A 229,301-nucleotide genomic window follows, 5' to 3' on the forward strand; every position below is an offset into this window, starting at 1 on the left:
CACGACCGGCTCAGCCTCGGCGGCCGGGGCGGGCTCGGGCTCGGGCTCCACGACCGGCTCAGCCTCAGCGGCCGGGGCGGGCTCGGGCTCGGGCTCCACGACCGGCTCAGCCTCAGCGGCCGGGGCGGGCTCGGGCTCGGGCTCGGGCTCCACGACCGGCTCAGCCTCAGCGGCCGGGGCGGGCTCGGGCTCGGGCTCGGGCTCCACGACCGGCTCAGCTTCAGCGGCCGGGGCCTCGGGAACGGTCTCACCGGACGCCGCCGGCGGCTTCGGAGAGTCGCCCGACGACTGGGACGGGACCGCAGCCGACGGCTTCGCGGCGGCGGGGGTGGACTGGGCCGGGACGCTCGGTCCGGGCGAGGGGGCCTTCGTACGGGACGAGGACGACGAGCCCGCCGGGGACGGGTTGTCGAAGGCCGCCGCCACCAGGTCCGACGCGATGCCCGGCGCCGGCTTCCCGGCCGGCTTGTCCGCCGCCGGGGCCTCGTCCTCGGTGGCCGGGACCTGGGCGGGGGCCGGTACCGACGCCACCGTCTCCCGGGCCTCGGCGGTCGCGGATTCCGTTTCCGGCGCGGTGGCCGGCTCCGGCTTACGTTCGGCCTGGGACGGAACGGAAGCTGCCGCAGAGGACTCCCGTGCCGGCGACTGCTCGTTGCTCTCCGCTCGATCGCGTCCGAACACCTTGCGCAGCAAGCTCCGAATGCCCATGGGCGAGGCCTTTCGCATGAGTTGGGTGCGATGCACGCCCGCACCCGGCGGATGATCCCTGGCCAGGGCGGACACGTAAGGTTAGCGGCCCCGCCCGCCGATCTTCGGGAGGGTCAGGCGTGCCGTTCCCCTTGCGGGCGCGCGCGGCTCGCGGCGGCGGACGCGGATGCCGAACGCGCCCCCTCCGGGCGCCCCGGCGCGTACCACCAACCTCCCACGCCCGTCGCCCACTTCCGTGACGCCACGCGCACCGGGCGGGTCCCCACGGCGGCCTCCGCCGGGCCGTCGAACCAACTTCCGCCCGGCCGTTCCGCATTCACCTCACGTTCACCCCAAGGCCGCCGAAGCGGGGTCGTACGCCCCTAACGTCACGGCCGGAGACATTCCGACACGTTGTCGGCGCAGGCGCGCCGAACCACATCCCGTACAGCCATTCCGGAGGGGTCCGTGCGCAATCTGCTGCCGCTGCTCAACTCGCCGCACTCGGGTGGGCGCTCCGCGCTGACCTGTCGTTACCGCTGCGGAGACGCCTGTTTCCAGGACGTTCCGAACACCAGCGACAACGAGTACGCCGGTGACGTCATAGCCGGTGCGCTGTCGAGACGGTCGATGATGCGCGCCGCCGCCGTGGTGACCGTCGCCGCCGCCGCCGGAACCTCGGCCCTCGCGGGCCCCGGCGCCCCGAGCGCCGTGGCCGCCGAGAGCGCCGCCGAGCCCCAGGCGGGCCCGTTCGGCACGAAGGACGGCGCACGCGGGCTGCGCTTCGCGCCCGTCGCGCCCAACACCGCCGACGCCGTCACCGTCCCGGCCGGGTACGCCCAGAACGTCGTCATCCGCTGGGGCGAGCCGATCCTGCGCGGCGCCCCCGCCTTCGACCCGGACAAGCAGTCCGCCAAGGCGCAGGCCGGGCAGTTCGGCTACAACAACGACTTCCTCTCGCTGCTCCCGCTGCCGGGCGAGCACGGCCGCCAGGTACTCGTCGCGAACCACGAGTACACGGACGAGATCCTGATGTTCACGGGGTACGACCCGGCCAACCCCACCCGCGAGCAGGTCGAGACCGCCTGGGCCGCGCACGGCCTGTCCGTCGTCGTCGTCCAGGAGGAGCGCAAGTCCGGCAGGCTGACGCCGGTCCCCCGCCACCACCTGAACCGCCGCCTCCACACGACCTCCGTCTTCCGGCTGACCGGCCCCGCCGCCGGCAGCGACCTGCTGAAGACGTCCGCCGACCCGACCGGCACGAAGGTCCTCGGCACGCTCAACAACTGCGCCGGCGGCACCACGCCCTGGGGCACGACGCTGCACGGCGAGGAGAACTTCAACCAGTACTTCGCCAACGGCTCCAGCGCCACCGACAAGCGCTACGGCATCTCCACCGGCGCCACCGAACGCAAGTGGGAGCTGTTCGACCAGCGCTTCGACGTCAGGCAGGAGCCGAACGAGCCCCACCGCCAGGGCTGGGTCGTCGAGCTCGACCCGTACGACCCCGGCTCCACGCCCCGCAAGCGCACCGCGCTCGGCCGCTTCAAGCACGAGGCCGCCCAGCCCCGCCTGACCGCCGACGGCCGCCCGGTCGTCTACATGGGCGACGACGAGCGCTTCGACTACTTCTACAAGTTCGTCTCCTCCAAGCGGATGAAGAAGGGCGACTCGCGGGCCGCCCGCGAGCACAACCTCACGCTCCTCGACGAGGGCACGCTGTACGTCGCCAAGATCACCGGCGACTCCCCCGGCGAGATCGACGGCACGGGCAAGCTGCCGAACGACGGCGAGTTCGACGGCAGCGGCGTGTGGATCCCGCTCGCCACCGGCACGACCTCGCACGTGCCCGGCATGACCGCCGACGAGGTGTACGTCTTCACCCGCCTCGCGGGCGACAAGGTCGGCGCGACCAAGATGGACCGCCCCGAGGACGTCGAGCCGAGCCCCCGCACCGGCCGCGTGTACGTCGCCCTCACGAACAACACCGACCGGGGCAAGCCCGGCAAGGCGGGCGCCGACGAGGCCAATCCGCGCAACCTCAACAAGCACGGCCAGGTGCTGGAGCTCGCCGAGCACTGGGACGACCCGGCGTCGGACGGATTCGCCTGGCGGCTCTTCCTGGTCGCGGGCGACCCGGAAGACTCGGCCACGTACTTCGCGGGGTTCCCGAAGGACCGGGTCAGCCCCATCTCGTGCCCGGACAACCTGGCCTTCGACCCGCACGGCAACCTGTGGATCTCCACCGACGGCAACCAGCTCGGCTCCCACGACGGCCTCTTCGGCGTCGCGACGCGCGGCGAGCGGCGCGGTGAGCTGAAGCAGTTCCTGACCGTCCCGAAGGGCGCGGAGACCTGCGGCCCGGTCATCCAGGACCGCCGCGTGCTCGTCGCGGTCCAGCACCCGGGCGAGATCGACGGCGCGAGCGTCGAGAAGCCGGCGAGCGTTTGGCCCGACGGCCCCGGCAAGATCGTCCGCCCGTCGGTGGTGGCGGTCTACCGCAAGGACGGCCGCGCCATCGGCGTGTAGCGGCGGCGGGCGGGGGCACGGGACGGACTCCACGGAGCCGGTCCGGCGCCCGCGTCCCGTTCGCCCCTCCCCCTGCCGGGCCCGCCTACCTCACCACCTGGCCCTGCCACCGTACGTACTGCTCCGCCGCGTCCCCCGTGTACGACCACGGCACCCGCGCCGCGCGTCCGCGCAGCAGGGCGAACACCTCCCGGGCCACCTCCGGGAGCTGCGCGTGGCAGGCCGCGTGGGCGAGGTAGTTGAGCTCGCCCACCTCCTGGGGGAGCACCGGGCCCGGGGCCCGGCCGCCCAGCCACCGCTCCCGGGTCCTGCGCACCTCGGTCACCGCGAGCTCGTGGTGCCAGTGCTGGTCGAAGCCGCGCACCGGCCGCCCCTGCGCGGCGGCGGCGACGTACCGGTACTCCTCCACCCGCGCGATCTGCACCAGCACCGGCAGCGGCGACCCCTCGGGGGCCGCGCCCGCCGCGTCGCGGGCGAAGTCGTACATCCGGCCGTGGGTACCGTGCCAGCGCGCCGAGTGGTAGCGCAGGAGCTGCACGTGGCCCTCGATGTTGTACGGGTCGCGGCGCCGCAGCTCCTCCCACCACTCGCGCAGCTCCGCCCGGCCGACCCCGTCGCCGTACAGCCGCGCCACCGTCAGCAGCGACACCCAGGGCATCGGGTCGGCGGGCCGTGCGTCGGCGGCGCTCAGGCAGGCCATGACGGCCACGTCGATGCGGGTGCGGTCCACCTCGCTGCCCCGGCCGGCCTCGATGGCCTGGTTGAAGACCCGTACGACCTCGGTCGCGGCCCGCAGCACGGCGGCGTCGGCGCTGTCCGGTTCGGCCGCCCGCCACGCCTCCACCACGGAGCTGGCGGCTGCTGCGTGCGACAGCAGGCGCAGCCGGTGAGTGCGCAGGGGCCAGTCGTCGCCGGTCTCGCGGAGCAGGTCGCGCACGCCCTGCCAGCGCCCGATGACGATGTCCTGGCGCGCGGCGGTCAGCGGCCGGTCCCCGAAGTCCGGGTCGAAGTCGGGTGCCGGACCCGAACCGGTACCCGAGCCGGAGCCGGAAGAGAAGCGGCGGCGGAGTGCGGCCATCGGAACACCTCCTGCTCAGAAGACGAACGGTCGGAAGAAGGTACGGCTCGCGGGCCTGCCACGCTCAGAAATCGGTGGGGAGCCCGGCGTCGGCGAAGTCTCCGCGCTCGGAGCCGGAGTTGACGTGCACCGCCTCGATCTCGATGGCACGAGTGGCGTCGAGCCGCGCCGGGCTGTAGTACGCGCTGCCCCGCCGCCAGTACCAGAGCATCGGGATCACGCCGACGGCCAGGCCGCCGAGGCCGATCGCGACGGCCGCCGCGCCGATCTCGGTGAGCGAGGCGGCGAAGACGCAGAACATGAACACCGAGCCGAGCAGCGGCCAGGCCCCGCCCAGGACGAAGTCCTTCGGTGAGGACAGCAGCGTCCTGCGGTACGCGACGACGGCGGCGAGCCCCGCGAGGCCGTAGTAGAGCGTCGTCTGGAGGCCGATCGCGGCGAGCGCGTCGGCCATGATCTCGTCGGTCGAGCCCAGCGCGTTCGAGGCGACGAAGAGGATCAGCGCGACCGTGCCGACGACCGCGACGGCGACCCACGGGGTGTTCCAGCGGCGGTGCACGAGGCCGAGCGCGGAGGGCATCGTTCGGTCGCGGCCCATCGCGAAGAGCGAGCGCGTGACCTGGATCAGGGTGGTTTCGAGGGTGGCGATGGTGGAGAGCACCACGGCCAGGACCATGAGCTTGCCGCCGATCCCGGGCCAGATCGCGTCACCGAGGACGGCGAGCACGTTGGTGTCGTGCGCCGAGATCTGCTCGGTGGTCAGGATGACGTTGACGGCGATCGTGAAGACCACGAAGAGCAGGAAGACGATGCCCACGCCGACGAGCGAGGCGAGCCCGGCCGTGCGCCGGCTGTTGCGGGTCTCCTCGCTTAGATTGCTGGTGACGTCCCAGCCCCAGTAGTAGAAGGCGGCGATCAGGGTGCCGGCGGCGAATCCGGTGAAACCGTCGAAGTGGCCGAAGCCGAGCCACGACCATTCGAAGGCGGCCGCCGCTCCCCGGTGGAAGAGGGCGCCGACGGCGAAGAGCACGAGGATCACGAGCTCGACGCCCGAGACCAGGAGCTGGGCGCGGGCCGAGAGGCGCGCTCCTCCCAGTACGACGCCGAGCATCAGCAGGAACCAGCCGGCGCCGGCGGCGGTGGCCAGCGCGGTGTTCGACGCCAGGTCCGGGTCGAAGAGCGCAAGGGTCATCTGACCTGCGGGGAGCGACCCGGCGACCATGAAGATGGTGGCGGCGACGACCAGCGCCCAGCCGCTGATGAAGCCGAGGAACGGATGCAGGGTGCGGCCGACCCACGAGTAGGTGGCGCCCGCGTTCACGTCGATCCGGCCGAGCCGGCCGAAGGCCAGGACGATGCCGAGCATGGGTATCGCGCAGTAGAGGAGCGCGGCCGGACTGGCGAGACCGACGGCGCCGACGAGGACGGCGGTGGTGGCGGCGAGGGAATACGCGGGGGCGCTGCCCGCGACGGCCATCACGATCGTCTCGAAGGTGCCGAGGGCGTTGGGCTGGAGCCCTCTGCCGGTGTTGTGGCTCATGCGGTCCCAACTGCTTGCTGAGGTGCGCCGGACACAAGAGGAATCCTCTATTCCCCTTGTCCGGCACGACATGTGGCGACAAGTCAGAAATGTGGTCCAGGTCCGGAGGTGTCCCCTCCGGACGGGAGATCGTGCGCATAGTAGTGCGGCCGGCGGGCGAGGCGCGCACGGCCCGATCGGCGGTCGTACCCTCGGAGCATGGCTGCGGACGACATGACGCACGGCGCGGGCGCCGGGACCGTACGGATCGACGTCTGGATCTGGTCGGTACGGCTCACCAAGACGCGCGCCCAGGCGGCGGCCGCCTGCAAGGCGGGGCACGTGCGGGTGGGCGGCGAGCGGGTCAAGCCGGCGCACGCGCTGAAGGCGGGGGACGAGGTGCGGCTGTTCCACGCGGGGCGCGAGCGGGTCGTCGTCGTCTCACGGATCATCCGCAAGCGAGTGGGGGCTCCGGCGGCGGCCGAGTGCTACGTCGACAACAGTCCGCCGCCTCCGCCGCGCGAGTTCGTCGCGCCGGTCGCGGTGCGGGAGCGGGGGGCGGGGCGGCCGACGAAGCGTGACCGGCGCGAGATGGAGCGGCTGCAGGGGCCGAGGCCGACGGGCGGCTGACGGTGGTGGCCGGGGGTGCCGGTCCGGCAGTGCGTGCGACCGGGCCGCTGGCCGCGCCCGCTGACCGGGCCCCCGGCCGTGGGGGCTGCCCCTGGCAGCCGGCCGCGCCCGCCGACCCCCCGCTGGTCGTGGCCTCCGACCCTGCCCGATGACAGTGGGGGCTGGCAGAGTGGGGCGCATGTCGTCGACTTCTCCACGCCGTCCGTGCCCCGTCTGCGGCCGTGAGGTCGCCGTGGTCGCGGGCCGGTTCGTACGCCACGATCCGCGGACGCGGGCTGCCACGGCGGAACTCACGCTGTGCGGGGGCTCGAAGCGGGCCGCACCGCCGGCTGCGGCCCAGCGCACTCTGGACGGATACGAACTTCCCCCGTTCCCGGGGCAGCTTCCCCTGTTCTGACCCCTGCCTCGGGCGTCTGCCTTGGGGGCGAGCGGTGCCGGGGCGGTTGCGTTCGACACCCTGCGGGGAGCGCCCCGCCACGTCCCCTCCCGGTACCGCCGGCACGACACCGGGCCGCGAGTGAGCCTCCAGGCCCCGTCCAGCCCGGGCCTGGTGAAGACGGCTTCCTTTGTCCACAGGCTGTGGACAAAGGTCAGCTCTTGTAGTTCTCCACCTCGGACGCCGGGCGCACCCGCGCCTCCCCCGGGTCCTCGCCGAACTCCGACTTAGCCCGGCGTTGCCGCAGCAGGTCCCAGCACTGGTCCAGCCGCACCTCCACCGCCCTGAGCCGCGCCAGCTCCGCCTCGTCGAGCCCCAGCTTGCCCGTGGAGCGGTCGCGCAGCTCGCGTTCCTCCCCGACGAGGCTGTTGATGTCGTCGAGAATCTGCTGGTCGGCGTTTTCCCTGTCGCTCGCCATGGCGGACTCGCCTCCGTCGGATCGGTCCCGCTACCAGCCCAGCACATCTCCGGCCGCCGTGCAGCTCCAGCCCGGCCGGGGCAGGACGGGCCGGGTTGCGAGGTACTCCCCGAGCGCCGCGTTGAAGGCTTCGGGGCGCTCCAGGTTGGGGAGGTGGGCCGCCTTCTCGACGATCACCAGGGCCGACCCGGGGATCGCGGCGTGCATCGCCTCGGCCTCCGCGACGGGCGTGTACGAGTCGTCCCGGCCCACCACGACCAGCGTCGGCACGCCCACCCGCGTCAGCAGCTCGCGGTAGTCGGGCCGCCGCGCCCGTCCGCGCAGGGCCGCCGCCGCGCCCGCCGGAGGGGCGGCGGTCATCATGCGGTGGACGTGGGCTGCCGCCTCGGTGTTGTACGGGGCGACCATCCTGTCCAGCACCTCGTCGGCGTACCCCGCCATGCCCTCGGCGAGGAGCCGGTCGGCGGCGGCCTCGCGCACCCGCTTCCCTTCGTCCGTCTCGGCTGCCGGGAAGGTGTCGGCGAGGACCAGGCCGGCGACCCGGCCGGGGAAGAGGCGGTAGCACTCCATCACGATCTGGCCGCCCATGGAGAGGCCGCCGAACACGGCCTTCTCGATGCCGAGGTGGTCGAGCAGGGCCGCGATGTCCTCGGCGAAGCCGGACAGCGGGGTCACCCCGGGGACGACCTCGCTCTCGCCGTAACCGCGCAGGTCGGGGGCGATCACCCGGTGGGTGGGGGCGAAGGCCGCGACCTGCGGGGCCCACATCGTGCGGTCGAACGGGTGGCCGTGGACGAGGACGAGCGGCGGGCCGACGCCCTCGTCGGTGTAGCGGACGGTGATGCCGTTGACGTCTGCCGCGGTTGCCATGACCAGAGGCTAGGCGCCCTCAACTCCTCGGTGCAATAGGGTCTTTGCTCTCGGTGCAATGCCACACCGCAGTCAGGCAGAGGCAAGGAGTGGATTACGTGACACAGGACTTCCGGCGCGTGGCCGACCGCGTCGCGGCCGAGATCACCGCCGGCCGCCTGCGCCCCGGCGACCGGCTGCCCACCCAGCGCGCCTTCGCCCGCCGCCACGGCATCGCGAACTCCACCGCGATCCGGGTCTACGGCGAACTGGTGCGGCGCGGCCTGGCCGTCGGCGAGGTCGGGCGCGGCACATTCGTACGGGCCGCACCTCCGTCGCCCGGCCACGCGCTCGCCGAGGAACCGGCCGCGACCGGCGGTGCGCCCACGATCAACCTGGAGCTCAACTACCCCGTGGCGGAGGGCCAGTCGGCGCTCATGGCGCGGTCCCTCACCGGCCTCCTGCGCCCGGACGTACTGGCAGCGGCCACCCGCCCGGCCGCCGCCGACGGCACCCCCGCCGCCCGCGAGGCGGCGACCGCGCTGCTGACCAGGGGCGGCTGGCGGCCGGACCCCGACCAGGTGCTCTTCGCCGGCAACGGCCGCCAGGCGATCGCCGCGGCCATCGCCTCGTTCGTCCGACCGGGGGGCCGGCTCGGCGTCGAGGCGCTGACGTACCCGCTGGTCAAGGCGATCGCGGAACGGCTCGGGGTCACGCTGGTCGCGATCGCCACCGACGGGGACGGGATGTGCCCCGACGCGCTGCGCGCCGCGCACCGCGGCGCTCCGCTCGGCGCGGTGTACGTACAGCCGACGCTGCACAACCCGACGGCGGTGACGATGAGCGAGGAGCGCAGGTCGCGCCTGGCCGACGCGTGCGCGCACGCGGGCACGGGGGTGGTCGAGGACACCACCTGGGCGTTCCTCGCCCCCGACGCCCCCGCTCCCCTGGCCGACCTCGCTCCCGAGCGCACGGTCCTCGTCGACAGCCTCTCCAAGCGCCTGGCTCCCGGCCTGACCACCGGCTTCCTGGCCGCCCCCGCCGCCCACCGGGGCCCGCTCGCCGACGCGCTGCGCTCCGGGGCCTGGACCGCCGCCGGGTTCGGCCTGGAGGCCGCCACCCGCTGGATCACGGACGGCACGGTGGACGCCGTCGTCGCCGCCAAACGCGCCGACGCGGCGGCCCGGCACCGGATCGTGCGGGACCGGCTCGCCGGATTCCGGGTCCGCACCGACCCGCGCGCGTACTACTGCTGGTGGGAGCTGCCCGCGCCCTGGCGTACGGACACCTTCGTCGCGGCCGCGGCGGCGCGCGGCATCGCCCTCACCCCGGGCCGGGCCTTCGCCGTACCGCCGCACACCGCCCCGGACGCCGTGCGGATCGGCCTGGCGTCACCGCCGCGCGAGGTTCTGTCGTACGCGCTGGAGACGCTCGCCGAGCTGGCGGCGCAGGGCCCGCCCGGCGGCCCGTAGATCCACTTGCCGACCACCGCCCGCGGGTGTGCCCTGGTAGCGAGGGCGGGGTGTGCGCGTATGCGCTGCGGAAGGAGTCTGCGATGGCTGGACACACGGCGATTCCGGGCCGGTCACGCGGGCCGGCCAAGCCGTCGGGATCGATGGGACGGTTCCGGCCGCGACACCAGGGGACCAGGGCCGAGCGCCGCCGGCGCGTCGTCGTGCCCGTCGTACTGGGCCTCCTGTACGGCTACTACGCGGCCTTCCTGGCCCGTGACGCCGGAGCCGTGACTGGCCTGAACTTCGGCTTCGGCATGCTCTGCGCGGCCGTCGTGGCCGGCCTGTGCTTCCTCCTCGGGCAGACCCGGGGCCGCATGATCCCCCTGGTCCGCGCCGCCGCGTACGGCGCGCTTACCGGCGTGGCGATCGGCTTCCTGCACAGCCTGGCCGACAACACCCTCCTGGACGCCGTCGTCATCGGCCTGGCGGTCGGAGCCGGTCTGGGGGCCATGGCCTTCTACGTCTTCTACACGCGGGAATGAGACCGGGGGCGAGCCGTAGGTCCAGCGAGCGATTACTTCCGGGCTCCGGGGCGGTCTGCACTGGGTAAGACGATCCGACGACCCCTCGGAGGGGCGGAAGACATGAGTGGACACCCCGGCCCGGAGCTCGCCATCGAGACGGCGGGCCTGGTCAAAGTGTTCGGCGAGAACCGGGCCGTCGACGGCATCGACCTCGCCGTCCCCGCGGGCACCGTGTACGGCGTCCTCGGGCCCAACGGCGCGGGAAAGACCACCGCGGTGAAGATGCTCGCGACGCTGCTGCGCCCCGACGGCGGCGTGGCGCACGTGTTCGGCAAGGACGTGGTGCGGGAGGCCGACGCGGTGCGCGGGCGGGTCAGCCTCACCGGGCAGTACGCGTCGGTCGACGAGGACCTGACCGGTACGGAGAACCTCGTGCTCCTGGGCCGGCTCCTCGGCCACTCCAAGACCGCAGCGCGCACCAGGTCGGCCCAGCTCCTGGAGGCGTTCGGGCTCGCGGAGGCGGCCGACCGGCAGATCAAGAACTACTCGGGCGGCATGCGGCGGCGCATCGACATCGCCGCGAGCATCCTCAACACGCCCGACCTGCTGTTCCTCGACGAGCCGACGACCGGCCTCGATCCCCGCAGCCGCAACCAGGTGTGGGACATCGTGCGGGCGGTGGTGGCGCAGGGCACGACGGTGCTGCTGACCACCCAGTACCTCGACGAGGCCGACCACCTGGCGTCCCGCATCGCCGTGATCGACCACGGCAAGGTCATCGCCGAGGGCACGAAGGGCGAGCTCAAGGCGTCGGTCGGCTCCGGATCCGTGCACCTGCGGCTGCGCGATCCGGCGCAGCGACCGCAGGCCGAACAGGTCCTGCGGCGGGCGCTCGGCGTCACCGTGCAGCTCGACGCGGACCCCGTCGCCCTGACGGCGACGGTCGACGGGCAGGCGAGCGACCTCGGCGCGGCGGAACAGGCCGCGCGGGCGCTCTCGGAGCTCGCCTCGTCGGGCATCACGGTCGACAACTTCGCGCTGGGGCAGCCCAGCCTCGACGAGGTCTTCCTGGCCCTGACCGATCGGAACAAGCAGGGTGAACCGGACAGTGACCCGATGAACGACTCGACCACAGGAGTGTCGGCATGAGCACCGTCGCGACCAAGGACAAGGGCCAGGGTGCCGACGAACTCACTTTCGAAGCCCCGAAGGCCGAGGAGCTCGCCGCGCTCCTGGTGAGCAAGGACCGGCCGCCGCGCCCCAGCGCGCTCTCCGCGTCCCTGACGTTCGGCTGGCGCGCCATGCTCAAGATCAAGCACGTGCCGGAGCAGCTCTTCGACGTGACGGCCTTCCCGATCATGATGGTGCTGATGTACGCGTACCTCTTCGGCGGGGCGCTCGCCGGGTCGGTCCAGGAGTACGTCCAGTTCCTGCTGCCGGGCATCCTCACCATGAGCATCGTGATGATCACGATGTACACCGGCGTCGCCGTCAACACCGACATCACCAAGGGCGTCTTCGACCGCTTCCGCACGCTGCCGATCTGGCGTCCGGCGCCCATGGTCGGCTACCTGCTCGGTGACGTGATCCGCTACCTGATCGCGTCCGTGGTCATGCTGACCGTCGGCATGATCATCGGCTACCGGCCGGACGGCGGCCCGGTCGGCGTGGCCGCCGGTGTGGCGCTGCTGATGGTCTTCTCGTTCGCCTTCTCGTGGATCTGGACGATGTTCGGCCTGCTGCTGCGCACCGAGAAGTCGGTGATGGGCGTCAGCATGATGGTGATCTTCCCGCTGACGTTCCTGAGCAACGTCTTCGTCGACCCGAAGACGATGCCGGGCTGGCTCCAGGCGTTCGTGAACAACAGTCCGGTGACCCATGTGGCCACGGCGGTACGGGAACTGATGGCGGGCAACTGGCCGGCCGCCGACATCGCCTGGACGCTGGGCTGGTCGGCGGTGCTGCTGGCGGTGTTCGGCACGGTGACGATGCGTCTCTACAACCGCAAGTGACGCTCTGCTTTACTCCGTCTTTGCCATCCGGGAACCCGGCTGCCGCCGGGGACGTTCACCTGTCAGATCGCGAAGGCAGTCGACAGCCGTACTAGCCGAGGTGGCACCAGTGGTGATGTGGGACCGGATCAAGGACCAGGCCAAGAGCTTCCAGCAGTCCCAGGGCACGCGGGGCACGAGCGGGGGCCACGGGCAGAGCGGGTCCCGATCGGGCTCGGGCTCCGCCTCCGGCGGGTCCAAGGCCCAGCTGATGGGGCTGTTCAAGACCCAGCTCGCGTCGGTCAAGACCGAGCTCAAGAGCGGCGCGTACCGGGACGCCAGCATGGCGATGTGCGCGCTGGTCGCGGCGGCCGACGGTCAGGTGGAGCCGGCGGAGCGCCAGCGGGTGGAGGAGCTGATCGTCTCCAACGAGGTTCTGCAGAACTTCCCGGCCGACCAGCTCCGCCAGCGCTTCAACCAGCATGTGGACCGGCTGCTGGCCAACTTCGAGCTGGGCAAGGCCGAGGCGCTCCAGGTGATCGCCAAGGCCGCCAAGAAGCCCGCGGAGGCCCGCGCGGTCATCCAGACCGGCATGGTCGTCGCCGGTGCGGACGGCCACTTCGAGCCGTCCGAGCAGTACGCCATCCGCGAGGCGTGCGCCGCTCTCGGGGTCCCGCCGACGGAGTTCGGCATCTGAGCGGCGCGTGGAGGCGGCTGACCGGCCGCGCCGTGCGTCAGCGGCCGGTCCGCTCCCCGCGCCCGTACGGGACGACGACGATCTGGTGCGCGTCCTCGTAGACGACGCGTCCCGGATCGTCCGACCGCACGAGCTGCCACTCCACGCCGTGGGCCGTCAGGATCTCCAGGTAGCCGTCCACGCGCGCGATCAGCTCCACGGCGGCCGGCTTGAACCAGGCCGCCGCACCCGGGTTGACACGCGCGTCGTAGACGGTCGGGTCGACGGTGCTCGGATCGGTGTACGCCGCGTCGTACCAGTCGTTGTGCGTACGCCGGAACCGCTCCTGCGCGGCGGTCAGCCGCCCCTCCCGCGCCAGGCTGTTGACGAGCCCGAAGACCCCGGGGAAGTTGCCCCCCGCCCGGGGAACGGCACCCTGGAACCGCACGTAGCCGACCGGATCGTGATCCACCATCACGGCATCGTAGGCACGGGCTCGGCCATGCGGCACCGCATCATGGCCAGGTAAGGTCAATACGCTCGCACCGCACGGCATAGGCGGCCGGGCCTCCTCGGCCAACCGCCTTGTGGATGGCATCCCGATGAGCGTGGAGGCGTCCGACCATCTCCATGGTCCGGAGTTGCTGATTGTCCAGGTAGAAGAGCACCGCCGCTCGATCCCGCACCGGCTGGATCTCCCGGTCCCGTGTCTTGATGCGGCCGTCCTTCGACAAGGGAACCCAGCCTTGTGCGAGTCCGTGGACGATCCACTCCTCATCAGGGACGTCCTGGGCGTCCGCTGGGAACACCTGCCCGATTCGGTGGACGCGCCACCCCAGCGCCCCCAGTTCTTCGGCGACACGTCGACCCAGGTTGCGGTCGAGGAAGAACTCAGGCGGCAAGGCGCACCACGGCCCGGCACAGCGCGTCCACCTGCTCCGGCTCCATCTCGTACTCGTACGCGATGTCCTCGACCGATTCCCCGGCCTCCCAGAGGTCGGTCACCGCCTTCACCGGCACCCGGTTGGCCTCGACCACGGGGAGCCCGTGTCCGAACCGCGGGTCGATGACGACAGGGACCGTAGCCGGGTACTGCCTCAGCCGAAGGCTGGAAGGGAACTCGTCTCCCGCCTCCCACGACAGATAACGCAGGTACCCCGCGACGACCTCGTGGATGGGAGCCTGACCGTCCCGGGCTCTTCGCAAGTCACCGAGCCCGTGCTCGACGAAGATGTCGACGCCGTCAGTCGCGATGCGCTTCGAGACCAGGCCGTAGGGCGTGTCGAAGGCTGCTCGTACGGCTTCGGCCGCTTCGCGGATCTCACTCATCCGCAGTCCGAGGTCTCTCAGTGACCGCAGCACATACGCCTCGGCCACCGCGACGAAGGGCACCGAAGGCTGTCGAGGGCCCACTGGGTCGACCCGGTGGACCAACGGTGCGCCGGCCGCCCTGCCCCGCAGCCAGCTGTCCAGCGTGGACTGCGGAATCTGGAGATACGACGACGTCTCCGTAGGCGTGAGGAGCCCGTCCGTGAACCTGTCGATCACGACCGTCTCCCTTCTGCCGATCCCGTTGCTCGAATCCTTCCACATCGGCCTGCACGGCGGTCTCAGCTCGTACGCGGGAGTGGGAGCGGGAGCGGGAGCGGGGGCGGGGCGAAGTGCGGGTACTTCGCGTGGTGGGCCTTCCAGGCCGCTTCCTGGCGGCAGTGGCCGCACTGCGTCTCGTCGCCCACGGGCCGGAAGACGTGTTCGGAGCCGGGACCCTCGCAGGTGATGAGCGCCTTCAGCCGGTGTTCCGTGCGCGGCGGTCCCTCGGGCGTCCGGCGTACGAGGGACCGCTCCTGCGGCATCTTCACCGTCAGCCGGTGGCGCAGGAACCCGACGGCGGACCGGACGCCGTTCGGCGGCAGCTCGCTGGTCAGCGCGTACCGCAGGTCCGCCGGGCTGATGCCCCTGCGCAGCCAGTCGGCCGCGACCGCCGACAGCGTACGCGCCTCGCTCACCCCCAGGTGCAGCTCACGGCGCGACTGCCGCAGCGAGAGCAACACGTCCTCGGCAGCGGCCCGTTGCGGGTCGTCGTCCGGGGCGTCGGCAAGGACTGCGTCCGAAGCGCCTTCCGTGTCGCCACCCCGTGCGTCGGCCGTTTCGCTGTGTGGGACGGGGGGTGGGTGGGGAGTGTTCTTTTCCTCGTTCTTATCCCCCGGAGGGTAGTCACCGACCACCTGAGGCACCGGTTCACCGACCGTCCGCATGTGCGTACTCGGTACGTCGCCGTCCCGGACCGCCGCCGCCTCCTCGGTCGTGAGGTGGACGTTGGCGAGGAGCTGGTCCGTCACCCACCGGCCGCGCTCGTTCTGGTGCCGCCACTCGTGCAGGAACCCGCAGACAGTGAGGAGTTGCTTGACCTTCTGGTACGCCCGGCCCTTGATCCCGAGCCGCTCCGCGTGCGCGCTCAGCGGCCTCTCGGTCGAGCCCTCGGGGAGTCCCTGCACGTACAGAAGCAGGATCTTCGCGTCGCTGTTCAGACGCGGGTGCTGCACGATGTCGTGCGAAGCCTTGGTGTAGCGCCGAAGGGGCGCGATAGCATGCCGAAGCATCCTCGGGACTCCTTGGTTCGTCCTCGAAGGTGAAGGTCCTCGGATTGGTGTTGGTAGCACCGCCGGGGACCGCCCCGTGTCCGGACGGACACGAAGCGTGATGATGCGGTCACCGTACCGCACCGCGCCCAACTCCCGCATATGCCCAGCGAAATGCCCCCACCGGAGGGTGAGGGCACTGTGCGGTGCGCTGCGTGCGTCAGGCGCGGGCGTACGAGAGGAACGCCGCCCAGGCATCGGGGGCCACCGCCAACTGCGGGCCGTCGGTGACTTTGGAATCGCGGACGTGGATGGCGGCGGGGTGCGCGGCTACCTCTACGCACTGGCCACCCTCACCGTCGCTGTAGCTCGACTTGCGCCAGTTGTAGGCGACTTCGAGGCAGTCGCCGCCTTCGCCGCTGCTGTAGCTGGACTTGAACCAAGTGAGCTTGTCGGTGTTCATCGGTCTCCCAGCATCTTCTCGATCAGGGCCAACGACTCCCGGGACGTCAGAGCCTCCGCCCGGATCATTGCATAGCGATCCGCGAGTTCACGGACCTCCCGGGGGTCGGTGAACAGGTGAGGGTGGCCCTGGGCTTCGGTGTATCCGACCTGCTGCTCCCCCTTAGTGGTCAACAAGTTGAACGCCGTGTCCATATTGGGGTGTTCCTCGCGGTCCGTAGGCATCACCTGCAATTCCACGGCCCGCAGGCGGCCGAGACGCAGCAGTTGCCGCAGCTGCCCGGCATGGACCGCCCGCCCGCCGATCGGGCGACAGAGCACCGCCTCCTCGAAGACGAAGCTGAAGGTGGGCGAAGGCCATTGCTCGAACACCTGCTGCCTGGACAGCCGGTCCGCCACCCGCTTCTCGACGATCTCTTCGCTCAGCAGCGGGCGCCGCTGGGTGAAGATCGCCCTCGCGTACTCCTCGGTCTGCAACAGCCCGTGCACGACCTGGTTGCCGTAGTGGAGGAGCTGGACCGCCTCCGCCTCCAGTTTCGCGTAGTTCCGGTACCAATCGGGGTGTCGAGTACGCGCCTTTTTCTGCGCCTCCCGCACGTCAGGGATCGCCGCCCGCAGGACCCCGCCCGCCTTCAGCGCGTCGTCCGCGCGGTCCAGGAACTCGGGCTGCGGGGTTCGTACGCCCCGTTCCATCGCGGAGACGAGGTCGAGGCCGCAGTGGGTGGCCGTCGCCAGTTCCTTCTGGCTCATGGCGAGGTTCTCGCGCAGGACCCGCACCTGTTTGCCGAGCGCGCGGAACAAGTGGGCGGTGCCGTCCGCCTCCGAGGGCAGTTCGGGGCGTGCGTCCTGGTTCACGGATTCCGTCATGCCGTACCGCTCTCCCGGTCACGGCCGACGTGCCGTACACCGTGCCGTGCGTACCCGTACAGTTACCCAGCGTCCAACGGTCACTCCTGGTCAGGGTACGGCCGGGCCGCCACGCTCTGTCACATGAACACCGAAATCACCTCGATCACGGCGGAGTTCGCCCAGCGCTTCCGCTCCACCCGTCGCGGGGCCCGGCTCGCGCGCGTCCTCGCCGTACAGCAGCTCGACGCCTGGGGCGTGCCGTTCGGCAGCGGGCCCTCCGACGCCGTCGCCCTCGTCGTCGCCGAGCTGGCCGCGAACGCCGTGACGCACGGTCACGTCGCTGGTCGCGACTTCGAGGTGCGCCTGCTGCTGCTCGGGGGAGGCCGGGTCCGTATCGAGGTGGCCGACACGCGCGGTGAGCGACGGCCGCGCGCCCGCCCCGCCGGGGACGGCGAGGGCGGGCGCGGACTGCTCGTGGTGGCGGCGCTGGCGGACGCGTGGGGGGTGACGGAACGCAGCGTCGGCAAGGTGGTCTGGGCGGAGCTGGCCGTCACGTGAACGGGTCGGCCAGCAACCCCCGCGCCGCCGTCAGCCGACCCGCAGCGCCGCGAGCTGCTCCGCGAACGGCACCACCGTTTCGTCGGCGGGCCGACGGGACCGCGCACGCGACTCCATCAGCTCCGCCAGCTCGCCGCCCGCCCGCTCGATGCGGCGCGGGAGGTCGTCCGTACGGGCGGTGCCCTCCGCGCCCCAGTCCTCCGATGCGGCGTACACCGCCGTCGGCACGACCAGCGCCCGCAGGTAGGCGAAGAGCGGGCGCATGGCGTGCTCCAGCGCCAGGGAGTGGCGGGCCGTGCCGCCGGTCGCGGCGATCAGGACCGGCTTGCCGACGAGGGCGGTGTTGTCGATCAGGTCGAAGAACGACTTGAACAGACCGCTGTACGACGCGGAGAACACCGGGGTGACGGCGATCAGACCGTCCGCCTCCGTGACCGCGTCGAGCGCCTCGGAAAGCGCGGGGCTCGGAAAGCCCGTGACCAGGTGGTTCGCGATGGCGGTCGCCAGCTCCCGTACCTCGATGACGCTGACGTCCGCGTCGCCGAGGGACGTGCGCGTGGCCTCCGCGAGCCGGTCCGCGAGGAGCCGGGTCGACGAGGGCACGCTCAGGCCGGCCGATACGACGACGAGCTTCATGCCGTCACCCCTTCCTGCTTCTGGTCTTCCTGGTCCTGCTGCGCGAGCCTGGCGGCGACGCGCGCCGCGTGGGTGGGGCCGTCCGGCACCCGGGCCGGGCGGTTCTTGGCGAATTCCTTGCGGAGGACCGGGACGACCTCCTCGCCGAGCAGGTCGAGCTGCTCCAGCACGGTCTTGAGCGGAAGCCCGGCGTGGTCCATCAGGAAGAGCTGGCGCTGGTAGTCGCCGAAGCTCTCACGGAAAGTGAGGGTCTTCTCGATGACCTCCTGCGGCGAGCCGACGGTCAGCGGGGTCTGATCGGTGAACTCCTCCAGGGAAGGGCCGTGCCCGTACACCGGCGCGTTGTCGAAGTACGGACGGAACTCGCGCACCGCGTCCTGCGAGTTCTTGCGCATGAACACCTGGCCGCCGAGCCCGACGACCGCCTGGTCGGGGGTGCCGTGGCCGTAGTGGGCGTAACGCTCGCGGTAGAGGTTGATGAGGCGCCTGAAGTGGTCCTTGGGCCAGAAGATGTTGTTGGCGAAGAAACCGTCGCCGTAGTACGCCGCCTGCTCGGCGATCTCCGGGCTGCGGATGGAGCCGTGCCAGACGAATGGCGGTACGTCGTCCAGCGGCCGGGGCGTCGAGGTGAAGCCCTGGAGGGCGGTGCGGAACTTCCCCTCCCAGTTCACGACGTCCTCGCGCCACAGGCGGTGCAGCAGCGCGTAGTTCTCCACGGCGAGCGGGATGCCCTGGCGGATGTCCTGACCGAACCAGGGGTAGACCGGTCCGGTGTTGCCGCGTCCCATCATGAGGTCCACCCGGCCGTCGGCGAGGTGCTGGAGCATCGCGTAGTCCTCGGCGATCTTCACCGGGTCGTTGGTGGTGATCAGCGTGGTGGACGTCGACAGGATGATGTTCTCGGTGCGGGCGGCGATCCAGCCGAGCATGGTGGTGGGCGAGGAGGGGACGAAGGGCGGGTTGTGGTGCTCGCCGGTCGCGAACACGTCGAGCCCGACCTCTTCGGCCTTGAGCGCGATGGCCGTCATGGCCTTGATGCGCTCGTTCTCCGTCGGCGTCCTGCCGGTGGTCGGATCGGTCGTGACATCTCCGACGCTGAAGATCCCGAACTGCAACGCGCTCACCTCCGAGGCGGTCCCGCGATTGTCGTTGAAACTTTAACAATCACGCCAACGACGGGGTGCTGCGGGATATTCCACGCCCGCGGTGGGCGTGCGCGGTGGGCGTGCACGGTGGGCGGAAGTCGACAGAAGACGCGAGGCGGGCCTGCCGCGATGCGGCGAAATCGGGTGAATAAGGTGGCCGGATGCGTCTTCTGCCGAGTTCGTCCCACGGGGGCGGCGGTCCGCCGGGCGCCGCTACAGCGGCGCGCTGTGCCACTTCCACTGGGTGACCCGGTCGCGGCCCGGAAGCTCGGCGCGGCCGGTGGCCCACAGCAGGACGGCCCACCGGTCCTCGTCGGCGGGGGCGTCGGGGAAGAGCCGGGCCAGGGCCCGGTCGCACAGGTCCGCCGGTGGCGTCCACGGCCGGGACAGCCCCTGGGCGACGTCATGGGTGTGTACGAGCGTCTCCACGACGCCCATCGCGGCGAAGCCCTCCGGGTCGGAGATCCCGTACGCGTGGTGGCAGCGCAGATCGGGGGAGGCCGTGCGGACCATCGCCGCCAGCAGAGCGCCGCTCGCCTCCAGCGTCCGGAGCAGTCCGGACAGGCCGGCCTCGGGGGCCGCGAAGATCGCGGTCACCGGGCCGCCCGCACGGGCGGGGGCCGCCCGGTAGGGCACCCGGGCGTCGAGCGACGGCTCGCGCGGGCCCATCCGGACCGCGTACGAGAAGAGGTCGTCGCTCATGTGCTCGACCGTCTCCCAGCAGGTCCAGTCGAGGGAGCCGGCCCGGGCCGTCCAGTCGCCGGCCGAGGAATCGGCAAGTGCGTCGGCCGGGGGGTTCATGAGTGGCTCGGCCGGGGGGCTCGTGAGTGCCTCCGCCGGGGGGTGCTGGAGTGCGTCGACCGCCAGGCGTACGGCGGTGGTCACGTCGTCGGCGGTGACGGGCAGCCGTGTGCCGGTCAGCGCCGCGCGCTCGGCGGCTCCGCACTCGACGCAGAACTCGTTGCCCTCGGGATCGGCCAGCGTGGCCCAACCCCGCCCGTTGGGCTTGCGGTGGTCGGCGACGAGCGTGGCGCCGAGGGCGAGCAGGCGCTCGACCTCCTCGTCGCGGGTGCGGTCGTCCGGCATCACGTCGAGGTGGACGCGGTTCTTGGCGTTCTTGGGCTCGGGGACCGTCACGAAGAGCAGGGCCGCGCCGCCGGGGGTCTCGACGAGCGCCTCGGGGTCACCTGGCTCGTCCTCGTCGGAGACGGAGACGCCGAACACCTTGGCCCAGAAGCCGGCGAGTTCGTAGGCGTCGGCGCAGTCGATGGTCACGTGATGCAAGAGAGACGTCATGGGGGTCACTGTCCCCGGTGGGCCGCCGCCGGGGCCAGTGAGTTCTTGGACGCACCGCGGGGGCCGGGCGTCGCCGTCGGCGACGCCCGGCCCCCGGGGGGACAGTGCCTAGGCCCAGGTGATCAGGCGCTTCGGCTGTTCCAGGATCGCGGCCACGTCGGCCAGGACCCGGGAGCCGAGCTCGCCGTCGACCAGGCGGTGGTCGAAGGAGAGCGCGAGCGTGGTGACCTGGCGCGGCTTGACCTTGCCCTTGTGCACCCACGGCTGGAGCTTGATCGCGCCGACCGCGAGGATCGCGGACTCGCCGGGGTTGAGGATCGGCGTACCGGTGTCGACGCCGAAGACGCCGACGTTGGTGATGGTCACCGTGCCGCCCTGCATCGCCGCCGGGGACGTCTTGCCCTCGCGGGCCGTCGTGACCAGTTCGCCGAGCGCCGCCGCCAGCTCCGGAAGGGTCTTGGCTCCCGCGTCCTTGATGTTCGGGACGATCAGGCCGCGCGGCGTGGCCGCCGCGATGCCCAGGTTCACGTACTGCTTGTGCACGATCTCCTGGTTGTCCTCGTCCCAGGCCGCGTTGACGTCCGGGTTGCGCTTGATCGCGACCAGGAGCGCCTTGGCGATCAGGAGGAGCGGGTTGACGCGCAGGCCCGCCATGTCCTTGTCGGACTTCAGCTCTTCGACGAGCTTCATGGTGCGCGTGATGTCGAAGGTGATGAACTCCGTGACGTGCGGCGCGGTGAACGCGCTGTTCACCATGGCCGACGCGATCGCCTTCCGTACGCCCTTGATGGGGGTACGGGTCTCGCGGTCCGCAGCGGCTGCCTCGGACGGCGCGGAGGCCGCCGCGGCCTGCGGGGTCTCGGCGGCGGCCGGTTCGGGCCGTGCGGCGGCCGGCTGGGCCTGCACGGCGGACGCCGCCGCCGCGTGGACGTCCTCGCGGGTGATGATCCCGTCGGGGCCCGTCGGCGTGATCGCCGCCAGGTCGAGGCCCAAGTCCTTGGCGAGCTTGCGGACCGGCGGCTTCGCCAGCGGGCGCGACGCCGGGGCGGCGGTGTGCCCGTGGCCGTTGAGCTCGGCCTGGACCGCCGCGGCGACCGCGGCCTCCGGGGCCGCCGTGCCCTTGCGGGCGCGGCGCTTGGTGGACGCCTCGGAGACGCCGTAGCCGACGAGCACCGGCTGGCGGGCCGCGGGCCTGGCCTCCTCGGGCTCGGAAGCGGGCTCCGGAGCGGGCTCCGGGACCGGCACCTGCGCGGGGGCCTCGGGCGCGGCGGCCGCCGTGCCCGGAGCCACGTCGACGGTGATGATCACCTGGCCGACGTCGACCGTCACGCCCTCGCCGAAGCGCAGCTCGTGCACCACGCCGTCGTACGGGATGGGCAGCTCGACGGCGGCCTTGGCCGTCTCGACCTCGCACACCACCTGGCCGTCGGTGACGGTGTCGCCCGGCTGGACGTACCACTTGAGGATCTCGGCCTCGGTCAGACCCTCGCCCACGTCGGGCATCTTGAACTCGCGGAAGCGCGCCGTGTCGGCGGCGGGAGCGGATGTCTCAGTCATCGTCACGGCTCTCCTCAGTACGCAAGCGAGCGGTCGACGGCGTCGAGTACCCGGTCCAGACCCGGCAGGTACTCCTCCTCCAGGCGCGCCGGCGGGTACGGCGCGTGGAAGCCGCCCACCCTCAGCACCGGCGCCTCCAGGTGGTAGAAGCACCGCTCGGTGATGCGAGCGGCGATCTCGGCGCCCGAGCCGTAGAAGACCGGGGCCTCGTGGACCACGACCAGGTGGCGGGTCTTCTCGACCGACGTTTGGACGGTGTCGAAGTCGATCGGGGACATCGACCGCAGGTCGACGACCTCGATGGACTTGCCCTCCTCGGCCGCCGCGGCCGCCGCCTCGACGCAGACCTTCACCATCGGGCCGTACGCGGCGAGGGTCAGGTCCGCGCCCTCGCGCACGACGCGTGCCTTGTGGAGCGGTCCGGGGATGGCCTCGGTGTCGACCTCGCTCTTGTCCCAGTAGCGCCGCTTCGGCTCGAAGAAGATCACCGGGTCGTCGCTCTGGATGGCCTGCTGCATCATCCAGTAGGCGTCCGAGGAGTTGGACGGCGAGACGATCTTCAGGCCGGCGACGTGTGCGAACAGCGCCTCCGGCGACTCGCTGTGGTGCTCGACCGCGCCGATGCCGCCGCCGTACGGGATGCGGATGACGACCGGCATCTTGATCTTGCCGAGCGAGCGGGCGTGCATCTTCGCGAGCTGCGTGACGATCTGGTCGTACGCCGGGAAGACGAAGCCGTCGAACTGGATCTCCACGACCGGGCGGTAGCCGCGCAGGGCCAGGCCGATCGCGGTGCCCACGATGCCGGACTCGGCGAGCGGGGTGTCGATGACCCGCTCCTCGCCGAAGTCCTTCTGCAGGCCGTCGGTGACGCGGAAGACGCCGCCGAGCTTGCCGACGTCCTCACCCATGATCAGGACCTTGGGGTCGGTGTCGAGGGCGGTGCGCAGCGACTCGTTGATCGCCTTGGCGAGGGGAAGCTTCTGTACGGGCATGGCTACTTTCCCTCCTCGGCGAAGGACGCCTGGTACGCGGCGAACTGCGCCCGCTCCTCGTCGACCAGAGCGTGGCCGTCCGCGTAGACGTTCTCGAAGATCGCCATCTGGTCGGGGTCGGGCATGGCCCGCACCGCCTCGCGGACCCGCTTGCCCAGCGACTCCGACTCCGTCTCGAGACCGTCGAAGAAGGCCGCGTCGGCGATGCCCTGCTTCTCCAGGTACGTGCGCAGGCGCAGGATCGGGTCCTTCGCCTCCCACGCCTCGCGCTCCTCGTCGGCCCGGTACTTCGTCGGGTCGTCGGAGGTGGTGTGCGCGCCCATGCGGTACGTGAACGCCTCGACCAGCGTCGGCCCCTCGCCCCGGCGGGCACGCTCCAGCGCGTCGCGGGTCACGGCCAGGCAGGCCAGTACGTCGTTGCCGTCGACCCGGACGCCCGGGAAGCCGAAGCCCTGGGCGCGCTGGTAGAGCGGGACGCGGGTCTGGCGCTCGGTGGGCTCGGAGATCGCCCACTGGTTGTTCTGGCAGAAGAACACGACCGGGGCGTTGTAGACCGCGGAGAAGGTGAACGATTCGGCGACATCGCCCTGGCTGGAGGCACCGTCGCCGAAGTACGCGACGACCGCGGAGTCCGCGCCGTCCTTGGCGACACCCATCGCGTACCCGGTCGCGTGCAACGTCTGCGAGCCGATCACGATCGTGTACAGATGGAAATTGTTGGTGTTGGGGTCCCAGCCACCGTGGTTCACGCCACGGAACATTCCCAGCAGATTGGTCGGGTCGACGCCCCGGCACCAGGCGACACCGTGCTCGCGGTACGTCGGGAAGACGTAGTCGTCGTCGCGCAGCGCGCGTCCGGAGCCGATCTGGGCCGCCTCCTGGCCGAGCAGCGAGGCCCACAGGCCCAGCTCGCCCTGGCGCTGGAGGGCCGTGGCCTCGGCGTCGAAGCGACGGGTCAGGACCATGTCCCGGTACAGGCCGAGCAGTTCGTCCGGGGTGAGATCGACCGAGTAGTCCGGGTGCTCGATCCGCTCGCCCTCGGGGGTGAGCAGCTGTACGAGCTCCGGCTCGGATCGCTGGGGTTTCTTGGCGCTGACGCGCTTGGTGCTGCTGCGTCGCGGCTTACGCGCGGCAGTGCTCTCCACGGTCACGTGCGTGCTCCTCCGTCTGTCCGGCCCCCGGGGTCTGCCGGTGACCAGTGCGGCTCACCTGCTTGCGTCCTCGTGCACGGGGTGGGTGCGACTCGGCCGGGAACAGGTGTGACAGGTGCCCCGGCGAAACGCCCTGCCAAAGGAACGTTACCCAGTGCTTCGCATAACTGCGAAACCCCATTTGACCTGCGATTTTGCTTGGAAATCCAAGTAAATCGAAGAATTCGGGAACAACCACTGGTCACAGCCTCGCGGGCCGCCGGAACAGGGGCACGTTATCCCGGCGACCCACGGCACGGGAAGAGTCGATGTGTGAGGATGACGCCGTGCCCGAAAGAGGAAAAATCACTGTATTTCTTGTCGACGACCACGAGGTCGTGCGGCGCGGCGTCCACGAGCTGCTCTCCGTGGAGGACGACATCGAGGTGGTCGGGGAGGCCGGAACGGCGGCAGATGCCCTGGTCAGGATCCCTGCGACCCTCCCGGACGTGGCCGTTCTCGACGTACGGCTGCCGGACGGAAGCGGCGTAGAGGTGTGCCGGGAAGTCCGTTCGGGAAATGAGGGCGTCAAATGCCTGATGCTCACCTCGTTCGCCGACGACGAGGCACTTTTCGACGCCATCATGGCCGGTGCGTCCGGATACGTCCTCAAGGCCATTCGGGGCAGTGAACTGCTGACGGCCGTCCGCGACGTCGCCGCGGGCAAGTCGCTGCTCGACCCGGTGGCGACCGCCCGCGTCCTGGAGCGGCTGCGGTCGGGCGACGGCGGCGCCGGGGCCGGCGGCGACAGCCGGCTCGCGAACCTCACCGAGCAGGAGCGCAGGATCCTCGACCTGATCGGCGAGGGCCTGACCAACCGCGTCATCGGCGAGCGGCTGCACCTGGCGGAGAAGACGATCAAGAACTACGTCTCCAGCCTGCTCTCCAAGCTCGGCATGGAACGCCGCTCGCAGGCCGCCGCGTACGTGGCGCGCAAGCAGGCGGAGGAACGCCGCTGAGACGCCCGCCACGCGCTTTTCGGGACTTACGTCCCTTTCACGGCCCGCACCGGTGACCGACAGTGAACCGCATGCCCACCGAGGACCTACGCGCCATCGAACTCCTCCGCCGCGTCCCCTACGGCCGAGTCGCCACGAGCATGCGGGCCCTGCCCTTCCTCGCCGTCGCCCGGCACGTCGTCGTACAGGGGCGCGTCCTGCTGCGCATGCACGCGGGCTTCAACCACCACCAGTCCTGCCACGGCAGCGTGGTCGCGTACGGTGCGGACAACTTCCACCCGCGCACGTCCGGCGACGGCACCCTGTGGGCCGTCCAGTGCACCGGCACCGCGGAGATCTTCGATCCGGCCGACGACGAGCTGGAGCTCTTCGGCCGCGGGCCCCGGTACGTCGACGGTGAGCCCTTCGAGCCCGTCTACCTGCGCATCGAGCCGCAGTTCGCCGCCGCCCACACCCTCAACAGCGCCCCGGAGCGAGCGTACGAGCACGCTCTGTGACTCCGTGATCTAACATCTGGCGGGTGCCCGGCTCATCTGTACTCGCCCCTCCGCCGCCCGTCGGCGACCTGCTGCGCCGCTACCGCGGCGCGGGCGATCCCCTCTCCTGCGAACCCGTGGCCCAGGGCCTGCTCAACCACGGCTACCGCCTCGTCACCACCCGCGGCGACTACTTCCTCAAGCACCACCTCGACGGCGACCGCGACACCATCAGGCGCCAGCACCGCGCCACCCGCCACCTCCAGGCGTTCGGCGTCCCCGTCGCCCCTCCGGTCGAGGACACCCACGGCGGCACCGTCACCGTCATCGGCGGCCGCTGCTACGCCCTGCACCCGTGGGTGGAGGGCCGGCACCGGGACGGGGCCCAGCTCACGACCGTGGAGTCACGGCGCCTGGGGGCGCTGCTGGGACTCGTGCACACCTGCCTCGACCGGGTGATGGAGGAGGCGGACCGGCGTACGCACGGCTGCGCCGACCCCGCCGACACCTTCGCGCTCATCGACGACCTGCTGACGCTGGCGCGCGGGCGGCGGCCCCGGGACGCCTTCGACGTACTGGCCGAGCACCGCCTGGTGGAGCGGCGCACGCTCCTGGAGCGGCACGCGCACCGCCGGCCGCCGCCGGTCTCCGAGCCCGCCACCGGCTGGGTGCACGGCGACTTCCACCCGCTGAACCTGCTCTACCGGGGCGCCGAGCCCGCCGCGATCGTCGACTGGGACCGGCTCGCGGTGCAGCCGCGCGCGGAGGAGGCGGTACGGGCCGCCGCGATCTTCTTCGTACGGCCGGACGGCGAACTGGAGCTGGAAAAGGTACGGGCGTACGCGGCGGCGTACCGGAGGGCGGCCGGGGCGGGGGCGGACGAGCTGGCGGCGGCCGTGCACCGGGTGTGGTGGGAGCGCCTCAACGACTTCTGGATACTGCGCTGGCGCTACCAGCGGCACGACCGAAGGGCCGACCCGCAGTTCCCTGCGGCGTCGGCCCTGGCGGTGTGGTGGACGAAGGAGTACGAGGCGGTGGGCGACGCCTTCGCCGGGTGAGGGGCGGGGCTCAGGGGGTGGTGCCGCCCACGTCGGTCCCGCCCGCGTCCGTACCGCCCGCGTCCGTACCGCCCACGTCAGTGCCACCGGCGTCCGTACCGCCGGCGTCCGTACCGCCGGCGTCCGTGCCGCCGTCGGTGGTACCGCCGTCGTCCGTGCCTCCGTCGTCCGTGCCGCCGTCCGTCGTCCCTCCGTCGTCCGTGCCGCCGTCGGTCGTCGTGCCCGGGTCGGTCTCCGGGGGGGTCGACGGCGTGGCGCTGGGGGTGTGCGACGGGGTGCTGCTCGGACGCGTCGACGGGACGTTCGACGGCGGCCAACTCTGCTGCTGGCCACCGGTCGAGGAGGTGCCCGGGTCGGTGTCGGCCGAGGTCTCCTCGTCGTCCGAGGGCTTCTTGGACGACGTCTTCTCCGGCTTCGGCGAGGACTCGGAGACCGACGGCGGGGTCTTCTTCTCCTCGGCGCCGTTGCCGCCCGCCTTGTTCACCGCGAAGGCGACACCCGCCGTGATCGCGATGATCGCGAGCACCGCGAAGATCCACATCTTGCCGCGGCCGCCCCGGCCGCCGCCGTTCCCGCCGTCGTAGGCCCCGTCGTCCGGGTTCATCGGCGGCAGCATCGCGCCGCCGGCCCGCATCTGCGAGGTGTCGCCGTGGTTCGGGTGCCCCATCACCGTCGTGGGGTACGAGCCGCCGGCCGGGGTGTGGCCGCCCTCGTGCATCTCCACGGGGCCGGTGTTCCACATGCCGGTGTGGCTGCCCTGCTCCTGGAGCATGGACAGGCCGTACTGGACGAGACCGCGCATCTCCTCGGCGCTCTGGAACCGGTCGTCCGGGTCCTTGGCGAGGGAGCGCATGACGAGCCCGTCGAGCTCGGGCGGCGCCACGTCCGACATCTCGGACGGCGGCACGGGGATGTCCTGCACGTGCTGGTAGACCACCGAGAGGGGGGTCTCACCGGTGAAGGGGGGCCGCAGCGCGAGCAGCTCGTACAGGAGGCAGCCCGTCGCGTAGAGGTCGCTGCGGTGGTCGACGGCCTTGCCCAGTGCCTGCTCCGGGGAGAGGTACTGGGGCGTGCCCATGACCATGCCGGTCTGCGTCATGGTCGACTGCGCGCCGTGCAGGGCGCGCGCGATGCCGAAGTCCATGACCTTGACCGCGCCGCTGTGAGTGATGATCACGTTCGCGGGCTTGATGTCGCGGTGCACGATGCCGTGCTGGTGGCTGTAGGCGAGCGCTTCGAGGACGCCGGAGACGATGATCAGCGCCTGCTCGGGGCCCGGGGCCTCGGCGTTCTGCAGCAGCTCGCGGATCGTACGGCCCTCGACGAGCTCCATGACGATGTAGGGGACGACGCTGCCGCCGACCTGGTCCTCGCCGGAGTCGTACACGGCGACCACCGCATGGTGGTTCAGGCCCGCGACCGACTGCGCCTCGCGTGTGAAGCGGGCCTTGGAGGTCGGGTCCTCGGCGAGGTCGGAGCGCAGCAGCTTCACCGCGACGGTACGGCCGAGCCGTACGTCCTCGGCGGCGAACACCTCCGCCATGCCGCCACGGCCCAGGCGGTGCGTCAGGCGGTAGCGACCATCGCCGACCAATCCGCCCATACCCCACGATTCCGGGGCGTCCGACACTCCGCCGCCGCTTCCCTCGGGTTCGGGTGCCATCAGTCCTCGCCGTCGTTTCTGTCCGCGCCGCGTCCGCGGTCGTCCTCATGGGCCTCAAGGTCTCAAGGCGTGCGCCTCGAGGTGCTCCGCCACGTCACGCTACAGCCTCCGCGCGACGCTCCGGTTCGGGATGGACCGGCCATCAAACCCGTTGCCGGTGTACCCGTGCAAATTCCGGACGCAATTCTGGACGGGGGCGGTTCCGGTGCCGCACCCGCGCTGTAACGCTTCCGCGACGCTTCTTGCGCGTACGGTCACGGAACGGGCACCGCGCTTGACGTGTCAGTGCCCTCGGGCAGACTTGGCCCGTAAATCTTGCGCTGAGGGGGAAGCACAGTCATGAGCCAGGACGGCGGACAGGGCCGCTACGCGGGCGGCTCGGTCGCGGGCGGGCGGTACCAGCTGCGCGACCTGCTCGGAGAAGGCGGCATGGCGTCGGTGTACCTCGCGTACGACACCGCCCTCGACCGCCAGGTCGCCATCAAGACGCTGCACACCGAGCTGGGCCGCGAACAGTCGTTCCGCGAGCGCTTCCGGCGTGAGGCGCAGGCGGTCGCCAAGCTCTCCCACACCAACATCGTCTCGGTCTTCGACACCGGCGAGGACGAGCTGGACGGCGCGCTGATGCCGTACATCGTCATGGAGTACGTCGAGGGGCAGCCGCTCGGCTCCGTGCTCCAGGCGGACATCGCGCAGTACGGCGCCATGCCGACCGACAAGGCGCTCAAGATCACGTCGGACGTGCTCGCCGCGCTGGAGACCAGCCACGAGATGGGCCTGGTCCACCGCGACATCAAGCCCGGCAACGTGATGATGAGCAAGCGCAATGTCGTCAAGGTCATGGACTTCGGCATCGCGCGCGCCATGCAGTCCGGCGTCACGTCCATGACGCAGACCGGCATGGTCGTCGGCACTCCGCAGTACCTGTCGCCCGAGCAGGCGCTGGGGCGCGGGGTCGACGCGCGCTCCGACCTGTACTCGGTCGGCATCATGCTGTTCCAGCTGGTGACGGGGCGGCTGCCGTTCGACGCGGACTCCCCGCTCGCCATCGCGTACGCGCACGTCCAGGAGGAGCCGGTCGCTCCCTCCTCGATCAACCGGTCCGTGCCGCAGGCGGTCGACGCCCTGGTGGCGCGGGCGCTGAAGAAGAACCCGAACGAGCGCTTCCCGAGCGCCGAGGCGATGCGCGACGAGATCGCGCGGGTCTCGGGGTCGGGCCAGACGGGGGCCGCACCGGTGATCATCACCGGCGCTCCCTCGCAGAGCGGCTCCGGTGTGGGGTCGGCGGTCTTCCCGCCGGTCGACCAGGCGGGATACCCGCAGAGCGGCAGCGTCCAGACGCCGTACCAGCCCGCCACGCCGCCGCCGGGCCCGTACGCGCCGCACACGCCGGCCCCCGGCCCCGGCGCCAACCAGCCCGCGTACGGCTACCCGACGCCGGCGCCGACGCCCGCTCCGTACGCGACCCACGGCATGCAGCAGCAGGGCGGGCACACGCCGCCGCCGTACACGATGTCGCCGCAGGGCGCGTCCCCGGCGGGCGGCGGGGGCGGCGGCCGGAACATGCCGGTGCTGGTGGGCGCGATCGCGGTCGTGCTGCTCGCGCTCGGCGGTGTGATCACCGCGCTGTCCCTCAAGGAGGACCCGCCGGCGCAGAACACCGGCACCGACGACCCGCCGCAGAGCCAGGAGGCGGCGAAGCCCGGCTACCGCGGCCCGGACCGCACCCGCACGATGAAGACGACGGACTGCTCGCCCGGCAGGGAGTCGCTGACGGACCCGGAGAAGGTCGTCGTCCCGAACTTCCTCTACAAGGACATCCTGTCGGTCAAGGCGTGCGTCCAGGCGGCCGGCTGGAAGATCAAGGAAACCGAGGTCGACAACGCCACCTGGGGCGAGGACCTCGTGGTCAACCAGTTCCCCAAGTCCGGCTCGGACGTGGACGAGGACGACGCCACGATCGAGGTCGAGGTGTCCAGCGGCAACCCGCCCTCGGACTAGGCCGAACAGCCGACGCGTCCGGAGCGGACGTGAGAAGGGGCCCGGCGCGCCCGTCGCGTGCCGGGCCCCTTTCGTGTGACCTGGCGCGCCGGGAATGTCGCGGCATGTGACGCTGATGCTGTTGTTCCCGTGGCCTGGATCACATCGGGGTCCGGATCACATCGCGGTCCGGCGCGGGCCGGTTCACTTCAGGAGGCGGAGTCCCATGGCTGTCCGGTTCGCGGCGGTTGGGGTGGCCGCACTGCTGGCACTGCCGGTTCCGGGGGCGTACGCCGAGGAGCGCGGCCCGGGGCCCACGCCGGTGTTCGCGCCCACGTGGTCGCCCTCCCCGGGCGACGGAACCGAGCGTGAGCTGCTGCCGGGCGTGCCGGCGCCGGAGCGGCCCGGGCGGCCCGCCGCCTCCGCCACGCCCGCCGAGAGTCTCGCCGGCCGGCCCGCGGGTGAGGGGCGCACGCGGCCGGGGCGGCCGCCGTGGAGCAGCGCGGACCCCAGCGGGGCCGGGGACGCCGACGAGAAGGCGTCACCGAGCGCCGACGCCAGTGCGTCGGGCAGCCCGCGGGTCACGCGGAGTCCGTCGGCGTCCGCCTCCGCATCCGCCTCCGCATCGGCGAGCACCTCGGCCATCCCCCGTGAGTCGTACGCGCCCGAAGCCTGGGACGTACACGAGGAGGCGCTCGACGAGCCGGGCGACGAGTCCGCCGCCCCGCCCGCGGACCGCCCGCCGGGGGCCGCGCCGGAGGGCTCCGGGCAGGTGGTGGCGCAGTCGGACCCCCTGGGCGTCCACGTGCTGCCGCTGGGGGCGGGGCTGACGCTGATGGGGCTGGGGCTCGGGTTCCTGGGACTGCGACTACGGCGCGGCTGACCGCGTTCGGACGGCGACTGCGGGACGGACCGCGGCTGCGGGGTGGAACGCCCCGTTCGGACGGCGGCGCCGGACGGCGACTGCGGCGCGGGCACCGATGGCGACGGCGGTGCGACCCCGCCCGTTCGAGCGGCGCCGTCCTCCTCCGTCCGCCCGGCGTCCCCCTCAAGACGTACGTGCGATGTCCCCCTCAGGACGGTTGGCCACGCGGCGACATACTCGGTATACATACTCAGTATGTCGATCCGTCACGGGCTGCTTGCCCTTCTTGAGCACGGGCCCCGGTACGGCTCCCAGCTGCGCACCGAGTTCGAGTCGCGCACCGGCGCCACCTGGCCCCTGAACGTCGGCCAGGTCTACACGACCCTGGGCCGCCTCGAACGCGACGGCATGGTCGTCCAGGACGGGGAGGACAGAGCGGGCCACGCGCTTTACGCGATCACCGACGCGGGGCGCGGCGAGCTCAGGAGCTGGTTCGGGAGGCCCGTCGACCGGGCCAGCCCGCCCCGCGACGAGCTGGCCATCAAGCTCGCCATGGCCGTCGGCGCGCCCGGCGTCGACATCCGGGCCGTCATCCAGGCGCAGCGCCACGCCACCCTGCGGGCGATGCAGGACTACACGCGCCTCAAGGCCCAGGCGCTCGTCGCCGTCGAGGGAGCGGACGGCGAGAAAGGGCGCGACGACGTCGCCTGGCTGCTCGTGCTTGAGCAGCTGATCTTCCAGACCGAGGCCGAGGCCCGGTGGCTCGACCACTCCGAGTCCCGGCTCGCCCGGCTCTCCGCGGCGGCCGCGCGCAGGGCCGAGAACACGTCCACGGCCACGGCGGCCGGGGCGGGGGGCCCGGTTCCGGGGGACCCGACGGTCCCGGCCGGCGCCGACGCCCCGGCCGGCGGGGCCACCACCGGCACCGGAACCGCTCGTACTGCTTCCGCACCCGGAACCGCTCGTACTTCTTCCGCATCTCGCAGCGCTCGGCGATAAGCCCGCGTCGCACGACCATCCCGTCCCAGGGGGGACTTCTTCATGCCTGAAGCCATGCCCGGATCCATGCCTCACGAGTCCCACGAGGCACAACAGCCCCACCCGTCACAGGAGCAGCCGGTACTGCAGCTCGAACGGCTGACCCGTGTCCACGGCAGCGGCGCCACCGAGGTGCACGCCCTGCGCGGCGTCGACCTCTCCGTCTTCCCCGGCGAACTCGTCGCCGTCATGGGCCCGTCCGGCTCGGGCAAGTCCACCCTGCTCACCATCGCGGGCGGCCTCGACAGCCCCACCTCGGGCCGCGTCGTCGTCGAGGGAACGGACATCACGACGGTCAGCCGCAAGGAACTCGCCGCCCTGCGCCGCCGCAACATCGGCTACGTCTTCCAGGACTACAACCTCATACCGGCCCTGACCGCCGCCGAGAACGTGGCCCTGCCCCGCGAACTGGACGGCGTGTCCGCCCGCAAGGCCCGCGTCTCGGCCGTCGCCGCGCTGGAGGAGATGGGGCTCGGCCCGCTCGCCGACCGCTTCCCCGACGAGATGTCCGGCGGCCAGCAGCAGCGCGTGGCCATCGCCCGTGCCCTGGTGGGCGACCGCCGCCTCGTCCTCGCCGACGAGCCGACCGGCGCCCTGGACTCCGAGACGGGCGAGTCCGTGCTCGCGCTGCTGCGCGCCCGCTGCGACGCCGGCGCCGCCGGCATCCTCGTGACCCACGAGCCGCGCTTCGCGGCCTGGGCCGACCGGGTCGTCTTCCTGCGCGACGGTTCCGTCGTCGACGAGACCCTGCGCAGCCAGGCCGACTCGCTGCTCTCCGGGCAGGCGGCCGCCCAGTGAACCGCTGGTACCACTCATGGGTGGCCGCGGTGCGCATCGCCCGCCGCGACGCCTGGCGCTTCAAGGGCCGCAGCTCTCTCGTACTCGCCATGATCGCCCTGCCGATCCTCGGCGTGAGCGCCGTCGACCTGACCCTGCGCAGCGCCGAACTCTCCCCCGAACAGCGGATGGACCGCACCCTGGGCGCCGCAGACGCCCGGATGAGCGACCCGGGCATGGGCGGTGTGCCGATCCTCCAGGATCCGGAGGGGCAGAGCTCCGTACCGGTGAAGGAGTACGACGAGACGGATCCGTGGCCCGAGGGCGCCGGTGACATTCCGGCAGCCTTCCCGGCGGGCGCCAAGACGCTCAAGGACTCGAACGGCAGCGGCAAGCTCCGCACCGAGCACGGGCTGCTCAACACCGTGATCCACGAGCTGGACGCCACCGACCCGATGACCAGGGGCATGATGACCCTGGAGCAGGGCCGGTTCCCGGACAAGGCCGGCGAGGTCGCCGCCACCACGCACTTCCTGGCGTCGTCCGGCCTCAAGGTCGGCTCGGCGGTCGCCGCCCGGGGGCTCGCCACCGAGTACCGGATCGTCGGCTCGTACGAACTCCCCGACTCGCTCAAGGCCGACGAGGTCCTCGCCCCGCCCGGCACCTTCCTCGCGCCCCTCGACAAGGCTCTGAAGGCCGACGACCTGTCCGGCACGGAAACCTCCACCACCTACCTGGTCTCGGTCGGCGGCGGTTTCACGTGGAACATGGTCGAGGAGGCCAACCGCCACGGCGTCACGGTCGTCTCGCGTGCCGTCGCCGTCGACCCGCCCGCCCGCTCCGACGTGGCGCTCTATCAGAAGGAGGGCTGGGGAGGCGCCTTCGAGCAGAGCGCGGCGTCCGACGCCGCGGCGCTCGCCGTCGTCGCCACCGTCGTCGGCCTCGCCATGCTGGAGATCTGCCTGCTGGCCGGCCCCGCCTTCGCGGTCGGCGCCCGGCGCTCCGCGCGCCAGCTCGGCCTCGTCGGCGCCAACGGCGGCGACCGCCGCCACATCCGCGCCATCGTGCTCTCCGGCGGCCTGGTGATCGGCGTCGCCGCGGCCCTCGTCGGCACCGCGCTCGGCCTGCTCCTCACCTTCGCGCTGCAGCCCACGCTCGAGGACTACATGGGCAAGCGGTTCGGCAGTTTCGACATCCGTCCGCTGGAACTTCTCGGCATCGGCCTGATCGCCGTCATCACCGGCCTGCTCGCCGCGATCGTCCCGGCCGTCACCGCGTCGCGTCAGTCCGTACTGGCCTCGCTGACCGGCCGCCGCGGAGTACGCCGCTCCAGCCGCGTCCTGCCCGTCATCGGTCTGATCGCGGCCGGCCTGGGCATCACCATCACTGTCTACGGCGCCGGTGCCACCGACAACGTCACCGTCGTCGCGGGCGGCAGCGCCCTCGCCGAGCTGGGCGTCGTCGCGCTCACCCCCGCCCTGGTCGGCCTCTTCGGCCGGCTCGGCAGGTGGCTGCCGCTGTCGCCGCGCCTCGCCCTGCGCGACGCCGTACGCAACCGCGGCCGTACGGCTCCGGCCGTCGCCGCCGTGCTTGCGGCCGTCGCGGGCACCGTCGCCGTGGCGACCTACACCGCCAGCGACGACGTCCAGCAGCGCGCTGAGTACTCGGCGCGGCTCCCGTACGGCGTGGTGACGGTGATGAACGGCGAGGGCGGCGGCCGGGACGTGCCCGGCATCCGCGCGGCCGTCCAGAAGCACTACCCCGTCGACGTGCGCGCCGACGTCGACCGCATCGCCGTGGGCAACGCCAACTGCCTGCCGTACAGCGACGCCAAGGGATGCGGGCGGTATGAGATCTTCACGCCCAAGGAGAACCGCTGCGCCCTGTGGTCCCAGGACGGCGAGGACCTCCCCGCGGCCGAGCGCCGCAAGCTCTCCAAGGACTGGCGCTGCCAGGAGGGCAAGCACTACGCCGAGTACGACGTACTCGTCGCCGACGAGAAGCTGCTCTCGGTCCTCGCAGTCGACGACCCCGCCGCCGTCACCGCCCTCAAAAGCGGCAAGGCGGTCTCCTTCGACCGGCGCAACGTCGAGAAGGGGAAGATCGGCATCAGGCTGATCACCGACACCGACAAGGCCGACCTGATGGCGCAGAAGGGCAAGGACGCCCCCGGTGAGATCAAGTCCTTCCCCGTCCACCAGGCCCCGGAGTCGGCCGAGGCGTACGGCGTCAAGGTGATCCTGCCCGCCGAGGCGGCGAAGGACGCCGGGTTCATCACCGCGCCCGCCGGCGCGTACTTCTCGACCGAGAAACTGCCCAGCGGCACCCAGGAGCAGGAGCTCCAGGCGGCACTCGACACCCTGGGCACCGACGGCGGCCTGTACGTCGAGAAGGGCTACACCAGCGACAACAGCATCGAACTGCTGGCTCTGGCCGTCTTCGCCGGACTCGTCACCATCGGCGCCGCCGGCATCGCGACGGGCCTGGCCCAGACCGACGCCGAGCCCGATCTGAAGACCCTCGCCGCGGTCGGCGCGCCCCCGCGGGTGCGCAGGACGCTGAGCGGTTTCCAGTGCGGGGTGGTCGCCGCGATGGGTGTGGTGCTCGGCTCCGCGGCGGGTGTGCTGCCCGCCGTCGGCCTGCGGCTCACGGAGGAACGCCAGGCGCTCAAGTGGTACGAGGAGGCCGTGGACCAGGGCATGGGCGGCGTCCAGGAGGTGCCGTACGTCCCGATCGTGGTCCCGTGGGAGACCCTCGCGGCCCTGCTCGTCGCCGTACCCGTGGGCGCGGCACTGCTGGCCGCACTGGTCACCCGGTCCCGCACCGCGGTGGCGCGGCGCGCGGCGGGCTGACCGACGGCGACCGGTTCCGTGCCCCCGCACAGGGTGGATCACCCCTGTGCGGGGGCACACCGTGTGGTGACGCACGTGTACGAGAGAATGGCCGCATGGAGATGCCGAAGGGTGAACGGTCGCAGGAGAGCCCCCACGTCCTGATCGTAGGGCAGGACGGAATGGCTCTCGGCGGCGCGGACGACGAGTCGCGCGAGGTGCCAGTGACGGAGATGGTCGAACAGCCCGCGAAGGTCATGCGCATCGGCAGCATGATCAAGCAACTCCTGGAGGAAGTACGGGCAGCTCCTCTCGACGAGGCGAGCCGGGTACGGCTGAAGGACATCCACGCCAGCTCGGTCAAGGAGCTCGAAGACGGCCTGGCGCCGGAGTTGGTGGAGGAACTGGAGCGGCTCTCCCTGCCGTTCACGGACGAGGCGATCCCCTCCGAGGCGGAACTGCGCATCGCGCAGGCCCAGCTCGTGGGATGGCTCGAAGGTCTCTTCCACGGCATCCAGACGGCGCTCTTCGCCCAGCAGATGGCGGCGCGGGCGCAGTTGGAGCAGATGCGGCGCGCGCTTCCGCCGGGCGTGGGGCACGAGGACGACGACCAGGAGGACGGGCACGGGCCGGTGCGCTCGGGACCGTACCTCTAGGTCCGCGACTTCGGGCCGCTGAGGTCGTGCCTTTAAGGGGCCGTGACTTCGAGCCCGCCGAGGTCGCGCTTTTGGGGCCGTGCGTCGGTGGCCGGCGCGTCCGGTGAGCGACGAGAGGCCCGCACCGCCAGGACGGCGGTGCGGGCCTCTCGTGCGTGTGGGACCGGTGCTCAGGCGGTCGGCGCTCGTACGGAACGGACGCTCAGGCGGCCGGAGCGCGCACGAAACGAACGCTCAGGCGGCCGTCAGCAGGATCTTCCCGACATGGGCGCCCGCCTCCAGCGCCCGGTGGGCCTCGGCGGCCTCCGGCATCGGCACGACCCGGTCGACGACCGGGCGTACGCGGCCCGTGCTGATCAGCGGCCACACGTGCTCCCGCACGGCCGCGACGATCGCGGCCTTCTCGCCGAGCGGGCGCGCCCGAAGCGTCGTGGCGGTGATCGCGGCACGCTTCTTCATCAGGGCGCTCAGGTTGACCTCGCCCTTCACGCCGCCCTGCATCCCGATGATCGCGAGGCGGCCGTTGACGGCCAGCGCCTTCACGTTACGGTCCAGGTACTTGGCCCCGATGATGTCCAGGACGACGTCCGCCCCCGCCCCGTCCGTGGCCTTGCGCAGCTCCTGGACGAAGTCCTGCTCGCGGTAGTCGATGAGGATGTCCGCGCCCAGTTCCGCGCACCGCGCCAGCTTCTCCGGACCGCCGGCGGTGACCGCGACCCGCGCGCCGACCGCCTTGGCGAGCTGGATCGCCATCGTGCCGATGCCGCTCGCGCCGCCGTGCACCAGCAACGTCTCGCCGGGCCGGAGGTGGGCGATCATGAAGACGTTCGACCAGACCGTCGAGGTCGTCTCGGGCAGGGACGCCGCCGTGAGCAGGTCCATGCCGGGGGGCACGGGCAGCAGCTGCCCCGCCGGTACGGCGACCTTCTGCGCGTACCCGCCGCCGGTCAGCAGCGCGCACACCTCGTCGCCCACGGACCAGCCGGAGACGCCCGGCCCGAGCGCGGCCACGCGGCCCGAGCACTCCAGGCCGGGGTACGGGGAGGCGCCGGGCGGCGGGTCGTAGAAGCCCTGGCGCTGCAGCAGGTCGGCGCGGTTGACGGCGCTCGCGGCGACCTCGACGAGGACCTCGCCCTCGCCGGGTACGGGATCGGGGACCTCCGCCCATACGAGCGCCTCGGGGCCACCGGGTTCAGGGATCGTGATCGCATGCATGGCCGCGAGGCTACTCCGCACCGGAGCGAACCACTCCGCCTCCCCGGCCACTTCGTCCCGGAGGGCCGGGGGTATGGGTCGCTCCGGGGTGCGCTCCGGGCGGGCCGTCCGCTCGGGTCCCCGGGCGGCCCGCGGTCGGCCCCGCCCGGGTCACTCCGACAGCGTCACTCGCATGTCGCCCGCGCTCGTGAAGCCCGGTGAGGCGCGCACGATGGTGATCACCCGGTCCGTCAGCTGGAGCGGGCTGGCTTCGGGATCGTCGTAACCGAGCAGCCGGTGTCCGCGCAGGACGCTGACCACCAGGTCCTCGGTCTCCCGGACGTTCCGGCCCACCTCGGCCTTTATCACCGGCCGCTCGATGAGGTCCAGACCGCTGCCCTGCTGGATCAGGTCCTCCATCACCGTGCCGGCGCTGGGGCTGAGCACGGACAGGCCCAGGAGACGGCCGGCGGCGCTGGCGCTGGTGATGACGGCGTCGGCGCCCGACTGGCGCAGCAGCGGCGCGTTCTCCTCCTCCCGGACCGCTGCGACGATCTTGGCTCCCCGGTTGAGCTGGCGCGCGGTCAGGGTGACCAGGACCGCCGTGTCGTCGCGCTGCGTCGCGATCACGATCTGACGGGCCCGCTGCAGTTCGGCGCGCAGCAGTACGTCGCTGCGGGTCGCGTCGCCCAGGACGCCCGTGTACCCGTCGGCGTTGGCCGCTTCGATGACCTTCGCGCTCGGGTCGACGACCACGATCTGCTCTTTGCGGAGCCCCGTGGCGGCCAGTGTCTGGATCGCGGAACGGCCCTTGGTGCCGAATCCGACGATGACGGTGTGGTCGCGCAAGTGAGCCCTCCAGCGGTTCAGCCGCCACTCCTCCCGGGTCCGTTCCGTGAGGACCTCGAGAGTGGTGCCGACCAGGATGATCAGAAACAGCACGCGCAGCGGCGTCACCACCAGCACATTGATGAGCCTGGCGCTGTCGCTGTGCGGCACGATGTCGCCGTAACCCGTCGTGGACAGGGTCACGGTGGAGTAGTACACGGCGTCGAGCAGGGAGAGCGTCTCGTCGGCGTTGTCGTGGTAACCGGCGCGGTCGAGATAGACGATGAGGACCGTCACCACCAGGACCGCCAGCGCCATCAACAGCCGCTTGCCGACCTGCCGCAGCGGGCGGTCGACGATTTGGCGCGGCAGCTTGATCCGAGCGGTGACGAGATGCTCGTCGGCGTGCCTGGCCATTGCGTCTTGGCCGGGAAGTTTCACGTGAAACGTCCTTCTGTCCAGGGCAGATCGAGGATTTCGAGCTCCTGACCGGCCCGCGCGCCGCCCGGCGGCACGACGGCCAGACCGTCGGCGGCTGCGATGCCACGGAGCATGGCGGGACCGTTGTAGTGCAGGGGCAGGGCCTGCTCCGGCCCGTTGCCGTCCGTACCGCCCGCGCGGTGGACGACGGGCACGAGCCGGGTGTCGTGCGGATGGCCGTTCACGTCGTCCCGCACGGGCGAGGTGTACGGCGCGAGGGGCGTCCGCTGGGCGCGGGCGCGCAGCAGTGGCTCCGCGAGGGTCAGCAGGCCGGACACGGCGGCGAGGGGGTTGCCGGGCAGCCCCACCAGGTACCGGCCCTCGGCGGCCCCGCCGAGGCGCGCCAGGAGCATCGGGTGGCCCGGCCGCACCGCGACCCCGTCGACGAGCAACTCGGCGCCCGCCTTGCGCAGGATCGGGTGCACGTGGTCGACCGGACCGGCAGCCGTGCCGCCCGTGGTCACCACGAGGTCGGCCTCCGAGGCGGTGACGGCCCGGTGGAGCGCGTCCGCGTCGTCGCCGAGGTGGCGGGTGGCGAGCACCTCGGCGCCCAGCGCACGGAGCCAGGGGGCGAGGAGCGGGCCGAGGGCGTCACGGACCATCCCGTCGTGCGGCAGCCCTTCGTTCAGCAACTCGTCACCCAGTACGAGCACTTCGACGCGAGGCCGCGGAACGACGGCCAGCTCGTCGTAACCGGCGGCGGCGGCGAGCCCGAGCACGGCGGGCGACACCAGGGCCCCGGCGGGCAGCAGCCGGTCGCCGGTGCGGCACTCCTGGCCGCGTGGGCGGATGTCCTGCCCCTGGACGACCTCGCGGCGCGCGTGCAGCCGCCCCTTGGACTCGTCGAGCCGGGCGTGTTCGCTGCGGATCACGGCGGTGGCGTCCGGCGGGATCCGCGCGCCGGTGGCGATGCGTACGGCCGAACCGTCGGCCAGCGCGCCCGGCGCGGCGTGCCCTGCCAGCACCTGGCCGCCCTCGTCGACGGTCCACCACGGACCGGGCCCGGCGACCGCCCAGCCGTCCATGGCGGAGGTGTCGAAGGACGGCAGGTCGGTGAGGGCCCGGAGAGGCTCCGCGAGGACCTGCCCGAGGGCCTGGGAGAGCGCCGCGCGGCGCGTGCGGGGAGAGACCGCGCCACCGGCCCGTTCGGCGACGGCGCGGGCCTCGTGCCAGGGCCTGGCCCTGGTCCGGGCGGGGGGCGAGGACGGGGACACCTGCGGGGACGCCTGCGCGGACTCCTTGGAGGTGACGGCCGGGGACGCCTGCGGGTGCGCGTCAGGGGCGGCGGTCGGCGTGGTGGTCCGGTCGTCGTCGTGGCCCGACCGGTCCGGCGCTGCGCCGGGGTCGGGTGCTTGGGCCCGCACCGACTGTGCCGCCTGCGCTGCCCGGCTGACGAGCGCGAGCGCCTCGTCGACCTCGTGGTCCTCCTGGTTCACCCGGCGCCGTCTTCCGCGCCGCGCCCCGGGGCCTCTCCCGTGCTCTCTCCCTCGGCCTCTTCCTCCGCCTCGGCGGCCCAACGGGCGGCCAGCGCGGCGGCCTTGCGCGCCGCTTCGGCGACGGCGTCCGGCCCGTCACCGCCCGCCCGCGCCGCCGCGTAGCCGACCAGGAAGGTCGTGAGCGGCGCGGCCGGCCTGGCGACGCCGTGCGCGGCGTCGCGGGCGAGGTCGAGCAGGACGTTGATGTCGACATCGAGCTCGATGCCGAGTTCGTCTTTGACTGCGGTCATCCATTCATCCAGCACGTGCCCATGCTCCCTGATCCTCGACCGGGCGGCGGCGATGTCTTTCCAGGTGTCGCAGTCGAAGGAGTCCAGCGGCCCGGCGGAAACGCGCGTCAGGGCCAGTTCGTGCGTCAGGAGCCGCAGCGGCAGCCCGGACAGGGCGCCGTGCTCGGTGGCGAGGAGGGCCAGTTCGCGGCGCAGCGGTTCGGCGCGGTAGGCGGCGACGAGCGGTTGGTCCCGGCCGCCCGCGTCCACGAGCAGCGCCGCTTCCGCGTCGTCGCCCGCCAGCGCGTCGAGCAGCCGCTGGACCGTCGCGCCCCCGATGAAGGGCAGGTCGGCGGAGAGTACGAGCACGTGCTCGGCGGTGGTGCGCCGCAGCCCGGCGTCGAGCGCGGCCAGCGGCCCGCCCCCGGCCGGCTCCTCCCGGGCCCACGCGACGGCGCGCACGGTCGCCCGCCGGCCGCCGACGACGACGGTCGTACCGGCTCCGCGGCACACGCCCAGCACCCGGTCGAGCAGGGTCCGCCCGCCCACGCGCACGCCGGGCTTGTCCACCCCGCCGAGCCGCCTGGCGGCCCCTCCGGCGAGCACGATGGCGTCGTACGCGGTCGCGGTCATGCCCCGAGTATGCGGGGCGGGGGTGCCGCCGCCCACCCCCGCCCCCGCCCGTGCGGGGCCGCGCGCCCCGGTTCGGGACGGGGCACGGCGGGGCGGCGGCTCCGGGCGGCCGGCTAGAGCGAGCGCAGCAGCAGCGCCGGGTGCTCCACGCAGTCCGCCACGTACCGCAGGAATCCGCCCGCGGTCCCCCCGTCGCACACCCGGTGGTCGAACGTCAGCGACAGCTGCACCACCTTGCGCACCGCCAACTCGCCCTCGTGCACCCACGGCTTGGGGACGATCCGCCCGACCCCGAGCATCGCCGCCTCCGGGTGGTTGATGATCGGCGTGGACCCGTCGACCCCGAACACCCCGTAGTTGTTCAGCGTGAACGTGCCGCCTGTCAGCTCCGCCGGGGTCAGCGACCCCTTCCTCGCCGATTCCGTCAGCCGGGCGAACTCCGCGCTCAGCCCGTCCACGGTCCGGGTGTGCGCGTCGCGCACGACGGGCACCATTAGGCCCCGCTCGGTCTGCGCCGCGAACCCGAGGTGCACGCCCGGCAGGCGCACGATCTCGCGGGTGGCCATGTCCACCGTGGAGTTCAGCTCCGGGAAGCGGGCCAGGGCAGCCGTACAGATCCGGGCCAGGAGCGCCAGCACCGACACCGGCGGTCCGCCCGCCTGGTTCATCGCCGCACGGGCCGCCATGAGCTCCGTCGCGTCCGCGTCCACCCAGCAGGTGGCGTCCGGGATCTCGCTCCGGCTGCGCGACAGCTTGTCGGCGACAGCCCCGCGCATGCCCCGCAGCGGGACGCGCTCGCCGACGGCGGCGGAAGCCGCGGCCACCGGCGCGGGCGGCGCGGGCTCGGGCGCCTGCTTTCCGCGAATCGCGCCCTCCACGTCGGACCGCAGGATCAGCCCGTCCGGCCCGGAGCCCTTCAGCGCCCGCAGATCGAGGCTGTTCTCGCGCGCCAGCCGCCGCACCAGCGGCGAAATGACCGGGACGGGACCGTCGTGCTCCACCACCGCGGCAGACGCAGCCGGCACCGCGGGTACTGCGGGCGCCTCGGCGACGGCCACGGCTCCGCGAGCCGCGTCCGGCCGGATACGCCGCCGCCGCGCCACCGCCGCGCCCGTGCCGTAACCCACCAGCACGTTCCCCGACGACTCCGCCTCGTCCGAGGCCGAGGTCGCGGCCGAGGTCGCGGCCGAGGTCGCGGCGGGAGCCGGGACGGCGGCCGAAGCCGCGGCGGGGGTGGCGGCGGAGGCCGACGCCCCCACCGCGACCGTCAGCAGCGGCGACCCGACGGGCAGTTCGGTCCCCTCCTCGCCGAAGCGGGCGGTCACCACGCCCCCGTACGGGCACGGCACCTCCACCATCGCCTTGGCCGTCTCGACCTCCACCACGGGCTGGTCCACGGCGACCACGTCGCCCACCTCCACCAGCCAGCGCACGATCTCCGCCTCGGTCAGCCCCTCACCGAGGTCGGGCAGTTTGAACTCCAGGCTCGCCATCTCAAAAGCGTCCGGCATCAGACGTCCGCCTCCCACTGGAGCCGCGCGACCGCGTCGAGCACCCGGTCCACACCCGGCAGATGATGCCGTTCCAGCATCGGCGGCGGATACGGGATGTCGAACCCGGCGACCCGCAGCACCGGCGCCTCCAGGTGGTGGAAGCAGCGCTCCGTCACCCGGGCCGCGATCTCCCCGCCGGGCCCGCCGAAGCCGGTCGACTCGTGCACGACGACCGCCCGGCCCGTACGCCGTACGGAAGCGGCCACCGTCTCGTCGTCGAACGGCACGAGCGAGCGCAGGTCGACGACCTCGAGGTCCCAGCCCTCCGCCTCGGCCGCCTCCGCCGCCTCCATGCACACCGGCAGGGACGGTCCGTACGTGATGAGCGTCGCGCTGCGCCCGGAGCGCCGCACGACCGCCCGGCCGATCGGCTCGACGGCCGTCGGCGCCTCCGGCGACCAGGCCGCCTTCGACCAGTAGAGCCGCTTCGGCTCCAGGAACACCACCGGGTCGTCGGACGCGATCGCCGCCCGCATCAGCCCGTACGCGTCCTCGACCGTCGCCGGCGTCACGACATGGAGCCCCGGAGTCGCCATGTAGTACGCCTCGGACGAGTCGCTGTGGTGCTCGACGCCGCCGATCCCGCCGCCGTACGGCACGCGGATCACCATCGGCATCGGCATCGCGCCGCGCGTGCGGTTGCGCATCCGCGCGACATGGCTGATGAGCTGCTCGAACGCCGGATACGCGAAGGCGTCGAACTGCATCTCGACGACGGGCCGGAGCCCGTACATCGCCATGCCGACGGCCGTACCCAGGATCCCCGCCTCGGCGAGCGGCGTGTCCGTGACCCGGTCCTCGCCGAACTCCTTCACGAGCCCGTCCGTGACCCGGAAGACACCGCCGAGCGCGCCGACGTCCTCCCCCATCACATGGACGGACGGGTCCTCCGCCATCGCGTCGCGCATCGCCCGTCCGAGGGCCTGCGCCATCGTCGCCGGCTTGGCGCGCTTCGCGTCGACCGCGGTCGTCGCTGCCGTCGTCATCGTTCGTCCTCCGCATCGAGCTCGGCCCGCAGCAGGGCTTCCTGCTCCCTGAGTTGCGCGGTCTTCTCGGCGTAGACGTGCGCGAAAAGGTCCATGGGATCGAGCACCGGGTCCGCGTTCATCCGCTCGCGCAGGTCGGCGGCCATCGTCTCGGCGGCCTCGCGGGCCTCCCGTACGCCGTCCTCGTCCAGCATTCCGCGCTCCGTGAGTTCCCGCTCCAGGAGGTCCACCGGGTCGTGGGCGCGCCATGCCTCGACCTCGGCGTCGCCCCGGTACCGGGTCGCGTCGTCGGCGTTCGTGTGGGCTTCCATGCGGTACGTGACCGCCTCGACCAGTGTCGGACCGCCACCCCGGCGGGCCCGCTCCACCGCCTCGGCCAGCACCTCGTGCATCGCGGCGGCGTCGTTGCCGTCGACCAGCCGGCCCGGCATGCCGTACCCGACGGCCTTGTGCGCCAGGGACGGGGCGGCGGTCTGCTTGGCCAGCGGCACGGAGATCGCGAAGCCGTTGTTCTGCACGAGGAAGACGACCGGCGCCCGCCAGACGGCGGCGAAGTTCAGCGCCTCGTGGAAGTCGCCCTCGCTGGTGCCGCCGTCGCCGACCATGGCGAGGGCGACGACGTCGTCGCCCTTGAGGCGGGCGGCGTGCGCCAGGCCCACCGCGTGCGGCAGCTGGGTCGCCAGCGGCGTGCACAGCGGCGCGACGCGGTGCACGCGCGGGTCGTAACCCGTGTGCCAGTCACCCCGCAGCAGCGTCAGCGCCTCCACGGGGTCCAGTCCGCGCACCACGGCGGCGAGGGTGTCCCGGTAGCTCGGAAAGAGCCAGTCCCGCTCCTCCAGGACGAGCCCGGCCGCGACCTCGCAGGCCTCCTGGCCCGTGCTGGAGGGGTAGACGGCGAGGCGGCCCTGCTTGGTGAGGGCGGTCGCCTGCGTGTTGTACCGGCGGCCGCGCACCAGCTCCGCGTACAGCCTGCGCATCAGGCCGGCGTCGAGCCCGGCGGCGGCGTCGGTGCCGAGCACGCGGTGCGGCTCGCTGTCCGGGAGCAGCGGGGCGGGATCCGTACGGGGCTTCCAGGCCGGGGGAGCGGCGGGCAGCGGGGCGGCGGCGCCGGACCGTGCCTGCGCCGGCTCGGCCGACCTGACGGGCCGCGCCGTCATGGTGCTCTTCTTCATCGCGTGCACCTCCTCGTGGGAGCGGTGAGAAGGCACAGCAATGTGGTGTGCCTCACCTACCGATTGTTCGGTCGTGGACGCAATTTGGCTACAGGCGCCTCCAGCCTGTGGACAAACGGTTCTCCACAGCCTGGGATAGGGGCAGGTCGTCCATCAGAGGGGAGTGGGGGGACATGGCAGCTGAACAAATGGCCGACGCGGGAGCGGGCCCGCCCGCGCGTCCGCTGGACTCCATCGACCGCGACATCCTGCGGATGCTCCAAAAGGACGGCCGCGCGTCGATACGGTCCGTCGCCGAACGCGTCCACGTCTCGCGCGCCAACGCGTACGCCCGCATCAACCGCCTCATCGAGGACGGCGTGATCCGCGGCTTCAGCGCGCGCGTGGACCACGAACGCGCGGGGCAGGGGGCATCGGCGTACATCACGCTCAAGATCGTGCAGAACTCCTGGCGCACCGTCCGCGAACGCCTCCAGGAACTGCCGGGCGCCGCTCACATCGCGCTGGTCAGCGGGGATTTCGACGTCCTGCTGCTCGTCCACACGGCCGACAACCGCGCCCTGCGCGAGCTGGTCCTGACGAAGATCCAGTCCATACCGGAGGTGCTCAGCACCCGCACGCTGCTGGTGTTCGAGGAGACGGACCTCGATTCGGCCGCCTCGGCCGCCTTCCCCCAACCACCCCAGGCCCCCCTGCCGCCCCCGCCGCCCCAGGAGCCGTGAGCACGCTCAGCGGCTGGTCCGCAGGCCGTCGAAGGCCAGCCGCACCACGGTCTCGGCGAGCTGCTCCCCGTCCGTCCCGCCGCTGCCCCCGGCCACCTGCGGCCGGTACCACTCCACCAGCGAGTTGATCATTCCGAAGAGCAGGCGCGTGGCCATGCGTATGTCGACGTCCGCGCGCAGATCACCGTCGGCCGCCGCCGCCTTCATCAGGTCGGCGACCCGCTGGTCGAACTCCCGCCGCCGCTCCAGCGCCCAACGCTCCGCCTTCGTGTTGCCGCGTACGCGCAGGAGCAGCGTGACGTACGGCAGCTCCGCCATCAGCACCTCCACCGTGCGACGGGTCACGTACTCGACCCGCTCGATCGCCCGCCCGCGCGAGGCCCCCGGCTCGTCGAGGATCCCGAAGAGCCCGTCGAGGGCGCGGCTGACGGCGCGGCGCAGCAGCTCCTCCTTGCCCGCCACGTGGTGGTAGATCGACGACTTCGAGATCCCGGCCGCCCTGGACAGGTGCTCCATGGAGGTGCCGTCGTAACCGCGTTCGTTGAAGACCCGGACGGCCACCGTCAGGAGCGTCTCCGGGGTGTACGTGTCACGCTTGGCGGTCGTCATCAGGAGTCCTCCTCCTTGCCGGCGAACGCCTGCCGGTAGAGCGCCAGGGACGGGGCGTAACGCCCGGTCGGACAGCACTCGTGCAGGTTCTTCAGCAGGTCGTACGCCCAGTCCCGGCCGAGCGCCCGGCCCCACTCGACCGGCCCCAGCGGGTAGTTCACGCCGAGCCGCATCGCCGTGTCGACGTCCTCCGGCGAGGCGACGCCCCTCGCGACGGCGTCCGCCGCCAGGTCGACGAGCATCGCGACCGTACGGGCGACGATCATGCCGGGGACGTCGCCGATGACGCTGACGTCCTTGCCGAGCCTCTGGAACAGGCCGGTGGCCTCGGCGACCGCGCGCGCGGACGTGTCCTCGGACGCGGACAGTGCGATCCGGGTGGCGCCGCGGTAATCGAGGGCGAGGTCGAAGTAGACGACGTCCGCGTACTCGACGGAGGTCCGGCCGTCGACCGGTACGAGCTGCCCCTCGCCCGGCAGCTCGATGTACGGCCCGCCCGCCTCGACCCGCTCCACCGCGATCCCCGCATCCTCCATCATCGCGACGAGGACGCCGGCGTGGCCGAGGTCCCCCACGACGGTGACGGCTTCCGGGGCCTCCTCGGGGGCGGCGGTCCGGGGCGCGGGCACAGCCGCCTCTTCGGCTCCGTACGGGAACCAGCCGTGCCCCGACTTGCGGCCGAGCCGGCCGGACTCGACGAGACGGCGCTGAGCAAGCGAGGGGACGAACTTGGGGCTCTGGAAGAACGACTCCCAGACCGACCGGCTGACGGCTTCGTTGACGTCCTGTCCGATCAGGTCGGTCAGCTCGAAGGCGCCCATCCTGAACCCCCCCGACTCGCGCAGAACGGCGTCGATCGTCGCCGGGTCCGCGCCCCGCTCCTCGTACACCGCGAAAGCCTCGGCGTAGAAGGGGCGGGCGATGCGGTTGACGATGAAACCGGGGGTGTCCGAGCAGCGCACCGGCGTCTTGCCCCAGGCCGCCGCCGTCGCCCACGCACGCGTGGCGCTCGCCTCGTCGGTCGCGAAGCCGCTGACGACCTCGACGAGGGGCAGCAGCGGCGCGGGGTTGAAGAAGTGCAGGCCCACGAAACGGCCCGGGTTCTTCAGCGGACCCGCGATGGCCGTGACGGAGAGCGATGAGGTGTTCGTGGCGAGGAGGCAGTCGTCGGCGACGACCGCTTCGAGCGCCGAGAAGAGCTGCTGCTTGACCGGCAGGTGCTCGACGATCGCCTCGACGACCAGGGCGGCGTCCGCCAGCTCGCCGAGGTCGTCGGCGGTGTGCAGCCGGGCGAGCGCGCCGTCCGCGTCCCCCCGGTCGAGCCTGCCCTTCTCGACGAGCCGCTCCAGGCGGGCGCCGACGGCCTCGGCGGCCTCCCGGGCCCTGCCGGGGCCCGCGTCGTACAGACGCACCGGGTGACCTGCGAGGAGAGCGACCTGGGCGATGCCCTGACCCATGGTGCCGGTGCCGACGACGGCGACGGTGCGGGCCCGATCGATAGCTGTCATGACCCGATCCTCCCGTACGAGTTGTCCACAGGTTCACCGGGCCCTCTTGTCCCGACCGATCGTTCGGTTACTGTATCTCGTGTCCGCCTGTCCCTGCCCAGCTCGACGAGGAGTTGGTCCGCCGTGGCCGCCGAACTCACCACTTCACAGCTGTCCGAGAAGCACCGGACCACGCTCGACAAGGCGCTCGACGTGATCCGCACGCGGGAGTACTGGTCCCCGCACCCCGAGCACCCGAAGGCGTACGGCGAGAACGGCAGCCTGACCGCCGCCGAAGGGCTCGCGGCCTTCCAGGCCCTCCAGGGCAGCCGCTTCGAGCTCGACCAGCCCGGCACCGACGGCTGGACGGGCGGCGAGGTCTCCCCGTACGGCCCGGAGCTGGGCATCGAGTACCCGCACGCCGACATCGACGTACTGCTTCCGGCGATGCGCGCCGGCATGGCCGCCTGGCGGGAGGCGGGCCCCGAGAACCGCGCCCTGGTCTGCCTCGAGATCCTCTCGCGCATCAGCGCCCGGACGCACGAGTTCGCGCACGCGGTCATGCACACCAGCGGCCAGGCGTTCATGATGGCGCTCCAGGCCGGCGGCCCGCACGCCCAGGACCGCGGCCTGGAGGCCGTGACGTACGCGTACGCCGAGCAGACCCGCACGCCCGGCACGGCCGAGTGGGCCAAGCCGCAGGGAAAGCGCGACCCGCTCAGCCTCAGCAAGTCCTTCACCGCCGTCCCGCGCGGCATCGCGCTGCTGATCGGCTGCAACACCTTCCCCACCTGGAACGGCTACCCGGGCCTCTTCGCCTCCCTGGCCACCGGCAACCCCGTCCTGGTCAAGCCGCACCCCCGCGCGGTGCTCCCGCTGGCCCTCACGGTCCGCATCGCCCGCGAGGTCCTCACCGAGACCGGCTTCGACCCGAACCTGGTGGCGCTGGCCGCCGAGCGGCCCGGCGAGGGGATCGCGAAGACCCTCGCGACCCGCCCCGAGATCCGGATCATCGACTACACGGGGTCCACGTCGTTCGGCGACTGGCTGGAGGCGAACGCCCGCCAGGCGCAGGTCTACACGGAGAAGGCCGGCGTCAACACCGTCGTCATCGACTCCACGGACGACTACAAGGGCATGCTGTCCAACCTGGCGTTCTCCCTGTCCCTCTACAGCGGCCAGATGTGCACCACTCCGCAGAACCTCCTGATCCCCAGGGACGGGATCATGACGGACGCCGGTGAGAAGTCCTACGACGAGGTGGTCTCCGACCTCGCGGCCTCGGTCGCCGGCCTGCTGGGCGACGACGCCCGGGCGAACGCGCTGCTCGGCGCCCTGGTCAACCCCGACGTCAGGGCCCGCCTCGAAGGGGCCGCCGAGCTGGGCGAGGTGGCCCTGCCCTCCCGGGAGGTCACGCACCCGGACTTCCCCGACGCGGTGGTCCGTACGCCGGTCATGGTCAAGCTCGACGGCGCCAAGCCGGACGCCGAGGCCGCGTACATGTCCGAGTGCTTCGGCCCGGTCTCCTTCGCGGTCGCCGTCAACTCCACGCAGGACGGTCTGGAACTGCTGCGCCGTACGGTGCGGGAGAAGGGCGCGATGACCGTGGGCGCCTACACGACCTCACAGGTCACGGAGGCCGCCGTCGAGGAGGTCTGCCTGGAGGAGTCCGCGCAGCTCTCGCTGAACCTGACGGGCGGGGTCTACGTCAACCAGACCGCGGCCTTCTCCGACTTCCACGGCTCGGGCGGCAACCCGGCGGCGAACGCCGCCCTGTGCGACGCGGCCTTCGTGGCCAACCGCTTCCGGGTCGTCGAGGTACGCCGCCAGGCGTAGCCCCGTCGGTCCACCGCCGGTCCCCGGCCCGTCGCCGCCCCGCTCACGCGGCGGTGGCGGCGGGCGGCCCGCCCCAGTGGAACAGTGTCATGGCCACACTGGTCGCCAGGTTGTAACTGGACACCTGCGGCCGCATGGGCAGGGACACCAGCCGGGTCGCGCGGCTCCGCAGCTCCGGTGAGATCCCGTGGCGCTCCGAGCCGAAGGCGACGAGGGCGTCGTCGGGCACGTCGACGGACCGGATGTCCTCGCCCTCCGGGTCCAGTACGTACAGCGGGCCCGGTGGCAGCGCGTCCAGGCCCCTGCGCTCGACGGCCGTGGCGTAGTGGAGCCCGGCGCCGGCGCGTACGACGTTGGGGTGCCAGGGGTCCATGTCGCCGGTCGTGACGACACCCGTGGCGCCGAATCCGGCGGCCAGCCGGACGACCGCTCCGACGTTGCCGAGGTTGCGGGGGTTGTCCAGCACGACGATCGGGGCCGGCCTGGGCAGCCGCTCAAGCGTCTTCGCGTTCGCTTCGGCGTCGCGCCGGACCGCCAGAGCCGCCACCGCCGTCGTGTGCACCCTGGGGACCAGCTCACGCAGGGCGTGCGCCGGAACCTCGACGACTGACTCCGCGAGCACGTCCGACAGGTCGTCGGCCAGCTCCCGCGCGAGCGCCAGTACCGCCTGCCGGTCGCTCGCGAGCGTCAGCCGCACCTCCGCGCCGAAGCGGATCGCGTGCTTCAGGGCATGGAAGCCGTCGAGCAGAACAGCGTCCGGAGCGGCCTCACGCCACTGCCGCACCACGGCCTCGGCCACGTCCTCAGTCATGGCATCAGCCTACGGCGAGCCCGTGGCCCGGCCTCTCACTCGACCGGCGCAGGGACCTGCTGCTCCTGCGGGCGCCGTTCCACCGGCCCCTCGGCCGCGTCCCCGCGCCGTAGCACCCGAGCCTTCCCGCGGGCCGCCCACCGGCCGACGCGCCGCAGGAATCCGGTCGGCAGGAAGACCGCGTCGGCGGCGATCATCGCGAGTGAGAAGAAGGGCAGCCCGAGCAGCACGGCGATCGCCGCATGCTCGGCGATCATGACGGCGAGCAGGATGTTCTTGACCCGCCGGTTGAACAGCGTGAACGGGAAGGCGACCTGTACGACCACCGTCCCGTACGTCAGGAGCATCACGATCACACCGCTGGAGGCGAGCAGCCCCGACAGCCCGGGCCAGGGCGAGAAGTAGTCCAGGTGCAGCGGGTAGTAGAGGGCGGTGCCGTCCTGCCAGCGCGAGCCCTGGACCTTGTACCAGCCCGCGGTGGCGTAGACGAGGCAGACCTCGGCCATGATCACGACGAGGCCGGCGTTGTGCACGACGTTGGTGACGACGTCCAGCAGTACGCGGGGATTCCCGGGGGCGTAACGGCCCGCCGCCCACCACAGGGCGTGCACGGTCACCAGGCCCCAGAAGATCAGCAGCCAGCCCCCGCTCAGCTCGCCCGCGAAGGTGAGCGCGACGAGACAGGCGGCCAGCGCGCCCCACAGGACGGGCCCGACCCGGTCGGGCCGGCCGGCGCCCCGGCGCGCGTCCAGCGACCACACCTGACCGCACCGGGTCAGCACGAGGTACATCGCCATGAGGTGGATGACGTTGTCGCCGCCGTCGCCCATGAAGATGCTGCGGTTCTGCAGCGACAGCACGCCGATCATGAAGAGGACCGACATCGTCCGGGTACGCCAGCCCACCATGAGCAGCGCCGCGGACACGACCGCCAGCCCGTAGACGATCTCGAACCAGACCGTGCTCTGCGACCACATCAACGCGGTGAAGGCGTGGTTGTTGCCTATCAGCTGCTCGGCCATGTCCCAGCCCCACGGCCCGTCCGGACCGTACAGCTCACGGCGGTGCGGGAACTCGCAGAGCAGGAACAGGAGCCACGTCAGCGAGAAACCGATGCGGACGACGGCGCTCTGGTACGGGCCGAGGGCGGTCGAGGTGACGCGCTGAACGGCGCCCGCGAGCGCCCGGGCGGGCCCGGACCTGACGGCGGCGAAGGTACGGGCCGACGGCGTGCGTACAGACGGAGTGCGGTCGGACGACGCGGGGTCGGGCGGCGTGCGGTGGGGCGACGCGGGGTCGGCCTGTGTGCGGGACGACGTGGGGTCGGCCTGCGCCGGGACGGGCTGCGTGCGGTCGGGGGTGCTCACCGGGCCGCCTCCGACGCGCGCCGTGCGCCCTCCGGAAGATCCGCCTCGGTCACGGGCCACCACGGAAGCACCCGATGGGCCGGCGTGCCGTTCGCCTTCTCCTCGCTCCACGACGGCGCCTTCACCCACGTGGTCTCGGACCTGACCTGAATCCGCACGACCTCGCCGCCCAGGTCCTGCCGGGCGAGGCGCAGCATGACCGTGCGCCGTACGTAGCGCTCGGAGAGGACGCCGCGCATGCCGTTCGGCTTGTTCGCGTTGTCGTGGGAGGCGGTGTAGAAGTCCCACGCGCGGCGCAGTGCGTTCTGCACGGTGTGGCTCGGCAGCAGATTGCCGCGGATCGCCTCACCGTCCTGGGCCGAGAGGTCGATCCAGTCGGTGGTCTTCCACTGCCCGTCGTCCGTCCGGACCTGCGCCCGCACCTGTACGGCGATGTTCTGCTGGAGCGGATTGGGAGCGAAAAGCTTCCAGTTCTGCTCGAATTCCGGGTAGACCCAGTCGTCGATGGCCTCACTGTTCTGCTTCGTCAGGGTGTTCGACGGCGCGACGTGCAGGAAGACCATCCCGAGATGCACGCAGGCGACCACCCCGGCAAAGGCGAGCGCCAGGGCCGCCACCGCCTGGTACGGCAGGGAGAGGGTTGCTATGCCGCCACCGGGTATCGCGGCGGCGCGCGGGGCCTGCGGGGCGCCTGTGGCGCTCGGTACGGAACCGTCGTCCCGCCCGGCGCTCACGCCCCTGTCGTCGTACGAATCCATCCCGCCCCGATCACCGTCGGTCCCCCACAGTTATCCACAGGGTTGACACCCTACGGGCCGCCGACTCACCATTGAAGTCATCAGACCGAACGATCGGTCGGTCGGGACGCCGGCGGAGACGAAGTCGGCAGGGACGGCAGGGGGCTCGGATGGCTACAGCAGCTGCGCACCGTACGACGGCTGAGGCGCAGGCCGGAGAGGCGGAGCGGACGGCCGCGCTCGAAACGGCGTTCGACGCCGCGGTGGCGGCCGACGAGCGCGTCGAGCCCCGGGACTGGATGCCGGACGCCTACCGGGCCTCGCTGGTCCGCCAGATGGCCCAGCACGCCCACTCGGAAATCATCGGCATGCAGCCCGAGGCCAACTGGATCACCCGCGCGCCCTCGCTGCGCCGCAAGGCGATCCTGATGGCCAAGGTGCAGGACGAGGCGGGACACGGGCTGTACCTCTACAGCGCCGCCGAGACCCTCGGCACCAGCCGCGAAGAACTACTCGACAAGCTCCACTCCGGCCGCCAGAAGTACTCGTCGATCTTCAACTACCCCACGCTGACCTGGGCCGACGTCGGCGCCATCGGCTGGCTGGTGGACGGCGCCGCGATCACCAACCAGGTGCCGCTGTGCCGCTGCTCCTACGGCCCGTACGCCCGCGCGATGGTCCGGATCTGCAAGGAGGAGTCCTTCCACCAGCGGCAGGGCTACGAGCTGCTGCTCCACCTCAGCAAGGGGACGCCCGAGCAGCACGCCATGGCGCAGGACGCCGTGGACCGCTGGTGGTGGCCGTCGCTGATGATGTTCGGCCCGCCGGACGACGAGTCCGCCCACTCCGCCCAGTCCATGGCCTGGAAGATCAAGCGCCACTCCAACGACGAGCTGCGCCAGCGCTTCGTCGACATCGCCGTCCCGCAGGCCGAGGCGCTCGGGCTCACCCTCCCCGACCCGGACCTGCGGTGGAACGGGGAGCGCGGGCACTACGACTTCGGCGCGATCGACTGGGACGAGTTCTGGGACGTACTGAAGGGCAACGGTCCCTGCAACGAGCAGCGGATCTCGCAGCGGCGCACGGCGCACGAAGAGGGCGCCTGGGTCCGGGAGGCGGCGAGCGCGTACGCCGCCAAGCACGGGAAGGCAGCAGCATGACCAACTCCGACTGGCCGCTCTGGGAGGTGTTCGTGCGCTCGCGCCGCGGACTGTCCCACACCCACGCCGGCAGCCTGCACGCGCCGGACGCGGAGATGGCCCTGCGCAACGCCCGCGACCTCTACACCCGCAGGTCAGAAGGTGTCTCGCTGTGGGTCGTGCCCTCGGCGGCGATCACGGCGTCCTCGCCGGACGAGAAGGACCCGTTCTTCGAGCCGGCCGCCGACAAGCCCTACCGGCACCCCACGTTCTACGAGATCCCCGAGGGAGTGCGGCACCTGTGAACCGCGTACCTGTGACCGCGGCGCCCGCTGCCCTCGCCCTGGGCGACGACGCGCTGGTGCTGTCGCACCGGCTGGGGGAGTGGGCGGGGCACGCCCCCGTGCTGGAAGAGGAGGTGGCGCTCGCGAACATCGCGCTGGACCTGCTGGGGCAGGCGCGCGTCCTGCTGTCCCTGGTCGGCGACGAGGACGAGCTGGCGTTCCTCCGCGAGGAGCGGGCCTTCCGCAACCTCCAGCTGGTCGAGCAGCCGAACGGCGACTTCGCGCAGACCATCGCCCGCCAGCTCTACTTCTCCACCTACCAGGCACTGCTGTACGGGCAGCTCGCGGCCGGGGACGGCGATTTCGCGCCGCTGGCGGCGAAGGCCGTCAAGGAGGTCGCCTACCACCGGGACCACGCCGAGCACTGGACGCTCCGGCTCGGCGACGGCACGCCGGAGAGCCACCAGCGGATGCAGCGGGGCTGCGACACGCTGTGGCGCTTCACCGGCGAGATGTTCCAGCCCGTCGAGGGCGTCGACGTCGACTGGCGAAAGCTGGAGGACGGCTGGCTCGAGTCGGTCGGCGCGATCCTGGAGCGGGCGACCCTCACCGTGCCCGAAGGGCCGCGGAGCGGCGCGTGGGCGGCGGGAGCCGGCCGCCAGGGACTGCACACAGAACCGTTCGGGCGGATGATCGCCGAGATGCAGCACCTGCACCGCAGCCACCCGGGGGCGACATGGTGACCGAGACGCACCTGGAGGCCGAGCTGCGCAGGGTCGCGGGCGCGGTCCCCGACCCGGAGCTGCCGGTGCTCACCCTGGAGGAGCTGGGCGTCCTGCGCGGCGTCCACGTCTTCGGGCCCGGCCGGGTCGAGGTCGAGCTGACTCCGACGTACACCGGCTGCCCGGCGATCGAGGCGATGTCCTCGGACATCGAGCGCGTGCTGCACGACGCCGGCATACCGGAGGTCACCGTGCGCACGGTCCTGTCCCCCGCGTGGTCGACGGACGACATCAGCGCCGAGGGCCGCCGCAAGCTGGCGGAGTTCGGCATCGCCCCGCCGCGGCCGCAGCCCGCCGGCGGCGGGCCCGTGCCCCTCACCCTGTCGGTGCGCTGCCCGCACTGCGGCTCCACGGACACCGAGCTGCTCAGCCGGTTCTCCTCCACCGCGTGCAAGGCACTGCGCCGCTGCGTCTCCTGCCGCGAACCGTTCGACCACTTCAAGGAGTTGTAGATGCTGTCCTCAGACGCCGGACGGACCGGGTTCCATCCGCTCCGGGTCCACGAGGTCGAGCGGCTCACCGACGACTCCGTGGCCGTCACCCTCGCGGTGCCGCCCGAGCTCCGCGAGACCTTCCGGCACACGCCCGGCCAGCACATCGCGCTGCGCCGCGTCGTGGGCGGCGGGGAGATCCGCCGTACGTACTCGATCTGCGCGCCGGCCACCGCGGCACCGCTGGATCCGGTCCTGCGGGTGGGCATCAGGCTGGTAGACGGCGGTGACTTCTCGACGTACGCCCTCAAGGAGCTGGCCGTCGGCGACACCGTCGAGGCGATGGCGCCGACAGGCCGCTTCGTACTGGAGCCGCGCCCGGGCCGCTTCGCGGCCGTCGTCGGCGGCAGCGGCATCACGCCGGTGCTGTCCATGGCCGCCACCCTGCTGGCGCGGGAGCCCGACGCCACGTTCTGTCTCGTCCGCAGCGACCGCACGGCGGCCTCCACGATGTTCCTGGAGGAGGTGGCCGACCTCAAGGACCGCTACCCCGACCGGTTCCAGCTGGTCACCGCACTCTCGCGGGAAGAGCAGCAGGCGGGGCTGCCGTCCGGCCGGCTCGACGAGGACCGGCTGACCCAGCTGCTGCCCGCGCTGCTTCCGGTGGCGGATGTGGACGGCTGGTTCCTGTGCGGACCGTTCGGGCTCGTCCAGGGAGCCGAGCGGGCACTGCGCGGCCTCGGCGTGGCGAGGAAGCGCATCCACGAGGAGATCTTCCACGTCGACGACGGCACCGGCACCACCACCAGCACTCCGGTCACGGCCCTCGCGAGCAGCACCCTCACCGCCACGCTCGACGGCCGGTCGGGCAACTGGCCGGTGCTGGACGGCGAATCGCTGCTGGACACGGTGCTGCGCAGCCGCGCGGACGCCCCGTACGCCTGCAAGGGCGGGGTGTGCGGCACGTGCCGGGCCTTCCTGGTCTCCGGTGAGGTGCGGATGGACCGCAACTACGCGCTGGAGCCGGAGGAGACCGAAGCGGGATACGTACTGGCCTGCCAGTCGCACGCCGCGACGGCGGAAGTGGAGCTGGACTTCGACCGCTGACGCGCCACCCCCGCCGCCTCCGCCGCCCCCGGCGTCCCCCGCTCTCCCCGGCCGCTGTCGCTCACGGGTGCCGGTGAGCCGCGTCCTCTCTCCCGCCTGTGTTCATTTTCAGGAACGTGTTCTATCTTGACGCTCCGTCAGTCGACGGACGTCGGACGAGTACGCGGTTTCCGGGGCCGGGAGGGCAAGGACGTGGACTTCACCTTCACCGAGGAGCAGCAGGCTGCCGTCGAGGCGGCGAAGGCGGTCTTCTCGGGCGTCGCTCCCGACCGGGTGCCGAGCCCCGCGCTCACCCCGGGCGCGGTGGCCGAGGACTTCGACCGGCCGCTGTGGGCCGGGCTCGCCCAGTCGGACCTGCTGAGCCTGGTCCTGGCCGCCGAACACGGCGGCGCGGGCCTGGACCCCATCGCGCTCTGCCTCGTCCTGCGCGAGTCCGCGAAGGTGCTCGCGCGCGTGCCGCTGCTGGAGACCAGCGCGGTTGCGATAACCGTGCAGGCCTACGGGAGTTCGGAGGCGGCCGCGCGGCTCCTCCCCCACGTCGGTCGCGGCGAGCTGGTGCTGACGGCCGCCGCCAACGGCCGCACCGGTCACGACCCGGCCGAACTGGCCGTCACCGCGCGCCGGGACGGCGATTCCTGGCTGCTCGACGGGGTGCAGACGGGGGTGCCCTGGGCGCACGGCGCGGACCGTATCGCCGTCCCCGCGACGCACTCGGACGCCCGCACGGGGACGGGCCGCGCCGTGGTCGCGCTGGTCCCCCGCGACCATCCGGGCGTCACCCTCGCCGACCAGGTCTCCACCAGCGGCGAACGTCTCGCCGAGGTCCGCCTCGGCACCGTGCGGATCAGCGACGACGAGGTGATCGACGCCGAGGGCGCCTGGGAGTGGCTGCGCGATCTCCTCACCACCGGCACCTGCGCACTGGCGCTGGGACTCGGCGAACGCGTGCTGGCCATGACGAGCGAATACACCGGAAAGCGCGAGCAGTTCGGCTTCCCCGTAGCCACCTTCCAGGCCGTCGCCGTCCAGGCGGCGGACCGCTACATCGATCTGCGCGCGATGGAGGTCACCCTCTGGCAGGCCGCCTGGCGGCTGGCCACGCGCTCGCCGGGAGCGCTGCCCGTGACGGGCGATGTGGCCGTGGCGAAGATCTGGGCGTCCGAGGGCGTACGCCGCGTCGTGCAGACCGCGCAGCACCTGCACGGCGGCTTCGGCGCGGACACCGACTACCCGCTGCACCGCTACCACGCGTGGGCCAAGCAGATCGAGCTCTCGCTCGGCCCGGCCGCCGCGCACGAAGAGGCCCTGGGCGACCTGCTGGCCGCCCACCCCCTCGGCTGAACCGGCAGGGGGCGGAAGATTCCGGGAAGAGTCAGAGGACGAAGGCCGGGCTGCCGTTGTCGGTGACCATGGGGCGTCCGGCGCCGTCCCAGGCGAGCATCCCGCCGTCGACGTTCACCGCGTCCACGCCCTGCTGCACCAGGTACTGCGTGACCTGCGCGGAACGGCCGCCGACACGGCACATCACATGGACCCGCCGCCCGTCCTCGGCCGCTTCGGTGAGCTCACCGAAGCGGCTCACGAAGTCGCTCATCGGGATGTGCAGGGCGCCCTCGACGTGACCGGCCGCCCACTCGTCGTCCTCCCGTACGTCCAGCACGAAGCCGTCGGCAGGCACAGCGGCGGCCTCGACTGAGGGGAGCGGGGCGAAATTCATGGGTCATGCCTTCTCTCGTACCTACGCGGTGTGCGTACTCAGTGTGCTCGTCGAAGTGGGCGGGCGCGCCGGTCGCCGTGCGGCTGCCGCGGTGCGCTCGCCACGGCGGGCTCGTCCGCAAGCCTCGCGCCCCGGCCCTATTTGGCAACCTACTGCACCAGTCGGGCCAGTTCCGCCTCGCGCTCGGAGACCTGCGCGAGCAGTTGCTCGGCGATCTCCTCCAGCAGCCGGTCCGGATCCTCGGGAGCCATGCGCAGCATCGATCCGATGGCGCTGTCCTCCAGTTCCTGGGCGATCAGCGAGAGCAGTTCCTTGCGCTGCGAGAGCCACTCCAGCCGCGCGTACAGCTCGTCGCGCCCGGGCAGCAGCTCCTTGGGCGCCGGACCCGCCGCCCACTCCTCCGAGAGCGCGCGCAACTGATCCACGTCACCACGGCCGTACGCCGCGTTCACCCGCGTGATGAACTCGTCCCTGCGCCCGCGCTCCGTCTCGTCCTGCGCGAGGTCCGGGTGCGCCTTACGGGCCAGTTCGCGGTACAGCTTGCGGGCCTGCTCGGTGGGCCTGACCCGCTTCGGCGGCTGCACGGCCCGCTCGGTGAGCATCGCCGACGCCTCGGGCGACAGACCGTCCGAGTCCATCCAGTCGTGGAACAGCTCGTCGACGCCCGGCATGGGCATGACGATCGCCCGCGCCTCCTCGGCCCGGCGGCGGTCCTCCGGATCGCCCGTGCGGGCGGCCGTGGCCTCCGCGATGCAGGCGTCCAGCTCGTCGAGGCGCGCGTACATCGGGCCGAGCTTCTGGTGGTGGAGCCGGGAGAAGTTCTCCACCTCGACCCGGAAGGTCTCCACCGCGATCTCGAACTCGATCAGCGCCTGCTCCGCGACGCGCACAGCCCGCTCCAACCGCGCCTCCGGCCGCTCCTGACCGGAGTCCGGGCCGGGGTCAGAGCCGAGGTCCGGGCTCTGCGCCCCTTCCTGGTCCTGATCACCACCGGCGGCCTGCGGGCCAGCGGCCTCAGGCCCGGCCGCGTGCGGATCCTGCGCGTCGTCGTTCCGGGTCGTCGGCTCCCCGGGAGCTTCCTGAGTCACCCGACCAGCGTACGGGCGAGCGAGCCCTCCGCGCTCACAACCCCACCCACCCCCACCCACCCCCTGCTCACGCCCGGGCGCCCTCGTCACGCCACCGCCCGCGCCACACCGCCCGAGCCACCACCCGGGTTCGCCGCCCGCACCGCACCGCCCACCTCCACGCCCCCGCCGCCACAAGGCCGCGGACGCCCCAGGACCCCACACCGCGAAGCCCGGCCCCTGACCCCGCCGGGGACCACCGCCCCGCCTACACCCCGTGCTCGGCGGCTATTCGCCCGTCCTTGATCGCAGCGAGCAGATCGCCGTGATCCGCTTCCGTACGGTCCGCGTACGCCACCGCGAAGCGCGCCACCGCCGCGTCGAACTCGTCGTTCTTCCCGCAGTAGCCGGCGACCAGCCGCGGATCCACGCTGTGCGCGTGCGCCCGTGCCAGGAGCGCCCCGGTCATCCGCCCGTAGTCGTCCAACTGCGCGGGTTCGAGCGCCGCCGCGTCCACGCTTCCCTTGCGGTTGCGGAACTGGCGCACCTGGTACGGCCGCCCGTCCACCTCGGCCCAGCCGAGCATGTTGTCGCTGACCACCTGCATCCGCTTCTGTCCGAGCACCACCCGGCGCCCCTCGTGCCCGGCCCTCGGCACCTGGAAGCCGGCAAGAGGCAGGTACGGCGTCAGAGCCGAGGCGCGTGCCTCCTTCACCTGGAGCACCAGCGGCTCACCGCGGTGGTCGATCAGCAACACCACGTACGACCGCGTACCGACGCTGCCGGTGCCGACGACCCGGAACGCCACGTCGTGGATCGCGTACCGCGCCAGCAGCGGCAGCCGGTCTTCGGGCAGCGTCTTGAGGTATCCGCCCAGCGCGGAGGCGACCGCGGCCGCCTCCGCGTCCGGCACCCGCCGCAGCACCGGCAGCGCGTCCACGAAGCGCCGCGTCCCGTCCGGCCCCTCGGCGGTCGCCTTCGCGGCGAAGCGCGCACTGGTGTTGTTACGGGCCTTCTCCGCCACCCGTTCCAGGGTCCCGAGCAGGTCCCGCGCGTCCGTGTGCGAGACGAGTTCCTCGTCGGCGATCGCGTTCCACGCGTCCAGCACCGGCATCCTGGCCAACAGTCGCATCGTCCGCCGGTACGCCCCGACCGTGTCGAAAGCCGCCTGCCGGCATATGTCCTCGTCGGCCCCCGTCTGGCGTCCCGCCAGTACCAGCGACGTCGCCAGTCGCTTGACGTCCCACTCCCACGGCCCGACGACGGTCTCGTCGAAGTCGTTGAGATCGATGACCAGGCGGCCGCGCGCGTCGCCGTACAGACCGAAGTTCGCCGCATGGGCGTCACCGCAGATCTGCGCGCCGACGCCGGTGACCGGCGTACCCACCAGGTCGTGCGCCATGAGCCCGGCCGAGCCGCGCAGGAAGGCGAACGGGGAGGCGGCCATGCGCCCGACCCGCAGCGGGGTCAGCCCGGGCACCCGGCCGCGACTCGACTCCTCGACCGCGCGCACCGCGTCGGGCCGCTCCACGGCGAGGACCAGCGAGTCGTGCGAGGCCCTGGGCACCCGCGCCCGCAGGGCCTTGCCCCTGTCCTTGGGCGACTCCTCCGACGCGCCCGTCGCGCACTGCGCGAACCCGGGCACCTCCGGAATCCGCCCGGACCGCACCGTCTCGTTCTCGGTCATGGTGCGCCGCCTCCCCGCCTCGCACAGCACCGCTGCCGGCATCAGCCGCCAACCAGCCGCCAACATCAACTGCTCACGACCGTACCGCCGCCCCCCGACAGCCGTCTCCCCCTGTGGACAACCTGGGCAACCTCCTGTGGACCACCTCCGCCGCCCGCCGCTACCGCAGCGTGACCACCGTCGCCGTCCCCACCGACCCGTCCGTCCGGACCGTGCGCACGTCGGTCTCTCGCCCCGCGGTCAGCCGCTCGAGCCCCGCCGCGTCCGGCTGGAGCCGCCCGCGCTCGAAGACGACCAGGCTCACCACGGTCCCGTCGGGCACCCGCGCCTTGCGGTACTGCGCGTACGTCACCGCGTCGCACCCGGAGTACCAGCCGAACTCCGGCTCGTACCCCGTGACCACCAGGCACGGCCGCCCCTGCGCCGCCGCCCCGATCTCCCGGGCGACCGGCACCGTGGACCAGGCGAGCCGCGTCGGCCCGGGCATCGCGCCGTGCGCCACGACCTGCGCGGTGCCCAGCACCGTCAGACCGGCCAGCGCGGCCACCGCGGCAAGCGCCGGCGCGCTCCACGCCCGGCCCGCCAGCTCCGCCACCGCCTGCACACCCAGCACCGTGAGCAGGACGACCGCGAGGTAGACGAACCGCGGCTCCCCGTCCGTCGCCAGGCCGAGGACCACCAGGACCAGCACCGCCGCCGTGCCCAGGAACACCCGCCGCCGGTCCTCGGGCCGCGCACGCGCCCCCCGGACGCGCAGCAGCGCCGCCCCGGCCGCCCACAGCCCGGCGGCCATCACCACCGCGCCCAGGTCGCCGGCCAGCCGGTACGGAAAGACCGCCAGGTAGTAGACGAGCCCGTCGCCCACGTACGCGCGATTGGCCTGCGAGGTAGCCGACAGCACCATCCCGAGCGGCGACCCCGTCTCCCGTACGGCGTGCACCAGATGCGGTACGAGCCCGATGACCAGCACCGCCGCCGCCCCCGCCAGCCGCCGCCCCTGAGCCGCCCAGGCGCGGGGGCCGTAAGCCAGGACCGCCGCGAGACCGACAGCGAGCAGGTTTCCGACCACCCCGTACCGCAGGTAGAAGGCGGCCAGCACCACGACCGGCACACCCCACAGCGCCCGCGACCCCTCCTTCTCCTGCACCCGCACCAGCAGGAGGACGACGAGCAGCAGCAGTCCGGTCGCCCCGATGTCGTTCAGGTACTCCGGCACCCGCCGCAGGAACCCCAGCCCGCTCAGCAGCACCAGTACGACCACCACCGCACGCCGCCGCGAGGTCCAGGCGGCCGCGACGCAGTACGTCACCGTCAGCGTCCCCAGCGCCAGAAACAGCGCGACGACCCGCAGCGCCACCACCCCGGCAGCCGCCCCGGCCCCCGTGACGGAGCCTCCGTGACCGCCCCACTCGCCGGACACCCACAGGGCGAGCGCCCCCAGCGCCGGAAGGCCGACCGGCCGGTATACGCCCCAGCCCGCGTCCGGCGTCCCCTCCGCCCAGGAGCGCGCCTTGTTCGCGTACACCGCTTCCTCATGACCGAGGTACGGCTCGCATCCCTGCAGCGCCGCCCACACCCCGGCGGCCACCGCCAGCACCCCCAGCAGGTACGCCCGGGAAGGCACCCGCCGCAGCAGATCCACCCCCCGCAGCACGCGAACGGGCACCCGCCCGCCCCGCCCGCCCGGGCCGCCCCGCGCGACCACCCAGGCCGGCGCGGCCACCAGCAGGTACGGCCACGGCTGCCACCCCGGCAGCCACCCCCCGAACCCCGCCACCAGCAACAGCTGCTGCGCGCAGGCCAGCGCCGTGAAGACCACGGCCACGGCCCACGCGGCCCTTATTCGGGCCATCACGAACTCCCCCGCCCCCGGAACAGACCGCGGGCCGGACGGCGAAGCGCCGCGCATCGGCCCGCGTAACAGAAAACAGGCCGCCGCGTCCCCTCGCGACGTACCTGGTACCGCAGGCTACAGGCGGCCCCCGCCCGCCCCGGCGGCGAAAGTGATCTTTTGGCAGCCGCTGCGAACGTACGGCGGCCCGGTCCTCCCGCCGGCGGTCACCAGTGCCGGCCCGCGACCGCGGGAAGGCCCCCGGGGACAACGAGAAACGGGCCCCCGCGGGCGACTTTCGTCACCTGCGGAGACCCGTTCCATCGGTTCTCTAAGTGCGCGAGGGGGGATTTGAACCCCCACGTCCCTAAGGACACTGGCACCTGAAGCCAGCGCGTCTGCCGTTCCGCCACTCGCGCATGAGTGGTGCCGTTCGAATCTCTCACTGGTTTGTGCGAGCGCCTGACGACATGCAGAAGATTAGCACGGTGGTCAGGGTGGATTCACACCCGTTGTTCGGGGGGACCCGAGGAGGGGAACGAGAGGGGAACAGGGACGCGGACCGGGAGGGGAACGAGGACGGGAACGCCGAAGGGAACGCCGCCGCCCCTCACCCACTCCTCCAGAGTGTCCCCGGGGTGCGGGACACTGTCAGGAGGCCACCTCTACGATCCCTGTGAGAGGTGACACTCATCCACTGTGCAGACAAGGGGAACCAGCCGATTTCCCGACGCGTGGATACGATCAGTAAGCAGTACCAGGACGGCAACGACGGAGGAGGTGCCCCATGGGAGTCATGAAGCGTTTCGAGCAGCGTCTCGAAGGTCTGGTCAACGGCACCTTCGCCAAGGTCTTCAAGTCCGAGGTCCAGCCCGTCGAGATCGCCGGCGCCCTCCAGCGCGAGTGCGACAACAACGCCACGATCTGGAACCGCGAGCGGACCGTCGTTCCCAACGACTTCATCGTCGAGCTGTCCACCCCGGACTACGAGCGCCTCAGCCCGTACTCCGGCCAACTCGGCGACGAGCTCTCCGGCCTGGTCCGCGACTACGCGAAGCAGCAGCGCTACACCTTCATGGGCCCCATCAAGGTCCACCTGGAGAAGGCGGACGACCTCGACACCGGTCTCTACCGCGTACGCAGCCGCACCCTCGCGTCCAGCACCTCGCAGGCCGGCCCGTCACAGGGTCCGGCCGCCGGCCGCCAGGCCCCCGCGCCCGCCGCCCCGCGCGGCGGCGGCTACGGCTACCCGCCGTCGGCCGCCCCCGGAGCACCCCCCATGCCCGCGGCCCCGCCGCCGTCGCCGTCCCACGGCGCGCGGCCCGGCGGACCGGCCGCCGTGTCCGGCAGACCGGCGGGTGCGGGCCCCGGCCCGATGCCCGGCGCGCAGACGCGGCGCTGGATCGAGATCAATGGCACACGCCATCAGATGTCCCGCCCGACGCTGGTGCTGGGCCGCAGCACCGAAGCAGACGTGCGGATCGACGACCCCGGCGTATCGCGCCGGCACTGTGAGATCCGGACCGGAACGCCCCCGACGATCCAGGATCTCGGGTCTACCAACGGCATCGTGGTAGACGGACAGCACACCACCCGCGCTACGCTCCGCGACGGCTCGCGGATCGTCGTGGGCAGCACGACCATCGTTTATCGGCAAGCCGAAGGGTGAAGCGGGGGCAATGTCAGAGCTGACCCTGACGGTCATGCGGCTAGGTTTCCTGGCTGTTCTGTGGCTGTTTGTGATTGTGGCCGTCCAGGTCATCCGCAGCGATCTGTTCGGTACGCGGGTCACGCAGCGCGGCTCACGCCGCACCGCGTCCGCCGACGCCAGACCGCAGCAGAGCGGACGCCAGCAACAGGCTGCGGCGCCGCCGCAGCAGCGCCAGCGCCGCGGCGCCCCCACAAAGCTGGTGGTGTCCGAAGGCACGCTCACCGGCACGACGGTGGCCCTCCAGGGGCAGACCGTCACGCTGGGGCGGGCGCACGATTCGACGATCGTGCTGGACGACGACTACGCGTCCAGCCGTCATGCCAGGATCTACCCGGACCGTGACGGCCAGTGGATCGTCGAGGATCTCGGGTCCACCAACGGCACGTATCTCGACCGGACCCGACTCACCACCCCGACCCCCATTCCGCTGGGCGCGCCGATCCGCATCGGCAAGACCGTCATCGAGCTGCGGAAGTAGTGCCACGTCATGATTGAGCGCGAGCGGAGCGAGCGAGCCGCGGCGGTCCCCACAACGGATCCCCGCAGGCTCCCGACCGGAGGGTGGGCACCGTGCGGATGTACCCGGAGCCGACGGGCGAGGTGCGCATGAGTCTGTCACTGCGCTTCGCCGCCGGATCGCACAAAGGCATGATCCGGGAAGGCAACGAGGACTCCGGTTACGCCGGCCCCCGCCTTCTCGCGATCGCCGACGGCATGGGGGGCCAGGCCGCCGGCGAGGTGGCCAGCTCCGAGGTCATCTCGACCCTGGTCACCCTGGACGACGACGTACCCGGCTCGGACATCCTCACCTCGCTCGGCACCGCCGTGCAGCGTGCCAACGACCAGCTGCGCATGATGGTCGAGGAGGACCCCCAGCTCGAGGGCATGGGCACCACGCTCACCGCCCTGCTGTGGACCGGTCAGCGCCTCGGGCTCGTGCACGTCGGCGACTCGCGGGCGTACCTCCTGCGCGACGGCGTGCTGACCCAGATCACGCAGGACCACACCTGGGTGCAGCGCCTCGTCGACGAGGGCCGCATCACCGAGGAGGAAGCCACCACCCACCCGCAGCGCTCCCTGCTGATGCGCGCGCTGGGCAGCGGCGACCACGTGGAGCCCGACCTGTCCATCCGTGAGGTCCGGGCCGGCGACCGCTACCTGATCTGCTCCGACGGCCTGTCCGGCGTCGTCTCCCACCAGACGATGGAGGAGACGCTCGCCAGCTACCACGGCCCGCAGGAGACCGTGCAGGAGCTGATCCAGCTCGCGCTGCGCGGCGGCGGACCCGACAACATCACCTGCATCGTCGCGGACGTCCTGGACGTCGACGGCAACGACACCCTGGCCGGGCAGCTCAACGACACCCCGGTCGTCGTCGGCGCGGTCGCCGAGAACCAGCTCCAGGCGAACGACGGCGGCGCCATGCAGACCCCCGCGGGCCGCGCGGCGGGCCTCGGCCGGCCCGTTCCGCCGCAGCAGCCCGCACCGGGCGGCGCCTTCGGCCCTCCCGGCAGCGGTGACAGCGGCGGCTACGGAGCGGCCCCCGACGGGGCCTTCGGTGCCTACAGCGACGAGGACTTCACCAAGCCGCGCTCCGGCCGGAAGTGGCTGAAGAGATCGTTCTACATCGTGCTCGCGCTCGCCGTGGTCGGCGGCGGTCTGTACGGCGGCTACCGCTGGACCCAGACCCAGTTCTACGTCGGCGCCAACAAGCAGCACGTCGCGCTCTACCGGGGCATCAGCCAGGACCTGGCCTGGGTCTCCCTCTCGAAGATCGAGAAGGACCACCCCGAGATCGAACTCAAGTACCTCCCGCCCTACCAGCAGAAGCAGGTCGAGGCGACCATCACCGAAGGCAGCCTCGCCGACGCGCGCGAGAAGGTCAGTGAGCTCGGCACCCAGGCGTCCGCGTGCAAGAAGGACGAGGAGCGCCGCAAGCTCGAGCGCGAGGCGCGCGAGCGGACGGAGCGCGAGAAGGCGGAGCGCGAGAAGGCGGAACGAGAGAACGACGCGCGTACGGGCGAGGGCGAGGCGGGCGGCACGACCGGTTCCGGCGCCACGACCCAGACCACCAAGACCCAGAAGATTCCGACGGCTACAGCTACGCCCACTCCTGGCCCCAGCCTCTCCGAGGAAGAGCAGAAGCTGGTCTCGCAGTGCGGTAAGCCGTAAAGCCGTAGGGGGCCTTACCACCATGAGCGTTGTCACCAACACGACCACCATCGGCGCGATCGAAGCGCCGAGCCGCCGCAACACCGAGCTGGCCATGCTCGCGTTCGCCGTCATCATCCCGGTCTTCGCGTACGCCAATGTCGGCCTCGCCAAGGACGGCAGCCTGCCCGCCGGCATGCTCGGCTACGGCATCGGGCTCAGCCTGCTCGCGGGCGTCGCGCACCTGATGGTGCGCAAGTTCGCGCCGTACGCCGACCCGTTGATGCTGCCGCTGGCGACCCTGCTCAACGGGCTGGGGCTGGTGCTGATCTGGCGGCTCGACCTGGAGCCGTCCATCACGACGGCCGCTGTGGGCGGTGCGATGGCACCCAAGCAGATGATGTGGTCAGCGGTCGGCGTGACCCTGTTCCTGTGCGTCCTGCTGTTTCTCAAGGACCACCGCGTCCTGCAGCGCTACACGTACATCTCGATGGTCGTCGCCCTCGTGCTGCTGATCCTGCCGATGTTCTTCCCGGGCGTGAACGGCGCGAAGATCTGGATCACCATTCCGGGCCTCGGATCGCTGCAGCCGGGCGAGTTCGCGAAGATCATCATCGCGATCTTCTTCGCCGGCTACCTGATGGTGAAGCGCGACGCGCTCGCCCTGGCCAGCCGCCGCTTCATGGGCATGTACCTGCCCCGCGGCCGCGACCTCGGCCCGATCCTCGCCATCTGGGCCCTCAGCCTCATGATCCTGATCTTCGAGACCGACCTGGGCACCTCGCTGCTCTTCTTCGGCCTCTTCGTGATCATGCTGTACGTCGCCACCGAGCGCACCAGCTGGGTCGTGTTCGGCCTCACCCTCAGCGCCGCCGGCGCCGTGGGCGTCGCCTCCTTCGCCAGCCACGTGCAGACCCGCGTGGACAACTGGCTCAACCCCCTCGCCCTCCAGAACGGCGGCGTCACCGAGACCGCCCAGGCCGTGTACGCCTTCGGCTCCGGCGGCCTCTTCGGCTCCGGCCTCGGCCAGGGCTACTCCCGCCTCATCGGCGGCATCGCCCCCAAGAGCGACTACATCCTCGCCACCGTCGGCGAGGAAATGGGCCTCACCGGCCTGATGGCGATCATCCTGCTGTACGGGCTCCTCATCGAGCGCGGCGTACGCACCGCCCTCGCCGCCCGCGACCCCTTCGGCAAGCTCCTCGCGATCGGCCTCTCCGGGGCCTTCGCCCTCCAGGTCTTCGTCGTCGCGGGCGGTGTCACCGGCGTCATCCCGCTGACCGGTATGACGATGCCGTTCCTCGCGCAGGGCGGCTCCTCCGTCATCGCCAACTGGGCACTCATCGCCATCCTGCTGCGCATCAGCGACACCGCGCGCAGGCCCGCGCCGGCCCCCGCCCCGTCCCCCGACGCCGAGATGACCCAGGTGGTCCGTCCGTGAACAAGCCCCTGCGCCGGGTCGCCGTCTTCTGCGGCCTGCTCGTCCTCGCCCTGCTCGTACGCGTCAACTGGATCCAGTACGTCAAGGCCGACGAACTCTCCAAGGACCCCAACAACCGCCGCGTCCTGATCGACCGCTACGCCCACAAGCGCGGCGACATCATCGTCGACGGCAAGGCCATCACCGGGTCCAAGGAGTCCACGAGCGGCGACTTCAAGTTCCAGCGGACGTACAAGGACGGCCCGATGTGGGCGCCGGTCACCGGCTTCACGTCGCAGCGGATGGGCTCCAACCAGATCGAGTCCATCGAGGACGACATCCTCACCGGCACCGACGACCGCCTGTTCTTCGACCGCACGCTCTCGCTGTTCACCGGCGACAAGAAGCAGGGCGGCCACGTCCTCACCACCCTGAACGGCGCCGCCCAGCGCGCCGCCTTCAAGGGCCTGGGCGCCCGCAAGGGCGCCGTCGCGGCGATCGACCCGCGGACCGGCGCGATCCTCGCCCTCGCCAGCACGCCCTCGTACGACCCCTCGAAGGTCGCCGGCAACACCGACGAGGACGTCAAGAACTGGCAGAAGTACGAGAAGGACCCGGACAAGCCGACGACGAACCGGGCCCTGCGCGAGACGTACCCGCCCGGCTCCACCTTCAAGGTCATCACCGCGGCCGCCGCCCTGGAACACGGCCTGTACGACGACATCGACGCGAAGACCGAATCCCCGCTGCCGTGGCGGCTGCCGCTGTCCACCAAGAACCTGGTGAACGACGGCGACCACCCCTGCAAGAACGCCAGCCTCCGGGTCGCCCTCCAGTGGTCGTGCAACACCGTCTTCGGCAAGATCGGCGCCGATCTCGACAACGAGAAGATGCTGGAGACGGCGGAGAAGTTCGGGTTCAACGAGCAGCAGTTCGTGCCCGTCCGCTCCAACGCGAGCGTCTTCTCCAAGGACATGGACAAGGCGCAGACGGCCCTCTCCTCCATCGGCCAGTTCAACACCGCCGCCACCCCGCTCCAGATGGCCATGGTGACCGCCGCCATCGCCAACGACGGCAAGCTGATGAAGCCGTACATGATCGACCGGCTCACCGACCCGAACCTCGACGTCCTGGAGAAGACGAGCCCCGAGGAGATGAGCACGCCGCTCTCCCCGGAGAACGCCCAGAAGCTCCAGGAAATGATGGAGACGGTCGTCTCGGACGGAACGGGCTCGAACGCCGAGATCCCCGACGTCACCGTCGGCGGCAAGACCGGCACCGCCCAGCACGGCGTCGACAACAGCGAGAAGCCCTACGCCTGGTTCATCTCGTACGCCAAGACCGACGAGGGCTCCCCGGTCGCGGTCGCCGTCGTCGTCGAGGACGACAACGCCAACCGTGAGGACATCTCCGGCGGCGGTCTCGCGGCCCCCATCGCGAAGGACGTGATGCAGGCGGTGCTCGACAGGCAGAAGTGACGCCGGTCACCCGAAGGCCGCGTACGCCCACGTCGCGGTGCCGGCCGGGTCTCGGCCGGCAGTCACGGGCGGACCTGTTACGGCCCGCCCGGTACCGTATGCGCGGACAGCACACCGCCGGACCACACACAGGTGCGGTCGGGACAGACGGAGAGGGCTGGATTAGCTATGGAAGAGCCGCGTCGCCTCGGCGGCCGGTACGAGCTGGGCTCGGTGCTCGGCCGTGGTGGCATGGCCGAGGTCTACATCGCGCACGACACCCGGCTCGGCCGCACCGTCGCCGTGAAGACGCTTCGGGTGGATCTCGCCCGCGACCCGTCCTTCCAGGCCCGGTTCCGCCGCGAGGCCCAGTCGGCGGCCTCGCTGAACCATCCGGCGATCGTCGCGGTCTACGACACCGGCGAGGACTACGTCGACAACGTGTCCATCCCGTACATCGTGATGGAGTACGTCGACGGGTCGACCCTGCGTGAGCTCCTGCACTCCGGCCGCAAGCTGCTGCCCGAGCGCACCCTGGAGATGACCGTGGGCATCCTCCAGGCGCTCGAGTACTCGCACCGCGCCCAGATCGTCCACCGCGACATCAAGCCGGCGAACGTCATGCTGACGCGCACCGGCCAGGTCAAGGTCATGGACTTCGGCATCGCCCGCGCCATGGGCGACTCCGGCATGACCATGACGCAGACCGCGGCGGTCATCGGCACCGCCCAGTACCTCTCCCCGGAGCAGGCCAAGGGCGAGCAGGTCGACGCGCGGTCCGACCTCTACTCCACCGGCTGCCTCCTCTACGAGCTGCTGACCGTACGGCCGCCCTTCATCGGCGACTCCCCGGTCGCGGTCGCCTACCAGCACGTACGGGAAGAACCGCAGCCGCCCAGCAATTTCGACCCCGAGATCACGCCCGAGATGGACGCCATCGTCCTGAAGGCACTGGTCAAGGACCCCGACTACCGCTACCAGTCCGCCGACGAGATGCGCGCCGACATCGAGGCCTGCCTCGACGGCCGGCCCGTCGCCGCCACCTCCGCCCTCGGCGCGGTCGGCTACGGCGGCTACGGCGACGACCAGCCCACCACGGCCCTGCGCTCGGCCGACGGCGGCGGCGCGCCGACGTCGATGCTGCCGCCGGTCAACCCGGACGACGGCGGCTTCGGCTACGACGACCGCGTGGACCGCCGCAGGCAGCAGAAGAAGAGCAACACCTCGACGATCCTGCTCGTCGTCGCGGGCGTCCTCGTCCTCGTCGGCGCGATCCTGATCGGCAGGGCGCTCTTCGACACCGAGTCGGACAAGGACCAGCGCACGGTGCCGCCCCTGGTCGGGCAGACGCTCGCCAAGGCGAAAGAACTCGGCACGAACTCCGACCTGACCGTCAAGGTCGGAGAACGCAAGGAGTGCGCCGACCAGCCCCAGGGGAAGATCTGCAGTCAGTCCCCGGACAGCGGCGAAGAGGTCGAGGAAGGCGCGGTCGTCACGGTCGTCGTCTCCACGGGCGCCCCGAAGGTCGAGGTCCCCGACGTGACCGAGCAGTCGAAGCAACGGGCCACGGAGAACCTGGAGGCCAAGGGCTTCGAGGTCGACATCAAGCAGGTCGAGTCCGAGAAGACGGTCGGCACGGTCGTCGACCAGGACCCCGAGGGCGGCACGAAGGCGGAGAAGGGCGAGACGATCACCCTCTCCATCGCCAAGTCCTCCAAGGCCGATGTCCCGCCCGTCGTGGGCCAGACCTTCGAGGCGGCCAGCAAGCAGCTCACCGACCTCGGCTTCCAGGTCGCCCGCGCCGAGGAGGAGTCGACCGAAGCCCCGGGCACGGTGATCAAGCAGGACCCCGTGGGCAACAGCCAGACCGACAAGGGCGGCACCGTCACCCTGACCGTCGCGAAGGCCGCGGCCCAGCCGGAGCAGGTCGCGGTACCGCCGGTGACCGGGCAGAAGCTGAAGGACGCCCGCAAGGCCATCGAGGACGCCGGACTCACCGTCGGCACGGTCAACGGCCCGCAGGACGACGACGCCATCGTCGTCCTCCCCCAGCCCGCGGTCGGCCAGCAGGTCCCCAAGGGCACGGCCGTCAACCTGACCACCGCCGGCGGCGGTGGTGGTGACGGCGGGGGAGACAACAACGGCGGCGGAGACAACGGCGGCAACGACGGCGGCGGCCTCTTCGGCGGCGCGTTCGGCCGCAACAGCGAAAGCGACTGACCCCGCCCCCGCTCTCACAAGGGCCGTGGACTTCCCCCGAAGTCCACGGCCCTTCGCCTTGCCCCGGAGCGCCACCGCACACAGCTGCGAATACCGTGCGCGTCTTCATATGTACGGACTCGTTGAACAGGGGCGCCATACAAAAGGGGCAGGGCCATGCTCAGCGAGAGCGTTCTTCTGGAGTCGAAGTCTTTGCACGCGACCGTCGTCGCTCGCACCGACGTACTGGACAGGGTCAAGGCCCTGTCACTGCTGCCGGACGGCATACACGTGACGACAGCGATGGTCGCCGCCTATTTCCAAGTCGGCGAGCGCGCCATCAATGCCCTCTACCAACGGCACCGCGCCGAACTGCAGGAGAACGGGGCTCGCACTCTCCGCAGCGCTGACCTGCTGGAATTCCTAAGCTGCAACCTGCAGCTTAGAAGGGTCCACGGCCGTGGACTGACGATCTACTCCCGCCGAGCCGTCCTCAACGTCGCCATGCTGCTCCGCGACAGCGAAGTCGCACGTCAGGTGCGTACGTACCTCCTCGACGCCGAATACATCGCACGCACACAGCCTGTGGACAACTTTGTCCCCACAGCCGCCGAGCCCCTCGACGACCGCATCGACCGACGCATCACCCACATCCTCGGCAAGTCCGTCGTCCCCATGTTCAACGCCCTCATCGAGTCCGCGGGCGAGCAGCGCCGGGAGCTCGTCTCGCTGCGCGACGACGTGCAGCGGATCGAGCGCAGGCTCGTCCAGCACGACGTACGGCTCGTGAGGCTGGAGCGTGTCCAGGGGCAGCGCGGGCTCGCCGGGGTGATGGCTTCCATCGACGGCATGAACTGGCGGGAGTTCGAGGAACACGTGGCCCGGCTGCTCCGCCGCGACGGCTGCACCGGCGTCGCGATCCACGGCGGCAGCGGCGACCGCGGGGCGGACATCACCGCGCGTACGGCCGACGGGCGCGCGGTCGTCGTGCAGTGCAAGCACTGGGCTCCGTACCGCTCCGTGTGGAGCGGTGAGATGCAGAAGTTCGTCGGCGCCAAGACCCTGCACCAGGCGGACGTGGCCGTGTACGCGGCGACCTGCCCGTTCTCACCGGAGTCGCTCGCCATCGCGGCAGAGGCCGGCGTCACCGCCGTACACCGCGGCCTGCTGGAGACCTGGAGCGCGGGCGCGCGACTGGAAGTCCTGCGCTAGCGGCACCTGCGCACGAAAGGGCCCGAAGTCGCAAGTCGAAGTTGCGGCTTCGGGCCCGGCTCGTGTGCGGGCAACGCTAGCCGAGTTCCGCCGGCGGCGTGCGGTGGCGGTCGACCTTCTCCGTGCGCTCCAGCTCGCCCCACACGATGTACCGGTGCTTCGACGTGTAGACCGGCGTGCAGGTCGTCAGCGTGATGTAGCGGCCCGGCTTCTTCTTGCCCGACTCCTTCGGGACCGGCTTCAGCACGTCCACGTTGAACTTCGAGGTCTCCGGGAGCTTCGCGTACACCTTGTAGACGTACCAGGTGTCCTTCGTCTCGAAGACGATCGCGTCGCCGTCCTTGAGCTTGTCGATGTTGTGGAACTTCGCGCCGTGACCGTCCCGGTGGGCCGCCAGCGAGAAGTTGCCCTGCTTGTCGGACGGCAGCGCCGACTTGACCGGGTCCGTGTAGTAACCGGCGACACCCCGGTTCAGGTCCTTGGCGTTGGTGCCCTTCCTGACCAGCACCTCGCCGTTCTTCATCGCCGGTACGTGCAGGAAGCCGATGCCGTTCCTGGTGTCGAGGGCCCCGGGGCCGCCCGCCCACCGGTCGCGCACCTGGTTGCTCTGCTTGTCCGCGTCGCGGTCGGCGAGCACGTTCGTCCACCACAGCGAGTAGACGACGAACAGGCCGAGGATCAGGCCCGCCGTGATCAGCAGCTCGCCGAAGAGGCTCACCGCTCCCGCGACACGTCCACGCTTCCTGCCCGTGCCCGCGGGCGCGGACACGGGCACGGGCGTGCCGGTCTGCTCGTCCTGCTCGGTCGTCCTGGCTGCCACCGCACCCGTCCCCGTCCTGAGTCTCTTCCGTCCGGCCGGCTCGTTCTCAGCCGACGAGCGCGTCGGGCTGCCCCTTGCTGCGCGGCCGTTCGTCGACCATCTTGCCCCACACGATCATTCGGTACGTACTCGTGAATTCCGGCGTGCACGTCGTCAGCGTGATGTACCTGCCGGGCCGCGTGAAGCCGGAACCCGGCGGCACCGGCCCGATCACGCTCACGTTGGAAGGTGAAGTCTGCGGCAGGATGCTGGCCATCTCGTACGTGTAGTACGTGTCCTGCGTCTCCACGACGATCGGATCGCCCGGTTCGAGCTGATTGATGTACCGGAACGGCTCGCCGTGCGTGTTCCGGTGCCCCGCCACCGCGAAGTTCCCCTGCTTGTCCGACGGCATCGCCGTCTTGAGCCTGCCCTCCGCGTAGTGGCCCACCATGCCGTTGTCGAGGACCCGCTTCTTGTCGATGCCCTCGGCGACCGGCACGACGACGTCCAGCTTGGGGATGTGCATGATCGCGAAACCCTGGCCCGGCTCGAACGCCCCGGGCTTGCGGCCGTTGGCCCAGCCCTCCTGGATCTTGTCCGCCTCCTTGCCGGCGAACAGGTCGGCACGGACGTTCGTCCACCACAGCTGGTACGTGACGAACAGCAGCATCAGCACGCCCAGCGAAATGAACATCTCCCCGAAGAACCGGCTGGCGACGACCGCCGGGCTGTCCTTCGCGGCGCGGGCGGCGCGCCTGGCCTCGACCCGGGAGAGCGGCGGCTTCGGACCGGCTTCCTGCGTCCCGGCCGCCTTCGCCCCGGTCTTCCCCACGGGGGTCCTGCCGCGGCTGCCCCTGCCCTTTGCGGCCCTGCGGCGCTCCGCACGGCCACCGGTGACCGGCGCCGGGGCGGACGGGGCGACCGGCTCGGGATCGGCCCCCGCTATTCGCCGGGTGTCGTCCGTCCGCAGGGCGACGGTCTCGTCGTCGTACGGAGAGAAGGGGGGAGCGGGCGTCGGTACGGGCGCGGCCCCGAGGGTGGCCCCGGAGACGGGGCCGGGGGCGGGCGCCGGCTCGGCGGCCGGTGCGGGGCGCTGCACGGCGTACCGGGCCTGCGGGCGGGCCGGGGGCCCGTAGGGCTCCTGAGGGTGCTGGAGGGGCCGCTGTGGCTGCTGTACGGCCCCCTGGGCGGTCTGCGCGGGGCCCGGCGGCATCGTCGTCGACCGGAACCAGGGCGAGGTCCCGTCGGGATCCGGGCCGGGGGCCGGTGTCGCGGCCGGGCGCTCCTGCCCCGGCAGCGGATCGTTCAGCGGATCCGCGAGCTGCTCCACCGCCGCCTCGAACGCGCCTGCCGCCCCGTACGCACCCTGCTCGTACGAGGCGGCCCCGCCGGCGTCGTGTCGTTCGGGGCGGAGCGCCGTCACGCGGCGGCCTTGCCCACCACCGGCGCGAGCCCGGCCGCCCGCTCGACCGCTCCCGGATACCCGCACCGCGCGAGCCAGTTGGCGAGCATCAGGTGCCCGTGTTCGGTCAGTACCGACTCGGGGTGGAACTGCACACCCTCGACCGGCAGGTCCCGGTGGCGCAGCCCCATGATGATCCCGTCGGCCGTCCGCGCGGTGACCTCCAGCTCGGCGGGCAGCGCCTGCGGCTCGGCCGCCAGCGAGTGGTAGCGCGTCGCCGTGAACGGCGAGGGCAGCCCGGTGAAGACCCCGGCGCCCGTGTGCGTCACGGGGGACGTCTTGCCGTGCAGCAGCTCCGGGGCCCGGCCGACGACACCGCCGTACGCCACCGCCATCGACTGCATGCCCAGGCAGACGCCGAAGACCGGCACGCCCGTCGTGGCGCAGTGGCGCACCATGTCGACGCAGACGCCCGCCTGTTCGGGGGTGCCCGGACCCGGCGACAGCAGTACGCCGTCGAAGCCGTCCTGGGCGTGGCTCAGCTCCACCTCGTCGTTGCGCAGCACCTCGCACTCGGCCCCGAGCTGGTAGAGGTACTGGACGAGGTTGAAGACGAAGCTGTCGTAATTGTCGACCACCAGGATCCGCGCGCTCACCTGCCCGAACCTCCGTCCCCGTCGACCGTCACATCGTTGAACGGAAGCAGCGGCTCCGCCCACGGGAAGACGTACTGGAACAATGCGTAGACGACCGCCAGGATCAGTACGAGCGAGATCAACGCCCGCACCCCTACGTTGCCCGGCAGATGCCGCCAGATCCAGCCGTACATGCTGTCCCTTCCGTTCGGTCGAAACCCAGAGTAAAGGGCAACGGCGGGGGCTCGTGGGTCAGCCGCTCAATGCGGGCGGCCGGCCCTCCTCCACGGGCCGGGTGGCGTCGAGATGGGCCCACACGACCAGCCGGTGGCTGCTGCCCCACTCGGGCTCGCACGTGGTCAGCGTCAGATAGCGTCCCGGGCCGTCGAAACCGGCCTTCTCGGGAACGTCGTCGATCACCCCGACGTCGCCCGGAACGGTCCGGTACGGCCTGTTCCCGACGCGGTACGTGAACCACGTCGTCCCGTCGGTCAGCACCACCGCGTCACCGGGCCGCAGCTTCGGGAAGTCCTTGAAGGGATCGCCGTGCGTACGGCGGTGGCCGGCGACGGAGAAGTTGCCCGTCCCGCCGAGCCGCGCCGTCCCCGCGTAATGGCCGAGCCCTTTCTTCAGGGTCCCGGCCCCGGTGCCCTCCAGGACGGGCCAGTCCCAGTCCCGGCCGAGGCGCGGCACGTACATCACCGCGAAGGGCCGGCCCGGCTCGTACGCCTCGGGTGCGGGCGGAGCCGGCGGGGCGGCACTCCGGACGGGGGCCCGCGCCCAGGTCTCCTGGAGGCTGTCGATCTGCCCCTCGCTCGCGTCGGCGGCCTCGACACCGGTCCAGAACATCACGTACGCGACGAACAGCACGACGAGGGCGCCGGCCGTGACGCACAGTTCGCTGAACGTCCTGACGATCAGCCGCACCGACAGCCGCCCCGACATCGGCTCCCCCGGTTACTCGACGGGCCTCGCGTAGTGGAGATCCACTGTGCCCGAGTAGCCGGGAAGAGTCATCGCCTCGTGCTCGTCGACTTTCCACCCGAGCCCGTACGCCTTCACGTACAGCTGATAGTTCTGCAGCGCCGTGGAGGCCGTGAGCGCCCGCTGGAGATCGTCGCGGTCGCCGATCGCGGTGACCTTGTACGGCGGCGAGTAGACGCGGCCCTGGAGAATCAGGGTGTTGCCGACGCAGCGCACCGCGCTGGTGGAGATCAGCCGCTGGTCCATGACCCTGATGCCCTTGGCGCCGCCCTGCCACAGCGCGTTGACGACCGCCTGGAGGTCCTGCTGGTGGATGACCAGGTCGTTGGGCTGCGGCTCGGGGTATCCGGGATTCGCCGTGGCGTCCGGCGGGGCGTCGTCGAGCGTGACGGTGAGCCCGGTTCCGGAGAGCTTCCTGGTGCCGGCGGACGCCTCCAGCGCCTTCAGCTTCGCGTCCTCGGCACTGGTGCTGCTGTCACCGCGCTGCGCGAGCGCGTCGACGTCGTCGCGCACGGCCGCCGTCCGGTCGCCCAGCTCCTTGTTCTTGTGACTGCGCTGGTCGATGAGGTCGGAGAGCTTCAGCAGCGAGGCGTCGGTACGGATGTTCGTGCCCTTGGCCGTGTTGAAGCTGGTCACGAAGATCAGCCCGGCGAGCGCGAAAACCCCGGCCGTCAGCAGCCTGACCGGCCGCAGGGCAGGGCGCCGGGCGGGTTCGGTGGCAGAGTCGGCAGAATTGCTCAACGTACCCTTATCTCCTTCGACGCCGCGGAAGCACTACGCTAACGGACGCCCGGGGGAGGCAGCGGCAGTGTTCCCGTACCGCTCCCGCACCGGGCGCCAGCCACAGTTCCCTGCGCGGTAACGCAGCGCATCGACAGGAGAGTCCCTCGTGCCGAAGTCACGTATCCGCAAGAAGTCAGACTTCACGCCGCCGCCGGCGCCTGCGAAGCAGGCGACGGCCATCAGGCTGACGAACCGCAACTGGGTGGCTCCGGTGATGCTGGCGCTCTTCCTCATCGGTCTCGCCTGGATCGTCGTCTTCTACGTGACCGAGGGCGACCTGCCGGTCCAGAGCCTGGACAACTGGAACATCGTCGTCGGATTCGGCTTCATCGCCGCCGGCTTCGGCGTCTCCACACAGTGGAAATGAGCGCGCCGCGCAACCTCTGACCAGAGGTTATCCACAGCGTTGTCCACACGGTGGGGAAAGGTCAGACGATCTGTGGATAACTCACAGGGTGTTGACGCCGGTGTGACTGCGTGAGCCTTCCGAGGCGCCAAGAAGTTACGGCCTGCCCCTTGTCCGGACTGGGAAAAACCCAGTTCAGCGACGAGGGGCACAGCTGTTCCCGCACGTTCCACCTGAATGCACAGCGTCCGGCGATCGCTGTGGACAACTTTCGCGCAATCGCCGCTACCGGCGCTCAGGTGAGCATCGCCGTACGCGCCACGACCAGCCCCGCGGTGACGAGCAGCACGATTCCACAGGTGCCGTACTGCACCAGCGCCCGGCGCTCGCGCGGGGCGTGGACCATGGCGACGGCGATCAGGGTGCCGGCGACCAGGCCGCCCACATGCGCCTGCCAGGCGATGCCGCTCAGGGCGAAGGTCAAGACCAGGTTCAGGCCCAGCAGGACCAGGATCGGCCGCATGTCCTGGTTCATGCGCCGCATGAGGACCACGGTCGCGCCGAAGAGTCCGTAGATCGCACCGGAGGCACCGAGCGACGGCTGGTTCGGGGCGGCCAGAAGATAGGTGAGCGCGCAGCCGGCCAGGCCGGACAGCAGGTAGAGCGCCAGGTAGCGGGCGCGGCCGAGCACGGCTTCGAGGGGGCCGCCGAGCCACCACAGGAGCAGCATGTTGAACCCGATGTGCCAGAACTCCTGATGCAGGAACATCGCCGTGACCAGGCGGTACCACTCGCCGTCGGCGACCCCGACGACCTGGAGGTCCCTGCTGATCGCGAGTCCGACGAGGTCGAGATCGTGGACGAGGCTCTCGCGCGCCAGCACCGCGACGAACAGCGCCGCGTTGATCGCCAGCAGGATCTTGGTGACCAGCCGCGGATCGGCGGCGACCGTGCCGCCCGTGATCGTGCGCGGCCGGCTCGCTGCCGGGGCGTGGCCCGTGCCCGAGCCTTCGCGGACGCAGTCGGGGCACTGGAAACCGACCGACGCGCTGATCATGCACTCCGGGCAGACCGGGCGTTCGCAGCGGGTGCAGCGGATGCCCGTCTCCCGGTCCGGATGCCGGTAGCAGTGATCCATCGGTCCGTCCCCAGATCCCTAGGTGTGGCTCTTGGCGGTGCGGTCCACCGCACCGCCCCGCCTCTCCAGTACGGACGGGCGGGGCGGTTTGGTTCCCGGCGGGCGGCTCGCGCGGAACACGGCGGTCTCAGCGGCTCTCCACGACGACCGACTCGATGACGACGTCGGTGACCGGACGAGCGGTGCGCGGGTTCGTCGGCGTGGCCACGATGGCGTCCACGGTCTTCTGGCTCGCCGGGTCCACGACCTCGCCGAAGATGGTGTGCTTGCCCGTCAGCCACATCGTCGGGGACACGGTGATGAAGAACTGCGAGCCGTTCGTGCCCGGCCCCGCGTTGGCCATGGCCAGCAGGTACGGCCGGTCGAAGGCGAGGTCGGGGTGGAACTCGTCCTTGAACTCGAAGCCGGGGCCGCCGGTGCCGTTGCCCAGCGGGTCCCCGCCCTGGATCATGAAGTCGCCGATGACGCGGTGGAAGACGGTGCCGTCGTACAGCCGGTCGGTGGTCTTCTGCCCCGTCTCGGGGTTCGTCCACTCCCGCTCACCCTGGGCGAGTTCCACGAAATTCCTGACCGTCTTCGGGGCGTGATTCGGCAGGAGCCGGATCTCGATGTCGCCCCGGCTGGTCTTCAGGGTGGCGTAAAGCTGCTCGGCCACGTTCTGCCTTCCATAAGTCTTCGCTGACGCTTCTTCCGATCCTCCCACGCCGCGTTTACGACGAGTAGCCGCCGAACCGCCACGCGGCAGCCCGAATCGTGGCATGGTCGTGCGCGAGGTCTTCTTGCACCGCCTTGCCCAGAGAGCCCCGAGATCGCCCCAGTCGCCGCCCATGACCCGGATGCCCGTCCGCACGTGCCGTGTTTGCCCGCGGCGGGCATGATTTCGAAATGGGTGGACAGGCGATATACCGAACCGCCACCAAGGAGGAGGATCCAGTGACCCGCATCGACAGCGTGCGCGCCGCATCCGAATCGGCGAAGGAGAGCGTGCTGCACGCCGCGGAAGTGGTGGCGCCCTACGCCGGTACGGCCAAGGAACAGGCCACGCAATATGCGCACGACGCCCGCGTACGGCTCGCGCCGAAGGTTTCCGCGGCCGCTCACCAGGCCCGTGTCCAGTACGGCGTTCATGTGGCGCCGCGCATAGAGCAGGCCCGTACCCACGTGCCCCCGAAGGTCGACGTGGCCGCCCACCGCGCCGCGGTACGCACCCGGCACGCCGCCCGGCAGGCCGCCGACTTCACCGTGCCCCGCGTCGAACACGCGATGGCGGTGGCTCAGCCCGTGGCCGAGCAGGCCGCCGCGCGCAGTGCGGCCGCCGTGGCCGCCCTGCGCGGACAGATCACCGCGAAGGAGATCCGCAAGCTCGTCAAGAAGCACGAGCGGCGGGCCAGGGCGGGCCGGGTGGCCAAGGGCGTCGCCGTGTTCGGCGTGCTGGCGGGCGGCGTCTTCGCGGCGTGGAAGTGGTGGGACAAGCAGGCGAACCCGGACTGGCTGGTCGAGCCCCCGGCCGCCACCGAGGTGCCCGACCGTGCGCCGCTGACCTCGGTCGACGGCAGCGGTCAGGTGCTTGACCCGGAGGTCGAGGCCAAGCAGGCCGAGGCGGAGGCCGAGGCCGCGGAGCGCGACCGGAAGACCGACTGACCTCAGCGCGCAGGCGTCAGCGGCACGGACGGCGGTACGGACGGGTGCCGGGAGACCTTAGGGTCGCCCGGCACCCGTCTTCGTGTCCGCGTTCTCTTTCGTAGGTGAGGACCGCGACGAAAGTGTGCGGCGGCGCCTTCGGCCCGCTGCCTAGAGTGCGGCCGTGGACGTGTCATCGAAGATCAGGGCCGGCCGGCAGTGGCTGGCCGGCCCGGAGCCCTGGCCGGCCCGCCGGATCGCCGGCGAGAGCGTGCTGGCGGCGGTACTGGCCCTGCTGGCGGCCGGCACCCAGGACCTGATGGGCAGTACGGGCCCGGTGCAGTGCGCCACCGCTCTCGCCGTCGCGGTGCTGTCGCTGCTGCGCCGCCGGCTGCCGGCGACGGTCCTGGTGGTCGCCGGCGGGGTGGCGGGGGAGCTGGCCGGATTCGGGCCGCTGCTCATCGTGGCGGGATGGTCCGCGGGCCGCCGGATCCCGGGGGCCGGCAGGGCGCTGGCGGCGTTCACCGCCTCGTGCGTACTGAACATCGTCATCGGCACGCTCTCCGAGCTGCCGCGTTTCTCCCCGCTGATGCTGATCATGTTCAGCACCCTCTACTTCCTCGCGACGACGGTCGTCCCCGGCCTGGCCAGCCGCTACTGGACCCAGCGCCGCACGCTGCTGCACGCCCTCCAGGAACACAACGCCCAACTGCTGCGCGAGCGCGCCATGGTGGCCGGGCAGGCGCGGCTGCGCGAACGGCAGCGGATCGCCCAGGACATGCACGACAGCCTGGGCCACCAGCTGGCGCTGATCTCCGTGCACACCGGCGCCCTGGAGGTCGACCCCGCTCTGACGGACCGCCAGCGCGAAGGCGTCGGCGTACTGCGCGACGCCTCGGTGGCCGCGATGCACGAGCTGCGCGAGGTCGTCGGCATCCTGCGCGACGGCGTCGAGCGGGACGACGCGACCGCCGTCCCGGGTCCGCCGCCCGTCGAGGACCCGCACCCGGCGGCGCGCGGGGCCGCCGGCGTGGACGGCCTGGTGGCGGCGGCGCGGGCGGCCGGGAACACCGTCGAGCTGCGGTGCACCGGCGGGCGGCGGCCCCTGGCGGCGGCCGCCGACCACGCGGCGTACAGGATCGTGCAGGAGGCGCTGACCAACGCGTACAAGCACGCGCCGGGTGCCCCGATCACCGTCGAGCTGCGGTACGAACCGGACTCGCTGGTCGTGGAGATCGCGAACGGCCCGGCTCCGGCGGACCCCGGCGACGTCGTCAGCGGCGGCCAGGGCCTGACAGGCCTGCGGGAACGGGCCCGGCTGGTCGGCGGCATGGTCCACGCGGGGCGCACCGACGAAGGGGGGTTCCGGGTCGCGGGCGTCCTGCCGTACGGCGCCGAGGGCCTGCCCCCGGGCACGGGCTCAGCGCCTTTGGTCGACGCGGAGGACGACTTCCGGCAGCAGTCCTGGGCGGTCCCGGTCGGCAACGGTGGTCCGGTCATGGACTGGACCGTTGTGCGGAGGGAGCTGGCGATGAGTGATGGGCGCGGAAGCAGGAGCAGCGGGGTCGTACTGGGCTGCGGCATCGCGGTGGCGGCCCTGGTGCTGCTGGTGGTCGCGGGCGGGTTCGCCCTGTTCTTCCTGGCGGGATCGGCGGAGCGGGGCATGATCGAGCCGAGCGACTACGAGGCGGTGAAGGTCGGCACGTCGGAGAAGAAGGTCCGCGACAGCCTCCCGGACGGCGACTCGTTCATGACCGAGGGCCTCGAGGAAGGCGGTCCGGAGCGGCCCGAGGGGTCCACATGCCTGGTCCTGGCGTCGTCGGAGACCGGGAGCCTGTCGGCGGAGCCGGTGTTCCGCTTCTGCTTCCGGGACGGCAAGCTGATCGAGAAGAAGTCGTACGACGTCGTGCTCTAGGTGAGCGGCAGCGGGGGAGCAAGCGTGACGGGTGCGCACATCAGGGTCGTGATCGCGGACGACGAGCCCCTCATCCGGGCGGGCATCCGCATGATCCTCACCTCGGACCGGACCGTCGAGGTCGTGGCCGAGGCGGCGAACGGCCGCGAGGCGGTGGAGCTGGCGCGCGTCCACGCGCCGGACGTCGTACTGCTCGACCTCCAGATGCCCGTGATGGACGGGCTCACCGCACTCGCGGAGCTGGGCCGGGCGGCGCCGGCGGCGCGCGTCATCGTCCTGACGACGTTCGGCGAGCGGGAGAACGTCCTGCGGGCCCTGGAGAGCGGCGGCGCGGGTTTCCTGCTCAAGGACACCGCGCCGGCCGAGCTGATCGGGGCGGTACGGGCAGCCGCGGCCGGTGACGCCTACCTGTCGCCGGGGGCGACCCGGCACGTGGTGGAGCAGCTCGCCTCGGGCCGGGCTCCCGCCCGCGCCGAGGAGGCGCGGCGGCTGGTCAGCGCCCTCAGCGAGCGGGAACGCGACGTCCTCGCGCTGCTCGGCGAGGGCCTGTCGAACGCGGACGCGGGCCGGCGGCTGCACATGAGCGAGGCCACCGTGAAGACGTACGTCAGCCGGATCCTGGCGAAGCTCGGCTGCGAGAACCGGGTGCAGGCGGCGCTGCTCGCCCGCGACGCCGCTCTGTGACCGGTCGGCAGGCGACCGGAGAAGCGAAAGAATGCCCCTCTGACCTGTGGAAACAGGCCGGACGGGCATCTGCTTGTGGAGCCTAGGAGATTCGAACCCGAAACGGACAACACTCCGACCTGCGACTTTACCAAATTTTTGCGAGAGAATCGGACTTTCCCACCCGTTTCCGTCCTGCTCCATCCTGCTCGATCCCGCTGCCCCGACCCGATGCGCCCACTGGTGGGCACAGCACCACAAATCGTTGCGCAAGCAACGCTTAACTACCGTTAGGCCCCTCAAATAGCATCTGCTGGCACCGGAGCTTTCCATTTGCGCAAACCGTGGGTCAGTGAGTCGGAGAGCGCAGTCGGGTAGCTCGCATGGGTCAAACCGAACGCACCAGGCGGGGGCATGGCGGTTGGCTGCTGCTCACTCAGAGCAGGATCATGCGTAGTCATGTGATGGCGGGCCTCCAGTCGCCACTCCCTCCTTCGACGCCCTGTTTTCAGTACTGCTGCACTGCTACCTCTCAAGGGTTCACGGTTTGGGGCCGTCCTGCGGTCGTCACCGCCGAAGGGGCCGGGACCAGGCAGGGTCCAGCTAAGAAAGCGCTGTCATGGCGCTCACCGACTCGGGACTATCGCGACCCGGGCGCCGCGTCCCGGCGCGGTGTCCAGCTGGGCAAGCACCGCGGGCACGGCGATCGACGGGAGCAGATGGTCGAGGAGCGAACCGATGTGATACTCCAGGTCTGCGCCGCTGGGCACCTCGTCCAGAACGAGGGACATGCCTGTCCATGCACTCATCACGACCCGGCCCGTCTGAACCGGATCCAGATGGGGAAGCGTCTCTCCACGGCGCTTCGCTTCTTCGAGAACGTCCGTGAGCACAACGATCCACTCGGGCCACGCGGTGCCGAGCAGCCGACGCGCGGCGTTATCCACCGCGAGCCGCAGCGCCGCCGCCTGCACTGGCTCCCGCGGCAGGCGGTAGGCGAGCGCCATGGCGATGTCGACCAGCTCCTGCAGCTTGAGCGTCTGCGGCACCACGCCGTCCGTGGTTACGGCCGCGTCGAGCACGCTTCGGGCCAGCGCCTCTTTGGAGCTGAAGTGAAAGTACGCGGCTCCCTTGGTGAGGCCCGCGCGCTTCGTGATCTCGCCCATGCTGGCACCTTCGTACCCGCACTCGAGGAACACGGAAGCAGCCGCGTCCAACAGCTGCTGCCTAGTTCGAGCACCCCGGGTTTGAGACGCCATGTCAACCTCTTAACCTGGGTGATCTTGAGCAATCGAACGCTGGATACGTATTTTACTGGTCGTGGGGTGGAGCGGACCTACTCCTCCGCACAGCCGACATAGGGGGACCATTGCTCAATTCGCCGGCCAGTACGCACGACGGCGCAGCGGAGCCGAAGCAGGCTGGACGAGACGTTCAGTGGACGACAGACATCTCCTGGGACCACCTTCACCTGACCAGAGCCGAGTCCGTACGACTCACCGCGTGGGCACAGCTCAGTCCGGTGGAGTTCCTGTTCAGAGCACGCTGGCCCGTGCCGCTCAGTGGGTCCGGTGGTGGCCGGGGACCGGACCCGATGCTGATCGCCCAGACCCACCGCCAGGCCGGTCTGTTGATCGCGCACGCTGCTCTGGGGGTTCCCCAAGCCAACGAGACTCTGCTAGAGAACTTGAACTTCACGGTCGCGCCGGGCGCCGCCCTCTTCTCCGACAGACCGGCCTTCCTGGTGGTCAGGGCGCGCTGCACGAAAGCGCGACGGCGCGGACGCTCACTCACCGATCTGCACATCGAGTTGGAAATCAGGCACAGAGAGAACCTCGTCGCCCGGGTCGACTGCGACTTCTCCTGCATCTCGCGCGCGGTCTACGAACGGCTGCGAGGAGAGAAACTCCATGTCGCCTGGGACGAGGCCGCCATACCGGAGCCACTGGCCCCCCAGTCGGTGGGGCGCGTCGACTCCAACGACGTGGTCCTCGGCCCGGCCGGAAAGCCGGGTACTTGGAGATTGCGGAATGTGACCGACAACCGCTCGCTGTTCGACCACCGTGTCGACCACGTGCCGGGGCTGGTACTCGCCGAAGCAGCGAACCAGGCCGCGATCGCACTCGTGGGCACCTCATTCCGGCCGGACACTGTCACCAACTCCTTCCTTCGCTATGTGGAGTTCGACTCGCCATGCTGGATCGAGGCCACCTTCCTGCCCTCCGACCGGATCAACACCACCGCGGTGGAGGTGGTAGGGAGGCAGAACGAGGCCGTGACCTTCCGGAGCACCCTCACTGGAGCAAAGCCGATCCGGTAGGCCGCGGAAAGGCGTGGGACCGGCTGTCGGTGCCCGGTCTCACGCCTGCTCACTCGTTGCTGAAGCCACCGTCGACCGGCACGACAGCGCCGGTGAGAAACGGAGAACGATCACTGCAGAGCCACGCGGCCGCTTGCGCGATCTCTTCGGGCTCCGCGATGCGCCGCTGGGGAGTCATCCCCACCACGGCATTCTCCAGGCCTGGATTCCGGGCGAACCAGTCTTCGGTAATCTCGCTGCGCGTCGCCCCCGGCGCCACCGCGTTGACCCTGATCCGCTGCCTCGCGTACTCTGCAGCCGCAGCTCTGGTCAGGCCGACGACAGCGTGCTTCGCGGCCACGTACGGTGCGGCCGCGGGAATCGCCAACAGGCCGCCGACACTCGTGGTGTTGACGATGGCTCCGCCGTCCCCTGCGAGCATCGCGGTGATCTCGTGACGCATGCAGTTCCAGACGCCCCGTACGTTCGTGTCCATCACAGAGTCGTAGACGTCGTCCCCCAAAAGGTGAAACGGGGTCTGATCGCCTCCGACTCCGGCATTGTTGAACGCTGCGTCCAGCCGTCCGTACCGATCGACCGCGTGGCGCACCGCGCGTCCGGCTTCCTCGCAGCGTGTCACGTCGGCCACGATGCAGGAGGCTTCTTGGCCCTTGTCGCGCAGCTCCTGAACGAGCGTCTCCAGCCTGTGTTTTCTCCTGGCTGTGAGGACGACGATCGCTCCTTCGTGCGCGAAGACCCGTGCCGCGGCGGCGCCTATGCCGCTGCTGGCTCCAGTGATGAGGGCAACTCTTCCGTTCAGAAGGCCCTTGAAATCGTTCATCCGTCCGAGTCTTCCATAAGGGCTGTGCGCAGTGATCACTCCCAAGCCCATCCACCTGGCCTGGTCGCCCGTCGGGCTGCTCGGGCGGACCTTGGGCGAGACGAATCCTCGGTCGTGGGGCCCTTGGCCGGCGGTTGCTGATCGCGTTTTTCAGGCTCCAGGCGCACGACCCGCTCCCTGTGCTCCTTGGAGTACTGATTCGGCATGACGGCTCGTTCCTTCCGTGGAAAGAAGGCTCGTCTCCTACGGGGTTCGGTCAGGCACTGCGGGGGCGGCCACGCTGAGGTAATTCCTGTCCCTGCCAACAGCTCGAAGAGAGAGTCACGATGCCGTGCGCGACGGAGCTCAGGGTCATGTGCCGGTGCCAGCCACCGAAGGTACGGCCCTCAAAGTCCATGGCGCCTACCCGGTTACTCACATCGGAGAAGTCACGGTCGACCCGTGCGGTGAGCCGCCCCAGTCGCAGGAGGAGGGCGGGTGGTACCTCAGTCAGGTTGGAGAGCCACAGTTCCCGAGGCTGCCGTGTGCTGCCCGACCACACTCCGGCCAGCTGCAGCAGCGGCTCGCCCCCGCGAGCCGCCACGGATTCCGATCGCGCTGAAGGAGCCGACATGTGAGGCAGGGCGACTTTGGTTCCAGTGACGAGGGCGGACTGGGTGACAGAACTGCTCGGGTCCACCCAGCCAACCTCGCGAGAGGCCCGCTTCACACCCTCGACCAACTTCCGCGCCGAGACGGGCCGCTCGCTTTGGCGCGAAAACAACACATCGCGCGGCATCAACGGGGTCGACCCGTCGATCTTGATGACGAATGGAAGATCTGCACGCACGAAGCCGCGTACGAAAGCGGCCGCGTCGTACTCACAGGCGTCCACCACGACCGGTCGGCACTGCAGTCCCCATCCGTCGGCGACTTCGAGTGCGGCCTCGAGCGCACACGGGCTTCGCCGACTCGTGCCCATCTCGTCCGGTATCTCGCCCCGCCTTCGCCACACCTCGTCCTCTACCCAGCTCTCGGGGAGTTCCAGGCGCCAGTTGATCGGCGCGCTCCGCTGCTCGTTGGCCAGCCAGACGCTGTACGACCGCTGATTATTGGCCACCTTGCCGAGCTGGGGGACAAACGACTCCTGCACGCCGACGGTGTGATTGCCGGTCTTGAGCACGACCATCGGCCGCACCACCCAGGCCTGCGGCACCAGAACCCTGTCGATGTGAGAGGCCAGAGCCCTGCGCACCGGCCCCCAGTCCCAGGAGGACTTGCTGATGAAGTGTTGGAGGCGCTGTTCGGCAGCACTTCCGCCCACCAGGGACGCGATGGAGCGCATGGACTTGCGCCCCGGTACGGACAGTAGCCCCGAGACGTACCACTCGCCTCGCTCCCGTTGATCGCGACGCGGTAGCGAGATCAGCATGCGTCTGGAGAACTCCGAAGCTGAGTCTCCGGCGACGTCTCGCCGGGCATCACTCCTCAACCCATTGAACCTGGACACGTCCTGCCCCCTGCTTCAACACAGCAGTCCGATCACTTTCTGTGATCGCAACAGCCCCCCGTTTAGCCTTAGTAGCAGTGAGTAGTTGAACATGTGGTCAGCATTTTGCGCCACCAAGATCGACGTTAGCATCGTCACACCTTGCGCGGGCGACGGTCAGCGGGGCGTCAGATGGATGGAATGTCCCCGCATAAGCCGTGGAAGTAGCCAGGTTGGGCCTAGCGGAGCGGACATTGGCGAGATGCGCCTCACCTCCCAGCCCGAGCGCGATCAATGACCGAGCAGAAAAACCTAACGAGCGTTTAATTAGCGCGGACACCTAGTCACGGCTTAGCGACACGTTGTAGCGACACCGGCAAGCGTTATTGACTCTGCACTACTGTGCGCGACCTATACCTTCCTGAGGTCGACACCCGATGATCGGGCGGCTGGTGGGCCGCAACCCGACGGAGCCAGGCTGACTGGCGGCAGTCGCGGCGCGGGAGGGAGAGGGCCCAAGACGTGGCAGCAGAACGTGAAGGACCAGGATGGTGGGGCGCGGCAGGGCGTGACCAGCTTCCCGATGCCCGAAGGCTGCGCCTCACGTGACAAATCCCCTGTCAGGAAGCCGCGTATCCACCGTCGACCGGGTAGTAGCTTCCATACGAGAACGACGCGCGGTCGGAGAGCAGGAAGGCGGTCAGTTCCGCTACTTCCTCCGTGGTGCCGAACCGGCCCGCAGGGTGCAGCGTCGCAAAGTAATCCTTGGTCTCGTCGTCGAAGTCCACTAGGAACTGCGTCTCGACAAAACCGGGGCCTACCGCGTTGACACGCACGCCCAGCGGGGCGTATTCGAGTGCGGACGTCTTGGTCAGTCCGATCAGTCCGTGTTTGGCGGCGGTGTACGCGGGTGAGCCGGCCAGAGGCTTCACGCTCAGGATCGAGCCCATGTTGACGACGGCGCCGCCGCCCGAGGCCACGATCGCCGGGAGCTCGTGGTGGAGGCTGTTGAAGACACCGATGAGGTTGGTCTCGATCACCCGCTGGAACGCCTCGGGTGGAAACTCACCAGTGATGCCCTTGGGGCCGGGGATTGCGGCGTTGTTGACCGCCAGATGCAGCCCGCCGAAAGTGTCGACAGCGGCGCGTACGGACGCGGCGACGGCGTCCGGATCGGTGACATCGGCGACGACGGCCAGGGCCCGGCCGCCGCGCTCCTCGATCTCGGAGGCGACCTTCTCGATCTTGGCGTTGTCCCGGCCGGTGACGACGATGTCAGCGCCAGCCCCGGCCAGGCGGTGGGCGACGGCCCGGCCGATGCCGGAGCCACCTCCGGTGATCAGGGCCGTCTTGCCGATGAATTCGTGAGCGCCTGTCGGCGCGGCCTGGTACTTGAACGTGTCAGACATGGAGAGTTTCCTTCTTTCGAGGATCGGTTGCGCAAAGGGCCGGAGAGCGCCGGGCAGCAAGCAGGGCGCGTACGGCCGTCGTGGGACGCAGCACTGCGGTCGGCGGCGCGAGGAGCTGCTGCACGTCCATCAGCACGCGATTGACCGGCGCGGAGACATGGCTGGCCAGCAGGACTCGGGCGGTGTACCAATTCCGGAATGTCGTGCCGCGTGGCCTGGGGCCGGTGGTCTCGGGGTGGGCGAAGTCGCCCCCGATTGCCATCTGCCAGGGCGCGTCGATGACTTTGGCGGCGGCGGCGTAGTAGGTGCGTGCCATGGCGGAGCCCGTGCCGCGTGCCGTGTCCAGGGCGCGGCCCAGCGCCACGGCCTCAAGGGCTCCGACCGTCATGCCCTGCCCGTACAGCGGGTTGAAGCTGCACAGCGCGTCTCCGACGGCCACGAAGCCGGACGGCAGGTGGCGCAGCCGTTCGAAGCGGCGGCGGCGGGCGGCGGGGAAGGTGAACTTCTTCGCCTCGCCGTCGTCGACCGGTTCGGCCCGGGAGACGATGTCGCGTACTGCCTGGCTGGGCAGGCCGGCGGCGAACTCGGAGAAGCCCGCCGGATCGGTGGGAGCGTGTGCGCGGTGCCAGCCGCCGAGCGTGACCATCCAGCGGTCACCCTCGACAGCGAACACGGCGGCGGCTCGCTTGTCGCCGTTCGCGCCCGCCATCAAGTGCAACAGGCCGCCGTCGGCGAGCCGTTCGCCGGGCTTCCGGTGGAAGAGCCGAGTGGTGTAGCCGACGTCGACCTTCACGGCGTCGGTCTCGGGGGCCGGGCAGCCGAGTGCGCGCAGCCAGTTGTCGACGCCTGCGCCGCCGCGTCCCGAGGCGTTGACGACGAGGTCGGCGGGGAGTGTCCCGCCGACCTCCAGTTCCACTCCCGTGACCCGGCCGGCGGTACCGGTGAGTCCGCACACCGCGGTACGGTCGCGGATCTCCACCGTGGGCAGGGCGGCGACCCGGGCGCGCACGGTGTACTCCAGCAGAGCCCGGGTGAGGCTGAGGCCCTGGTCTCCGCTGCGGAAGCGCTGCCGCAGCGCGCCCATCTGGTGCATCAGGAGATCGAGTCCGGGGTCGAAGGGCACCGCGCCTCCGGCGAGCAGTTCACCGTCGATCCTGGGGAAGAGCTCCCCCAGCTTCCGCTTGCCGCCGAGCAGCAGCGCGTGCCCGTGCTCCGCATGTGGCACGCCACGGCGCGAGCGCGGGGCGTCGGGGAGCCTGTCCCGGTCCAGCACCGTCACTGTGGAGAAGTGCTCGGTGAGGACGCGGGCCGCCATGAGCCCGCTCATCGATCCCCCGATGACCACGGCATGTCTGCCGACCACGGCCATGTTTCCTTCCTTTTCGTCGGTACCGGTCCTTGAGTCAGCTAGCTCTGGGTCAGTGGCTGAGGCGAACGATCATCTTTCCGGTGTTGTCGCCCCGGAAGAGCCCGAGGAAGGCATCGGTACCGTTCTCGATGCCTTCGACGATCGTTTCGCGCCAGGTGAGTTCGCCAGAGAGAACCCGGGCCGAGACCTCCTCAATGAAGCGCGGCTGAAGTGCCTCGAAATCGGTCACGAGCATGCCGCGCAGGCTGAGCCGCTTACCGATGGCCTGCGCGAGATTGCGCGGACCCGGCGGCGGCTCGATGTCGTTGTACTGGGCGATGGCGCCGCACATCGCGACGCGGCCGTGCTCATTGAGCGAGGCGATCGCCGCTTCGAGATGGTCGCCACCGACCGTGTCGAAGTAGACGTCGATACCGTCGGGGGCGGCCTTGACGAGCTGCTCGGCGACGGGCGCGGTGCGGTAGTTGAACGCGTCGTCGAAGCCGAACTGCTCAATGAGCGCCTTGACCTTCTCGTCGGTGCCCGCCGATCCGATGACCCGTGCGGCGCCGCTGAGCCTGGCGAGCTGGCCGGCCTGGCTGCCGACAGCCCCCGCGGCGCCGGAGACGAAGACGACATCGCCCCTTTTGAAGGAGGCGACTTCGTAGAGCCCGGCGTACGCGGACAGGCCGGTCATACCGAGGACGCTGAGATACGCCGTGAGCGGCACCCCTTCCACGCCCACCTTGGTGGCTTCGGCGGCGGCGACGTCCGCGTACTCCCGCCAGCCGGCGAAGTGCAGGACATAATCACCGGCTTCGAAGCCGGGGACGTTCGCCGCGACGACCTCGCCGACGGCGTGGCCGCCGAGCACCTCGTTCAGCTCGTACGGCGGGAAGTAGGCATAGCCGGGGGTGGTGCCCATCCGGCCGCGCATGTACGGGTCGACGGAGAAGTACAGGTTGCGGACCAGGATGCGGCCTTCGCCGGGTGCGCGGACGGCAGCCTCGCGCAGTGCGAAGTCCTCCGGTTTCGGCTCGCCCTCGGGGCGGGCCACCAGGTGCCATTCACGGCTGACGGCGGGCAGTGCGCTCATGTCGCTGCTTCCTCTCTCTGACTTCATCTGTCTCTGCTGCGTTCTTGTCCGGGGACCGGGCTCAGCGCTCGTCGGCCGGGTCGATCCCGTGGGGCAGGTTCAGCAGCCGGTCGAAGACTCGGTACTTCACCGGCAGGGCGTTCAGCGTCCGCATCCGGGCGCGGCGCAGCGCTGTCTGCCAGGGCGTGCTCATCGCCAGCGAGGACTCCTGGCGGCGCTGGAAGCCGGTCACGAAATCCTTGTGCTTGCGGCGCTCCGCGATGAATCCGGCGAAAACGTCGGCCCGTACGACACCGTCGCGCTCGCCGCCGGCCAGGGCGGCGGCGATCAGCGGGGTCAGACCGACCACGTCCTGGAAGGCGAGATTGACACCCTGTCCGAGGGTCGGTGTGCAGGTGTGGGACGCGTCTCCGACGAGGACCAGTCCGTCGCGCGCCCACTGGTCCACCTGGGCATTGAAAACCTCCAGGAAGCTGGTGTCGTCCCAGGAGCGCAAGTGCCCTTCGATCAGCGGGGCCAGCCGGGGGTCGATGGAGGCGACCCGCTCACGGAAGCTGTCGAAGCCCGCCTTGCGCAGAGTGCCCAGGCCCTTCTTGGGGAGGTTGTGGCTGACCCGCAGGGCGTCCGGATACGTCGGCAGTACGGCGAGGTGCCGGTCGCGGTCGACTACGAGCTCCGATTCGAGGGCCCAACCGTCGGGCCGGGGCAGCCTGAAGGACAGCAGATCCCGCTCGGCCTGGACGATCTCCGGGTCCAGTCCTGCCGCCTTGCGTACCTTGGAGAAGCGACCGTCGGCGCCCACGACAAGGCGAGCCCGTACCTCGACCGCGGTACCGTCGCCCTGCTTGAGCACCGCACCACGTACCGCCCCGTCCTTCTCCAGCAGCCCGGTGAATCGGGTTCCTGCGGCGAAGGTGTGGTTCGGCAGCCCGGCTGCTCCCTCGTGGAAGGCACGGATCAGCGGGGGCTGCGGGAACTCGATCGGCAGTGTGCCGATGGAGAAGCGGTTGTAGTCGACATGGAAGATCCGGCGACCTTCCAGCCACATGGTGACGCCGGAGCTTTCCAGATAGCCATGGCGTTCCAGCGCGTCACCGAATCCAAGCCTGCGCAGAGCGATCACCGAAGGCGCGGCGAGGCTTTCCCCTCGGAAGTCCCGTTCGAAGTCCGGCTGCTTCTCCACGACCAGGACATCGATTCCCCGGCGGGCGAGCAGGCAGCCCAACAGTGCGCCGGCCGGGCCGCTGCCCACGACCAGCACATCGGTTTCGTTCGGTATTCCCACGTCAACTCCGGTGTTTTCAGAATGAGATGTAAAGAGGGCTTCAGCCGTACACGGTCCGGACGAGACGCATCAGGATTTCCATCGTGCGGGGAGTGCGTTGGAAGGACAGCGGCTGGAGGAAGGGCCGTATCCGCTGCCGTGTCACGGACTGGGTGCGGGAGAACTCCAGCAGCCCCTCCGGTCCGTGCACCCGGCCGAATCCGGAGGCGCCGGTGCCGCCGAAAGGCAGCCCGGGCACGCCGGCGAAGGCCAGTACCGAGTTCACCGACACCATTCCGGTACGCAGCCGCCGGGCGATCTCGGGCCCTCGCCTACGCGAATAGACCGCGGCTCCGAGCCCGTAGGCGCAGGCGTTGGCCTTCTCGATCGCCTCGCCCATGGAGGCGACCCGGTTGATCACGATGACCGGGCCGAAGGTCTCCTGGGTGAGCGCGGCCGAGTTCTCGGGCACATCGGTGAGTACCACCGGATCGACATAGGGGGCGCGTACCGAATGGGGGCCGCCGAGCAGCGCGCTGCCGCCCTGGGCGAGCGCGTCACGAATGTGTTCGGCGACGGTGTCGGGCTGCTCCGGAGTGGTCATCGGCCCGATGTCCGCGTCACGCGACGCTCCGGCCCGTATGTCCTTCGCGTACTCGACGACGAGCTCGGTGAACCGCTCGGCGACGGCCCGGTGCACGTAGACCCGCTCCACGCCGACACAGGTCTGCCCGGCATTGGACAGGCCACCCCATACCGTGGCGTCCGCCGCCGCTTCCAGGTCCGCGTCCTGGTCGACGATCACGGCGTCCTTGCCGCCGCATTCGAGCAGCACCGGTGTGAGGCTTTCGGCGCACGCCGCCATGACGCGCTTCCCGGTGGCGGTCGAGCCGGTGAAGGCGACCTTGTCCACCCCGGAGCGGCACAGTGCGCCGCCGGTCTCCCCGAAGCCGAGGACGACGTCGAGGACCCGGTGCCCGGGTACGGCCTCGGCGAACGTGTGGGCGAGCCACCGTCCGGTCCCGGGGGCGTGCTCGCTGGGTTTGAACACCACGGCGTTGCCCGCTGCCAGGGCGTGGGCGATCGGCCCGATCGGAATGAACACTGGGTAGTTCCACGGCCCGATCACCCCGACCACCCCGAGCGGATGGTGGTCGACGGTGGCGCTGTGGTTGAACATCAGCAACCCGGGGCTGACCCGGCGGCGCCGCAGCACCTTCTCCGCGTGGGCCGCCGCCCAGCGCAGATGGTCCACCATCAAAATCACTTCGAGCTGCGCGTCGGCCCTGGTCTTGCCCGTCTCGGCCGAGATCAGCTCGATCAGTTCGTCCGCGCGCCGCAGCAGCAGCCGCCGCCAGGTGTCCAGGTGCTTTCGGCGGGCGGCGAAGCCGATCCCCGACCAGCGGTGCGCGGCCTCACGGGCGCCATCGACGGCGGCGGTCACCTCGGCGGCGGAGTGGACCGGATAGCGGCCCAGCTCGCGCCCGTCACGCGGGTCGCGAGAGACGATCTCCCGCGCGGCGTCCACTGTGGTCATGCCACCACTCCCGTGCCGGACGCCACAGAGGCGGAGGCGGCAGCGGTGGCCCCGGGCCGCGCGTCGCGCGGGTGCAGCTTCACCCAGACGTCGCTCATCGGGCGCAGGGAGATCGAGGTGTCTCCGTAGCGTATGAAGTTGCCGGGCAACACACTCAGCCGGAAGCGCTGGCTGATCATCGCGACGGCGATCCGCAGCTCCAGCAGCGCCATGTAGTTCCCGATACACATCCGGGCACCCGCGCCGAAGGGGAAGTAGGTCATCCTCGGTCGCTGCTTGACCAGGTGGGGATCGAACCGGTGCGGGTCGAATGCCTCCGGGTTGTCCCAGTAGCGCGGATTGCGGTGGGAGACGAGGGGCGAGAGCAGGACCGAGGACTTGGCCGGGATGTGGTAGCCGCCGAGTTCGTCGTCGCCCACGGCGTCGCGCGGATAGACCCAGATCGGCGGGTAGAGGCGCAGGGACTCGTCGATGACCTGCTTGGTGTACTGAAGACCCTCCACGTCCTCGGGGCCGGGTACCCGTCCGCCCAGGACGCGGGCGATCTCATTGTCCATCTCGTCCTGGACGGAAGGGTTGTTGGCGACGGAGAGCAGCGTCCACAGCAGCGCCACGGCGGTCGTCTCGTGCCCGGCGAGATAGATGGTCAGCATTTCGTCGCGGATCTCTTCGTCGCTCCACCGCTCACCGGTGACCGGGTCGGTGGCGGCTTCGATCAGCTCCATCAGGCGGCCTTCGCCGGTCTCCGCGTGCCGCTCCCTGATCTCTTCGACCAGCCGGCCGAAGATCCTGCGGTCGCGGGCTATGGAGCGGTTGCGTTTCGTCGGCAGCCAGGACGGCAGCATCTCGGTGACCGAACCGTGCTTGAACATCACCTCGACGACGTTGTCCACGACGTCCTTGAGCACGGGGGCCGCGGGCTTGATGTCGAAGCCGAACAGCGAGCGGCTCAGCGTGACCAGGGTCAACTTCAGCGTCTCGGTGATCAGGTCGACGGGCTCGCCCCGGTGCGCACGCTCCTCCCACTCGTCGAGCATCTCGTTGGTCGCGTCCACCACATAGGGGCCGACAGCGGTCACGGCCTTGCGTAGGAAGGCGGGCTGGACAGCCCGGCGGTGCGACTTCCAGAAGTCGCCGTCCGTGGTGAGCAACCCGTCGCCCATGACGGTCTTGAACTGCTCGTAGAGGCTGCCCCGGACGTAGTTGCCGCTGCTCTCCTTCAGTACGCGGCCGACCGCGTCCGGGTCCGAGACCAGATAGACGGTCTGCGGACCAAGCTTCATACGGCTGATCTCGCCGTAGTCACGCTGGACCTGGAGCAGGAATTCGGCGGTGGACGTCTTCCACTGGGGAAGGCTGCCCAGGACCGGCACACCTCGCGGCCCGGGAACCTGCCGCAGGGCCGCGGTACGCGACGTGGTCGTCATGCTGTCGTCACCTCAAGGATCGACTGGTTACGGCGTCGGGAACTGCCGGCGGATGAACGCGCTGTCGAAGACGGAGTCGGGCACCAGCCGGCGCAGCGCGATCGTGCTCGCGGCCAGGAACCCGACCGGGTAGCGCGCCCGCGGCCTGCGGGCACGTACCGCCTTCTCGATGGCCGCCGCCACCTGGTCCGCTTCGATGGCGAAGGTGCCGGCCAGCGTCTTGCGGGTGCGGTTGTAGAGGGCGTCGTAGTACTCCGCCGTCCGTTCGTGGAAGCGTCGGTACGGGGAGTCCTCGCGGGGCGACGGCAGTTGGTCGATGAAGGTCTGGCCCCACGCGGTGTGGACGGGCCCCGGCTCGACGACCACGACGCGTATGCCGAAGCCGGAGACCTCCAGTCGCAGCGCGTCACTGAGCGCTTCGACCGCGTGTTTACTCGCGTGGTAGTAGCCGCCACCCGGTGCCGCGTAGCGTCCGAAGATCGATGAGACGTTGACGACCGTGCCGCCACCGTGCTCCCGCATGCCCGGCAGGACCAGTTGGGTGAGCCGGACCAGGCCGAAGACATTCGTCTCGAACTGGTCGCGCACGCGGTCCAGCCCGGTCTCCTCAAAGGTGCCGGACAGACCGTAGCCCGCGTTGTTCACGAGGACGTCGATCCGGCCGTGCTCGGCGGTGACGCTCTCGACGGCCGCACGCACGGACTCCTCGTCGGTGACGTCCAGGGCGCGGGTGTCCGTCCCCAGGTCCCTCAGGTCGCCCAGCGTCCCTGGGTCGCGGGCCGTGGCGACGACCCGGAGCCCGGCCCGGTGCAACCGGACGGCGGTGGCGCGGCCGATCCCCGACGAGCAGCCGGTGACCAGCGCGACGGGCTGTGGCGTACTCACCCGAAGACCCCGAGTTGCTTGGCCAGCTCCATGCCGTCCATGGAGAACCAGCTCTCGACGATCTTGCCGTCCTTGAAGTGGTCGATGACGATGCCCCAGATCTCGAAGCTCCGCCCGGACGCCGGAATGCCGTGGTAGTCCTCGCCAGTGTGTGAGCCGCGCGCGGTGAACCGCTGCACGACCTTGTTGTCGCCCTCCTCTATCCATTCGTCGACGGTCACATGGAGATCGGGGAACGACGCGCGCTGGATCCTGACCCACTCGCGCAGGTGCTCAAGCCCGTCGAAGCCCTCGGCCACAGTGCCGTGGCTCACGTGCTCGGGGACGGCCTTCTCGTAGACGGCGTCGAGGTTGCCCTTGTTGAGGCACTCCTCGTAGTAGTGCTCCAGCAGACGGCGGTTGACACTGATCGCAGACATTGCAAACTCCTTGTTTCATTGGTCAGTTGGTGTGGCAGGGCCGGTGGAGTACGGCCACGGGTGCGCCGGTGGCGGCATCGGTGATCCGCCAGACACCGAGGGCGGGGTCGACGGTGATACGGGTGCGGTCCGGCACCGGACCGCACATCGAGATGCCGTGCACGGTCAACGGATCAGGGGTGCTGGGCAGCCCGGGGATGCGCTCGGAAACGGCCCGCACGATGTTCTCGATCGCGGCGATGGGGGTCGCGCACGCCGGGGGCTGCGGCACCGCCCACAGATCGCCGGGGTGGCAGCTGCCCACCTCCGTGACGATCTGGTTGGCGCCTTCCTGGCGCCAGACGGCGATAGGTACGGCCAGGCCGCGCCACTTCAGTACGGGCACCTCGGTGAACAGGGTGGCCTCGCCGGAGGGTCCGGCGACGGACGGCGGCGGTCCGGTGCCGGCCGCGCCGTCCGGGCTGCCGAAGACCAGCCGGACCCAGGCGCTCTGATCGGCACCGTCCGCGTGGAAGGTGACATCGACACTCCACCGGCCGTCCACGTCTGCGCCGCGCACGTCGCGTCGCAGACGTATCCGCCCGTCCGCGCCCGGGCGCAGCAGCGCCCAGGGCACCGACAGATCCTCCACCGCCAGCAGGACCTGCCGGGGCAGATGCTCCGGCACGATCCACTCGGCTCCCCGTACGGCGTTCTCCAGGAGCAGCCCCACCGGCACGGCGGGCTCGCCGTGCACGGTGAAGTCGCCTACGGCCGGAGTACTGACCGGGTCGAACTCGACAACGGACACCAGCCGTTCATGCGCCTTGAAGTACTCGGGCGCACCGAGGTGGAAGATCTTCGGGTACGTGTCGGAGAAGCCGGGCAGGCACTCCGCCATGGGGTAGCTTACCGCCTGCACCGGGTCCAGAGCCTGCCCCAGCGGGCCGACGAAACTGATCTCCCCGCGCGTACCGGCGAGCAGCTCGGCGTGCCAGTGGGCCAGGCCGTCGGCCACCCCCATCGCGGCCATATACCGCAGGCTGGCCTCGAAGTTGGCGATCAGCCCGAGCCGGGCCCACGTGGGCCAGGCCAGCGTCATCACCGGGAAAGAAGCCTGACGCCGGGCCCACAGGCCGAGCCGGGCCAGGCATTCGTTGGCCGCCGCGTAGTCGAACTGGCCGACCATTCCGCCGAGCCGCCCGGTGAGGGAGCCCACCGTGCAGAAGACCTTGAGTTCCCTTCCCCGTACGGCCCGGAAGAGGTGCAGGAACGAATCGACCTTGGTGGCCACGACCGCCGTGATGTCGGCGTCGGACTTGCCCGGGAGCCGGACGGGCCGATCGACCCCCGCATTGTGGATGACGGCGGTCAGCCCGGGAAGTGCGGCGACGAGCGCCTCGACCTGCTCGCGGTCGGTGACGTCGCACGAGCGGTATTCGATGCGCAGGCCGTCGGCCCGGGCACGCAGCAGGTTCTCGACCAGTTCCCACGTGCTCTCCGCGCGGGCGATGTCCCGGCGGATCTCGGTGACCGGACGCCCGTCGCGGTGCTGCGCCCACAGGGCGCGGCGACGCTCCTGCAGAGCCTCGGGAGTGAGGTCCGCCCAGGTCTCGGGTGCGGGGAGCGCGGAACGGCCCGTGACCACAACCCGCATCCCGTGCTCGGCGGCGAGGCGGCGGGCCAGGGCCATGCCGATTCCGCGCCCGCCGCCGCTCATGAGCAGCGTGTCGGAGGCGTCGAAGGTGAGCGTGGCGGGCCCGGGCCCGGCCGCCTCGGGGGTCAGGGTCCAGCGGTGGCCGTCCCGGTGCCCGATCTCACTGAGCCCGCCCAGGACCAGCTCGTCGGCGACCAGCTCGGGCAGCCGCCCGGCGTCCGTCAACGGGACGTCGATGATCCGGGCCGCGCAGTTGGGCAGTTCGCGGTGGAGCGTTTTGGCCAGCCCGGCCCACAGGCCGCCCAGCGGCTGGGCCAGGTCGTCCTCCGGGTGATAGCCCATGCCGCCGCCGAGATAGGTGACGGCGAGATAGGAGAGCCGGCCTGCGGCCGTCTCCGCGCTCCAGTCCGCGTAACAGTGACGCAGGACCGCGAACGTACGCAGCAGCGCGTCGAGCCACTGTCCCCGCTCACCCGGTGCGAAAGGTTCGGCCAGGGTGAGGTCGACGATGGTGTCGGGGACCGGCCCGCGCGGTTTTTCGGCTCCGGTCCAGGCCATGGCATCAGCCACCTCGGCGCCCCGCGCGCGCAGCACCGCGCGGACGCGGTCGGCCACGTCGCTCTCGTCGGCGACGACCACGACGGTCCGGCCCGCGAGAGTACGGGCCGGCATCGCGGCGCCGGCGGGTGCGAGGCGCCACAGCATGCGGTGTACCGGCTGGGTTCCGTCGGCCCCCGCGCCCTCGCTCCCGGCGGCCGGGGCGGCGTCGGTCAGCAGCGTCATCGCATTCACCCGCCCGCCCCGGCCGGGACGCTGTCGGCCCCGGCGTCGGCACGCGGATGCACCACGTTGGTCCGCGGGTCCAGATAGCCGATCACCACGGCGTCCAGGCCCTTCATCTGGGCCACGATCCGCCCGCCGGGCGCGACCGCGACGAAACGGTTCTCGGTCCGCCCCTCACTGCCGGGCCCGGAAAAACCGGGGTTGGTGACGTAGAGATCCAACTGTCCGTGCCGCGCGGTCAGGTCGATGTCGTTGGCCTGCTGATAGAGATCGATGCGCCGGATCGACAGCGGGGCCGCGACCGGGACCAGACCGTCAGCCGGATCGAGCACCCCTGTCCGGGCGAGCGCGTCGAGCAGCACAGTCGGCATCAGGAAGGACTCCCAAGGGCCCGGTTCCGCGTCCAGCCGCGCCCGGAAGGTGGAGCGGGCACCCTGCGGGTGTCTGCGGGTTTCCGTGGTCGCTTCGAAGGGGCCGGTGAGCAGCACAGGCGCCGATTCGACGTGGTACGGGTCAACGACCGGGCGTTCCGCCACCGCCTCCCAACTCGGCCACTGCGGGGCGTCGGGGAAGCGTGAGCTGACCAGGACACGGGCCGTGAAGTGGGGCTGGTCGGCGAGGAGCAGCAACCCCGAGGGGGAGATCACATCGTGCGCGATGTCCACGGCGACGGTGGTCAGATCGCCGATCCGCTCGACGACCCGGGCGGTGATCCGCTTCGGCGACTGCTTCACCTCGCGGCGCACCTGGAGGAAGTGCAGGAAGCGCAGGTCCTCGAAGGCGACGACGCAGCCGCCGGGCACCAGGGCGAGGGCGGCCTCGGCCGCCATCTCGGTGACGAAGGTGCCGGGCAGGGTGGCGATGCCGCGAACGCGGTGATGCTCCAGGTAGCCATCTATGTCGAGATCGAACTGGCACTCGAAGCGAACGGCGTCCTGGCCGTCCTGCGGCGCCATCTCGACGGCACGCCGCAGGTAGAACCGACCCCGGTCGGTTGGGGTGCTCCGGGGCAGGTAGCCCGGGTAGAACTTCTCGACGGTGGCCCGCTCGGCCTCGCCGAGGTGCACCGTCGACGCCACCCGCCGGGGAGCGCCCAGTTCGGCCAGGAAGTGGCCGATGCCTTCGGCGACCGGCATATGGCTGTACGAGCCCGCCCGCTTGAAATAGTCGCGGGTCAGCTCATTGGCACCCATGCCGACCTCGTCCCACAGCGTCCAGCCGATGACGAACTCGTCCGTACCGGTGGTCGCCACGGCATGCGAGGCAGCGGTGGCCAGATAGTCGTTGCCCGACGCGTAGTCGGCCTCGCCGCGCTGCCCGAAGTACCCCAGCAGCGAACCGAAGTCGCACCACATGCGCGGCGTACGGCCGGCCAGCGCGCGGTGCAGGTTGCGGTGTGCGGCGACCTTGAGATCACGGATCCTGCGGAATTCCGCGAAGTCCTTGTCGCGGATCAGCGCGGACCGGTTGACCCCCGGCGCGTTGATCACCAGATCGATCCGGCCGTGCTCCGCGACAACCGTGTCGACCGCAGCCCGTACGGACAGCTCGACGCGTGCGTCGCACGGCAGGTACGTCACCCGCCCCTCGCCGGTGTGGGCGGCCATCCGCGCCAGATTCCGGCGGGCCGCTCGTGCGTCCACCATCCGGTCGAAACGCCTGCTGATCTCGGCGACCGTTCCGCCGCATTCCCGCAGCTGACCGGAGATGTACGCGGCACGGGTCGCCGCGAACTCCTCTTCGCTTCCCTCGAAGACCTCGGCCGGATAGTCGTCGATCGGGTTGCTGCCCAGTACGTAGAGACGGCTCTGATATCGCTCGGCGACGGCTGTCAGCAGCTCGGCGGTGATACCGCGCGCCCCGCCGAGAGCGACGATCACCGAGTTCCGGTCCAGCGGCCGGGAGCCGCCTGTTTCGGCCCGCTGCCGGGTGAGAGCGGGGACGAGACGCCGCTTGCCGTCGTGGTGCACGACAGGGAAGACGCGCTCGGTGGCCCGCTCCCGGCCGACCAGCGCCGCGGCCTCGGCCGCGTCGCCGGTGGGGGTAAGCAGCGCGAAGCAGTCGGCGTCGGCCAGTTCCAGGTCCACGCACTTGACCAGGCCGGTGAAGAGCCCGGCGAACGGGTGCGGCACACCGTCCGTCGCCGCACCCAGCAGCGCTAAGACCACGGACGCCGCAGGGTCGTCGAGTTCCTCGAAGCGCTGCTGAAGCACGAGGAAGGTCAGGTCGTGCAGGGCGGTCACAGGGGCCGCGTCCGAGGTGAGGGCCGTGGCGGTCGGCGTGCTGAGAGACAAGTCGCTCACCACGACGACATGCCGCAGTCGACCGGGCAAGGACTCCAGGGCCGCCCGCACCTCCTGCGGGGTACTCGCCACGTCCTCGGTGCTCAGTACGGTCGCCCGGGCCGCCGGTCCGACGAAGCGCTCGGCCAGCTCCCGGCGGTCGGTGAGGACCAGTGCCCCGTCCGGCACGGCAGCGCGGTCCCGACCGGTGAGCACGCCGGTATCGGGTCGCAGTGAGGTGACATACCGATGCACCATCGTGTCGAGCTCATCGGCCACAGCCGGGGCGTCAGGCACGGACACCAGCAGACGGGTGGCCGCATCGGTCCCGTTTTCGTGGCACCGGATCTCTGTGATGCCGACGGGCCGCTGGAGTGCGCGCAGGATCTCCGCGCCGCCCGATGCGCCGAGGTAGCGCCCGAAATCACCGTCGGAACCACAGTCGAGCACGGTGTCGACATCGCCGACTGCGCGCTGCCGCCCTGCCGTCGGCTCATCGACGTACGCGAGCACCTTCAGCCCCGCCCGGCGGGCCCGGCTCTCGGTGGTCAGGCCGAACAGGAAGGCGCCTTCGGCCAGCTCGGCAGGCGGGCTGTCGAAGACCTCGGTCAGCAGATCCTGGTACTCGGGCAGGCTGTTGCCGTTGATGCCGCCGGTAAGCACGAAGTCCAGCTCTCCGCTGCGCAGATAGCGCGTCGCGGTGGCGAACGCCGACAGCGTGGAGGCGAGACCTGTGTCCACCGTGATGTTGGGGCCGTGCAGATCGAAGTAGTTGGCGACCCGTGCCGAGATGACGTTGGGCATCATGCCCGGGAAGGAGTCCTCGTTCGACGGCGGCACCAGCGAACGAACCCGCTCGCGCAGGCCCTCCAGAACGTCGGCCAGGTAGGGCGACGCGCCCAGATAGGGGTCATCGCGCAGACAGCGTTCGATGTCGTCGAGGTAGCAACGGACCGCGTACAGCATCGCGGCTCTGGTCGGCCCCATGTGGCCGATGACCACGCCCGTGCGCTCGGCGTGCTCCTGCCAGAAGTCGGGGAGTTGGTCGCGCAGTGAGTGGGCGCACTGGAGGATCATCAGCTGGCAGCGGTCGATCGTCCGTACGGTCGCCGGAGGCATCCGGACCTGCTGGAAAGGCGGGGGCGGATACTTCTCGCCGAACGTCGACGCCACCTCGTGGGCACCGGACAACCACGCCTGCACGTCCTGCGGGCTGTCCGCCCCGGGCAGTTTGGCGGACCAGCCGACGACGGCGATACGGTCCGTGTCCGGCAGCGGCCGGGGCCGTTGCCGCTCGGGGGCCGGGAGCTCGGGTGTGGGTTGCTGAGGTCCGGGGGATTTCGGGGATTCGTCGGTCAGGATGAGATGCGCGTTGGTGCCGCCGAAGCCGAAGCCGGATATCGCGGCAGTGCGGGACCTGTCCGGCGAGGCGGGCCAGGGGCGTGAGGTGCTGGATATCTCCAGCTCCGTCGTGCTCAGCTCAAAGCTGTCGGGCGCACTGCGGAAGCGGAATTGCCCGGGGATCGTCTCCTCCTGAAGAGCAAGGACCGACTCGATCAGCGAGACGACACCGGCCGCCCAACCGGTGTGACCGATCAGGGACTTGTTCGATGTGACGGCAGCGGAGCGCCCAACACCGTAGTACCGGCGGAGCGTGGTGAACTCGGCCAGATCACCGGCCGGGGTGCCGGTGGCGTGCGCGTTGACCCAGTCGATGTCGTCCCCGCCGATGCCGCCCGCCTCCAGCGCGCGACGCACCGCCAAGCTCTGTCCGGCCGAACTCGGCGCGTACACCGCTTTGCCCCTGCCGTCGGACGACGAACCGAACGCCTTGAGTACGCCCAGCACCCGGTCACCGTCCGCCCTGGCCCGGCTCATCCGCTTCAGGACGACGACGCCGGCACCGTCCGCGAAGATGACCCCGTCGGCCTCGCTGTCAAGCGCGTGTACGGCCCCCCGCTCGGACAGTCCCTTGAGCTTGGAGAACAGCACAGTGCCGCGCGGCGCGAGCGCGAACGCCCCGCCGCACACCGCGATGTCCTGCTTGCCCATGAGAAGGCCCTTGATGCCGATGTCGACGGCGTACAAGGAGGAGGAGCAGGCGGTGTCCACCATCTGCAACTGGGTGTCTTCGGGCAGCACTCCCGACATGGCCTCGCGGCCGACCTGGTGCGGTAGAAAGCGCGGAGTGGCGTCGGCGCCCCGGTGGTAACGGCCGGACAGGGCGCGGTCGACGCCGGCGAGCAGCCGCTCGCGGTCCGCGACCCCGATGTCCAGCCCGGCCGTGATCGTCGAGGTGAGGTGCCTGGTCGAGGCGAGCACCCCGGCCTCCTCCAGATGCTGGCTCCCGTCCGCGGTATAGCCGACGTGGAAGGAGTACCGGTCGTCCCGCTTCCGGTGTACGCCGTCCAGCGCCTGCACAAGCGAGTGACGCAGCCACATGGTGGTCAGCTCGGACTTGTCCGGCGCGCCGGACAGGCCTTGGAGCACGGCCGCTTCGGGGTGGAAGTCGGTGATGAAGACGCAGGTGTCCTGATACGACTTGTCCTCGTCGGTGGGGTCGGACGAGGAGAAGTTCGCCCGCTCCCAGCGGTCCTCGGGAACCTCGATGAACAGCTCGCGCCCGGTTGTACGCAACTGCCAGAACTCGTCTGGGCTGCTGGCACCGCTGACGGCCAGGCCCATGCCGACGACGGCGATCTCGTCGTCCCAGTCCTCTTCGGCCGGCTCATCAGCCACGGGCCCCACGGCGGCCAGGCTCTCGGCCACCGGCTCCACGACGGCCGGGCTCTCGGCGGCCACCGGCTCCTCGGCGAGGGCCGGTGCCACCTCCACCCGGTCCGCAACCGACAGCGCCGCGGGGGACAGCAAGCGTGCCCCCAGACTCAGCCCGCCGTCCGCGAGCAGCAACTGGCCGGTGATCCAGCTGGCCCGGTCCGACGCGAGGAAGGCCACGACCTCGGCGAACTCCTCCGGCCGGCCCAGCCTGCCCAGCGGTGTACCCGCTATGACGGCGGCCTGCATGGCGGCACCGTCCGGGAACGCGTCAGCCACCTCGCTGGTCAGCATCGCGGCGGACGCGGTGTTCACCCGGATGTTGTACTGGGCGAACTCGACCGCCAGATAGCGGGTCGCGGCCTCAGCCGCGGCCTTCGCGGGCGCGCAGGCAAGGTAGTTGGCCATGACCATCGAAGAGCCACCGAGCGCGGAGACGGTGACGATCGAGCCGCCGCCGCCGCGCGCCATCAGGGGAGCCGCCGCGCGCGCACACCTCAGGCCACCCTTGAAGTTAGTGTCGAGCGCCTTGTCAAGGTGGTCGTCGGTGACCTCGTCCACCGGTACAAGCGCGCCGTCGGCCGCGTTATTGACCAGGATGTCCAGCCTGCCGAAGCGGCGCTCGATCTCCGCGAACATCTTCGAGACCTGCTCGGGGCGGGCCACTGAGAACCGGAGCAGATCCACCTCGGCGCCACCGGCCCGCAGTTCCTCCTGGGTCCGCTTGGCCTGCTCGTGCGAGTGAAAGTAGTTGATCAGGACATGGGCGCCCTGGTCGGCCAGCGTCGTGGCAATCGCCTTTCCGACGTTCTTGGCGCCACCGGTGACCAGCGCAACCTTGCCCGCCAGATCCCTCGACCGGCTCATGCGGCTGCACTTTCGAGCCGGTGACGTCCGAGTTCGCTCTCGATCAGGCCGACGATCCGGTCCAGGGTGTCGTAGTCGGCCAGCCGGAAGTCCGAACCTCGCGCGGGCAGTCCGTAGTGCTGCGAGGCGCGTGCGAGCAGTTCGACCTGCTTGACCGAGTCCACGCCCAGCTCGGCCTCCAGCAGGGCGTCCGGCGTGAAGACCTCCTCCGGGTACTCCAGCGCCTCGGCGTACAACGTCCGCAGTGTGGCGAGGAGATCGTCCCGTCCCGGCTCCGGGGTTTCTGCCGGCGCCGCGGCCTTCGCGGCAACCACTTCGGTGGTGGTCGCGCCGTCGACAGGTGTGCGCCGCGCGCCCCGGAGCGACACCACCTTGCGGTTCACCAGGTCCACGACCTCATGCCGAGCGCTCGCCCAGACCTCCGCGAACTCCTCGTCCGACAGTTCCGGCGCCAGATGCGACCGGATGGCCTGTACGCCGTCCACGGAGGCGGCAAGCCCCGCACGCCGCAGAACCGCCAGCGTCGCGGGCAACGCCGGCTCGCCGTCACGCCCGGTGGCAAGCGTGGCCACCGCGGTGACCTCGGCCCCGGAAGGGAGGACCTTCAGTACCAGCGAAGTCAGCGCGGCGCGGCCGCCCGTCTCCACGAAGACCCGCTCGCCGCGCTCGTACAGCGCTTCGACGGCCGTGGCGAATCGCACCGGCCGGGTGAAATGGCCGGCGAGAAGTTCCTCCAGTCGCTCTTCCTCCTGGTAGAAGCGCTGGAGGATCGGCGAGTACACCGGCACGTTCAGTGGCTGCCTCGGGATGGTCCGCACGAACTCGGCGAACCGCGGAGCCACGTTGGCCAGTGCGGGGTTGTGAAAGGCGAACGGGGTGTCCAGCTCGACGACACCGATCTTCAGTTGCCCCGCGATAGCGCGCACTTGTGCGATGGCCTCGCGGGGACCGCTCAGCACCGTCTGCTGGTCGTGGTTCTCGGTGGCGACGGCGAGCAACGGATGCTCCACCAGACCCACCAGATGCGCGGCCCGCTTCGGCGACGTCGACAGGGCCGCCATAGAGCTGCCCGCGAAGTTCGCCTCACCGACGATGGCCGTACGGCGCACCACGATGCGTGCGCCGTCTTCCACGGAGTACGCGCCGGCGGCGACCAGTGCGGTGATTTCACCGAGGCTGTGGCCGACGAGCGCGGAAGGGCGTACTCCGCTGTCGGTCAGGATGCGGTGAGCAGCGAGGGAAGCGCCGTAGATGGCCAGCTGGGACACCCAGGTCGCATCTTTCAGGAGCTCCGCCAGCTCGACCGGCTCCCCGCCGAACAGGACATCCGACACACGCCGCGAGAACAGCTCGACCGTGACCGTGTCAATGCTCTCGAAGACGGCCCTGACCTGTGGATTCATCTGGTGGGCGCGGCTGAGCGCGGCACCGTCGAAACCGCCTTGCCCAGGGAAGAGCAGTACGGGTCCCATGGCCTTCTCCGTTTTGGTCATCGTTGGTTTTCCTCCGTGCGAGGTGTGCGTACCGTCGTGGCACTCCGCTGCGCTCCCGGTTTCGGGCTGCGCAGCAGTAACCGGCCCATCGGACCGAGGCTTGCCGCGATCAGCCGGTCCGCCAGTGCGGCACCGGCGGCGGGCTGTCCAGGAAGTCCTTGCAGCAGCAGACGCAGAAGCCGGATCTTCATCGGCAGTCCGCCGGACTCGTTCAGATAGTCGAAGAGGTCGCGGAAGTTGGTCCGGGAATAGAACTCGGCCGGCGGCACGACGGTGGCGAAGAGCCCGATCATGCCGCGTGCATGGCGCGGGCTGCGGCTCATCGCCTCGATCAACGCTTGCTCTTCGGGCGAGTGGTCGGCGATTCTGGCGTAGTCGCGGGTGTAGTCGTAGTGGTCAACGAGCAGCGCGTCACGGCTCTGCCGGTAGGAGGCCAGGGCCCGGGCCATCGGACGGCGCCCGGACAGCCCGCTGTCAACCGCTTCGGCCAGCAGCTCCGCGCCGAGCAGGGCGTGGGTGATGCCCGAAGCCGTGATGGGGTCGCGGGTCGCGGACGCGTCGCCCACAAGTGCCCATCCAGGACCTTGCGGAACGCGTAGGAAATTGGGTACGGAGCCGGTGAGCCACCGGTCCGCACGGTTCGTGTCGCGGAGCTTACGGGCAAATTCCGGGTCGACACCTGAAAAAGCGTCGATGACATGCCTGTCGATCTCGTCGTCGGAACTCGCGGCCGGAAATTCCTCCGTCGGCCAGGCCACACCCACAATGGTCAGTCCGTCATGCGTGGGCCAGGTGAACGGGTGGCTCCGATTCCCGCGATAGGTGCGTACCAGGGATTCCTGCGGGAGCCCCTGCCAATAAGTCCAGTAACTCTTACTAAGAACCGGCTGGTCGCGGAACTTGGCGGCTCCGACGAGCTCTGCGATTTTCGAGCTCTTCCCGTCGGCCCCGATTACTATCGCGGCCTTCTCTGAAAAGAGACCCGATTCCTTGGAGGTTCCGGTGACCCCGATGACAGCCCCGTCGTCGTCGCGCAGCACCCCCTGCACGGAGGCTCCCTCGCGCAGCTCGACGCCGGCCTCGACCGCGCACCGCACCAGAGCGTGGTCGAGCGCCGCCCGGGGCGGTGACAGGGCATGATCCACCCGCAGATCTTCGTCCGACACGGCCTGCAGTGGTGCCTCCAGGCGGATCGAGCCGGTCTGGAGGCTGTATCGCCTCACCTCCGGCACGGTGTGTTCAGTGAGCCTGTCCAGCACGCCCCACCGCCGCAGTCTGAGTACGCCCGGCGGATGGATCAGATTCGTGGAAGAGGCCGTCGGGCTGGGGAAGCGAGCCCTGTCGAGCAGGAGCACTCGGTACCCGCGCTGAGCAAGGAGCATCGCCACCGCCGACCCGGAAATACGTGCGCCCGTGACAATCGCGTCGTACATAAGCTCCCCCATCCCGGCCTCGGATGCACAGACTCTTTCTCATTCCGCGGCTCCCAGGAGAGCTACGCAGCGCATCCCGGCTTGCGTCAAGGAGTTCAAGAGATTACGTCAAGTCGCTTCACTGACCTGACGTAGTCTCGGCGCTGTTCTTGAGTATGTTTCACCTGTGGCTGAAGCTGACGCTCATGAGCGAGCACTTCGACGTCGTTGTTCTGGGCGCGGGTCCCGGCGGTTACACCGCAGCAGTACGATCCTCCCAGTTGGGCCTGAAGACCGCGGTAGTGGAAGAGAAGTACTGGGGAGGGGTCTGCCTGAATGTAGGCTGCATTCCGTCCAAGGCACTTCTACGTAATGCGGAATTGGCGCACATTGTCACGCAGCAGGCCGGCACCTATGGGATCGAGACCTCGGGGCCGGTCAGAGTCGATTTTGGAGCGGCCTTCAAGCGCAGCCGCAAGGTCGCGGACGGCCGCGTCGCAGGAGTGCACTATCTGATGCGCAAGAACGGCATCACCGAGTACGACGGCCGAGGCACCTTCACCGATGACCGAACCCTCCAGGTCACCCTTGCCTCCGGCACGGTCGAGACGGTCACCTTCGACCACTGCGTCATCGCGACAGGCGCCACCACCCGTCTGCTGCCCGGAACGTCACTGAGCCCGCGCGTCGTCACCTACGAGGAGCAGATCCTCACCGAGGAGCTCCCCGAGAGCATCGTTATCGCCGGTGCTGGTGCTATCGGTGTCGAGTTCGCCTATGTGCTGCACAACTACGGCGTGCGTGTCACTCTCGTCGAGTTCGCCGACCGTCTCGTGCCCACCGAGGACGCCGACGTCTCCAAGGAACTGTCCAGGCATTACCGCAAGTTGGGCATAGAGATCCTCACCTCCACCCGGGTCGAATCCATCGACGACTCCGACCCTGCGGCTCCGGTCCGGATCACCGTCACCCAGAACGGCACACAGAAGGTCCTCGAAGCCGCGAAGGTCCTCCAGGCCGTCGGATTCGCTCCCCGGGTAACCGGCTACGGCCTGGAGGCAACCGGCGTACGCCTCACCGATCGCGGCGCCATCGCCGTCGACGGACGCGGCCGCACCAACGTCCCTCACATCTTCGCCATCGGTGATGTCACCGGGCAGTTGATGCTGGCACACGCTGCCGAGAGCATGGGCGTTATCTCTGCCGAGACGATTGGCTCGACAGAGACCATGGAGATCGACTTCCGAATGGTCCCGCGCGCCACCTACTGCCAGCCGCAGATCGCGAGCTTCGGCTATACCGAGGCGCAGGCACGCGAGGCGGGCTTCGACGTCCAGGTCGCCAAGTTCCCGTTCGCCGCGAACGGCAAGGCGCACGGCCTCGGTGACTCTGCCGGCTTCGTCAAGGTGATCAGCGACGGCACGCGCGGCGAGCTCCTCGGCGCCCATCTAATCGGCCCTGAAGTCACCGAGCTGCTCCCCGAGTTGACGCTCGCCCAGCAATGGGATCTGACGGTCCACGAGATCGCGCGGAACATCCACGCCCACCCGACGCTCGGCGAGGCCGTCAAGGAAGCCGTGCACGGCCTCGCGGGACACATGATCAACATGTAACCACCCCCACAGGTGACTGGAGAGTGCCGAGTTGTCCCGCCCCTTCCCCGACACGCATGACGCGCACAGCCACCCGGCCCTGCACCCCTGGCTCCTCCCGGTTGAAGCGTTTCTGGGAGTCTGGCGCGGCAAGGGGCGGGGCGCGTACCCCACACTCACCGAAGGGTTCGCGTACGAGCAGGAGATCACTGTCTCCCACGACGGACGGCCGTTCCTCCACTACGAGGCACACGCCTGGCTGATCGACGAGGACGGTGCCCCCCTGCGTCCGTCCGGCCGGGAGACCGGATGGATCCGAGTGGCCCCCGACGGCTATCTGGAGGCCTTGCTCAGCCATCCGACCGGAATCTCCGAGATCTACACGGGACAGGTCTCGCGCACGGTCATCGAGATGGCCACCACCGAGGTGATCCGTACCCCGCTTGCGAAAGAGGTCACATCGGGCCGCCGCCGGTATGCCCTGGACGATGGATGCCTGTCGTACGAGCACGACATCGCGGCCGTGGGCCAGCCCCTGACCCCGCATCTCTCGGCACGGCTGGGCCCAGGAAAACCACGTGCGTGATACGGGTGCGCCTCCCTCCGCGCAGGTGCGGTGGTGGTGCAACAGGACGCCGGTCGACAAGGACGGCTGGGCACTACTCAGCGAAGCGGAGCGGTCGCGCGCCGACCGTTTCCGCTTCCCCCGCGACCGCACCAGGTTCATCGTGGCCCGGGCGACCGCGAAGCGGATCATCGGCGCAACGCTCGGCGTGGCGCCCAGGACCGTCGAACTGGGGCGCAACCCGTGCCCGGGCTGCGGTAGCCCCGAGCACGGCCCGCCTGCCGTCCGCAATCCGGACAGCCATCTCGAGATCAGTCTCTCGCATAGCGAGGGCTACTCGGCGATCGCCCTATCGACGCACGGAAGCGTCGGCCTGGACATCGAGTACCACCGCGACATGGATATCGATCTGCTGTCCTCCGCGACCCTGTCTTCCGCGGAGCGTGCGTACGTCGCAGAGCAGGGCGGAGTCGAGGCGTTCCTGCGGTGCTGGACCCGCAAGGAGGCCGTGCTGAAGGCAGCCGGCGTGGGCGTGCAGGGCGACCTGGCCGAGATCGACGTGCACCCCCACATCAAAAATGAAGCGGTGGCGGTGCGCCATACAGTGGGCGGGGTCGTCCGCGAATGGGCGGTCCAAGACATCTCCGTGCACGAGGGCCTCGTCGCGGCCATCGCCACCCCCGCCACCCGGCGCTAGAACCGTCACGCCCCGTACTGGCGTGGCCCGACCACCGAATCGCCGCGCGTCGTCATGCCAGGGGGCTCACACTGCGACGAGGCGGACCCGGTCACCACACAGCTTGGCCATGTCGTCGACATCCGACGTCAGCATGACAAGCGGACGCTGCTGCCGCAGCGCTGCCTCGGCCACGGCGGCGTCGATCGCGTACTTGTGACCGTGCAGCCCAGCCCCCATCAATAGCGCCGAGGCAGCCTTCGCCTCCTCATCCCCCACCGGCACAGCGCGCAGGCCAGAGAGCACCCAGCCCAGCCGCGCCTTGTTCGTACGGGCATGCACGGCTTCGATGATGGTGAGCGCACTGATCACCACCTCGATGCCACGGGACCGCGCCTCCGCGACCAAGGCCACCACGGTCTCGTCATCGCTGAGCAGCTTGGAGAACCCCTCGCTGTCCAGGACCAGCGTTCCCTCGTGGCTCAGCTTGCGGCGGGCCACTGGTCCTCCTCAGCGAACACCTCGTCGAACACCTGACGCGCACGCTGCCGCGCCTGCTCGGAGATCGATCCCTTACGGCTCTCATAGTCGGCCAAGTACTCGTCCAGCACCTGGCCACGCAACTCCCGCTCGACGGCAGCAGCGATGAACGCGGAAAACTCACGCTTGCCGACCCGGGCGCGGATCGCCTCAGCGGTCCCCTCGGGCAGAGAGAGGCTGACCCGGATCGCCGGCCCCTCACCAATGCTGTACGTCGTCTCGGACATATCCGCACTGTATCAAACGAGTAGGAAACCCGGCCCGCATCGCTCACCCCTCCCGCACTCCGGAAGGCCCAGGGGAGCCACGGGGGGAGACAGGCCACCCTCGCCCCTGTCGGCTCAAGAGATGCGAGTCGGCCGGTGGGCACATCGCGCCCACCGATGGGCACAAAAAATGCCCCCTGAAACCGCGTTTCCGCTGGTCAGAGGGCATTTACGGGTGGAGCCTAGGAGATTCGAACTCCTGACATCTGCCTTGCAAAGGCAGCGCTCTACCAACTGAGCTAAGGCCCCGAAACGGGTGGAGGCGGCCGGTCCGCACCGCACCGTGGCCACCGCCGCAGAACAGAGTACCGGGTGTCCCCCCCGATCCTGCAAAAGGATTGGGACTCCCGGTCCGCGACCACTCTCCGTAAGATGCTCGGCGAGGTTCGCAGCAGCGAAGGGGAGACGCAATGGACGCAGCGCAGCAGGAGTCGACGGCCAGAGCCAGAGAGCTTCAGCGCAGTTGGTACGGGGAGCCGCTGGGGGCGCTCTTCCGTCGGCTGATCGACGATCTGGGGCTGAATCAGGCCAGACTCGCCGCGGTGCTCGGCCTGTCCGCGCCCATGCTCTCCCAGCTGATGAGCGGCCAGCGCGCGAAGATCGGCAACCCGGCCGTGGTGCAGCGCGTCCAGGCGCTGCAGGACCTGGCCGGGCAGGTGGCCGACGGCAGCGTCAGCGCCGCCGAGGCCACCGACCGGATGGAAGAGATCAAGAAGTCCCAGGGCGGCTCCGTGCTCAACAACACCAGCCAGACCACGGCCAGTTCCGGAGCGCCGACCGTGCGGCGCGTGGTGCGCGAGATCCAGTCACTGCTGCGTTCCGTGGCGGCGGCCGGCGACATCATGGACGCGGCGGACACGCTCGCCCCGACGCACCCCGAACTGGCGGAGTTCCTGCGGGTGTACGGAGCCGGGCGCACCGCGGACGCGGTCGCCCACTACGAGGCGCACCAGAGCTGACGCACGCGGACCGGGGAGCGGACACAGCGCATGGGTGAGGTCTTCGCCGGGCGGTACGAGCTGGTCGACCCGATCGGCCGCGGCGGCGTCGGGGCGGTCTGGCGGGCCTGGGACCACCGGCGCCGCCGGTACGTCGCGGCCAAGGTGCTCCAGCAGAGCGACGCGCACACGCTGCTGCGGTTCGTACGCGAGCAGGCCGTGCGGATCGACCACCCCCACGTCCTCGCCCCGGCCAGCTGGGCCGCGGACGACGACAAGGTGCTGTTCACCATGGACCTGGTGAGCGGCGGCTCGCTGGCTCACCTGATCGGCGACTACGGCCCGCTGCCTCCCCGCTTCGTGTGCGTCCTCCTCGACCAGCTCCTCGCCGGTCTGACCGCCGTCCACGCGGAGGGCGTCGTGCACCGCGACATCAAGCCGGCCAACGTCCTGCTGGAGGCCACCGGCACCGGCAGGCCGCACCTGCGGCTGTCGGACTTCGGCATCTCGATGCGCAAGGGCGAGCCCCGGCTCACCGAGACCGACTACGTGGTCGGTACGCCCGGTTATGTCGCGCCCGAGCAGCTGATGGGCGCGGAGCCGGACTTCCCGGCCGACCTGTTCGCGGTGGGCCTGGTCGCCCTGTACCTGGTGCAGGGTCAGAAGCCGGACGCGCAGGCCCTGGTGGAGCACTTCGCCACCTACGGCACACCGGGCGCCCCGCAGGGCATATCGGAACCGCTGTGGCAGGTCGTCGCCGGGATGCTGCAGCCCGATCCGCAGGCCAGGTTCCGTACGGCGACGGGCGCGCGCAAGGCGCTGACAGCCGCCGTCGAGATGCTGCCCGAACCGGGACCCGCCGACGAACCGGTGGAGGTCTTCGACCAGATCGGCCCGCTCCCGCCCGGCTTCGGCCCGGACGGGCCCACCACGACCGCGCCGGGCCTCCTGCGCCACCTGCCTGGCCACCCGCCGGCCCCGGCCCAGCCGCACTCCAAGACCGGCGCACCCGGCCACCCGCAAGACGCCGGCCCGCACTCCCCGTCCGGCCCGCACCCTCACTCCGTACAGCAGCCGTCGCACCCGTCCGAGCCGTCGTCCCCGTCCCGGACCGGGGACTTCCACCTGGCGCCGCCGCCCCCGGCGCAGCCACCGACGCCCCCCGCCTCCGCCCACCCGCCCTCCCCCCTCCCCGGCGCGCAGCGGTATCCCTTCCAGGCGCCCGTTGGCGCGGGGCACCACGAACAGGCCCTCACTCGCCCCTACACGGCTCAGGGCCCGGATGCCGCCACTCCGCAGGCCCCCACGGTCCCGCGCGGCGCCCACGCCCCCGTTCCGGCGCCCCGCAAGCGGCCCGGGCCGCCCACGGCGGTGACGGTCCCGGTGCTGCTGCTGGCGCTGGTCTGCTTCGCGGTGGGCTTCTGGGCGCTGACCCGGATCTGAGCCGTACCGGACGCCACAGGCGGCCCACGGCCGGCCCAAATCCGAGCCGCGCCGCCTTCTACCGGGCGGCCGGCGGCCCGAACCGCGTGGGCGGCGCCCCGCCGCCCCGGCCCGGGCCGAGCGCCGCGCCAGGACCGCCGCCAGGACCGGCGGGCGGTGCCGCCGCCGCGCGCCGCCGGGCGACGAGCGTCCACGCCGCGAGCCCGAGCACCAGCACGCTGCCCGTCCCGATCCCGGCGGCCGCGACCAGCCGCATGGTGCCGCTCTTCGCCTCGGCGGACGCGTTCTGCCCCTTCCTGGCCGCGCTCAGGTCATCGTCGGTGACCTGGAAGTCACCGGCCGGCCCGGTGTAGGCCGGCGCGCCCTTCCCCTTGCCGCCCGTGACGTGCAGCCGCAGCGAAAGCCCGAGCGCCTGCGGACCGAACTCCTCCGCCACCTCCGGGCTCAGACTGACCCTCAGGTAGTACCAGCCGGCGAACCGCATGCCGTTGACGGGATCGGAGGAGGCGAAGCGGTTCTCGTACGCCACCGGAGGCAGCGGATCCAGCTCCGTCGACTTCTGCCGGCCGTCGTACGACACGGCGCGCGCGCTGTCGACCAGCCCCCGTGCCGGGTTGTGGAGCGACATGGTCAGCGCGTTGGACACGTGACCCTGGCCCGTCGTGCTCCCGAGGTCCGCACTGGCGAAGAGCTGCTGCCCCCAGTCGACGGGCACCTTGTAGAACAGCGTCTCGCCGGGCCTGATCCCGTCCCGCCACTCGCCCTGCTCCAGTCCGGTCGCACTGTAGAAGCTCGTCCCGCCCCTGCGGTCCCGTACCCCGCCCCCGGGCGGCGCGGGAGAGCCGCTGGGCCAGTCCTCCGGCGCCTCGCTCGCGCCTCCCGCCCGTACGCCGGGCTCCGTCACATGCCGGATCTCCAGCTCCCAGGGGTCCCGCGACGAGGTGTCGGCGCCGGTGCGCTCGATCAGTACGTAGTACCGGTCCGCCTGCTGGCAGGAGGCGCCCTCCTCGATGGTCCGGTGCGCGTAGGTCCCGATCGGCCGGGGGAACTCCGCAGAGCCGAACCGCGCGGTGCTGCGGGCGCACGAGTCGCCGTCGCGGTCCTGGAGCGTCACCTTGAGCTGGTCGTCGTACGAGACCTCGGTGCCCGGCCGGGGCACGGCCGTCGCCGACACATAGGCGTGGGACGCCGCGTCGAGCTCCAGGCGGTAGAAGTGCCTGCCGCCCGGCCCGATCGAGTCGCGGTACGTCGCGCTCCGCGCCAGCGGGGGCGCGTCGGTGTTGGCCGCCGTCCCCTCGACCTTCCGCGCCGACGGCTCGAAGGCGTACGCACCGGGCTCGTCCGCGGCCTGCGCCTGCGCCGGAAGCGCCGCCACCGCGCACAGCGCTGCCACGACGGCCGGCGCCATCCTGCACCTGCCGCGCTGCCTCATCACGCGCCACCCCCCTGTCGTCTCGGCGGTCCATCCTGCCCCGCAGGCCCCAGCGCTGTCTGCGCCGACCGCTCCCCCGCCCTCCAGCTTTGCTCACGCAAGCTAATGATTTGCTCAGGTGAATTCAAGCAAGGTGCCGTCACGGTCCGGAAACGACCCACCACAACCCGTTCGGCCCCTGGACAGCACAAAGCCCCGACCGCTTCAGCGACCGGGGCCAGTACGGGACCTACTGGGTCTCACACACCCGAACCTGCGGGCACGGAGTCAGTCGCCTCCGTCCACAGATCCTGCTCGGCGCGATCCGCCTGGATCTGGCGGTACACGAGGAGCCCGCCGATGGCGGCCAGTGCGACCAGGAGAAGCTTCTTCACCGCGCGACCTCGTCTTTCCTTGACGTAGGAGACCTTTGGCGCCCGACTATACACACCGACCGATACCGATCGGTGACCTAGATACCCGTGCCCAACTGACGCACGCGACACAGCAGAAGGCACTCCTGTCCAGCCGTCGCGGGAGGCGCGGCCGAAGTCGGCGCCGCACTGCCGGGCCGGACCGGCAGCGCCTCACTGCCGGGCGGGACCGCCACCGGGGCTCGGAGCGGGCTGCGCTGGGTGGCCACCGCCGGAGCCGCGGCGTTCGGCGAGCAGCCGCTTGCGACGGCCTCTGCGGCGGAAGGCGGTGACGAGGACGATGGCGGCACCGACGCTGATCCCGAGCACCGGGAGAAGGAGGGCAAGTATCAGCCAGCCTCCCAACGCGACCAGCCCCCCGGGGTCCCCGATCGCCTACCGGGACGGCCCCTGGGAGGTGCAGGTGACCTGGTAGTCGCCTGCCCGCGGTACGTCGATGGTGTGGAGCGGGTTCCAGGTCTCGTGGCGGGTGAGGAACACGTCGATTCCCGGATCGGTGAGACGGGGGCCGCCCGGACCGGTGATGCCGCACGCCTGGTCGGGCGACGGGCCTCGGTCCCTGATCCAGATCGCCTTCTCGTGTTCCGGATCGAGTCGCAGAGTGACGGTGTCGCCGTCGGCGAACTGGTTGTCCGTGTCCACCGCGTCGATCACCCTGTGGAACCGGTACACACCGATGGCCGTGCCCAGCACGATCAGCACGACAGTGATCGCGGCCGCCGTCGCGTACCAGTGACGGCCGGGCCGAAGTGCGTTCGCCGGTATCCGCGGCGACGGCGAGGGCTGCATCGGCACACCTTAGGTCACCAGTACCGCCCTCCACTCGCCCCACGAGCCGCTGACCGTCCTGAGGTCACGGCACGGCTGAAGGTGGTCCGAGCGCAACGACGGACCCGCTCACCGGCTGAAGTCACCCAGCGATGTCAAAGGCCCCCCGGCATGATCGCCGGGGGGCCTTTTCGCAAGTGGGGCTAACAGGATTTGAACCTGTGGCCTCATCCTTATCAGGGATGCGCTCTAACCAACTGAGCTATAGCCCCGCGCTGCCCCTGAAGATTAGCGCACCTCGGGGGCAGTACCAAAATCGGTTCCGCCGGCTCGCTACTCGTCCTCGGCGAGCGTCAGCTCGACGCCTCCGACGAAGCCGGCCGACAGGTTGTAGATGAACGCGCCGAGCGTCGCCAGCGCCGTGGCCAGCACCACGTCGATCATCGCGATGACCGACGTGAAGATCAGTACGCGCGGCAGCGACAGGAAGGACTGCAGGTCGAAGCCGTTGCTCTCGTTCGAGCCCGTCGCCTCGCTGATCGTCCCGCCCACCGTCGAGAAGACGCCCATCGCGTCCATGACCATCCACAGCACGGCCGCGGCCACCACCGTGCAGATGCCCAGCGCGATGGAGAGCAGGAAGCTGACCTTCATCACCGACCACGGGTCGGCCTTGGCCACCCGCAGCCGCGCCTTGCGCGTGCGCGGCGTCGTACGCGCCCCCGTACGCGGCAGACGCACCGCGGCGACACCGGCCTGCTGCCCGGCCCGCTGCTGGCCGCCCTGTGTCCCGCCCTGGGGCGAGGGGTACGCCTGCGGCGGGTGATACGGCTGGGCTGTCTGGCCCTGGCCCTGCGGCTCACGCTCACCCGGCAGCGGCCCGCTCCCGTACCCGTCGTAACTCTGCGGCTGAGACCCTCGCGTATCCGTCACAGTCCCCCCCTGGGAGTCCGCGGCAGAGCCACGGGCACCGGGTGCTCCAGATTCGGAAGCGGCCGCTCCGGCGCCCGTGGCTCCACTCACGCTTTACTCCTCGTGCTCCCCGGCCGAAGGCGCTGCGCCCTCGGCGGATTCGGCAACCTCGACCGCGTCGCCGTCGACCGCGTCGGTGTCGGCCCCTTCGGGACCCTCGACCTCTTCGGCCTCGCGACCGGCCTCGGCGTTGCGAGCGATACCGACGACGGCATCGCGCTTGCCCAGGTTGATCAGTTGGACGCCCATGGTGTCACGGCCCGTCTCCCTGACTTCGCTGACTCGCGTACGGATCACACCACCGCCGAGCGTGATGGCGAGGATCTCGTCCGTCTCCTCCACCACCAGCGCGCCGACCAGCGAGCCCCGGTCCTCCACGATCTTGGCGGCCTTGATGCCCAGACCACCGCGACCCTGCACCCGGTACTCGTCGACGGGGGTCCGCTTCGCGTACCCGCCGTCGGTGGCGGTGAACACGAACGTACCGGCCCGCACGACATTCATCGAGAGCAGCTCGTCGCCTTCGCGGAAACTCATGCCCTTCACACCCGACGTCGCACGGCCCATCGGACGCAGCGCGTCGTCGGTCGCCGTGAAACGGATCGACTGCGCCTTCCTGCTGACCAGCAGAAGATCGTCCTCCGCCGACACCAGCTCCGCGCCGATCAGCTCGTCGTCGCTGCCGTCCGCGGTCTCCCGCAGATTGATCGCGATGACACCGCCGGAGCGCGGCGAGTCGTAGTCCTTCAGCGACGTCTTCTTCACCAGGCCGCCCTTGGTGGCCAGGATCAGATACGGCGCCGCCTCGTAGTCACGGATCGCGAGGATCTGCGCGATCTGCTCGTCCGGCTGGAACGCGAGCAGGTTCGCGACGTGCTGACCCCGCGCGTCCCGGCCGGCGTCCGGCAGCTCGTACGCCTTCGCCCGGTACACCCGGCCCTTGTTCGTGAAGAACAGCAGCCAGTGGTGCGTCGTCGACACGAAGAAGTGGTCGACGATGTCGTCTTCCTTCAGCTTCGTACCGCGCACGCCCTTGCCGCCGCGCTTCTGCGACCGGTAGTCGTCCGTCTTCGTACGCTTCACATAGCCGCCACGCGTGATCGTGACGACGATGTCCTCCTCGGCGATCAGGTCCTCGATGGACATGTCACCGTCGAAGGGCACCAGCTTCGAGCGCCGGTCGTCACCGAACTTGTCGACGATCGCGGCCAGTTCCTCGCTGATGATCTGACGCTGACGCTGCGGCGAGGCGAGGATCTCGTTGTACTCGTTGATCTTCGCCTGGAGCTCGTCGTGCTCCGCGACGATCTTCTGCCGCTCCAGAGCCGCCAGCCGGCGCAGCTGCATCTCCAGGATCGCGTTCGCCTGGATCTCGTCGATCTCCAGGAGGCCCATCAGGCCCTCACGCGCCACGTCGACCGTCTGGCTGCGCCGGATGAGCGCGATGACCTCGTCGATCGCGTCCAGCGCCTTGAGCAGACCGCGCAGGATGTGCGCCCGCTCCTCCGCCTTGCGCAGACGGAAGCGCGTACGCCGGACGATGACCTCGATCTGGTGCGTCACCCAGTGCCGGATGAAGGCGTCCAGCGACAGGGTGCGCGGCACACCGTCGACCAGCGCCAGCATGTTCGCGCCGAAGTTCGTCTGCAGGTCGGTGTGCTTGTACAGGTTGTTCAGCACGACCTTCGCGACCGCGTCCCGCTTCAGCACGATGACCAGGCGCTGACCCGTACGCGAAGACGTCTCGTCACGGACGTCCGCGATGCCGCCGACCTTGCCGTCCTTCACCAGGTCGGCGATCTTCTGCGCCAGGTTGTCCGGGTTGGTCTGGTACGGAAGCTCCGTGACCACCAGGCACTGACGGTTCTGGATCTCCTCGACCGCCACCACCGCGCGCATCGTGATCGAGCCGCGGCCCGTCCGGTACGCCTCCTCGATGCCCTTGCGGCCCACCACCAGCGCGCCGGTCGGGAAGTCGGGGCCCTTGATGCGCTCCATCAGCGCGTCGAGCAGCTCCTCGTGACCCGCGTCCGGGTTCTCCAGGAACCACTGCGCGCCCGCCGCCACCTCCCGCAGGTTGTGCGGCGGGATGTTCGTGGCCATACCGACCGCGATACCCGCCGAACCGTTGATCAGCAGGTTCGGGAAGCGCGCCGGCAGAACCGTCGGCTCCTGGTTGCGGCCGTCGTAGTTGTCCTGGAAGTCGACGGTCTCCTCGTCGATGTCCCGGACCATCTCCATGGCCAGCGGCATCATCTTGCACTCGGTGTACCGCATCGCCGCGGCCGGGTCGTTGCCCGGAGAACCGAAGTTGCCGTTGGAGTCCACCAGCGGCATGCGCATCGACCAGTGCTGCGCCAGGCGCACCAGGGCGTCGTAGATCGAGGAGTCGCCGTGCGGGTGGTACGTACCCATGACGTCACCGACGACACGGGCGCACTTGTAGAAGCCCTTCTCGGGCCGGTAGCCGCCGTCGTACATCGCGTACAGCACACGGCGGTGAACGGGCTTCAGACCGTCCCGCACGTCGGGCAGCGCACGCGACACGATGACGGACATCGCGTAGTCGAGATACGAGCGCTGCATCTCCGTCTCGAGCCCCACGGGCTCGACACGCATGCCCACACCCTCGACGGGCGGCACCGCTTCGGGCGTCACGGGGACAGGGGTGTTCTCGTCGGCCATTGCTGGTCAAAGTCCTTTCGAGCTGCGGCTGGTGGCGTGCACAGCCGGCTCAGATGTCGAGGAAGCGGACGTCCTTGGCATTGCGCTGGATGAACGAGCGCCGCGCCTCGACGTCCTCGCCCATCAGCACCGAGAACAGGTCGTCGGCCTGCGCCGCGTCGTCCAGGGTGACCTGGCCGAGAACCCGGTGGTCCACGTCCATCGTGGTGATGCGCAGCTCCTCGGCGTTCATCTCACCGAGACCCTTGAAGCGCTGGATCGAGTCGTCCCTGATCCGCTTGCCGTTCTGCTTGCCGAGCTCGACGAGCGCGTCGCGCTCACGGTCCGAGTACGCGTACTCGAAGTCGTCCCGGCCCCACTTGATCTTGAACAGCGGCGGGCGCGACAGGTACACGTGACCCGCCTCGACCAGCGGCCGCATGAAGCGGAACAGGAACGTCAGCAGCAGCGTGTTGATGTGCTGACCGTCGACGTCGGCGTCCGCCATCAGGATGATCTTGTGATAGCGGAGCTTCTCGATGTCGAAGTCCTCGTGCACACCGGTGCCGAAAGCGCTGATCAGCGCCTGGACCTCGGTGTTCTGGAGGATCTTGTCGATACGGGCCTTCTCGACGTTCAGGATCTTGCCGCGGATGGGCAGGATCGCCTGGTACATCGGATTGCGCCCGGACTTCGCCGAACCGCCGGCGGAGTCACCCTCGACGATGAAGATCTCGCACTTCGTCGGGTCGTTCGACTGGCAGTCGGACAGCTTGCCCGGCAGCGAGGCGCTCTCCAGCAGACCCTTGCGACGGGTCAGATCACGCGCCTTGCGGGCGGCGACACGGGCGGTGGCCGCCTGGATCGACTTGCGGACGATGTCCGCCGCCTCGTTCGGATTGCGGTCGAACCAGTCGTTCAGGTGCTCGTGCACGACCTTCTGCACGAAGGTCTTCGCCTCCGTGTTGCCCAGCTTGGTCTTCGTCTGGCCCTCGAACTGCGGCTCGCCCAGCTTCACCGAGATGATCGCCGTCAGACCCTCGCGGATGTCCTCGCCCGCGAGGTTGTCGTCCTTCTCGCGCAGCAGCTTCTTGTCCCGCGCGTACCGGTTGACCAGGCCCGTCAGCGCCGCACGGAAGCCCTCCTCGTGCGTACCGCCCTCGTGCGTGTGGATCGTGTTCGCGAACGAGTAGACACCCTCGGTGTACTGCGAGTTCCACTGCATCGCGATCTCGACCGAGAGCATCCGCTCCTTGTCCTCGGCCTCGACGTCGATCACCGTCGGGTGGATCAGCTCACCCTTGCGCGAGTTGAGGTACTTCACGAAGTCGACGATGCCGCCCTCGTAGTGGTACTTCACCGTCCGCGCCGGCTGCTCGTCCGCCGCCTCGGCGTCCGGGTCGTCGGCGTTCATCGTCGCCTTGGCCGACTCGCGCTCGTCCGTCAGCGTCAGCGTCAGGCCCTTGTTGAGGAAGGCCATCTCCTGGAAGCGGCGCGCGAGCGTCTCGAAGGAGTAGTCGGTCGTCTCGAAGACGTCCGGGTCCGCCCAGAACGTCACGGTCGTACCGGAGTCCTCGACCTGCTCGTGCTTGGCGAGCGGGGCCGTGGGCACACCGAGCTTGTACTCCTGCGTCCAGCGGAAACCGTCCCGCTTGATGTCCACCGCGAGCCGCGTGGACAGCGCGTTGACCACGGACACGCCCACACCGTGCAGACCGCCGGACACGGCGTAACCGCCGCCGCCGAACTTGCCGCCCGCGTGCAGGACCGTCAGCACGACCTCCACGGCCGGCTTCTTCTCGACGGGGTGCATGTCCACCGGGATTCCGCGGCCGTTGTCCACGACGCGCACCCCGCCGTCGGCCAGGATCGTGACGTCGATCGTGTCCGCGTGACCGGCGAGGGCCTCGTCGACGGAGTTGTCGACGACCTCTTGCACCAGGTGATGAAGTCCACGCTCACCGGTCGAGCCGATGTACATGCCGGGGCGCTTGCGGACCGCGTCCAGACCCTCGAGGACGGTAATCGCGCTGGCGTCGTACGACGAGGAGCCCTGCGGTGCGGCCTCGCCGTTCTCACCGGCATCAGTGGACGGAATGTTCTCGTTGGGGTCGCCGGAATCGGCCACGAAGCGCCCTTTCTGGCACAGCACGAGCCGAGACCGCGACATACGGGACCGGCTGCGTCGTTCTGTATAAGTCGACGTGTCCCGCACGCGGGCGGGATTGTCCACCAGTCTACCGGTAGCGCAGACACTCATGGGGGTTTGCCGGTACCTGAGTCCCCATGTGCCGTCCTGAACCAGCGCCGCCCGACTCCCCATATCCGGGAAGGGGCTCCAAGAGGCTCACACGGGCATTCAGCGCTTCCAGCTGTCAAGGACCCATCACCGTGAGGGACACCTCACGCGCCCGCCCGTTACTCAGCCGTAGGTATCCCCGGGACCCGTACTCCCCGGCGCCCGCAGCGCACCGAAACGACGCGGCGGACCACCCGGCCCCCAGATCTTGATCATCCGCACCGTGTCCCGGCCCAGATCCGCGTTCAGCCGCTTCAGCAGCTCCCGCTGCATCAACCGCAACTGCGTCGCCCACGCCGTCGAATCGCACTGCACCGTGAGGACCCGCTCGTCCTCGTCGTAACGCTGCGGCACACAGTGCTTCGCCAGATCCCCGCCGACGATCTCCGGCCACCGGCCCATCACGCCGCCGACCGCCATCGGCATCTCCCAGCCGCGCTCGGTCTTCAACCGGTCCAGCGCCGCCCCCAACGCCAGCGGATCACGACCGTCCGCCCCCGAACCCGACCGCAGCCCACCACCGCGCCGCGCCTGCGTCCGCTGCTGCGCCGCCGCACCCCGCGCCCGCGCCTGCTCCTTCGCCGCACGCAGCGCCACCCGCGCCAGATCCACCCCCGTCGACGAGGGCGCCTGAGGCGCACCCCCCTGCACCGGCACCTTCAGCGGCTCCTGCGGCGACTCCCCACTCATCCCACCAGCCCCGCCAATCCCACTCAACCCGCTCATACCCGCGCCACCTCGCCGCCGGACACCACGTACCGCGCACCCGACAGCACCCCCGGCACGTCGTCGTCCACCGCAGCCGTCACCAGCACCTGCTCACCCGGCGCCACCAGCTCCGCCAGCCGCTCCCGCCGCCGCGCGTCCAGCTCCGCGAACACGTCGTCGAGCACCAGCACCGGCTCATTGCCCTCCGCGCGCAACAGGTCGTACGAAGCAAGCCGCAGCGACAGCGCGTACGACCACGACTCGCCATGACTCGCGTAACCCTTCGCCGGCAGCTCCCCCAGCTTCAGCACGAGATCGTCCCGATGCGGACCCGCCAACGTCACCCCCCGCTCGATCTCCTGCTTGCGCGCATCCGCGAGCGCCGCCAGCAACTGCCCGTACAACTCCTCGCGCGACTGCGCCCCGGCGACGCCCTCACCGGCCGAGCTCCGGTACTCCAACGACACCGGACCCCCGCCCGGCGCCAGCTGCTCGTACGCCTTGTCCGTCATCGGCCGCAGCGTCGCGATCAGATCCAGCCGCTGCGCCAGCAGCTCCGCACCGACCTGCGCCAGATGCTGGTCCCACACGTCCAGCGTCGACATGTCCATCGACCGCCCACCGTGCCGCCGCGCCATCGCCGCCGACTTCAGCAACGTGTTCCGCTGCTTCAGCACCCGCTCGTAGTCCGACCGCACCCCCGCCATCCGCGGCGACCGCGCCGTCACGAGCTCGTCGAGGAACCGCCGCCGCTCACCCGGATCACCCTTCACCAGGGCCAGATCCTCCGGCGCGAACAGCACCGTCCGTACGATCCCCAGCACATCACGCGGCCTGACCTGCGACGACCTGTTGACACGCGCCCGGTTCGCCCGGCCCGGATTCAGCTCCAGCTCCACCAGCTGCTGCCGCTCGCCCTGCGTCACCGCGGCCCGGATCACCGCCCGCTCCGCGCCCATGCGCACCAGCGGAGCGTCCGAGGCCACCCGGTGACTGCCGAGCGTCGCCAGATAGCCGACCGCCTCGACGAGATTCGTCTTGCCCTGCCCGTTCTGTCCCACAAATACGGAAACGCCCGGATCGAGAGGGACCTCGACCCGGGCGTACGAGCGGAAGTCGGCCAGCGACAGATGCGTGACGTGCATGGCGTGCGCCGACCTTCTCCCAGCTCTGAACTACTTCTTCGTCGACTCGACCGCGTGACCACCGAACTGGTTGCGCAGGGCAGCGATCATCTTCATCTGCGGAGAGTCGTCCTGGCGCGACGCGAATCGCGCGAACAGCGACGCCGTGATCGCGGGCAGCGGCACCGCGTTGTCGATCGCGGCCTCGACCGTCCAGCGGCCCTCACCCGAGTCGGCGGCGAACCCCCGCAGGTTCTCCAGGTGCTCGTCGTCGTCCAGCGCGTTGACGGCCAGGTCCAGCAGCCAGGAACGGATGACCGTACCCTCCTGCCACGACCGGAAGACCTCGCGCACGTCCGTGACGGAGTCGACCTTCTCCAGCAGCTCCCAGCCCTCGGCGTACGCCTGCATCATGGCGTACTCGATGCCGTTGTGAACCATCTTCGCGAAGTGACCGGCGCCCACCTTGCCCGCGTGCACCGAACCGAAGTCGCCCTCGGGCTTCAGCGCGTCGAAGACCGGCTGGACCTTCGCGACGTTCTCCGCGTCGCCGCCGTACATCAGCGCGTAGCCGTTCTCCAGGCCCCAGACACCACCGGAGACACCGCAGTCGACGAAGCCGATGCCCTTGAGGCCCAGCTCCACCGCGTGCTTCTCGTCGTCCGTCCAGCGCGAGTTCCCGCCGTCCACGACCACGTCGCCCGGCTCCAGCAGCTCGGCCAGCTCGTCGATCGTCGACTGGGTCGCGGCACCGGCCGGAACCATCACCCACACCACCCGCGGGCCCTTGAGCTTGGCCACAAGCTCCTCGAGGCTGTGGACATCGGCGACGTCCGGGTTGCGGTCGTAACCGATGACGGTGTGGCCTGCGCGGCGGATGCGCTCACGCATGTTGCCGCCCATTTTGCCGAGGCCGACGAGACCGAGCTCCATCAGAGATTCCTTAAGCGTCGTGGCGATTCGTACCCGCGACCGAGCCTACGCCCGGCCGGCACAGGCATCAGCCCGAGAGCCGCACCGGCATGATCAGGTACTTGTACGCCTCGTCCGCCTCGGCATCCACCGCGGGCCTGCCGCTCAGCAGCGCCGGCTTCGTCGACGTCGTGAACGACAGCTGGGCCACCGGCGAGTCGATCGCGCTCAGACCGTCGAGCAGGAAGGTCGGGTTGAAGGCGATCGAGATGTCGTCGCCCTCCAGGTTCGCGTCGACCCGCTCCACAGCCTGTGCGTCGTCGCTGGAACCCGCCTCCAGGATCAGCACGCCCTGCTCGAAGCTGAGGCGTACCGGGGTGTTCCGCTCGGCCACCAGCGCCACACGCTTGACGGCCTCGACGAACGGCGCGGTCTCGATGACGGCGATCGAGTTGAACTCGGTCGGGAAGAGCGTCCGGTACTTCGGCAGGTCGCCCTCGAGCAGACGGGTCGTCGTACGCCGGCCCGCGCCCTCGAAACCGATCAGACCCTCGCCCGCACCGGAGCTCGACAGCGCCAGCGTGACCGTGTCACCGCTGGTCAGCGACTTGGCGGTGTCCAGCAGCGTCTTCGCGGGCACCAGCGCCACGGCCGACGCCTCCGGGTCCTCCGGCTTCCACATGAACTCGCGCACCGCGAAGCGGTAGCGGTCGGTGGAGGCCAGGGTGACGGTGTCGCCCTCGATCTCGATGCGGACACCCGTCAGCACCGGCAGCGTGTCGTCGCGGCCCGCCGCGATGGCGACCTGCGCGGCGGCGGAGGCGAAGACCTCACCCGGGACCGTGCCGGTCGCGGTCGGCATCTGCGGCAGCGCCGGGTACTCCTCCACAGGAAGCGTGTGGAGTGTGAACCGCGAGGAGCCGCAGACCACGGTGGCCCGTACACCGTCTGTGGAAATCTCCACCGGACGGTTCGGAAGGGCGCGGCAGATGTCGGCGAGAAGCCGGCCGGAGACGAGGACGGTGCCGTCCTCCTCCACGTCCGCCTCGACCGAGACCCGCGCCGACACCTCGTAGTCGAAGCCGGAGAGGCTCAGCGCGCCGTCCTCCGCCTTCAGAAGAAGGCCCGCGAGGACGGGCACCGGCGGACGGGCCGGAAGGCTGCGAGCCGTCCAGGCCACCGCCTCCGCGAGTACATCGCGCTCAACCCGGATCTTCACCGGAACCGCCTCCTGCTTGTTGCTGGCTCGCCCTGCTGGCCGTCGTCTGGGTTCGTCTGGCTGTGTTGCCGGGGACCAGTCTGACGCACGGCACCGACACTCGGTGCGGCTCGGGGTCAAGTCGTGGCGAGAGGCGTCGCCGGGTCCGGGACCGAGTTGTGCACAGGCCCCTCTTCCAAGCGAATTCCGAGCTAACTCTAAGTGGGAGTAGTAGTAGGGCCTGTGGAAACGGTGGATAACCCCGTTTGCGCAGGTCAAGTCCACTTTTTTGTCCACCGCGCCTGTGGGCGGAGCCGGTGGACAACTCGGTGTTTCTGTGGACGCCCGAAAGTTACACACACGCGGTGCACAGGCGGGGGTCACTTCTCCCCAGCGCTGTCCCCAGCTTTACCCACGTTCCCCACAGCCCAACCGTCCTCCTTGGTGTGACCGCTTTCACTCGTGGCAGTGAGGGCGCGTGTTTCGTTGCCGAACAGTGGACAGAGGTGTGGATTAGCTGTGCACAAGACCGCCCAGCCTGTGGGCCGCCGGTGGACAACCGAGAGAGCACCCTGTGGACAGTTTTCCTGTCCACAGCCTGTGGATGAAGGTTGACCACAAATCCACAACCATCTGACCTGGGGTGATCTAGTCTCAGGAACCACGCCTGTGGACCCAGTCGGGACAACTCGGAAGTCCCCAGGGTGTGGACGGAACATCCTGCCCTGTTCTGTGGAGAACGGAGTCCCGAAGGCAGGTATTCGAACACCGCGAAGGCACGGAACGACGAAGGGCGCCCGGGGAGTTCGTCCCTGGGCGCCCCCACAGCGTGGTGCGAGCGCGGCGCGGAGTCGTTCGGGCGCCGCGTCAGCCGTTCTTGATGCGGTTCGTGAGCTCGGTGACCTGGTTGTAGATGGAGCGCCGCTCCGCCATCAGCGCGCGGATCTTGCGGTCGGCGTGCATCACGGTCGTGTGGTCCCGGCCGCCGAACTGCGCACCGATCTTGGGCAGCGACAGATCCGTCAGCTCACGGCACAGGTACATCGCGATCTGCCGCGCCGTGACGAGCACCCGGCTGCGGGAGGACCCGCAGAGGTCTTCCACCGTCAGCCCGAAGTAGTCCGCGGTGGCCGCCATGATGGCGCTCGCCGTGATCTCCGGAGACGCGTCCTCGCCCCCCGGAATCAGATCCTTCAGGACGATCTCGGTCAGGCCGAGGTCCACCGGCTGCCGGTTGAGCGACGCGAACGCCGTCACCCGGATCAGCGCGCCCTCCAGCTCGCGGATGTTGCGCGAGATCCGGGACGCGATGAACTCCAGTACCTCCGGCGGGGCGTTCAGCTGCTCCTGCACCGCCTTCTTGCGGAGGATCGCGATGCGCGTCTCCAGCTCCGGCGGCTGCACGTCGGTGGTCAGGCCCCACTCGAACCGGTTGCGCAACCGGTCCTCCAGGGTCACCAGCTGCTTGGGCGGCCGGTCCGAGGAGAGCACGATCTGCTTGTTGGCGTTGTGGAGCGTGTTGAAGGTGTGGAAGAACTCCTCCTGCGTCGACTCCTTGCTCGCCAGGAACTGGATGTCGTCGACGAGCAGGATGTCCACGTCGCGGTAGCGCTTGCGGAAGGCGTCGCCCTTGCCGTCGCGGATGGAGTTGATGAACTCGTTCGTGAACTCCTCGGAACTCACGTACCGCACACGGGTGCCGGGGTAGAGGCTCCGCGCGTAGTGCCCGATCGCGTGCAGCAGGTGCGTCTTGCCGAGCCCGGACTCCCCGTAGATGAAGAGCGGGTTGTACGCCTTCGCCGGCGCCTCGGCCACGGCGACCGCGGCCGCGTGCGCGAAGCGGTTCGACGAGCCGATGACGAAGGTGTCGAAGAGGTACTTCGGGTTGAGGCGGGCGTGCGGCTCGCCGGGGCCCGGAGTGGAGGCCTGCGCGGCCAGCGGACCGGGAGCGCCGCCGGACTGCATCGAGGAGCCGGGGCCGCCGCGGTGCGGGGCCGGCTGGTCCTGGTGCTCGCGGCGCTCGGGGCGCTCGTGGCGCGGGGGCTGGTCGTAGTGCGGCTGGTCGTACTGCTGACGCTCGGGGGCCTGCTGCCGGTAGTCGTGCTCCGGGGGGCGTGTGGCGTACGGGTCGCGTTCCTGGAATCCGCCGAGCCGGGGCTGCTGCCAGCCGTGGTCGTCCTGCGACCGGGGCCAGGAGCCCTGGTCGTGGCGGGGCCGGCGGTAGTCGGGGTACGCGGGCCTGGCGGTCGGCAGGTCGTCGGCCGGGGGGCGGTGCCCGTACGTGTCGTACGACTCGTGCTGGGGCTGCTGCTGGGGAGCGGGCTCCGCGGCCGAGTCGTCGACCGTGATCGCGATCCGGATCGGGCGGCCGCACTCACGGCTCAGCGTCTCGCTGATGAGCGGCGCGAGCCGGCCCTCGAGGACGCGCTTGCCCCACTCGTTGGGGACGGCGAGCAGCGCCGTGTCGGCGACCAGTGCGAGCGGCTGGCAGCGCTCGATCCACTGTTTGTCCTTGGGCTCGATGCCCTGCTGGCCCTCTCCGAGGAGATGCTCCAGCACTCGTGGCCACACTGCGGCAAGATCGGCAGGTACGTCAGCCACAGGGCACGCTCTCTCACAGGTCCCACGAAGGTGTGGTTCTTGGGACGGGATGGGAAGGACAGGCAAGGACACAACGGATAAGAATCCAAGTTCATGCACGGTAGTCGGGGGTCGTCGCGTGCATCAAGTTGTTGTCCACAGCCTGTGCACAGTCGACCCTGGTGACGGGTCGGTTTGACCGGATGGCGTAGCCGCGCGTACCGTGACCAGGTCGAGTTGTCGATGGCTGCTGCCGCCTGCCTCCGATGGGCAAAGATCACGGTCTGTGATCGTGAAGCGGTGCACACGGGCGTTGCGAGCTTCCTCGTGGGCGCACGGTGACAGCCAGGCGATGCCCCGCCACCACACCCACTTCTGGAGCCCCCGAGTGAGCAAGCGCACCTTCCAGCCGAACAACCGTCGTCGTGCCAAGACCCACGGTTTCCGTCTTCGCATGCGGACGCGTGCCGGTCGCGCCATCCTGGCGACTCGCCGTGCCAAGGGCCGCACGCGCCTTTCCGCCTGATCACCTACAGGTCATGACGTGCTGCCTACCGAGAATCGGCTGAGGCGGCGCGAGGACTTCGCGACCGCGGTACGCCGAGGACGCCGGGCCGGGCGCCCGCTCCTCGTCGTCCACCTGCGAAGTAGCGGTGCAACGGACCCGCACGCGCCTGGGGAGAGCGTTCCCCAGCCGCGTGCGGGTTTCGTCGTCAGCAAAGCCGTCGGCAACGCTGTCGTACGGAACCTGGTGAAGCGCAGGCTTCGCCACCTGGTCCGGGACCGTCTGTCCGAGCTGCCCCCCGGTAGCCTGGTTGTCGTACGGGCATTGCCCGGTTCAGGCGATGCCGATCATGCACAGCTGGCCCGAGACCTGGATGCCGCGCTTGAGCGGCTGCTGGGAGGGGGCGCTCGATGAAGTACCCGCTGCTGGCTCTGATCAAGCTGTACCAGTGGACGATCAGTCCGATGCTCGGGCCTGTCTGCCGGTACTACCCGTCGTGCTCCCACTACGGGTTCACGGCCATCGACCGGCACGGTGCGGTCAAGGGCACGGCCCTGACCGCCTGGCGCATCCTGCGGTGCAATCCGTGGTCGCCGGGCGGTGTGGACCATGTCCCGCCGCGCACACGTCCGCGATGGCACGAAGCGCTGCGCAACGCGTGGAGCGGTGACCGCGGCAGCAAGGGCGGGCAGCACTCCGCCGCTGAGATCAACCCGGCCGCAGAGACCTCGCCCAATGCTCAAGGAGCCTGATTAGTGGACACGATTGCCAGTCTGTTCAGCTTTATCACCACCCCAGTTTCCTGGATCATCGTCCAGTTCCACACGCTGTACGGGGCGGTCTTCGGACCTGACACGGGCTGGGCCTGGGGTCTGTCCATCGTGTCCCTGGTGGTGCTGATCCGGATCTGTCTGATCCCGCTGTTCGTCAAGCAGATCAAGTCGACGCGCGGCATGCAGGCGCTCCAGCCTGAGATGAAGAAGATCCAGGAGCGCTACAAGAACGACAAGCAGCGTCAGTCCGAAGAGATGATGAAGCTGTACAAGGAGACGGGTACCAACCCGCTGTCCTCGTGCCTTCCCATCCTGGCGCAGTCGCCGTTCTTCTTCGCCCTGTACCACGTGCTGAGCAAGATCTCCTCGGGTGACGAGATCGGTGTGCTCAACCAGAACCTGGTCAACAGCGCCCGTGAGGCCCACATCTTCGGCGCCCCGATCGCGGCGAAGTTCATGGACAGCACGGAGAAGGTCGCCGCTCTCGACGCTTCGCTGCTTGATGTGCGCATCGTCACCGCGGTCATGATCGTGCTGATGTCGGCGTCGCAGTTCTACACGCAGCGCCAGCTGATGACGAAGAACGTCGACCTGTCGGTCAAGACGCCGTTCATGCAGCAGCAGAAGATGCTGATGTACATCTTCCCGGTCATGTTCGCCGTCATGGGCATCAACTTCCCCGTCGGTGTCCTCGTCTACTGGCTGACCACCAACGTGTGGACCATGGGCCAGCAGATGTACGTGATCCACGGGAACCCGACTCCGGGCAGCAAGGCGCAGGCGCAGCTGCTGGAGCGGATGCAGAAGTCGATCGTCAAGCACGGCAAGGTCCGCAGCCGGCGCGAGCGCAACGTGATCAAGCAGATCGCCGCCAAGGGCCGTGAGCGCAACGAGGCCGAGCGCAAGTTCGTCAAGGGCCTCGGTCTGGCGCGGCTGACCGTCCAGGCCGACGGCACGGTGGCGAAGGGTGAGCCCGAGGTCGAGTCCGAGAGCGGCACGACGCCGGACTCCGGCCCGAAGCGCCAGCAGCCCAAGCGCCTGACCAAGGCGCAGCGCCAGGCCGCCGCCGCCGAGTCCGCGGCAGCGAAGCCTTCGTTGGAGAAGGACGAGCCCAAGACGGCCGGCAAGCCTTCTTCCGGTTCCGCACGCCAAGCCAAGTCCGGGCAGCGCAAGGGCCAGCAGCGGCCCAAGCACCCGTCCAAGAAGTAATAAGGAGTCCATCCCGTGACGGAAGGCACCACCGCCGTGGCCGCTGAGGGTAGCGACACCCTGTCTCGCCTCGAGCAGGAAGGGGAGATCGCGGCCGACTACCTCGAGGGTCTGCTCGACATCACCGACCTCGACGGCGACATCGACATGGATGTCGAGGCCGACCGGGCCGCGGTCTCGATCATCAGTGACACGGGCAGCCGTGATCTGCAGAAGCTCGTGGGCCGTGACGGTGAGGTGCTGGAGGCGCTCCAGGAGCTGACGCGTCTCGCCGTGCACCGGGAGACCGGGGACCGCAGCCGGCTGATGCTGGACATCGCCGGTTTCCGGGCCAAGCGGCGCGAGGAGCTCGCTGAGCTCGGCGCCAAGGCCGCGGGCGAGGTGAAGAGCACCGGTGAGCCGGTGAAGCTGGACCCGATGACGCCGTTCGAGCGCAAGGTCGTGCACGACGCGATCGCGGCCGCTGGTCTGCGCAGCGAGTCCGAGGGCGAGGAGCCGGAGCGCTTCGTCGTCGTCCTCCCGGCCTGACCGGCCCCGTTGTCTGTCGGCCCCGTCTGTTCGCAGGCGGGGCCGATCTTTGTCAGCCTGTTAGTCACCCATCAGTTCGGTAGCGCGGTACGGAAGGACGGTCCCCGTGACGGAGGAAGCAGAGCTTCCCCAGGCGCCTGAAGAGGCACGGACGGTTTTCGGTGAGTTCTTTCCAGCGGCCGTCCGGTACGCGGAGCTGCTCGCGGACGCCGGTGTCGAGCGAGGACTGATCGGTCCTCGTGAGGTGCCGAGGCTGTGGGAGCGGCACTTGCTGAATTGCGCCGTGCTCTCCGAGGTGGTCCCGGAAGGTGTCACGGTCTGCGACGTGGGTTCGGGGGCCGGGCTCCCCGGCATTCCGTTGGCGCTGGTGCGCCCGGATCTGAAGATCACGCTGCTGGAGCCGCTGTTGCGACGTACGAACTTCCTCCAGGAGGTCGTCGAGCTGCTGGGGCTGGATCACGTGACGGTGGTGCGCGGCCGCGCGGAGGAAGTGCTCGGAAAGCTGCCGCCGGTGCATGTGGTCACGGCGCGGGCCGTGGCCCCGCTGGATCGGCTGGCGGGCTGGGGCGTGCCTCTGCTGCGCCCGTACGGCGAGATGCTCGCCCTCAAGGGGGACACTGCCGAGGAGGAGCTCAAGAGCACGCGTTCGGCGCTGAGCAAGCTCGGTGTGGTGAAGACCGAAGTGCTTCAGGTGGGCGAGGGTGTGGTGAACCCGCTGTCCACGGTGGTGCGTGTGGAGGTCGGTGAGAGCCCTGGCGGCGTACGGTTCGCCGCCAAGCGGGCCAAGGCCGCACGGCCGTCGCGCACGCGTCGGCGGCGTTGATCTGCCCTGTTTATCAGCGATGCTCCATACAAGCTGCCATACGTACGCGTTGCGGAGTGTCGTGAAGGCGTAGGTGCACCGCCGGTGCATCGTGTTTCACGTGAAACGTCGCTCTCTGCTGCATGGAATCATCAGCCGCGGTCGCGCGGCTGCCGCACCGCGCGACCGCAAGCCCGTAAGAGGGACGGAGTTGTCCACATCGGTGGATTCCTCCACAGAAGAACGGGCCTCGCTGGTTCATGACCCCGAAAGCATGGCAGGCTCTGTGCATTGCGAGCCTGAAGTCGAGGAGAGTGAATCCTTGCGGTCCGACGCCAACATCGCGGGACCGATGACCGACCCGGTCCCCGGTCCCCGATCCGAATCGGTGGGGGAGGATGTTTCACGTGAAACACCGCCCCCGATGGACGACACCCCCATTGGTCGTGCCGCCCAGCTGGCGGTAGAAGCTCTCGGCCGTGCCGGCGAGGGCCTGCCCCGTCCTGAGCAGACGCGTGTCATGGTGGTGGCCAACCAGAAGGGTGGCGTCGGGAAGACCACGACGACGGTCAACCTTGCAGCTTCGCTCGCCCTGCACGGCGCGCGTGTGCTGGTGGTCGACCTCGACCCGCAGGGCAACGCTTCTACGGCGCTGGGGATCGACCACCACGCCGAGGTTCCCTCGATCTATGACGTCCTGGTGGACAGCAGGCCGCTCTCCGAAGTGGTCCAGCCGGTCCCTGACGTCGAAGGTCTCTTCTGCGCCCCGGCCACCATCGATCTTGCCGGTGCGGAGATCGAGCTGGTGTCGCTGGTGGCGCGGGAGAGCCGCTTGCAGCGGGCGATCCAGGCGTACGAGCAGCCGCTGGACTACATCCTCATCGACTGTCCGCCTTCGCTGGGTCTGCTCACCGTCAACGCGATGGTGGCCGGCGCGGAGGTGCTGATCCCCATTCAGTGCGAGTACTACGCGCTCGAAGGGTTGGGGCAGCTCCTGCGGAACGTCGATCTGGTGCGCGGGCACCTCAACCCCGACCTGCATGTGTCGACGATCCTTCTGACCATGTACGACGGCAGGACCCGGCTCGCCTCCCAGGTGGCCGACGAGGTGCGTACTCACTTCGGCAAGGAGGTGCTCCGGACCAGCATCCCGCGGTCCGTGCGTATCTCGGAAGCGCCGAGCTACGGGCAGACCGTGCTCACCTATGACCCCGGGTCCAGTGGATCGCTTTCGTACCTGGAAGCGGCCCGTGAGATCGCGCTGCGGGGTGTCGGGGTGCACTACGACCCGCAGCATGCCCACGTGGGCAACCAGAACAGCCAGCAGAACATGTCGGAGGGGATCCAGTGAGTGAGCGACGTAGAGGGTTGGGGCGCGGGCTCGGTGCGCTGATTCCTGCCGCTTCGCAGGAGAAGCCGACTCCGCCCGTGGGAGCAGCCTCGGCGTCCCCCGGGGCCGTGCCGGTGCTGACCGCGGAACGGGGGGTGGCGGCCGCGAAGGTGACGTCGCTTCCCTCGAGCGCCGTTTCACGTGAAACGGACGCTGCCGCGCAGGCGTCGCAGCCGGGAACGGCAGGGCCCGCAGAGGTGGCCGGGGTTCATTTCGCCGAGATTCCGCTGGACTCCATCAAGCCGAATTCGCGACAGCCGCGTGAAGTGTTCGACGAGGACGCGCTCGCGGAGCTGGTCACCTCCATCAAGGAGGTGGGGCTGCTGCAGCCCGTCGTCGTCCGGCAGCTGAGCCCCGAGCGCTATGAGCTCATCATGGGCGAGCGCCGGTGGCGTGCCTGCCGGGAGGCCGGCCTGGAGCGGATCCCCGCGATCGTGCGGGCCACCGAGGACGAGAAGCTCCTCCTGGATGCCCTGCTGGAGAACCTGCACCGGGCGCAGCTGAACCCGCTGGAAGAGGCGGCGGCCTACGACCAGTTGCTGAAGGATTTCAACTGCACGCATGACCAGCTGGCGGACCGGATCGGACGCTCGCGCCCACAGGTCTCCAACACGCTGCGTCTGCTGCGCCTGTCGCCGTCGGTGCAGCGCAGGGTCGCGGCGGGCGTGCTGTCCGCCGGGCACGCGCGTGCGCTGCTGGGCGTGGAGGACTCGGAGGAGCAGGACAGCCTGGCGCATCGCATTGTGGCCGAGGGGCTGTCGGTGCGTGCGGTCGAGGAGATCGTGACACTGATGGGCTCTCGACCGCAGAGCACTCCGAAGGCGAAGGGCCCGCGTGCGGGTGCCCGGGTGTCGCCCGCGTTGTCCAGCCTTGCCTCCCGGCTCTCCGACCGGTTCGAGACCCGGGTGAAGGTCGACCTGGGGCAGAAGAAGGGAAAGATCGTCGTCGAGTTCGCGTCGATGGATGATCTGGAGCGGATCCTCGGGACGCTCGCCCCCGGTGAGGGGCGGGTCCTGGAGAAGGGGCTCACCGAGGAGGGTGATGCCGAGGACGGCGAGAGCTGATCTCCGCAGAGTCGTTGCAGGGCGGGTCGTGTCCGGAGCAATCCGGATTACGACCCGCCCTTTGCTTTCTCTCGGTATGCGTCCGATCGCGCGGTGGATACGATGCGTTCTGGTATGGCGCATCCACCTTGGTTCACTTTGAGAGGAAGGGCGGGGGCCATGCGATCGGTGAGTCGCAGCCAACTGGTCACAGCCGGGCTGAGTGTCGGAGCGGTCGGCGGGTTCGTCGGCAGTCTGCTCCGGGAACGGGGCGCGCTTGCGGCCGCCCGTGACGCGGCAGGGGAAGGAAGCGAGGAACATCCTTCATGGGACGTCGGCTCGTACCGCTCACGCTGGACAATCTTCCGGACCTCCCCAAGCGCTGCCGGTCCTGCGTCTTTTGGGAGCTTGATCCCGTCAGTGGAGAAGCAGCGGTAAAGGCGGGCACTCCGGAGCTGGAGAAGGAAGCGTGGATCTCGGCCGTCCTGCTGGAGTGGGGGTCGTGCGGGCGGGTGGTCTACGTCGACGAGGTTCCGGTGGGGTTCGTGCTCTACGCGCCGCCGGCCTATGTGCCGCGCTCGACGGCTTTCCCGACCAGTCCGGTGTCGCCGGACGCTGTGCAGTTGATGACCGCCTGGATCATGCCCAGCTATCAGGGGCAGGGGCTGGGACGCGTGATGGTGCAGACCGTCGCCAAGGACCTGCTGCGGCGGGGGTTCAAGGCCATCGAGGCGTTCGGTAACGCCCGCTGGACCGAGCCCGCCTGCCTGCTGCCGGCGGAGCACCTGCTGTCGGTGGGCTTCAAGACCGTACGCCCGCATCCGCTGCATCCCCGGCTGAGGCTGGAGCTGCGCACGACGCTTTCCTGGAAGGAAGACGTGGAGCTCGCTCTGGACAGGCTGCTGGGAGCGGTGCAGAAGGAGCCGGTGCTCCGGCCTTTGTGAGTGCGGGAAACGACTGTGGGCTCATCCCCGTCAGGAATGAGCCCACAGTCGTTTCACGTGCAACAGAGGCGGCGGTCAGGCCTTGGTGGCCTCTTCGCCGATGAAGTCGCCCAGGTCGCGCAGCAGCGCGGCCTTCGGCTTGGCGCCGACGATGGTCTTGGCGACCTCGCCGTTCTGGTAGACGTTCAGCGTCGGGATGGACATGACGCCGTACTTGGCTGCGGTGGCCGGGTTCTCGTCGATGTTGAGCTTGACGATCTCGATCTCGTCGCCGTGCTCTGCCGCGATCGCCTCGAGGGACGGGGCGATCTGGCGGCACGGGCCGCACCAGGCAGCCCAGAAGTCCACCAGCACGGGCTTGTCGTTCTTGAGGACGTCCTGCTCAAAGGATGCGTCGGTCACGTTCTTCAAGGTGCCGGCCACGGCAGCCTCCTTAACTTCGGGTGGGGTGTGGGGTGGAGCGGGGTGGGGAGGGGTGTCAGGCCGCGGCGGTCTTCTCGGGCTCGGCCACCTTGTCGGTGTCGGCCAGGGCGGCCAGGAAGCGCTCGGCGTCGAGCGCGGCCGAGCAGCCGGTACCGGCCGCCGTGATGGCCTGACGGTAGGTGTGGTCGACCACGTCACCGGCAGCGAAGACACCCTTGAGGTTCGTACGGGTCGACGGGGCGTCGACCTTCACGTAGCCCTCGTCGTCCAGTTCCAGCTGGCCCTTGAACAGTTCCGTACGCGGGTCGTGGCCCACGGCGATGAACAGTCCGGTGACGGCCAGCGGGGTGACCTCGCCGCTCTTGGTGTCGCGCAGCGTCACGCCCGAGAGCTTCTGGTCGCCCTCCAGCTCGGCGACCGAGCTGTTCCAGGCGAACTTGATCTTCGGGTCGGCGAAGGCGCGCTCCTGCATGGCCTTGGAAGCGCGCAGGGTGTCGCGGCGGTGGACGATCGTGACGGACTTGGCGAACCGGGAGAGGAAGGTGGCCTCCTCCATCGCGGTGTCGCCGCCGCCGACCACGGCGATGTCCTGGTCCTTGAAGAAGAATCCGTCGCACGTGGCACACCAGGAGACGCCACGCCCGGAGAGCGCGTCCTCCTTGGGCAGGCCCAGCTTGCGGTGCTGAGAGCCCGTCGAGACGATGACCGCCTTGGCGCGGTGGACCGTGCCGGAGGTGTCGGTGACCGTCTTGATGTCACCGGCGAGGTCGACGGACACGATGTCGTCCGGAACGAGCTCGGCGCCGAAGCGCTCGGCCTGGGCGCGCATGTTGTCCATCAGGTCGGGGCCCATGATGCCGTCGCGGAATCCCGGGAAGTTCTCCACGTCGGTGGTGTTCATCAGAGCACCGCCTGCGGTCACCGCGCCCTCGAACACCAGCGGCTTCAGCGACGCGCGCGCGGTGTACAGCGCGGCGGTGTAGCCGGCGGGCCCGGAGCCGATGATGATCACGTTTCGGACGTCGCTCACGGGTTGTTTCCTCGTCTCTGCGGACTGCGTGCTGCCTATTGGGGGCCTGTCTACGACTCTCACCCCACCCAACGGATCCTACGGGGCATGCATTCCCGAGGTGTCCGGCCCCATTCGGGCTTCAGGTCAACGGCGGGGGTAGGCCCGTGTCAGCAGAATCTCACCCTTGGTGGGCGCAGTGGCCCCGTCACACGCGGCGTCGACGACGTACGCCTGCACGCGGGTGACATCGGTGGCGTGCGGGAGGACGAGCAGGAAGGCCCTCTTGCCGTCGTACGTGCCCTCTTCCGCGGCGAGCGGCACGGTGGCGCGTCCGGTGCCTTCCTGGACGCAGGGGGGTACCGGCACATCGGTTCCCCGCAGTGGTGTGTGGGACTCGATGCCCATGGACGGGGCGTTCTCCGTCGTGTCTTCCCGGGTCATCGGCTGCTCGGTGACGAGGCCCCGCACCCGCTCCTCCAGGGCGGTGGCGGAGAACGTGGGGCCTGCCTTCTTCGCGGCGCTGATGCCCCTGTCGGCGGAAGCTTCCTTGTTGTCCGGTGACTCGAAGGACTGCATCAGGAGTACCCCGAGGCCCAGGGCGGCCGTACCGAACACGGCCCCGATGACGGCGCCGCGGCGCCGTCGCTTCTCCTTGCCGCCGCGTCCCGGTCCGGTGGCTGCCCGGGGGTGTCCGGCCGGCCGGGCCGCGGCGGTGGGTTCGGCGCGGTGCGGAACGGGCGTTGTTTCACGTGAAACGTGGACGGCTTCTTCGGGCGTCGTGGAGTCCAGAAGGGCCTCAGCGGCCAAGGCCGCGTCGATGCGGCCCGCGATGTCGGCGGGCATCCGGTGCGGTCCCGGCAGGGTGCCGAGCAGCCCGCGGATCTCGTCGAGGGAGCTCTGTACGTCGGTGCACAGGGGGCACGCGTCGATGTGGCGGCGCACGTCCGCCGTGCGGGCGGGCGGAAGCAGGCCCTCGGCCAGGTCGGAGATCTCCGAGACGTCCGGGTGCTGAGCCGTGCCGGCCGTCGATGTCATGCGCGCCCACCTCCGCCCTTCACAGCAGCGGGATCACTTGGTCCCGCATCCGTTGGTCCTGCATCCTTCGGTCCTGATGCCGGTGGGACGGATGCCCCGGGCGTCCGGTTCCTTCCCCCGCCGAGGTCCTCGCTACCCCCCGCATCCGTGCGCAGATGGGTGAGGAGCGGCAGCAGTCGGGCCCGGCCCCGCGCACAGCGGCTTTTCACCGTACCGGTCGGCACGTCGAGGACACGGGCGGCTTCGGCAACCGGGTAACCCTGCATGTCCACGAGCACCAGTGCGGCCCGCTGCTCGGGGGGCAGGGTCGACAGGGCCGCGATCAGCTCCCGATGGAGGTCCTGGCGCTCCGCGGGGGCCTCGGCGGACTCGTGGGGCTCCAGAAGCTGGTCCAGGCGCTCCGCGTCGTCTACGGGTGCGGTCCTGCGGGACGCGGCCTTGCGCGCCCTGTCGAGGCAGGCGTTGACGGTGATGCGGTGCAGCCAGGTGGTGACGGCCGACTGGCCACGGAAGGTGTGTGCGGCACGGTAGGCGGACACCAGAGCGTCCTGGACCGCGTCCGCGGCCTCCTCGCGGTCGCCCAGTGTGCGCAGGGCCACGGCCCACAGGCGGTCCCGGTGGCGTCGTACGAGCTCACCGAAGGCGTCGGGGTCGCCTTTGACGTGGGCGGCCAGCAGATCCTGGTCGCCGGTGGCGCTGAGCGCGGCGTCGTCCAACGGTGAGCCCCCTCCCCCTGGTGTACCGGTCAGCCCAGAACCTTGATCTCCGCGATGCCGCCACGGAAGCGGTCGGGCGATCCGTCGGGCGGCAGCGACGTGATGTGGACCAGGATGTACCGGGTACGGACCGGTTTGTCGAGCGTGGCTTCCAGCTTGCTCTGCGCCACTTCGCTCTGGGACACCTCGTGCGGGAAATCGGAGAGCGCGGCCGGATTCGAGGCGTCCTCACCGGCGGCCAGCACTTCAACGGTCTGTCCGCTGCGGTACATGTCGATGTCGAGGCCGGAGACGTCCTTGACGCTGCCGAGATCGACGATGATCCCGCTGCCGTCCTTGCGCTGCGGGAGATTGCCGAAGTTGGCGAAACCGTGGTACTCCCCGGTGATCCACGCGGTGCCGGTGTCCGCGTCGATGCTGTTCGGTACCTTCTCCGGCGCTATTCCGTCGCCGTTCGGGGCGAACACCGCGGCGTCCGAGATGGCGATCGGCTTGGGATCCGGCTTCTTGGGCGCCTCGTCGTCGCTCGGCTCGGAGGACTTCGTCTCACCGGCGTCCTGGCCGCGGTCCAGGAGCGTGTCCGCGAGCTGCCAGCTGCCGAGTCCCAGTGCGGCGATCAGCAGCGCGGCCACGCCCCACTTGAGCACCTTCCCCGTGCGGCTCTGGAGAGGATGAGGCGGTACGGCAGCGACGGCCTGGGTCGGGGGCACGCCGGGATGCGGGCCCGGCCTGCTGTAGGTGCCCTGCTGGTAGGTGGTGCGCTGGTACTCCGGCAGCGCCGTGAAGGTGGGCTCCGGGGGGCGGATGCGGGGCATCGCCGCAACAGCCTTGGCCAGCTCGTCGGGGGTGGTGCAGGGCGGTTCCTGGCGCGAGGCGGTGGCGCCGTCGTTCACCAGGGCCCGCATGGCGAGCTCGGACAGGCCCCGGTGGATGCCGGCCCGTACCTGGTCGGGCGGGATCAGCCCGACGCCCTTGGGCAGCCCGGAGAGGCCGTAGGCGTCTCTCTCGTACGGCCACCGCTGCGTCAGGGCGGCGTACAGCAGAGCGCCGATCGCTTCGGTGTCGGTGCGCTGTGGGCGGTCGGAGGTGATGCCGCGCAGGGCGGCGTTCACGGCGAGTCCGCGGATCCGGTACTGGCCCGAGGAGGTCCGCAGAATGGCGCCGGGGGTGAGCCTGAGGTGGGCGAGACCCTCGCGGTGTGCGGCGGCCATGGCCTGGGAGATCTGGCTGACGAGCTGGTACGCCTCGTGGGCCTCCAGCGGTCCGGCGGCGAGAAGCGCCGTCAGTTCCGTCGCGTCGGGGAGCCATTCGTGGACGACGTAGACGAGTTCGTTCTCCTCGACGGCGTCGAGGACCTGCACGAACCGGGGGTCGCCGAGCAGCGCCGACGAGCGGGCCGCGGCGAGCACGGACCTGGCCCGCGGGTGGTCCGCGGGCAGCAGGTGCACGCCCACGGCACGGCGCAGTTTCTCGTCGACCGCGCGCCAACTGCTGAACCCGTCCAGACGGGTGACGCATTCTTCGAGCCGGTAACGCTTGGCCAGCTTGTGACCGCTGTGCAGCTCAGGCGTGGCGACGGGGGGTTCGGCGCATGGGTGCTCGCCGTCCGCGTCGCTCTTGCTCTCGTCCGCTGGCTCCTTGGCTGGTGCCACCCCGTCGGCCGTGGCCTCGTCCGCCTTGGCGGCCAGCGGTTCGTCACCGCTGTTGTCTGCCACGTCGACGGCAGCCGTGCTACGTTCCGCCACCGTCGTTCCTGCCTCCCCATCCGTTGCGCGCTGTTGAACAGCCATGCCAATTGTGCCCACAGTCCGGTGCTATGCACGACACGCGGCGGCCAGTGATGGTTGTGCTCGGCCGCCGGGCCGCTCAGCGTCCGAGACGTCCGCGCACCATGCCCACCATGGCGTTGAGTTCCACGATCCGCATGCGCTTCGCGGCGAGGAAGAAGACTCCCAGCAGCACGATGCCTCCCCCGACCAGTGCCGCGAGCGACCCGAGGGCGCCGCTTCCCAGGACCCGCATGATGCCGAAGGCGGCGGCGCCGCCCAGGACGGCCGCCGGCACCGAGGCACCGGAGAGCCTGGCGTACGTACGCAGGACGTGGGTGCCGTCCAGGTCGCCTCCCAGCCGGTTGCGCAGCCGTCGCCAGGCCACGCCGACGCCGATCGCGTAGGCCAGGCCGTACGAGCCGGCCATGCCGACCACGGCCCACTGGGCGGGCAGGACGACGTAGCAGACGGCCGAGGCGGCGGCGTTCACGGCGGCGACGATCACGGTGTTGTAGAACGGCGTGCGGGTGTCCTCGTACGCGTAGAAGCCGCGCAGGACGACGTACTGCACCGAGTACGGGATGAGCCCGAGACCGAAGGCCATCAGGACGAAGCCCATGGACTGGGCGCCCTCGTGGCCGGTGGACGCGAACAGCAGGGTGCACATGGGGACGCCGAGCGCCAGGAACGCGAAGGCGACCGGGACGATGGCCACCGCCGAGTTGCGCAGCCCTTGCGAGATGTCGTCCCGGACGGCGCCCGGGTCGTTGTCGTGCGCTGCCCGGGAGATGCGGGGCAGCAGGGCGGCCATGACGGAGACCGTGATGATGGCCTGCGGCATGCCCCAGATCAGCTGGGCGTTCGAGTAGGCGAGGATGCCGGCGCCGTCCTTGCCGGACGCCGCACCCGCCGCCGTGGCGAGCTGGGTGACGACCAGGACACCCGCCTGGTTGGCGAGGACGAACAGGACGGTCCACTTGGCGAGCCTGACCGTCTTGCCCAGGCCGTGGCCCTTCCAGTCGAAGCGGGGCCGGAAGCGGAAGCCCGTCTCGCGCAGGTACGGGATCATCGCCAGCGCCTGGACGGTCAGTCCGAGGAGGGTGCCGATCCCGAGGAGCCTGACGCCTTCGTCCGGGATGGTCTGCACACCCATCTGGGTGTCGGCGGAGGTGCCGTAGACCCAGATGAACAGCCCGAAGGTGACGATCATGACGATGTTGTTGAGGACCGGCGTCCACATCATCGCGCCGAACTTGCCGCGGGCGTTGAGGATCTGCCCCATGACGACGTGCACGCCCATGAAGAAGATCGTGGGCAGGCAGTAACGGGCGAAGGTGACCGCCACGCTGTTGGCCGCCGGGTCGTCGGCGATGGTGGACGACATCGCGTTCACCAGCAGCGGGGCCGCGAACACCGCGACACCCACGATCACGGCGAGCGCCACCATGACGAGGGTGAGCAGGCGGTTGGCGAAGGCCTCGCCGCCGTCCTCGTCGTTCTTCATCGCCCGCACCAGCTGTGGCACGAAGACGGAGTTCAGGCCGCCGCCGACGGTGAGGATGTAGATCATCGTGGGCAGCGTGTACGCCACGGTGAAGGTGTCACCGAGAAGGGCTGCGCCGAGCGCCGCCGTGATCACGAGGCTGCGTACGAAGCCCGTGAGACGGGAGACCAGCGTCCCCGCGGCCATCAGCGCGCTCGACTTCAGCACACTGGCGGCCCTCCCGGCGGGCTTCTTGGGCGGCGCGGGGGCCGGGGCCGGCTCCGCCACGGCGGTGGGAGCGGGCTGCCCGGGTGCCTGCTGGTCGCGGTAGAGGTGAGCGAACGCGTCCGGCTGCTCGGGGATCTCGTCGCCGGCCCGGGTGACGAGGTCGTCGACGCCCACGTACTCGGTGGTCGCGGGATTGTCCCCGTACGGCAGGTGGCGCGAAGGACCGTCCGGTTCGGGCGGCGGGGTCTGCGCCCACACGTTCGGGTCCGGTGCGTACTGGGGCGCGGCCGGCTGCTGGTAGAGCGGCTGCGGCTCCTGGTACGTGCCGGGCGGCGGCGGGGGGTGCGCGGCGCGGTCGTAGAGCGCCTCGGTGACCGGATCCTGCGCGGAGGGGTCCTGCGTGCGGTACGGGTCGTGGCTGTAGGCGTCCTGGACGTACGGGTCCGGGACGGCGTAAGGATCCTGGCCGGGCTCCGGCTCGGCGTGCTGCGGCGCCGGCACATGGCCCGCCGCCGGGGGCTCCGGGGGCACGCCCGGCAAGGGCGCGGTGCCACTCGCGCCCTGTCCACGGTCACCGTCGTACGGCGCGTTCACTGGTGCTCCCCTCGAGCTTTCTGTTCCGGCGAGCTGTGCCCCGCTGGGTGTCCGGCCGGGGATCCGGGGACTCTCCCCCAGGAGGACGCTGCATTGCAACTCCACCTCATCGTCCCCGGCCCACCGACCACGGCGTAGCTCAACGGTCCACTTTCTCACCCGCGCCCGACGGGTTGCCGCTTTCGGGACCGGTGTCCGGTGTCGGGTCACTCGGCTGCTCGGAGTCGGCGCTCTCCTCGCCGTCCCCGTCGCCGTCCCCGGCGGCGGTCTCACGGGCCGCCGCACGCTTGCGCTGGGTGTACATCCTGACCCCGGCGAGCACGAGCAGCAGCACACCGCCGGCGATGACGAGCATCACCGTCGGCGTGAATTCGTTCACGTCGACCGTGAACTCCATCTGGCGGCCGTACGGCGTGCCGTCCTCCGTGTAGAGCTGGGCGATCACCGGAACGGGGCCGTTGGCGTTGGCGGTGGCCGTGAACTTCACCGACTGGCTGTGGCCGCCGGCGACCTTCACCGGAAGCTCGGCGATGCTCTGGTCCCCGTCCAGCTTGAGGCGCGTGGGCTTGGTCGACCTGAGCCGCAGCACCAGGTGCTCGACGCCCTGCACCAGCTGGTTCTGGACGGTCACGGGCACCATCGCACTGCGTCCCGAGAGGGTCGCGTCCGACTTCTGGATGAGCTGCACCTCGTCGGTGAGGTTCACCAGGTAGCTCTGCACCCCGTCGCGGTAGTCCTTGGCCTTGCGCTCGCTTCCGCGCCAGGAGGTGGACATCGCACGGTTCAGGGCGTTGCCGAAGGGGGTGACCACCCGGTCGGGGGAGGTGAGGATCACCTTGAAGTTGTCGAGCTTGCCCTGGGTGGACTTGATGTCCTGGAACGCCCTGGCGGGCAGCTCCTGCTTGCTGAGCGAGCCGGGATACGCGGCCGTGCCCGGCACGACGGTCGTGGCGCGGGCGTCCGGCTTCGCCTTCGAGGCGGCCACCAGGTCCAGGGGCTGCGACCAGCGCTGGGCGTCGAGGCTGTGCAGGGCGCTCGCCATCGACTGCGCCTGACTCGCGGACGGCAGGCGCTGCGGGGCGACCACGACGCTGCGTTGCTTCTCCTCGTCCTGCAGCGTCACCGCCAGGGTCTGGGCGAGGAACTTCTGCACGGCCAGGGTGGAGTCCCCGGCGTTCGACATGTCGCCCTCGAAGGCCTGGGAAAGCCGGGCGTCGGCGACCACCGCGGTGGTGCCGCCACCGATGGGCCGGGCCGCGGTGGGCGTGTACGGCAGACCGCCGGTCTCGTAGAGGCTGTCGCTGCGGACGATCACGTTGTCGGCGCCGGCCGAGGTGGCGACATCGACGATCGACGGGTCGACGGCGCCGTTCACCGGCCAGGAGAAGTCGGTGGTGGGCTCCGTGTGCAGGATCGACTGCACGGCGGTCGCGGCGACGTCGGTCGCCCGCCTCAGGTGGCTGAGCGAACCGGGCACGTCCTTGCCGCGGTGCGCCAGCGAGGCCAGGTCGGGGTCGGCGAACGGCAGCGCGACGACCTTCCGGCCGTCCACCGCCTTCTGGAGATCGTTCAGCCATGTGTTGGCCACGTCCTGGTACCTGCCCGCGACGGTCGACTCACCGTCCTCGGACTTGACCCGGTAGCTCTCCGTCATGGCGTTGACGGTGGCCAGCAGGTCCGGGTCGACGACCCAGGTCACCGGCAGCTCGTTGCCGAGGGAGACCAGCTGGTTCAGCCGCCCGCCGGGGGCGAGCTCCGCGCCGAGGTCGTCGTTGTCGAAGACCGGGGTCTGCTGCTCGTCCGAACCCGTCTCGGCGGTGAGGTGCGTCGAGGAGATGAGCGGCCAGAGGTACGTGAGCTGGGTCTTCTTCTCCGTGGCGTCGGGCTGCCAGGGGAGGAAGGTCTTCTGGACACCGAGCGTCTGCTTGTACGGACGGGTCTGCGTCTGCCCCGACAGGGACACGCCGAGCTGGTACACGCCCTGGTCGTCGAGCTTCAGCTTGTCGACCGGCACCGTGATGCTGAAGTCCTGGCTGATGCCGGCCGGGAGCTCGGCGAACTTCTTCGTGAACTTCCCGCCGAGCTCCGCCGGGCCGCTCGCGTCCGCCTGCCGGCTGCGCTCGGCGGCATCGTCGATCGCGCTCCTGCTGGACAGGCGGGGTCCCACGCTGAGACCGACGTGCGCGTCGGTGACGGGTTCCTTGCCCTTGTTGGTGACCGTGCCGGAGACGGTGACCTTGTCGCCCTCCACCGGGGCGCCGGGCGTCAGTGAGTCCAGGGACACATCGACCGTGCGCGATCCGGTGGCGTCATCGGCGGCCTGCGCGGGCGCCGGGAGACTCACCAGGCCCGCCACCAGGGGGATGCCCGCGAGCAGCCCCGCCGTGCGCCGCAGCCACCGGCGGGCAGGTGAGGGAACCATCCCCTGAAAGTCTGCCGCCTCGGCCACGCCCACGCCCGTCCCTAGTCTTCGTCTGCTGGTGGTGTTGGTTGTCGGTTCTTGCGTCCACGCATGGTAACGAGGTGCGCTGTGGCGAAGTGCTGCCCACTGCTCCACATGATCGGAAGAGTCCTGTCGGGCGGCAATAAACGGGGACGCTTCGACCGGCCGGGGCACGTACCCTTTTCTGTTGTGCCGAACGCCAACGAAGACAATCCCAGTGCCCTGAATCAGGTGCAGCGCCGCGCGGTCAGCGAACTGCTGCGGGTCTCCCCTGTCGCCGATGATCTCGCGCGCCGTTTCCAGGAGGCGGGCTTCAGTCTGGCGCTCGTCGGCGGATCGGTCAGGGACGCGCTGCTCGGCCGCCTCGGCAACGACCTGGACTTCACCACCGACGCCCGCCCCGACGACGTACTGAAGATCGTCCGGCCGTGGGCGGACTCGGTGTGGGAGGTCGGGATCGCCTTCGGCACAGTGGGGTGCCAGAAGGCGGGCTACCAGATCGAGGTCACGACGTACCGCTCGGAGGCGTACGACAGGACGTCCCGGAAGCCCGAGGTCTCGTACGGCGACTCCATCGAGCAAGACCTCGTGCGCCGCGACTTCACTGTGAACGCGATGGCCGTCGCGCTCCCGGAGAAGGAGTTCGTCGATCCGCACGGCGGTCTCGAAGACCTCGCGGCCCGTGTCCTGCGTACGCCCGGCACGCCTGAGGAGTCGTTCTCCGACGATCCGCTGCGCATGATGCGTGCGGCGCGCTTCGCCGCTCAGCTCGACTTCGAGGTGGCGCCCGAGGTGGTCGGGGCGATGACGGCCATGGCGGAACGGATCGGAATCGTCTCGGCCGAGCGAGTGCGTGACGAGTTCAACAAGCTGCTTATCTCCGCCAACCCGCGCAAGGGCCTGAGGCTGCTTGTCGACAGCGGCATCGCCGGACATGTGCTTCCTGAGCTGCCCGCGCTCCGCCTGGAAAGTGATGAGCATCACAAACACAAGGACGTCTACGAGCACTCGCTGACGGTCCTGGAGCAGGCCATCGACCTGGAGGAGAACGGGCCGGATCTGGTGCTGCGTCTCGCGGCGCTGCTGCACGACATCGGGAAGCCGAGGACGCGGCGCTTCGAAGAGGACGGCCGGGTCTCCTTCCACCACCACGAGGTGGTCGGCGCGAAGATGACGAAGAAGCGCATGACCGCCCTGAAGTACTCGAACGACATGATCAAGGACGTCTCGCTGCTGGTGGAACTGCACCTGCGCTTCCACGGCTACGGGACGGGCGAGTGGACCGATTCCGCGGTGCGGCGGTACGTGCGCGACGCCGGCCCGCAGCTGGAGCGCCTGCACAAGCTGACCCGTTCGGACTGCACCACGCGCAACAAGCGCAAGGCGGGTGCGCTGTCGCGGGCGTACGACGGGCTTGAGGTGCGCATCGCGCAGCTCAAGGAGCAGGAGGAGCTGGACTCGATCCGGCCGGACCTGGACGGCAACCAGATCATGGAGATCCTGGGCGTCGGGCCGGGCCCCGAGATCGGCAAGGCGTACAAGTTCCTGCTGGAACTGCGCCTGGAGAACGGGCCGATGGAGCGTGACGCCGCAGTCGCGGCCCTCAAGGAGTGGTGGGCGTCGCAGGGCTGAGGTCATGTTTCACGTGAAACATGACGCAAGGCCGATGCGGTGAGGGGCGGTGTTTCACGTGAAACACCGCCCCTCGCGTCTTGGGGACTTGGGCGCCGCCTTCAGCGCAAAGGTTCTGCCCGGTGCCAGCGGAGCAGGGTCGCGGCGACCGCCGCGTACATGACGGCGACCATCACCACCAGGGGGGCCGAGCGGCCGTCGTCGGGCAGCATCAGGGCCGCTGCTCCCGCAGCGCCTACGAAGGCGACATTGAACAGCACGTCGTAGAGGGAGAAGATGCGCCCGCGATAGGCGTCGTCGACCGATGCCTGCACCACCGTGTCCGTCGTGATCTTCGCGGCCTGCGTCGTGAGCCCGAGCACGAAGGCGGCGATCATCATCGGCACAGGCCGGAACGGCAGCCCGAGCGCCGGTTCGAGCACGGCGGCCGCTCCCGCGCAAGCGATCATCCATCCGTACGCTCCCAGCCGGGCCACCGCCCACGGGGTCAGCACTGCGGCCGCGAAGAAACCCGCTCCCGAGAAACCGGCGGCGATACCGAGCAGCGCGAGCCCTTCGGACCCGGAGCCCCCGCCTTCGGACCACGCGTACCGGACCAGCATCAGCACCATGACCGTCAACGCGCCGTAGCAGAAGCGCATCAGCGTCATCGCCGCCAGCGCGCGCGCGGCGGCCGGGCGCTGGGACAGGTGGCGCACGCCCTGGGCGAGGCCCCGCGCAGTGGAGGTGAGGGCGGCGCCCAGCTGCGGTTGCACCTGTTCGGGGTCGGGGCCCAGCAGTTCCCGGGCCATGCGCAGCGACGACAGGGCGGCGCAGAGATAGAGGACGGCTCCCAGCAGTACGACCACCGCGTCGGAGTCGGACGCCACCAGCCGCACGGCGAAGGCGAGGCCGCCGCCCGCGGTGGCGGCGAGCGTACCCGCCGTGGGGGAAAGGGAGTTGGCCATGACGAGCCGGTCGGCGTCGACGACACGCGGCAGCGCGGCCGAGAGGCCGGACAGTACGAAACGGTTCACGGCGGTGACGGACAGGGCCGAGGCGTAGAAGAGCCAGTCGGGCACAGCGGCGAGGATCAGCAGTGCCGTCCCGCAGGCGAGCACAGCCCGCAGCAGATTGCCGTACAGGAAGACCTGGCGGCGCTGCCAGCGGTCGAGCAGGACGCCCGCGAAGGGCCCGACCACCGAGTAGGGGAGCAGCAGGACGGCCATCGCCGAGGCGATCGCGGCGGGCGAGGTCTGTTTCTCGGGGGAGAAGACGACGTACGTGGCGAGAGCGACCTGATACACACCGTCCGCGCACTGGGACAGCAGCCGGACCGTCAGCAGGCGGCGGAAGGCGGTCAGGCGCAGGAGTACGCGCAGATCACGTACGACAGGCATGCGTGTAAGCGTCACACACGTCGAGGGTCCCCGGGCGCATGACCCGGGGACCCTCGACGATCGGCCTGCCTGAGGCTTCAGGCGGGACAGGCGGAGCTCTAGCGCTCGACCTCGCCCTTGATGAACGCCTCGACGGCGCGGTGGGCCTCGTCGTCGAAGTACTGCACCGGCGGGGACTTCATGAAGTAGGACGACGCGGAGAGGATCGGGCCGCCGATGCCGCGGTCCTTGGCGATCTTCGCGGCACGCACGGCGTCGATGATGACACCCGCGGAGTTCGGGGAGTCCCACACCTCGAGCTTGTACTCGAGGTTCAGCGGGACGTCACCGAAGGCGCGGCCCTCGAGGCGGACGTACGCCCACTTGCGGTCGTCGAGCCAGGCCACGTAGTCGGACGGGCCGATGTGGACGTTGTCCGCACCGAGGTCGCGGTCGGGGATCTGCGAGGTGACGGCCTGCGTCTTCGAGATCTTCTTGGACTCCAGGCGCTCCCGCTCGAGCATGTTCTTGAAGTCCATGTTGCCGCCGACGTTCAGCTGCATCGTGCGGTCCAGGACGACGCCCCGGTCCTCGAAGAGCTTCGCCATGACGCGGTGCGTGATGGTCGCGCCGACCTGCGACTTGATGTCGTCGCCGACGATCGGGACACCGGCCTCGGTGAACTTGTCGGCCCACTCCTTGGTGCCGGCGATGAAGACCGGGAGGGCGTTGACGAAGGCGACCTTGGCGTCGATGGCGCACTGCGCGTAGAACTTCGCGGCGTCCTCGGAACCGACGGGCAGGTAGCAGACGAGAACGTCGACCTGGCGGTCCTTGAGCGTCTGGACGATGTCGACCGGCGCCTCGGCGGACTCCTCGATCGTCTGGCGGTAGTACTTGCCCAGACCGTCGTAGGTGTGGCCGCGCTGGACGGTCACGCCGGTGTTCGGCACGTCGCAGATCTTGATGGTGTTGTTCTCGCTGGCGCCGATGGCGTCGGCGAGGTCGAGGCCGACCTTCTTCGCATCGACGTCGAACGCGGCGACGAACTCGACGTCGCTGACGTGGTAGTCGCCGAACTGGACGTGCATCAGACCCGGCACCTTGCCCGCCGGGTCGGCGTCCTTGTAGTACTCGACGCCCTGCACCAGCGAGGCGGCGCAGTTGCCCACGCCGACGATGGCTACGCGAACCGAACCCATTGGCGGTTGCTCCCTGTGTTCTCGACGAGGCCTGCGGAAGTGCAGGGCCTCACTTGACGGTGTCGTCGGACGGATCCGGACCGGTGTCGTCCCGGTGCCGGGGCAGGCCGTCCGTCTCTCCAGTGGTGATGTCGTCACGAGCCGGATTCCCGGGGTCGGATCGTCGCTGATCCCGCCCCGCCCGCTCGCTCTCGATGAGCTCGTTCAGCCAGCGCACTTCGCGCTCCACGGACTCCATGCCGTGTCGCTGCAGCTCAAGCGTGTAGTCGTCCAGGCGCTCGCGGGTGCGGGCCAGGGAGGCGCGCATCTTCTCCAGACGCTCCTCCAGCCGGCTCCTGCGGCCCTCGAGCACCCGCATCCGCACCTCGCGCTCCGTCTGTCCGAAGAAGGCGAAACGGGCAGCGAAGTGCTCGTCCTCCCACGCGTCGGGGCCGGTGTGGGAGAGCAGCTCCTCGAAGTGCTCCTTACCTTCGGCCGTCAGCCGGTAGACGATCTTCGCCCGGCGTCCCGCGAGCGAAGCGGCGAGCGCGTCCTCGGGAGCGCTGCCGGGTTCTTCGATCAACCAGCCGTTTGCGACGAGCGTCTTGAGGCAGGGGTAGAGCGTCCCGTAGCTGAAGGCGCGGAACACCCCTAGCGAGGTGTTGAGCCGCTTGCGCAGCTCGTAACCGTGCATCGGGGACTCGCGCAGCAGGCCGAGCACGGCGAATTCGAGGATGCCTGAGCGCCTGCTCACTCTTCGCCTCCCCGGTCGCCGTGGTCCCTATGCCGAGCTGATGTATCGACTCGATACATCCAGACGATAGAACGGGAGTGCCGATGGGACAAGAGGGGCCATCGTGAACGGCGTCACATCACTGATCCGGTGCACGTGACTTGCCTGATTTGGGGTGAATCTCGGCGCTGGGGGGGTTTTGGCGGTGCGTAGTCTGTGCGGCATGCAACCCACCGGGAACCAAGTGACGCCAGGGAGCGTCCTCGTCCTGGATGCACATGAGGCCGTACGGACGAGCCCGGCCCCGGGCTGGTCCGTACTTCGGGGGGACCGGAACTCACCTGCCGCTTCCAGGCGATCTCGCCTGCCCGAGGAGTAGTCGTTCGATGAGCGAGCACCGTCGCAAACCGTCGCAGCCGCAGGACGGAGGACGTGCCGCGGCCCGGCGAGCCGCCCAGCAGCCATCAGGCCGCCGCGCGGCCCCCACGCGGGACACGCACAGCACCACTGAGATGCTCTCCGGTTCGTACGGGGAGGAACGTCCTGCCGGCGGCAGAGCGGAGGCCCGCCGCGCCGCCCAGCGGAGCGCGTCGGCCGGCTCACGCCGACGCGGCGCCGAGCCTGCGGGCAGGGGTTCGGGCCGGGGGCGCGGAGCTCCGCCGGCGAACGACCGGTTCATCAACTACCCGCGCTCGGACCGGTATGGCTGGCGCCGGTTCCTGCCGTCCTGGAAGCTGGTCGGCGGTACGTGCCTGGGCTTCTTCGCGCTCCTGGTCGCGGGGATGGGCGTCGCGTTCGCTTGGGTGGACAAGCCCAACCCGCAACTGATGGCAGAGGCGCAGAACAACGTCTTCTACTGGAGCGACAACACGCAGCTCGCCGCGACCGGCGGCCAGCGCAATCGCCAGACGGTCACCCTCAAGGACATCCCGCAGGAGATGCAGGACGCGGTGATCGCGGCCGAGAACGAGTCGTTCGAGGACGACTGGGGAGTCGACCCCATGGGTATGGGCCGGGCCATCGTCAACATGGCCATGGGGCAGGAGACGCAGGGCGGCTCGACCATCACCCAGCAGTACGTGAAGAACCTGTACCTCGGCCAGGAGCAGACGATAAAGCGGAAGTTCACCGAGCTCATCATCTCGCTCAAGGTCGGCATTACTGACGACAAGCGCGAGGTCATGGAGGGATACTTGAACACCGCGTACTACGGTCGCGACGCGTATGGTATCCAGGCCGCGTCCCAGGCCTACTTCGGCAAGGACAGCCGAAAGCTGGACGCGTCCGAATGCGCTTTCCTCGCGGCGCTTCTCAAGGGGCCGAACCTCTACAACCCTGACGGTGGCCTCGGCGACAACGCCTCCCAGCAGGAGAACACGAAGCGTGCCCAAGGGCGCTGGTCGTGGATTCTCGACCGCGAGGTCGAGGTCGGCCGGATGACGCAGGCTGACGCGGACAAGTGGAAGAAGAAGGGGTTCCCCGAGCGCAAGGAATCCGAGCAGGCCACTGGCCTCGGTGGTCAGAAGGGCTACCTGGTCGAGACCGCCAAGAAGTACGTGCTGAAGCAGACCGACATCACGCCCGAGCAGCTCGCGCTCGGCGGCTATCGCATCTACACGACCTTCGACAAGGGGAAGGTCAGGGCGATGGAGAAGGCGGTCAACAAGACCAAGAAGGAATTCCTCGACGCCAAGGCGCGCCCCGAGACGGACAAGTTCGTCCAGTTCGGTTCCGCTTCCGTGGACGTGGACACCGGCGCGATCGTCGCGCTGTACGGCGGCGACGGCTGGGACAAGAAGCACTTCACCAACAACGCCGACACGTCCGGCGTCCCCGTCGGCTCGACCTGGAAGCCCTACGTCCTCGCCGCGGCGATGCAGCACGGCACGTACAAGACCGCCCCTACGGGCCTTTCGCCGCTGAGCAAGTACAACGCCAATGACCTGATCGTCATCAGGGACCAGAACGGCAACCCGATTCCGGGCAAGAACGGTCAGCCGTTCCGGCAGAAGAACGAGAGTGACAAGGCCTACGGTTACGTCACCCTCAGGGAGGCGATGGAGAAGTCCATCAACACCCCCTTCGTGCAGCTCGGAATCGACGTCGGTCACGAACATGTGGCCCAGATGGCGGAGGACACCGGAATCCTCAGCCAGTCGATGGACAAGAACAACGCGTCCTTCTACCTGGGCACATCCACCCCAAGTGCCATCCGCATGGCGGATTCGTACGCGACCTTCGCCGCTTCCGGCAAGCACCGCGAGCCGTACTCCGTGAAGAAGGTGCTTCACAAGGGGCAGAAGGAGCCCGGCTTCGACAGGCCGAGGGCCAAGCGGGCGATGGACCCGGAGGTCGCGGACAACGTCACCGACGTCCTCAAGAACGTCATCGAGAGCCCCGAGGGCACCGGCCAGAAGGCGCAGAAGCTGGGCCGTCCGGCCGCCGGCAAGACCGGTACCACCGACAAGAACAAGTCGGCCTGGTTCGTCGGCTACACCCCGCAGCTGTCGACCGCGGTGACCCTCTTCCGTACGGACCCCGAGTCCCGCAAGCTCCTGTCGATGAACGGCACCGGCGGCGTCCCGTCCATCCACGGTGGTGACATCCCCGCCGAGGTCTGGACGAACTACATGAAGGACGCTCTCAAGGACGATAAGGTCGAGGACTTCCCGCCGGCCGTCCCCATCGGCGAGAAGGCCGACGGAACCGGCGCCCCGTCCCCGACGCCGACTCCGTCGCCGTCCGAGGAGCCGTCCGAGACGCCGTCCGCCACCCCGTCCGAGACTCCTTCGGTGACCCCGTCGCCGTCCGTTACCCCGAGCCAGACCAAGTCCTGCAAGCCGTTCGACTGGGCCTGTGACGACGGCGAGGACGCCGGTGGCACCAGCGAAGGCGGTACGGACGCCGGCGGTACCGACGCGGGTGGCACGGACACCGGGGGCACCGACACCGGGGGGGCCACCGACGGCAGCACAGCCGACGGCGGTACCACCGACGGCACCACCACCGAAGGCGAGACCGACGGAAAACCGGGCAACGGCAGCAGTAACGGCGGCCTCTTCGGAGGCGGCGGCTGACGCCGGGCACCACCCCACCCCTGACGAGGGCCGTCGCACCCAGGTGCGGCGGCCCTCGCCGTTGTCCACAGCCACGGACGTGTGCGCACAGTGTTGTCCACAGCCCCGGACGTGCGCACAGTGCCGTACGGCAGGATGACCCCATGACGAGCGTGCATGAGGACCGGCCCGTAGTACGGCCCACGCATCAGGACAAGGTCGCGGCGGCGGGCAGCGAGCTGATCGGCGGACCCGTCGGCCGGTGGGCCGCGCTGGGCGCGTCACGGCTCTCACCCGTACGCGTCGTCGCCCTGGTGGCGGTCGGCATGTTCGCGCTCGGCATGGTGCAGAAGATCCCGTGCTACGAGTGGGCCTGGTTCCGCGGCACCAGTTCGCAGTACACGCACGCCTGCTACTCCGACATCCCGCACCTGTACCTGGGACGGGGCTTCGCGGACGGCCTCGTGCCGTACTTCGACCGCCTGTCCGGCGACATGGAGTTCCTCGAATACCCCGTCCTGACCGGCCTCTTCATGCAGGTCGCCGCGTGGCTGACCCTGCCCTTCGACGGGTCCGTCCAGGAGCGCGAACAGGCGTACTGGATGGTCAACGCGGGCATGCTGATGATCTGCGCCGCCGTCATCGCCGTCTGCGTCGCCCGTACGCACCGACGACGCCCCTGGGACGCCCTTCTCGTCGCGCTCGCGCCGGCCCTCGCCCTCACCGCAACCATCAACTGGGACCTGCTGGCCGTCGCCCTGACGGCCGCGGCGATGCTCATGTGGTCCCGGGGCCGTTCGCTGGCCTTCGGCATCCTCGTCGGGCTGGCCACCGCCGCGAAGCTCTATCCCGTCCTGCTCCTGGGACCGCTCCTCGTGCTGTGCTGGAGGGCGGGCAGATACCGCGAGTACGGCGCCGCGCTGCTCGGTGCGGCGGGCGCCTGGCTGCTGGTGAACCTGCCCGTCATGATCTTCGCGCCCGAAGGGTGGAAGAAGTTCTACACCTTCAGCCAGGAGCGGTCCGTCGACTTCGGCTCGTTCTGGCTGATCATCACGCAGCGCACCGGGAAGCCGCTCGACGTCGAGGCCGTCAACACGTACGCGACGCTGCTCATGGTCGCGCTGTGCGCCGGGATCGCCGCGCTGGCCCTGACCTCGCCCCGCCGGCCGCGCTTCGCCCAACTGGCCTTCCTGGTCGTCGCGGCGTTCATCCTCACCAACAAGGTCTACTCGCCGCAGTACGTCCTGTGGCTCATCCCCCTCGCCGCCCTGGCCCGGCCGCGCTGGCGCGACTTCCTCATTTGGCAGGCCGGCGAGGTCATGTACTACCTCGGGATCTGGATGTACCTGGCGTACACCACCAGCGGCGACAAGCAGCGCGGCCTGCCCCCCGAGGGCTACCAGCTCGCCATCGCGCTGCACCTGCTGGCCACGCTCTACCTGTGCGCCGTCGTCGTACGCGACATCCTGCTGCCGGAGCGGGACGTCGTACGGTGCGACGGCTCGGACGACCCCTCGGGCGGGGTCCTCGACGGAGCGGAGGACCGCTTCGTCCTGGGCAGGGCCGCGCATCCGCCGCGGCACGCCGCGCACGACGTCGAGGGGCCGCGGGTGGAATGGGGCGCCACGGCGTCGGGCGGCTGACGCCCCGCTGGGGTCAGCCGCCCGAATACGCGGTGCTGCGGAGGGTCAGCGGTCGACGATGCGGTCGAACTGCGTCGTCGTGTGGCGCAGATGGGCCACCAGTTCCTCGCCCACCTTCGGCTCCTGTGCGTCCGAGGGGACGAACAGGATCGAGACCTGCATGTGCGGTGGCTCGGCGAACCAGCGCTGCTTGCCGGCCCACACGAACGGGGCGAGGTTGCGGTTCACCGTGGCGAGGCCGGCCCGCGCCACGCCCTTGGCGCGCGGCATCACACCGTGCAGCGCCTTGGGCGCCTCCAGGCCGACACCGTGCGACGTACCGCCGGCCACGACCACGAGCCAGCCGTCCGAGGCCGCCTTCTGCTGGCGGTAGCCGAACCGGTCGCCCTTCGACACCGGGGTCACGTCCAGGACCGAGCCGCGGTACTCCGTCGCCTCGTGGTCGCCCAGCCACAGCCGGGTGCCGATCCGCGCGCGGAAGCGCGTCTGCGGGAACTGCTGCTGCAGCCGCGCCAGTTCGTCGGCCTTCAGGTGGCTGACGAACATCGTGTGCAGCGGGAGACGCGCCGCGCGCAGCCGGTCCATCCACCCGATGACCTCCTCGACCGCGTCCGAGCCGTCGGTGCGGTCCAGCGGCAGGTGCAGGGCGAAGCCCTCCAGGCGCACGTCCTCGATGGCCGCGTGGAGCAGGCCGAGTTCCTCCTCCTTCACACCGTGCCGCTTCATCGAGCTCATGCACTCGATGACGACGCGGGCGCCGACCAGCGCGTGCACACCGTCGACGGACGACACCGAACGCACCACCCGGTCCGGCAGCGGCACCGGCTCCTCACCGCGCCGGAACGGTGTCAGGACGAGCAGGTCACCGCCGAACCAGTCCTTGATGCGGGCGGCTTCGTAGGTGGTGCCGACGGCGAGGATGTCCGAGCCGAAGCGGGTCGCCTCGTCCGCGAGCCGCTCGTGACCGAAGCCGTAGCCGTTGCCCTTGCAGACCGGCACGATTCCGGGGAACTGGTCGAGCACGGACTTCTGGTGCGCCCGCCAGCGCGCGGTGTCGACGTAGAGGGTGAGCGCCATGGCCGGTCCGGAACCTTTCTGGTGGCTGCGGTGTATCGAGGTATGGGGGCGAACGGTGCGAGTGCGGGGACGTGCGAGTGCGGGGACGAGCGAGTATCAGCGGCGCGACATGTACATGTCGAGAGCCTTGTGCAGCATCTTGTTGAGCGGGAAGTCCCACTCGCCGACGTACTCCACAGCCTCCCCGCCCGTGCCCACCTTGAACTGGATCAGGCCGAACAAGTGGTCGGTCTCGTCGAGCGAGTCCGAGATGCCCCGGAGGTCGTAGACGGTCGCGCCCATCGCGTACGCGTCGCGCAGCATCCGCCACTGCATCGCGTTCGAGGGCCGGACCTCGCGGCCGATGTTGTCGGAGGCGCCGTACGAGTACCAGACGTGGCCGCCGACGACGAGCATCGTCGCCGCGGACAGGTTCACGCCGTTGTGACGAGCGAAGTACAGCCGCATGCGGTTGGGGTCCTCGGCGTTCAGGACGGACCACATGCGCTGGAAGTACGAGAGCGGGCGCGGCCGGAAGCGGTCACGCACCGCGGTGATCTCGTACAGCCGCTGCCACTCGGCGAGGTCCTCGTAGCCGCCCTGGACGACCTCGACGCCGGCCTTCTCGGCCTTCTTGATGTTGCGCCGCCACAGCTGGTTGAAGCCCTTGAGGACGTCGTCGAGCGAACGGTTCGCCAGCGGCACCTGGTACACGTAACGGGGCTGCACGTCGCCGAAGCCGGCTCCGCCGTCCTCGCCCTGCTGCCAGCCCATCTTCCGCAGCCGGTCGGCCACTTCGAACGCACGCGGCTCGATGTGCGTCGCCTCGATGTCGCGCAGGCGCTTCACGTCCGGGTCCTGGATGCCGGCCTTGATGGCGGGCGCGTCCCAGCGGCGGATGACCACCGGCGGGCCCATCTTCACGGAGAAGGCGCCCTGCTGCTTGAGGTGCGCCAGCATCGGCTGCAGCCAGTCGTCCAGGTTCGGCGCGTACCAGTTGATCACCGGGCCCTCGGGGAGGTACGCGAGATAGCGCTTGATCTTCGGCAGCTGCCGGTAGAGCACGAGGCCGGCGCCGACCAGCTGACCGCCCTGGTCGAACCAGCCCAGGCTCTCCGAGCGCCACTCCGTCTTGACATCGGCCCATGCCGGGACCTGGCAGTGGCTCGCCGCGGGCAGGCTCTGGATGTATGCCAGATGCTGCTCTCGGCTGATGGTCCTCAGGGTCAGGCTCATGACGGGGCGCTCCTCGGCAGGTCTGTCCCCATGGGATCAGGGGCTCCGGCTCTCGCGCCGAAGCCTACTGCGCCCAAGGAGCGCCCCGACTGGCCGCTGACCCAGCCGGGCCTATCCGAGCACCCCGCCGAACAGACCGCCGTGGGCCATGCCGAGGAAGAAGCCCACCGCGGACGCGCCCAGGCCGACGATCATCGGGAACCGCTCGCGGGTCGTGGCCGAGATGAACTGGCCGTACGCACCCGTGAGGATGCCGACCAGACCCGTCCACGAGCTGAGCAGGTGCAGGTTGTGGAACATCGCCGAGACGAAGGCGATCGCGCCCAGTACGAGCGTCACCACGAGCAGGGTGTCCTGGAGCGGATGTGGCTTGCCGTCGGTCTCGAAGAGCGAGCTCGTGGAGTGTCGTCGCATTGCCTGCGCCATGGGGCACCTCCTGCTGGAAGGCGGCGAACGTGATGCCGCACACACCCGATGTGTACAGATTGTGGCCCCTCAGGGCCGGATTTCAACCGGAAGGCGTTGAGCAGGTAGTCTGTACGGTCTGCACCGGTGTCTGCCCTGCCAGAAAACGAGCCTCTCCCCTCGCGGAAGGCGGCTTGTCAGTGGCGGCCGATACCGTTGCGTACGCATCACGACCCTCCTGCCACGGAACGACCGTGGCCGCTGAGTCCAAAGGAGGTGGGTTCCACATGCGTCACTACGAAGTGATGGTCATCCTCGACCCCGATCTCGAGGAGCGCGCTGTCTCCCCGTTGATCGAGAACTTCCTCTCCGTCGTCCGTGAGGGCAACGGAAAGGTCGAGAAGGTCGACACCTGGGGCCGTCGTCGTCTGTCCTACGAGATCAAGAAGAAGCCCGAGGGCATCTACTCGGTCATCGACCTGCAGGCCGAGCCTGCGGTCGTCAAGGAGCTCGACCGACAGATGAACCTGAACGAGTCGGTCCTCCGGACCAAGGTCCTCCGCCCCGAAACCCACTGAGCTCAGTAGCTCAGCGGTAATCGGGTCCGAGTAGCAACAAGCAGCCAGCAGCAATCCCCGCCGAGAGGTTCACCCATGGCAGGCGAGACCGTCATCACGGTCGTCGGCAATCTCGTCGACGACCCCGAGCTGCGCTTCACCCCGTCCGGTGCGGCGGTCGCGAAGTTCCGTGTCGCGTCCACTCCCCGCATCTTCGACAAGCAGACCAATGAGTGGAAGGACGGCGAAGGCCTGTTCCTCACCTGCTCGGTCTGGCGTCAGGCGGCGGAGAACGTCGCGGAGTCGCTTACGCGAGGCATGCGCGTCGTCGTTCAGGGCCGGCTCAAGCAGCGGTCCTACGAAGACCGCGAGGGCGTCAAGCGCACGGTCTACGAGCTGGACGTCGAGGAAGTCGGCCCCAGCCTCAAGACGGCCACGGCCAAGGTCACCAAGACCACCGGCCGAGGCGGTCAGGGTGGGTACGGCGGCGGCCAGCAGGGCGGTCAGGGCGGCGGCAACTGGGGCGGAGCCCCCGGCGGCGGCGGCCAGCAGGGTGGCGGCGCTCCCGCCGACGACCCCTGGGCCAGCAGTGCACCGGCCGGCGGCGGGCAGCAGCAGGGTGGCGGCGGCTGGGGCGGAAGCTCCGGCGGCGCCGGCGGCGGCTACTCGGACGAGCCCCCCTTCTAGGGCGGGCCCGTACACCACTTCTTGATCACACAGGAGAAACACCATGGCGAAGCCGCCTGTGCGCAAGCCTAAGAAGAAGGTCTGCGCATTCTGCAAGGACAAGGTCACGTACGTGGACTACAAGGACACGAACATGCTGCGGAAGTTCATTTCCGATCGCGGCAAGATCCGTGCCCGCCGCGTGACCGGCAACTGCACGCAGCACCAGCGTGACGTCGCCACGGCAGTCAAGAACAGCCGTGAGATGGCGCTGCTGCCCTACACGTCCACCGCGCGATAAGGGAAGGGTGACCGAAAAATGAAGATCATCCTCACCCACGAGGTCTCTGGCCTCGGCACTGCCGGCGACGTCGTTGACGTCAAGGACGGCTACGCTCGCAACTACCTGGTTCCGCGTGGTTTCGCGATCCGCTGGACCAAGGGTGGCGAGAAGGACGTGGCGCAGATCCGCCGCGCCCGCAAGATCCACGAGATCGCGACCATCGAGCAGGCCAACGAGATCAAGGCCAAGCTCGAAGGCGTGAACGTGCGTCTGGCCGTTCGCTCCGGCGACGCCGGCCGTCTCTTCGGTTCCGTCACGCCGGCCGACGTCGCTTCGGCGATCAAGGCCGCCGGTGGCCCCGAGGTCGACAAGCGCCGCGTTGAGCTGGGCGCCCCGATCAAGACCCTTGGCTCGCACCAGGTCTCCGTGCGTCTGCACGCCGAGGTCGCCGCGAACCTGGGCGTCGAGGTCGTCGCCGCCTAAGCGCTGCGCATCGCAGAGCAGTCAGAAGGGCCGCACCCCACGGGGTGCGGCCCTTCGTCGTTTCACGTGAAACACGTAGGTGCTCAGGGCGCGCCGCGGTCGGTCAGCGCATCGCTCCTGCGCCTGCCCAACGCCTGACGCCTGGCTCAGCGGGAGGCGCCCGTGACGATCCAGCGGCCCGAGCGCGCACGCAACCAGAGCGTCAGCATCCGTACCACCATCATGAGCGTCATCGCCCACCACAGGGCGGTCAGTCCGCCGCCGAGTACCGGTACCAGCAGCGCCGCCGGCGTGAACACGGCGAGCGTCGCCAGCATGGCCCAGGCCAGGTACGGCCCGTCTCCGGCGCCCATCAGCACGCCGTCCAGCACGAACACGATGCCTGCGATCGGCTGGGACACGGCCACCACCAGCAGGGCCGGGAGCAGCGCGTCCCGTACGACGTCGTCGCTCGTGAAGAGCGGGATGAACAGCGGTCGTGACACCGCGACCAGTACGCCGAGCACCACCCCGGAGACGATGCCCCACTGCACCATCCGCCGGCATGCCTCCTGGGCGCCCTTGGGGTCGTCGGCCCCCAGATACCGGCCGATGATCGCCTGGCCCGCGATGGCGATCGCGTCGAGGGCGAAGGCCAGCAGACTCCACAGGGACAGGAGGATCTGGTGGGCCGCGACATCCGCGTCCCCGAGCCGGGCGGCCACCGCGGTGGCGATCATCAGAACGGCGCGCAGCGACAGCGTGCGGATCAGCAAGGGTGCGCCGGCCTGGGCGCAGGCCCGGATGCCGGCGGCGTCAGGGCGCAGGGACGCGCCGTGCTTCCTGGCGCCGCGGATCACCACCACGAGATATACGGCGGCCATCCCGCACTGGGCGATCACGGTGCCCCAGGCGGAACCGGCGATGCCGAGTTCCGCGCCGTACACGAGGCCCACGTTGAGGGCCGCGTTGGCGGTGAAGCCTCCGACGGCGACGTAGAGCGGGGTCCTCGTGTCCTGGAGGCCGCGCAGGACACCGGTGGCCGCGAGTACCACGAGCATCGCGGGGATGCCGAGACTGGAGATCCGCAGATACGTGACGGCGTATGGGGCGGCTGTGCCGGAGGCGCCGAAGAGGTCGATCAGCCAGGGGGCGGAGGGCAGGACGACCGCGATCACGGCGACGCCGAGGAGCAGAGCCAGCCAGATGCCGTCCATGCCCTGCCGGATCGCGGCCTGCAGGTCGCCCGCGCCGACGCGGCGGGCGACCGCGGCGGTGGTGGCGTATGCGAGGAAGACGAAGACGCTCACGGCGGTCATCAGGAGCGCGGCGGCGATGCCGAGGCCCGCGAGCTGCGGGGTGCCGAGATGACCTATGACGGCGCTGTCGACCATCACGAAGAGGGGCTCGGCGACCAGGGCGCCGAAGGCCGGCAGAGCCAGCGATACGATCTCGCGGTCGTGCCGGCGTCGACGGGTCTTCGCTGCCGTGGGTGCCTGAGTCATGGGCCTAATCTAATCTTCCACAGGTAAGGGATGCAATGATGTATCAGCCCTTACGGACAGGTGCTTTCCAGGTCGGGCTGTGCGCCGTTTGTTCTGATCTTGAACCGGGGGCCGAAGTTTTTCTTCCCCACAGCCGGTGGATGGAGAAAATGCAGGTCAGAAGGGTGCGGGCGGAGGTGCTATGAGTTTGTCCACAGTGCTGTCCCCCGGTCCGTGCACAGGTTCTGGGGACTTCTCCACAGCAACGGGTCGTTCGTCCACACGGCCTGTGGATAACCAGATTGGCTGACGGTGCCTACGGGCCTACCGTGGTGCGGCGCCCGCCTTCCGTTCCGGCCTCGGAAGCTCGTCGAACTTGATGCGCCGGAACCGGAGTCGGGCGTCTTATTTGTCAGAGCCGTGCCGTAAGAAAGAGTGGCACAGCGAGGTCCGCGCAGCGGACGGGAGGAGGTGGCCCGGTGAGCATTTCCGAGCCATTGGACGACCCCTGGGCCGACAGCGGTCCCGGTGACCGTCTGCCCTCCCGCCGTCGCCGCGGCGAAGGCAGGGGCCGCGACGAACAGCACGACCGCGGTGGCGAGGGCGGCGGCTGGGAGGGCGGCTCCCCGGCGTTCGAGCGGGTGCCCCCGCAGGACCTCGACGCCGAGCAGTCCGTTCTGGGCGGCATGCTGCTCTCGAAGGACGCCATCGCGGACGTGGTGGAGATCCTCAAGGGCCACGACTTCTACCGCCCGGCCCACGAGACCGTCTACACGGCGATCCTGGACCTCTACGCCAAGGGCGAGCCGGCCGACCCGATCACCGTGGGCGCCGAGCTGACCAAGCGCGGTGAGATCACGAAGGTCGGCGGCGCCTCGTACCTGCACACCCTGGTGCAGACGGTGCCGACCGCGGCGAACGCGGAGTACTACGCCGAGATCGTCCACGAGCGGGCCGTGCTGCGCCGACTGGTCGAGGCGGGCACGAAGATCACGCAGATGGGATACGCGGCCGACGGCGACGTCGACGACATCGTGAACGCCGCCCAGGCCGAGATCTACGCCGTCACCGAGCAGCGGACCAGCGAGGACTACCTCCCGCTCGGCGACATCATGGAGGGGGCGCTCGACGAGATCGAGGCGATCGGCTCCCGTACGGGCGAGATGACCGGTGTGCCCACCGGCTTCACGGACTTCGACTCGCTCACCAATGGTCTGCACCCCGGCCAGATGATCGTCATCGCGGCCCGTCCCGCCATGGGAAAGTCGACGCTCGCGCTGGACTTCGCGCGGGCCTGCTCGATCAAGAACAATCTGCCGAGCGTGATCTTCTCCCTCGAAATGGGGCGCAACGAGATCGCGATGCGTCTGCTGTCGGCGGAGGCGCGGGTGGCGCTGCACCACATGCGTTCGGGCACGCTGACGGACGAGGACTGGACGCGGCTCGCGCGCCGGATGCCGGACGTCTCGCAGGCCCCGCTGTACATCGACGATTCCCCGAACCTGTCGATGATGGAGATCAGGGCGAAGTGCCGTCGGCTGAAACAGCGCAACGACCTCAAGCTGGTCATCATCGACTATCTGCAGCTGATGCAGTCCGGTGGGTCGAAGCGGGCGGAGAGCCGCCAGCAGGAGGTCTCGGACATGTCGCGAAACCTCAAGCTGCTGGCGAAGGAACTCGAACTCCCGGTGATCGCGCTCTCGCAGCTGAACCGTGGCCCCGAGCAGCGTACAGACAAGAAGCCGATGGTCTCCGACCTGCGTGAATCGGGCTCCATCGAGCAGGACGCCGACATGGTCATCCTGCTGCACCGCGAGGACGCGTACGAGAAGGAGTCACCGCGTGCGGGCGAGGCGGACCTGATGGTGGCCAAGCACCGTAACGGTCCGACGGCGACGATCACGGTGGCGTTCCAGGGCCACTACTCACGCTTCGTGGACATGGCGCAGATCTGATCCGTACCTGCGAGCGGGCAGAGCGGGGCAGGGCCGTGAAGCTGCCCCGATGCTGTAAACGCGTCGCCGCAGCCGCACAGACGATCCCGGCTGAGGAAATGCCACGACGGTGAGAGGGAACGCCCATCCAAGTCGTGAGACAGCGGGAAGCTGCTCAGCGCCTCGTCTCGTACCTGGTCAGGACCACGCCGCCCGGAAACGTCCGCGTCTCCACCAGGTTCAGCCTCACCCAGCTGTCCAGCGCGGTGAAGAGCGGCGTGCCGCCGCCCACCAGGACCGGATGGGCGGCGATCACGTACTCGTCGATCAGCCCGGCGTGCATGGCCGCACCGGCGAGCGTTGCGCCGCCGATGTCCATGGGGCCGCCGTCCTCGGCCTTGAGCCGGGTGATCTCGGCGATCGCGTCGCCGGTGACCAGGCGGGTGTTCCAGTCGACCTTGTCGATCGTCGAGGAGAACACCACCTTCGGTGTGTCCCGCCAGTTCCGCGCGAACTCGATTTCCGCCGGCGTGGCGTCGGGCTGCTGGTCGGCGGTCGGCCAGTAGGAGCTCATCGCCTCCCAGAGCTTGCGCCCGTACAGCGACAGGCCACTCGCCTGCTCGTGGTCGAGCCACCACTGGAACAGCTCGTTGCTCGGCGGTCCGCTCCAGCCGATGTCGTCGCCGGCCGCGGTGATGTAGCCGTCCAGGGTCACATTCATGCCGTAGATCAGTTTCCGCATGACCAGCCTTCCGTCCGTGGGTGTCCGACGTACAGACCAGCGTGGCGCGGGAAACACATCGGTGCGCGATCTGGGCTCGCGGTAGTCCTCGTGCTCGGCGCTCAGCGTGGTGTATTCGGCCCGACACGGGCAAGCCGCCTGATCTCGACCTCGCCTTCGCCTTCGCCTTCGCGAGGAAATGCCATGGAATTGCGGCTGCTCATGGGTGACAAGGCCGTGAGACAGCCAAGAACACGCAGGTCATGCGAGATCGACATGTCACGAGCGGCGGACCCCGCAACCTCGCCGGCGCGCGGTCGGCCGGTCAGTCCTTGACCGGCCACTCCAGAGGTTCCTTGTAGAAGCCCCGGGTCAGCTCCACCGCTGCGGCCTTCTGGCCTTCCGGGACGAGGAAGGCGGTGCAGATCTTCTCCGACTGGCCCTCGCTGAGCTTCTTGTCGTAGTCCGTGGCGGGGCAGTTCGGCCACTTCGCCTCGCCCATCAGGACGAGGAGGGCGCGGGTGCGCACGCCCCCGTCCGTCCTGACGACCAGGTCGTCGTCCATGTCGCTCATGCCCATGGGCTTGCCGCTCTTGTGCGTGAGCGTCGACCACACGTAGACGGGCACCTGCGGGCCGTCCTTCTCGTCCTTCTTGAGGCCCGAGTTGTCCATGTCGGCCGTGGTGCCGGTCTCCACCTTGGTCGGTGTGACCGTGTACTTGGCGCCCGACGACTCCTTCATGTCGCTCTCCTGCTCGGGGCTGGGCTCACCGAGACGGAAGACCTGCTTCTCGTCGGAGGCGTCCGAACCGGAGCCGGAGGACTGGGAGTCGGAGCTTCCGCGCTTCTTGCCCGAGCCCAGGTCGCCGCAGCCCGTCAGTGCCAAGGCCAGCGCCAGAGCACCCACCACGGCCGGTACGGCACGAGTCGACGTACGCATCTGATTCTCATTTCCCCGTTGACTGTCCCCGTGCCCGGCCGGGGCGCATCACCCGCACAGCCGGACCCTGAATCCGCTGTAGATCTTGCCAGAGCGCAGTCGTCCGCCCTCGGGCGGGCCGGGCGGGGACGGCCGGCTAACGCGTGCCGGCTTCCTCCTCGTAGGGGAAGCGGGCGAGCGGGGCCTCTTGCTGGAAGAACGTCTTGGCGCGGATCATCGCTCGTTCGTCGTCGCGTACCTGGCCGGGGCGGGAGCCGTTGCCGAGCAGCAGGCCGCCGAAGCGCATCCCCATGTACGCCGCCGTGTTGGTGAGGGTGGTCGCCAGCCCGTCGGCGACGATTTCGTCGCGGTCGGCCATGACCGTCACTCCCCACAGAGTCCGTCCCGCCATCCGCTCCATGAAGTCGAAGCCGGGCACCGCAAGCCAGCCCGACCAGTAGTCGAGGTAGCGCTTGGTCTGCGCGGAGAGGCTGTACCAGTACAGCGGCGAGGCGATGACGATGTCGGTGGCCGCCACAGTGGCCTCGCGCAGCGCCTCTTCGGTCTCCCCTACGGGCCATTCGCCGCTCTCGTGCCGTCCGTCCTGGAAGTCGGGCAGCGGGAGCCCGGCCAGGTCCAGCCAGCGTTGCGGCGTACCGGCGGGCAACTGCTCCGCGGCGGCCCGCGCGAGCATCTCGGTGTTCCCGTCGGGGCGGGCGCTGCCGAGGACGAAGAGGAACGAGCGGTCCGGGCCACTGGTCGTGTCGATGGTCATGTCTGCTCCAGGGCGAGAGGGGCGGTCCCTCGCTACCAACTGGCTTGTGGCCGTGGCTTATTCCGAAATGGGCTCGACTGGGCGGGGCGGTGCCGGTAGGTGTTGACCATGACGTCACCGCTCGAAGAGCTCCTTCCCGGCACGCGCCGTGCCCTTCTGCACCGCATCGCCACCGCACAGGCGGAGGGCAGGGCGCCCTCGCTCGTCGCTGCGGTGCAGCGCGACGGACGGGTCGTCTGGACGGGCTCCCGTACGTGCGTCGAGGGGCACGGTCCGGACGCGCACACGCAGTACCGGATCGGTTCTATCACCAAGACTTTCACTGCCGTGCTGGTGCTGCGGTTGCGCGACGAGGGGCTGATCGACCTCGGCGATCCGCTGGAGAAGCACCTGCCGGGTACCGGGGCGGGTGAGGTGACGGTCGCACAACTGCTGTGCCACACCGCCGGGTTGGCGGCGGAGACGCCCGCGCCCTGGTGGGAGCGGACCCCGGGGTCCCTGCGCCCCGGCCTCGCCGATGTGCTGGGCGAGGAAGCGCGACTGCATCCGGCCGGCCGAACCCACCACTACTCCAACCCCGGCTACACGCTGCTGGGCCGGCTCGTCGAAGCGGTACGGGGGCGGCCGTGGGCCGAGGTCCTGCGGGGCGAGATCCTCGAGCCGCTGGGCATGCGCCGTACGAGTCCGGACCCCGAAGCTCCGCACGCCGGTGGCTGGGCGGTGCACCCGTGGGCCGATGCGATCCTGCCGGAACCGGCCGCGGACCTCGGGCTGATGGCTCCCGCCGGTCAGCTCTGGTCGACCGCCGCCGACCTCTGCCGGTTCGCCGCCTTCCTCGCCGCCGGTGACGAGAAGGTGCTGAGCGCCGCGTCCGTACGGGAGATGCGCACACCCGCCGCGCCCCCGGCCCCGGGGGAGGCAGCCGGGGGCTACGGGCTCGGGCTGCAGATCGTCCAGGGCGGCGGACGGGCGCTGGTCGGCCACTCGGGGTCGCTGCCGGGCTTCGTCGCCGGTCTGTGGATCAGCGTGGAGGACGGGCTGGCCGCGGTCGCGCTCACCAACGCCACATCGGGGCTGTCCGCTCCGACGGTGGCGGCCGACCTGATCCGCATCGTCGCCGAGGCGGAGCCGCGTATCCCGGAGCCCTGGCGCCCGCTGCCCGAGGTCGACCACGACCTGCTGGCGCTGACGGGCCCGTGGTTCTGGGGTACGGCGCCGTACGCCGTCACGCTCGTCGCCGACCGGGGCCTGGAGCTTCAGCCGCTGCGGGGTAACGGCCGGAGCTCGCGCTTCGCGGCCCGGCCGGACGGCGCCTGGACCGGCCTCGACGGCTACCACCTGGGGGAGACGCTTCGGGTGGTGCGGCGGGAGGACGGCTCGGTGAGCCATCTGGACCTGGGGTCGTTCGTCTTCACCCGCGAGCCGTACGAGCCCGCAGACGCGATTCCTGGGGGTGTGGACGAAGGCGGCTGGCGCGGTCTCTGATGTTTCACGTGAAACTGCCCGGCCGCCCGGTGAAGAGGTGCTCAGAGGTTGAGCTTGAATCCGAGGTGGGAGGCCTCGAAGCCGAGCCGCTCGTAGAAGCGGTGGGCGTCGGTGCGGGTGGCGTCGGAGGTGAGCTGGACCAGCTGGCAGTTCTCGCGACGGGATGCGTCGATCGCCCACTCGATCAGCAGGCTGCCGAGGCCGCTGCCGCGTTCGTCGGCGTGAACGCGTACGCCTTCGATGATCGAGCGGGTGGAGCCGCGGCGGGACAGGCCGGGGATGATCGTGAGCTGGAGCGTGCCGACGATCCTGTTCTCGCGTACGGCGACGACCAGATGCTGGTTCGGGTCGCCGGCCAGCCGGGCGAGGGCGGCCGTGTACGGGGCGAGGTCGTCGGGGGACTCGCGCTGTGCGCCCAAGGGGTCGTCGGCGAGCATGGCGACGATCGCCGGAAGGTCACCGGCGGTCGCGGGGCGTATCTCCAGATCATTCATGGGCGCAGAGTACGCAGGCCGTGGCATTCTCGCGGTTAGGCGGGCACCCGCAGCTCCTCCACCGCTCTGACCAGAGGCGCGAGTTCGGCGTTCTTGGCGGCCTCGTCCAGTGCCTCGCGCAGGGCAGCGTCGTTGGTGGGACGGGCTTCGGCCAGCAGGGCCTGACCGGCCTCGGTCACGTCGGTGTAGATGCCGCGCCGGTCGGTCTCGCAGAGGTAGCGGGTCAGCAGCCCGCGGTCTTCGAGGCGGGTGACCAGCCGTGTGGTGGCGCTCTGGCTCAGTACGACGGCGTCGGCCACCTGCTGCATCCGCAGGTGCCCGCCGGGGCCGCTGTGCTGACGGCTCAGGACGTCGAGGAGCGAGTACTCCCGCACGCTCAGGCCGTGCCGGCTCTGCAGCGCCTTCTCGATGTGGGAGTCGATCCTGCCGTGCAGCAGCGACAGGGCGCACCAGCCCTGCGAGAGGGCGGTCAGGGCCGGATCTGTCGCTGTCATGGATCTCTCCTTGTCCGGAGCGGCTACGACCGGGACACCAGGATAGACGACTTCCGCAATAGCCCGCGCTTGCAAATAACCCGCGCCTGCAATTAATGTTGACGCTTGTTAGGCGCATGTGCAATCTATCCGGAAGGTCTGGCCATGCCACTCGCACTCCTCGCCCTCGCCATCGGGGCGTTCGGGATCGGCACCACAGAGTTCGTGATCATGGGCCTGCTGCCCGAGGTCGCCACCGACTTCGGTGTATCGATTCCCACCGCCGGCTACCTGGTCAGCGGTTACGCCCTCGGAGTCGTCCTGGGCGCTCCGCTCATGTCGGTCCTCGGCACCCGGATCTCCCGCAAGCGCATGCTCATGCTGCTGATGGGGCTGTTCATCGCGGGCAATCTGCTCTCCGCGCTCGCTCCGTCCTTCGGCGTGATGCTCGGGGGCCGCGTGGTCGCCTCTCTCGCCCACGGCGCGTTCTTCGGTATCGGCTCGATCGTCGCCGCCGACCTGGTCGCCCCCGAGAAGCGGGCCGAAGCCATCGCGATGATGTTCACCGGCCTCACCGTCGCCAACGTCGTCGGAGTCCCGCTCGGCACGTTCGTCGGACAGAGTTACGGCTGGCGGATCACGTTCGCCGCGGTGGCGGTCCTCGGCGTACTCGGTCTGGCGGGCGTCGCCCGGCTCGTGCCGGAGACGCCCAAGCCCGAGGGCGTACGGCTGCGCCACGAGCTCGACGCGTTCCGCAACGTGCAGGTGCTGCTCGCCATGGCGATGACCGTCCTCGGCTTCGGCGGCGTCTTCGCCGCCATCACCTACCTCGCGCCGATGATGACCGGCGTCGCCGGCTACTCCGCCGGATCCGTCACCTGGCTGCTGGTCCTCTTCGGTCTCGGCATGGTCGGCGGCAACCTCATCGGCGGCAGGTTCGCGGACCGTGCGCTGATGCCGCTGCTGTACGTGTCCCTGGGCGCCCTCGCCGTCGTCCTGGCGCTGTTCACCGTCACCGCGCACCACCAGGTCGCGGCCGCTGTGACGATCGTGCTGATCGGCGGGCTGGGTTTCGCCACCGTCCCGCCGCTCCAGAAGCGCGTCCTGGACCAGGCAGCGGGCGCCCCCACCCTGGCCTCCGCCGTCAACATCGGCGCGTTCAACCTCGGCAACGCGCTCGCCGCCTGGCTCGGCGGCCTGGTCATCGCGGCCGGCCTCGGCTACACAGCGCCCAACTGGGTCGGCGCCGTGCTCGCCGCCTCCGCTCTCGGCCTGGCGTTCCTGTCCAGCGCCCTGGAGCGTCGTACGGACGCCCGCAGCCGGGTCGTCACCGGGTCGGTTCGCGTACCGGTCTCCGTCACCGCTGCCGCCGTACGTCGCTGAAACAACCCACGAAGATCCCCACCACGATCCTCACGAAGATCAAGGAGTCACCCCCATGAGCACGACCGCGACCGCCGTAGCACCGCTGACCATCCAGGACGCCGAAGCCCTCGTGGAAGCCGCCCGCCGCGCGGCCGGGGAGGCCGGGGTCAGCGCCGCCGTCACCGTTCTCGACGCGGGCGGTCACCTGCTCGCGTTCCGGCGCGACGACCGGGCCGTGCTGATCGCGGGCGAGACCAGCACCCGCAAGGCGTACACCGCGCTGCAGCTGAACGCCGCCACGTCCGACCTGGTCGACGCGGTACAGCCGGGCGGGCTCTTCCACACGCTGCCGACGGCGCTCGACCGCCCGCTGCTGTTCATCGCGGGCGGCGTACCGGTTCACCGTGACGGCCGTCTGATCGGGGCGATCGGCGTCGGCGGTGGAGCGCCCGACCAGGACCACGGATTCGCGACCGCCGCGGTCCAGGCCCTCGGCCGGTAGCCGGCACCGGCCGGGACGCGCGGCCGGCAGGACGACAGGGCCCGCCCCCCGGGGCGGGGGGCGGGCCCTGTCGTCGTCAGCCCGCCGCGACCGTCAGCGGCGCGAAGCGGCGGGTCCAGTCCCCGGGCAGACCGGGGATGCCGTACGTCATCACGGTGTTGAACGCCACCGGCTCCAGGCCGCGCGCCTTCACCCACTCCAGCAGGTCCTCGTGGCGTACGTCGATGTCGGTGCGCAGGGGACGGTCCGTGCCGGCGGCCAGGGAGGCGATCAGCGCCTTTGCGGTCTCGGTGTCCCTGGCGACCAGCGGGCCCACGACCTGGGTCTGCATGTTGGGCCAGGCGGCGGCGTACCCCGTGAGGCCGCTGCGGTCCTCGGCCACCCGGATCTGGTCGGCGAAGGCGGGCAGCCGGGTGAGGACGTGGGTGCGGTCCTGGCCGAAGACGTCGGCGTCCAGCCGCAGGATCGCGGGAAGGTCGTCGGCGGTTGCGGGGCGCGTCGGCACCTCGGTGGGGGAGCCGGACGACCGGAAGTGGCCGCGGACCATTTCGGCGCTGCCGGTCACGGTGAAGCCGAGCTCCTCGTAGAGCGGCCGGCCGTTGGGCGTGGCGTGCAGAGTGAGCGGGGTGTCCCCGGCCTCGGCGATGAGGTGTCGCATCAGGCGGCGGCCGATGCCCTGCCGTGCGTGGCGTTCGGCGACGAGCACCATGCCGATCGCGGCGAGTGCGGGGCCGCCCGCGTTGCCGGAGCCGTACGCGTTCCTGGGGCCGTACGAGGTGACGACGCTCGCGGCGGCGAGGCCCTTCCCCTCCGGCGCGTCGATGCCGTAGCCGGTGCCAGCCGTGAGGAGCAACCCCCATTTGTGCTCTTCCCGTGGCCAGCCCCGGTCTTCCGAGAGGTCGGCGCAGGAAGTGAGGTCGGCCGGGGTGAGGCGGCGGACGGGCAGATCGGCGTACGGAATCGGCATTGGATCAGGCTGGCCGACGTACTGATCGCCCGTCCACCGGTTTAGGTGAAGAGGAGGCGACAGCTCGCACACGCCTGCCACGACGCGTGGGGCCCCAGGCCCGGAGCGAGCGCACCGACCGTCAGCCCAGTCGGCCCACTGATGCGGCCACGCATGAGACGAGGAGCGCCCGGTGTGCGGGGCGGCGGAGTGGTTTCACGTGAAACACGCTGCCTGGTTACGGGCAGCCCGGCATCCAGGAGGGGGAGCAGCCCCGCGTACTAGCCTCGGCGTACATGACGCGACTGCACCTCTTCGATCTCGACGGAACGCTGATGCGAGGCTCGGCGGCGGCGGTGGAGATCTCCCGTCAGTTGGGCGTGAGCGAGGAGATCGCCGAGTTGGAGCGGGACTTCCTGCTGCGCGGCATGGCGCCCGACGAGTTCGCCGTACGGGCTCGGGAGCTGTGGGCGGAACTCACCGAGGACCAGGTGGCGGCGGCTTTCGCGGGGGCTCCGTGGCTGTCGGGCATCAAGGAGGTGTGGGCCGACGTCCGAGCGCGTGGTGAGTACTGCGCCGTCATTTCCCTGTCCCCGGACTTCTTCGTGAACCGGCTGCTGGCGTGGGGCGCGCATGCCGCACACGGTTCGCGCTGGCCCGCCGTGCCCTTTCTGGAGCCGGTCGAGCGGGCCGGAATCCTGAACGCGCGCGCGAAAGTGAAGATCGCGGACCGGCTGTGTGAAGAATTCGGGCTGCTCAGGAGTGACTGCGTGGCTTACGGGGATTCGATGTCGGACGCGGAGATCTTCGCGGCGGTGCCGCTTTCCGTGGCGGTCAACGCAGATCACCACGTGTCGGACCTTGCCGTGCTTGCTTATGGGGGTGGTGATCTGCGCGAGCCGTACGAACTGGTGCAGTCCCACCAGTCCCGCCGGTAAATTCCGGATGAGTCGCAGAACGGGTGTGACCGCCGAGTGGGGGAGGTCACATGAAGGGGCTTGTGTGCCGCGCTACCGCCGGTAGGGTCGACTCCGGTTTGGTGCCGCCGCCCTTGGCGCGCAGGGCACGGAGCGAAAACAGCCTAACCGGAAAGGGGGTTCGGATGCCCTGACTTCCGGGTCTTTGTCCGATGCGGAGGTGGTGCCTGGCATGCTGCGACGACGGCGACTGCGGGCAAAGTCACACTTGCGTCCGGCTCACCCCAATTGGGGGTAGTGGCGTGCTTAGTGTGGGCTGCCGGCAGACCTGAAGGACCGAGGGCACAGAGAGCACAGATCCAAACAGAGCGGGGAAACGCGAGCACGTTCCGGTCCCGGAAGTGCAGAACCGACCGAAAGCTGTTCGAGGCGAGGCACATCAATGGACGCTCCGACCACCACGTCGGCCGACAACGGCATTTCCGAAGACAGCGGCGGCGGCTGGTTCAAGCCGCGCAGAATGCCAGCTGCGGGAGCTCAGCAGCCGCCGGGCCAGGGCGTGGACCCGAACCAGGACCGGATACCGGAGCCGGGCGCGGACCGTCCCAGCCGTCAGGTGTCCGCGATACGCCCGGTGGGCACCGGCGCCTCGCGCCCGCAGCCCGCCCAGCCCCAGCCCGCGCAGCCTGCACCCGCCCAGCCCCCGCAGTCCCACCCTGCGCAGCCCGAGTACGCGCAGCCCCACCCCGGGCAAGCACGGCCCGAGGCGGCCCGGCCCCAGCCCGCCGGCCCCCCGCAAGCCCCCCGGCAGCGGCAGGCCGCCGAGGCTCCGGCGGCCCCCGCGGCGCCCGCCGCCCCCGAGTCGCCCGACGCGGCGCTCGTCCGCCGCACGCTCGCGGACATCGGTGACGACGCCGGCAAGGTCACCTCGTACTTCTACGCGCTGCTCTTCACCCGCCACCCGGAGCTGCGCGCGCTCTTCCCCGCGGCCATGGACACCCAGCGCGACCGCCTCCTCAAGGCGCTGCTGACCGCCGCCGAGCACATCGACGACAAGCCGGTGCTCACCGAGTACCTCCGGAACCTGGGCCGCGGCCACCGCAAGTACGGAACCCAGGCGTCCCACTACCCGGCCGTCGGCGAGGCGCTCCTCGGGGCGCTGGCCCGGTACGCCACGTCCACCTGGGACGACGAGGCCGAGGCCGCGTGGATCCGGACGTACACCGCGATCTCACAGATCATGATCGACGCGGCGGCCGAGAACGAGCTGCGGGCCCCCGCCTGGTGGCAGGCCGAAGTGGTCTCGCACGACCTGCGGACCCCCGACATAGCGGTCATCACCGTGCGCCCCGACCAGCCCTACCCGTTCCTGGCCGGCCAGTACACGAGCCTGGAAACGCCCTGGTGGCCGCGGATCTGGCGGCACTACTCCTTCGCCGCGGCCCCCCGCCCCGACGGCCTGCTGTCCTTCCACGTCAAGGCGGTGCCGGCCGGCTGGGTCTCCAACGCCCTGGTCCACCGCGCCCGCCCCGGCGACACCGTGCGCCTCGGCCCGCCGGCCGGCTCGATGACCGTCGACCACACCACCGACAGCGGCCTGCTCTGCCTCGGCGGCGGCACCGGCATCGCGCCCATCAAGGCACTCGTCGAGGACGTGGCCGAGCACGGCGAGCGCCGCCCCGTCGACGTCTTCTACGGCGCGCGCACCGACTACGACCTGTACGACATCGACACCATGCTGCGCCTCCAGCAGTCCCACTCGTGGCTCTCGGTGCATCCGATGGTCGACGGCAGGACGCAGTTCCCCGACGCCGTGCTGGAGCACGGCCCGTGGAATTACCACGACGCCTACCTCTCCGGCCCGCCCGGCATGATCCGCAGCGGCGTCGACGCCCTGAGGAGCCTCGGCATCCCCGGCGAGCGCATCCGCCACGACTCCCTCGAAGAGCTGGTGGCCGCCGGCGACTAGCGGCAGCACCCGGCACCCGCGCCGGGGCCCCTCGCCCGGCATCCCGTGCCGGGGCCGTCACCCCAGGTCGTGGGCGTGCATCGCCCGTACGCCCTCGATGTTGCCGTCCAGGTAGTGCCGCAGGGACAGCGGCACGAGGTGAACCGCCGCGATCCCGACCCGGCTGAAGGGCACCCGTACGATCTCGTACTCCCCGCAGGGCTCTTCGATCTCCGGGCCGTGCCGCAGGGAGGGGTCCATGGACTCCAGCCGGCAGACGAAGAAGTGCTGCACCTTGACGCCTGTCACCCCGCCGCCCGCGATGTGCTCGACGGTGTCGACGAAACAGGGCACCACATCGGTGATCTTCGCGCCGAGTTCCTCGTCGACCTCGCGGTGCAGGGCGTCGACGACGGTGGCGTCCGTCGGCTCGACGCCGCCGCCCGGGGTGAGCCAGTACGGATCGACGCCCGGCTTGGTGCGCTTGATGAGGATGAGGTCGTCACCGTCGAGCAGGATGGCGCGTGCGGTGCGCTTGACCACGGGCCTCGGAGGTGCGGGGGTCGTCCCCTCGGGGAAAGACGTGCCGGTCATGGCAATACAGTGGCCCACCCCACCGCATCTGAAACTCCCCGCACCCGCGTGGTTCGCCGCTCACGACCAGTCGGTCGCGGCCCGCAGCAGCCACTCGTGCGCCCGCGCGATGTGCGGAAGGGTGAGCGTGCCGGTGCGCACCGCCAGGAAGTAGGTGCGCAGCGGCGGGACCGGCGGGTCGAGGAGCGCCACGACCTCGCCCCGCTCCAGAGCGTCCTCGCACAGGTACCGGGGCAGTACGGCGATGCCCGCGCCCGCGGCGGTGGCGTGCAGTACCGCCCGCAGGTCGGGTGCGACGACGGTGCCCGAGGCGGCCGGCCCGGTGTCGAAGACGGCCGTCCAGTACCGGCTGACCAGTGGCAGCGACTCGTGCACCTCCACCACCGGCAGGTGCTCCAGCACCTGCGGCCCCTTGCGGCGCAGCACCCCGGGACCGATCCGGCCGGCCCAGCGCGGCGCCGCGACCAGTACGTGCTCCTCGTCGCAGAGGGCGGTCCCGGTGAGCACGGCCCCGCGCGGGCGGTCCGTGGAGATCGCCAGATCGTGATGTCCGGCGGCGAGGCCGTCCAGGGTCTCCTGGGCGTTGCCGAACGAGGTGCGCAGCGTCAGGCCCTGCGCGATGAGCGGCGAGAGCGCGGGCAGGACGCGTACGGAGGTGAACTCCGGGGGCCCGGCGAGGTGCAGGGTCCGTACGCCGGAGTCCTCGTCGAGCCCGGTCTCGGTGATCTCGACGAGCGCGTCGAGGTGCGGCGCTGCCCGGTGCGCCAGTTCGTCGCCGACGGTCGTGGGGGTCACGCCGCGCGCCTGGCGCAGGAAGAGCGGGCGGCCAAGCTGCCGCTCCAGCGTGCGTATCTGGCTGGTCACGGCGGGCTGCGACAGGCCCAGGAGGGCGGCGGCGCGGGTGAACGAACCGGCCCGGTGCACCGTGACGAACGTGCGGAGCAGAGCCAGGTCCATGGCGCGGTCTCCCGTCCCGGCGCGGTCGCCGACGGTGACAACTATAAATATGTCGATAGGTCTCTGTCGCTACCGTGATTGGACACTGACACAGAGTCAACTAGCCTTTGTTGCGCGGTTCTTCGCGCGTGGAACCGGGACGGTCCGAGCCATGAGGGGGGAGGCTCGGACCGTCCGTCGCGGAGCGCCGGCGTCGTTACGCCGCGGGCGCCGCCTCGTCGAGCGCGCGCAGCACGTCGGCCACCAGATCCTCCGGATCCTCGGCCCCGACGGAGAAGCGGACGAACCCCTCCGGTACGTCGTCGCCGCCCCAGCGTCCCCGCCGCTCGGCGGTGGACCGCACGCCGCCGAAGCTGGTCGCGTCGTCGGCCAGCCGCAGCCCCTCCAGGAACCGCTCGGCGTACGCGCGGTCGGGCAGCGTGAACGAGACGACGCAGCCGAAGCGGCGCATCTGGCGCGACGCGACCTCGTGCGACGGATCGCCGGGCAGCCCGGGATGGCGCAGCCCGCTCACCGCGGGATGCGCCCGCAGTGCCTCGGCGAGGGCCAGCGCGTTGGCGCCCTGCTTGTCGGCGCGCAGCTGGAGGGTGGCCAGTGAACGGTGCGCCAGCCAGGCCTCCATGGGGCCGGGGATCGCGCCGACGACCTTGCGCCAGCGCCGTACCCGCGCGGCCAGCCGGGCGTCGCGGCAGGCCACGTAGCCGAGCAGGACGTCGCCGTGACCGGTGAGGCCCTTGGTGCCGCTGGCCACCGAGAAGTCCGCGCCGAGTTCCAGGGGGCGCTGCCCGAGCGGGGTGGCGAGGGTGTTGTCGACCGCGACCAGCGCTCCGGCGGCGTGCGCGGCGTCCGCGAGGCGGCGGACGTCGCACACGTCGAGCCCCGGGTTGGACGGCGTCTCGATCCACAGCAGCCGCGCGCCGTCCAGTTGGCCGAGCTGGGCGTCGCCGCCGGTCGGCGCGGTGCGCACCTTCACGTCGTACGCCGCCAGCTGTTCGCGTACGAGCGCGAGGGCCTGGTAGCCGTCGTCGGGCAGGACGACGGTGTCGCCGGCCCGCGTCTGCGACAGGAGCACGGCGGACACGGCGGCCATGCCGGAGGCGAAGACGACCGTCTCGACGCCCTCCTCCCCCGGCGCCTCCAGCTCGCCGATGGCCCGCTCCAGGTGCGTCCAGGTGGGGTTCTCGTCGCGCCCGTAGGTGTACGGCCCGGTCGGCTCGCCGGGCAGGTGGTAGTGCGCGGCGAAGACGGGCCCCGGGAGCGTGGGTTCGTAGGCGACGGGTTCGGGAAGACCGGCGCGTACGGCCCGGGTGCCGTCTCCCACCGCCTGGGTGTCGGATCCCATGGTCAGTCCTTCTCCGGCAGGACGACGTTGAGGGCCCACGAGACGACGCTGATGATCAGGCCGCCGAGCACGGCCGTCCAGAAGCCCTCCACGTGGAAGTTCTGGTTGAACTGCTCGGCCAGCCAGGAGGTCAGCAGCAGCATCAGCGCGTTGATCACCAGGGTGATCAGGCCGAGCGTGAGGATGAAGAGCGGCAGCGCCAGCAGCTTCACGACGGGCTTGACGAAGAAGTTCACCAGTCCGAAGAGCAGAGCGACGATGATCAGCGTCAGCGTCTTCTTGCCGGTGTTCTCGCCGGTGAGCGTGATGTCCTGAAGCAGCCAGATGGCTACCGCAAGGGCCCCCGCGTTGGCGATCGTCTTGACTAGGAAATTCATCATGTGTCTGATCGTGGCAGACATGATCCGCGCCGAACACCGGCGCGTGACTGGCCGAGGGGCGGACGGACGATGAAGGCATTCCGACTGGACGAGCTGGAGGCGGAGCGTGCCGCCGCCGACGGCGCGTATCTGCAGTTCCTGCGGGAAAGGAACATGTCGGTCGGCCTGTACGCACTGGACGCGGGTGAGACCGACCCGCAGCAGCCGCACCGCGAGGACGAGGTGTACTTCGTCGTCAGCGGGCGCGCGTCGATCACCGTCGGCATGGAGACGACGCAGGTCGGGCGGGGCAGCGTGGTGTACGTACCGGCCGGGGTGCCGCACAAGTTCCACCACATCAGCGAGGACCTGCGGGTGATGGTGGTCTTCTCGCCGCCCGAGAGCTGACGACCGGCGGCTCCGGGTTCCCTAAGGGTCCGATCAGGGGTCTTCAAGGGCTCCGGGGTCCCCGTCGGCGCCCTCCCCGCCCCTAGCATCGAGGGCAGGAAGAAGCGCTACCAACGAGAAGAGGCAAGCGATGGCCGTGCGGGAGATATTCGCCGGGATGCCGTGGTGGGTGAAGTGGGTCGCGGTGCCCGTCATCGCGCTGGTCGTGTTCGGGGGCGCGATCCTGAGCGCCGTGGGCGTGCTGATCGGTCTGCTGTTCAAACTGCTGGTCTTCGTGGCCCTGGTCGGCGGACTGATCTACGTCGTACGGAAGTTCATGGCGTCGTCCTCGTCCTCGTCGTCGCGCGGCGACTGGTAGTCCGTACGGCCGTTAGCCCACCCGGGGGACGGGCACGGGAAGCACTCAGCGCGACCGCATTGGGCGGTTAGAGTGACGATTCTCTGAAGCCTCGGGCGGGCACGCGGCCCGCCGGAACGCCTGGGGGTGCATCCCGTGGCCTCGGCAGACACGGCCGCCGCTCCACGTCCGGCTCCGACCCTGATCGGGTCGGTGCAGCGCGCCCTTCGCCTCCTGGAGGCCGTCGGCGCCCATGCCGACGGAGCCCCGGCCAAGCAGCTCGCGCGGGAGGCCGGCCTCCCCCTCCCCACCGCGTACCACCTGCTGCGCACGCTGGCCCACGAGGGCTATCTGCGGCGCGAGCACGGCGTGTTCGTCCTCGGCGAGGCGGCGTGGCGGCTCGCCGGCACGGGCGCGCGCCAGAACCGCCGGGGCCTGATCACCGACGCCCTGGCGCAATGGCGGGACGCGATCGGCGTGCCCGTCTACTTCGCCGTCTACCGCGAGGGCGAGATCGAACTCGTCGCGGTCGCCGAGCGGCCCTCGTCCCCCGCCGTCGCGGAGTGGGCCGATTTCCGCGCGACCGGCCACGCGCACGCGCTGGGTCAGTGCCTGCTGAGCCAGCTCGACGAGAAGTCCCGCCTGGACCACCTGAGCCGCCACCCGGTCGAGCCGCTCACGCCGTACTCCGTCCGCGACCAGGGGGCGCTGCTGGACCGCCTGGCGGCGGCTGAGCGGATGCACCCGGTCGTCGAGCGCCAGGAGTACGCCGTCGGATCCGTCTGCGCGGCCATCCCGATCACCGTCGGATCGACCGCCGCGACGATGGCGATCTCCCTGCCCGTCGAACAACAGCACCGGCTGCTCCCGGCGGTCGAGCAACTGCGGCGGGCGGTGGGTGGCTTGGTCAGCTCGTTCGCGTTCTCTATCAGTATCTGAAAAATCACTCCTTGTGATCCTGGAGTGGGTGGAGCACGATGGCGCACGAGGCCAGGAGCGACCATTCCTGGCCATTTCGGCATTTCACAGTTACGGCCAGTCACGGGGCCGGTCACCAGGTGCGGGGTTCACAGCGATGCGCGAGTCGGTTCAGGCAGAGGTCATGATGAGCTTCCTTGTCTCGGAGGAGCTCTCGTTCCGGATCCCGGTGGAACTCCGGTACGCGGCCGGTGATCCGTACGCCGTCCGGATGACGTTCCACCTCCCCGGAGACACCCCCGTCACCTGGGCGTTCGGGCGCGAGCTGCTGCTCGACGGTCTCGTCGAGCCGTGCGGCGACGGCGACGTCCGCATCGAGCCGATGACCGGTCCCGACGACCATCTGGACGTGAGGATCCGGCTTCAGGTCGCCGGGGACCGCGCCCTGTTCCGGGCGAGCGCCGCTCCGCTGGTGGCGTTCCTCGACCGTACGGACCGGCTCGTTCCGCTGGGCCGGGAGTGCGACCTCGGGGACTTCGAGGAGAACCTCGACGAAGCCCTCGGCCGGATCCTCGCCGAGGAGCAGAACGCAGGCTGAGCCCGGGATGGCGGGTCAGCGCTTGCGGCGCCGGCCCCCGCCGCCGCCCCCGAAGCCGCCTCCGCGCGCCCGGGCGGCGGCCCCGGCGGCCCCGGCGACCGCCGGACGGTCGGCCGAGACGACCACGGCCGCGAGCGCGGTCGTCAACGGCACCGAGGCGACCAGTCCGATCGAGCCGACCAGAGTCCGTACGATCTCCTCCGCGACCAGCTCGCTGTTGGCGACCGTGCCGACGCTGCTCTGCGCGATCGAGAAGAGCAGCAGCAGGGGCAGCGCGGCGCCCGCGTACGCCAGCACGAGCGTGTTGACGACGGACGCGATGTGGTCGCGGCCGATGCGGATAGCGGCCCGGTACAGGGCGCGCGGGCCCATCGAGGGGTCCGCCTGGCGGAGTTCCCAGACCGCCGACGTCTGGGTGACCGTCACGTCGTCGAGCACACCGAGCGAGCCGATGATGATGCCCGCGAGCAGCAGGCCGCTCATGTCGATGTCCGGATACAGGCCGTGGATGAGCCCGGTGTTGTCGTCCGTGTTGCCGCTCAGGTACGCCCAGTCGATGAAGAGCGAGCCCAGCAGTCCGATCAGCAGCAGCGAGATGAGCGTGCCGACGACGGCGACCGACGTCCGGGCGGTCAGGCCGTGGCAGGCGTAGAGCGCGATGAGCATGATGGCGCTCGCGCCGACGACCGCGACGAGCAGCGGGTTCGAGCCCTGGAGGATCGCGGGGAGGATGAACAGCGTCAGGATCGCGAAGGACACGGCGAGCGCGATCAGCGCCATAACCCCCTTCATCCGTCCGACGCCGATCACCGCGAGCGCGAAGATCCCGGCGAGCAGCGCCATCGGAACGCCCCGGTCCACGTCCGTCACCGAGTACTGGAGGTCGCGGGGCGCGTCGGGCGCGTACGCCACCACCACGCCCTGGTCCTCCTCCAGCTGTCTCGGCGCGTCGGGCTGGACGATCTCGGTGAAGGTGCGGCCCTTGTCCTTGCCGGACGTGACCTCGACCGTCGCCTTCGCGCAGGTGCCCTGCTGGGCCTGCTGGGCCTCGCGGCCGGACGGCGTGCTCGTGTCGCCGGTCGGCGGCACCTGGGCGGCGTTCACGTCCTTGCAGTCGACCTGCTGGACCTCCGTCACCTTCCCCGACACGGTCTGCCGGTCGAAGCCGACGCCCGTCCGCTCGTGCTCGGGCGCGCCGCCCGGCCAGAGCACGACGAGGCCGACGAGAACGGCCGTGGCGAAGGGGATCAGCACCGCCGCGATGACCTTGCGGAGGTGCTTGGAGACGGGCGCGGCGGGCCCGTGACTGTGGGTGTGGCCGTGGATTTCGGGCGTTGGCTGTGGGGACGTCACCGACCGATCATCGCAAGAACGGTGGGGGCCCTCTGTTCAGCGCGCCAGAGAGGGCGCTAGCGTGGGGGCACCTTTGCACACGCGGGAGCTCGGAGCACCGGGCTGAGAGGGCGCTGACCTTCGTACGTGAAACCGTACGAAAGCCGCTGCGTCGACCGCCGAACCTGTTACCGGGTAATGCCGGCGTAGGGAGTAGGTCTCATGACCACAGCGGATGCACACACGCCTGCCACCAGCCAGGACGGCCGCAAGCCGGGCTGGCACAAGGGATACGTCACGGGCCCCGAGGGCTCGCGCACGGATCTCCGCGTGCCGGTCCGTCAGGTGCACCTCACCAACGGGAAGGACGTGACGCTGTACGACACGTCCGGCCCGTACACCGATCCCACCGTCGAGACGGACGTGCGCCGCGGGCTCGCGCCCCTGCGCGAGAACTGGATCATCGGCCGCGGCGACACCGAGGAGTACGCGGGCCGCCCGGTCCGTCCCGAGGACGACGGGATCAAGCACACCTCGCCGCGCGGGGGACTGCGCAACCTCGACGCGGTCTTCCCGGGCCGTCCGCGCCAGCCCCGCCGGGGCCGCGACGGCCAGGCGGTCACGCAGCTCGCGTACGCCCGCCGCGGGGACATCACGCCCGAGATGGAGTTCGTGGCGATCCGGGAGAACGTCGCCCCCGAGGTCGTGCGGGAGGAGATCGCGGCGGGCCGCGCGGTCCTGCCCGCGAACGTCAACCACCCGGAGATCGAGCCGATGATCATCGGCAAGCGGTTCCTGGTGAAGGTCAACGCCAACATCGGCAACTCGGCGGTCACTTCCTCCATCGAGGAGGAGGTGGACAAGATGACCTGGGCGACCAAGTGGGGCGCCGACACGGTCATGGACCTGTCCACCGGGCGCAACATCCACACCACTCGTGAGTGGGTGCTGCGCAACTCCCCCGTCCCGATCGGCACCGTCCCGCTCTACCAGGCCCTCGAGAAGGTCGACGGCCGCGCGGAGGAGCTGACCTGGGAGATCTACAAGGACACGGTCATCGAGCAGGCCGAGCAGGGCGTGGACTACATGACCGTCCACGCCGGCGTGCGCCTGCCGTACGTCCCGCTGACCGCCCGCCGCAAGACCGGCATCGTCTCGCGCGGCGGCTCGATCATGGCGGCGTGGTGCCTCGCGCACCACAAGGAGAGCTTCCTGTACGAGAACTTCGAGGAGCTCTGCGAGATCCTGGCGGCGTACGACGTGACGTACTCGCTCGGCGACGGCCTGCGGCCCGGTTCGATCGCGGACGCCAACGACGAGGCGCAGTTCGCCGAGTTGAAGACGCTCGGGGAGCTCAACACGATCGCCAAGCGGTACAACGTGCAGACCATGATCGAGGGCCCGGGCCACGTCCCGATGCACAAGATCAAGGAGAACATCGACCTCCAGCAGGAGATCTGCGAGGAGGCGCCGTTCTACACGCTCGGCCCGCTGACCACCGACGTGGCTCCGGCGTACGACCACATCACGTCCGGCATCGGGGCGGCGATGATCGCGTGGTGGGGAACGGCGATGCTCTGCTACGTCACGCCCAAGGAGCACCTGGGCCTGCCCAACCGCGACGACGTGAAGACCGGCGTCATCACGTACAAGATCGCGGCGCACGCGGCCGACCTGGCGAAGGGGCACCCGGGGGCGCAGGAGTGGGACGACGCGCTGTCGGACGCCCGCTTCGAGTTCCGCTGGGAGGACCAGTTCAACCTGGCCCTCGACCCGGACACGGCGCGCTCGTTCCACGACGAGACGCTGCCCGCCGAGCCGGCGAAGACGGCGCACTTCTGCTCGATGTGCGGCCCGAAGTTCTGTTCGATGAAGATCAGTCAGGACATCCGGCGCGAGCACGGCGGTACGCAGGACGAGATCGAGGCGGGCATGGCGGAGAAGTCCAAGGAGTTCGCCGCCGCCGGCAACCGGGTGTACCTCCCGATCGCCGACTGACCCGTCCCTTCCGCCCGTATCCCGTCTGGGTGGGCCGGTCGGAGGCCGGGGAGGTCGTCTGTGTGGACGTGGTGCTGGACTACCTGCCCGGCCTCACGGTGCACGGACCGCACGACGCGCCACCGGCCCGCCCCGATGACGGACGGCATCAACCGCTACTCGGGCTTGTGGTCCGGGCCGCCGAAGTCGGGGCTGGAGAAGTCGGGGCTGGAGTAGCTGGGGCGCGGGCCCGGTGTGGTGCCGCCGTCCGGGCCCGGGCTGCTGTAGTCCGGGCGCGAGTAGCCCAGGTCGGGGATGCGGCCGGCGGGACGGCGGGGCGCCGGGGCGGCCGGGGCCGGGCCCGGTTCGGCCAGGGCGTCCCGCAGGAACGGGACGACGCCCCGCTCCAGCAGGGCGTGCCGCCAGGCGTCCCGGGCCCGTTCGACGTCTTCGGACAGCTCGCCGTTCCGGCCGCTCGTGAACGCCGTCGACCCGTTGCGCAGGGCAGTCAGCAGCAGGCCGACGGCGGCCACCAGGATGCCCGCCGCCGTGAGCGCGGCGAAGACCCAGCCCGCCGTGAGCAGCGTCCGGGCGAACTCGGGCTCCGGGGTGAGCATGGTGAGCAGGTATCCGACGATCAGGAAGATCGCGGCGGCCGTGCCGGCGAGCAGGGGCGTCAGCACTGCGACGACGGCGGCGACGCCCGCGCCCGCCGTCTCGGCGGCGTCGCCCATGGCGAGGACCGAACCGGTGCGGGCGGCCGCCGCGGGCGGGGTACGCGCGTCTTCCCGGGCTTTGACGTATTCGTCGTACTCGGCGGCGGCGGCCGCCGCGATGAGCGCGGTGGCGTTCATTGCCATGGTGCGCAGCTGCGTGGTGTTGAGCCGTTGCCCGACAGCGGTCAGTTCCGGTCGGTCATGAGCGGTGCGCAATGCCTCGTCGAGGACCCGTTCGAATTCCGGTCGGTCCTCGGCCAGCAGGTGCGGAGCGCTGCTGTTCATGTGCATCCCCCGATGCTCCGTAGGGCCGGAATACCCGCCACTGGCGGGTAATTGGGCGGAAACGGAGGAGAGCCTGCTACGGATAAGCCGATGGTAGAGCGCCTACGGCAGGGGGTGACAGGGGGTTTCCGGAAATAGGCCCAGTGGTAAGTGCGGCGTGTATATGGCCGCGCCTTCCCACGCCGCGTTCAGCCATGCAGGGGGAGTCGGACCACCAGCAGCTTTCCGGCCATGGTCACGCCGCCGTCCATGGCGATGGCGAGCCCGTCGGCGTACACGTGCGGGCCGTCCACGACCGGCCCGGCGTTCTCGTCGTCACCGTCCGCGCTCTCGTTGCCCACTTCGCCCAGCAGATACGGGATCGGGCTGTGACCGTGGACGATGCGCTCGCCGCCGTACGCGTCGAGGAGCTCGCGCACCGCATGCGCGCCGCCCTCGTCGCGGAAGGCGAAGCGCTTGGTGAGCTTGCGGAAGACGTCCCAGCACTCGTCGGCGTCGTTGCGCGTGAGAATGGCGTGGACTGTGTCGTTGACGTCCTCGATGGTGCTGCCGTAGTCGAGGTAGGCCGTCGTGTCGGAGTGCGTCAGCAGATGCGCGTCCTCGAGCGCGACCGCGTCGAGACGGGACATCCACTGCAGATGGACGTCCTGGAGCCGGTCCATGTCGGCCTTCTGGCCGCCGTTGAGCAGCCAGGCGGCCTGGAAAGTGGCCGTGCCTGCACCGGAGTTGACCGGCGTGTCGCCGAACCGCTTCGCGCCGATGAGCAGCAGCTCGTGGTTGCCCATGAGTGCCTTGCAGTAGCCGCCGGCGGCCGCGGCCTCGGCGGACAGCCGCATCACGAGGTCGATGACGCCGATCCCGTCGGGCCCCCGGTCGGTGAAGTCGCCGAGGAACCAGAGCCGGGCGTTGCCCGCGGCCCAGTGGCCCTCGGCGTCGATGAGGCCCTGCTCGGCGAGGGCGGCGTACAGCTCGTCGAGGTAGCCGTGCACGTCCCCGACGACGAAGAGCGGGCCGAGGCCCTCGCCGGCGGCGGGGCGCGGCTCGGGTCCCGGCTGCGCCGTGACCTGGAGCGTGTCGCCGGGACCGCCGCGGCTGATCACCGGGAGGTCGCGCTGGGTGGGGGTGTACCCCTCCGGCTCCTCGTCGACGGCGTAGGCGCTCCGGTACGTGCTTCCGTACGCGTTGCCGTACTCGCCGCCGTACGCGTTCCCGGCGGCGTTCGTGTGCTCGGGATCAGGGGCCTGGGCGTACGGGGGTACGCGGAAGTCCCGCAATGTCGCCGTTCGCACTGCGGGTCCCTGACCGGCCCCCTGAGTCATCGACCCCTCCACCACCGTCGCGCGCCGCCGTACACCTTTGGGTCCCACCTGGTCGTGGTTGGCCCGCGGTGTCGTGCGCCCATCATAGGAATGAGGCTCGTGCTCTGTGACGCACCAGGGGTGGTGAATCCGGATGCGTACCTGGTTCGTCGGTTGTTTCGTCCCAATTGGGCAGGTCAGTCCCCGGAAGGCGAGCGTGGTGGGCTCACCGTGGTGCGCGGAGGCCGGCGCTGTGACGACGTCCGGACGATGAGTTCGGTCGGTATCACCTGTTCGACGGGACTGTCGGTATTGACGCCTTCGATGGCGTCGATGAGGAGCTGGACCACGGCAGTGCCGATGCGGCGCGGCTTCAAGGAGAGCGTCGTGATCGGCGGTTCGGTGGCGGCGTACACGGTGGACTCGCTGCAGCAGACGAGCAGCAGGTCCTCGGGTACGCGTAACCCGTAGCGGCGCGCGGCGGCGAGCAGGTCGGTGCCGTTGGGGTCGAAGAGCCCGTACACGGCGTCGGGCCGGTCCGGGCGGGCGAGCAGCCGGTCGGCCGCGACGGCACCCGCGCAGGGGTCGTGCGCCGGGTAGGACTCGTAGACCGGGTCCTGGCCCACGCGCTCGCACCAGCGCAGGTACGCGTCGGTGGACAGCCGGGTGTACGTGTCGGTGGTGTTGCCGGTGAGCAGCCCGATGCGGCGGGCCCCGGCGTCGGCGAGATGGTCGAGGAGGTCGAGGACCGCCGCCTCGTGGTCGTTGTCCACCCAGGCGGTGACGGGCAGGGTGCCCGCGGGCCGGCCGTCGGAGACGACGGGAAGGCCCTGGCGCACGAGCTCGGTGACGACCGCGTCCTGGTCGGACGGGTCGATGACGACGGTGCCGTCGAGGGCGACGTTCGACCAGACGTCGTGGCGGGAGGTGGCGGGCAGGATGACCAGCGCGTACCCGCGGGCGAGCGCCGCGGAGGTCGCTGCCCTCGCCATCTCGGCGAAGTAGGCGAATTCCGTGAAGGTGAAAGGTTCATCCCCGTACGTGGTCACGGTCAGGCCGATGAGGCCCGATTTTCCGGTACGAAGGGTCCTGGCCGCCGCGGACGGGCGGTAGCCCAGTCTCTCGGCGACCTCGCGAACGTGGCTGCGGGTGGCGTCCGGGAGCCGGCCCTTGCCGTTGAGCGCGTCGGAGACCGTCGTGATGGAGACACCGGCTGCGGCGGCGACGTCCCGAATGCCCGCTCGCCCTGGCCGGGTGCTCCGCCGGGGGGTTTCCGTCCGGCTCACCTGATGCTTCCCTGCTGCTGTCATGGCGAGCCGATAGTAGGGCTCGGGCAGGCGGTTAGGGCGGATGCATATGCAGTTGTTGACAGGCACGTTTCTGCAAGGCCATATCCCCTCAACAGCCTTTGAATGCAAGGTAGTTGAGAGTAAGGGCCGGTCGGTCAGGCTTGTCGACCGGCACGGTCCTGCCAAGTGCCCTATGTTGCGAAGAGGTCTCAACTCACCTTCACGGGGGATGCGCGCCACGGCGTGAGCCACCGGCGCGCGGTGCGCCGGGGAGCGCTCCCCCCCTTTCCGTGCGCCTGCCATTCGCAGCGGAGCGCAATCCTCATAAGGTGAGCAGCATTGGTGGTAGGTACGGTCGAGGAGGACCCGAAGTGAGCGAGACGAGCCCCAAGCTGCGCGCGGTGCTGGACGGCATTCCCACCTACAAGCCGGGGAAGCCTGCCGCCGCCGGGGGACCGGTGGCGTACAAGCTGTCCTCCAACGAGAACCCGTACCCGCCGCTGCCCGGCGTCCTGGAGGACGTGATCGCGGCGGCCGGGAACTTCAACCGGTACCCGGACATGGCGTGTACCGGTCTGATGAACGAGCTGGCGAACCGGTTCGGCGTCCCGGTTTCGCACATCGCCACCGGCACCGGGTCCGTCGGGGTGGCGCAGTCGCTGCTCCAGTCGACCTCGGGCCCCGGCGACGAGGTGATCTACGCGTGGCGGTCCTTCGAGGCGTACCCCATCATCACGCGCATCAGCGGCGCCACCGCCGTGGAGGTGCCCCTGACCTCCGGCGATGTGCACGATCTGGACGCGATGGCCGACGCGATCACCGAGCGGACCCGGTTGATCTTCGTCTGCAACCCGAACAACCCGACCGGCACGGCGGTGCGCCGGGCCGAGCTGGAGCGCTTCCTGGACCGGGTGCCCTCGGACGTGCTGGTGGTGCTGGACGAGGCCTACCGGGAGTTCGTACGGGATGCGGACGTGCCGGACGGGATCGAGCTCTACCGCAGCCGCCCGAACGTGGCGGTGCTGCGCACCTTCTCCAAGGCGTACGGCCTGGCCGGGCTGCGGGTCGGCTTCGCCGTGGCGCACGAGCCGGTGGCGGCCGCGCTGCGCAAGACGGCGGTGCCCTTCGGCGTGAGCCAGCTGGCGCAGGACGCGGCGGTCGCCTCGCTGCGGGCCGAGGACGAGCTGCTCGGCCGGGTCGGGTCCCTGGTGTGCGAGCGCAAGCGGGTGTACGAGGCGCTGGTCGAGCAGGGCTGGACCGTTCCGGACACGCAGGCGAACTTCGTCTGGATGCGCCTGGGCGAGCGTACGGCCGATTTCGCCGCGGCATGCGAGAAGGCCGGCGTCGTGGTCCGGCCGTTCCCCGGTGAGGGTCTGCGGGTCACGATCGGCGAGGACGAGGCGAACGACATCTTCCTGCACACCGCCGAGGCGTTCCGCAAGGAGCTGTAAGTCACATCCGGGTCCCGCCTCGGAGGGCTCTTCCTTGCTTCCGAGGGCGCTGGCCCCTATATCCCTTGTTTCCTGTGCCCTCGTGTGCCGTTTCGGCGGTGTTCGGGGGCACAGTTGTACCCCCCGGCCGTCGGACGAAAAACGCGTGTGCGCCATACTGATGCTTGTGAATGTGAACGCGTTCACAAGGTCCCATGCGTTCCTGGCGAAACGAAGGAGATGACGACGTGGACCTGGCTCTCGCGCCGGAGACTCTCGCTCGATGGCAATTCGGCATCACCACCGTCTATCACTTCCTCTTCGTCCCCCTGACGATCTCGCTCGCCGCGCTCACCGCGGGGCTGCAGACGGCGTGGGTGCGCACCGAGAAGGAGAGATACCTCAGGGCGACGAAGTTCTGGGGCAAGCTCTTCCTGATCAACATCGCCATGGGTGTCGTCACCGGCATCGTCCAGGAGTTCCAGTTCGGGATGAACTGGTCCGACTACTCGCGCTTCGTCGGGGACGTCTTCGGAGCGCCGCTGGCCTTCGAGGCGCTGATCGCCTTCTTCTTCGAGTCCACCTTCATCGGGCTGTGGATCTTCGGCTGGGACAAGCTGCCGAAGAAGATCCACCTGGCCTGCATATGGATGGTGTCGATCGGCACGGTCCTGTCCGCGTACTTCATCCTGGCGGCCAACTCCTGGATGCAGCACCCGGTCGGCTACCGCATCAACGAGGAGCGCGGGCGGGCGGAGCTCACCGACTTCTGGCGGGTCCTGACCCAGGACACGGCGCTCACCCAGTTCTTCCACACCATCACGGCCGCGTTCCTCGTCGGCGGCGCGTTCATGGTCGGCATCGCCGCCTTCCACCTGGCGCGCAAGAAGCACGTCCCGGTGATGCGGACGTCGCTGCGGCTCGGGCTGATCACCGTCGTGATCGCCGGAATGCTCACCGCCGTCAGCGGTGACCTGCTCGGCAAGGTCATGTTCAAGCAGCAGCCGATGAAGATGGCCGCGGCCGAGGCGCTGTGGGACGGCGAGGCGCCCGCGCCCTTCTCGATCTTCGCGTACGGGGACGTCGACGCCGGTCACAACAAGGTCGCCGTCGAGATCCCCGGCCTGCTGTCCTTCCTCGCCAACGACGACTTCTCCTCGTACGTCCCCGGCATCAACGACGTCAACAAGTCCGAGCAGGAGAAGTTCGGGCCCGGCGACTACCGGCCGAACATCCCCGTCGCGTACTGGGGCTTCCGCTGGATGATCGGCTTCGGTATGGCGTCCTTCTCGCTCGGCATGCTCGGGCTGTGGCTGACGCGCAAGAAGTTCATGCTGCCCCCGGCGCTGCGGACCGGCGACGACGAAGTGCCGAACCTGGTGCTCTTCAAGAACAAGGTGCTCAGCCCCAAGTTCACCCAGTGGTACTGGATCGTCGCACTGTGGACCATGGGCTTCCCGCTGATCGCCAGCTCGTGGGGCTGGATCTTCACGGAGATGGGCCGACAGCCCTGGGTCGTGTACGGCGTGCTGCGCACCAGCGACGCGGTCTCCCCCGGCGTCTCGCAGGGTGAGGTGATCGCCTCCATGACCGTCTTCACGCTCCTGTACGCGATCCTCGCCGTGATCGAGGTCAAGCTCCTCGTGAAGTACGTCAAGGCCGGTCCGCCGGAGCTCACGGAGGCCGACCTCAACCCGCCCACCAAGATCGGCGGCGACCACGCGGACGCCGACCGGCCGATGGCCTTCTCGTACTGAGGACTGAGGAGCTGAGGTATGGAACTCCACGACGTCTGGTTCGTGCTCATAGCCGTTCTGTGGACCGGCTACTTCTTCCTGGAGGGCTTCGACTTCGGAATCGGCGTGCTGACGAAGGTGCTCGCCCGTGACCGCAAGGAGAAGCGGGTCCTCATCAACACCATCGGTCCCGTCTGGGACGGCAACGAGGTCTGGCTGCTGAGTGCCGGCGGCGCCACGTTCGCCGCGTTCCCCGACTGGTACGCCACGCTCTTCTCCGGGTTCTACCTGCCGCTGCTGCTGATTCTGGTCTGCCTGATCGTGCGCGGTGTCGCGTTCGAGTACCGGGTCAAGCGGACCGGGGAGCGCTGGCAGACCAACTGGGAGCACGCGATCTTCTGGACCTCGCTGCTGCCCGCCTTCCTGTGGGGTGTGGCCTTCGGCAACATCGTGCGCGGCGTGAAGATCGACGCCGAGATGGAGTACGTCGGCAGCCTGGCCGACCTGCTCAACCCGTACGCGCTGCTGGGCGGACTCGTCACGCTGACGCTCTTCACCTTCCACGGTGCGGTCTTCGCGGGGCTCAAGACGCTGGGCGAGATCCGGGAGCGGGCACGGAAGCTGGCGCTTCGGCTCGGGGCCGTCACCGGGGTCCTGGCGGTCGCCTTCCTGGGCTGGACGCAGGCGGACAACGGCGGCACGGCGAGCCTCGTCGCGATGGCCGTGGCGGTGCTGGCGCTGGTCGCGGCGATCGCCTTCACGGCCGGCGGGCGTGAGGGGTGGGCGTTCGCACTGTCGGGCGTGACCATCGTGGCCGCGGTCGCGATGCTCTTCCTGACGCTGTTCCCGAACGTCATGCCCTCGTCGCTGAACGACGCGTGGAGCCTGACGGTCACCAACGCCTCCTCCACGGCGTACACCCTGAAGATCATGACCTGGTGTGCGGGCATCGCCATGCCGGTGGTGCTGCTGTACCAGGGCTGGACGTACTGGGTGTTCCGCAAGCGGATCGGCACGCAGCACCTCGCCGACGCACACCAGTAGGGGGTGTTTCACGTGAAACCGATCGACCCGCGTCTGCTCCGGTACGCCCGTGCCACCCGCTTCTTCCTGGGGGCGGTGGTGTTCCTCGGGCTGGCCGGGGCGGGCCTGGTCGTCGCTCAGGCCATGCTCATCGCCGACGTGGTGGTGGGCGCCTTCCAGCGGGGGCTGGACGGAGCCGACCTGCGTACGCCGCTGATGCTGCTGGCGGCGGTCGCCCTGGGCCGGGCCCTGGTGGCCTGGCTCACGGAACTGGCCGCGCACCGGGCCGCCGCGGCGGTCAAGTCGGAGCTGCGGGGAAGGCTGCTCGACCGGGCGGCGTCCCTGGGTCCCGGATGGCTGAGCGGACAGCGAGCCGGTTCACTGGTGGCGCTGGCGACGCGGGGCGTCGACGCGCTGGACGACTACTTCTCGCGGTACCTGCCGCAGCTCGGTCTCGCGGTCGTCGTGCCGGTCGCGGTGATCGCCCGGATCGTGACCGAGGACTGGGTCTCGGCGGCGGTGATCGTGGGAACGCTGCCGCTCATTCCGCTCTTCATGATCCTCATCGGGTGGGCCACGCAGGCCCGGATGGACCGTCAGTGGCGGCTGCTGTCGCGGCTGTCCGGACACTTCCTCGACGTCGTCGCCGGACTGCCGACACTCAAGGTGTTCGGCCGGGCGAAGGCGCAGGCCGAGTCGATCCGGACGATCACGGCCGAGTACCGGCAGGCCACCCTGCGGACGCTGCGCATCGCCTTCCTGTCGTCGTTCGCGCTGGAGCTGCTGGCGACGCTGTCGGTCGCCCTCGTCGCCGTGGGCATCGGAATGCGGCTCGTGCACGGGGACCTGGACCTCTACACGGGGCTGGTGATCCTGGTGCTGGCCCCCGAGGCGTATCTGCCGCTGCGTCAGGTGGGCGCGCAGTACCACGCGGCGGCGGAGGGACTGGCCGCCGCGCAGGAGATCTTCGACGTACTGGAGACGGAACCGGCGAGGCCGGTGGGGGACGCGGACGCGCCCGTGGGGACGCTGCGGGTCGAGGGGGTGACGGTCCGGCACGCCGGGCGGACCGAGGCGTCGCTGGACTCGGCGTCGCTGGTGGTGCGCGAGGGCGAGACGGTCGCCGTCGTCGGGCCGAGCGGCGTCGGCAAGAGCACGCTGCTGAACGTACTGCTCGGGTTCGTCCCGGCGGCCGAGGGGCGGGTCGTGGTCGGCGACGGGCCGGGGGCGGTGGACCTGGCCGCCGTGTCGATGGAGCGGTGGCGGGAGCGGATCGCCTGGGTCCCGCAGCGGCCCCACCTGTTCGCGGGGACGGTCGCCGACAACGTGCGGCTGGCGCGTCCTGACGCGGACGCGGCCGCGGTGGCGGCCGCGCTGCGGGACGCCGGGGCGTACGACTTCGTGGCGGCGCTCCCCCGAGGCGCCGAGACGCGGCTCGGGGAGGACGGCGCGGGCCTGTCGGCGGGGCAGCGGCAACGGCTCGCCCTCGCCCGGGCGTTCCTAGCGGACCGGCCGGTGCTGCTGCTGGACGAACCGACGGCCGGCCTGGACGGCGAGACGGAAGCGGGGATCGTCGAGGCGGTACGGAGACTGGCGGCGGGGCGCACGGTGCTACTGGTCGTGCACCGGCCGGCGCTGCTGGCCGTGGCGGACCGGGTGGTGGAACTCGCGCGGCCGTGCGGCGCGGGCGCCGTCGCCGGTGCTGATGCTGCCGGTGCGTCCGCCGTGCGCACCTCGGGCGCCGGGGTCTCTTCCGGCCGCCCGCCCGGCGGGGAAGGCATCGCCGTTCAGGACGCGGGCAACCCCTCTGCGCCGGCCGCGGTCACCGCTGCCGGCGGCGTGCGGACCGGGACCGGCGAGCGGGCGGCGTACGGCGGGCGCGGGGTGCTGCGGCGGGTGCGGGACGAGGCCCGGCAGTCGCGGGGGCGGCTGGCGCTCGCCCTGGCCCTCGGGAGCCTCGCTCTCGGGTCGGCCGTGGGGCTCATGGCCGTGTCCGGATGGCTCATCTCCCGTGCCTCCGAGCAGCCGCCGGTGCTGTATCTGATGGTCGCCGTCACCGCGACCCGCGCCTTCGGCATCGGGCGCGCCGTCTTCCGGTACGCCGAGCGGCTCGTCGCGCACGACGCCGTGCTGCGCATGCTCGCCGAGATGCGCGTCGCCGTGTACCGGCGGCTGGAGCGCATCGCGCCCGCCGGGCTGCGCGAGACCCGGCGCGGTGATCTGCTGTCCCGGCTCGTCGCCGACGTCGACGCGCTGCAGGACTACTGGCTGCGGTGGCTGCTGCCCGTCGGCGGCGCCGTCGTGGTGGGCGTGGGCTCCGTCGGCTTCACGGCGTGGCTGCTGCCCGAGGCCGGGGCGGCGCTGGCCGTGGGGCTGCTCGTCGCCGGGGTCGGCGCGCCGTGGCTGAGCGGGGTGTGTGCCCGGCGGGCCGAACGGCAGCTGGCTCCCGCGCGCGGAGCGCTGGCGTCGCGGATCGCGGACCTGCTCGGCGGGACCGCCGAGCTGACCGTCGCCGGTGCGCTCCGGCGGCGTACGGAGGGGGTCCGGGAGGCCGACGGCGTGCTGACGCGGATCGCCTCGCGGGGCGCGACCGGCGCAGCCCTCGGTGGCGGGCTCTCCGCGCTGGCCTGCGGCCTGACCGTCGTGGCCGCCGCACTCGCCGGGGTCCAGGCGGTGCACGACGGACGGCTGTCCGGGGTGACCCTGGCCGTGGTCGTACTGACCCCGCTGGCCGCCTTCGAGGCCTTCGCGGGGCTGCCGCTCGCCGTCCGCTACCGCCAGCGGGTCGTGCGCAGCGCGGAGCGCGTGTACGAGGTGCTGGACGCGCCGGCGCCGGTGCGCGAACCGCGGACGCCGGTGGTCCGGCCCGCGTCGCCGTTCCCCCTGGAGCTGCGTGGGATCGGGGCCCGGTACGCCGGGCAGGAACGCGACGCCCTGGCCGGCTTCGACCTGACGCTGGAGGCCGGCCGGCGCGTCGCCGTAGTCGGCTCCTCCGGCGCGGGCAAGACGACGCTCGCGCAGGTGCTGCTGCGCTTCCTGGACGCCCGGACGGGCACGTACACGCTCGGCGGAACGGAGGCCACCGAGCTGGACGGCGACGACGTGCGCCGCCTCGTCGGCCTGTGCGCACAGGACGCGCACCTCTTCGACAGCTCCGTACGCGAGAACCTCAGGCTGGCCAGGACCGACGCCACCGACGCCCGGCTGCGCGACGCCCTCGCCGCCGCCCGGCTCCTGGACTGGGTCGACGGACTGCCCGACGGGCTCGACACGATGGTCGGCGAACACGGCGCCCGCCTCTCCGGCGGACAGCGCCAGCGCCTCGCGCTGGCCCGCGCCCTGCTGGCCGATTTCCCCGTGCTCGTACTCGACGAGCCCGCGGAACACCTCGACCTGGCGACGGCGGACGCCCTGACGGCCGACCTGCTGCAGGCCACCGAGGGCCGTACGACGCTGATCGTCACGCACCGGCTCCGGGGCCTGGACGCGGTGGACGAGGTGATCGTGCTGGACGGCGGGCGCGCGGTGCAGCGCGGCCCGTACGCGGAGCTGGTGGCGTCCGAGGGGCCGCTGCGGCGGATGCTGGAGCGGGAGGAGGCGGCCGAACCGCTCAGGGTGGGCCGAGCCGTCGACGCCCGACTTTCGCCCTGAAATAGGACTTATTAGGCTCGTGGCATGCCAGTGGAGGACGTGCCGGACCCGAGTGACCCCCTGGAGGCCGCGACGCGGGCCGCCCGCAGCCTCCAGGGCCTGTCCACCGAGCTGACCGCGCGCGTGCCGCAACTGCTGGAGGCGATGCGGTCCGTCGGCACGGGCCTCGAACTGCACTCCACCCTCGACCGGATCTGCGAGACGGCCGCCGAGCTCGCGGACGCCCGGTACGCGGCGATCGGCGTCGTCGACGAGGAGCGCGACGGCCTCGCCGACTTCGTGACGCACGGCATGAGCGAGGAGCAGGTCGCCCGGATCGGACGGCTGCCCGACGGCCACCACGGGCTTCTCGGCGCGCTCGTCACCGACCCCGGACCGGTGCTGCTCGGTGATCTCACCGGAGATCCGCGCTTCGCCGGGTTTCCGGCGCGGCACCCCACGATGCGGTCGTTCCTCGGCGTACCCATCCGCGTGCAGAACGAGATCTTCGGCAACCTCTACCTCGCGGAGAAGCGCGGCGGGGCCGGGTTCAGCGACTACGACCTGCACATGGTCCGCGTGCTCGCCACCGAGGCCGGGATCGCCATCGGCAACGCCCGGCTGTACGAGGCGGCGCGGCAGCGGGAGCGCTGGATCGACGGGTCCGTCGCCGTCACCACCGCGCTGCTGTCCGGCGGCGACGCCGAAGAGGCGCTCACCGTCGTCGCGGAGCAGGCCCGCCGGCTCGCCGCCTCGGCCGCCGGAATGGTGCTGCTGCCCGCCGAGGGCGGCGGTCTGGAGATCGTCGCGGTCGCGGCCGACGACCCGTCGGAGTCGCTCGGCGTGGTCGTCCCGCCGGGAAGCCCGATCGCCGAGCGGCTCCTCGCGGGCAAGGCGGTGTTCATCGGCGACTCGGCGAACGACCCGCGCATGGTCACGCGGCTCGCACGCCGGTACGGGCCGAGCATGCTGCTGCCGCTGCACAGCGGCGGGCGGGTGCTGGGCGCCCTCGCCACTCCCCGTGCGCGGGGCGCGAAGCCGTTCACCGAGGCGGAGCGGACGCTGGCCGCGCAGTTCGCCTCGCAGGCCGCGCTGGCGCTGATGATGGCGGAGACGCAGCGGGACCGGGAACGGCTCGCGGTGTACGAGGACCGCGACCGCATCGCCCGTGACCTGCACGATCTCGTGATCCAGCGGCTGTTCGCCACCGGGCTGATGCTGGAGAGCGCGCAGCGCCGGACCTTCGTGCCCGAGGTGCGCACGGGCGTCGGCCGGGCGGTGGACGAACTGGACGTGACGATCCAGGAGATCCGTACGGCCATCTTCGCGCTCCAGCAGGGCCCGGCCGAAGCACCGTCCGGGCTGCGTACGCGCGTACTTCGGGAGATCAACATGGCGGCGGTGCCCCTCGGCTTCACACCCGGTCACCGGTTCGTCGGCCCCGTCGACTCGCTGGTCGGCGAGCTCACAGGAAAGAACCTCGTCGCGGCGCTGCGCGAGGCGCTGTCCAACGCCTTCCGGCACGCGCACGCCTCCCGCATCGAGGTCGTCGTCGACGCCACGGCCGCACTGGAGGACGGGAACCGCGGGGTGCGGCTCTCGGTCGCGGACGACGGGGTGGGCATCCCCGCGGGCGGGCGGCGCAGCGGCCTGCGCAACCTCAAGCGGCGGGCCGAGTCGCTCGGCGGAACGAGCCGGTGCGGGCCGGGGCTGGGGAAGGACGGCGGCGGCACGACGGTGGTGTGGGAGGCGCCGCTGTAGGGCCCGCCGGGCCCCGCCCGCCGTCACCGCCGCGGGCTGCCGCGCGGGCGTCCGGTAGGCCGGATGGCGGGACGACACCCCGGTGGCGCGACCTCGGTGCACGGGATCGGGGGGTGAGCGGGCCACGATCCGTGGATGCACCTCACACCCCGCCTACGGCTGCTCGTGCCGGTGCTGTGCGTGCTGCTGTGCCTTCCCGCGCCCGCCGCGGCGGCTTTCACCACCGCCGCCGCGCTCGCCGCGCCCCCCGCTTCTGCCGCCACGCCCGCCGGTGACGACACCGCCGACGGGCCCGCCGTCGGCGCCGAGGTGGCGCGGCTGTACGAACAGGCCGCCGAGGCGTCGCGGACGTACGAGGAGGGCGTGCGCGAGGCGAAGGAACAGCGGGCCAGGGCCCTGCGCCTGGAGCGGCTGCTGATCCGGGCGCGCAACGAGATCGAGGTCCTGCGCGGGGACGTGGGCCGCGTCGCGCGGGCCCAGTACCGGGCCGGCGGCGGCGGGATCGCGTACACCGCGAAACTGCTGCTCGCCGACGACCCCGAGGAGCTGATGGAGGGCCATCGCCTCGCCTGGCAGGCCGAACTCGCGGTGTCCCGGATGCTCGCCCGCGCCGAGCGCGCCGAGCGCCTGCTCGTCGAGGACGAGCGGCGGGCGAGCGCCGCCTGGCTGGACCTCGACGCGCGGACGGAGCAGCTCGCGTCGGTCAAGCGGTCCGTCACGGCGAAGCTGGAGGACGCCCGGTGGAAGCTCCAGGGCCAGGCCGACCGCAGCGTCTCGGCGGGGCGCTGCGCCGGCGCCGTACGCCTGGACGAGCAGGCACCGCCGGCCACGCGGCCCTGGGTGACGCCCGTCGAGGAGTACGAGCTGTCCGCCGGTTTCGGCGGTGAGGGCGCGCGCTGGAAGAGCCGGCACACCGGGCAGGACTTCGCCGTGGACATCGGGACACCGGTACGGGCCGTCGGCGGGGGCCGCGTCGTGTCGGTGTCCTGCGGCGGCGGATTCGGCATCGAGGTGGTGATCGCGCACCCGGACGGCTACTACTCGCAGTACGCGCACCTGGCCGGGGTCATGGTCGACCAGGGGGAACGGGTGCGTACCGGCCAGTGGATCGGGCAGGCCGGCACGACCGGCAACTCCTCGGGGCCGCACCTGCACTTCGAGGTACGGCTCACGCCCCATCTGGGGTCGGGGATCGACCCGGAGCCCTGGATGCGCGAGCGCGGCGCGGAGTTCTGAGTGCGCCGGGCACTGATGTGCGCTGTGGCCTCGCGGCGCGCTACAGGGCGGCCAGGATCCGCTCGATGACCACCGCGACGCCGTCGTCGTTGTTCGCGACCGTACGGCCGGAAGCCGCGGCCACCACGTCCGGGTGCGCGTTGCCCATCGCGTACGAGGTGCCGGCCCAGGCCAGCATCTCCACGTCGTTCGGCATGTCCCCGAAGGCCACGACCTCGGCGGGCGAGATGCCGCGCTCGGCGCAGCACTGCGCCAGCGTGCTGGCCTTGGACACGCCGTAACCGCTGATCTCCAGCAGCGCGGACGGGCTGGACCGAGTGACGGACGCGCGGTGGTCCGTGGTCGCGCGGGCCAGGGCGAGGAAGTCGTCCGGCGACAGCTCGGTGTGGTGGGCGAGCAGCTTGACGACCGGCGCGCCGGAGCCGGGGGTGGCCTCCGCGAGGAGCTTCTCGGCGGTGGCCACGGTCGCGCCCGGGTCGAGGAAGAAGGGCGGGTACTCGGGCTCGTAGTGGATGCCGGTGGAGAGCTCGACGGCGAACGAGGTGCCGGGGGCCGCCGCGCGCAGCGCGACCACGACCGCGAGGGCGTCCTCGCGGGCCAGCGGGCGGACCTGGATCAGCTTGCCGCCCGCGTGCAGGTCGACGACGGCGGCGCCGTTGGCGCAGATCGCCAGGCCGTGGCCGTGCACGTGGTCGCTGACGACGTCCATCCAGCGGGCCGGGCGGCCGGTGACGAAGAAGACCTCGATGCCGGCCCGTTCGGCGGCGGCGAGCGCGGCGACCGTACGCTCCGACACGGACTTGTCGTCACGCAGCAGCGTTCCGTCCAGGTCGGTCGCGATAAGCCGCGGGGTGGGGGTGCCGGCCGCTGCCGGCCGGGCCTGCTGGGGGTCGGTCGCTGAGGTCACTCGTCCATCTTCCCGCATGGAGTGCACGGGCGTGCGCCGGTCCGCACATCTGAGACCCGCGTGATCGTCCCCGCGCGACCTCGGTGGGCATCGTCAGTGCCCGCCTCTGCGATGGTGATCAACTCCGAGCCCTGAGCTTGCGTGCACACCTCGTCTCCGTGCGTGTGCGTGCCACTCATCGAGAGCCGGGCGTCCGTCGCGATTCGTGAGGGGCCCCGCGATCGACCGGCCCCGCGCCCGCGCGCGAGGTCCTGGGCGAGCGGGTCGACTGTGTGCTTCGTCTCGCCTGGAACGAGAAGGCCCTCGGCCGCGCGGACGACGCCGTCCGCCGGGTGCGCGCCCTCGCCGTCGAACTGGCCGCCGTACTGGCCGCCGTGGAAACGGACGAGGCCCGCCGGCTGCCGCGCATCGTGGAGGGCAACCTCAAGAACCTGCGGTGAGGCGGGCGCGTGCCCCCGGCCCCGCGGGCTCCCCGGCGCCGGGTGAGTCCCGCGTAGGGTCGGGGCATGCGCCTGAGTACCGTGATACTTCCCGTCCGCCGCTGGTCGCAGGGCGGTCGTGACGCCTGGCAGCGGGCGGAGCAGCTCGGCTTCCACACCGCTTACACGTACGACCACCTGTCCTGGCGCAGCTTCCGCGACGGCCCGTGGTTCGGCGCCGTGCCGACGCTCACGGCCGCCGCCGGCGCCACCTCGCGCATGCGGCTCGGCACCCTCGTCACGTCGCCGAACTTCCGGCACCCCGTGACCCTCGCCAAGGACCTCATCACCCTGGACGACGTGTCCGGCGGCCGCCTCACGCTGGGCATCGGCGCCGGCGGCAACGGGTTCGACGCGACCGCGCTCGGCCAGGAGCCCTGGACGCCGCGCGAGCGCGCCGACCGGTTCGGCGAGTTCCTGCCGCTCCTGGACCGGCTGCTCACCGAGCCCGCCGTCACGCACGCGGGCATCCACTACTCCGCCGGCGAGGCCCGCAACATCCCCGGTTGCGTCCAGGGGCCCCGGCTGCCGTTCGCCGTCGCCGCGACCGGCCCGCGCGGGCTGAAGCTCGCCGCCCGGTACGGGCAGGCGTGGGTGACCACGGGCGACCCCAAGCTCTTCGAGTCCGGTACGCCGGCCGAGTCGCTGGAGGCCATCCGCGGCCAGATCACCAAGCTGGGCGCCGCCTGCGCCGAGACGGGCCGGGACATCGGCGATCTCGACAAGATCCTGCTCACCGGCTTCACCCCGGAGCGGAGCGGCCCGCTGGGGTCCCTCGACGCCTTCGTCGACTTCGCGGGCCGGCACTTCGCCCTCGGATTCACCGAGATCGTGCTGCACGCCCCGATACCCGACTCGGACTTCGCGGCGGACGAGAAGGTCTTCGAGCGGATCGCGACCGAAGGGCTCGCGCAGCTCCGGTCCTGAGGAGGCGGCGGGCAGGTGGTGCCGTCCGGCCGGGCGTGGGGGCGGGCCGCCCTGCCGGGCTCGCCGGTGTTTCCGGCCGACGTGTGCGTGCGTTTCGCGCCGTAGATCATCTCGCGCTGCCTAGGCTGGCCCGCATGGACGGGGAAACGGTTTTGGCGGCCTTCGGGGCCGAGTCGCAGCGCCTGTACGAGAGGGTCTGCGGCATCCCGGAAGCGGAGTGGGACCGGCCCAGCGCGTGCCGCCCGTGGACCGTGCGCGAGGTGTTCGCCCACCTGACGACCGCCGTGGGCCGGGTCGGGGACATGCTGGCGGAGCCCGAGCCGCAGCACTCGGGCGTTCTGGTGACGGCCGCCGGCTACTACGCCCCGGACGAGCGCTTCTCGCCGGGCGCCAACGACGCACGGGTCGGCGCGGCCCGGGCCGCCGCCGCCTCGGCCGGGTACGACGACGGCCGGGCCCTGGCCGAGGGCTTCGACGCCGTCTGGCGGGCCGTCGCCGCCTCCTGTGCCAAGGAGCCGCCGGAGAGGCTGGTCCGTACCCGGCACGGCGACCTCATGCTGCTGTCGGACTTCCTCGTCACCCGCGTCGTCGAGGTGTGCGTGCACGGCTTCGACGTGGCCATGGGGCTCGGCTGCCCGCCGTGGCCGACCGGCGAGGCGGCGGACGTGGTAGCGCGGCTGCTGCTGGACGGGGAGCCGTACGACCGGCCGGTCACGGTGGCCGGGGCGGGCTGGGACCGTACGACGTTCCTCCTCAAGGCGACCGGGCGCCGGCCGATGACCGAGGCCGAGCGCGCGGCGGCCGAGCGGCACGGGCTGCGCGGGCTGACTCTGGGCTGAGGCCGGGCAGGCCGCCTCACCAGGGGAGGCCCGCCTCACTCGGGGAGGCGCAGGAACCGCGGCGGTACGGACGCGGTGAGCCAGACGCCGTTCGCGCTGACCCGGAACACGTGGCCGGCGCGGTGCATCGCTGCGGCGTCCACGCTGATGACGACGGGGCGGCCGCGCCGGGCGCCGACGCGGGCGGCCGTCTCGCGGTCGGGTGAGAGATGGACGTCGTGCCGGGCCATGGGCCGCAGCCCCTCGGCGCGGATGGCGTCGAGGCTGCCGGCGACCGTGCCGTGGTAGAGGTACGCCGGAGGCTCGGCCTCCGGGAGCCCGAGGTCGACGTCCACGGTGTGTCCCTGGCTGGCGCGGATCAGGGGGCCGTCGATCGCGAAGCGCTGCTTGTCGTTGGCGGCGACGACGTGGTCGAGTTCGGCGCGGGAGATCGGGAAGCCGTGGGCGGCAGCGGCCCCCAGCAGGGCGTCGATATCCACCCAGCCGTTCTCGTCCAGCGTGATGCCGATGCGGTCGGGCTGGTGCCGCAGGTGCTTCGAGAGGTACTTCGACACCTTGGTGGTGCGTCTTTCGTCCATCGCGTCAGACTGCCCGGCGAGACGAGCGTCACGCCACTCATTTGGCCCCGCATGTTTGATCCACAACCAACTCGACTTTTCCACAAGGGAATTGGGAGTTCTGTGGACAACTCCAGCGGCTTTTCAGTCTATTTGCCCAACTCGGCGCTGCGCCGCGTGTTTTGCCGTCAGTGCGTCCAACGTCCTGGCCTGCACCTCCCGTTCGGCCGCCGCCGCGACGAATGCTTCCGCGTCGGCCGGCCCAACCAGTCGGCGCACGGCGCTCATGGTCGCCTCGGGCAGGGTCACCGTCGCGCGCTCCGGTTCGGCCGGGGCCGGCTCGCCGGCTCCGAGGTGCTGCTGGAGATGGCGGGTGGCGAACAGGCGCATGGCGCGGGCGAGTTCGGCGTCGACGGTCTGCTGGGCGAGGGGCCGCAGCCTCCGTACCAGGGTCGCCGCCTCCGCCGCGTCCGCGTCGGTGGGCGGGGTGTGGCCGAGGTAGCGGGCGAAGACGTGCTCGGTCGTGAACTCCAGGAAACGCGCGGCGATGTGCTCCACGTGTACGCGAAGTTCCCTCAGGTGCCCGGAGATCGCGGGCAGCGGGACGCCCGCCGCGTGCAACTCGACGGCCACGGCGAGCTCTTGCGGCGACGGGACCAGGAACTCGTCGTCCCGGCCCGGCACGCGCTCCAGCACTCCGAGCTCCACCGCCTCCTCGACCGCGTCGTCGTCGGGCCTGCCGCCGAACCGCGCGTCCAGCTCGGCGCGCGAGATCCGGTCGGCCTCCTCGTCCGTCCACGGGCCGCTGACCTCGGTGACGAGCCCGAGCACCCCGCCGAGCCCTTTCCCCGAGTCCCACGCCTCCAGTAGTTCCTTGATGCTGGCCAGGGTGTAGCCGCGGTCGAGGAGACCGGCGATCTGGTCGAGGCGGACCAGGTGAGTGTCGCCGTACACGTTGGACCGCCCGCGCCGCTCGGGCCGGGGCAGCAGGCCCCGGTCCTGGTACGCGCGGATCGTACGGACCGTCGCGCCGCTCAGGTGCGCGAGGTCCTCGATGCGGTACTCGGCCGCCGGCTGCCCGGAACCGCTCACGCCTTCACTCCCTCACCCGTCCCGCCCCTGGCCGTGCCGCCCGTCCCCCGCTCCCGCCGCGGCGCGGGCCGCGGGAGAGGTCGCGGGGTACTCGACGGCCCTGCGCGGCGAGCCTTTCCGGTAGGGATGGTACGACCGCCGCAGGCGGCGCGGTATCGGCGGAGCCTGCGGCGTACCGCCGGCGCTCACAGCGGGGGCTCCACCCGGGCGAGCGCGCGCAGGGCCCTGGGCGCGAAGCGCGACAGGAGGTGGGCGCCGTGTGCCTCGGGCGTCACCGGCACGACCGCCTGGTTGCGCACGACGGCCTTCAGGACCGCGTCGGCGACCTTCTCCGGCGGGTAGTTGCGCAGCCCGTACAGGCGTGAGGACGCGCGCTGCCTGCGCTTCTCCTCGTCCGGCGACACCCCGGCGAACCGTGCGGCCGACGTGATGCCGGTGTTGACGAGCCCGGGGCAGATCGCGCTGACGCCGATGCCCCGGCCGGCGAACTCCGCCCGCAGGCACTCGCTCAGCATCAGCACCGCCGCCTTGGACGTGCTGTAGGCGGGCAGTGCCCTCGACGGCTGGTACGCCGCCGCCGACGCGGTGTTGACGATGTGGCCGCCCTGTCCCCGGTCCGCCATCTGCCGGCCGAAGAGACGGCAGCCGTGGATGACGCCCCACAGGTTCACGTCCAGGACCTTCTTCCAGTCCTCGGACGTGGTGTCGAGGAAGGCCCCCGAGAGGCCGATCCCGGCGTTGTTGACCAGTACGTCGACGATTCCGTACTCGGCGGCGACCTTCTCGGCGAGCTTCTCCATCGCCTGCTCGTCGCTCACGTCGACCGTCTCGGCCCAGGCTTTCGGGGCCCCGATCAGCCGCGCCATCTCCGCCGTACGGGCCGCGCCCTCCCCGTCCCGGTCCACGGCCACGATCCGCGCGCCCGCCTCGGCGAACGCGTAGGCGGTGGCCCGCCCGATGCCGCCGGCGGCGCCCGTCACCAGGACGAGCTGCCCGCCGAACCGGTCGGCGTACGGGCCGCTCGCGACCGGGTCGCGGGGCGCGACTCCGGCGGCGGTGTCCTCGTTCGCCGTGACGAAGTCGCCGATCCACGAGGCCAGCTGGTCGGGCCTGGTGCGCGGCACCCAGTGCTTGGCGGGCAGCGAACGTCGCACCAGCTGCGGCGCCCACGACTCCAGGTCGTCGTACAGCCGCTCCGAGAGGAAGGCGTCACCGGTGGGCGTGATGAGCTGCACGGGCGCGTGGGCGTACGCGTCGGCGCGCGGCCTGCGCAGCCGGGCGCGCACGTTGTCGCGGTAGAGCCAGGCGCCGTGGGCCGCGTCCCGCGGCAGCGAGGCGGTCGGATAGTCGCCGGCCGGCACCTTCTCCACCCGCTGGAGGATCTTCGGCCACTGCCTGCCGAGCGGACCGCGCCAGGCCAGTTCGGGGAGCACCGGCGTGTGCAGCAGGTACACGTACCAGGACTTGGCGCCCTGTCCGAGCAACTGGGCCGCCCGGCGCGGGGTCGGCCGGGACATCCGCTTCTTGATCCAGTGGCCGAAGTGGTCGAGGGAGGGCCCGGACATCGAGGTGAAGGAGGCGATCCTGCCCTCGGTGCGCCTGACCGTCACGAACTCCCACGCCTGTACGGATCCCCAGTCGTGCCCGACCAGGTGCACCGGCTTGTCCGGGCTGACCGCGTCCGCGACCGCGAGGAAGTCGTCCGTCAGCTTCTCCAGGGTGAAGCCGCCGCGCAGCGGCTTGGGCGCGCTGGACCTGCCGTGCCCGCGCACGTCGTACAGCACGACGTGGAAGCCGCCGTCCGAGGCGAGCCGGGACGCGACCTCGGTCCACACCTCCTTGCTGTCCGGGTAGCCGTGCACCAGGACCACGGTCGGCCGCGTCGGGTCGCCCAGCTCGGCGACGCACAGCTCGATCCCGCCCGTACGCACCCACCGCTCGGTGGCCTGCTCGATACTCATGCCGACTTCTCCTCCGCCCAGCGCCGCACGTGCGGCAGATCGTCGTCGAGCCAGAACGCGCTCTGCTCCGGGTCCCTGGAGTCCGTCACCACCAGGATCTCCTCGAACTTCGCCCCCGTGCCCCGGAACCCGAGGTGCGGTTCGACCGCCCAGAGGCCCGGCCGCGGCGGATGGTCGGAGAAGGTGTAGGGGCTCCACAGCGGCGACCAGCCCTCGCGGTGCCCGTGCAGCGCGTCGCTCGCCAGCCCTTTCAGCGCCTGCGTGCCGAACCCGAAGAGCCGCGGCGACCAGCGCCGCTCCTTCACCCGGTCGACCTTGTGGGCGATGACGCCGAAGGGATACGCGCGGTGCCGGTTGGCGTACCCCTGGCGGGTCATGAGCCGCTCGACGTCCTCGTAGATCTCCCGCAGCGGCCGCCGCTCGCGCACCTCGCGCAGGATCAGCTCGCGGTGCGGTTCCAGATCGGCGAGGAGCTTGTCGTGCACGGGATTGAGGCCGAGGCATCCCGAGTAGCCGACGTCGGCGGTGAAGCCCCGGTACAAGGGGGCCATGTCGAGGATGAACGGCATCCCCGCCTCGAGCCGCCGGTTCGTGGGGAAGAACTGCAGAGGTACGCGGAAGCCGGCGAAGGCCGTACGGTCCCCGAACCAGGCGAAGGGCAGGTGGAACCAGTCCCTCACCCCGCGCCCGCCCAGCCACTCCCGCTGCATCCGCGCGGCCTCGCGCTCCGTCACCCCCGGCTTGAGCTGGGCCGCGACGGCTTCCGCGCAGGCGTAGGCGAGGCGCTGCACCTCCCGGAACCCCCGCAGCCGCGCGGTGAGTTCGCCGTGCGACGCGGAGCCTGCTGAGACTGCTGCTGAGGCCATGCCACCTGTCCGTCCCGTGTTGCGGTACGCGGTCGTAACTTGACACTGATGAATGTGACAATGCCCGGCGGCTGCGTCAAGGGCCCGGGTGTTACCTGTGGAAACCTGACGCCCGGCCGGTGCCCCCTACGGGCCCGTACGCCTTGAGGCTGACACGGATCCAGCCGCCTGGTCTGACGCCCGCTGTGGTCCGCGCCACTACCTTCGAACGCGTGACTGTGATCGCGACCGAAAGCCTGAGCAAGCGGTTCCCGAGGGTGACCGCTCTTGACCGGCTCTCGTTGGACATCGGACCCGGTGTGACCGGCCTGGTGGGCGCCAACGGAGCCGGCAAGTCCACGTTGATCAAGATCCTGCTGGGGCTGTCCCCCGCCACGGAGGGCACGGCCGCCGTGCTCGGCCTGGACGTCGCCACCAGCGGTGGCGCCATCCGCGAGCAGGTCGGCTACATGCCCGAGCACGACGCACTGCCCCCCGACGTCTCGGCCACCGAGTTCGTCGTCCACATGGCGCGCATGTCGGGGCTCCCGCCGACCGCCGCCCGCGAGCGCACCGCCGACACCCTGCGGCACGTCGGCCTGTACGAGGAGCGCTACCGGCCCATCGGCGGCTACTCGACCGGCATGAAGCAGCGCGTGAAACTGGCCCAGGCCCTGGTCCATGATCCCAAGCTGGTCCTTCTCGACGAGCCGACCAACGGCCTCGACCCGGTCGGACGCGACGAGATGCTCGGCCTCATCCGCCGCGTCCACACCGACTTCGGCATCTCGGTGCTGGTCACCTCGCACCTCCTCGGCGAGCTGGAGCGCACCTGCGACCACGTCGTCGTCATCGACGGCGGCTCGCTGCTCCGCTCCAGCTCCACCAGCGACTTCACGCAGACCACCGCCACCCTCGCCGTCGAAGTGACGGACAGCGACACGCACCCCGACGGCACCCGCGCCGTACGGGAGGCGCTGACCGCAGCCGGAGTGAAGCTCCACGCGCGCGTGGAGGACGGTCTGCCCGGCGCCGGGCACGTCCTGCTCGTCGAGGCGACCGGCGAGGAGACGTACGACCTCGTGCGCGACACCGTCGCCGGCCTCGGGATCGGGCTCGTGCGGATGGAACAGCGGCGGCACCACATCGCGGAGGTCTTCCGCACGGACGAGAAGGGAGACGGCCGCGATGCCATCTGAGCTCACGACACCGCAGGGCACCGACCCGACCCGTATCCACAACATCGGCTACCGGTCCTACGACGGACCGCGCCTGGGCCGGTCGTACGCCCGCCGCTCGCTCTTCTCGCAGTCCCTGCGCGGCGCGTACGGACTGGGCCGCAGCGCCAAGTCCAAGGTCCTGCCGATGATCCTCTTCGCGGTGATGTGCCTGGTCGCGGCGATCATCGTCGCGGTCGCCGTGGCCGGACCCGGCATGACCGACCTGCCGGTGAAGTACACCCGGTACGCGATCGTCATGCAGGCCGTCATCGGCCTCTACCTGGCCTCCCAGGCCCCGCAGTCCGTCTCGCGCGACCTGCGCTTCAAGACCGTCCCGCTGTACTTCTCCCGCCCCATCGAGCGGGTCGACTACGTCCTCGCCAAGTACGCGGCGATGGCGTCGGCTCTCTTCGTCCTCACGGCGGCCCCGCTGGTGATCCTGTACGCCGGTGCGCTGCTCGCCGAATTCGACTTCGCGGACCAGACGAAGGCGTTCGCACAGGGGCTGGTCTCCGTGGCACTGCTCTCCGTCCTCTTCGCCGGCCTCGGCCTGGTGACGGCCGCGCTCACCCCGCGCCGCGGGTTCGGCGTGGCCGCCGTCATCGCCGTACTGACCATCTCGTACGGCGCGGTGTCCACGGTCCAGGTGATCGCCTGGGAACAGGGTTCCGCCGGGGCGGTCCAGTGGCTCGGCCTCTTCTCCCCCCTGACGCTCATCGACGGCGTACAGACCGCCTACCTCGGCGCCACGTCGGCCTTCCCCGGCGGGGAAGGCCCCTCGGCCGGCAGCGGCGTGGTCTACCTGCTCGCCGTCCTCGCGCTCATCGCCGGCTCGTACGCCGTCCTGATGCGCCGCTACCGAAAGGTCGGGCTGTGACCACCATCGACATCGACCACACCTCGCGCTGGTTCGGCAACGTGGTGGCGGTCAACGACGTCACGATGCGCGTCGGCCCCGGCGTGACCGGGCTGCTCGGCCCCAACGGCGCCGGCAAGTCCACGCTGATCAACATGATGGGCGGCTTCCTGGCCCCCTCGAACGGCACGGTCACCCTCGACGGCAAGCCGATCTGGCGCAACGAGTCCGTCTACAAGGAGATCGGAATCGTGCCCGAGAGGGAGGCGATGTACGACTTCCTCACCGGACGCGAGTTCGTCGTCGCCAACGCCGAACTGCACGGCCTGACCGCCGGGGCGGCGCAGCAGGCGCTCGCGACCGTCGAGATGGAGTACGCGCAGGACCGCAAGATCGCGACGTACAGCAAGGGCATGCGCCAGCGCGTGAAGATGGCGTCCGCGCTCGTCCACAACCCGTCCGTGCTGCTCCTGGACGAGCCGTTCAACGGCATGGACCCGCGCCAGCGCATGCAGCTGATGGAGCTGCTGCGGCGGATGGGCGCGGAGGGCCGTACGGTCCTCTTCTCCTCCCACATCCTGGAGGAGGTCGAACAGCTCGCCTCGCACATCGAGGTCGTCGTGGCCGGACGGCACGCCGCCTCCGGGGACTTCCGCAAGATCCGCCGCCTGATGACGGACCGCCCGCACCGCTATCTCGTACGGTCCAGCGACGACCGCGCGCTCGCCGCCGCCCTGATCGCGGACCCGTCGACGGCGGGCATCGAGGTGGACGCGGCCGACGGCGCGCTGCGCATCCAGGCCGTCGACTTCGGACGGTTCACGGCCCTGCTCCCGCAGGTCGCCCGTGCGCACGGCATCCGGCTGCTGACGGTCTCGCCCTCCGACGAGTCGCTCGAATCGGTCTTCTCCTACCTCGTAGCGGCCTGAAAGGAGCTTGCAGCGATGATCTACGAACCCACAGTCGCCCGGCTCACCTACCGGGCCCTCCTCGGCCGCCGCAGGGCCGCCGTCCTCTTCGTCCTGCCGGCCCTGCTGATCGCCATCGCGGTCGCGGTGCGGCTGCTGTCCGGCGCGGACGACCAGATCGCGTCCGACGTCCTGGGCGGTTTCGCGATCGCCACGATGGTCCCGCTGATCGGCGTCATCGCGGGGACCGGCGCGATCGGGCCGGAGATCGACGACGGCTCGATCGTCTACCTGCTCGCCAAGCCGGTGAAGCGGTCCACGATCATCTTCACCAAGCTGATCGTCGCGATCGCGGTGACGATGGCCTTCTCCGCGATCCCCACCTTCGTCGCGGGCTGGATCCTGAACGGCAACGGCGGACAGATCGCCATCGCCTACACGGTCGCGGCGCTGGTGGCCTCGATCGCGTACAGCGCGATCTTCCTGCTGCTCGGTACGGTCAGCCGCCACGCGGTGGTCTTCGGACTCGTCTACGCGCTGGTCTGGGAGACGCTCTTCGGCAGCCTGGTCCCCGGCGCGCGCACGCTCAGCGTCCAGCAGTGGGCGCTGTCCCTGGCCGAACGCATCGGCGAGAACGGCACCATCGCCTCGGACGTCGCCCTGCCGACGGCGACGGCCCTGCTGGCGACGGTGACGGTGGCGGCGACCTGGTACGCGGGCCAGAAGCTCCGCACGCTCAAGCTGGCGGGCGAGGAGTAACCGGAACACCCGAATCCGTCAACCCCCGCCCGGTGGGCGGGGGTTGACGCGCTTCCGCGTGACTGTACGGTTGTCGGCTCGTTGTTCCCTGTGCGTGGAGGCAACTGGAATCTGATACGTCGAGCGTTCGTGAAGTCGGGGATCGCCGGTACCGGAACGGATCCGGGCCGGTCACCAGAGTGAGCAGCCACCTTGAGCGCCCTCCGCCCCCAAGAAAGCCCGGGGACAGGGCTGTCCATCGTCGGCTCCACGAACGGAAGGCATGCCCATGCCATCAGAAGTCGCCCTGCTCGAATCGCGAACCATGCGCGACGAGCACCTGGGGCGCGTCGACATCCTCGACAAGGTCAAGGCGCTTGTCATGCTCCCAGACGGTATTCACATGCGCACAGATGATGTGGCCCGGTACTTCGAGGTATCCACAGTCACCCTGCGGAGGCTCACAGACCGGCACCACGAGGAGTTCACCGAAAACGGCATGCGCACCCTCCGGGGCGCTGACCTGCGGTCCTTCCATAGCGACATGATGTCGCTATGGGGAGACCGGGGGCGGAAAGTTATCCACAGGTGGCCGCCTTCGCGAGCGTGCGGCGCAGCTCGTCCAGGGCCGCCGCCGCCTCGGGGGCGCAGAGCTCGGACTCGTACCGCCGGGCGAACTCCTCGAAGTCGCCGGACGAGGCGTGGTACCAGCGGCGCAGCTCCGTCGACGGAGTGAGGGCCTTCGGCCACTCGTCCACCCGCGCCGTCTCCTTGCTCAGGCCGCGCGGCCACAGCCGGTCGACCAGGACGCGCGTACCGTCGTCGGCGGACGGCTGCTCGTACACCCTGCGCACACGTACATCGGGTTCGGTCACGGGGACCAGCCTGCTACACCTTGCGGTCGCGCGCCGCGAACAGGCCCACCACCAGGGCCGCCGCGCACACCCCCAGCATCAGGGCGATCGGCACCGTCCAGCTTCCCGTCGCCTCGTACACGGCGCCCGCGGCCAGCGGGCCGGCCGCCGCCAGCAGGTACCCCACCGTCTGCGTCATCCCGGACAGCCGGGCCGCCGTCACCGCGTCGCCCGAGCGCAGCACGATCAGCGTCAGCGCCAGGCCGACCGCACCGCCCTGGCCGACGCCGAGCACCGCCGACCAGAGCCAGGCGCCGGAGACCGGGGCGAGCATCAGACCGGCGTAACCGGCCGCGACCATCGTCGTGACCAGCACGATCAATGGGCGCTGGCCGCGCATGCGCCCGGCCAGCAGCGGCACGACGAACGCGCCCGCGACCTGGACGAGGTTGTTGAAGGCGAAGACCAGACCGGCCGTGGAGCGGCTCATTCCGTGATCGGTGAAGATCGTCGGCATCCAGGCGATCAGGACGTACGACCACAGCGACTGCAGCCCCATGAAGAGCGTGACCTGCCATGCCAGCCCCGACCGCCACACGCTGCGGCCACCCGCGCCGGCGACGCCGCCCCGGGGCGGCGCGACGCGCACCGTGTGCCCCGTACGGCCCCGGGCGATCAGCACCTGCGGCAGCCACGCCACGGCCGCGACCACGGCGAGCAGCGACCAGAACGCCAGCGACGCCTCCCAGCTGCCGCCGAACGCCTTCTCCAGCGGCACCGACGCGGCAGCCGCGACCGTCGCACCCGCGATCATCGCCCCGGTGTAGACCGACGTCATCGAGGCGGCCCTGTCCGGGAAGTCCCGCTTGATCAGACCTGGCATCAGGACGTTGAGCAGGGCGATCGCCAGCCCGATCAGCAGGCTGCCGGCGTACAGCGCCGACACCGCCGGCACCACCCGCACCACGATCCCCGCACCCAGCAGCAACAGCGCGCACAGCAGCACCACTTCGGTCCCGAACCGCCGCCCCAGCCAGGGCGCCACCACCGCGCCGACACCGAGGAACAGCACCGGCACCGACGTGACCAGGCTGCCGGCCGTCGACGACAGCCCGAACGTCCCGCTGATCTCGCCCACCAGCGGCGACGCACTCGCCAGCGCCGCCCGCATGTTGACGGACGCCAGCACGATCCCGATCAGCAGCACCACCGGACGGGCGAGCAACGCCCGTCGCGCGGCGGCTCCCCGGGGCGACGGCCGTACGCCGGCCTCGGCGTCCAGGAGCAGTTGACCGGAATCCGGGCGTGACAAGACGAGCGCCTTTCGAAGGAGGGGAGTCGTGGGAAGGAGAGGGGGAGAAGGTCAGCGGGTGATCAGGGACGTCACCACGTCGATCGGCGCCTGGAGCACAGCGCGCGCGGCCCGTTCCGCCGCCGCCGGGTCGCCTGCCTCGATGGCGTCGATCAGCGCCCCGTGCGCGGCCAGGTCGATCGGCGGCATCTCGCGGTCGCCGAGCGAGGTGACCAGCGTTTCGTGCACCTGGGCGGAGAAGAAGCGGTACACCTCGGTGAAGGCGGCGTTGTGCGTGGCCTCGACGACGCCGAGGTGGAAGGCCAGGTCCGCGTCGGCCGCCCGGTCGCCCTGCTCGTGCAGCTCGCCGAGGACGCGGCGCAGCGTGCGCAGGTCCGCCTCGTCGCGCCGTACGGCCGCCAGCCTCGCCGCCTCGGCCTCCAGCGCGACCCGCAGCTCCAGCACGTCCAGTACGTTCGCGTGCCGCATCCCGCGCAGCACGGCCGCCGGATCGGCGGCCGACCGTACGAACGTGCCGTTGCCCTGGCGCGATTCGAGCAGCCCGGCGTGCGCCAGCACGCGCACCGCCTCCCGCACCGTGTTGCGGCCGACGCCGAGCTGCTCGGCGAGGTCGTGCTCGGTGGGGATGCGGTCGCCGACGGCCCACTCGCCCTCGGACAGCTGCGCCCGCAACTGCTCCACGACGGTGTCCACCAGGGACTGCCGTCCCGCTGCCCGCAGCGCCATGCCCGCCTCCGTGTCCCGATTCCGGCCCTTCGCGCCCCCGAAGAAATCACCCGGTTGCCCAGTCATCCTACAACTCGGAAAATAAGATGACGCCGTCCGCGGAGCCCGGCACACTGGGTGACGCACCACTCACGGGGGAGGGGTGTTGGCCGGTGACATTGCCGACCTGGCCAACACCCGCCGCCGACGAGGCGCGGAAGAAGGACCTCAGCCGCTCAGCAGCTGTTCCAGGACGACCGCGATGCCGTCGTGGTCGTTGGACGCCGTGATCTCGTGGGCCACGGCCTTCAGCTCGTCGTGCGCGTTCGCCATCGCGACGCCGTGCGCCGCCCAGCCGAACATGGGGATGTCGTTCGGCATGTCGCCGAAGGCGATCGTGTCGGCGGCTTTCAGCTTCAGCCGCCGCGCCGCCAGCGACAGGCCCGTCGCCTTGCTCAGGCCCAGCGGAAGCAGCTCCACCACGCCCGCACCCGCCATGACCACGTCGACCAGGTTGCCGACCGTCTGGCGCGCGACCCGCGCCAGCTCGTCGTCGCCCAGGACCGGGTGCTGGATGTAGACCTTGTTCAGCGGCGCCGACCACAGATCGGACGGGTCCGTGAGGTCGACGTACGGCAGCGGGCCTTCCTGCACGCGGTAGCCCGCACCGACCAGCACCTCGCCGTCCAGGCCGTCGCGGCTCGCCGCCAGCGCCAGCGGGCCCGTCTCCGCCTCGATCTTCGACAGCGCCAGCCCGGCCAGCTGCCGGTCCAGCGTCACGGAGGTCAGCAGCCGGTGCTCGCCGGCGTGGTAGACCTGCGCGCCCTGACCGCAGACCGCGAGACCCTCGTAACCGAGGTCGTCCAGAATGTGCCGGGTCCAGGGGACCGAGCGCCCGGTGACGACGATGTGGGCCGCGCCCGCCGCCGTGGCGGCGGCGAGCGCGTCGCGCGTACGGGCCGAGACCGTGTCGTCGGAGCGCAGCAGCGTCCCGTCGAGATCGGTCGCGACGAGCTTGTACGGGAAGGAGCGCGGCCCCGTGGTGCCGGTGGCGGTACTCACTTGGAGAGCGGCTCCAGCGTCTCGCGCCCACCGAGGTACGGACGCAGCATCTCGGGCACCCGCACGGAGCCGTCCGCCTGCTGGTGGTTCTCCAGGATCGCCACGATCGTGCGCGGCACGGCGCACAGCGTGCCGTTCAGCGTCGCCAGCGGCTGGAGGACCTTCTTGCCGTCGCGCGTGTCGCGCATCCGGACGGACAGGCGGCGCGCCTGGAACCCGTCGCAGTTCGAGGCGGAGGTCAGCTCGCGGTACTTGCCCTGCGTCGGGATCCACGCCTCGCAGTCGAACTTCCGCGAGGCGGACGAGCCGAGGTCGCCGGTCGCCACGTCGATGACCTGGAAGGGCAGCTCCAGGCCGGTCAGCCACTGCTTCTCCCAGTCCAGGAGCCGCTTGTGCTCGTTCTCCGCGTCGGACGGGTCGACGTACGAGAACATCTCGACCTTGTCGAACTGGTGCACCCGGAAGATGCCCCGGGTGTCCTTGCCGTACGTGCCGGCCTCGCGGCGGAAGCAGGGGGAGAAGCCCGCGTACCGCAGCGGCAGCTTGTCCGCGTCGATGATCTCGTCCATGTGGTACGCCGCGAGCGGCACCTCGGACGTGCCGACGAGGTAGTAGTCGTCCTTCTCCAGGTGGTACACGTTCTCGGCGGCCTGGCCGAGGAAGCCCGTGCCCTCCATGGCGCGCGGGCGGACCAGCGCCGGCGTGAGCATCGGGATGAAGCCGGCCTCGGTGGCCTGCGCGATCGCCGCGTTGACGAGGGCGAGTTCGAGGAGGGCGCCGACCCCGGTCAGGTAGTAGAAGCGCGAGCCCGACACCTTGGCGCCGCGCTCGACGTCGATGGCGCCGAGCGCCTCGCCGAGCTCCAGGTGGTCCCTGGGCTCGAAGCCCTCGGCGGCGAAGTCGCGGATCGTGCCGTGCGTCTCCAGGACGACGAAGTCCTCCTCGCCGCCCACCGGCACGTCCGCGTGGACGATGTTGCCGAGCTGGAGAAGGAGAGCCTTCGCGGCCTCGTCGGCCTCGTTCTGCTCGGCCTCGGCGGCCTTGACGTCCGCCTTGAGCTGCTCGGCCTTCTTGAGCAGCTCGGCGCGCTCCTCCGGAGTGGCCTTGGGGATCAGCTTTCCGAGCGACTTCTGCTCGGAGCGGAGGTCGTCGAAGCGGACGCCGGACGACCTGCGCCGCTCGTCGGCGGAGAGCAGGGCGTCGACGAGGGCGACGTCCTCTCCACGGGCGCGCTGGGAGGCGCGAACACGGTCGGGGTCCTCACGGAGCAGGCGAAGGTCAATCACCCCACCAGGCTACCCGCGACCGGTTCCGTCGCTCGACCTGATATCGCATTGCGTGGCGCTTTGCCCGTATTGCGCAAATTGGCGATGGTGGAAGGCGGGTGGAGGACGTCCGTCCGGCAGCCGTCCGCACGCGTCAATAAAATGGGCGCTATTCCCCGAATCAGGGCACATTCCGGTCGCTCTCTTGACGCTTTTCCCTTGCGCCGGGCGGGAGTTGGCGACCCTGTTGTCCACAGGAATGCGCATCCCCGCAGACTTATCCACAGGCTGTGCGAAAGATCTGTGGATGCCGGAAGGGATCGTTCCGAAAGGTGTGTGAAGGGCCGAGGATTCCCGGCCCAAACCCTCTTCACACACTCATTCGGGTGGGAATTACTCGCTCTAAAGAGTTGATCAATGGAATTGGGGTGACAGAGCCCGACCTGCCGTCCTGTGGACGGAAGGGTTACCTCTGAGCAGATTTGTCGACGATGTCGGGTTGCGTTGTCGACTTGTCCCCAGGTCGAGACGCAAGCCTGTGGACAACTTCTGTGGACAACGCAAATCTGCAGGTAGGACTGGCGGCCGGAGACGCCCGGGGACCCGCCTCCGGCGCGCCGACCCACCCCCGGCGCGCGGACCCGCCCGTCACCCCGCCCGGTACACCCCGACCCGTACAACCCGACCCGTACAACCCGCGCCCGCGACCGTCAGGCCCGGCCGTCCTGGCTTCGCGCCAGCCAGTCCGCCGCCGCCACGAATTCCGCGTCGGAGGTGCCCGGCCGCAGCGCCCGCACGTCCTCGACCGCCACCCCGGCACGCGGATAGGAGCCGAGGAACCGCACGTTCGGACACATCCGCTTGAGGCCCATCAGCGCCTCGCCCACCCGCCGGTCCGCGATGTGTCCCTCGGCGTCCACGGCGAAGCAGTAATTGCCGATGCCCGCACCCGTCGGCCGCGACTGGATCAGCATCAGGTTGACGCCGCGCACGGCGAACTCCTGGAGCAGTTCGAGCAGCGCGCCCGGGTGGTCGTCGCCCAGCCACAGGACCACCGACGTCTTGTCCGCCCCGGTCGGCGCCGCCGGCCTGGCCGGCCGCCCCACCAGCACGAACCGCGTCTGCGCGTTCACCTGGTCGTGGATCTCCGTGACGAGCGGGACGAGGCCGTACCTGGCCGCCGCGAACTCGCCCGCGAACGCCGCGTCGTACCGGCCCTCCTGAACCAGTCGCGCGCCGTCGGCGTTCGACGCCGCCGACTCCCACAGCGCGTCCGGCAGGTGCGTCCCCATCCAGTTGCGCACCTGCGGCTGGGCGGCCGGGTGCGCGGTGACCGTCTTGATGTCCGAGAGCTTCGTGCCGGGACGCACCAGCAGCGCGAAGCTGATCGACAGCAGCACCTCGCGGTAGATCATCAGCGGCTCGCCGGACGCCAGCTCGTCGAGCGTGGCGGTGATGCCGCCCTCGACGGAGTTCTCGATCGGTACGAGCGCGGCGGCGGCCTCGCCGTTGCGGACGGCGTCTAGGGCGGCCGGTACGGACACCATCGGGACGAGTTCCCGGGTGGCGGCTTCGGGGAGCGTGCGGAGGGCGACCTCGGTGAAGGTGCCTTCGGGACCGAGATAGGCATAGCGCGTTGCCGACATACGGTCACCTTAATGCGCCGTACGGGAGGGCCGTGCGGAACAGCGGGCAGCCCCGGGACCCTCAGCCCTCCAGGAGCCGCTGCCCCACGTACTCCCCCTCGCGCGCCCCGCCGGGGACGGCGAACAGCCCGCTGGCCTCGTGCCGGACGAACGGCGAGAGCGCGTCCCCCCGGTCCAGCTTGCGCTGCACCGGCACGAAGCCGCGCAGCGGGTCCGCCTGCCAGCAGACGAAGAGCAGCCCCGCGTCCGGAGCGCCGTCCGGGCGGATCCCGTCGTGGTACGAGAACGGCCGCCGCAGCATCGCCGCGCCGCCGTTCTGCTCGGGCGCGGAGATCCGGGCGTGGGCGTTGGCGGGGATGACCGGCCTGCCGTCGGGGCCGGTCTTCTCCAGGTCCAGTGCGGTGGTCTCGGTGCCGCCGGTCAGCGGCGCCCCGTCGCTCTTCTTCCGGCCGATGACCTTCTCCTGGTCGTCGCGCGCCAGCTTCTCCCAGTCGTCGAGGAGCATGCGGATGCGGCGTACGACGGCGTACGAGCCGCCGGCCATCCACGCGGGTCCGTCGCCGCCGCCGTCCGCCGGTACGAAGATCCGCCGGTCGAAGTCGCTGTCGGACGGCTTCGGGTTGCCGGTCCCGTCGATCTGTCCCATCAGGTTGCGGGCCGTCATCGGCCGCGCGGTCGCGCCGGGGGAACGGTTGAACCCGTTCATCTGCCACCGCACCCGGGCGGCGTCCCCGGCCTCCTTCTGGATGGCGCGCAGGGCGTGGAAGGCGACCAGCGCGTCGTCGGCGCCGATCTGCACCCACAGGTCGCCGTCGCTGCGCCGCGGGTCGAGGCGGTCGGAGGAGAAGTCGGGCAGCGGGTCGAGCGCGGCGGGGCGCCGGGCGTTCAGTCCCGTACGGCCGAAGAAGGTGCGGCCGAAGCCGAAGGTGACGGTCAGGGAGGAGGGGCCGGCGTCGAGCGCGACGCCGGTGTCGGGGTCGGCCGCCCCGGCGAGGGGCCGGCCGGCCGTCATCCTGCGGGCCGCTTCCGACCAGCGCCGCAGCAGCGCCGCGGCCTCCTTGCGGCCGGCGCCGGGGGCCAGGTCGAAGGCGACGAGGTGGCCGCGGGCCTGGAGGGGCGTGGTGATGCCGGCCTGGTGTTCGCCGTGGAAGGGGACGGCGGTGGACCCGAGGGACGTGAGGGCCCTGCCGCCGGGGACCGCTTCGGAGGCGGTGGCGGCGTACACCGTGGCTCCGCCGGTGGCGCCGAGTACGAGGCCCGCGGCGCCGGCCGCGCCGGCGGTGCCGAGCAGCCGCCTTCTGGAGATGTCGCTGTCGCGCACGTCGTCGTGTACGCCGCGCCCGTGGTTGTCGCTCACGCCGGTCAGCCGATCTTCACGTTCTTCTTGACGGTCACTTGGTCGATGTCGGAGGTGCGCACGGTGAGCTGGATCTCCCAGGTGCCGGGCATGGGGATCTGCACGCCGCTCGCGCTCCAGTGTCCGGTGGCGATCCGGTCGGGGGCGGCGGGCAGCGGACCGATCTCCTTGGCGGTCTCGGTGAACGCGACCTTCACCTCCGGCGCGTCCATGGCGCGCCCGTTGGGCCGCTCCAGCCACACGTGCAGGGCGTTGGCGCCGGAGCGGGCGGGGTCGAGTTCGACGCGCGCGGTGCCCTTGCCGTCCTCGCCCCCGGTGTCGAAGGGGATGCGCACCTCGACGGGACCGGCGGGAGCGGCGGCCGCCGTCCCGTCGCGGCCGGCCTCCTTCTCCTGGGTCCGTCCGGGCTCGGTGCTCGTCAGTACGGTCGTGACGGCGAGCAGCACCACGGCGACCGCGGCCTCGGCGAGCACGGAGCGGCGCAGTCCCAGGCGCTGCGGGTCGGCGTCGCGCACCCGCTTCACGCGCGCGGTGGCCACGGCGGCCTTCTGGCGGGCGAGCTGGGCGGCCCGTTCGGGGTCCGCGGGCACGGTGACGGGCTCGGGCTCCTCGGCACTCTCCTCGCCGGCCGGGTCCGCCGCGGAGGTGTCCGCGGCCGCCTGCCCGGCCAGTCGTCCCGTCCACCGGCGCGACATCCACGCGAGGCCGACCAGGACGGCCACCAGTCCGATCTTGACGAGCAGGAGCCGTCCGTAGGCGGTCCCGGTCAGGGCCGACCAGGAACCGACCTGCCGCCAGGACTGGTAGGCGCCGGTCGCGGCCACCACGGCGACGCTCGCGAAGGCCACCCGGGAGAAGTTCCGTACGGCGTCGCGCTCGATGCCCGGCACCCGGTAGAGGGCGACGAGCAGCGCGGTGAGGCCGCCGAGCCAGGTCGCGACGGCCAGCAGGTGCAGTACGTCGACGGGCATGGCGATGCCGGGCTGGAGCCCGGTCGACGCGTGTTCGGAGAGTGCCCAGGTGGCGGCGATGCCGGCGGCCAGGACTCCACCGCCGAGGGTGAGCCCGAAGGTGAGGTCCTTCTTCTCCTCGGCGTCCTCCCTCTTGGCGTACGCGCCGAACAGCACGGCGACGAAGAGAGCCGCCGCGCCGAGCAGCAGCAGCCGTGAGACGAGCGACGCGCCGGTCTTGGTCTCCAGGACGGCTTTGAGGCCGCTCAGGTCGAAGGCGTCGGCGAGCCTGCCCGACCCGGTGTAGGGGGCGCGCAGCAGCAGCATCGCCAGGGTGGACGCGGTGAGCGTGATCCAGCCCTGTACGACGAGGCGTTGCAGCGGCCGCTCGGCCGCGCCCCGGTGCCAGCAGGACAGGACGAACGCGCCGCCGCCGACGAGCAGGATGAAACCGGCGTACGCGGTGTAGCGGGCGATGCCGTACAGCGCGCCGACGAGGCCGCCGCCGGCGGTCTGCTCGGGCAGGGCGACGGTGGTCTTGGAGGGGGCGCCGACGGAGAACGTGAAGGCGCCCGAGATCGGGTGGCTGTCGGCGGAGACGGCCTGCCAGGCGACGGTGTACGTGCCGTCGGGCAGACCGGTGTGCAGGGCGACGCCGTACTGGACGACGCCGCCGCTGCTCATGTCCTTCACCACGCCCTTGTCGGAGCGTTTCCCGCTCGGTTCCAGGACGCGGATCGAGTCGTTCCCGAGAGCGATCTTCTCGGAGAACGTGAGGGTGACGTGCCGGGGCGCGGTGGCGACGACCGCCCCGTCCTTCGGGTTGCTTCCCGTGAGCGCGGCGTGCGCGGACGCGGGTGCGGCTCCTGCGAACAGGGTGGCGAGGAGTGCCGTGGTGACCAGCAGCAGTCTGGTCACCACGGCTGCTCCGAAGCGCGGGGCGGTTGCCGGCATGGGTCAGTCCCTCACTGCTTCTCGGGGTTGTGGGTGGGCTCCTTCACGGGAAGCTCGGCCTTGACGGTGCCGGCCTTCTCGAAGTGCAGCTCCACGGCCACCGTGTCGCCCTGCCGGGGCTTCCTCTTCAGCTCGAGGAACATCATGTGGTTCCCGCCGCGCTCCAGGTCCAGTTCCCCGTTGGCCGGGACGTCGAAGGCCGCGACCCGGCGCATCTTCTGGTCCTTGGTCTCGTGGATCTGGACCTCCCCCGCGATGTCGCTGGTGACGGAGGTGAGCCGGTCCGCGGTGTCGCCGTCGTTGCGGACGGTGAGGAAGCCGGCGGCCATGTCGTCCATGACGGGCTCGGGCATGAAGGCCCCGCTGACGCTCAGCTCGGGCGCGCCGCCGTCGGAGGAGCAGCCCGCGAGCGCGAGGGCCGCGGCGAGCGCGGTGGCCGTCGCGAGGGCGGTGCGGCGGCTCACGGGTTCTTCCCCTGCACGAGCGCGGGGAGGTCCTTGATGTAGTCGTCGGCGCTGGTGTCCTCGCTGTAGAGGACGTAACCGGCGTCGGTCTTCGGGGAGAAGGCGACGACCTGGGCGCCGTGCATGGAGACGACCGTGCCGTCCTTCTCCTTCTTCGGCGGGTCGATGCCGATGCCCATCTGGCGGGCCCCGGCCTGGATGGTCGGGAAGTCGCCGGTGAGGCCGGTGAAGGCGGGGTCGCCCGCGCCCTTGAGCCACGTGCCGAGCGCCCGGGGGGTGTCCCGTTCGGGGTCGGTGGTGACGAAGACGACCTGGAGCTTCTCGCGGTCGGCCTCGGGGAGCTTCTTGTAGGCGATGGCGATGTTGCTCATCGTCAGCGGGCAGACGTCGGGGCAGTTGGTGTAGCCGAAGTAGATGAGCGTCGGCTTGCCCTTGGTCCGCTCCCGCAGGTCGTACTTCTCGCCCTCGGTGTCGGTGAGGACGAGGTCCGGCTTCTCGAAGGGCCGGTCGAGTACGGTCGCCGCCTTGTCGGCGGCGGGGGTGGAGACGTCGGTGACGGGCCTGGAGCCGCTGTCGGCCTTGTCGCCGCCGCAGGCGGTCAGGGTGAGCGCGGCCGTGGCGGCGAGCGCCGCCACGGCCAGCGCGTTCTTCTTGCGCATGGAGAGGTGTCCCGGTGGTTCGGTGGGGGATGGGGCGTCAGGACGTGCGGCGGCGGCCGGCGAGCACGCCGAAGGCCACCCCCGCGGCGCCGACGACGATGCCGAGGACGGCGAGGACGCGGGCGGTCGTGTCGCTGCCGGAGGCGTCGTCGTGCGCCGCGGCGGTCTCGCTCTTGTGGCCGGCGTCGTCGGCCTTGTCGCTGTCGCCGTCGCTCTTGTCGCCGGCGGCGCCGTGGTGGTCGTCACCGGCGGGCTCGGACAGTTCGAGCACGGGCGCGGGCGCCTGCGGCTCCTCCTCGCCCTCCTTGGGCTCCTCGATCCAGCGGACGACTTCGTCGTTGTCGTACGTCTGGACGGCCTTGAGGACGAGCCGGTCGGTGTCCTCGGGCAGCTGGCCGAGGGAGAGCGGGAACTGCTGGAACTCGCCGGGGCCGATCTTCCCGCCGGTCCAGGTGACCTTGGAGACGGCCTCGTCGATCTCCTTGCCGTGGACCTTGAGCGGCTTGTCGAGCTTGGTCTTCGTGACGTCGGTCTTCCAGCCGGGCACGGGCTGCGGCATGACGGACGACAGCGGGTGGTCGGTCGGGAAGGACACTTCGAGCTTGACGGTCGAGGCGTTGTCGCGCTCGTTGGGCACCTTCACGTTGACGGTGGCGTAGCCGCCCTTCGCGGCGGGCCCCACCGGCTGTACGCCGACGTGTGCGAAGGCCGTTCCCGCGCAGAGCAGGACGGCGGAAGCGGCGGCGGCGGCGACGGAGACGGCGGACGTACGGATCACGTTCATGCTGGGAGCACTCCACGGAGCAGAGGTGAATGAGGCCCCGGCGCACGGGTGCGCACCGGAGTCGCGGCGCCGCTCCCGTGGTCCGTGCGTGAGGTACGCCGGGGAGTGCGCCGCGTCAGGCTGCGAGTACGAGCTCCGTGGCGGGCGGACCGCGCCTGATCACCGTGTGCTGAAGGGCGTCCCCGGAGGGCCGCAGGGACGTGACGAACGGGGTCCGCGGGGTGCGCGGCCCGCGCACGGGCGTTCCCGGGAGCGGGCCGGCGCCGAGCGACCGTACGAGTGCCATGGCTGCGCGCAGCGACCGTACGAGCGCGCCCTCCGCGACACCGTGGGCCGACAGGGCGACCAGCCGGGACAGCGCCGTCTCGCCGCGCCGCAGGAGCCACCCGGTGGCGACGGCGGCCAGCAGGTGGCCCAGCAGCATCGGGAGGGTGGGCAGCAGCCCGGCGGCCGGTTCGACGGCGCCCGCGTGGTGCGCGGTGTGCGCGACGTGCTGCTGCGCCGCCTGTACGGAGGCGGGGTCGATGCCCGCCTCGGTGATGACGCGGCGCGCTTCGGCGGTGCTGAGGGGAAGTGCCCCGGCGCCGCACACGAGTTTCGCGGCGAAGGCCCGCAGCGAGGTGTCGGTGGCCGCGCGTTCCAGGGCCGGGCTGTGCTGGCCGAGGCCGAAGAGGGTGTGCAGGGCGAGCTGTCCGCAGGCGAGCGCGGCGGCGATGGCGGGCATCGGGCGGGCGCGTCCGGCGAACGGCGCCACCAGGCCGAACACGGCGGCGCCGCCGAGTGCCAGCGTCCACCAGGGGACGGTGTCGCAGGACGCCACGGCGTGTCCGATCGCGGACAGCACGACACAGACCGCGGTGAACACCGCGGTCCTCAGCAGCCGCGAACCGGCTCCGGCGCGTGCGACGGACGTAGACATGGCCCCGACATCATCGCATTGCGTCCACGGCATTCCTACGGCAGGTCCCGGGGCGTATACACCGGCACAAGGAGTGTGCGCGTCGGCCGAATGAGGGCTATCACGTTGACTCCACGCTTATGAACGGTTGCGTGCGGCAATACGTATCCGTATGTCGAGCCGCAGCCAGGAGGCTGGAGCATGAGCATCTGGTGGTCTCTGCACTTGCGGCGCGAAGCCGCGAGCGTCCCGCTCGCCCGCCGCCTTCTGCTCGGCGCGATGGAGACGGCGGGGGTGGATCCGGACATCTCCTACGACCTGTCGGTCGCGCTCAGCGAAGCCTGTGCGAACGCGGTCGAGCACGGCGGGGACGATCATTCGGGAACGCCATCCGCGGAATATCGCGTGACCGCTTATCTGGACGGCGAGAAATGCCGTATTGAGGTCGCCGACTCCGGGCCGGGCTTTCCTCCTTCGCGCCGGGGGCACCGCGCCGCACTCCGCCCCGCGCAGACCTCGGAAAGCGGCAGAGGGCTGTGCCTGATCGAGCAGCTCGCCGATCACGTTCATTTCCGGAACAGGCCGGGGCAAGGGGCCGTGGTCAGTTTCGACAAGATCCTGAAATGGCGCGAGGGCGCACTGCTCAAGGTGTCCTGAGGTCCCTGAGCGGTGCGCCCCCGTGCGGGGCTGCGGTGGTGGTGGCGGGGCGCGGTGGCGGCGCGTCAGCCCTGCTTGACCCGCGCCATCCAGCTCTCGACCTCGTCGGAGCGGCGCGGCAGCGCGGCCGAGAGGTTCCGGTTGCCGTCCTCGGTGACGAGGATGTCGTCCTCGATGCGCACGCCGATGCCGCGGTACTCCTCGGGCACGGTCAGGTCGTCCGCCTGGAAGTACAGGCCGGGCTCCACGGTCAGGCACATGCCCGGCTCCAGCGTTCCGTCGGCGTACGCCTCGCGCCGGGCGGCGGCGCAGTCGTGGACGTCCATGCCGAGCATGTGGCCGGTGCCGTGCAGGGTCCAGCGGCGCTGGAGGCCGAGCTCCAGCACCTTCTCCACGGGTCCTTCGACGAGGCCCCACTCGACGAGCTTCTCGGTGAGCACGCGCTGCGAGGCGTCGTGGAAGTCGCGGTACTTCGCGCCGGGCTTCACGGCCGCGATACCGGCCTCCTGGGCCTCGTACACCGCGTCGTAGATCGTGCGCTGGAGGTCGGTGAACGTGCCGTTGATGGGGAGGGTGCGGGTGACGTCGGCGGTGTAGAGGGTGTGGGTCTCCACGCCGGCGTCGAGCAGCAGCAGGTCGCCGGAGCGTACGTCGCCGTCGTTGCGCACCCAGTGCAGGGTGGTGGCGTGGGGTCCGGCGGCGCAGATGGAGCCGTAGCCGATGTCGTTGCCCTCGACGCGGGCGCGCAGGAAGAAGGTGCCCTCGATGTAGCGCTCGCTGGTCGCCTCGGCCTTGTCGAGGATCCTGACGACGTCCTCGAAGCCGCGGACGGTCGAGTCGACGGCCTTCTGGAGCTCGCCGATCTCGAACTCGTCCTTCACGGCGCGGGCCTCGGAGAGGTAGACGCGCAGTTCCTCGTCGCGCTCGGCGGTGACCTTGTCGGTGAGCGCCGCCTCGATCCCGGCGTCGTGGCCCCGCACGCAGCGGACCGGGCCGGTGGCCTCGGTGAGCGCGGCGGCCAGCTCGCGGACGTCCTTGGCGGGGATCCCGAGGAGCTGCTCGGCCTCGGTGAGGGAGTGGCGGCGGCCGACCCACAGCTCGCCCTGGCCGTCGAGCCAGAACTCGCCGTTCTCGCGGTCGGAGCGGGGCAGCAGGTAGACCGTGGCGTCGTGGCCGCCGTCGGCCTGCGGACGGGGTTCCAGCACGAGGACGCCGTCCTGCGTCTGGTCGCCGGTGAGGTAGGCGTACTCGGTGGAGGCGCGGAAGGCGTACTCGGTGTCGTTGGAGCGGGTCTTGAGGTTGCCCGCGGGGATCACCAGGCGCTCGCCGGGGAAGCGGGCGGACAGCGCGGCGCGGCGGTCGGCGGTGTGGGCCGCCTGCGCGATGGGCTCCAGTCCGTGCAGTTCGGTGTCGGCCCAGCCGGTCTTCATGTTCTCGGCGAGCTCGTCGGAAACGCCCGGGTACAGGCCGTTCTTCCGCTGCTTGATCGGCTCTTCGGTCTCTTCCGGGGTCTCCGGCATGAGCTCTTCGGACACGACTGTCTCCTCGATACGACACTGGACCGCCCTCCATCGTATGTGCGACGGGAAGGCGGCCCGGGGCCCTGTGGAGGACTGTGAGGAATCAGTCGAACCGTGCGGCGAGCAGGACGATGTCGTCGGCCGAGTCCGCGGTGTCGGCGCCGTCCGGCAGCACCGTGCGCAGGACGTGGTCGGCGATGGCGTCGGGGTCGTCGCGGTCGGCCCTGGGCACGCTCGCGGCGGCGGCGTGCAGCCGCGCGAAGGCTCGGTCCATGGGGTCGCCGGTGCGCTGGAGCAGCCCGTCCGTGTAGAGGAGCACCGTTTCTCCTGGTGCGGGCGCGAGTTCCACGCTCGGCGCCTCCCAGCAGGACAGCATGCCGAGCGGCGCGGAGAGCGAGGTCTCGACGTACTCGGTGCGCCGGTCGCTCACGATCAGCGGGGGGCTGTGTCCGGCGCCGGCCAGCACGATCTTGCGCCGGGCCGGTTCGCAGTAGGCGAAGAGGGCGGTGGCGGACCTGGCCGGTTCGGTGAGCCGCAGCAGCAGCTCCAGGTCGGACAGGACGGCGACGGGGTCCTCGCCCTCCATCACGGCGTACGCCCGCAGGCTGGCCCGCAGCCGGCCCATGGCGGCGACGGCGCTCGGCCCCGATCCGGAGACGGAGCCGACGGCCAGGCCCAGGGCGCCCTCGGGCAGCGGCAGGGCGTCGTACCAGTCGCCGCCGCCGCGCGGTCCGGTGCGGTGGCGGGCGGCGAGCCGCACTCCGGCGACGCGGGGGAGCCTGCTGGGCAGCAGTTCCTCGGCGACGGTGGCCACTTGGGCGCGGGCCTGCTCCAGTTCGAGCAGCCGGGCGAGGTGTTCTGCGGCGTAGCGGGCGTAGAGGCCGGCGAGGTGGCGACGGCGTTCGTCGGGTTCGGCCGGTTCGTCGTACAGCCAGACGGCGGCGCCGAGCCGTCCGGCCGCTTCGGTGGCCAGGGGCAGGGCGTAGCTGGCGGCGTATCCCAGGCGGGCGGCGACTTCGCGGTGGCGGGGGTCGAGTTCCGGCTCGCCGAAAAGGTTGGGGTGGGCGATCTCGCGGGGGCGGGGGCTGCCCGGGATGCCGTCGAGGAGCCGTCCGTACGACGTGGAGCCGCGCGGGACGGTCTCGATGTGGCCGAGATCCGCGCGGGCGAGGCCGAGGCCGACGGTGGTGGCCGGACCGAGGCCGCCGGCCGGTTCGAGCACGACGAGGCCGCGGCGGGCGCCCACGAGGGCGGCGCCGGCGCGCAGCAGTTCGTCCAGAGCGGTGTCGAGCGCGCGGGTGCGGACCAGGCGCTCGGTCAGCTCGTGGAGGGTGGTGAGGTCGGAGACCCAGCCCGCCAACCGGTCCTGAAGGACCGCTCCGGCGGCGGCGGGTGGGGCAGGGGTCGTCGGGTGGGGCGCGACAGTGTGGGCGGGGGTCGGAACCAGTGGATCGATTCCGGCCACTTTCGGCACGTGCGGGGCGCTCATGATCGCGAGCTTTCCAGCTGGTGCGTTTTGCTCAATAGCATCGCAAACCCCCATGTCATTCTGCGCCGCTATCAATGCATCCACATGTACACGCACAAGTAAGGGGATGTCCAGCATTGTCAACGTGGGACTGTTGGTGTCTGTGGGATAGCCAACTTGGCCTAAAAATGCCACACACGGCAATAATTTGCGGTCGACTGAGGGCGTTCGACAGCGCGTCATATCGACCGTGACGGGTACGTAATCGGTGATGGCCAGGGGCAGTTGGGACCGCCCCGGAACCTGGCGGCGGACCTGGGCGTCTTAACCGCCGTGGGCCGCGCCCCATCCCCGAGTAGCGGGACAGCACACCTGCGGATCTCCGACGGATCAGTACAGCGCCATGCGTGCGCCACCCTCCGCTACGTTTCCCGCCCGGCCCCTACGGGCTGCCCGTGCCGCAGGCTGATATCGCGGCGACGCACCACCGGTACGCAGTTCCAGTACGTGACGTGCACGCTCAGTGAAGATATGCGCACAAGGTGTGATATGGACCTCGGCGTTCAACGGAAAGGAACGAGCGCTCATGCGCGAGATCCCCGGAAGGCGACGCAGGCTCCCGTTCGGGCGGAATGAGGGGCCTGCCCCACTCGGCGCGGCGCTGACCTGCGCCACCGTCTGGCAGTGGCCCGTGCTGCCCGGTGTGGGCCTGGCGGCGCCGGGCAGCCACGGCGGCCCCGGACGGGCCTGTGCCTGTCCCGATCCCGAATGCGCGGTACCCGGCGCGCACCCCTTCGACCCCGGCATCCTGGCGGCCACCACCGACGCCCGCATGATCCGCTGGTGGTGGGCCAACCGCCCGGCGGCGCCGGTCCTGCTGGCCACCGGCGGTTCGGCGCCGTGCGCGCTCAGCCTCCCCGCGGTCGCCGGTGCGGTGGCGCTGAAGGCGCTCGACGGCATGGGCATGCGCCTGGGGCCCGTCGTCGCGACGCCGACGCGCTGGGCGCTCCTGGTCGCCCCGTACTCCCTGGAGCGGCTCGGCGAGCTGCTGTACGCCAAGGACCGGGTGCCCAGTTCGCTGCGGTTCCACGGGGAGGGCGGCTACCTGGTGCTGCCGCCGTCCGGTACGGGGGCCGGCCAGGTGCGGTGGGAGCGGGCACCCGCCGCGGGTCCCCGGCGCCGCCCGAACCGGCGGGAGGCCGTCACCGGATCGGCCGCGCCGTGGCTGCCGGACGTCGAGGCGGTCGTCGACGCGCTGGTCGCGGCGAGCAACGGCGCACCCGACGGGGGCAGCCGGCTCGCGTACTGAGCTGGGCGCGTGCACGCGAGGACCGGCGGGGGCGGAACGCGGTGACGCCCCCGCCGTCTCGCCCGGGCGGCGCGCCGGTCGACTGGGTCCGGTGACGCCCCGGTCGCCGTGCGGGTGACGCCCGCCGGATCTCACTCGTACGGGTGTGAGCGGGGCCGTGTTCCGGGCAATCGGGTGCGCGGCTCCCGTCCCGCACGTCATCCGTCGATATCTTCGGCCCACCGTCAAGAATTTCCGGCTGCACGCCGATGTACTGACAGGTGGGACCCGCCTTGAATCTCCGCATGACCGGGCTCGCGGCCGCCGTCGTGTTCACCGTCCTGCTGCCCCTGGCGGGCGCGTCGGCACGACCCGAACCGGAACCGGAACCGGAATCCGCGCCCGGACCCGCCCCTGTGCCGGCCGACGCGAAGGCGGCTCCCCCGGGTCCCGCAGCGCCCCCCTCGCCGCATTCCCCGCAGGACACGTCCGCCCGCTGCGGCCCCGAGCTCAGCTCCCCGGAGGGCGTCGAGGCCCAGACCTGTGTGCTGTCCGGGGGCCGCAGCACATGGGCGCGTACGTACTACCGCAATGCCACGGGCGCGGAGCTCCGGTCCGTCGTACTCGCCCTCATGGGGCCCGCGGGCCGGACCGTCCAGATGTTTTGCGCGGTGGGCGCGGAGGACGAACCGGGGGTGTGCGAAACACCGCGTGAGCGTACGCGGGGAAAAGCCGGTGAATACGCGGCGGTCTCGGAGTTCGCGGCGGCGGGAGACGGCCCGCTGCTCCTGCGCTCCGGCAGCAACTCGGCCACGCCTGCGCCCCGTTGAGCGTCCGATACGGCTCGCGGCGGGGCGGGGATACAGAAAGACCCGGTCGCTGGCGACGGGGGATGCACCAGCGACCGGGCACTTAGAACGGTAACAAGAGATCTGCGGTTGGCAAATTCGATCTCCCTTATTCAGACAGGGATTTACCTGTCGATAGGGGGGTTGTGACGGGAGTCACCGATCGACCGACAGAAACCGCGTCCGTTCAGCTGAGCGTGACCTGGCGATTGGTGAGACCGCCCCGTGCGCGGCGCTCCTCCGGGGTCAGCGGGGCGTCGGAGGCGAGGGCCGCGGCGAGCCGCTCGGCGAACTCCGCGGCGGGCTTCTCGATGTCCTGCGCCTTCGTTCCGCTCGGCAGGTCCCAGACCGGAACCATCACGCCGTGCGCCCGGAAGGATCCGACCAGGGGGGTCCCCCCGTCCCGCAGCGGAACGGCGCCCTCGCCCAGCGACGACGTGCCGGCGGCGTGCAGGCGGGCGAGCGCGTCGAGGAGCTGGTCCTCCCCGTGCGGCATGACCCAGCGCAGGTGGTTCTTCTCGGGCGTCTCGCACCAGTACGCGGCGTCGACGCCGGAGAGCCGGACGGTCGGGATCGCTGCGGCGTTGGCACGTTCGAGGGAGGCGCTCACCTCGGGCGTGGCGTTCTCCGCGTCGGGAACCCAGAACTCGAACCCGGCGTGCACCTGCGGCTCGAACGGCGCGTCCGGGTCGAGCAGGTCCTGGAGGCGCGGACCGTCGGCCGGGGCGCGCTCGGCCGCGACCGGCGTGCCGGGCTCGGCGGTCAGCGCGCGCAGCAGGGTGTCCGCGAGGTCGCGGCTGAGGTCGCCGGAAGGCGTGTCGTTCTGCAGGCCGAGGAGCACGGACCCGTCGTCACGGCGCAGTGCCGGCCAGGCCATCGGGAGGACGGTCGCCAGCGTGACGGAGGGGACGCCCTCGGGCAGCCCGTCCTTCAGCGTCAGCCGCACCGTCGCGGCGGGCACCAGCTCGCGCAGCGCGACCCAGTCGCACTCGCCGGCCAGGCCCTCGAAGGGGCGCTGGACGAGTTCGGTGACGGCGTGCGCGGCAGCGCGGCCGTGGCACGCCTTGTAGCGGCGGCCGGAACCGCACGGGCAGGGCTCGCGGGCCCCGACGACGGGCACCTCCCCGTCGGTCACCTGAGCCTGCGGCTTGGTTCCCCTTGCGGGCTGGGGGCGCTTCTTGGCCATGGCGTGGCTTCTCCCGTTCACGGCAGTGCTGTGTCGGGCGCGAGCCTAGTCGCTGGACCGGTCCCGACGGCCACCGGCGAACGCCGACGGCCGGCGGCGAACACGGGGAACGGTGGGCGTCACCGGCCCGGGGCGGCTCGCAGCCGCCGCGCACCGCCGTCGCCGGCCGACGCGGCCCCGGCCCGGGCCGTCGGTCGAGCTGTCGGCCTGAGCCGTCGGCCCGGGGCTCTCGGGCGTGCCGTCAGCCGAGGTCGTCGAAGGGGTCCGCGAAGTCCAGCCCCGGGACCGCGACGCGCGTAACGAAGTCCTCGCGCCGGTGTCCGTCGGTGACGTCGACCCACACCGTGACCTCGCCGGCCGCGTTGTCCCGTACGCCCCAGTCCTGAGCCAGTGCCGTGATGATGTTGAGCCCGCGGCCGCCGCGTGCGGTGACCGAGGGCGTGGCT

The 229,301-nt window shown here is 70.6% G+C and carries 202 protein-coding genes, 3 tRNA genes and 3 pseudogenes (1 of these 208 cut by a window edge); 86 read left to right on the top strand and 122 right to left on the bottom strand.

Translation table 11 applies throughout. The features are described from left to right. Positions 1-531: pseudogene (locus tag AC07FK_RS21905) on the bottom strand (hypothetical protein); the annotation flags it as partial. A 624-nt stretch (positions 532-1,155) separates the two neighbouring features. Here AC07FK_RS21905 and AC07FK_RS21910 point away from each other — a divergent pair. Then, the gene (locus AC07FK_RS21910) at positions 1,156-3,216 is read left to right on the top strand and encodes a PhoX family protein (RefSeq protein WP_479106607.1); all 2,061 of its coding nucleotides are present in this window, start codon (positions 1,156-1,158) and stop codon (positions 3,214-3,216) included. An 85-nt stretch (positions 3,217-3,301) separates the two neighbouring features. Here AC07FK_RS21910 and AC07FK_RS21915 read toward each other — a convergent pair whose 3' ends face one another. After that, entirely contained in the window at positions 3,302-4,294 is a 993-nt protein-coding gene (locus tag AC07FK_RS21915) for a hypothetical protein (RefSeq protein WP_479106608.1), read from the bottom strand. A gap of 64 nt (positions 4,295-4,358) precedes the next feature. Next, positions 4,359-5,834 carry an APC family permease gene (locus tag AC07FK_RS21920; RefSeq protein ID WP_479106609.1) on the bottom strand — a complete coding sequence of 492 codons (1,476 nt, stop codon included), beginning with the start codon at positions 5,832-5,834 and terminating at the stop codon, positions 4,359-4,361. A 198-nt stretch (positions 5,835-6,032) separates the two neighbouring features. Between AC07FK_RS21920 and AC07FK_RS21925 the strand changes: the two genes are divergently transcribed. Continuing rightward, on the top strand, positions 6,033-6,443 hold the full coding sequence (locus AC07FK_RS21925; protein WP_479106610.1) for an RNA-binding S4 domain-containing protein: 411 nt from the start codon (positions 6,033-6,035) through the stop codon (positions 6,441-6,443). Between the two features lie 590 nt (positions 6,444-7,033). Here the strand turns inward: AC07FK_RS21925 and AC07FK_RS21930 are convergent. Both AC07FK_RS21930 and AC07FK_RS21935 read right to left on the bottom strand, forming a co-directional pair. Continuing rightward, a complete protein-coding gene (locus AC07FK_RS21930; RefSeq protein ID WP_479106611.1) occupies positions 7,034-7,297 on the bottom strand; it encodes a DUF2630 family protein in 264 nt (87 codons plus the stop codon). Positions 7,298-7,327: 30 nt separating this feature from the next. Next, positions 7,328-8,167 (bottom strand): alpha/beta fold hydrolase, encoded by an 840-nt coding sequence (locus AC07FK_RS21935; RefSeq protein WP_479106612.1) that lies wholly within the window; start codon positions 8,165-8,167, stop codon positions 7,328-7,330. Positions 8,168-8,265: 98 nt separating this feature from the next. Between AC07FK_RS21935 and AC07FK_RS21940 the strand changes: the two genes are divergently transcribed. From AC07FK_RS21940 to AC07FK_RS21960, 5 genes are all read left to right on the top strand, one after another. Next, positions 8,266-9,618 carry an aminotransferase-like domain-containing protein gene (locus AC07FK_RS21940; RefSeq protein WP_479106613.1) on the top strand — a complete coding sequence of 451 codons (1,353 nt, stop codon included), beginning with the start codon at positions 8,266-8,268 and terminating at the stop codon, positions 9,616-9,618. A gap of 83 nt (positions 9,619-9,701) precedes the next feature. Then, the gene (locus tag AC07FK_RS21945; protein ID WP_479106614.1) at positions 9,702-10,142 is read left to right on the top strand and encodes a hypothetical protein; all 441 of its coding nucleotides are present in this window, start codon (positions 9,702-9,704) and stop codon (positions 10,140-10,142) included. Between the two features lie 102 nt (positions 10,143-10,244). Next, positions 10,245-11,273 carry an ATP-binding cassette domain-containing protein gene (locus AC07FK_RS21950; RefSeq protein ID WP_479106615.1) on the top strand — a complete coding sequence of 343 codons (1,029 nt, stop codon included), beginning with the start codon at positions 10,245-10,247 and terminating at the stop codon, positions 11,271-11,273. Further along, entirely contained in the window at positions 11,270-12,136 is an 867-nt protein-coding gene (locus AC07FK_RS21955; RefSeq protein ID WP_479106616.1) for an ABC transporter permease, read from the top strand. Before AC07FK_RS21950 ends, AC07FK_RS21955 begins: the two co-directional genes overlap by 4 nt. 109 nt (positions 12,137-12,245) lie before the next feature. Continuing rightward, positions 12,246-12,812: a tellurite resistance TerB family protein gene (locus AC07FK_RS21960; protein WP_479106617.1), complete on the top strand. Its 567-nt coding sequence runs from the start codon at positions 12,246-12,248 to the stop codon at positions 12,810-12,812. Positions 12,813-12,849: 37 nt separating this feature from the next. On the opposite strand, the gene AC07FK_RS21965 is transcribed toward AC07FK_RS21960, so the two are convergent. The 6 genes from AC07FK_RS21965 to AC07FK_RS21990 all read right to left on the bottom strand — a co-directional run bounded on the left by AC07FK_RS21965 (position 12,850) and on the right by AC07FK_RS21990 (position 16,699). After that, complete coding sequence (locus tag AC07FK_RS21965; RefSeq protein WP_479106618.1) at positions 12,850-13,266, bottom strand: hypothetical protein; 417 nt, start codon at positions 13,264-13,266, stop codon at positions 12,850-12,852. Between the two features lie 40 nt (positions 13,267-13,306). Beyond that, on the bottom strand, positions 13,307-13,693 hold the full coding sequence (locus tag AC07FK_RS21970; protein ID WP_479106619.1) for a PIN-like domain-containing protein: 387 nt from the start codon (positions 13,691-13,693) through the stop codon (positions 13,307-13,309). Next, positions 13,683-14,339, bottom strand: a complete 657-nt coding sequence (locus tag AC07FK_RS21975) for a DUF433 domain-containing protein (protein ID WP_479106620.1) — start codon at positions 14,337-14,339, stop codon at positions 13,683-13,685. The genes AC07FK_RS21970 and AC07FK_RS21975 overlap by 11 nt, the downstream gene beginning before the upstream one ends. 62 nt (positions 14,340-14,401) lie before the next feature. Then, on the bottom strand, positions 14,402-15,391 hold the full coding sequence (locus tag AC07FK_RS21980; RefSeq protein WP_479106621.1) for a hypothetical protein: 990 nt from the start codon (positions 15,389-15,391) through the stop codon (positions 14,402-14,404). 199 nt (positions 15,392-15,590) lie between these two features. Continuing rightward, positions 15,591-15,833 carry a DUF397 domain-containing protein gene (locus tag AC07FK_RS21985; protein ID WP_479106622.1) on the bottom strand — a complete coding sequence of 81 codons (243 nt, stop codon included), beginning with the start codon at positions 15,831-15,833 and terminating at the stop codon, positions 15,591-15,593. Beyond that, positions 15,830-16,699: a helix-turn-helix domain-containing protein gene (locus tag AC07FK_RS21990; protein ID WP_479106623.1), complete on the bottom strand. Its 870-nt coding sequence runs from the start codon at positions 16,697-16,699 to the stop codon at positions 15,830-15,832. The genes AC07FK_RS21985 and AC07FK_RS21990 overlap by 4 nt, the downstream gene beginning before the upstream one ends. Positions 16,700-16,822: 123 nt before the next feature. Here AC07FK_RS21990 and AC07FK_RS21995 point away from each other — a divergent pair, with 123 nt between their 5' ends. Then, on the top strand, positions 16,823-17,239 hold the full coding sequence (locus AC07FK_RS21995) for an ATP-binding protein (protein WP_479106624.1): 417 nt from the start codon (positions 16,823-16,825) through the stop codon (positions 17,237-17,239). A 30-nt stretch (positions 17,240-17,269) separates the two neighbouring features. Here AC07FK_RS21995 and AC07FK_RS22000 read toward each other — a convergent pair whose 3' ends face one another. From AC07FK_RS22000 to pdhA (AC07FK_RS22025), 6 genes are all read right to left on the bottom strand, one after another. Next, the gene (locus AC07FK_RS22000; RefSeq protein WP_479106625.1) at positions 17,270-17,875 is read right to left on the bottom strand and encodes an FMN reductase; all 606 of its coding nucleotides are present in this window, start codon (positions 17,873-17,875) and stop codon (positions 17,270-17,272) included. Beyond that, complete coding sequence (locus AC07FK_RS22005; protein WP_479106789.1) at positions 17,872-18,990, bottom strand: LLM class flavin-dependent oxidoreductase; 1,119 nt, start codon at positions 18,988-18,990, stop codon at positions 17,872-17,874. Before AC07FK_RS22005 ends, AC07FK_RS22000 begins: the two co-directional genes overlap by 4 nt. A 243-nt stretch (positions 18,991-19,233) precedes the next feature. Beyond that, positions 19,234-20,316, bottom strand: coding sequence for a VOC family protein (locus AC07FK_RS22010; RefSeq protein ID WP_479106626.1), 1,083 nt, complete (start codon positions 20,314-20,316; stop codon positions 19,234-19,236). 108 nt (positions 20,317-20,424) lie between these two features. Continuing rightward, a complete protein-coding gene (locus AC07FK_RS22015; protein ID WP_479106627.1) occupies positions 20,425-21,873 on the bottom strand; it encodes a dihydrolipoamide acetyltransferase family protein in 1,449 nt (482 codons plus the stop codon). Positions 21,874-21,887: 14 nt separating this feature from the next. Continuing rightward, entirely contained in the window at positions 21,888-22,868 is a 981-nt protein-coding gene (locus AC07FK_RS22020) for an alpha-ketoacid dehydrogenase subunit beta (protein ID WP_453401824.1), read from the bottom strand. A gap of 2 nt (positions 22,869-22,870) precedes the next feature. Beyond that, complete coding sequence (pdhA, locus tag AC07FK_RS22025) at positions 22,871-24,019, bottom strand: pyruvate dehydrogenase (acetyl-transferring) E1 component subunit alpha (RefSeq protein ID WP_479106628.1); 1,149 nt, start codon at positions 24,017-24,019, stop codon at positions 22,871-22,873. 326 nt (positions 24,020-24,345) lie between these two features. Here pdhA (AC07FK_RS22025) and AC07FK_RS22030 point away from each other — a divergent pair, with 326 nt between their 5' ends. The 3 genes from AC07FK_RS22030 (at position 24,346) to AC07FK_RS22040 (ending at position 26,551) form a co-directional block, all read left to right on the top strand. After that, positions 24,346-25,017 (top strand): response regulator, encoded by a 672-nt coding sequence (locus AC07FK_RS22030; protein ID WP_479106629.1) that lies wholly within the window; start codon positions 24,346-24,348, stop codon positions 25,015-25,017. A 71-nt stretch (positions 25,018-25,088) separates the two neighbouring features. Then, the gene (locus AC07FK_RS22035) at positions 25,089-25,514 is read left to right on the top strand and encodes a pyridoxamine 5'-phosphate oxidase family protein (protein ID WP_479106630.1); all 426 of its coding nucleotides are present in this window, start codon (positions 25,089-25,091) and stop codon (positions 25,512-25,514) included. Between the two features lie 23 nt (positions 25,515-25,537). Then, positions 25,538-26,551 carry a phosphotransferase gene (locus AC07FK_RS22040; protein WP_479106631.1) on the top strand — a complete coding sequence of 338 codons (1,014 nt, stop codon included), beginning with the start codon at positions 25,538-25,540 and terminating at the stop codon, positions 26,549-26,551. Between the two features lie 10 nt (positions 26,552-26,561). Here AC07FK_RS22040 and AC07FK_RS22045 read toward each other — a convergent pair whose 3' ends face one another. Next, entirely contained in the window at positions 26,562-28,214 is a 1,653-nt protein-coding gene (locus AC07FK_RS22045) for a protein kinase domain-containing protein (protein ID WP_479106632.1), read from the bottom strand. Positions 28,215-28,553: 339 nt separating this feature from the next. Between AC07FK_RS22045 and AC07FK_RS22050 the strand changes: the two genes are divergently transcribed. The 6 genes from AC07FK_RS22050 (at position 28,554) to AC07FK_RS22075 (ending at position 36,361) form a co-directional block, all read left to right on the top strand. After that, positions 28,554-30,215, top strand: a complete 1,662-nt coding sequence (locus AC07FK_RS22050) for a protein kinase domain-containing protein (RefSeq protein ID WP_479106633.1) — start codon at positions 28,554-28,556, stop codon at positions 30,213-30,215. A gap of 205 nt (positions 30,216-30,420) precedes the next feature. Then, positions 30,421-31,077 (top strand): hypothetical protein, encoded by a 657-nt coding sequence (locus tag AC07FK_RS22055; protein WP_479106634.1) that lies wholly within the window; start codon positions 30,421-30,423, stop codon positions 31,075-31,077. Between the two features lie 237 nt (positions 31,078-31,314). Further along, a complete protein-coding gene (locus AC07FK_RS22060; protein ID WP_479106635.1) occupies positions 31,315-32,058 on the top strand; it encodes a PadR family transcriptional regulator in 744 nt (247 codons plus the stop codon). A 66-nt stretch (positions 32,059-32,124) separates the two neighbouring features. Continuing rightward, positions 32,125-32,895 carry an ABC transporter ATP-binding protein gene (locus tag AC07FK_RS22065; RefSeq protein ID WP_479106636.1) on the top strand — a complete coding sequence of 257 codons (771 nt, stop codon included), beginning with the start codon at positions 32,125-32,127 and terminating at the stop codon, positions 32,893-32,895. Then, on the top strand, positions 32,892-35,726 hold the full coding sequence (locus AC07FK_RS22070; RefSeq protein WP_479106637.1) for an FtsX-like permease family protein: 2,835 nt from the start codon (positions 32,892-32,894) through the stop codon (positions 35,724-35,726). Before AC07FK_RS22065 ends, AC07FK_RS22070 begins: the two co-directional genes overlap by 4 nt. A 95-nt stretch (positions 35,727-35,821) precedes the next feature. Continuing rightward, a complete protein-coding gene (locus AC07FK_RS22075) occupies positions 35,822-36,361 on the top strand; it encodes a bacterial proteasome activator family protein (protein WP_479106638.1) in 540 nt (179 codons plus the stop codon). A 234-nt stretch (positions 36,362-36,595) separates the two neighbouring features. Here AC07FK_RS22075 and AC07FK_RS22080 read toward each other — a convergent pair whose 3' ends face one another. From AC07FK_RS22080 to pdhA (AC07FK_RS22110), 7 genes are all read right to left on the bottom strand, one after another. Then, positions 36,596-37,576, bottom strand: coding sequence for an NAD(P)H-quinone oxidoreductase (locus tag AC07FK_RS22080; RefSeq protein ID WP_479106639.1), 981 nt, complete (start codon positions 37,574-37,576; stop codon positions 36,596-36,598). A gap of 150 nt (positions 37,577-37,726) precedes the next feature. Further along, positions 37,727-38,800 (bottom strand): potassium channel family protein, encoded by a 1,074-nt coding sequence (locus AC07FK_RS22085; protein WP_479106640.1) that lies wholly within the window; start codon positions 38,798-38,800, stop codon positions 37,727-37,729. A gap of 20 nt (positions 38,801-38,820) precedes the next feature. Beyond that, the gene (locus tag AC07FK_RS22090; RefSeq protein ID WP_479106641.1) at positions 38,821-40,299 is read right to left on the bottom strand and encodes a molybdopterin molybdotransferase MoeA; all 1,479 of its coding nucleotides are present in this window, start codon (positions 40,297-40,299) and stop codon (positions 38,821-38,823) included. Then, the gene (locus tag AC07FK_RS22095; RefSeq protein WP_479106642.1) at positions 40,296-41,201 is read right to left on the bottom strand and encodes an NTP transferase domain-containing protein; all 906 of its coding nucleotides are present in this window, start codon (positions 41,199-41,201) and stop codon (positions 40,296-40,298) included. Before AC07FK_RS22095 ends, AC07FK_RS22090 begins: the two co-directional genes overlap by 4 nt. A gap of 113 nt (positions 41,202-41,314) precedes the next feature. After that, on the bottom strand, positions 41,315-42,694 hold the full coding sequence (locus tag AC07FK_RS22100; RefSeq protein WP_479106790.1) for a dihydrolipoamide acetyltransferase family protein: 1,380 nt from the start codon (positions 42,692-42,694) through the stop codon (positions 41,315-41,317). Between the two features lie 17 nt (positions 42,695-42,711). Beyond that, positions 42,712-43,740 (bottom strand): alpha-ketoacid dehydrogenase subunit beta, encoded by a 1,029-nt coding sequence (locus AC07FK_RS22105; RefSeq protein WP_479106643.1) that lies wholly within the window; start codon positions 43,738-43,740, stop codon positions 42,712-42,714. Further along, positions 43,737-44,912, bottom strand: coding sequence for a pyruvate dehydrogenase (acetyl-transferring) E1 component subunit alpha (pdhA, locus tag AC07FK_RS22110; protein ID WP_479106644.1), 1,176 nt, complete (start codon positions 44,910-44,912; stop codon positions 43,737-43,739). The genes AC07FK_RS22105 and pdhA (AC07FK_RS22110) overlap by 4 nt, the downstream gene beginning before the upstream one ends. 173 nt (positions 44,913-45,085) lie before the next feature. Here pdhA (AC07FK_RS22110) and AC07FK_RS22115 point away from each other — a divergent pair, with 173 nt between their 5' ends. Further along, positions 45,086-45,634, top strand: a complete 549-nt coding sequence (locus tag AC07FK_RS22115) for an Lrp/AsnC family transcriptional regulator (RefSeq protein ID WP_479106645.1) — start codon at positions 45,086-45,088, stop codon at positions 45,632-45,634. A gap of 6 nt (positions 45,635-45,640) precedes the next feature. On the opposite strand, the gene AC07FK_RS22120 is transcribed toward AC07FK_RS22115, so the two are convergent. Both AC07FK_RS22120 and AC07FK_RS22125 read right to left on the bottom strand, forming a co-directional pair. Next, the gene (locus AC07FK_RS22120; RefSeq protein ID WP_479106646.1) at positions 45,641-46,243 is read right to left on the bottom strand and encodes a TetR/AcrR family transcriptional regulator; all 603 of its coding nucleotides are present in this window, start codon (positions 46,241-46,243) and stop codon (positions 45,641-45,643) included. Continuing rightward, on the bottom strand, positions 46,243-47,751 hold the full coding sequence (locus AC07FK_RS22125) for a 3-hydroxyacyl-CoA dehydrogenase (protein ID WP_479106647.1): 1,509 nt from the start codon (positions 47,749-47,751) through the stop codon (positions 46,243-46,245). The genes AC07FK_RS22120 and AC07FK_RS22125 overlap by 1 nt, the downstream gene beginning before the upstream one ends. A 123-nt stretch (positions 47,752-47,874) precedes the next feature. Between AC07FK_RS22125 and paaN the strand changes: the two genes are divergently transcribed. After that, entirely contained in the window at positions 47,875-49,566 is a 1,692-nt protein-coding gene (gene paaN, locus AC07FK_RS22130; protein WP_479106648.1) for a phenylacetic acid degradation protein PaaN, read from the top strand. A gap of 43 nt (positions 49,567-49,609) precedes the next feature. On the opposite strand, the gene AC07FK_RS22135 is transcribed toward paaN, so the two are convergent. From AC07FK_RS22135 to AC07FK_RS22145, 3 genes are read right to left on the bottom strand one after another with little or no spacing between them, the layout of a single operon-like run. Next, positions 49,610-50,377, bottom strand: a complete 768-nt coding sequence (locus AC07FK_RS22135) for a TrmH family RNA methyltransferase (RefSeq protein WP_479106649.1) — start codon at positions 50,375-50,377, stop codon at positions 49,610-49,612. A 35-nt stretch (positions 50,378-50,412) separates the two neighbouring features. After that, positions 50,413-51,744 carry an HTTM domain-containing protein gene (locus AC07FK_RS22140; protein ID WP_479106650.1) on the bottom strand — a complete coding sequence of 444 codons (1,332 nt, stop codon included), beginning with the start codon at positions 51,742-51,744 and terminating at the stop codon, positions 50,413-50,415. Further along, entirely contained in the window at positions 51,741-52,502 is a 762-nt protein-coding gene (locus tag AC07FK_RS22145; RefSeq protein ID WP_479106651.1) for a DUF5819 family protein, read from the bottom strand. The genes AC07FK_RS22140 and AC07FK_RS22145 overlap by 4 nt, the downstream gene beginning before the upstream one ends. A gap of 149 nt (positions 52,503-52,651) precedes the next feature. Between AC07FK_RS22145 and paaA the strand changes: the two genes are divergently transcribed. From paaA to AC07FK_RS22175, 6 genes are all read left to right on the top strand, one after another. Continuing rightward, a complete protein-coding gene (gene paaA / locus AC07FK_RS22150) occupies positions 52,652-53,641 on the top strand; it encodes a 1,2-phenylacetyl-CoA epoxidase subunit PaaA (RefSeq protein ID WP_479106652.1) in 990 nt (329 codons plus the stop codon). After that, positions 53,638-53,925 (top strand): 1,2-phenylacetyl-CoA epoxidase subunit PaaB, encoded by a 288-nt coding sequence (gene paaB / locus AC07FK_RS22155; protein WP_069927900.1) that lies wholly within the window; start codon positions 53,638-53,640, stop codon positions 53,923-53,925. The genes paaA and paaB overlap by 4 nt, the downstream gene beginning before the upstream one ends. Next, on the top strand, positions 53,922-54,647 hold the full coding sequence (paaC, locus tag AC07FK_RS22160; protein WP_479106653.1) for a 1,2-phenylacetyl-CoA epoxidase subunit PaaC: 726 nt from the start codon (positions 53,922-53,924) through the stop codon (positions 54,645-54,647). Before paaB ends, paaC begins: the two co-directional genes overlap by 4 nt. Next, on the top strand, positions 54,641-55,138 hold the full coding sequence (gene paaD / locus AC07FK_RS22165) for a 1,2-phenylacetyl-CoA epoxidase subunit PaaD (RefSeq protein ID WP_479106654.1): 498 nt from the start codon (positions 54,641-54,643) through the stop codon (positions 55,136-55,138). The genes paaC and paaD overlap by 7 nt, the downstream gene beginning before the upstream one ends. Next, the gene (locus AC07FK_RS22170; RefSeq protein WP_479106655.1) at positions 55,139-56,224 is read left to right on the top strand and encodes a 2Fe-2S iron-sulfur cluster-binding protein; all 1,086 of its coding nucleotides are present in this window, start codon (positions 55,139-55,141) and stop codon (positions 56,222-56,224) included. A 192-nt stretch (positions 56,225-56,416) separates the two neighbouring features. Continuing rightward, a complete protein-coding gene (locus AC07FK_RS22175; RefSeq protein WP_479106791.1) occupies positions 56,417-57,565 on the top strand; it encodes an acyl-CoA dehydrogenase family protein in 1,149 nt (382 codons plus the stop codon). 31 nt (positions 57,566-57,596) lie between these two features. On the opposite strand, the gene AC07FK_RS22180 is transcribed toward AC07FK_RS22175, so the two are convergent. The 5 genes from AC07FK_RS22180 to AC07FK_RS22200 form a co-directional block, all read right to left on the bottom strand. Further along, positions 57,597-57,941, bottom strand: a complete 345-nt coding sequence (locus tag AC07FK_RS22180; RefSeq protein WP_479106656.1) for a rhodanese-like domain-containing protein — start codon at positions 57,939-57,941, stop codon at positions 57,597-57,599. Between the two features lie 149 nt (positions 57,942-58,090). Continuing rightward, the gene (locus AC07FK_RS22185; RefSeq protein ID WP_479106657.1) at positions 58,091-59,029 is read right to left on the bottom strand and encodes a J domain-containing protein; all 939 of its coding nucleotides are present in this window, start codon (positions 59,027-59,029) and stop codon (positions 58,091-58,093) included. Positions 59,030-59,276: 247 nt separating this feature from the next. Continuing rightward, positions 59,277-60,695, bottom strand: a complete 1,419-nt coding sequence (locus AC07FK_RS22190) for a DUF2252 domain-containing protein (protein ID WP_479106658.1) — start codon at positions 60,693-60,695, stop codon at positions 59,277-59,279. A 160-nt stretch (positions 60,696-60,855) separates the two neighbouring features. After that, positions 60,856-62,547, bottom strand: a complete 1,692-nt coding sequence (locus AC07FK_RS22195) for a glycosyltransferase (RefSeq protein ID WP_479106659.1) — start codon at positions 62,545-62,547, stop codon at positions 60,856-60,858. A gap of 315 nt (positions 62,548-62,862) precedes the next feature. Continuing rightward, positions 62,863-62,945: transfer RNA gene (locus AC07FK_RS22200), tRNA-Leu, on the bottom strand. A gap of 368 nt (positions 62,946-63,313) precedes the next feature. Between AC07FK_RS22200 and AC07FK_RS22205 the strand changes: the two genes are divergently transcribed. The 7 genes from AC07FK_RS22205 to AC07FK_RS22235 all read left to right on the top strand — a co-directional run bounded on the left by AC07FK_RS22205 (position 63,314) and on the right by AC07FK_RS22235 (position 72,676). Continuing rightward, complete coding sequence (locus AC07FK_RS22205) at positions 63,314-64,195, top strand: FhaA domain-containing protein (protein ID WP_479106660.1); 882 nt, start codon at positions 63,314-63,316, stop codon at positions 64,193-64,195. Between the two features lie 10 nt (positions 64,196-64,205). Then, a complete protein-coding gene (locus AC07FK_RS22210; RefSeq protein ID WP_479106661.1) occupies positions 64,206-64,715 on the top strand; it encodes an FHA domain-containing protein FhaB/FipA in 510 nt (169 codons plus the stop codon). 128 nt (positions 64,716-64,843) lie between these two features. Continuing rightward, positions 64,844-66,409 carry a Stp1/IreP family PP2C-type Ser/Thr phosphatase gene (locus tag AC07FK_RS22215; protein ID WP_479106662.1) on the top strand — a complete coding sequence of 522 codons (1,566 nt, stop codon included), beginning with the start codon at positions 64,844-64,846 and terminating at the stop codon, positions 66,407-66,409. A 22-nt stretch (positions 66,410-66,431) separates the two neighbouring features. After that, complete coding sequence (locus AC07FK_RS22220) at positions 66,432-67,829, top strand: FtsW/RodA/SpoVE family cell cycle protein (RefSeq protein WP_479106663.1); 1,398 nt, start codon at positions 66,432-66,434, stop codon at positions 67,827-67,829. After that, positions 67,826-69,286, top strand: coding sequence for a peptidoglycan D,D-transpeptidase FtsI family protein (locus tag AC07FK_RS22225; protein WP_479106664.1), 1,461 nt, complete (start codon positions 67,826-67,828; stop codon positions 69,284-69,286). Before AC07FK_RS22220 ends, AC07FK_RS22225 begins: the two co-directional genes overlap by 4 nt. 168 nt (positions 69,287-69,454) lie before the next feature. Then, positions 69,455-71,485, top strand: a complete 2,031-nt coding sequence (gene pknB / locus AC07FK_RS22230; protein ID WP_479106665.1) for a Stk1 family PASTA domain-containing Ser/Thr kinase — start codon at positions 69,455-69,457, stop codon at positions 71,483-71,485. Between the two features lie 156 nt (positions 71,486-71,641). After that, positions 71,642-72,676: a restriction endonuclease gene (locus AC07FK_RS22235; RefSeq protein ID WP_479106666.1), complete on the top strand. Its 1,035-nt coding sequence runs from the start codon at positions 71,642-71,644 to the stop codon at positions 72,674-72,676. Positions 72,677-72,752: 76 nt separating this feature from the next. Here AC07FK_RS22235 and AC07FK_RS22240 read toward each other — a convergent pair whose 3' ends face one another. Genes AC07FK_RS22240 through AC07FK_RS22265 form a run of 6 tightly spaced genes read right to left on the bottom strand, consistent with a single transcriptional unit; the run spans position 72,753 to position 77,240 of the window. Further along, entirely contained in the window at positions 72,753-73,496 is a 744-nt protein-coding gene (locus AC07FK_RS22240) for a class E sortase (protein WP_479106667.1), read from the bottom strand. Between the two features lie 46 nt (positions 73,497-73,542). After that, the gene (locus AC07FK_RS22245; RefSeq protein ID WP_479106668.1) at positions 73,543-74,901 is read right to left on the bottom strand and encodes a class E sortase; all 1,359 of its coding nucleotides are present in this window, start codon (positions 74,899-74,901) and stop codon (positions 73,543-73,545) included. Further along, positions 74,898-75,536, bottom strand: coding sequence for an aminodeoxychorismate/anthranilate synthase component II (locus AC07FK_RS22250; RefSeq protein WP_479106669.1), 639 nt, complete (start codon positions 75,534-75,536; stop codon positions 74,898-74,900). The genes AC07FK_RS22245 and AC07FK_RS22250 overlap by 4 nt, the downstream gene beginning before the upstream one ends. Further along, entirely contained in the window at positions 75,533-75,709 is a 177-nt protein-coding gene (locus AC07FK_RS22255) for a hypothetical protein (RefSeq protein WP_479106670.1), read from the bottom strand. The genes AC07FK_RS22250 and AC07FK_RS22255 overlap by 4 nt, the downstream gene beginning before the upstream one ends. 58 nt (positions 75,710-75,767) lie before the next feature. Then, a complete protein-coding gene (locus AC07FK_RS22260; RefSeq protein ID WP_479106792.1) occupies positions 75,768-76,448 on the bottom strand; it encodes a class E sortase in 681 nt (226 codons plus the stop codon). A gap of 24 nt (positions 76,449-76,472) precedes the next feature. Then, on the bottom strand, positions 76,473-77,240 hold the full coding sequence (locus AC07FK_RS22265; RefSeq protein WP_479106671.1) for a DUF881 domain-containing protein: 768 nt from the start codon (positions 77,238-77,240) through the stop codon (positions 76,473-76,475). A gap of 148 nt (positions 77,241-77,388) precedes the next feature. Between AC07FK_RS22265 and crgA the strand changes: the two genes are divergently transcribed. Then, positions 77,389-77,649: a cell division protein CrgA gene (crgA, locus tag AC07FK_RS22270; protein WP_479106672.1), complete on the top strand. Its 261-nt coding sequence runs from the start codon at positions 77,389-77,391 to the stop codon at positions 77,647-77,649. Positions 77,650-77,923: 274 nt separating this feature from the next. Here crgA and AC07FK_RS22275 read toward each other — a convergent pair whose 3' ends face one another. Together AC07FK_RS22275 and AC07FK_RS22280 are read right to left on the bottom strand one after the other, a co-directional pair. Continuing rightward, a complete protein-coding gene (locus tag AC07FK_RS22275; RefSeq protein ID WP_479106673.1) occupies positions 77,924-78,766 on the bottom strand; it encodes a rhomboid family intramembrane serine protease in 843 nt (280 codons plus the stop codon). Positions 78,767-78,893: 127 nt separating this feature from the next. Continuing rightward, positions 78,894-79,421 (bottom strand): peptidylprolyl isomerase, encoded by a 528-nt coding sequence (locus tag AC07FK_RS22280; protein ID WP_479106674.1) that lies wholly within the window; start codon positions 79,419-79,421, stop codon positions 78,894-78,896. A 278-nt stretch (positions 79,422-79,699) separates the two neighbouring features. On the opposite strand from AC07FK_RS22280, the gene AC07FK_RS22285 reads away from it, so the two are divergent. From AC07FK_RS22285 to AC07FK_RS22295, 3 genes are all read left to right on the top strand, one after another. Then, the gene (locus tag AC07FK_RS22285) at positions 79,700-80,407 is read left to right on the top strand and encodes a DUF5324 family protein (RefSeq protein ID WP_479106675.1); all 708 of its coding nucleotides are present in this window, start codon (positions 79,700-79,702) and stop codon (positions 80,405-80,407) included. Between the two features lie 163 nt (positions 80,408-80,570). Then, complete coding sequence (locus tag AC07FK_RS22290; protein WP_479106676.1) at positions 80,571-82,301, top strand: sensor histidine kinase; 1,731 nt, start codon at positions 80,571-80,573, stop codon at positions 82,299-82,301. 24 nt (positions 82,302-82,325) lie between these two features. Next, on the top strand, positions 82,326-82,985 hold the full coding sequence (locus tag AC07FK_RS22295) for a response regulator (protein WP_479106677.1): 660 nt from the start codon (positions 82,326-82,328) through the stop codon (positions 82,983-82,985). Between the two features lie 605 nt (positions 82,986-83,590). Here the strand turns inward: AC07FK_RS22295 and AC07FK_RS22300 are convergent. After that, positions 83,591-84,223: a ScbR family autoregulator-binding transcription factor gene (locus AC07FK_RS22300; RefSeq protein WP_479106678.1), complete on the bottom strand. Its 633-nt coding sequence runs from the start codon at positions 84,221-84,223 to the stop codon at positions 83,591-83,593. Positions 84,224-84,333: 110 nt separating this feature from the next. Here AC07FK_RS22300 and AC07FK_RS22305 point away from each other — a divergent pair, with 110 nt between their 5' ends. Beyond that, on the top strand, positions 84,334-85,284 hold the full coding sequence (locus AC07FK_RS22305; protein ID WP_479106679.1) for a ScbA/BarX family gamma-butyrolactone biosynthesis protein: 951 nt from the start codon (positions 84,334-84,336) through the stop codon (positions 85,282-85,284). A 49-nt stretch (positions 85,285-85,333) separates the two neighbouring features. Here the strand turns inward: AC07FK_RS22305 and AC07FK_RS22310 are convergent, their stop codons facing one another. The 14 genes from AC07FK_RS22310 to AC07FK_RS22375 form a co-directional block, all read right to left on the bottom strand. Next, entirely contained in the window at positions 85,334-86,104 is a 771-nt protein-coding gene (locus tag AC07FK_RS22310; RefSeq protein WP_479106680.1) for an SDR family NAD(P)-dependent oxidoreductase, read from the bottom strand. Positions 86,105-86,360: 256 nt separating this feature from the next. Further along, positions 86,361-87,593: an IS701 family transposase gene (locus tag AC07FK_RS22315; RefSeq protein WP_479106681.1), complete on the bottom strand. Its 1,233-nt coding sequence runs from the start codon at positions 87,591-87,593 to the stop codon at positions 86,361-86,363. Positions 87,594-88,192: 599 nt separating this feature from the next. Then, entirely contained in the window at positions 88,193-88,981 is a 789-nt protein-coding gene (locus tag AC07FK_RS22320; RefSeq protein ID WP_479106682.1) for an SDR family NAD(P)-dependent oxidoreductase, read from the bottom strand. Continuing rightward, entirely contained in the window at positions 88,974-90,344 is a 1,371-nt protein-coding gene (locus AC07FK_RS22325; RefSeq protein ID WP_479106683.1) for an FAD-dependent oxidoreductase, read from the bottom strand. Before AC07FK_RS22325 ends, AC07FK_RS22320 begins: the two co-directional genes overlap by 8 nt. A 55-nt stretch (positions 90,345-90,399) precedes the next feature. After that, positions 90,400-91,425 (bottom strand): NADP-dependent oxidoreductase, encoded by a 1,026-nt coding sequence (locus tag AC07FK_RS22330; RefSeq protein WP_479106684.1) that lies wholly within the window; start codon positions 91,423-91,425, stop codon positions 90,400-90,402. Positions 91,426-91,486: 61 nt separating this feature from the next. Beyond that, positions 91,487-92,710 (bottom strand): FAD-dependent monooxygenase, encoded by a 1,224-nt coding sequence (locus AC07FK_RS22335; RefSeq protein WP_479106685.1) that lies wholly within the window; start codon positions 92,708-92,710, stop codon positions 91,487-91,489. A gap of 40 nt (positions 92,711-92,750) precedes the next feature. Continuing rightward, the gene (locus tag AC07FK_RS22340; RefSeq protein WP_479106686.1) at positions 92,751-94,226 is read right to left on the bottom strand and encodes an aldehyde dehydrogenase family protein; all 1,476 of its coding nucleotides are present in this window, start codon (positions 94,224-94,226) and stop codon (positions 92,751-92,753) included. Continuing rightward, positions 94,223-95,653, bottom strand: a complete 1,431-nt coding sequence (locus AC07FK_RS22345) for a cytochrome P450 (protein WP_479106687.1) — start codon at positions 95,651-95,653, stop codon at positions 94,223-94,225. The genes AC07FK_RS22340 and AC07FK_RS22345 overlap by 4 nt, the downstream gene beginning before the upstream one ends. Before the next feature lie 27 nt (positions 95,654-95,680). Then, entirely contained in the window at positions 95,681-96,538 is an 858-nt protein-coding gene (locus AC07FK_RS22350) for an SDR family NAD(P)-dependent oxidoreductase (protein WP_479106688.1), read from the bottom strand. Further along, positions 96,535-96,957 carry an ester cyclase gene (locus AC07FK_RS22355; RefSeq protein ID WP_479106689.1) on the bottom strand — a complete coding sequence of 141 codons (423 nt, stop codon included), beginning with the start codon at positions 96,955-96,957 and terminating at the stop codon, positions 96,535-96,537. Before AC07FK_RS22355 ends, AC07FK_RS22350 begins: the two co-directional genes overlap by 4 nt. A 22-nt stretch (positions 96,958-96,979) precedes the next feature. Continuing rightward, entirely contained in the window at positions 96,980-99,376 is a 2,397-nt protein-coding gene (locus AC07FK_RS22360) for a KR domain-containing protein (RefSeq protein WP_479106690.1), read from the bottom strand. A 5-nt stretch (positions 99,377-99,381) separates the two neighbouring features. Beyond that, complete coding sequence (locus AC07FK_RS22365; RefSeq protein ID WP_479106691.1) at positions 99,382-105,300, bottom strand: SDR family oxidoreductase; 5,919 nt, start codon at positions 105,298-105,300, stop codon at positions 99,382-99,384. Next, positions 105,297-106,793 carry an acyltransferase domain-containing protein gene (locus AC07FK_RS22370; protein WP_479106692.1) on the bottom strand — a complete coding sequence of 499 codons (1,497 nt, stop codon included), beginning with the start codon at positions 106,791-106,793 and terminating at the stop codon, positions 105,297-105,299. The genes AC07FK_RS22365 and AC07FK_RS22370 overlap by 4 nt, the downstream gene beginning before the upstream one ends. Next, the gene (locus AC07FK_RS22375; RefSeq protein WP_479106693.1) at positions 106,790-108,226 is read right to left on the bottom strand and encodes an NAD(P)/FAD-dependent oxidoreductase; all 1,437 of its coding nucleotides are present in this window, start codon (positions 108,224-108,226) and stop codon (positions 106,790-106,792) included. Before AC07FK_RS22375 ends, AC07FK_RS22370 begins: the two co-directional genes overlap by 4 nt. Positions 108,227-108,411: 185 nt before the next feature. On the opposite strand from AC07FK_RS22375, the gene lpdA reads away from it, so the two are divergent. The 3 genes from lpdA to AC07FK_RS22390 are packed head-to-tail and all read left to right on the top strand — an operon-like array spanning position 108,412 to position 111,059. After that, positions 108,412-109,818, top strand: coding sequence for a dihydrolipoyl dehydrogenase (lpdA, locus tag AC07FK_RS22380; protein ID WP_479106694.1), 1,407 nt, complete (start codon positions 108,412-108,414; stop codon positions 109,816-109,818). Positions 109,819-109,849: 31 nt separating this feature from the next. Then, positions 109,850-110,383, top strand: coding sequence for a heme-binding beta-barrel domain-containing protein (locus AC07FK_RS22385; protein WP_479106695.1), 534 nt, complete (start codon positions 109,850-109,852; stop codon positions 110,381-110,383). Next, the gene (locus tag AC07FK_RS22390) at positions 110,376-111,059 is read left to right on the top strand and encodes a 4'-phosphopantetheinyl transferase family protein (RefSeq protein ID WP_479106696.1); all 684 of its coding nucleotides are present in this window, start codon (positions 110,376-110,378) and stop codon (positions 111,057-111,059) included. Before AC07FK_RS22385 ends, AC07FK_RS22390 begins: the two co-directional genes overlap by 8 nt. A 66-nt stretch (positions 111,060-111,125) precedes the next feature. Here AC07FK_RS22390 and AC07FK_RS22395 read toward each other — a convergent pair whose 3' ends face one another. The 3 genes from AC07FK_RS22395 to AC07FK_RS22405 all read right to left on the bottom strand — a co-directional run bounded on the left by AC07FK_RS22395 (position 111,126) and on the right by AC07FK_RS22405 (position 112,093). After that, positions 111,126-111,539 (bottom strand): DNA-binding protein, encoded by a 414-nt coding sequence (locus AC07FK_RS22395; protein WP_479106697.1) that lies wholly within the window; start codon positions 111,537-111,539, stop codon positions 111,126-111,128. Then, positions 111,521-111,805: a hypothetical protein gene (locus AC07FK_RS22400; RefSeq protein WP_479106698.1), complete on the bottom strand. Its 285-nt coding sequence runs from the start codon at positions 111,803-111,805 to the stop codon at positions 111,521-111,523. Before AC07FK_RS22400 ends, AC07FK_RS22395 begins: the two co-directional genes overlap by 19 nt. Before the next feature lie 215 nt (positions 111,806-112,020). Further along, positions 112,021-112,093: transfer RNA gene (locus AC07FK_RS22405), tRNA-Ala, on the bottom strand. A 161-nt stretch (positions 112,094-112,254) separates the two neighbouring features. On the opposite strand from AC07FK_RS22405, the gene AC07FK_RS22410 reads away from it, so the two are divergent. Then, on the top strand, positions 112,255-112,803 hold the full coding sequence (locus tag AC07FK_RS22410) for a helix-turn-helix domain-containing protein (RefSeq protein ID WP_453401872.1): 549 nt from the start codon (positions 112,255-112,257) through the stop codon (positions 112,801-112,803). 30 nt (positions 112,804-112,833) lie between these two features. Continuing rightward, positions 112,834-114,225: a serine/threonine-protein kinase gene (locus AC07FK_RS22415; RefSeq protein WP_479106699.1), complete on the top strand. Its 1,392-nt coding sequence runs from the start codon at positions 112,834-112,836 to the stop codon at positions 114,223-114,225. Between the two features lie 58 nt (positions 114,226-114,283). On the opposite strand, the gene AC07FK_RS22420 is transcribed toward AC07FK_RS22415, so the two are convergent. The 12 genes from AC07FK_RS22420 to dnaA form a co-directional block, all read right to left on the bottom strand. Further along, on the bottom strand, positions 114,284-115,633 hold the full coding sequence (locus tag AC07FK_RS22420) for a hypothetical protein (RefSeq protein WP_479106700.1): 1,350 nt from the start codon (positions 115,631-115,633) through the stop codon (positions 114,284-114,286). Positions 115,634-115,896: 263 nt separating this feature from the next. Further along, complete coding sequence (locus AC07FK_RS22425) at positions 115,897-116,031, bottom strand: DLW-39 family protein (protein ID WP_003958712.1); 135 nt, start codon at positions 116,029-116,031, stop codon at positions 115,897-115,899. 414 nt (positions 116,032-116,445) lie between these two features. Next, the gene (locus AC07FK_RS22430; RefSeq protein WP_479106702.1) at positions 116,446-116,859 is read right to left on the bottom strand and encodes a hypothetical protein; all 414 of its coding nucleotides are present in this window, start codon (positions 116,857-116,859) and stop codon (positions 116,446-116,448) included. 177 nt (positions 116,860-117,036) lie between these two features. After that, positions 117,037-117,110: transfer RNA gene (locus AC07FK_RS22435), tRNA-Ile, on the bottom strand. A 61-nt stretch (positions 117,111-117,171) separates the two neighbouring features. Beyond that, positions 117,172-117,771, bottom strand: a complete 600-nt coding sequence (locus AC07FK_RS22440) for a DUF3566 domain-containing protein (protein WP_479106704.1) — start codon at positions 117,769-117,771, stop codon at positions 117,172-117,174. 93 nt (positions 117,772-117,864) lie between these two features. Continuing rightward, positions 117,865-120,495, bottom strand: coding sequence for a DNA gyrase subunit A (gene gyrA, locus AC07FK_RS22445; RefSeq protein ID WP_479106705.1), 2,631 nt, complete (start codon positions 120,493-120,495; stop codon positions 117,865-117,867). Positions 120,496-120,544: 49 nt separating this feature from the next. Further along, positions 120,545-122,626 (bottom strand): DNA topoisomerase (ATP-hydrolyzing) subunit B, encoded by a 2,082-nt coding sequence (gene gyrB / locus AC07FK_RS22450; RefSeq protein WP_479106793.1) that lies wholly within the window; start codon positions 122,624-122,626, stop codon positions 120,545-120,547. A 270-nt stretch (positions 122,627-122,896) separates the two neighbouring features. Beyond that, the gene (locus AC07FK_RS22455; RefSeq protein WP_479106706.1) at positions 122,897-123,463 is read right to left on the bottom strand and encodes a DciA family protein; all 567 of its coding nucleotides are present in this window, start codon (positions 123,461-123,463) and stop codon (positions 122,897-122,899) included. Between the two features lie 32 nt (positions 123,464-123,495). Continuing rightward, positions 123,496-124,626: a DNA replication/repair protein RecF gene (gene recF / locus AC07FK_RS22460; RefSeq protein ID WP_479106707.1), complete on the bottom strand. Its 1,131-nt coding sequence runs from the start codon at positions 124,624-124,626 to the stop codon at positions 123,496-123,498. A 30-nt stretch (positions 124,627-124,656) separates the two neighbouring features. Beyond that, positions 124,657-125,538, bottom strand: a complete 882-nt coding sequence (gnd, locus tag AC07FK_RS22465) for a phosphogluconate dehydrogenase (NAD(+)-dependent, decarboxylating) (protein ID WP_479106708.1) — start codon at positions 125,536-125,538, stop codon at positions 124,657-124,659. A 67-nt stretch (positions 125,539-125,605) separates the two neighbouring features. Further along, entirely contained in the window at positions 125,606-126,736 is a 1,131-nt protein-coding gene (dnaN, locus tag AC07FK_RS22470) for a DNA polymerase III subunit beta (protein WP_138903654.1), read from the bottom strand. Positions 126,737-127,582: 846 nt separating this feature from the next. Further along, positions 127,583-129,316 (bottom strand): chromosomal replication initiator protein DnaA, encoded by a 1,734-nt coding sequence (gene dnaA / locus AC07FK_RS22475; RefSeq protein WP_479106709.1) that lies wholly within the window; start codon positions 129,314-129,316, stop codon positions 127,583-127,585. A 367-nt stretch (positions 129,317-129,683) separates the two neighbouring features. Here dnaA and rpmH point away from each other — a divergent pair, with 367 nt between their 5' ends. The 9 genes from rpmH (at position 129,684) to AC07FK_RS22520 (ending at position 136,489) form a co-directional block, all read left to right on the top strand. Further along, the gene (gene rpmH / locus AC07FK_RS22480) at positions 129,684-129,821 is read left to right on the top strand and encodes a 50S ribosomal protein L34 (protein ID WP_019707372.1); all 138 of its coding nucleotides are present in this window, start codon (positions 129,684-129,686) and stop codon (positions 129,819-129,821) included. An 18-nt stretch (positions 129,822-129,839) separates the two neighbouring features. After that, the gene (gene rnpA / locus AC07FK_RS22485) at positions 129,840-130,214 is read left to right on the top strand and encodes a ribonuclease P protein component (protein ID WP_387940753.1); all 375 of its coding nucleotides are present in this window, start codon (positions 129,840-129,842) and stop codon (positions 130,212-130,214) included. Next, positions 130,211-130,552 (top strand): membrane protein insertion efficiency factor YidD, encoded by a 342-nt coding sequence (yidD, locus tag AC07FK_RS22490; RefSeq protein WP_453401882.1) that lies wholly within the window; start codon positions 130,211-130,213, stop codon positions 130,550-130,552. Before rnpA ends, yidD begins: the two co-directional genes overlap by 4 nt. A 3-nt stretch (positions 130,553-130,555) precedes the next feature. Further along, positions 130,556-131,782, top strand: coding sequence for a membrane protein insertase YidC (yidC, locus tag AC07FK_RS22495; RefSeq protein ID WP_479106710.1), 1,227 nt, complete (start codon positions 130,556-130,558; stop codon positions 131,780-131,782). A gap of 15 nt (positions 131,783-131,797) precedes the next feature. Continuing rightward, positions 131,798-132,310 (top strand): Jag family protein, encoded by a 513-nt coding sequence (locus AC07FK_RS22500; RefSeq protein WP_479106711.1) that lies wholly within the window; start codon positions 131,798-131,800, stop codon positions 132,308-132,310. A 106-nt stretch (positions 132,311-132,416) separates the two neighbouring features. Further along, positions 132,417-133,133 (top strand): 16S rRNA (guanine(527)-N(7))-methyltransferase RsmG, encoded by a 717-nt coding sequence (rsmG, locus tag AC07FK_RS22505; protein WP_479106712.1) that lies wholly within the window; start codon positions 132,417-132,419, stop codon positions 133,131-133,133. A 253-nt stretch (positions 133,134-133,386) separates the two neighbouring features. Continuing rightward, on the top strand, positions 133,387-134,463 hold the full coding sequence (locus AC07FK_RS22510) for a ParA family protein (RefSeq protein ID WP_479106794.1): 1,077 nt from the start codon (positions 133,387-133,389) through the stop codon (positions 134,461-134,463). Further along, positions 134,460-135,566: a ParB/RepB/Spo0J family partition protein gene (locus tag AC07FK_RS22515; RefSeq protein ID WP_479106713.1), complete on the top strand. Its 1,107-nt coding sequence runs from the start codon at positions 134,460-134,462 to the stop codon at positions 135,564-135,566. The genes AC07FK_RS22510 and AC07FK_RS22515 overlap by 4 nt, the downstream gene beginning before the upstream one ends. A 305-nt stretch (positions 135,567-135,871) precedes the next feature. Continuing rightward, a complete protein-coding gene (locus AC07FK_RS22520) occupies positions 135,872-136,489 on the top strand; it encodes a GNAT family N-acetyltransferase (protein WP_093800051.1) in 618 nt (205 codons plus the stop codon). A gap of 75 nt (positions 136,490-136,564) precedes the next feature. Here the strand turns inward: AC07FK_RS22520 and trxA are convergent, their stop codons facing one another. The 7 genes from trxA to AC07FK_RS22555 form a co-directional block, all read right to left on the bottom strand. Then, on the bottom strand, positions 136,565-136,912 hold the full coding sequence (trxA, locus tag AC07FK_RS22525) for a thioredoxin (protein ID WP_138895758.1): 348 nt from the start codon (positions 136,910-136,912) through the stop codon (positions 136,565-136,567). A gap of 55 nt (positions 136,913-136,967) precedes the next feature. Beyond that, positions 136,968-137,942 (bottom strand): thioredoxin-disulfide reductase, encoded by a 975-nt coding sequence (gene trxB, locus AC07FK_RS22530; protein WP_479106714.1) that lies wholly within the window; start codon positions 137,940-137,942, stop codon positions 136,968-136,970. A 126-nt stretch (positions 137,943-138,068) separates the two neighbouring features. Next, on the bottom strand, positions 138,069-138,959 hold the full coding sequence (locus AC07FK_RS22535; protein WP_479106715.1) for an anti-sigma factor: 891 nt from the start codon (positions 138,957-138,959) through the stop codon (positions 138,069-138,071). Continuing rightward, on the bottom strand, positions 138,956-139,675 hold the full coding sequence (sigM, locus tag AC07FK_RS22540; RefSeq protein ID WP_479106716.1) for an RNA polymerase sigma factor SigM: 720 nt from the start codon (positions 139,673-139,675) through the stop codon (positions 138,956-138,958). The genes AC07FK_RS22535 and sigM overlap by 4 nt, the downstream gene beginning before the upstream one ends. Positions 139,676-139,704: 29 nt before the next feature. Beyond that, positions 139,705-141,420, bottom strand: coding sequence for a protein kinase family protein (locus AC07FK_RS22545; RefSeq protein WP_479106717.1), 1,716 nt, complete (start codon positions 141,418-141,420; stop codon positions 139,705-139,707). 121 nt (positions 141,421-141,541) lie between these two features. Continuing rightward, entirely contained in the window at positions 141,542-143,749 is a 2,208-nt protein-coding gene (murJ, locus tag AC07FK_RS22550; RefSeq protein ID WP_479106718.1) for a murein biosynthesis integral membrane protein MurJ, read from the bottom strand. A 139-nt stretch (positions 143,750-143,888) separates the two neighbouring features. Further along, positions 143,889-146,198: a DUF6049 family protein gene (locus AC07FK_RS22555; protein ID WP_479106719.1), complete on the bottom strand. Its 2,310-nt coding sequence runs from the start codon at positions 146,196-146,198 to the stop codon at positions 143,889-143,891. A 183-nt stretch (positions 146,199-146,381) separates the two neighbouring features. Between AC07FK_RS22555 and AC07FK_RS22560 the strand changes: the two genes are divergently transcribed. Next, complete coding sequence (locus AC07FK_RS22560) at positions 146,382-147,824, top strand: CCA tRNA nucleotidyltransferase (protein ID WP_479106720.1); 1,443 nt, start codon at positions 146,382-146,384, stop codon at positions 147,822-147,824. Positions 147,825-147,925: 101 nt separating this feature from the next. Here AC07FK_RS22560 and AC07FK_RS22565 read toward each other — a convergent pair whose 3' ends face one another. The 3 genes from AC07FK_RS22565 to AC07FK_RS22575 form a co-directional block, all read right to left on the bottom strand. Continuing rightward, the gene (locus tag AC07FK_RS22565) at positions 147,926-149,203 is read right to left on the bottom strand and encodes an MFS transporter (protein WP_479106721.1); all 1,278 of its coding nucleotides are present in this window, start codon (positions 149,201-149,203) and stop codon (positions 147,926-147,928) included. 98 nt (positions 149,204-149,301) lie between these two features. Continuing rightward, positions 149,302-150,384 carry an inositol-3-phosphate synthase gene (locus AC07FK_RS22570; protein WP_479106722.1) on the bottom strand — a complete coding sequence of 361 codons (1,083 nt, stop codon included), beginning with the start codon at positions 150,382-150,384 and terminating at the stop codon, positions 149,302-149,304. Positions 150,385-150,433: 49 nt separating this feature from the next. Further along, complete coding sequence (locus AC07FK_RS22575) at positions 150,434-151,117, bottom strand: PadR family transcriptional regulator (RefSeq protein ID WP_479106723.1); 684 nt, start codon at positions 151,115-151,117, stop codon at positions 150,434-150,436. Positions 151,118-151,482: 365 nt separating this feature from the next. Here AC07FK_RS22575 and AC07FK_RS22580 point away from each other — a divergent pair, with 365 nt between their 5' ends. Both AC07FK_RS22580 and AC07FK_RS22585 read left to right on the top strand, forming a co-directional pair. Continuing rightward, positions 151,483-154,173, top strand: coding sequence for a transglycosylase domain-containing protein (locus AC07FK_RS22580; protein WP_479106724.1), 2,691 nt, complete (start codon positions 151,483-151,485; stop codon positions 154,171-154,173). A 143-nt stretch (positions 154,174-154,316) separates the two neighbouring features. Beyond that, positions 154,317-155,795 (top strand): glycosyltransferase family 87 protein, encoded by a 1,479-nt coding sequence (locus AC07FK_RS22585; protein ID WP_479106725.1) that lies wholly within the window; start codon positions 154,317-154,319, stop codon positions 155,793-155,795. A gap of 45 nt (positions 155,796-155,840) precedes the next feature. Here AC07FK_RS22585 and AC07FK_RS22590 read toward each other — a convergent pair whose 3' ends face one another. The 3 genes from AC07FK_RS22590 to AC07FK_RS22600 all read right to left on the bottom strand — a co-directional run bounded on the left by AC07FK_RS22590 (position 155,841) and on the right by AC07FK_RS22600 (position 158,513). Beyond that, positions 155,841-156,872 carry an alanine racemase gene (locus AC07FK_RS22590; RefSeq protein ID WP_453401900.1) on the bottom strand — a complete coding sequence of 344 codons (1,032 nt, stop codon included), beginning with the start codon at positions 156,870-156,872 and terminating at the stop codon, positions 155,841-155,843. 96 nt (positions 156,873-156,968) lie between these two features. Beyond that, entirely contained in the window at positions 156,969-158,087 is a 1,119-nt protein-coding gene (locus AC07FK_RS22595) for a lipid II:glycine glycyltransferase FemX (RefSeq protein ID WP_453401901.1), read from the bottom strand. A 111-nt stretch (positions 158,088-158,198) separates the two neighbouring features. Continuing rightward, complete coding sequence (locus AC07FK_RS22600; protein ID WP_479106726.1) at positions 158,199-158,513, bottom strand: hypothetical protein; 315 nt, start codon at positions 158,511-158,513, stop codon at positions 158,199-158,201. A 266-nt stretch (positions 158,514-158,779) separates the two neighbouring features. Here AC07FK_RS22600 and rpsF point away from each other — a divergent pair, with 266 nt between their 5' ends. The 4 genes from rpsF to rplI all read left to right on the top strand — a co-directional run bounded on the left by rpsF (position 158,780) and on the right by rplI (position 160,481). After that, positions 158,780-159,070 carry a 30S ribosomal protein S6 gene (gene rpsF, locus AC07FK_RS22605; protein ID WP_006604399.1) on the top strand — a complete coding sequence of 97 codons (291 nt, stop codon included), beginning with the start codon at positions 158,780-158,782 and terminating at the stop codon, positions 159,068-159,070. A gap of 75 nt (positions 159,071-159,145) precedes the next feature. Next, positions 159,146-159,736 carry a single-stranded DNA-binding protein gene (locus tag AC07FK_RS22610; protein WP_453401903.1) on the top strand — a complete coding sequence of 197 codons (591 nt, stop codon included), beginning with the start codon at positions 159,146-159,148 and terminating at the stop codon, positions 159,734-159,736. A gap of 43 nt (positions 159,737-159,779) precedes the next feature. Then, positions 159,780-160,016: a 30S ribosomal protein S18 gene (gene rpsR / locus AC07FK_RS22615; protein ID WP_003949403.1), complete on the top strand. Its 237-nt coding sequence runs from the start codon at positions 159,780-159,782 to the stop codon at positions 160,014-160,016. 18 nt (positions 160,017-160,034) lie between these two features. After that, the gene (gene rplI / locus AC07FK_RS22620) at positions 160,035-160,481 is read left to right on the top strand and encodes a 50S ribosomal protein L9 (RefSeq protein ID WP_138895788.1); all 447 of its coding nucleotides are present in this window, start codon (positions 160,035-160,037) and stop codon (positions 160,479-160,481) included. Positions 160,482-160,627: 146 nt separating this feature from the next. Here the strand turns inward: rplI and AC07FK_RS22625 are convergent, their stop codons facing one another. Further along, positions 160,628-161,965 carry an MATE family efflux transporter gene (locus AC07FK_RS22625; protein ID WP_479106727.1) on the bottom strand — a complete coding sequence of 446 codons (1,338 nt, stop codon included), beginning with the start codon at positions 161,963-161,965 and terminating at the stop codon, positions 160,628-160,630. A 476-nt stretch (positions 161,966-162,441) separates the two neighbouring features. Here AC07FK_RS22625 and dnaB point away from each other — a divergent pair, with 476 nt between their 5' ends. Next, positions 162,442-163,899: a replicative DNA helicase gene (dnaB, locus tag AC07FK_RS22630; protein WP_167518257.1), complete on the top strand. Its 1,458-nt coding sequence runs from the start codon at positions 162,442-162,444 to the stop codon at positions 163,897-163,899. Positions 163,900-164,053: 154 nt separating this feature from the next. On the opposite strand, the gene AC07FK_RS22635 is transcribed toward dnaB, so the two are convergent. The 3 genes from AC07FK_RS22635 to AC07FK_RS22645 form a co-directional block, all read right to left on the bottom strand. Next, the gene (locus AC07FK_RS22635; protein ID WP_479106728.1) at positions 164,054-164,620 is read right to left on the bottom strand and encodes a dihydrofolate reductase family protein; all 567 of its coding nucleotides are present in this window, start codon (positions 164,618-164,620) and stop codon (positions 164,054-164,056) included. Between the two features lie 304 nt (positions 164,621-164,924). Further along, entirely contained in the window at positions 164,925-165,539 is a 615-nt protein-coding gene (locus tag AC07FK_RS22640; protein ID WP_479106729.1) for a hypothetical protein, read from the bottom strand. Between the two features lie 136 nt (positions 165,540-165,675). Then, entirely contained in the window at positions 165,676-166,293 is a 618-nt protein-coding gene (locus AC07FK_RS22645; RefSeq protein WP_479106730.1) for a flavodoxin family protein, read from the bottom strand. A 108-nt stretch (positions 166,294-166,401) separates the two neighbouring features. Here AC07FK_RS22645 and AC07FK_RS22650 point away from each other — a divergent pair, with 108 nt between their 5' ends. Continuing rightward, positions 166,402-167,778 (top strand): serine hydrolase domain-containing protein, encoded by a 1,377-nt coding sequence (locus tag AC07FK_RS22650; RefSeq protein ID WP_479106731.1) that lies wholly within the window; start codon positions 166,402-166,404, stop codon positions 167,776-167,778. A 41-nt stretch (positions 167,779-167,819) separates the two neighbouring features. Here the strand turns inward: AC07FK_RS22650 and AC07FK_RS22655 are convergent, their stop codons facing one another. Both AC07FK_RS22655 and AC07FK_RS22660 read right to left on the bottom strand, forming a co-directional pair. Then, the gene (locus AC07FK_RS22655; protein WP_479106732.1) at positions 167,820-168,272 is read right to left on the bottom strand and encodes an N-acetyltransferase family protein; all 453 of its coding nucleotides are present in this window, start codon (positions 168,270-168,272) and stop codon (positions 167,820-167,822) included. A 35-nt stretch (positions 168,273-168,307) separates the two neighbouring features. After that, a complete protein-coding gene (locus AC07FK_RS22660; RefSeq protein ID WP_479106733.1) occupies positions 168,308-168,766 on the bottom strand; it encodes a MarR family winged helix-turn-helix transcriptional regulator in 459 nt (152 codons plus the stop codon). A gap of 144 nt (positions 168,767-168,910) precedes the next feature. On the opposite strand from AC07FK_RS22660, the gene AC07FK_RS22665 reads away from it, so the two are divergent. Both AC07FK_RS22665 and AC07FK_RS22670 read left to right on the top strand, forming a co-directional pair. Beyond that, positions 168,911-170,128: an MFS transporter gene (locus AC07FK_RS22665; protein WP_479106734.1), complete on the top strand. Its 1,218-nt coding sequence runs from the start codon at positions 168,911-168,913 to the stop codon at positions 170,126-170,128. A 55-nt stretch (positions 170,129-170,183) separates the two neighbouring features. Next, entirely contained in the window at positions 170,184-170,612 is a 429-nt protein-coding gene (locus AC07FK_RS22670) for a GlcG/HbpS family heme-binding protein (RefSeq protein WP_479106735.1), read from the top strand. A gap of 76 nt (positions 170,613-170,688) precedes the next feature. Here AC07FK_RS22670 and AC07FK_RS22675 read toward each other — a convergent pair whose 3' ends face one another. Next, on the bottom strand, positions 170,689-171,579 hold the full coding sequence (locus AC07FK_RS22675; RefSeq protein ID WP_479106736.1) for a GNAT family N-acetyltransferase: 891 nt from the start codon (positions 171,577-171,579) through the stop codon (positions 170,689-170,691). Positions 171,580-171,854: 275 nt separating this feature from the next. Here AC07FK_RS22675 and AC07FK_RS22680 point away from each other — a divergent pair, with 275 nt between their 5' ends. Both AC07FK_RS22680 and AC07FK_RS22685 read left to right on the top strand, forming a co-directional pair. Next, on the top strand, positions 171,855-172,496 hold the full coding sequence (locus tag AC07FK_RS22680) for an HAD family hydrolase (RefSeq protein WP_479106737.1): 642 nt from the start codon (positions 171,855-171,857) through the stop codon (positions 172,494-172,496). Positions 172,497-172,917: 421 nt separating this feature from the next. Continuing rightward, complete coding sequence (locus AC07FK_RS22685; RefSeq protein WP_479106738.1) at positions 172,918-174,444, top strand: globin domain-containing protein; 1,527 nt, start codon at positions 172,918-172,920, stop codon at positions 174,442-174,444. 57 nt (positions 174,445-174,501) lie between these two features. On the opposite strand, the gene AC07FK_RS22690 is transcribed toward AC07FK_RS22685, so the two are convergent. The 4 genes from AC07FK_RS22690 to AC07FK_RS22705 form a co-directional block, all read right to left on the bottom strand. Then, positions 174,502-175,017, bottom strand: coding sequence for an NUDIX domain-containing protein (locus tag AC07FK_RS22690; protein WP_453401915.1), 516 nt, complete (start codon positions 175,015-175,017; stop codon positions 174,502-174,504). 60 nt (positions 175,018-175,077) lie between these two features. After that, positions 175,078-175,974, bottom strand: a complete 897-nt coding sequence (locus AC07FK_RS22695; protein WP_479106739.1) for a LysR family transcriptional regulator — start codon at positions 175,972-175,974, stop codon at positions 175,078-175,080. 196 nt (positions 175,975-176,170) lie between these two features. Beyond that, positions 176,171-177,316: a cystathionine gamma-lyase gene (locus AC07FK_RS22700; protein WP_479106740.1), complete on the bottom strand. Its 1,146-nt coding sequence runs from the start codon at positions 177,314-177,316 to the stop codon at positions 176,171-176,173. Between the two features lie 2 nt (positions 177,317-177,318). Then, a complete protein-coding gene (locus tag AC07FK_RS22705) occupies positions 177,319-177,696 on the bottom strand; it encodes a phage holin family protein (RefSeq protein ID WP_479106741.1) in 378 nt (125 codons plus the stop codon). A 69-nt stretch (positions 177,697-177,765) separates the two neighbouring features. Here AC07FK_RS22705 and AC07FK_RS22710 point away from each other — a divergent pair, with 69 nt between their 5' ends. The 4 genes from AC07FK_RS22710 to AC07FK_RS22725 all read left to right on the top strand — a co-directional run bounded on the left by AC07FK_RS22710 (position 177,766) and on the right by AC07FK_RS22725 (position 179,936). Further along, positions 177,766-178,083, top strand: coding sequence for a cupin domain-containing protein (locus AC07FK_RS22710; RefSeq protein WP_453401919.1), 318 nt, complete (start codon positions 177,766-177,768; stop codon positions 178,081-178,083). A 136-nt stretch (positions 178,084-178,219) separates the two neighbouring features. Beyond that, positions 178,220-178,441 carry a DUF5326 family protein gene (locus AC07FK_RS22715; protein ID WP_479106795.1) on the top strand — a complete coding sequence of 74 codons (222 nt, stop codon included), beginning with the start codon at positions 178,220-178,222 and terminating at the stop codon, positions 178,439-178,441. 135 nt (positions 178,442-178,576) lie between these two features. Continuing rightward, a complete protein-coding gene (locus tag AC07FK_RS22720; protein WP_479106742.1) occupies positions 178,577-179,359 on the top strand; it encodes an IclR family transcriptional regulator in 783 nt (260 codons plus the stop codon). 136 nt (positions 179,360-179,495) lie between these two features. Next, positions 179,496-179,936 carry an SsgA family sporulation/cell division regulator gene (locus AC07FK_RS22725; RefSeq protein ID WP_479106743.1) on the top strand — a complete coding sequence of 147 codons (441 nt, stop codon included), beginning with the start codon at positions 179,496-179,498 and terminating at the stop codon, positions 179,934-179,936. A 15-nt stretch (positions 179,937-179,951) separates the two neighbouring features. On the opposite strand, the gene AC07FK_RS22730 is transcribed toward AC07FK_RS22725, so the two are convergent. Beyond that, positions 179,952-181,289, bottom strand: coding sequence for a YibE/F family protein (locus AC07FK_RS22730; RefSeq protein ID WP_479106744.1), 1,338 nt, complete (start codon positions 181,287-181,289; stop codon positions 179,952-179,954). A gap of 201 nt (positions 181,290-181,490) precedes the next feature. On the opposite strand from AC07FK_RS22730, the gene thiC reads away from it, so the two are divergent. After that, the gene (gene thiC / locus AC07FK_RS22735; RefSeq protein WP_479106745.1) at positions 181,491-183,266 is read left to right on the top strand and encodes a phosphomethylpyrimidine synthase ThiC; all 1,776 of its coding nucleotides are present in this window, start codon (positions 181,491-181,493) and stop codon (positions 183,264-183,266) included. A 155-nt stretch (positions 183,267-183,421) separates the two neighbouring features. On the opposite strand, the gene AC07FK_RS22740 is transcribed toward thiC, so the two are convergent. From AC07FK_RS22740 to AC07FK_RS22750, 3 genes are all read right to left on the bottom strand, one after another. Then, positions 183,422-184,252 (bottom strand): hypothetical protein, encoded by an 831-nt coding sequence (locus AC07FK_RS22740; protein WP_479106746.1) that lies wholly within the window; start codon positions 184,250-184,252, stop codon positions 183,422-183,424. Positions 184,253-184,434: 182 nt separating this feature from the next. Next, positions 184,435-185,580: a metallophosphoesterase gene (locus AC07FK_RS22745; RefSeq protein ID WP_479106796.1), complete on the bottom strand. Its 1,146-nt coding sequence runs from the start codon at positions 185,578-185,580 to the stop codon at positions 184,435-184,437. A 161-nt stretch (positions 185,581-185,741) separates the two neighbouring features. Then, entirely contained in the window at positions 185,742-186,854 is a 1,113-nt protein-coding gene (locus tag AC07FK_RS22750; RefSeq protein ID WP_479106747.1) for a LacI family DNA-binding transcriptional regulator, read from the bottom strand. A gap of 350 nt (positions 186,855-187,204) precedes the next feature. On the opposite strand from AC07FK_RS22750, the gene hisC reads away from it, so the two are divergent. The 6 genes from hisC to AC07FK_RS22780 all read left to right on the top strand — a co-directional run bounded on the left by hisC (position 187,205) and on the right by AC07FK_RS22780 (position 197,649). After that, the gene (gene hisC, locus AC07FK_RS22755; protein WP_479106748.1) at positions 187,205-188,284 is read left to right on the top strand and encodes a histidinol-phosphate transaminase; all 1,080 of its coding nucleotides are present in this window, start codon (positions 187,205-187,207) and stop codon (positions 188,282-188,284) included. A 227-nt stretch (positions 188,285-188,511) separates the two neighbouring features. Next, entirely contained in the window at positions 188,512-190,020 is a 1,509-nt protein-coding gene (locus tag AC07FK_RS22760) for a cytochrome ubiquinol oxidase subunit I (RefSeq protein ID WP_479106749.1), read from the top strand. A gap of 18 nt (positions 190,021-190,038) precedes the next feature. Further along, positions 190,039-191,043 (top strand): cytochrome d ubiquinol oxidase subunit II, encoded by a 1,005-nt coding sequence (gene cydB, locus AC07FK_RS22765; RefSeq protein ID WP_479106750.1) that lies wholly within the window; start codon positions 190,039-190,041, stop codon positions 191,041-191,043. 12 nt (positions 191,044-191,055) lie between these two features. Continuing rightward, complete coding sequence (cydD, locus tag AC07FK_RS22770; protein ID WP_479106751.1) at positions 191,056-194,673, top strand: thiol reductant ABC exporter subunit CydD; 3,618 nt, start codon at positions 191,056-191,058, stop codon at positions 194,671-194,673. Positions 194,674-194,697: 24 nt separating this feature from the next. Continuing rightward, complete coding sequence (locus AC07FK_RS22775; protein WP_479106752.1) at positions 194,698-196,413, top strand: GAF domain-containing sensor histidine kinase; 1,716 nt, start codon at positions 194,698-194,700, stop codon at positions 196,411-196,413. Positions 196,414-196,548: 135 nt separating this feature from the next. After that, on the top strand, positions 196,549-197,649 hold the full coding sequence (locus AC07FK_RS22780) for a M23 family metallopeptidase (RefSeq protein ID WP_479106753.1): 1,101 nt from the start codon (positions 196,549-196,551) through the stop codon (positions 197,647-197,649). 40 nt (positions 197,650-197,689) lie between these two features. On the opposite strand, the gene AC07FK_RS22785 is transcribed toward AC07FK_RS22780, so the two are convergent. Next, positions 197,690-198,574: a Cof-type HAD-IIB family hydrolase gene (locus tag AC07FK_RS22785; RefSeq protein ID WP_479106754.1), complete on the bottom strand. Its 885-nt coding sequence runs from the start codon at positions 198,572-198,574 to the stop codon at positions 197,690-197,692. A gap of 254 nt (positions 198,575-198,828) precedes the next feature. Here AC07FK_RS22785 and AC07FK_RS22790 point away from each other — a divergent pair, with 254 nt between their 5' ends. From AC07FK_RS22790 to AC07FK_RS22800, 3 genes are all read left to right on the top strand, one after another. Continuing rightward, on the top strand, positions 198,829-198,996 hold the full coding sequence (locus AC07FK_RS22790) for a hypothetical protein (RefSeq protein ID WP_479106755.1): 168 nt from the start codon (positions 198,829-198,831) through the stop codon (positions 198,994-198,996). 66 nt (positions 198,997-199,062) lie between these two features. Next, complete coding sequence (locus AC07FK_RS22795; RefSeq protein WP_479106756.1) at positions 199,063-199,962, top strand: LLM class flavin-dependent oxidoreductase; 900 nt, start codon at positions 199,063-199,065, stop codon at positions 199,960-199,962. Positions 199,963-200,096: 134 nt separating this feature from the next. After that, positions 200,097-200,801: a maleylpyruvate isomerase N-terminal domain-containing protein gene (locus tag AC07FK_RS22800; protein WP_479106757.1), complete on the top strand. Its 705-nt coding sequence runs from the start codon at positions 200,097-200,099 to the stop codon at positions 200,799-200,801. 35 nt (positions 200,802-200,836) lie between these two features. Here the strand turns inward: AC07FK_RS22800 and AC07FK_RS22805 are convergent, their stop codons facing one another. From AC07FK_RS22805 to AC07FK_RS22820, 4 genes are all read right to left on the bottom strand, one after another. Further along, complete coding sequence (locus tag AC07FK_RS22805) at positions 200,837-201,379, bottom strand: RNA 2'-phosphotransferase (protein WP_479106758.1); 543 nt, start codon at positions 201,377-201,379, stop codon at positions 200,837-200,839. Between the two features lie 123 nt (positions 201,380-201,502). Next, positions 201,503-202,450 carry a MerR family transcriptional regulator gene (locus AC07FK_RS22810; RefSeq protein WP_479106759.1) on the bottom strand — a complete coding sequence of 316 codons (948 nt, stop codon included), beginning with the start codon at positions 202,448-202,450 and terminating at the stop codon, positions 201,503-201,505. A gap of 185 nt (positions 202,451-202,635) precedes the next feature. Then, positions 202,636-204,411, bottom strand: a complete 1,776-nt coding sequence (locus AC07FK_RS22815) for an SDR family oxidoreductase (RefSeq protein WP_479106760.1) — start codon at positions 204,409-204,411, stop codon at positions 202,636-202,638. Next, positions 204,408-205,277, bottom strand: a complete 870-nt coding sequence (locus AC07FK_RS22820) for a M24 family metallopeptidase (protein WP_479106761.1) — start codon at positions 205,275-205,277, stop codon at positions 204,408-204,410. Before AC07FK_RS22820 ends, AC07FK_RS22815 begins: the two co-directional genes overlap by 4 nt. 218 nt (positions 205,278-205,495) lie before the next feature. On the opposite strand from AC07FK_RS22820, the gene AC07FK_RS22825 reads away from it, so the two are divergent. The 5 genes and pseudogenes from AC07FK_RS22825 to AC07FK_RS22845 form a co-directional block, all read left to right on the top strand. After that, positions 205,496-206,455: an ABC transporter ATP-binding protein gene (locus tag AC07FK_RS22825; RefSeq protein WP_479106797.1), complete on the top strand. Its 960-nt coding sequence runs from the start codon at positions 205,496-205,498 to the stop codon at positions 206,453-206,455. Then, on the top strand, positions 206,445-207,353 hold the full coding sequence (locus tag AC07FK_RS22830; RefSeq protein WP_479106762.1) for an ABC transporter permease: 909 nt from the start codon (positions 206,445-206,447) through the stop codon (positions 207,351-207,353). The genes AC07FK_RS22825 and AC07FK_RS22830 overlap by 11 nt, the downstream gene beginning before the upstream one ends. Beyond that, a complete protein-coding gene (locus AC07FK_RS22835) occupies positions 207,350-208,261 on the top strand; it encodes an ABC transporter ATP-binding protein (RefSeq protein WP_479106763.1) in 912 nt (303 codons plus the stop codon). The genes AC07FK_RS22830 and AC07FK_RS22835 overlap by 4 nt, the downstream gene beginning before the upstream one ends. 18 nt (positions 208,262-208,279) lie before the next feature. Further along, positions 208,280-208,999 (top strand): ABC transporter permease, encoded by a 720-nt coding sequence (locus AC07FK_RS22840; protein ID WP_479106798.1) that lies wholly within the window; start codon positions 208,280-208,282, stop codon positions 208,997-208,999. A gap of 268 nt (positions 209,000-209,267) precedes the next feature. Further along, a pseudogene (locus tag AC07FK_RS22845) lies at positions 209,268-209,572 on the top strand (hypothetical protein); the annotation flags it as partial. A gap of 2 nt (positions 209,573-209,574) precedes the next feature. Here the strand turns inward: AC07FK_RS22845 and AC07FK_RS22850 are convergent. The 12 genes and pseudogenes from AC07FK_RS22850 to AC07FK_RS22905 form a co-directional block, all read right to left on the bottom strand. After that, positions 209,575-209,853 (bottom strand): annotated as a pseudogene (locus AC07FK_RS22850) (DUF488 domain-containing protein); the annotation flags it as partial. Between the two features lie 13 nt (positions 209,854-209,866). Further along, positions 209,867-211,144 carry a CynX/NimT family MFS transporter gene (locus AC07FK_RS22855; RefSeq protein WP_479106764.1) on the bottom strand — a complete coding sequence of 426 codons (1,278 nt, stop codon included), beginning with the start codon at positions 211,142-211,144 and terminating at the stop codon, positions 209,867-209,869. 51 nt (positions 211,145-211,195) lie between these two features. Beyond that, positions 211,196-211,870, bottom strand: a complete 675-nt coding sequence (locus AC07FK_RS22860) for a FadR/GntR family transcriptional regulator (protein ID WP_479106765.1) — start codon at positions 211,868-211,870, stop codon at positions 211,196-211,198. Positions 211,871-212,077: 207 nt separating this feature from the next. Next, on the bottom strand, positions 212,078-212,911 hold the full coding sequence (locus AC07FK_RS22865; RefSeq protein ID WP_479106766.1) for an HAD family hydrolase: 834 nt from the start codon (positions 212,909-212,911) through the stop codon (positions 212,078-212,080). Then, positions 212,908-214,197, bottom strand: a complete 1,290-nt coding sequence (gene serS, locus AC07FK_RS22870; protein ID WP_479106767.1) for a serine--tRNA ligase — start codon at positions 214,195-214,197, stop codon at positions 212,908-212,910. The genes AC07FK_RS22865 and serS overlap by 4 nt, the downstream gene beginning before the upstream one ends. Before the next feature lie 689 nt (positions 214,198-214,886). Next, complete coding sequence (gene pheA, locus AC07FK_RS22875; protein WP_479106768.1) at positions 214,887-215,822, bottom strand: prephenate dehydratase; 936 nt, start codon at positions 215,820-215,822, stop codon at positions 214,887-214,889. A gap of 61 nt (positions 215,823-215,883) precedes the next feature. After that, entirely contained in the window at positions 215,884-217,143 is a 1,260-nt protein-coding gene (gene efeB / locus AC07FK_RS22880; protein WP_479106799.1) for an iron uptake transporter deferrochelatase/peroxidase subunit, read from the bottom strand. Between the two features lie 41 nt (positions 217,144-217,184). Continuing rightward, positions 217,185-219,083 (bottom strand): copper resistance CopC/CopD family protein, encoded by a 1,899-nt coding sequence (locus tag AC07FK_RS22885; protein ID WP_479106769.1) that lies wholly within the window; start codon positions 219,081-219,083, stop codon positions 217,185-217,187. Positions 219,084-219,094: 11 nt separating this feature from the next. Further along, the gene (locus AC07FK_RS22890; protein WP_479106770.1) at positions 219,095-219,547 is read right to left on the bottom strand and encodes a copper chaperone PCu(A)C; all 453 of its coding nucleotides are present in this window, start codon (positions 219,545-219,547) and stop codon (positions 219,095-219,097) included. Beyond that, complete coding sequence (locus AC07FK_RS22895; protein WP_479106771.1) at positions 219,544-220,206, bottom strand: SCO family protein; 663 nt, start codon at positions 220,204-220,206, stop codon at positions 219,544-219,546. The genes AC07FK_RS22890 and AC07FK_RS22895 overlap by 4 nt, the downstream gene beginning before the upstream one ends. A gap of 37 nt (positions 220,207-220,243) precedes the next feature. After that, positions 220,244-220,990: a YcnI family copper-binding membrane protein gene (locus AC07FK_RS22900; protein ID WP_479106772.1), complete on the bottom strand. Its 747-nt coding sequence runs from the start codon at positions 220,988-220,990 to the stop codon at positions 220,244-220,246. A gap of 115 nt (positions 220,991-221,105) precedes the next feature. Beyond that, positions 221,106-221,909, bottom strand: coding sequence for a hypothetical protein (locus AC07FK_RS22905; RefSeq protein WP_479106773.1), 804 nt, complete (start codon positions 221,907-221,909; stop codon positions 221,106-221,108). A gap of 180 nt (positions 221,910-222,089) precedes the next feature. Between AC07FK_RS22905 and AC07FK_RS22910 the strand changes: the two genes are divergently transcribed. Further along, positions 222,090-222,545, top strand: a complete 456-nt coding sequence (locus tag AC07FK_RS22910; protein WP_479106774.1) for an ATP-binding protein — start codon at positions 222,090-222,092, stop codon at positions 222,543-222,545. 65 nt (positions 222,546-222,610) lie between these two features. Here AC07FK_RS22910 and AC07FK_RS22915 read toward each other — a convergent pair whose 3' ends face one another. Continuing rightward, positions 222,611-224,065: an aminopeptidase P family protein gene (locus tag AC07FK_RS22915; protein ID WP_479106800.1), complete on the bottom strand. Its 1,455-nt coding sequence runs from the start codon at positions 224,063-224,065 to the stop codon at positions 222,611-222,613. A gap of 103 nt (positions 224,066-224,168) precedes the next feature. Further along, positions 224,169-225,671: a PP2C family protein-serine/threonine phosphatase gene (locus AC07FK_RS22920; RefSeq protein WP_479106775.1), complete on the bottom strand. Its 1,503-nt coding sequence runs from the start codon at positions 225,669-225,671 to the stop codon at positions 224,169-224,171. Between the two features lie 448 nt (positions 225,672-226,119). On the opposite strand from AC07FK_RS22920, the gene AC07FK_RS22925 reads away from it, so the two are divergent. Together AC07FK_RS22925 and AC07FK_RS22930 are read left to right on the top strand one after the other, a co-directional pair. Then, a complete protein-coding gene (locus AC07FK_RS22925; protein ID WP_479106776.1) occupies positions 226,120-226,842 on the top strand; it encodes a bifunctional DNA primase/polymerase in 723 nt (240 codons plus the stop codon). Between the two features lie 284 nt (positions 226,843-227,126). Next, entirely contained in the window at positions 227,127-227,651 is a 525-nt protein-coding gene (locus tag AC07FK_RS22930) for a hypothetical protein (protein WP_479106777.1), read from the top strand. 205 nt (positions 227,652-227,856) lie between these two features. On the opposite strand, the gene AC07FK_RS22935 is transcribed toward AC07FK_RS22930, so the two are convergent. Then, the gene (locus tag AC07FK_RS22935) at positions 227,857-228,855 is read right to left on the bottom strand and encodes a DUF5926 family protein (protein WP_479106778.1); all 999 of its coding nucleotides are present in this window, start codon (positions 228,853-228,855) and stop codon (positions 227,857-227,859) included. A gap of 241 nt (positions 228,856-229,096) precedes the next feature. Beyond that, positions 229,097-229,301: the final stretch of an ATP-binding protein gene (locus tag AC07FK_RS22940; RefSeq protein WP_479106801.1), read on the bottom strand. 353 nt of this gene lie beyond the right edge of the window; only the last 205 of its 558 coding nucleotides appear in the window; its start codon lies off the right edge, out of view; it ends in the stop codon at positions 229,097-229,099.

The sequence above is a fragment of the Streptomyces sp. NPDC046122 genome (genome assembly GCF_056429965.1).

Excerpts from the sequence above, each read along its gene's own strand:
- AC07FK_RS22145 (WP_479106651.1), bottom strand. The coding sequence starts at position 52,502 with ATGGATTCGTACGACGACAGGGGCGTGAGCGCCGGGCGGGACGACGGT.
- AC07FK_RS22120 (WP_479106646.1), bottom strand. The coding sequence starts at position 46,243 with ATGACGACCGCCAAGCGTGACACGTACACCCCGGAGACGCTCCTGACG.
- AC07FK_RS22020 (WP_453401824.1), bottom strand. The coding sequence starts at position 22,868 with ATGCCCGTACAGAAGCTTCCCCTCGCCAAGGCGATCAACGAGTCGCTG.
- AC07FK_RS22375 (WP_479106693.1), bottom strand. The coding sequence starts at position 108,226 with ATGTACGACGCGATTGTCACGGGCGCACGTATTTCCGGGTCGGCGGTG.
- AC07FK_RS22795 (WP_479106756.1), top strand. The coding sequence starts at position 199,063 with ATGCGCCTGAGTACCGTGATACTTCCCGTCCGCCGCTGGTCGCAGGGC.
- lpdA (WP_479106694.1), top strand. The coding sequence starts at position 108,412 with ATGAGCGAGCACTTCGACGTCGTTGTTCTGGGCGCGGGTCCCGGCGGT.
- AC07FK_RS22015 (WP_479106627.1), bottom strand. The coding sequence starts at position 21,873 with ATGACTGAGACATCCGCTCCCGCCGCCGACACGGCGCGCTTCCGCGAG.
- rpsR (WP_003949403.1), top strand. The coding sequence starts at position 159,780 with ATGGCGAAGCCGCCTGTGCGCAAGCCTAAGAAGAAGGTCTGCGCATTC.
- AC07FK_RS22905 (WP_479106773.1), bottom strand. The coding sequence starts at position 221,909 with ATGTCTACGTCCGTCGCACGCGCCGGAGCCGGTTCGCGGCTGCTGAGG.
- AC07FK_RS22190 (WP_479106658.1), bottom strand. The coding sequence starts at position 60,695 with ATGACCGAGAACGAGACGGTGCGGTCCGGGCGGATTCCGGAGGTGCCC.
- AC07FK_RS22670 (WP_479106735.1), top strand. The coding sequence starts at position 170,184 with ATGAGCACGACCGCGACCGCCGTAGCACCGCTGACCATCCAGGACGCC.
- AC07FK_RS22830 (WP_479106762.1), top strand. The coding sequence starts at position 206,445 with ATGCCATCTGAGCTCACGACACCGCAGGGCACCGACCCGACCCGTATC.
- AC07FK_RS21935 (WP_479106612.1), bottom strand. The coding sequence starts at position 8,167 with ATGGCAACCGCGGCAGACGTCAACGGCATCACCGTCCGCTACACCGAC.
- pknB (WP_479106665.1), top strand. The coding sequence starts at position 69,455 with ATGGAAGAGCCGCGTCGCCTCGGCGGCCGGTACGAGCTGGGCTCGGTG.
- AC07FK_RS22860 (WP_479106765.1), bottom strand. The coding sequence starts at position 211,870 with ATGGCGCTGCGGGCAGCGGGACGGCAGTCCCTGGTGGACACCGTCGTG.
- AC07FK_RS22935 (WP_479106778.1), bottom strand. The coding sequence starts at position 228,855 with ATGGCCAAGAAGCGCCCCCAGCCCGCAAGGGGAACCAAGCCGCAGGCT.
- AC07FK_RS22035 (WP_479106630.1), top strand. The coding sequence starts at position 25,089 with ATGCCCACCGAGGACCTACGCGCCATCGAACTCCTCCGCCGCGTCCCC.
- AC07FK_RS22330 (WP_479106684.1), bottom strand. The coding sequence starts at position 91,425 with ATGAGCGCACTGCCCGCCGTCAGCCGTGAATGGCACCTGGTGGCCCGC.
- AC07FK_RS22595 (WP_453401901.1), bottom strand. The coding sequence starts at position 158,087 with ATGAGCCTGACCCTGAGGACCATCAGCCGAGAGCAGCATCTGGCATAC.
- AC07FK_RS22255 (WP_479106670.1), bottom strand. The coding sequence starts at position 75,709 with ATGTACGGCTGGATCTGGCGGCATCTGCCGGGCAACGTAGGGGTGCGG.
- AC07FK_RS21980 (WP_479106621.1), bottom strand. The coding sequence starts at position 15,391 with ATGCTTCGGCATGCTATCGCGCCCCTTCGGCGCTACACCAAGGCTTCG.
- AC07FK_RS22740 (WP_479106746.1), bottom strand. The coding sequence starts at position 184,252 with ATGCACATGAACAGCAGCGCTCCGCACCTGCTGGCCGAGGACCGACCG.
- rpsF (WP_006604399.1), top strand. The coding sequence starts at position 158,780 with ATGCGTCACTACGAAGTGATGGTCATCCTCGACCCCGATCTCGAGGAG.
- AC07FK_RS22085 (WP_479106640.1), bottom strand. The coding sequence starts at position 38,800 with ATGGCCAGGCACGCCGACGAGCATCTCGTCACCGCTCGGATCAAGCTG.
- AC07FK_RS22820 (WP_479106761.1), bottom strand. The coding sequence starts at position 205,277 with ATGGCCTCAGCAGCAGTCTCAGCAGGCTCCGCGTCGCACGGCGAACTC.
- AC07FK_RS22625 (WP_479106727.1), bottom strand. The coding sequence starts at position 161,965 with ATGACTCAGGCACCCACGGCAGCGAAGACCCGTCGACGCCGGCACGAC.
- pdhA (WP_479106644.1), bottom strand. The coding sequence starts at position 44,912 with ATGAAGAAGAGCACCATGACGGCGCGGCCCGTCAGGTCGGCCGAGCCG.
- cydB (WP_479106750.1), top strand. The coding sequence starts at position 190,039 with ATGGAACTCCACGACGTCTGGTTCGTGCTCATAGCCGTTCTGTGGACC.
- AC07FK_RS22000 (WP_479106625.1), bottom strand. The coding sequence starts at position 17,875 with ATGAAGCTCGTCGTCGTATCGGCCGGCCTGAGCGTGCCCTCGTCGACC.
- AC07FK_RS22635 (WP_479106728.1), bottom strand. The coding sequence starts at position 164,620 with ATGCGGAAACTGATCTACGGCATGAATGTGACCCTGGACGGCTACATC.
- AC07FK_RS22430 (WP_479106702.1), bottom strand. The coding sequence starts at position 116,859 with ATGCAGCCCTCGCCGTCGCCGCGGATACCGGCGAACGCACTTCGGCCC.
- AC07FK_RS21990 (WP_479106623.1), bottom strand. The coding sequence starts at position 16,699 with ATGACGGAATCCGTGAACCAGGACGCACGCCCCGAACTGCCCTCGGAG.
- AC07FK_RS22885 (WP_479106769.1), bottom strand. The coding sequence starts at position 219,083 with ATGCCGGCAACCGCCCCGCGCTTCGGAGCAGCCGTGGTGACCAGACTG.
- AC07FK_RS22705 (WP_479106741.1), bottom strand. The coding sequence starts at position 177,696 with ATGATGAATTTCCTAGTCAAGACGATCGCCAACGCGGGGGCCCTTGCG.
- AC07FK_RS22100 (WP_479106790.1), bottom strand. The coding sequence starts at position 42,694 with ATGGCGAGCCTGGAGTTCAAACTGCCCGACCTCGGTGAGGGGCTGACC.
- AC07FK_RS22640 (WP_479106729.1), bottom strand. The coding sequence starts at position 165,539 with ATGCGTACGTCGACTCGTGCCGTACCGGCCGTGGTGGGTGCTCTGGCG.
- AC07FK_RS22105 (WP_479106643.1), bottom strand. The coding sequence starts at position 43,740 with ATGACGACGGCAGCGACGACCGCGGTCGACGCGAAGCGCGCCAAGCCG.
- AC07FK_RS22750 (WP_479106747.1), bottom strand. The coding sequence starts at position 186,854 with ATGACAGCAGCAGGGAAGCATCAGGTGAGCCGGACGGAAACCCCCCGG.
- AC07FK_RS22095 (WP_479106642.1), bottom strand. The coding sequence starts at position 41,201 with ATGACCGCGACCGCGTACGACGCCATCGTGCTCGCCGGAGGGGCCGCC.
- AC07FK_RS22080 (WP_479106639.1), bottom strand. The coding sequence starts at position 37,576 with ATGCATGCGATCACGATCCCTGAACCCGGTGGCCCCGAGGCGCTCGTA.
- AC07FK_RS22210 (WP_479106661.1), top strand. The coding sequence starts at position 64,206 with ATGTCAGAGCTGACCCTGACGGTCATGCGGCTAGGTTTCCTGGCTGTT.
- AC07FK_RS22320 (WP_479106682.1), bottom strand. The coding sequence starts at position 88,981 with ATGTCTGACACGTTCAAGTACCAGGCCGCGCCGACAGGCGCTCACGAA.
- AC07FK_RS22510 (WP_479106794.1), top strand. The coding sequence starts at position 133,387 with ATGGCAGGCTCTGTGCATTGCGAGCCTGAAGTCGAGGAGAGTGAATCC.
- AC07FK_RS22455 (WP_479106706.1), bottom strand. The coding sequence starts at position 123,463 with ATGAGTGGGGAGTCGCCGCAGGAGCCGCTGAAGGTGCCGGTGCAGGGG.
- AC07FK_RS22675 (WP_479106736.1), bottom strand. The coding sequence starts at position 171,579 with ATGCCGATTCCGTACGCCGATCTGCCCGTCCGCCGCCTCACCCCGGCC.
- AC07FK_RS22050 (WP_479106633.1), top strand. The coding sequence starts at position 28,554 with ATGAGCCAGGACGGCGGACAGGGCCGCTACGCGGGCGGCTCGGTCGCG.
- AC07FK_RS22590 (WP_453401900.1), bottom strand. The coding sequence starts at position 156,872 with ATGGCGCTCACCCTCTACGTCGACACCGCGCGCTGGCGGGCGCACCAG.
- AC07FK_RS21925 (WP_479106610.1), top strand. The coding sequence starts at position 6,033 with ATGGCTGCGGACGACATGACGCACGGCGCGGGCGCCGGGACCGTACGG.
- AC07FK_RS22915 (WP_479106800.1), bottom strand. The coding sequence starts at position 224,065 with ATGCCGGAGACCCCGGAAGAGACCGAAGAGCCGATCAAGCAGCGGAAG.
- AC07FK_RS22780 (WP_479106753.1), top strand. The coding sequence starts at position 196,549 with ATGCACCTCACACCCCGCCTACGGCTGCTCGTGCCGGTGCTGTGCGTG.
- pheA (WP_479106768.1), bottom strand. The coding sequence starts at position 215,822 with ATGTCGGCAACGCGCTATGCCTATCTCGGTCCCGAAGGCACCTTCACC.
- AC07FK_RS22695 (WP_479106739.1), bottom strand. The coding sequence starts at position 175,974 with ATGGACCTGGCTCTGCTCCGCACGTTCGTCACGGTGCACCGGGCCGGT.
- AC07FK_RS22805 (WP_479106758.1), bottom strand. The coding sequence starts at position 201,379 with ATGGACGAAAGACGCACCACCAAGGTGTCGAAGTACCTCTCGAAGCAC.
- yidD (WP_453401882.1), top strand. The coding sequence starts at position 130,211 with ATGAAGTACCCGCTGCTGGCTCTGATCAAGCTGTACCAGTGGACGATC.
- AC07FK_RS22345 (WP_479106687.1), bottom strand. The coding sequence starts at position 95,653 with ATGACGACCACGTCGCGTACCGCGGCCCTGCGGCAGGTTCCCGGGCCG.
- AC07FK_RS22650 (WP_479106731.1), top strand. The coding sequence starts at position 166,402 with ATGACGTCACCGCTCGAAGAGCTCCTTCCCGGCACGCGCCGTGCCCTT.
- AC07FK_RS22895 (WP_479106771.1), bottom strand. The coding sequence starts at position 220,206 with ATGCGCAAGAAGAACGCGCTGGCCGTGGCGGCGCTCGCCGCCACGGCC.
- AC07FK_RS22075 (WP_479106638.1), top strand. The coding sequence starts at position 35,822 with ATGGAGATGCCGAAGGGTGAACGGTCGCAGGAGAGCCCCCACGTCCTG.
- AC07FK_RS22115 (WP_479106645.1), top strand. The coding sequence starts at position 45,086 with ATGGCAGCTGAACAAATGGCCGACGCGGGAGCGGGCCCGCCCGCGCGT.
- AC07FK_RS22655 (WP_479106732.1), bottom strand. The coding sequence starts at position 168,272 with ATGAATGATCTGGAGATACGCCCCGCGACCGCCGGTGACCTTCCGGCG.
- AC07FK_RS22310 (WP_479106680.1), bottom strand. The coding sequence starts at position 86,104 with ATGAACGATTTCAAGGGCCTTCTGAACGGAAGAGTTGCCCTCATCACT.
- AC07FK_RS22180 (WP_479106656.1), bottom strand. The coding sequence starts at position 57,941 with ATGAATTTCGCCCCGCTCCCCTCAGTCGAGGCCGCCGCTGTGCCTGCC.
- rplI (WP_138895788.1), top strand. The coding sequence starts at position 160,035 with ATGAAGATCATCCTCACCCACGAGGTCTCTGGCCTCGGCACTGCCGGC.
- AC07FK_RS21985 (WP_479106622.1), bottom strand. The coding sequence starts at position 15,833 with ATGAACACCGACAAGCTCACTTGGTTCAAGTCCAGCTACAGCAGCGGC.
- AC07FK_RS22775 (WP_479106752.1), top strand. The coding sequence starts at position 194,698 with ATGCCAGTGGAGGACGTGCCGGACCCGAGTGACCCCCTGGAGGCCGCG.
- AC07FK_RS22925 (WP_479106776.1), top strand. The coding sequence starts at position 226,120 with ATGCGCGAGATCCCCGGAAGGCGACGCAGGCTCCCGTTCGGGCGGAAT.
- AC07FK_RS22785 (WP_479106754.1), bottom strand. The coding sequence starts at position 198,574 with ATGCGGGAAGATGGACGAGTGACCTCAGCGACCGACCCCCAGCAGGCC.
- AC07FK_RS22360 (WP_479106690.1), bottom strand. The coding sequence starts at position 99,376 with ATGACGCTGCTGACCGACGCCGCCCCGGCCGCCGGGAGCGAGGGCGCG.
- AC07FK_RS22235 (WP_479106666.1), top strand. The coding sequence starts at position 71,642 with ATGCTCAGCGAGAGCGTTCTTCTGGAGTCGAAGTCTTTGCACGCGACC.
- AC07FK_RS22930 (WP_479106777.1), top strand. The coding sequence starts at position 227,127 with ATGACCGGGCTCGCGGCCGCCGTCGTGTTCACCGTCCTGCTGCCCCTG.
- AC07FK_RS21930 (WP_479106611.1), bottom strand. The coding sequence starts at position 7,297 with ATGGCGAGCGACAGGGAAAACGCCGACCAGCAGATTCTCGACGACATC.
- AC07FK_RS22195 (WP_479106659.1), bottom strand. The coding sequence starts at position 62,547 with ATGGCCCGAATAAGGGCCGCGTGGGCCGTGGCCGTGGTCTTCACGGCG.
- paaD (WP_479106654.1), top strand. The coding sequence starts at position 54,641 with ATGGTGACCGAGACGCACCTGGAGGCCGAGCTGCGCAGGGTCGCGGGC.
- AC07FK_RS22660 (WP_479106733.1), bottom strand. The coding sequence starts at position 168,766 with ATGACAGCGACAGATCCGGCCCTGACCGCCCTCTCGCAGGGCTGGTGC.
- AC07FK_RS22520 (WP_093800051.1), top strand. The coding sequence starts at position 135,872 with ATGGGACGTCGGCTCGTACCGCTCACGCTGGACAATCTTCCGGACCTC.
- AC07FK_RS22680 (WP_479106737.1), top strand. The coding sequence starts at position 171,855 with ATGACGCGACTGCACCTCTTCGATCTCGACGGAACGCTGATGCGAGGC.
- AC07FK_RS22580 (WP_479106724.1), top strand. The coding sequence starts at position 151,483 with ATGAGCGAGCACCGTCGCAAACCGTCGCAGCCGCAGGACGGAGGACGT.
- AC07FK_RS22215 (WP_479106662.1), top strand. The coding sequence starts at position 64,844 with ATGAGTCTGTCACTGCGCTTCGCCGCCGGATCGCACAAAGGCATGATC.
- thiC (WP_479106745.1), top strand. The coding sequence starts at position 181,491 with ATGACCACAGCGGATGCACACACGCCTGCCACCAGCCAGGACGGCCGC.
- AC07FK_RS22535 (WP_479106715.1), bottom strand. The coding sequence starts at position 138,959 with ATGACATCGACGGCCGGCACGGCTCAGCACCCGGACGTCTCGGAGATC.
- AC07FK_RS22415 (WP_479106699.1), top strand. The coding sequence starts at position 112,834 with ATGGGTGAGGTCTTCGCCGGGCGGTACGAGCTGGTCGACCCGATCGGC.
- AC07FK_RS22690 (WP_453401915.1), bottom strand. The coding sequence starts at position 175,017 with ATGACCGGCACGTCTTTCCCCGAGGGGACGACCCCCGCACCTCCGAGG.
- AC07FK_RS21995 (WP_479106624.1), top strand. The coding sequence starts at position 16,823 with ATGAACACCGAAATCACCTCGATCACGGCGGAGTTCGCCCAGCGCTTC.
- AC07FK_RS22220 (WP_479106663.1), top strand. The coding sequence starts at position 66,432 with ATGAGCGTTGTCACCAACACGACCACCATCGGCGCGATCGAAGCGCCG.
- paaA (WP_479106652.1), top strand. The coding sequence starts at position 52,652 with ATGGCTACAGCAGCTGCGCACCGTACGACGGCTGAGGCGCAGGCCGGA.
- AC07FK_RS22585 (WP_479106725.1), top strand. The coding sequence starts at position 154,317 with ATGACGAGCGTGCATGAGGACCGGCCCGTAGTACGGCCCACGCATCAG.
- AC07FK_RS22910 (WP_479106774.1), top strand. The coding sequence starts at position 222,090 with ATGAGCATCTGGTGGTCTCTGCACTTGCGGCGCGAAGCCGCGAGCGTC.
- AC07FK_RS21950 (WP_479106615.1), top strand. The coding sequence starts at position 10,245 with ATGAGTGGACACCCCGGCCCGGAGCTCGCCATCGAGACGGCGGGCCTG.
- AC07FK_RS22920 (WP_479106775.1), bottom strand. The coding sequence starts at position 225,671 with ATGCTGGACATCCCCTTACTTGTGCGTGTACATGTGGATGCATTGATA.
- AC07FK_RS22565 (WP_479106721.1), bottom strand. The coding sequence starts at position 149,203 with ATGCCTGTCGTACGTGATCTGCGCGTACTCCTGCGCCTGACCGCCTTC.
- AC07FK_RS21955 (WP_479106616.1), top strand. The coding sequence starts at position 11,270 with ATGAGCACCGTCGCGACCAAGGACAAGGGCCAGGGTGCCGACGAACTC.
- AC07FK_RS22685 (WP_479106738.1), top strand. The coding sequence starts at position 172,918 with ATGGACGCTCCGACCACCACGTCGGCCGACAACGGCATTTCCGAAGAC.
- AC07FK_RS22065 (WP_479106636.1), top strand. The coding sequence starts at position 32,125 with ATGCCTCACGAGTCCCACGAGGCACAACAGCCCCACCCGTCACAGGAG.
- AC07FK_RS22355 (WP_479106689.1), bottom strand. The coding sequence starts at position 96,957 with ATGTCTGCGATCAGTGTCAACCGCCGTCTGCTGGAGCACTACTACGAG.
- AC07FK_RS22045 (WP_479106632.1), bottom strand. The coding sequence starts at position 28,214 with ATGGCACCCGAACCCGAGGGAAGCGGCGGCGGAGTGTCGGACGCCCCG.
- gyrA (WP_479106705.1), bottom strand. The coding sequence starts at position 120,495 with ATGGCCGACGAGAACACCCCTGTCCCCGTGACGCCCGAAGCGGTGCCG.
- AC07FK_RS22600 (WP_479106726.1), bottom strand. The coding sequence starts at position 158,513 with ATGGCGCAGGCAATGCGACGACACTCCACGAGCTCGCTCTTCGAGACC.
- AC07FK_RS22665 (WP_479106734.1), top strand. The coding sequence starts at position 168,911 with ATGCCACTCGCACTCCTCGCCCTCGCCATCGGGGCGTTCGGGATCGGC.
- AC07FK_RS22410 (WP_453401872.1), top strand. The coding sequence starts at position 112,255 with ATGGACGCAGCGCAGCAGGAGTCGACGGCCAGAGCCAGAGAGCTTCAG.
- AC07FK_RS22135 (WP_479106649.1), bottom strand. The coding sequence starts at position 50,377 with ATGACTGAGGACGTGGCCGAGGCCGTGGTGCGGCAGTGGCGTGAGGCC.
- AC07FK_RS22205 (WP_479106660.1), top strand. The coding sequence starts at position 63,314 with ATGGGAGTCATGAAGCGTTTCGAGCAGCGTCTCGAAGGTCTGGTCAAC.
- AC07FK_RS21920 (WP_479106609.1), bottom strand. The coding sequence starts at position 5,834 with ATGAGCCACAACACCGGCAGAGGGCTCCAGCCCAACGCCCTCGGCACC.
- AC07FK_RS22125 (WP_479106647.1), bottom strand. The coding sequence starts at position 47,751 with ATGACAGCTATCGATCGGGCCCGCACCGTCGCCGTCGTCGGCACCGGC.
- AC07FK_RS22420 (WP_479106700.1), bottom strand. The coding sequence starts at position 115,633 with ATGGCGCCGGCCGTCGTGGCAGCGCTGTGCGCGGTGGCGGCGCTTCCG.
- AC07FK_RS22815 (WP_479106760.1), bottom strand. The coding sequence starts at position 204,411 with ATGAGTATCGAGCAGGCCACCGAGCGGTGGGTGCGTACGGGCGGGATC.
- AC07FK_RS21945 (WP_479106614.1), top strand. The coding sequence starts at position 9,702 with ATGGCTGGACACACGGCGATTCCGGGCCGGTCACGCGGGCCGGCCAAG.
- AC07FK_RS22800 (WP_479106757.1), top strand. The coding sequence starts at position 200,097 with ATGGACGGGGAAACGGTTTTGGCGGCCTTCGGGGCCGAGTCGCAGCGC.
- AC07FK_RS21915 (WP_479106608.1), bottom strand. The coding sequence starts at position 4,294 with ATGGCCGCACTCCGCCGCCGCTTCTCTTCCGGCTCCGGCTCGGGTACC.
- AC07FK_RS22610 (WP_453401903.1), top strand. The coding sequence starts at position 159,146 with ATGGCAGGCGAGACCGTCATCACGGTCGTCGGCAATCTCGTCGACGAC.
- AC07FK_RS22400 (WP_479106698.1), bottom strand. The coding sequence starts at position 111,805 with ATGTCCGAGACGACGTACAGCATTGGTGAGGGGCCGGCGATCCGGGTC.
- AC07FK_RS21965 (WP_479106618.1), bottom strand. The coding sequence starts at position 13,266 with ATGGTGGATCACGATCCGGTCGGCTACGTGCGGTTCCAGGGTGCCGTT.
- AC07FK_RS22645 (WP_479106730.1), bottom strand. The coding sequence starts at position 166,293 with ATGACCATCGACACGACCAGTGGCCCGGACCGCTCGTTCCTCTTCGTC.
- AC07FK_RS22700 (WP_479106740.1), bottom strand. The coding sequence starts at position 177,316 with ATGGGATCCGACACCCAGGCGGTGGGAGACGGCACCCGGGCCGTACGC.
- AC07FK_RS22725 (WP_479106743.1), top strand. The coding sequence starts at position 179,496 with ATGCGCGAGTCGGTTCAGGCAGAGGTCATGATGAGCTTCCTTGTCTCG.
- AC07FK_RS22060 (WP_479106635.1), top strand. The coding sequence starts at position 31,315 with ATGTCGATCCGTCACGGGCTGCTTGCCCTTCTTGAGCACGGGCCCCGG.
- AC07FK_RS22710 (WP_453401919.1), top strand. The coding sequence starts at position 177,766 with ATGAAGGCATTCCGACTGGACGAGCTGGAGGCGGAGCGTGCCGCCGCC.
- AC07FK_RS22370 (WP_479106692.1), bottom strand. The coding sequence starts at position 106,793 with ATGACCAAAACGGAGAAGGCCATGGGACCCGTACTGCTCTTCCCTGGG.
- AC07FK_RS22055 (WP_479106634.1), top strand. The coding sequence starts at position 30,421 with ATGGCTGTCCGGTTCGCGGCGGTTGGGGTGGCCGCACTGCTGGCACTG.
- AC07FK_RS22900 (WP_479106772.1), bottom strand. The coding sequence starts at position 220,990 with ATGAACGTGATCCGTACGTCCGCCGTCTCCGTCGCCGCCGCCGCCGCT.
- paaB (WP_069927900.1), top strand. The coding sequence starts at position 53,638 with ATGACCAACTCCGACTGGCCGCTCTGGGAGGTGTTCGTGCGCTCGCGC.
- AC07FK_RS22300 (WP_479106678.1), bottom strand. The coding sequence starts at position 84,223 with ATGGCGTCTCAAACCCGGGGTGCTCGAACTAGGCAGCAGCTGTTGGAC.
- AC07FK_RS22570 (WP_479106722.1), bottom strand. The coding sequence starts at position 150,384 with ATGGGTTCGGTTCGCGTAGCCATCGTCGGCGTGGGCAACTGCGCCGCC.
- AC07FK_RS22340 (WP_479106686.1), bottom strand. The coding sequence starts at position 94,226 with ATGACCACAGTGGACGCCGCGCGGGAGATCGTCTCTCGCGACCCGCGT.
- AC07FK_RS22170 (WP_479106655.1), top strand. The coding sequence starts at position 55,139 with ATGCTGTCCTCAGACGCCGGACGGACCGGGTTCCATCCGCTCCGGGTC.
- recF (WP_479106707.1), bottom strand. The coding sequence starts at position 124,626 with ATGCACGTCACGCATCTGTCGCTGGCCGACTTCCGCTCGTACGCCCGG.
- AC07FK_RS22365 (WP_479106691.1), bottom strand. The coding sequence starts at position 105,300 with ATGAGCCGGTCGAGGGATCTGGCGGGCAAGGTTGCGCTGGTCACCGGT.
- gnd (WP_479106708.1), bottom strand. The coding sequence starts at position 125,538 with ATGGAGCTCGGTCTCGTCGGCCTCGGCAAAATGGGCGGCAACATGCGT.
- AC07FK_RS22010 (WP_479106626.1), bottom strand. The coding sequence starts at position 20,316 with ATGACGTCTCTCTTGCATCACGTGACCATCGACTGCGCCGACGCCTAC.
- AC07FK_RS22275 (WP_479106673.1), bottom strand. The coding sequence starts at position 78,766 with ATGGATCACTGCTACCGGCATCCGGACCGGGAGACGGGCATCCGCTGC.